The organism is Pseudomonas sp. M5 (genome assembly GCF_016907075.1).
Taxonomy (GTDB): Bacteria; Pseudomonadota; Gammaproteobacteria; order Pseudomonadales; family Pseudomonadaceae; genus Aquipseudomonas; species Aquipseudomonas putida_E.
Window position 1 is genome coordinate 1,694,257 of the sequence record NZ_JAFBBH010000001.1, and the last position, 230,686, is coordinate 1,924,942.

General features: G+C 62.2%; 167 protein-coding genes and 1 other RNA gene (2 of these 168 running past the window's edge). 74 read left to right on the forward strand and 94 right to left on the reverse strand.

The window, feature by feature from the left end; all coding sequences use genetic code 11:
* The 3 genes from JOE27_RS07800 to JOE27_RS07810 form a co-directional block, all read left to right on the forward strand.
* Positions 1 to 382 carry the 3' portion of an MFS transporter gene (locus JOE27_RS07800; protein ID WP_135198395.1) on the forward strand. The gene continues 860 nt to the left of window position 1, outside the view, so only the last 382 of its 1,242 coding nucleotides appear in the window; the start codon falls outside the window, past its left edge; it ends in the stop codon at positions 380 to 382.
* Positions 383 to 755: 373 nt separating this feature from the next.
* Complete coding sequence (locus JOE27_RS07805) at positions 756 to 2,504, forward strand: FAD-dependent monooxygenase (RefSeq protein ID WP_173880911.1); 1,749 nt, start codon at positions 756 to 758, stop codon at positions 2,502 to 2,504.
* 194 nt (positions 2,505 to 2,698) lie between these two features.
* Entirely contained in the window at positions 2,699 to 4,342 is a 1,644-nt protein-coding gene (locus JOE27_RS07810; protein ID WP_204918468.1) for an acetolactate synthase large subunit, read from the forward strand.
* Positions 4,343 to 4,360: 18 nt separating this feature from the next.
* Here JOE27_RS07810 and JOE27_RS07815 read toward each other — a convergent pair whose 3' ends face one another.
* Both JOE27_RS07815 and srpS read right to left on the reverse strand, forming a co-directional pair.
* Positions 4,361 to 5,011 carry a TetR family transcriptional regulator gene (locus tag JOE27_RS07815; protein ID WP_135198392.1) on the reverse strand — a complete coding sequence of 217 codons (651 nt, stop codon included), beginning with the start codon at positions 5,009 to 5,011 and terminating at the stop codon, positions 4,361 to 4,363.
* A 5-nt stretch (positions 5,012 to 5,016) separates the two neighbouring features.
* The gene (gene srpS / locus JOE27_RS07820) at positions 5,017 to 5,796 is read right to left on the reverse strand and encodes a solvent efflux transporter transcriptional repressor SrpS (protein ID WP_135198391.1); all 780 of its coding nucleotides are present in this window, start codon (positions 5,794 to 5,796) and stop codon (positions 5,017 to 5,019) included.
* Positions 5,797 to 6,022: 226 nt separating this feature from the next.
* Here srpS and srpA point away from each other — a divergent pair, with 226 nt between their 5' ends.
* The 5 genes from srpA to JOE27_RS07845 are packed head-to-tail and all read left to right on the forward strand — an operon-like array spanning position 6,023 to position 12,452.
* Positions 6,023 to 7,171 carry a solvent efflux RND transporter periplasmic adaptor subunit SrpA gene (srpA, locus tag JOE27_RS07825; RefSeq protein WP_156352722.1) on the forward strand — a complete coding sequence of 383 codons (1,149 nt, stop codon included), beginning with the start codon at positions 6,023 to 6,025 and terminating at the stop codon, positions 7,169 to 7,171.
* Between the two features lie 13 nt (positions 7,172 to 7,184).
* Positions 7,185 to 10,334: a solvent efflux RND transporter permease subunit SrpB gene (srpB, locus tag JOE27_RS07830; RefSeq protein ID WP_135198389.1), complete on the forward strand. Its 3,150-nt coding sequence runs from the start codon at positions 7,185 to 7,187 to the stop codon at positions 10,332 to 10,334.
* Positions 10,324 to 11,736, forward strand: a complete 1,413-nt coding sequence (srpC, locus tag JOE27_RS07835; RefSeq protein ID WP_135198388.1) for a solvent efflux RND transporter outer membrane subunit SrpC — start codon at positions 10,324 to 10,326, stop codon at positions 11,734 to 11,736. The genes srpB and srpC overlap by 11 nt, the downstream gene beginning before the upstream one ends.
* A 52-nt stretch (positions 11,737 to 11,788) precedes the next feature.
* Positions 11,789 to 12,172, forward strand: coding sequence for an antibiotic biosynthesis monooxygenase (locus JOE27_RS07840; RefSeq protein WP_173880923.1), 384 nt, complete (start codon positions 11,789 to 11,791; stop codon positions 12,170 to 12,172).
* Positions 12,159 to 12,452: a LysR family transcriptional regulator gene (locus JOE27_RS07845; protein WP_135198386.1), complete on the forward strand. Its 294-nt coding sequence runs from the start codon at positions 12,159 to 12,161 to the stop codon at positions 12,450 to 12,452. Before JOE27_RS07840 ends, JOE27_RS07845 begins: the two co-directional genes overlap by 14 nt.
* A gap of 419 nt (positions 12,453 to 12,871) precedes the next feature.
* Here JOE27_RS07845 and JOE27_RS07850 read toward each other — a convergent pair whose 3' ends face one another.
* From JOE27_RS07850 to JOE27_RS07860, 3 genes are all read right to left on the reverse strand, one after another.
* Positions 12,872 to 13,876, reverse strand: a complete 1,005-nt coding sequence (locus JOE27_RS07850; protein WP_135198385.1) for an AraC family transcriptional regulator — start codon at positions 13,874 to 13,876, stop codon at positions 12,872 to 12,874.
* A 104-nt stretch (positions 13,877 to 13,980) separates the two neighbouring features.
* Complete coding sequence (locus JOE27_RS07855) at positions 13,981 to 15,090, reverse strand: alcohol dehydrogenase catalytic domain-containing protein (protein WP_135198384.1); 1,110 nt, start codon at positions 15,088 to 15,090, stop codon at positions 13,981 to 13,983.
* Between the two features lie 151 nt (positions 15,091 to 15,241).
* Positions 15,242 to 16,177 (reverse strand): LysR family transcriptional regulator, encoded by a 936-nt coding sequence (locus JOE27_RS07860; RefSeq protein ID WP_204918470.1) that lies wholly within the window; start codon positions 16,175 to 16,177, stop codon positions 15,242 to 15,244.
* A gap of 101 nt (positions 16,178 to 16,278) precedes the next feature.
* On the opposite strand from JOE27_RS07860, the gene JOE27_RS07865 reads away from it, so the two are divergent.
* Entirely contained in the window at positions 16,279 to 17,043 is a 765-nt protein-coding gene (locus JOE27_RS07865; RefSeq protein ID WP_135198382.1) for an SDR family oxidoreductase, read from the forward strand.
* Positions 17,044 to 17,052: 9 nt separating this feature from the next.
* Positions 17,053 to 17,517, forward strand: a complete 465-nt coding sequence (locus JOE27_RS07870; RefSeq protein WP_135198381.1) for a lipocalin-like domain-containing protein — start codon at positions 17,053 to 17,055, stop codon at positions 17,515 to 17,517.
* Positions 17,518 to 17,647: 130 nt separating this feature from the next.
* Here the strand turns inward: JOE27_RS07870 and JOE27_RS07875 are convergent, their stop codons facing one another.
* The 6 genes from JOE27_RS07875 to JOE27_RS07900 form a co-directional block, all read right to left on the reverse strand.
* On the reverse strand, positions 17,648 to 18,439 hold the full coding sequence (locus JOE27_RS07875) for a TIM barrel protein (protein ID WP_135198380.1): 792 nt from the start codon (positions 18,437 to 18,439) through the stop codon (positions 17,648 to 17,650).
* Positions 18,440 to 18,446: 7 nt separating this feature from the next.
* The gene (locus JOE27_RS07880) at positions 18,447 to 20,867 is read right to left on the reverse strand and encodes an MMPL family transporter (RefSeq protein ID WP_204918472.1); all 2,421 of its coding nucleotides are present in this window, start codon (positions 20,865 to 20,867) and stop codon (positions 18,447 to 18,449) included.
* Entirely contained in the window at positions 20,864 to 21,976 is a 1,113-nt protein-coding gene (locus JOE27_RS07885; RefSeq protein ID WP_204918474.1) for a YCF48-related protein, read from the reverse strand. Before JOE27_RS07885 ends, JOE27_RS07880 begins: the two co-directional genes overlap by 4 nt.
* An 81-nt stretch (positions 21,977 to 22,057) precedes the next feature.
* The gene (locus tag JOE27_RS07890; protein ID WP_204918476.1) at positions 22,058 to 23,407 is read right to left on the reverse strand and encodes a DUF1329 domain-containing protein; all 1,350 of its coding nucleotides are present in this window, start codon (positions 23,405 to 23,407) and stop codon (positions 22,058 to 22,060) included.
* A gap of 23 nt (positions 23,408 to 23,430) precedes the next feature.
* Complete coding sequence (locus JOE27_RS07895) at positions 23,431 to 25,083, reverse strand: DUF1302 domain-containing protein (RefSeq protein WP_204918478.1); 1,653 nt, start codon at positions 25,081 to 25,083, stop codon at positions 23,431 to 23,433.
* Positions 25,084 to 25,181: 98 nt separating this feature from the next.
* Positions 25,182 to 25,604: a heme-binding protein gene (locus JOE27_RS07900; RefSeq protein ID WP_135198376.1), complete on the reverse strand. Its 423-nt coding sequence runs from the start codon at positions 25,602 to 25,604 to the stop codon at positions 25,182 to 25,184.
* A gap of 389 nt (positions 25,605 to 25,993) precedes the next feature.
* On the opposite strand from JOE27_RS07900, the gene JOE27_RS07905 reads away from it, so the two are divergent.
* Positions 25,994 to 26,677, forward strand: coding sequence for an FCD domain-containing protein (locus JOE27_RS07905; RefSeq protein WP_135198375.1), 684 nt, complete (start codon positions 25,994 to 25,996; stop codon positions 26,675 to 26,677).
* Positions 26,678 to 26,808: 131 nt separating this feature from the next.
* Here JOE27_RS07905 and JOE27_RS07910 read toward each other — a convergent pair whose 3' ends face one another.
* The 3 genes from JOE27_RS07910 to JOE27_RS07920 form a co-directional block, all read right to left on the reverse strand.
* A complete protein-coding gene (locus JOE27_RS07910) occupies positions 26,809 to 28,392 on the reverse strand; it encodes a bifunctional 3-(3-hydroxy-phenyl)propionate/3-hydroxycinnamic acid hydroxylase (RefSeq protein ID WP_135198374.1) in 1,584 nt (527 codons plus the stop codon).
* Between the two features lie 110 nt (positions 28,393 to 28,502).
* Positions 28,503 to 29,063: a VOC family protein gene (locus tag JOE27_RS07915; RefSeq protein ID WP_135198373.1), complete on the reverse strand. Its 561-nt coding sequence runs from the start codon at positions 29,061 to 29,063 to the stop codon at positions 28,503 to 28,505.
* A gap of 37 nt (positions 29,064 to 29,100) precedes the next feature.
* On the reverse strand, positions 29,101 to 29,952 hold the full coding sequence (locus tag JOE27_RS07920; RefSeq protein ID WP_135198372.1) for a fumarylacetoacetate hydrolase family protein: 852 nt from the start codon (positions 29,950 to 29,952) through the stop codon (positions 29,101 to 29,103).
* A gap of 125 nt (positions 29,953 to 30,077) precedes the next feature.
* Here JOE27_RS07920 and JOE27_RS07925 point away from each other — a divergent pair, with 125 nt between their 5' ends.
* The 5 genes from JOE27_RS07925 (at position 30,078) to JOE27_RS07945 (ending at position 34,958) form a co-directional block, all read left to right on the forward strand.
* Entirely contained in the window at positions 30,078 to 30,659 is a 582-nt protein-coding gene (locus tag JOE27_RS07925) for an amino acid synthesis family protein (protein ID WP_135198371.1), read from the forward strand.
* Positions 30,660 to 30,739: 80 nt separating this feature from the next.
* A complete protein-coding gene (locus tag JOE27_RS07930) occupies positions 30,740 to 31,855 on the forward strand; it encodes an alcohol dehydrogenase catalytic domain-containing protein (RefSeq protein WP_135198370.1) in 1,116 nt (371 codons plus the stop codon).
* Positions 31,856 to 32,026: 171 nt separating this feature from the next.
* Positions 32,027 to 32,458 carry a cupin domain-containing protein gene (locus JOE27_RS07935; protein ID WP_223279052.1) on the forward strand — a complete coding sequence of 144 codons (432 nt, stop codon included), beginning with the start codon at positions 32,027 to 32,029 and terminating at the stop codon, positions 32,456 to 32,458.
* A 32-nt stretch (positions 32,459 to 32,490) separates the two neighbouring features.
* Positions 32,491 to 33,144 (forward strand): TetR/AcrR family transcriptional regulator, encoded by a 654-nt coding sequence (locus JOE27_RS07940; RefSeq protein ID WP_135198368.1) that lies wholly within the window; start codon positions 32,491 to 32,493, stop codon positions 33,142 to 33,144.
* 1,385 nt (positions 33,145 to 34,529) lie between these two features.
* Positions 34,530 to 34,958, forward strand: coding sequence for a hypothetical protein (locus JOE27_RS07945; protein WP_135198367.1), 429 nt, complete (start codon positions 34,530 to 34,532; stop codon positions 34,956 to 34,958).
* 141 nt (positions 34,959 to 35,099) lie between these two features.
* Here the strand turns inward: JOE27_RS07945 and JOE27_RS07950 are convergent, their stop codons facing one another.
* The 4 genes from JOE27_RS07950 to JOE27_RS07965 form a co-directional block, all read right to left on the reverse strand.
* Positions 35,100 to 35,258, reverse strand: a complete 159-nt coding sequence (locus JOE27_RS07950) for a hypothetical protein (RefSeq protein WP_189637556.1) — start codon at positions 35,256 to 35,258, stop codon at positions 35,100 to 35,102.
* 135 nt (positions 35,259 to 35,393) lie between these two features.
* Positions 35,394 to 35,582 carry an antitoxin Xre/MbcA/ParS toxin-binding domain-containing protein gene (locus tag JOE27_RS07955; RefSeq protein WP_135198366.1) on the reverse strand — a complete coding sequence of 63 codons (189 nt, stop codon included), beginning with the start codon at positions 35,580 to 35,582 and terminating at the stop codon, positions 35,394 to 35,396.
* Positions 35,583 to 36,310: 728 nt separating this feature from the next.
* Complete coding sequence (locus JOE27_RS07960; RefSeq protein ID WP_204918480.1) at positions 36,311 to 37,696, reverse strand: DEAD/DEAH box helicase family protein; 1,386 nt, start codon at positions 37,694 to 37,696, stop codon at positions 36,311 to 36,313.
* A complete protein-coding gene (locus JOE27_RS07965; protein ID WP_135198364.1) occupies positions 37,693 to 38,265 on the reverse strand; it encodes a hypothetical protein in 573 nt (190 codons plus the stop codon). Before JOE27_RS07965 ends, JOE27_RS07960 begins: the two co-directional genes overlap by 4 nt.
* Before the next feature lie 102 nt (positions 38,266 to 38,367).
* On the opposite strand from JOE27_RS07965, the gene JOE27_RS07970 reads away from it, so the two are divergent.
* Complete coding sequence (locus tag JOE27_RS07970; RefSeq protein ID WP_135198363.1) at positions 38,368 to 38,601, forward strand: helix-turn-helix transcriptional regulator; 234 nt, start codon at positions 38,368 to 38,370, stop codon at positions 38,599 to 38,601.
* A 105-nt stretch (positions 38,602 to 38,706) separates the two neighbouring features.
* Here the strand turns inward: JOE27_RS07970 and JOE27_RS07975 are convergent, their stop codons facing one another.
* The 3 genes from JOE27_RS07975 to JOE27_RS07985 form a co-directional block, all read right to left on the reverse strand.
* Entirely contained in the window at positions 38,707 to 41,136 is a 2,430-nt protein-coding gene (locus JOE27_RS07975; protein ID WP_204918482.1) for an AAA family ATPase, read from the reverse strand.
* A 490-nt stretch (positions 41,137 to 41,626) separates the two neighbouring features.
* Positions 41,627 to 42,073 (reverse strand): ribonuclease HI, encoded by a 447-nt coding sequence (rnhA, locus tag JOE27_RS07980; protein ID WP_012315304.1) that lies wholly within the window; start codon positions 42,071 to 42,073, stop codon positions 41,627 to 41,629.
* A gap of 13 nt (positions 42,074 to 42,086) precedes the next feature.
* Positions 42,087 to 42,860, reverse strand: a complete 774-nt coding sequence (locus tag JOE27_RS07985) for a methyltransferase domain-containing protein (RefSeq protein WP_046785214.1) — start codon at positions 42,858 to 42,860, stop codon at positions 42,087 to 42,089.
* A gap of 86 nt (positions 42,861 to 42,946) precedes the next feature.
* On the opposite strand from JOE27_RS07985, the gene gloB reads away from it, so the two are divergent.
* From gloB to JOE27_RS08035, 10 genes are all read left to right on the forward strand, one after another.
* On the forward strand, positions 42,947 to 43,726 hold the full coding sequence (gloB, locus tag JOE27_RS07990) for a hydroxyacylglutathione hydrolase (RefSeq protein WP_196996764.1): 780 nt from the start codon (positions 42,947 to 42,949) through the stop codon (positions 43,724 to 43,726).
* A 100-nt stretch (positions 43,727 to 43,826) separates the two neighbouring features.
* Positions 43,827 to 45,248, forward strand: coding sequence for a lytic transglycosylase domain-containing protein (locus JOE27_RS07995; protein WP_115274305.1), 1,422 nt, complete (start codon positions 43,827 to 43,829; stop codon positions 45,246 to 45,248).
* A 120-nt stretch (positions 45,249 to 45,368) separates the two neighbouring features.
* On the forward strand, positions 45,369 to 47,198 hold the full coding sequence (locus JOE27_RS08000; RefSeq protein WP_204918484.1) for an extracellular solute-binding protein: 1,830 nt from the start codon (positions 45,369 to 45,371) through the stop codon (positions 47,196 to 47,198).
* Complete coding sequence (locus JOE27_RS08005) at positions 47,195 to 49,030, forward strand: extracellular solute-binding protein (protein WP_174142522.1); 1,836 nt, start codon at positions 47,195 to 47,197, stop codon at positions 49,028 to 49,030. Before JOE27_RS08000 ends, JOE27_RS08005 begins: the two co-directional genes overlap by 4 nt.
* 1 nt (position 49,031) lies before the next feature.
* The gene (locus JOE27_RS08010) at positions 49,032 to 50,105 is read left to right on the forward strand and encodes a microcin C ABC transporter permease YejB (RefSeq protein ID WP_039603181.1); all 1,074 of its coding nucleotides are present in this window, start codon (positions 49,032 to 49,034) and stop codon (positions 50,103 to 50,105) included.
* A gap of 1 nt (position 50,106) precedes the next feature.
* Entirely contained in the window at positions 50,107 to 51,126 is a 1,020-nt protein-coding gene (locus tag JOE27_RS08015) for an ABC transporter permease (protein WP_046785219.1), read from the forward strand.
* A gap of 1 nt (position 51,127) precedes the next feature.
* The gene (locus tag JOE27_RS08020; protein ID WP_046785220.1) at positions 51,128 to 52,738 is read left to right on the forward strand and encodes an ABC transporter ATP-binding protein; all 1,611 of its coding nucleotides are present in this window, start codon (positions 51,128 to 51,130) and stop codon (positions 52,736 to 52,738) included.
* A gap of 340 nt (positions 52,739 to 53,078) precedes the next feature.
* Entirely contained in the window at positions 53,079 to 53,594 is a 516-nt protein-coding gene (locus JOE27_RS08025; RefSeq protein ID WP_115274300.1) for a sigma-70 family RNA polymerase sigma factor, read from the forward strand.
* Entirely contained in the window at positions 53,591 to 54,553 is a 963-nt protein-coding gene (locus tag JOE27_RS08030; protein ID WP_115274299.1) for a FecR domain-containing protein, read from the forward strand. Before JOE27_RS08025 ends, JOE27_RS08030 begins: the two co-directional genes overlap by 4 nt.
* Positions 54,554 to 54,641: 88 nt before the next feature.
* Positions 54,642 to 57,119 carry a TonB-dependent siderophore receptor gene (locus JOE27_RS08035; RefSeq protein WP_204918486.1) on the forward strand — a complete coding sequence of 826 codons (2,478 nt, stop codon included), beginning with the start codon at positions 54,642 to 54,644 and terminating at the stop codon, positions 57,117 to 57,119.
* Between the two features lie 104 nt (positions 57,120 to 57,223).
* Here the strand turns inward: JOE27_RS08035 and JOE27_RS08040 are convergent, their stop codons facing one another.
* From JOE27_RS08040 to JOE27_RS08115, 16 genes are all read right to left on the reverse strand, one after another.
* Positions 57,224 to 58,576: an MFS transporter gene (locus JOE27_RS08040; RefSeq protein ID WP_204918488.1), complete on the reverse strand. Its 1,353-nt coding sequence runs from the start codon at positions 58,574 to 58,576 to the stop codon at positions 57,224 to 57,226.
* Between the two features lie 134 nt (positions 58,577 to 58,710).
* Entirely contained in the window at positions 58,711 to 60,009 is a 1,299-nt protein-coding gene (locus tag JOE27_RS08045; RefSeq protein WP_204918490.1) for a PAS domain-containing methyl-accepting chemotaxis protein, read from the reverse strand.
* Between the two features lie 32 nt (positions 60,010 to 60,041).
* Positions 60,042 to 61,814: a GGDEF and EAL domain-containing protein gene (locus JOE27_RS08050; protein ID WP_239539316.1), complete on the reverse strand. Its 1,773-nt coding sequence runs from the start codon at positions 61,812 to 61,814 to the stop codon at positions 60,042 to 60,044.
* A gap of 408 nt (positions 61,815 to 62,222) precedes the next feature.
* Entirely contained in the window at positions 62,223 to 62,918 is a 696-nt protein-coding gene (locus tag JOE27_RS08055) for a response regulator (RefSeq protein ID WP_119687475.1), read from the reverse strand.
* Positions 62,915 to 65,569 carry a sensor histidine kinase KdpD gene (locus JOE27_RS08060; RefSeq protein WP_046785229.1) on the reverse strand — a complete coding sequence of 885 codons (2,655 nt, stop codon included), beginning with the start codon at positions 65,567 to 65,569 and terminating at the stop codon, positions 62,915 to 62,917. Before JOE27_RS08060 ends, JOE27_RS08055 begins: the two co-directional genes overlap by 4 nt.
* A 46-nt stretch (positions 65,570 to 65,615) precedes the next feature.
* Complete coding sequence (gene kdpC, locus JOE27_RS08065) at positions 65,616 to 66,167, reverse strand: potassium-transporting ATPase subunit KdpC (RefSeq protein ID WP_125924917.1); 552 nt, start codon at positions 66,165 to 66,167, stop codon at positions 65,616 to 65,618.
* Positions 66,168 to 66,177: 10 nt separating this feature from the next.
* Positions 66,178 to 68,232, reverse strand: coding sequence for a potassium-transporting ATPase subunit KdpB (kdpB, locus tag JOE27_RS08070; protein WP_046785231.1), 2,055 nt, complete (start codon positions 68,230 to 68,232; stop codon positions 66,178 to 66,180).
* 10 nt (positions 68,233 to 68,242) lie between these two features.
* A complete protein-coding gene (kdpA, locus tag JOE27_RS08075; RefSeq protein ID WP_125924919.1) occupies positions 68,243 to 69,937 on the reverse strand; it encodes a potassium-transporting ATPase subunit KdpA in 1,695 nt (564 codons plus the stop codon).
* Positions 69,938 to 69,946: 9 nt separating this feature from the next.
* A complete protein-coding gene (gene kdpF, locus JOE27_RS08080) occupies positions 69,947 to 70,036 on the reverse strand; it encodes a K(+)-transporting ATPase subunit F (protein WP_039602773.1) in 90 nt (29 codons plus the stop codon).
* A 176-nt stretch (positions 70,037 to 70,212) separates the two neighbouring features.
* Positions 70,213 to 71,265 (reverse strand): AI-2E family transporter, encoded by a 1,053-nt coding sequence (locus tag JOE27_RS08085; RefSeq protein WP_042112064.1) that lies wholly within the window; start codon positions 71,263 to 71,265, stop codon positions 70,213 to 70,215.
* Positions 71,266 to 71,277: 12 nt separating this feature from the next.
* Positions 71,278 to 72,069 carry a DUF4892 domain-containing protein gene (locus JOE27_RS08090; RefSeq protein ID WP_119687479.1) on the reverse strand — a complete coding sequence of 264 codons (792 nt, stop codon included), beginning with the start codon at positions 72,067 to 72,069 and terminating at the stop codon, positions 71,278 to 71,280.
* A 109-nt stretch (positions 72,070 to 72,178) separates the two neighbouring features.
* Positions 72,179 to 73,033, reverse strand: a complete 855-nt coding sequence (locus tag JOE27_RS08095; RefSeq protein ID WP_115274290.1) for an alpha/beta hydrolase — start codon at positions 73,031 to 73,033, stop codon at positions 72,179 to 72,181.
* Positions 73,030 to 73,818 (reverse strand): alpha/beta hydrolase, encoded by a 789-nt coding sequence (locus JOE27_RS08100; RefSeq protein WP_115274289.1) that lies wholly within the window; start codon positions 73,816 to 73,818, stop codon positions 73,030 to 73,032. Before JOE27_RS08100 ends, JOE27_RS08095 begins: the two co-directional genes overlap by 4 nt.
* Positions 73,819 to 73,990: 172 nt before the next feature.
* Entirely contained in the window at positions 73,991 to 74,449 is a 459-nt protein-coding gene (gene sixA / locus JOE27_RS08105) for a phosphohistidine phosphatase SixA (protein WP_046785236.1), read from the reverse strand.
* The gene (locus tag JOE27_RS08110; RefSeq protein ID WP_046785237.1) at positions 74,446 to 74,793 is read right to left on the reverse strand and encodes a DUF4389 domain-containing protein; all 348 of its coding nucleotides are present in this window, start codon (positions 74,791 to 74,793) and stop codon (positions 74,446 to 74,448) included. The genes sixA and JOE27_RS08110 overlap by 4 nt, the downstream gene beginning before the upstream one ends.
* Before the next feature lie 36 nt (positions 74,794 to 74,829).
* The gene (locus tag JOE27_RS08115; protein ID WP_115274288.1) at positions 74,830 to 75,855 is read right to left on the reverse strand and encodes an NAD(P)H-dependent glycerol-3-phosphate dehydrogenase; all 1,026 of its coding nucleotides are present in this window, start codon (positions 75,853 to 75,855) and stop codon (positions 74,830 to 74,832) included.
* 160 nt (positions 75,856 to 76,015) lie between these two features.
* Between JOE27_RS08115 and JOE27_RS08120 the strand changes: the two genes are divergently transcribed.
* The 5 genes from JOE27_RS08120 to fabB all read left to right on the forward strand — a co-directional run bounded on the left by JOE27_RS08120 (position 76,016) and on the right by fabB (position 82,930).
* Positions 76,016 to 78,163: a TonB-dependent receptor gene (locus tag JOE27_RS08120; RefSeq protein ID WP_174142478.1), complete on the forward strand. Its 2,148-nt coding sequence runs from the start codon at positions 76,016 to 76,018 to the stop codon at positions 78,161 to 78,163.
* Positions 78,163 to 79,053, forward strand: a complete 891-nt coding sequence (locus JOE27_RS08125) for an ABC transporter substrate-binding protein (protein WP_115274287.1) — start codon at positions 78,163 to 78,165, stop codon at positions 79,051 to 79,053. The genes JOE27_RS08120 and JOE27_RS08125 overlap by 1 nt, the downstream gene beginning before the upstream one ends.
* On the forward strand, positions 79,050 to 80,981 hold the full coding sequence (locus JOE27_RS08130) for an ATP-binding protein (protein WP_046785241.1): 1,932 nt from the start codon (positions 79,050 to 79,052) through the stop codon (positions 80,979 to 80,981). Before JOE27_RS08125 ends, JOE27_RS08130 begins: the two co-directional genes overlap by 4 nt.
* A 201-nt stretch (positions 80,982 to 81,182) precedes the next feature.
* A complete protein-coding gene (gene fabA / locus JOE27_RS08135) occupies positions 81,183 to 81,698 on the forward strand; it encodes a 3-hydroxyacyl-[acyl-carrier-protein] dehydratase FabA (RefSeq protein WP_012315334.1) in 516 nt (171 codons plus the stop codon).
* 11 nt (positions 81,699 to 81,709) lie between these two features.
* Positions 81,710 to 82,930 (forward strand): beta-ketoacyl-ACP synthase I, encoded by a 1,221-nt coding sequence (fabB, locus tag JOE27_RS08140; protein WP_012315335.1) that lies wholly within the window; start codon positions 81,710 to 81,712, stop codon positions 82,928 to 82,930.
* An 89-nt stretch (positions 82,931 to 83,019) separates the two neighbouring features.
* Here the strand turns inward: fabB and JOE27_RS08145 are convergent, their stop codons facing one another.
* On the reverse strand, positions 83,020 to 84,024 hold the full coding sequence (locus tag JOE27_RS08145; protein WP_174142477.1) for an amidohydrolase family protein: 1,005 nt from the start codon (positions 84,022 to 84,024) through the stop codon (positions 83,020 to 83,022).
* A gap of 114 nt (positions 84,025 to 84,138) precedes the next feature.
* Here JOE27_RS08145 and JOE27_RS08150 point away from each other — a divergent pair, with 114 nt between their 5' ends.
* The gene (locus tag JOE27_RS08150) at positions 84,139 to 85,002 is read left to right on the forward strand and encodes a pirin family protein (protein WP_046785243.1); all 864 of its coding nucleotides are present in this window, start codon (positions 84,139 to 84,141) and stop codon (positions 85,000 to 85,002) included.
* A 128-nt stretch (positions 85,003 to 85,130) separates the two neighbouring features.
* On the opposite strand, the gene JOE27_RS08155 is transcribed toward JOE27_RS08150, so the two are convergent.
* The 4 genes from JOE27_RS08155 to JOE27_RS08170 all read right to left on the reverse strand — a co-directional run bounded on the left by JOE27_RS08155 (position 85,131) and on the right by JOE27_RS08170 (position 88,850).
* Complete coding sequence (locus JOE27_RS08155; protein ID WP_046785244.1) at positions 85,131 to 85,856, reverse strand: dienelactone hydrolase family protein; 726 nt, start codon at positions 85,854 to 85,856, stop codon at positions 85,131 to 85,133.
* Positions 85,857 to 85,920: 64 nt separating this feature from the next.
* Positions 85,921 to 87,825 carry a molecular chaperone HtpG gene (htpG, locus tag JOE27_RS08160; RefSeq protein WP_046785421.1) on the reverse strand — a complete coding sequence of 635 codons (1,905 nt, stop codon included), beginning with the start codon at positions 87,823 to 87,825 and terminating at the stop codon, positions 85,921 to 85,923.
* Between the two features lie 69 nt (positions 87,826 to 87,894).
* The gene (locus JOE27_RS08165) at positions 87,895 to 88,377 is read right to left on the reverse strand and encodes a PaaI family thioesterase (RefSeq protein WP_115274283.1); all 483 of its coding nucleotides are present in this window, start codon (positions 88,375 to 88,377) and stop codon (positions 87,895 to 87,897) included.
* Positions 88,374 to 88,850, reverse strand: coding sequence for a PaaI family thioesterase (locus tag JOE27_RS08170; RefSeq protein WP_174142476.1), 477 nt, complete (start codon positions 88,848 to 88,850; stop codon positions 88,374 to 88,376). The genes JOE27_RS08165 and JOE27_RS08170 overlap by 4 nt, the downstream gene beginning before the upstream one ends.
* Before the next feature lie 165 nt (positions 88,851 to 89,015).
* On the opposite strand from JOE27_RS08170, the gene JOE27_RS08175 reads away from it, so the two are divergent.
* Positions 89,016 to 89,285: a hypothetical protein gene (locus JOE27_RS08175; RefSeq protein WP_012315342.1), complete on the forward strand. Its 270-nt coding sequence runs from the start codon at positions 89,016 to 89,018 to the stop codon at positions 89,283 to 89,285.
* Between the two features lie 67 nt (positions 89,286 to 89,352).
* On the opposite strand, the gene JOE27_RS08180 is transcribed toward JOE27_RS08175, so the two are convergent.
* The 11 genes from JOE27_RS08180 to sdhC all read right to left on the reverse strand — a co-directional run bounded on the left by JOE27_RS08180 (position 89,353) and on the right by sdhC (position 103,323).
* Positions 89,353 to 90,102: a DUF599 family protein gene (locus tag JOE27_RS08180; RefSeq protein WP_115274281.1), complete on the reverse strand. Its 750-nt coding sequence runs from the start codon at positions 90,100 to 90,102 to the stop codon at positions 89,353 to 89,355.
* Positions 90,103 to 90,282: 180 nt separating this feature from the next.
* Positions 90,283 to 91,596, reverse strand: a complete 1,314-nt coding sequence (brnQ, locus tag JOE27_RS08185; RefSeq protein ID WP_046785248.1) for a branched-chain amino acid transport system II carrier protein — start codon at positions 91,594 to 91,596, stop codon at positions 90,283 to 90,285.
* A gap of 392 nt (positions 91,597 to 91,988) precedes the next feature.
* A complete protein-coding gene (gene sucD / locus JOE27_RS08190) occupies positions 91,989 to 92,873 on the reverse strand; it encodes a succinate--CoA ligase subunit alpha (RefSeq protein ID WP_003254203.1) in 885 nt (294 codons plus the stop codon).
* A complete protein-coding gene (sucC, locus tag JOE27_RS08195; RefSeq protein ID WP_011534748.1) occupies positions 92,873 to 94,039 on the reverse strand; it encodes an ADP-forming succinate--CoA ligase subunit beta in 1,167 nt (388 codons plus the stop codon). Before sucC ends, sucD begins: the two co-directional genes overlap by 1 nt.
* 172 nt (positions 94,040 to 94,211) lie before the next feature.
* Complete coding sequence (gene lpdA / locus JOE27_RS08200; protein ID WP_039602469.1) at positions 94,212 to 95,648, reverse strand: dihydrolipoyl dehydrogenase; 1,437 nt, start codon at positions 95,646 to 95,648, stop codon at positions 94,212 to 94,214.
* A gap of 96 nt (positions 95,649 to 95,744) precedes the next feature.
* Complete coding sequence (gene odhB / locus JOE27_RS08205; RefSeq protein ID WP_039602468.1) at positions 95,745 to 96,962, reverse strand: 2-oxoglutarate dehydrogenase complex dihydrolipoyllysine-residue succinyltransferase; 1,218 nt, start codon at positions 96,960 to 96,962, stop codon at positions 95,745 to 95,747.
* Positions 96,963 to 97,004: 42 nt separating this feature from the next.
* The gene (locus JOE27_RS08210) at positions 97,005 to 99,836 is read right to left on the reverse strand and encodes a 2-oxoglutarate dehydrogenase E1 component (protein WP_012315347.1); all 2,832 of its coding nucleotides are present in this window, start codon (positions 99,834 to 99,836) and stop codon (positions 97,005 to 97,007) included.
* A gap of 246 nt (positions 99,837 to 100,082) precedes the next feature.
* Positions 100,083 to 100,787: a succinate dehydrogenase iron-sulfur subunit gene (locus JOE27_RS08215; RefSeq protein WP_012315348.1), complete on the reverse strand. Its 705-nt coding sequence runs from the start codon at positions 100,785 to 100,787 to the stop codon at positions 100,083 to 100,085.
* An 11-nt stretch (positions 100,788 to 100,798) separates the two neighbouring features.
* A complete protein-coding gene (gene sdhA / locus JOE27_RS08220; protein ID WP_012315349.1) occupies positions 100,799 to 102,571 on the reverse strand; it encodes a succinate dehydrogenase flavoprotein subunit in 1,773 nt (590 codons plus the stop codon).
* A gap of 3 nt (positions 102,572 to 102,574) precedes the next feature.
* Positions 102,575 to 102,943 (reverse strand): succinate dehydrogenase, hydrophobic membrane anchor protein, encoded by a 369-nt coding sequence (gene sdhD / locus JOE27_RS08225; RefSeq protein ID WP_003254214.1) that lies wholly within the window; start codon positions 102,941 to 102,943, stop codon positions 102,575 to 102,577.
* Complete coding sequence (gene sdhC, locus JOE27_RS08230; protein ID WP_012315350.1) at positions 102,937 to 103,323, reverse strand: succinate dehydrogenase, cytochrome b556 subunit; 387 nt, start codon at positions 103,321 to 103,323, stop codon at positions 102,937 to 102,939. The genes sdhD and sdhC overlap by 7 nt, the downstream gene beginning before the upstream one ends.
* A gap of 352 nt (positions 103,324 to 103,675) precedes the next feature.
* Between sdhC and gltA the strand changes: the two genes are divergently transcribed.
* On the forward strand, positions 103,676 to 104,965 hold the full coding sequence (gene gltA, locus JOE27_RS08235; protein WP_115274279.1) for a citrate synthase: 1,290 nt from the start codon (positions 103,676 to 103,678) through the stop codon (positions 104,963 to 104,965).
* 69 nt (positions 104,966 to 105,034) lie between these two features.
* Here the strand turns inward: gltA and JOE27_RS08240 are convergent, their stop codons facing one another.
* The 9 genes from JOE27_RS08240 to JOE27_RS08280 form a co-directional block, all read right to left on the reverse strand.
* Positions 105,035 to 105,640 carry an START domain-containing protein gene (locus JOE27_RS08240; RefSeq protein ID WP_115274278.1) on the reverse strand — a complete coding sequence of 202 codons (606 nt, stop codon included), beginning with the start codon at positions 105,638 to 105,640 and terminating at the stop codon, positions 105,035 to 105,037.
* Between the two features lie 34 nt (positions 105,641 to 105,674).
* The gene (locus JOE27_RS08245) at positions 105,675 to 105,929 is read right to left on the reverse strand and encodes a YkgJ family cysteine cluster protein (RefSeq protein ID WP_012315353.1); all 255 of its coding nucleotides are present in this window, start codon (positions 105,927 to 105,929) and stop codon (positions 105,675 to 105,677) included.
* A 121-nt stretch (positions 105,930 to 106,050) separates the two neighbouring features.
* The gene (locus JOE27_RS08250) at positions 106,051 to 106,449 is read right to left on the reverse strand and encodes a hypothetical protein (protein WP_187306323.1); all 399 of its coding nucleotides are present in this window, start codon (positions 106,447 to 106,449) and stop codon (positions 106,051 to 106,053) included.
* A 63-nt stretch (positions 106,450 to 106,512) separates the two neighbouring features.
* Positions 106,513 to 107,955 carry a PLP-dependent aminotransferase family protein gene (locus JOE27_RS08255; protein ID WP_046785252.1) on the reverse strand — a complete coding sequence of 481 codons (1,443 nt, stop codon included), beginning with the start codon at positions 107,953 to 107,955 and terminating at the stop codon, positions 106,513 to 106,515.
* Positions 107,956 to 108,138: 183 nt separating this feature from the next.
* Positions 108,139 to 108,951 carry an OmpA family protein gene (locus JOE27_RS08260; protein ID WP_115274275.1) on the reverse strand — a complete coding sequence of 271 codons (813 nt, stop codon included), beginning with the start codon at positions 108,949 to 108,951 and terminating at the stop codon, positions 108,139 to 108,141.
* Complete coding sequence (locus tag JOE27_RS08265) at positions 108,948 to 109,301, reverse strand: DUF4398 domain-containing protein (protein WP_119687486.1); 354 nt, start codon at positions 109,299 to 109,301, stop codon at positions 108,948 to 108,950. The genes JOE27_RS08260 and JOE27_RS08265 overlap by 4 nt, the downstream gene beginning before the upstream one ends.
* Positions 109,302 to 109,310: 9 nt before the next feature.
* The gene (locus tag JOE27_RS08270; RefSeq protein ID WP_204918492.1) at positions 109,311 to 110,132 is read right to left on the reverse strand and encodes a transporter substrate-binding domain-containing protein; all 822 of its coding nucleotides are present in this window, start codon (positions 110,130 to 110,132) and stop codon (positions 109,311 to 109,313) included.
* A 77-nt stretch (positions 110,133 to 110,209) separates the two neighbouring features.
* The gene (locus tag JOE27_RS08275; RefSeq protein ID WP_012315359.1) at positions 110,210 to 111,139 is read right to left on the reverse strand and encodes an FAD-binding protein; all 930 of its coding nucleotides are present in this window, start codon (positions 111,137 to 111,139) and stop codon (positions 110,210 to 110,212) included.
* Entirely contained in the window at positions 111,140 to 111,889 is a 750-nt protein-coding gene (locus JOE27_RS08280; RefSeq protein WP_119687488.1) for an electron transfer flavoprotein subunit beta/FixA family protein, read from the reverse strand.
* A gap of 538 nt (positions 111,890 to 112,427) precedes the next feature.
* Here JOE27_RS08280 and JOE27_RS08285 point away from each other — a divergent pair.
* On the forward strand, positions 112,428 to 114,110 hold the full coding sequence (locus JOE27_RS08285; protein WP_119687489.1) for an electron transfer flavoprotein-ubiquinone oxidoreductase: 1,683 nt from the start codon (positions 112,428 to 112,430) through the stop codon (positions 114,108 to 114,110).
* Positions 114,111 to 114,179: 69 nt separating this feature from the next.
* On the opposite strand, the gene JOE27_RS08290 is transcribed toward JOE27_RS08285, so the two are convergent.
* The 5 genes from JOE27_RS08290 to JOE27_RS08310 form a co-directional block, all read right to left on the reverse strand.
* Complete coding sequence (locus tag JOE27_RS08290) at positions 114,180 to 114,581, reverse strand: type II toxin-antitoxin system MqsA family antitoxin (protein WP_012315362.1); 402 nt, start codon at positions 114,579 to 114,581, stop codon at positions 114,180 to 114,182.
* Positions 114,582 to 114,583: 2 nt separating this feature from the next.
* Positions 114,584 to 114,880, reverse strand: a complete 297-nt coding sequence (locus JOE27_RS08295) for a type II toxin-antitoxin system MqsR family toxin (RefSeq protein ID WP_161872932.1) — start codon at positions 114,878 to 114,880, stop codon at positions 114,584 to 114,586.
* A gap of 94 nt (positions 114,881 to 114,974) precedes the next feature.
* Positions 114,975 to 116,300 carry an MFS transporter gene (locus JOE27_RS08300; protein WP_115274271.1) on the reverse strand — a complete coding sequence of 442 codons (1,326 nt, stop codon included), beginning with the start codon at positions 116,298 to 116,300 and terminating at the stop codon, positions 114,975 to 114,977.
* A 71-nt stretch (positions 116,301 to 116,371) separates the two neighbouring features.
* The gene (locus tag JOE27_RS08305; RefSeq protein ID WP_046785259.1) at positions 116,372 to 116,851 is read right to left on the reverse strand and encodes a response regulator; all 480 of its coding nucleotides are present in this window, start codon (positions 116,849 to 116,851) and stop codon (positions 116,372 to 116,374) included.
* A 170-nt stretch (positions 116,852 to 117,021) separates the two neighbouring features.
* On the reverse strand, positions 117,022 to 117,498 hold the full coding sequence (locus JOE27_RS08310; protein WP_204918495.1) for a sigma-70 family RNA polymerase sigma factor: 477 nt from the start codon (positions 117,496 to 117,498) through the stop codon (positions 117,022 to 117,024).
* A gap of 204 nt (positions 117,499 to 117,702) precedes the next feature.
* Here JOE27_RS08310 and JOE27_RS08315 point away from each other — a divergent pair, with 204 nt between their 5' ends.
* Genes JOE27_RS08315 through JOE27_RS08325 form a run of 3 tightly spaced genes read left to right on the forward strand, consistent with a single transcriptional unit; the run spans position 117,703 to position 122,253 of the window.
* Positions 117,703 to 118,881 carry an efflux RND transporter periplasmic adaptor subunit gene (locus JOE27_RS08315; RefSeq protein WP_204918497.1) on the forward strand — a complete coding sequence of 393 codons (1,179 nt, stop codon included), beginning with the start codon at positions 117,703 to 117,705 and terminating at the stop codon, positions 118,879 to 118,881.
* Positions 118,882 to 120,846 carry a MacB family efflux pump subunit gene (locus JOE27_RS08320; protein WP_204918499.1) on the forward strand — a complete coding sequence of 655 codons (1,965 nt, stop codon included), beginning with the start codon at positions 118,882 to 118,884 and terminating at the stop codon, positions 120,844 to 120,846.
* A gap of 3 nt (positions 120,847 to 120,849) precedes the next feature.
* Positions 120,850 to 122,253 carry an efflux transporter outer membrane subunit gene (locus JOE27_RS08325; RefSeq protein ID WP_204918501.1) on the forward strand — a complete coding sequence of 468 codons (1,404 nt, stop codon included), beginning with the start codon at positions 120,850 to 120,852 and terminating at the stop codon, positions 122,251 to 122,253.
* A gap of 31 nt (positions 122,254 to 122,284) precedes the next feature.
* Here JOE27_RS08325 and JOE27_RS08330 read toward each other — a convergent pair whose 3' ends face one another.
* Positions 122,285 to 123,913: a PvdJ/PvdD/PvdP-like protein gene (locus tag JOE27_RS08330; RefSeq protein WP_204918503.1), complete on the reverse strand. Its 1,629-nt coding sequence runs from the start codon at positions 123,911 to 123,913 to the stop codon at positions 122,285 to 122,287.
* Between the two features lie 216 nt (positions 123,914 to 124,129).
* Here JOE27_RS08330 and pvdM point away from each other — a divergent pair, with 216 nt between their 5' ends.
* The 7 genes from pvdM to JOE27_RS08365 all read left to right on the forward strand — a co-directional run bounded on the left by pvdM (position 124,130) and on the right by JOE27_RS08365 (position 145,467).
* Positions 124,130 to 125,476 (forward strand): pyoverdine-tailoring dipeptidase-like protein PvdM, encoded by a 1,347-nt coding sequence (gene pvdM, locus JOE27_RS08335; RefSeq protein ID WP_046785264.1) that lies wholly within the window; start codon positions 124,130 to 124,132, stop codon positions 125,474 to 125,476.
* A 17-nt stretch (positions 125,477 to 125,493) separates the two neighbouring features.
* Positions 125,494 to 126,765, forward strand: coding sequence for an aminotransferase class V-fold PLP-dependent enzyme (locus tag JOE27_RS08340; protein WP_115274267.1), 1,272 nt, complete (start codon positions 125,494 to 125,496; stop codon positions 126,763 to 126,765).
* Positions 126,766 to 126,777: 12 nt separating this feature from the next.
* Entirely contained in the window at positions 126,778 to 127,659 is an 882-nt protein-coding gene (locus JOE27_RS08345) for a formylglycine-generating enzyme family protein (protein WP_046785266.1), read from the forward strand.
* Between the two features lie 74 nt (positions 127,660 to 127,733).
* Positions 127,734 to 129,389 carry a cyclic peptide export ABC transporter gene (locus JOE27_RS08350; RefSeq protein WP_046785267.1) on the forward strand — a complete coding sequence of 552 codons (1,656 nt, stop codon included), beginning with the start codon at positions 127,734 to 127,736 and terminating at the stop codon, positions 129,387 to 129,389.
* Positions 129,390 to 129,508: 119 nt separating this feature from the next.
* A complete protein-coding gene (locus JOE27_RS08355; RefSeq protein WP_204918505.1) occupies positions 129,509 to 135,922 on the forward strand; it encodes a non-ribosomal peptide synthetase in 6,414 nt (2,137 codons plus the stop codon).
* Positions 135,922 to 144,459: a non-ribosomal peptide synthetase gene (locus JOE27_RS08360; RefSeq protein WP_204918508.1), complete on the forward strand. Its 8,538-nt coding sequence runs from the start codon at positions 135,922 to 135,924 to the stop codon at positions 144,457 to 144,459. The genes JOE27_RS08355 and JOE27_RS08360 overlap by 1 nt, the downstream gene beginning before the upstream one ends.
* Positions 144,460 to 144,519: 60 nt before the next feature.
* Positions 144,520 to 145,467 carry an alpha/beta hydrolase gene (locus tag JOE27_RS08365; RefSeq protein WP_125924667.1) on the forward strand — a complete coding sequence of 316 codons (948 nt, stop codon included), beginning with the start codon at positions 144,520 to 144,522 and terminating at the stop codon, positions 145,465 to 145,467.
* Positions 145,468 to 145,611: 144 nt separating this feature from the next.
* Here JOE27_RS08365 and JOE27_RS08370 read toward each other — a convergent pair whose 3' ends face one another.
* The 3 genes from JOE27_RS08370 to JOE27_RS08380 form a co-directional block, all read right to left on the reverse strand.
* A complete protein-coding gene (locus JOE27_RS08370) occupies positions 145,612 to 148,125 on the reverse strand; it encodes a TonB-dependent receptor (protein WP_204918510.1) in 2,514 nt (837 codons plus the stop codon).
* A gap of 372 nt (positions 148,126 to 148,497) precedes the next feature.
* Positions 148,498 to 151,584 (reverse strand): amino acid adenylation domain-containing protein, encoded by a 3,087-nt coding sequence (locus JOE27_RS08375; protein WP_204918512.1) that lies wholly within the window; start codon positions 151,582 to 151,584, stop codon positions 148,498 to 148,500.
* Positions 151,581 to 161,795 carry a non-ribosomal peptide synthetase gene (locus tag JOE27_RS08380; RefSeq protein WP_204918514.1) on the reverse strand — a complete coding sequence of 3,405 codons (10,215 nt, stop codon included), beginning with the start codon at positions 161,793 to 161,795 and terminating at the stop codon, positions 151,581 to 151,583. Before JOE27_RS08380 ends, JOE27_RS08375 begins: the two co-directional genes overlap by 4 nt.
* Before the next feature lie 179 nt (positions 161,796 to 161,974).
* Between JOE27_RS08380 and JOE27_RS08385 the strand changes: the two genes are divergently transcribed.
* On the forward strand, positions 161,975 to 163,105 hold the full coding sequence (locus JOE27_RS08385; protein ID WP_204918516.1) for a cupin-like domain-containing protein: 1,131 nt from the start codon (positions 161,975 to 161,977) through the stop codon (positions 163,103 to 163,105).
* An 88-nt stretch (positions 163,106 to 163,193) separates the two neighbouring features.
* Here JOE27_RS08385 and JOE27_RS08390 read toward each other — a convergent pair whose 3' ends face one another.
* The 8 genes from JOE27_RS08390 to JOE27_RS08425 all read right to left on the reverse strand — a co-directional run bounded on the left by JOE27_RS08390 (position 163,194) and on the right by JOE27_RS08425 (position 172,985).
* Positions 163,194 to 164,585 carry an aspartate aminotransferase family protein gene (locus JOE27_RS08390; RefSeq protein ID WP_204918517.1) on the reverse strand — a complete coding sequence of 464 codons (1,392 nt, stop codon included), beginning with the start codon at positions 164,583 to 164,585 and terminating at the stop codon, positions 163,194 to 163,196.
* A 136-nt stretch (positions 164,586 to 164,721) separates the two neighbouring features.
* Positions 164,722 to 166,044, reverse strand: a complete 1,323-nt coding sequence (locus JOE27_RS08395) for an ATP-binding protein (protein WP_012315383.1) — start codon at positions 166,042 to 166,044, stop codon at positions 164,722 to 164,724.
* On the reverse strand, positions 166,041 to 166,724 hold the full coding sequence (locus tag JOE27_RS08400) for a response regulator transcription factor (protein WP_119687503.1): 684 nt from the start codon (positions 166,722 to 166,724) through the stop codon (positions 166,041 to 166,043). The genes JOE27_RS08395 and JOE27_RS08400 overlap by 4 nt, the downstream gene beginning before the upstream one ends.
* 148 nt (positions 166,725 to 166,872) lie before the next feature.
* Positions 166,873 to 167,439: a nucleotidyltransferase family protein gene (locus tag JOE27_RS08405; protein ID WP_204918519.1), complete on the reverse strand. Its 567-nt coding sequence runs from the start codon at positions 167,437 to 167,439 to the stop codon at positions 166,873 to 166,875.
* On the reverse strand, positions 167,436 to 168,407 hold the full coding sequence (locus tag JOE27_RS08410; RefSeq protein ID WP_115274257.1) for an XdhC family protein: 972 nt from the start codon (positions 168,405 to 168,407) through the stop codon (positions 167,436 to 167,438). Before JOE27_RS08410 ends, JOE27_RS08405 begins: the two co-directional genes overlap by 4 nt.
* A gap of 3 nt (positions 168,408 to 168,410) precedes the next feature.
* Positions 168,411 to 169,571, reverse strand: a complete 1,161-nt coding sequence (locus tag JOE27_RS08415; protein WP_223255091.1) for a cytochrome c — start codon at positions 169,569 to 169,571, stop codon at positions 168,411 to 168,413.
* A 53-nt stretch (positions 169,572 to 169,624) separates the two neighbouring features.
* Positions 169,625 to 170,161, reverse strand: coding sequence for a (2Fe-2S)-binding protein (locus JOE27_RS08420; protein ID WP_012315391.1), 537 nt, complete (start codon positions 170,159 to 170,161; stop codon positions 169,625 to 169,627).
* Positions 170,154 to 172,985: a xanthine dehydrogenase family protein molybdopterin-binding subunit gene (locus JOE27_RS08425; protein WP_204918521.1), complete on the reverse strand. Its 2,832-nt coding sequence runs from the start codon at positions 172,983 to 172,985 to the stop codon at positions 170,154 to 170,156. The genes JOE27_RS08420 and JOE27_RS08425 overlap by 8 nt, the downstream gene beginning before the upstream one ends.
* A gap of 266 nt (positions 172,986 to 173,251) precedes the next feature.
* Between JOE27_RS08425 and dsbD the strand changes: the two genes are divergently transcribed.
* From dsbD to dsbG, 3 genes are read left to right on the forward strand one after another with little or no spacing between them, the layout of a single operon-like run.
* Positions 173,252 to 174,964: a protein-disulfide reductase DsbD gene (gene dsbD / locus JOE27_RS08430; protein WP_204918523.1), complete on the forward strand. Its 1,713-nt coding sequence runs from the start codon at positions 173,252 to 173,254 to the stop codon at positions 174,962 to 174,964.
* Complete coding sequence (locus tag JOE27_RS08435; protein WP_046785283.1) at positions 174,964 to 175,800, forward strand: TlpA family protein disulfide reductase; 837 nt, start codon at positions 174,964 to 174,966, stop codon at positions 175,798 to 175,800. The genes dsbD and JOE27_RS08435 overlap by 1 nt, the downstream gene beginning before the upstream one ends.
* A 1-nt stretch (position 175,801) precedes the next feature.
* The gene (gene dsbG, locus JOE27_RS08440; protein WP_046785284.1) at positions 175,802 to 176,560 is read left to right on the forward strand and encodes a thiol:disulfide interchange protein DsbG; all 759 of its coding nucleotides are present in this window, start codon (positions 175,802 to 175,804) and stop codon (positions 176,558 to 176,560) included.
* Between the two features lie 816 nt (positions 176,561 to 177,376).
* Here the strand turns inward: dsbG and JOE27_RS08445 are convergent.
* The gene (locus JOE27_RS08445) at positions 177,377 to 190,330 is read right to left on the reverse strand and encodes a non-ribosomal peptide synthetase (RefSeq protein ID WP_204918525.1); all 12,954 of its coding nucleotides are present in this window, start codon (positions 190,328 to 190,330) and stop codon (positions 177,377 to 177,379) included.
* Positions 190,331 to 190,635: 305 nt separating this feature from the next.
* On the opposite strand from JOE27_RS08445, the gene JOE27_RS08450 reads away from it, so the two are divergent.
* Positions 190,636 to 191,166: an RNA polymerase factor sigma-70 gene (locus JOE27_RS08450; RefSeq protein ID WP_119687510.1), complete on the forward strand. Its 531-nt coding sequence runs from the start codon at positions 190,636 to 190,638 to the stop codon at positions 191,164 to 191,166.
* Positions 191,167 to 191,237: 71 nt separating this feature from the next.
* Here JOE27_RS08450 and JOE27_RS08455 read toward each other — a convergent pair whose 3' ends face one another.
* The gene (locus tag JOE27_RS08455; protein WP_204918527.1) at positions 191,238 to 192,251 is read right to left on the reverse strand and encodes a GNAT family N-acetyltransferase; all 1,014 of its coding nucleotides are present in this window, start codon (positions 192,249 to 192,251) and stop codon (positions 191,238 to 191,240) included.
* A gap of 64 nt (positions 192,252 to 192,315) precedes the next feature.
* Positions 192,316 to 193,116 (reverse strand): transporter substrate-binding domain-containing protein, encoded by an 801-nt coding sequence (locus JOE27_RS08460; RefSeq protein ID WP_204918529.1) that lies wholly within the window; start codon positions 193,114 to 193,116, stop codon positions 192,316 to 192,318.
* 163 nt (positions 193,117 to 193,279) lie between these two features.
* On the opposite strand from JOE27_RS08460, the gene JOE27_RS08465 reads away from it, so the two are divergent.
* Positions 193,280 to 193,825 (forward strand): exonuclease domain-containing protein, encoded by a 546-nt coding sequence (locus tag JOE27_RS08465; protein ID WP_119687513.1) that lies wholly within the window; start codon positions 193,280 to 193,282, stop codon positions 193,823 to 193,825.
* A gap of 92 nt (positions 193,826 to 193,917) precedes the next feature.
* Positions 193,918 to 194,202, forward strand: coding sequence for a pyrimidine/purine nucleoside phosphorylase (locus tag JOE27_RS08470; protein ID WP_012315400.1), 285 nt, complete (start codon positions 193,918 to 193,920; stop codon positions 194,200 to 194,202).
* Positions 194,203 to 194,361: 159 nt separating this feature from the next.
* Here JOE27_RS08470 and JOE27_RS08475 read toward each other — a convergent pair whose 3' ends face one another.
* The gene (locus tag JOE27_RS08475) at positions 194,362 to 195,054 is read right to left on the reverse strand and encodes an alpha/beta family hydrolase (RefSeq protein WP_239539318.1); all 693 of its coding nucleotides are present in this window, start codon (positions 195,052 to 195,054) and stop codon (positions 194,362 to 194,364) included.
* A 49-nt stretch (positions 195,055 to 195,103) separates the two neighbouring features.
* On the opposite strand from JOE27_RS08475, the gene ccoN (JOE27_RS08480) reads away from it, so the two are divergent.
* The 16 genes from ccoN (JOE27_RS08480) to JOE27_RS08555 all read left to right on the forward strand — a co-directional run bounded on the left by ccoN (JOE27_RS08480) (position 195,104) and on the right by JOE27_RS08555 (position 210,672).
* On the forward strand, positions 195,104 to 196,528 hold the full coding sequence (gene ccoN, locus JOE27_RS08480) for a cytochrome-c oxidase, cbb3-type subunit I (protein WP_012315402.1): 1,425 nt from the start codon (positions 195,104 to 195,106) through the stop codon (positions 196,526 to 196,528).
* A 13-nt stretch (positions 196,529 to 196,541) separates the two neighbouring features.
* On the forward strand, positions 196,542 to 197,150 hold the full coding sequence (gene ccoO, locus JOE27_RS08485; protein ID WP_023381403.1) for a cytochrome-c oxidase, cbb3-type subunit II: 609 nt from the start codon (positions 196,542 to 196,544) through the stop codon (positions 197,148 to 197,150).
* A 5-nt stretch (positions 197,151 to 197,155) separates the two neighbouring features.
* Positions 197,156 to 197,347, forward strand: coding sequence for a CcoQ/FixQ family Cbb3-type cytochrome c oxidase assembly chaperone (locus tag JOE27_RS08490; RefSeq protein ID WP_012315404.1), 192 nt, complete (start codon positions 197,156 to 197,158; stop codon positions 197,345 to 197,347).
* Positions 197,344 to 198,285 (forward strand): cytochrome-c oxidase, cbb3-type subunit III, encoded by a 942-nt coding sequence (gene ccoP, locus JOE27_RS08495; protein ID WP_046785291.1) that lies wholly within the window; start codon positions 197,344 to 197,346, stop codon positions 198,283 to 198,285. The genes JOE27_RS08490 and ccoP (JOE27_RS08495) overlap by 4 nt, the downstream gene beginning before the upstream one ends.
* Before the next feature lie 368 nt (positions 198,286 to 198,653).
* Positions 198,654 to 200,096 (forward strand): cytochrome-c oxidase, cbb3-type subunit I, encoded by a 1,443-nt coding sequence (ccoN, locus tag JOE27_RS08500; RefSeq protein ID WP_012315406.1) that lies wholly within the window; start codon positions 198,654 to 198,656, stop codon positions 200,094 to 200,096.
* On the forward strand, positions 200,096 to 200,704 hold the full coding sequence (gene ccoO, locus JOE27_RS08505) for a cytochrome-c oxidase, cbb3-type subunit II (protein WP_046785292.1): 609 nt from the start codon (positions 200,096 to 200,098) through the stop codon (positions 200,702 to 200,704). Before ccoN (JOE27_RS08500) ends, ccoO (JOE27_RS08505) begins: the two co-directional genes overlap by 1 nt.
* Positions 200,705 to 200,709: 5 nt before the next feature.
* Entirely contained in the window at positions 200,710 to 200,907 is a 198-nt protein-coding gene (locus JOE27_RS08510) for a CcoQ/FixQ family Cbb3-type cytochrome c oxidase assembly chaperone (protein WP_012315408.1), read from the forward strand.
* Positions 200,904 to 201,884, forward strand: coding sequence for a cytochrome-c oxidase, cbb3-type subunit III (gene ccoP / locus JOE27_RS08515; RefSeq protein ID WP_204918531.1), 981 nt, complete (start codon positions 200,904 to 200,906; stop codon positions 201,882 to 201,884). The genes JOE27_RS08510 and ccoP (JOE27_RS08515) overlap by 4 nt, the downstream gene beginning before the upstream one ends.
* Positions 201,885 to 202,160: 276 nt before the next feature.
* Positions 202,161 to 203,576 carry a cytochrome c oxidase accessory protein CcoG gene (ccoG, locus tag JOE27_RS08520; protein WP_046785294.1) on the forward strand — a complete coding sequence of 472 codons (1,416 nt, stop codon included), beginning with the start codon at positions 202,161 to 202,163 and terminating at the stop codon, positions 203,574 to 203,576.
* 15 nt (positions 203,577 to 203,591) lie between these two features.
* Entirely contained in the window at positions 203,592 to 204,119 is a 528-nt protein-coding gene (locus JOE27_RS08525; protein ID WP_046785426.1) for a FixH family protein, read from the forward strand.
* 191 nt (positions 204,120 to 204,310) lie between these two features.
* A complete protein-coding gene (locus tag JOE27_RS08530) occupies positions 204,311 to 206,755 on the forward strand; it encodes a heavy metal translocating P-type ATPase (RefSeq protein WP_204918533.1) in 2,445 nt (814 codons plus the stop codon).
* Positions 206,756 to 206,768: 13 nt separating this feature from the next.
* Positions 206,769 to 206,981, forward strand: coding sequence for a cbb3-type cytochrome oxidase assembly protein CcoS (gene ccoS, locus JOE27_RS08535; RefSeq protein WP_046785296.1), 213 nt, complete (start codon positions 206,769 to 206,771; stop codon positions 206,979 to 206,981).
* Positions 206,974 to 207,657: a sulfite exporter TauE/SafE family protein gene (locus tag JOE27_RS08540; RefSeq protein ID WP_046785297.1), complete on the forward strand. Its 684-nt coding sequence runs from the start codon at positions 206,974 to 206,976 to the stop codon at positions 207,655 to 207,657. The genes ccoS and JOE27_RS08540 overlap by 8 nt, the downstream gene beginning before the upstream one ends.
* Positions 207,658 to 207,765: 108 nt before the next feature.
* Positions 207,766 to 209,148, forward strand: coding sequence for an oxygen-independent coproporphyrinogen III oxidase (gene hemN / locus JOE27_RS08545; protein WP_174142616.1), 1,383 nt, complete (start codon positions 207,766 to 207,768; stop codon positions 209,146 to 209,148).
* A gap of 185 nt (positions 209,149 to 209,333) precedes the next feature.
* A complete protein-coding gene (gene fnrA / locus JOE27_RS08550; RefSeq protein ID WP_012315416.1) occupies positions 209,334 to 210,068 on the forward strand; it encodes a Crp/Fnr family transcriptional regulator FnrA in 735 nt (244 codons plus the stop codon).
* Positions 210,069 to 210,123: 55 nt separating this feature from the next.
* Positions 210,124 to 210,672, forward strand: a complete 549-nt coding sequence (locus JOE27_RS08555) for an adenine phosphoribosyltransferase (protein WP_003254303.1) — start codon at positions 210,124 to 210,126, stop codon at positions 210,670 to 210,672.
* A 111-nt stretch (positions 210,673 to 210,783) separates the two neighbouring features.
* Here the strand turns inward: JOE27_RS08555 and recR are convergent, their stop codons facing one another.
* From recR to JOE27_RS08575, 4 genes are all read right to left on the reverse strand, one after another.
* Positions 210,784 to 211,386, reverse strand: coding sequence for a recombination mediator RecR (gene recR, locus JOE27_RS08560; protein WP_012315417.1), 603 nt, complete (start codon positions 211,384 to 211,386; stop codon positions 210,784 to 210,786).
* A 204-nt stretch (positions 211,387 to 211,590) separates the two neighbouring features.
* On the reverse strand, positions 211,591 to 211,926 hold the full coding sequence (locus tag JOE27_RS08565; protein ID WP_012315418.1) for a YbaB/EbfC family nucleoid-associated protein: 336 nt from the start codon (positions 211,924 to 211,926) through the stop codon (positions 211,591 to 211,593).
* Positions 211,927 to 211,989: 63 nt separating this feature from the next.
* Positions 211,990 to 214,053: a DNA polymerase III subunit gamma/tau gene (dnaX, locus tag JOE27_RS08570; protein ID WP_204918535.1), complete on the reverse strand. Its 2,064-nt coding sequence runs from the start codon at positions 214,051 to 214,053 to the stop codon at positions 211,990 to 211,992.
* A gap of 138 nt (positions 214,054 to 214,191) precedes the next feature.
* Positions 214,192 to 214,677 carry a DUF2938 domain-containing protein gene (locus JOE27_RS08575; RefSeq protein ID WP_046785300.1) on the reverse strand — a complete coding sequence of 162 codons (486 nt, stop codon included), beginning with the start codon at positions 214,675 to 214,677 and terminating at the stop codon, positions 214,192 to 214,194.
* Between the two features lie 82 nt (positions 214,678 to 214,759).
* On the opposite strand from JOE27_RS08575, the gene JOE27_RS08580 reads away from it, so the two are divergent.
* The gene (locus tag JOE27_RS08580; RefSeq protein ID WP_119687518.1) at positions 214,760 to 215,173 is read left to right on the forward strand and encodes a helix-turn-helix domain-containing protein; all 414 of its coding nucleotides are present in this window, start codon (positions 214,760 to 214,762) and stop codon (positions 215,171 to 215,173) included.
* 36 nt (positions 215,174 to 215,209) lie between these two features.
* Here the strand turns inward: JOE27_RS08580 and ffs are convergent.
* From ffs to JOE27_RS08605, 5 genes are all read right to left on the reverse strand, one after another.
* An RNA gene (ffs, locus tag JOE27_RS08585) (signal recognition particle sRNA small type) lies at positions 215,210 to 215,306 on the reverse strand.
* Between the two features lie 132 nt (positions 215,307 to 215,438).
* Positions 215,439 to 217,769 (reverse strand): NAD-dependent DNA ligase LigA, encoded by a 2,331-nt coding sequence (ligA, locus tag JOE27_RS08590; protein ID WP_204918538.1) that lies wholly within the window; start codon positions 217,767 to 217,769, stop codon positions 215,439 to 215,441.
* 276 nt (positions 217,770 to 218,045) lie between these two features.
* Positions 218,046 to 218,930 (reverse strand): cell division protein ZipA, encoded by an 885-nt coding sequence (zipA, locus tag JOE27_RS08595; protein WP_115274215.1) that lies wholly within the window; start codon positions 218,928 to 218,930, stop codon positions 218,046 to 218,048.
* A gap of 204 nt (positions 218,931 to 219,134) precedes the next feature.
* Positions 219,135 to 222,623: a chromosome segregation protein SMC gene (gene smc, locus JOE27_RS08600; protein ID WP_119687519.1), complete on the reverse strand. Its 3,489-nt coding sequence runs from the start codon at positions 222,621 to 222,623 to the stop codon at positions 219,135 to 219,137.
* A gap of 3 nt (positions 222,624 to 222,626) precedes the next feature.
* Entirely contained in the window at positions 222,627 to 223,286 is a 660-nt protein-coding gene (locus JOE27_RS08605; RefSeq protein WP_012315435.1) for a GntR family transcriptional regulator, read from the reverse strand.
* A gap of 267 nt (positions 223,287 to 223,553) precedes the next feature.
* On the opposite strand from JOE27_RS08605, the gene xdhA reads away from it, so the two are divergent.
* The 4 genes from xdhA to guaD all read left to right on the forward strand — a co-directional run bounded on the left by xdhA (position 223,554) and on the right by guaD (position 229,724).
* On the forward strand, positions 223,554 to 225,008 hold the full coding sequence (gene xdhA, locus JOE27_RS08610) for a xanthine dehydrogenase small subunit (protein WP_046785304.1): 1,455 nt from the start codon (positions 223,554 to 223,556) through the stop codon (positions 225,006 to 225,008).
* Positions 225,001 to 227,400 (forward strand): xanthine dehydrogenase molybdopterin binding subunit, encoded by a 2,400-nt coding sequence (gene xdhB, locus JOE27_RS08615; protein ID WP_115274212.1) that lies wholly within the window; start codon positions 225,001 to 225,003, stop codon positions 227,398 to 227,400. Before xdhA ends, xdhB begins: the two co-directional genes overlap by 8 nt.
* Positions 227,401 to 227,563: 163 nt before the next feature.
* Entirely contained in the window at positions 227,564 to 228,409 is an 846-nt protein-coding gene (gene xdhC / locus JOE27_RS08620) for a xanthine dehydrogenase accessory protein XdhC (RefSeq protein WP_046785306.1), read from the forward strand.
* A gap of 10 nt (positions 228,410 to 228,419) precedes the next feature.
* On the forward strand, positions 228,420 to 229,724 hold the full coding sequence (guaD, locus tag JOE27_RS08625) for a guanine deaminase (protein ID WP_115274211.1): 1,305 nt from the start codon (positions 228,420 to 228,422) through the stop codon (positions 229,722 to 229,724).
* Here guaD and aqpZ read toward each other — a convergent pair.
* Positions 229,721 to 230,419, reverse strand: a complete 699-nt coding sequence (aqpZ, locus tag JOE27_RS08630) for an aquaporin Z (protein WP_119687520.1) — start codon at positions 230,417 to 230,419, stop codon at positions 229,721 to 229,723. The two genes, guaD and aqpZ, sit on opposite strands and share 4 nt — an antisense overlap.
* Before the next feature lie 121 nt (positions 230,420 to 230,540).
* Positions 230,541 to 230,686: the 3' end of a GntR family transcriptional regulator gene (locus JOE27_RS08635; protein WP_046785309.1), read on the reverse strand. The gene runs 610 nt beyond the window's last position; only the last 146 of its 756 coding nucleotides appear in the window; its start codon lies beyond the right edge, outside the window; its stop codon occupies positions 230,541 to 230,543.

Genomic DNA, 230,686 nt, shown 5'->3' on the forward strand with positions numbered 1-230,686 from the left:
TTCAGGCTTACTGATTAGCATCGCAGCACTCGTACTGCAGAGAACGCTCGGCGAAATTTCGTTAACCATGCTTGTCGTATTTACCAGCCTAACGATCTATTTTTTTGGATTGGTATCCCCAGCAGCAACCCACAGTGCACTTTCAACGGCAACGGAGGATAGAGGCACCGCCTCAGGACTCCTCCGGACTGTTCAAATGCTTTTCTCCGCAGGGATTAGTGTGACTCTTCCTTGGTTCTACGAGCTGATGCCGGCCTTGAGTGCAGCGTTGCTGTTGATGAGTTTCTGCCTAGCTGCGGCCCTCATTGCTCTGGTAGGTATGATAGCTACTTGTCGCCCCATATCAGAAAGAGAAGAAATTGAAGCGGTTGAAAAAACTTAACTGCTTGCGCGCTGAGTGCCCCCAGGGGATGGGCAAAAGCAGGCACTAGAGAGGCTGACGAAATGCAGCTTCGGCCTCGTTGTCTACGCCATGCTTGCATGCTAGCATGCAAGCATGGGTTGGCGGCAGGCTACTCCTCGCACTTTGCGTTGACCTGATTGCCCTGAACCTAAAGAACAATAAATATCCGGAGGTCCCATGCAGCAGCCCCTCATCACATACGCGCACTCTAAGTCGCAGCGTTCTGACGTTCGTCCTTAAAAGCTGGCACTACCTGACGCCTAGTTCGTCGGCGTTCCGGTTTCCAGCACCAAAACTGATCCGAGCCTTTGCGAGCTCGAAACGACCTTTGTAACGCCTGGAGAATAAGAAAATGACTACCTCCAATAGCTTTGACACCGATGTTTTGGTGATCGGCACTGGCCCTGCTGGTGCGACCACTGCCCTAGCACTCGCCACCTACGGTGTGCGGGTAAAAATGGTCACCATGTTCAACTGGCTGGCAAACTCGCCGCGCGCTCACATCACGAACCAGCGTGCCATGGAGGTCGTGCGTGACCTTGGGTTGGAAGAGGAGGTGGTGAGAGCGGCCACGCCCTGGGATCAGATGGGCGATACGCTGTTCACCACCAGTTTGGCAGGTGAAGAAATCGCACGTATGCGCACCTGGGGCACTGGCGACAAACGCAAGGGCGACTACGTCCAGGGCAGTCCATGCACCATGCTGGATCTCATCCAGCCTGAAATGGAGTCTATCCTGCTCAAGCATGCTGCAGCACGCGGTGCTCAAGTGAGCTTCAACACCGAATACTTGAGCCATAAGCAGGATGCCGAAGGTGTAACTGCTCGCATGAAGGACGTTCTGACCGGTATCGAATACGAGGTCCGAGCGAAGTATCTGGTGGGCGCCGATGGAGCCAACTCCAAAGTAGCCAAAGAAATCGACCTACCGATCGTAGGCGAGATGGCAAGGGCTGGAACCGCTTACGTCATTTTCAACGCAGACCTGAGCAAGTACGTAGAACACCGTCCAAGTATCCTGCAGTGGATCGCTACTCCAGAAGCTGGTTTCGGTGAGATCGGCATGGGTTTGTTGCGCGCCATCCGTCCGTGGGATCAGTGGATTGCGGGTTGGGGCTTCGACATAACCAAAGGCGCTCCGGATCTATCCCCAGAAGTGGTACTAGACAAGATTCGTCTTTTGGTCGGTGATCCCAAGCTGGAAGTTCAGATCGAACGCATGTCGACCTGGTATGTAAACCAAGCACATGCCACCGAGTACTCCCGTGGCCGAGTGTTCTGTGCTGGCGACGCTGTTCACCGTCACCCACCATCAAGCGGCCTGGGCTCCAACACCTGTATGCAGGATGGCTTCAACCTTGCCTGGAAGCTGGCTTACGTTCTTAAAGGCTTTGCCGATCCGAATCTGCTGGAAAGCTACACCGCAGAGCGTGCGCCCGTGGGCAAGCAGATCGTGGCACGTGCCAACCAGTCGCGTAAGGACTATGCCCTGCTGAAAGAGTGCTTCAACTTTGGCAATGGCGTGGACACCATCGCCAAGCTGCTTGATCGCATGCGTGACCCCAGCCCGGCTGGTGTGGAAGTTCGCATGAACCTGCAGAAGGCGCTGGAAATCAAGAGTCGCGAATTCAACGCTCAAGGTGTCGAGCTGAACCAGCGCTACGTGTCCTCTGCCGTTAAAGCTGATCCTAGGGATGGTGTTGAGCTCTGGGCTCGTGACAAAGAACTGTACCTGCAGGCTACCACTCGCCCTGGTGCCAAGCTTCCTCACGCTTGGCTAGTTAACGAAAGCGGCCACCGGATTTCTACACTCGATGTCGTGGGTAAAGGGCAAATGACGCTTATCACGGGCCTTGCCGGCCAGGCATGGGTGGCTGCTGCAGAAAGCTTAAACCAGCCATTCCTGAAAACCGTTGTAACAGGCGCAAAAGGGACCGCGGACCTCTACTGCGATTGGCAATCGGTTCGTGAGATTCACGAGGCAGGCGCGCTTCTGGTTCGACCTGATGGCTATGTCGCTTGGCGGCACAGCAACGCTGTTTGGTCGGCCGACGAAGCAGTTTCAGAACTGCAGCAGGCTCTCCAAAGCGTCCTCGGTTAAGCATTACCTCGGAGGCCCGGCTCGATGCCGGGCCTTCTTTTTATTTGCTCCAACTGCGCTGGAGGCCACTCGGCCGCTGCGCTGCAAACACTAGATGTAAAAACCAACCGATAAGAGCCCGTGGGAGAGTGGCGCACCTGCTGCTGCGCCTCCCTCTCAGGTCCAAACTGCCTCGAGTGCGATGAGGGTGAACTATGGCTAAGGCCGCTGATGTCGTTGTGCAATGCCTGGAAAACGAAGGTGTCGAGTATGTATTCGGCATTCCCGGTGAGGAGAACCTCGACCTACTGGAATCCCTGCGCAAGTCGAAGATTAAGCTGGTATTGACCCGTCACGAGCAGTCCGCGGGCTTCATGGCCGCCACCTATGGTCGCCTGACCGGCAAGACCGGCGTCAGCCTGTCGACCCTCGGCCCTGGCGCGACCAACTTGGTGACCGCCAGCGCCTACGCCTATCTCGGCGGCATGCCGATGATGATGATTACCGGCCAGAAGCCGATCAAGAAGTCCAAGCAGGGCCGCTTCCAGATCATCGATGTGTGCGGCATGATGGACCCCATCACCAAGTACACCCACCAGTTCGCCTCGGCCGACAACATCCCGGCACGCATGCGCGAAGCCTTCCGTCTGGCTGAAGAAGAGAAACCGGGCGCCGTGCACCTGGAACTGCCGGAAGACATCGCCGCCGAGCAGACCGACAGCTTGCCAATTCCACCGAGCCTGCACCGCCGTCCGCTGGCCGAGCACGTGGCCATCGAAGCTGCCATCGAGAAACTGCGCACCGCACGCAGCCCTATCCTGGTAATCGGTGCCGGCGCCAACCGCAAGATGACCGCCAAGGTCCTCAAGCAACTGGTCGATAAGACCGGTATCCCGTTCGTCACCACCCAGCTGGGCAAGGGTGTAGTTGACGAGCGCAGCCCGCGCTTCCTGGGTAATGCTGCGCTGTCGTCCGGTGATTTCGTGCACCGTGCAATCGAAGCGGCCGACCTGATCGTCAACATCGGCCACGATGTGATCGAGAAGCCGCCGTTCTTCATGCTCCGTGGCGGCACTGAAGTCATCCATATCAACTTCCGTTCTGCCGAAGTCGACGCCGTGTACTTCCCGCAGATCGAAGTGATCGGTGACATCGCCAACGCCGTCTGGCAGATCGCTGAAGGTCTGGGCGACACCTCGCACTGGGACTTCACCCGTCTCATGGCGATTCGTGAAGCCAACGAAGCCCAGATCGCCGAAGGCGCCGACGATGACCGCTTCCCGGTCTATCCTCAGCGCCTGGTGGCCGACATCCGTCGCGTGCTGCCGTCCGAAGGCATCGTCGCTCTAGACAACGGCATCTACAAGATCTGGTTCGCCCGTAACTACAAGGCGCACAAGCCCAACACCGTGCTGCTCGACAACGCCCTGGCGACCATGGGCGCCGGCCTGCCGTCGGCCATGGCAGCGCACCTGGTGTACCCGGACCGCCCGGTGATCTCGGTGTGTGGCGACGGTGGCTTCATGATGAACAGCCAGGAATTGGAAACCGCGGTTCGCCTGAACATGCACATTACCGTGGTAATCCTGCGTGACGACGGCTACGGCATGATCCGCTGGAAGCAGGCGAACATGGGCTTCACCGATTTCGGTCTGGACTACGGCAATCCGGACTTCGTCAAATATGCCGAAGCCTATGGTGCCAATGGACACAGGGTGGAAAGCGCGGATGCTTTGCTGCCACTGTTGGATCATTGTATTGCCAACCCCGGCGTTCACGTCATTGACTGCCCAGTCGACTACAGCGAGAACGACCGCATCCTGAACAGTGAACTGCGCAAGCGAGCGCTGGCGGTCTAATCAGTGGCAGAAACGGCGCTACGGTTGACAGTACTCTGTTGAGGCTTGCGGAACTTGAACCTCCTCGCACAGTAAGTGGCGAGGAGGCTCCTTGAGCACCGCCAAGAATGATCTCAACGCGGCTTTGATGACTTGAGGCGGTTGATGCTGGCTGCGTAGGCCCTCATAAAGCAACCCGGTGACCAACCCTTTGAAGACGGCTATCGAAGTGAGAAGGTCCAGAGTCTTCGGCAATTCACCTTGAATAATCGCATGCCTAAGCACCTGATGAATGTACTGCAGGAAGCGATTACTCGCTTGCTCCATGCGGCTATGGATCAGACCCGATTCGTCCCCCCCCTGATAAATCAAGATTTCCGAGAACTGCTTTGACTGGGGGCTATTAACAGCATCAAGCATGGCGGTCACCACTGCTTCCCAGGAGAGTTCGATCCCGTCGTCGGCGGAGAACTCCAATTCAAGTGGATGCTGCCGCGATGTCAGCACCGCCTGAAGTACTTCTTGCTTCCCATTGAAATGCCAATAAACGGCGCCACGAGTGACGCCCGCCTTTCGGGCTATTTGGTCCAGCGTAGCGTCTGGAAATCCTTGGGCAGCGAACACCTCGACAGCCGCGTCGATAATGCGCTGTCGTGTCTCTTCCGCCTCGGCTACCGTCTTCCTGGCCATTTTAACTAGGGCGCTTTCTTCGACGCGCGACCGATGGCGCGCTCTATATTCTGCTTGCTCAATAGCAGAGCTTTTTTGATCGTGTCCGACTGCTTACTCGCTCTGGAACTCGGCATTACGACTGCGAGGGAGTAATAGCCAAGGTAGGTATCCAAAAGCGTTGCGAATGAGCAAACGCCATCGATATGTTCATCCAGATCGCTTGCTATGCCGCTCGCCCTGACTTCACTCAGTTGCTTGATCAGCGCCTGTCGTCCGAGCGTGTTTGGGGTGAACACTGGAAGTTGATCACTGAGTGCTGCTGGGAGTGACTCCTCAGGCAGCGCTGCCAAAAGGACCTTACCTGCGGCGGTCGCAGCGGCGGGCACATTGATGCCAATCGGAAACACCACACGCAGCTCTCGTTCTGACACGATGCGATCCAGCACGTAGATTTTATCGCCGGCTAGAGAAGCCAGGCAGACCGACTCTTCAAGCTCCTCCGCCAATGAGCGTAAGTACGGCTTTACCAACGAAAGAATGTCTGATTGTGCCTGGTTGATGAGCTGGCCAAGCGCCGGCCCAAGGCGGAAGCCTCCACTAGGGCCCAATGCCTCAACCAAAAACTCTTCTTCCAGGGCGTTGATGATTCTCTGGACGGTCGAGCGCGGCAGCCCGACCAACTGCGCGATAGCCGCCAAACTCAAGCCATTCGGATGACTGCCAAGGGCTCGCATGATCGAGGCAGCTCTGGCGATGACTTGAATACCCCCCGCCTTGCCACCGACTTCGTCTGATTGGTTCATATCTCTCCTCAGCGTGCACCGCTGCAGCATCTGTTATGGCCGCCACTTTAGAGCTCCGTGCCTCGCCTAGCCAGTCACACGTTCCGAACATCTATCTCACCAACGTTCGACCGATGGTTATTACTGCTTGCTTGCGCTCATAGTATCGCATAGTGGTACACTTGACCACATGGTGATTCAGCAATTACAAGTCCCCGGCCTAGGGGCGCAGAGATGGAGCAAATCGGTGAGACAGATACGATCCTCGCGTGCATTACATGCAATTCCCCTAACGGCGCTGATGCTGGTGACCGGCTGTGGTGAAAAAGACCACATCGCCTCAGCTCCGCCTCCCCCTGACGTGGGCGTATACACCGTCCGCTCACAGTCTCTGACCCTGACAACCGACCTGCCCGGCCGGACCTCGGCCTACCGGGTAGCGGAAGTGCGCCCACAAGTATCGGGGATCCTTCAAAAGCGGTTCTTTGTTGAGGGGACTGAGGTCAAGCTGGGTCAGCAGCTCTATCAAATTGACCCGCGTACCTATGAGGCGCAATTGCGTCGGGCCGAAGCTAATCGAACTACTGCGCAGAACCTGGCTCGACGATATGAAACGTTGTTGAAAACCAAGGCTGTGAGCAAGCAGCAGTACGACGATGCCCTTGCCGCATGGAAACAGGCGGAGGCTGACTATCAGGTCGCTCGTATCGACGTTCAGTACACCCGTGTGCTTTCGCCGATCTCAGGCCGCATCGGACGGTCGACAGTTACCGAGGGTGCACTCGTTACTAACGGTCAAGCACAGTCGCTCGCCACTGTTACTCAGCTAGACCCGATCTATGTTGACGTCACTCAGCCGATCACGAAGCTACTGGGCCTACAACAGGCATTGGAGTCAGGGCGACTTCAGAAGACAGGTGAGAACCAGGCCGAAGTCAGCCTGACCCTGGATGACGGTAGTGCTTACCCAATCCCGGGCACCCTTAAGTTTTCTGAGGTCAGCGTTGATCCGACCACAGGTTCAGTAACCCTTCGCGCCGAATTCCCGAATCCTAATCGCAAGTTGCTTCCAGGCATGTTTGTTCACGCCCTCCTGAAGGAAGGTGTGCAGCAGGCGGCGATCCTGGTTCCACAACAAGCCATCAGCCGCGATACGCGTGGCGTGCCAAGTGTCTGGGTGGTGAAGGCCGACAACACTGTTGAGGCCCGCGAGGTCCAGACCCTACGAACTGTGGGCAACGCCTGGCTGATCAGCAAAGGCGTATCCGAGGGAGAGCGAATCGTGACCGAAGGTATTCAACGTGTTCGCAGCGGCATCGCCGTCAATGCGGTAGAAGCCAAGAATGTGGATTTGGTAGCTGACTTCGCCGCTACCACTGAAGCCTCGGCTAACTGAGAGGGCGCAGTAAATGTCTCGCTTCTTTATCGACCGGCCGATCTTCGCTTGGGTTCTCGCTATCGTAGCCATGCTCGCCGGCGCACTCTCGCTGGCCAAGATGCCGATTAGCCAATATCCAAACATCGCGGCCCCTGCCGTTTCGATCCAGGTCAGCTACCCAGGTGCTTCTGCACAAACCGTCCAGGACACGGTGGTCCAGGTCATTGAGCAACAGCTCAGTGGTCTTGATGGGTTCCGATATATGTCGGCTGAAAGCGCCTCTGACGGCAGCATGACCATCATCGTGACCTTTGAACAGGGGACCGATCCGGATATCGCTCAAGTTCAGGTGCAGAACAAGCTGCAACTGGCGACACCTCGTTTGCCGGAGGAAGTTCAGCGTCAGGGTCTTCGCGTAGTGAAGTACCAGATGAATTTCTTCTTGGTCATGAGCTTGGTGGATCGCTCGGGGAAGCTCGATAACTTCGACCTGGGTAACCTGATCGCTTCACAGCTTCAGGATCCCATTTCGCGCATTCCAGGCGTCGGTGATTTCCAGCTGTTTGGCTCGCCTTACGCAATGCGTATCTGGCTAGATCCAGGCAAGCTCAACAGCTATCAGCTGACACCTACTGATGTCGCCAATGCTATCCGGGAACAGAACGTCCAAGTGTCCTCTGGCCAGTTGGGTGGATTACCAACTCGCTCAGGCGTCCAGCTGAATGCCACCGTTCTCGGCAAGACGCGCATGACAACGCCTAGCCAGTTCGATGAGATCTTGATCAAGGTGAACGCGGACGGCTCACAGGTACGAGTGAAAGATGTCGGACGTGCCGAACTGGGGGCTGACAGCTTCGCCATTTCCGCGAAATACAAGGACTCCCCAACCGCGAGTCTGGCGCTGCGTTTGTCCACCGGTGGCAACCTGCTGGAGACCGTAGAAGCTGTCAAGAAGCTGATGGAGGAGCAGAAGGCCTATCTGCCAGATGGCGTGGAGGTCGTTTATCCCTACGATACAACACCTGTCGTTGATGCCTCGATTGAGTCGGTAGTACACACTATTTTTGAGGCGGTGGTACTGGTCTTCCTGGTTATGTATCTGTTCCTACAGAGCTTCAGGGCCACACTGATCCCCACCCTGGCAGTTCCCGTGGTGCTGCTCGCCACATTCGCACTTCTGCCCTATTTCGGCCTCAGTATCAACGTACTCACCATGTACGCCATGGTGCTCGCCATCGGCTTGCTGGTCGATGATGCGATCGTCGTGGTCGAGAACGTTGAGCGGCTCATGCACGACGAAGGGTTGACGCCACTTGAGGCTACCCGTAAGTCAATGGACCAGATTTCCGGGGCCTTGGTGGGTATCGGCATGGTGCTGTCGGCTGTGTTCGTACCGATGGCTTTCTTTGGTGGATCCGCTGGCATCATCTATCAACAGTTCGCGATCACCATCGTGGTCTGCATGGGACTGTCGATCTTTGTCGCGCTTGTGTTCACTCCAGCACTTTGCGTGACCATCCTCAAAGCTCCGGAAGGCGTTTCCCACCACGAGAAAAAGGGCTTCTTCGGCTGGTTCAACCGCATCTTCGACCGCGGCACTCTGCGATTCGAGCGAGGCGTCGGTGCAATGCTGAAGGGGCGCGGTAGATACCTGCTTGCGTTCTTGCTGATCACTGGAGGAACCGGCTATCTGTTCACCCAGATCCCGAAGGCATTCCTGCCCAACGAAGATCAGGGCTTGATGATGATCGAAGTGCGTACGCCGGCAAATGCTTCAGCGGAGCGCACCGAGGGTGTGCTTCAAGAGGTGCGAGACTACTTGAGCAATGATGAAGGTGCGTTGGTTGAGCACTTCCTGACGGTGAATGGTTTCAACTTTGCTGGTCGTGGTCAGAACTCGGGGCTGGTACTGATTACCCTTAAGGATTGGAAGGAGCGTCACGGCGCTGGGCAAGACGTATTCAGCATCGCGCAACGGGCTAATCAGAATTTTGCCAAGATCAAAGATGCCAGCGTCATGGCGTTCGTGCCCCCTGCCATTCTGGAAATGGGGAACGCGATGGGCTTCAACTTGTACCTACAGGACAACCTAGGTCTTGGTCATGAAGCATTGATGGCAGCTCGAAACCAGTTCCTGCAATTGGCAAGCGAAAACCCCAAACTCCAAGCAGTGCGTCCAAACGGTAAGGACGACGAGCCGCAATTCCAGGTGAACATTGATGACGAAAAGGCCCGTGCGCTGCAGGTAAGCATCGCGTCTATCAACGAAACGATGTCGGCAGCCTGGGGCTCGATGTATGTCAACGACTTCATCGACCGCGGTCGGGTCAAACGGGTGTACGTACAGGGCGAAGACATCTCACGAATCTCTCCAGAAGACTTCGATAAATGGTACGTGCGCAATAGCCTTGGCCAGATGGTTCCGTTCTCGGCGTTTGCAACCGGTGAGTGGGTGAACGGCTCACCGAAGCTGGAGCGCTACGGTGGCATTTCTTCCCTGAACATCCTCGGCGAGCCAGCCCCTGGATACAGCACTGGTGACGCGATGATTGCCATCGCTCAAATCATGCAAAAGCTGCCTGCTGGCATCGGCCTGAGCTACACCGGTCTCTCTTATGAAGAAATACAGACTGGCGACCAGGCACCGTTGCTCTACGCATTGACTGTGCTGATCGTATTCCTGTGCCTGGCCGCACTGTATGAAAGCTGGTCGGTACCGGTCTCGGTGATCATGGTTGTTCCTCTGGGTATTTTGGGCGCCGTGCTGGCAACGCTTTGGCGCGACCTGACGGCGGATGTGTACTTCCAGGTGGGCTTGATGACGACAGTTGGCCTGTCCGCCAAGAACGCCATCCTAATCGTGGAGTTCGCAAAAGAGCTGTATGAAAAGGAAGGTTATCCGATCGTCAAAGCTGCGATAGAGGCCGCCAAGCTGCGTTTGCGTCCGATTTTGATGACCTCGCTGGCATTCACATTCGGTGTGCTGCCGATGGCCATTGCATCGGGCGCAGGCGCTGGGAGCCAGCACTCCATTGCTACGGGCGTCGTCGGAGGCATGATCACAGCAACCGTGCTGGCCGTCTTCTTTGTTCCGCTGTTCTACGTGGTAGTTGTCAAGCTTTTCGAGGGGCTCATGAAACGAAAGCCAAAAGCGGTCAAGGAGGTGACTCATGAAGTTTAAGTCGCTCCCCGTCTTTGCATTGCTGATGCTCAGCGGATGCAGCTTGATGCCCGACTACCAGCAGCCAGCCGCCCCCGTGCAGGCGCAATGGCCAACGGGCGAGGCCTACGGCGGGCAGGGAGACCAGCGTAGTATCGCGGCGGCTCTCCCCGAGGCAAAAAATTTCTTCAAAGACCCAGCGCTGGTCCGCCTCCTCAATGCGGCGTTGGAGAACAACAGAGATCTTCGAATCGCTGCCAAAAATGTTGAATCCTACAGAGCGCTTTACCGCATCCAACGAGCGGAGCGGTTTCCCACACTTGATGGCGAAGCATCTGGAAATCGAACCCGCTTGCCTGATGATTTGTCCCCCACCGGCGATTCTCGGATCGATAGCCAGTACCAAGTCGGCCTGGTGACTGCCTACGAGTTGGACTTATTTGGCCGAATCCGAAGCTTGTCCAGCCAAGCGCTTGAAAAGTATCTGGCTACTGAGGAGGCGCAACGCAGCGTTCAGATCGCACTGATAGGCGATGTGGCAACCACTTATTTTCTGTGGCGAACCGACCAAGCACTTTTGGAGCTGACCGAAGCGACGCTGACCAGCTATGTCGAAAGCCTGGCAATGATCGAGTCCAGTGCAGCGGCGGGTACTTCGTCGGAGCTGGATGTTCGACAGGCGAGGACGCTGGTTAACCAAGCCCAAGCACAGCAGGCTTTGTACACCCGGCGTATCGCGCAGGATGTAAACGCACTGCAATTGTTGCTGGGCTGCAAGATTCCAACTGATTTGCCACAAAACTTGCCACTGGCCATGAGTGCCATAGGGAAGGTTCCAGCAGGGCTACCAGCAGATCTGCTACTAAACAGACCGGACATCCGTTCTGCCGAGCATCAGCTTATGGCCGCTAATGCAAACATCGGGGCGGCTCGTGCGGCATTTTTTCCACGCATAAGCCTGACAGCGTCAGCGGGCTCAGCCAGCAGCGATCTGGACGGACTGTTCAACGGCGGATCTGAAAGCTGGAGCTTCGCTCCACAAATCAGTGTGCCGATCTTCAATGCAGGAAAGCTGCGAGCCAATCTCGATTACGCTGAAATTCAGAAGGATGTGAGCGTTGCGACTTATGAAAAGAGTATCCAAACGGCTTTCCGGGAGGTAGCCGACGGCCTCGCTGCGAGGGGAACTTATGGTAAGCAGCTTCGTGCTCAGAACGAATTGGTTGATAACTACAAATCGTATTTTGGCTTAGCGCAGCAGCGATACGACCAGGGCATTGATAGCTACTTGACAGTACTGGATGCCCAACGCGAACTGTTCGCCTCACAACAGAAGCTATTGAATGATCAGCTCGATCAAATCAACAGTGAAGTCCAGCTTTACAAAGCCCTTGGGGGCGGCTGGAGCGTAAGCCAGAACTGAGAATCTGGGGCAGCGCCTTACAGAAGTGCTGCCCTACTTTTCAAGAGAATGCTTGAATAAATTCTTCGACCTAAAGTGGCGAGCCAACGCCAATTTTAAATCGGGAGCAATAGCAATGTCGTTGACATCAGCAAGCGCGATAGAGGTTCGCTTTGATAAGCGTCCTGACGATGATGTTCTTTTAGCCATAGACGAGCTGGTCAACGTGCTCCGCACCGAGCCGGGGTGCATGAGCTACTCGATAATCGCGCTAAACAAATACTTCAGCTCGATGATTATTAGCGGCTTCTGGACCAACGAAAAGGATATGATTGATCATTTTTCAAATTCGAGTTTCGCAGCGTTGATAGCGTGCTTGACATCCAGCTGCCGAAGCATCTGCTTCAGATCATTATTTATGGATAGTGAAATACGGAGCCAACATGCAGAGCCCTGAAAAAATCTTGCTGAATGCAGACTTACATAGTTTAATCACTTTCTTGGTGGTGTACCAAGAGAAAGGAGTGACACGAGCATCCCAACGCTTGGGGGTAAAACAGCCAGCCATCAGCAATACCATAGCCAAGCTTCGCAAACGATTTGGCGATGAGCTCTTTTTGGGTAAGCGGCCTTGGATACCAACAGAGCGCGCTGACCAGCTCGCTACTGCTCTAGGACCTGCATTCCACACTTTGCAGGAGGCACTCGCCAGCGTGGATAAAGAGAGCGCTCAGTAAGTTAAGTGCAATATTTAAACCGCCTTCCCCCAGGCGGCTTCACCCTATTCCAAATCGAAGACGTAAAAAAACTATGGCCTAACGGCCATAGTAAAGGGAGGTTATTTATACCATCCAAGGAGCCAAAATGAAGGCCACTACGCGCTCATCTGAGAAGCAACGACTTAAAGAATTTTGGTAAAAAAGCCGCTTGCGGGCAAGCGGCAACACCAAAGGGCAATGAAGGACACTCGCTTGGTACAAGGAAGGGTACCGCGCCTCACTTCATCGAGAGGTACAGTAATGGAAAACCTCCAACCAGTGAAATCAAACATAATAATAGTCACTATCGATAGACTTCTTCGCTCAACACCACCCTGCTTGTTCAACTACAATTTATCATAGGACTACACGATCAGCAGACGCTGAACAAAGCTCATTTATCCCCCTCTCCGCTTGATCGTCATGGAAGGTGATTCTCCGAATCGCTGCTTGTAATCAGAGGAAAATCGACCGAGATGGGTAAAGCCCCATTTCAATGCGGTGGACGAAACTTGAACGTGAGCATGCTGCGGGGTCTCGAGCTCTACACGAACGCGCCGCAGGCGAATCTCCTTCAAGAATTGCATCGGTGACAGTCCGCGGAAGCGTTGAAAACTCAGCTGAACTGTTCGAGCAGTCACGCCAGCGTGCCTTGCAATCTGCGAGATCGTAAGGGGCTCTTGAGCATGCTCTTCCATGAACTCCTCAATCATCCGTACAACCGCGGGGACTACTTTCTTTTCGGCCGAATCCCGCAGCGCCTGGCTGTGATTACTTTCATGGAACTCGAGCAAAGAAGAGGCCAGCACCTCACCAATTAGGCTTTGTAGATGCGATGAATGTAATGACTTGGACGACAGCTGGCTGTAAGCCCACCCCAGTGTCTGCAGCCAATTCTGGCCAGCGAAGGTATCCATTGGCAACTGAGGCTGAAAGGAAATGTCCTGCTTGATACTCCTCCCCAGCTGACGTTGAAGCATGGTTTCCAGCAGCGTTCGATCAATACGGACGAGCAGCTTGTCAGTGCCAGGGAAATGATTGAAGAAGGAGTGCCGGTGGTAGTTGAAAACGGTGGCATGCCCCGGGTTGCAGTTGAGGCGTAACTGATCACTGATCACGTGTTCATGGCCAGTGAGGACCGACTGGACCAGCACGATATTATCCAGCTTCCCTGGATGGATAGCGACCTCTCCCCCAAAGGACATTCTGGCAACCCCAGCCTCGCCAGCCGACCGATGAAAAAATTGAGCCTTGAACTCGGTTCCCTTTTTTTCAAGCCGGTTCTTGCAAAACATCCGCTCACCGCACAGCACTGCCTCCTCAAGATTCGACGACTCGCAGACGCTGAAATCCGCGAGAACCTGATCAGATGGTACGAATGGGGCGACGTTGGGCCAGGCCATAGAGAGCCCTCAAAAAGGCAATGAGTTATACGAGCAACCTAGCAACAAAAGGGAACTGAGAACAACGTCATGGCGACGATCTGTATCGTCGCCCTGCTCCGCCATTAGCTGTGCACGATGTAGTAGTTCAGGAAGCCGCTGGCATCGGTTTTGATGTCTTCAAGGGCTTCGTTGAGCTGGTCCAGTGTGTAGGGTCGAGGTGCCCACTGATTGGTGTCGAGCAATCCCGTTCTGATCAACGCCATCAGCTCCTGGGCTTCTGCGGTGGTGAACCACAGGGAGCCGATGTACTGAAGCTGTGTACACATGAACGGGTGAGGATCGATAGGAATAGGTCCGCTGACACCGCCGATCTGTACGATCTTTCCTCCCGACGTAACGGCGTTCATGGCCGAAACAGAAAGCTCCGCCGGAGCCTTCGCGCCAAGCGTATCAACGACTGCATCAACTCCGCACGTAGCCATTTCACGAATGCTTGAATGCAAGTCGGTACTCGTGATTTGCAGCGTGCGAATGCGCTTTGGGGCCAGTTGGCGGAGCCGTTCGAGTGCAGTCCCATCTCGTGCTGCCACGATGATATCCGTCACGCCCATCGCTACTGCGGCCAGTGTTGCACCGATACCCAAGGTTCCAGAAGCCCCCAGTACCAGTAAGCTCTGACCTGGCGTGAGTTCGAGCTTTTTCAACGCAGAGTAAGCAGTGCCTAGGTATCCAAGGCGTGTGGCTAGCTCGAATGACAAGTCGTCAGGCAAAGTGATCAGGTTACGCGCAGGTGCTCGGAGAAATTGGGCGTACCCGGCATGGCGATACTCGCGGAATACCTCTTTCGAAGACGGGCTGAATCCGAAATAGCCCATGAAGGTATAGCTAGCGCACCGCGTCGGAAGTCCGGCCAGGCACTGTTTGCATGTACCGCAACTCAGTCCAGGATTGACGTAGACCCGGTCGCCTTCCTTGAAATCTTTCACAGAGCGACCAACCGATACCACGGTGCCAGCGGCGTCCAAACCGAACACAGCAGGCAGCTCAGGCAGCGGTAGAAACGGGTACCACTCCGGGAAATTTGTGACGACGTTGCGCAGATTGGGGATAACAGCGCAGGCGGCAGTTTTGATCAGGACGTCATGCTCTCCAACATCAGGAAGAGGAATTTCGTCCACGGTAAATTTGCCACCAACTTCGTGGAGGCGAGCGGCCAACATCGTACCTGGCATGAAGCAAACCCTCTTTTTTTCGTTGTCAGGGCTGTGGGGCTCTTGGGAGCCGTTAAGGTGTGACCGGCGCATCGGCGGCCACAGCTCTAATTATCCGCTCGACTTCAAACGTGGCTATCCAGGCCCAGTAGCCGCTATACAGATAACGAAATTAATTGGCATCACTCGGTGCGGGTTGAGGTGATGCAGCCAGATTTTGGGCCAACTGACGCAGCCAGCGATTAGCCGGGTCAGCATCATCCCTCGGATGCCAAGCCATCACGAGTTGGAAAGGCTCGCTTTTAAACGGCAACTCAAACGTCTCGATGGCTTCGTGCTGGGACTGAATAAGCATGCGAGGCATCGTACAGACCAAGTCCGTCGACATCAGGACCCCTGGGACCATCCCAGCGGTCGGCACGGTAAGGTTGATCCTTCGGCTCATGCCGGCGGAGCGCAAATACTCATCCATGTAACCCCTGAAGCTCTCCCGTTCTGGCGATACGACAAGATGATTGAGTTCACAGTACCCATCCAGGGTAAGAGGCTCGCGTCCACGAGGGTGATCTTTGCGCTGCGCCATGACGAACTCATCGTTCCCCAGTGCTGTGAGTTTTACCCCCTGCGGAACGCCGCGGCTTGAGTCGATCAGCAGATCGAAAAAACCCTCCTCCATTTGCCGTCCTATGAGTCCAGGATCAACGGCATTGAGAGACACCTGAATCTGCGTGCCTGCGTGCTTGGTGATTGAGGCGATCAACGGCTCGCAGATGGTGCTCAAGGCTGTATCACAGGCGGCTATCCGGAAGACCCTCTTGTCGTTCAAAGGATCGAATCCCAACTCACATTGAATGACTGAACCGAGAGTCTTCAATGCCGAGCGAAGAGGTCCCCGCAACGCCAAGGCCCGGGCAGTAGGGGCCATGCTCCGGCCTTTTTGTATAGGGACCAACAGCGGATCGCCCATGAGCTCGCGCAAGCGTGACAGCTGTGCAGACATTGCTGGCTGGCTGATATGAAGCCGTGTAGCTGCCCTGGTCACGTTCAGCTCAGCCAGTAACGTGTCCAGCGAAACCAAGAGATTGAGGTCGATACGCGATAGGTCCATGACCAATCCATCCTGATGATAGGTCGCATAACGATAAACAATTTCATGGATAGCTTCACGGGAATCTATTGTTCTCCCAGAGCATTTATTGGGAATCAATCATGACCAAGCAGAAAGTACTGATAACAGCGGGAGCATCTGGTATCGGGCATGCGATCGCGCTGGCATTCAACAGCCGCGGCGCCGACGTCACGGTAGTCGACATCGACACTGAGGGCTTAAGCCGCCTCAAATTAGAGCATCCTTCTATCCGCATCGCAGTGTGCGATATAGCTGATCGCAGCAGCCTTGAACTCAGCATTCCAGGCATCATCGATGCCATGGGTGGTTTAGATGTTCTCGTCAACAACGCTGGGGTATCCGGCCCCACCGCTCCGGTTGAGCAGCTTGACCCTGATGTGTGGGACAAGGTCATGCAGATAAACCTGAATGGTACCTTCAACGTTACGCGCCTGGCCGTTCCTGCGCTCAAGCGTTCATCCCGCCCCTCAATCATCAACATGTCTTCTGTTGCGGGACGACTGGGCTACCCCGATCGTTCCCCCTACTCGACCAGTAAATGGGGACTGATTGGTTTCACTAAGAGCCTTTCACGCGAGCTCGGCGCGTATGGGATCCGTGTAAACGCCATTCTGCCCGGAGCTGTCGAAGGGGAACGCTTTGAGAACGTGCTCAAAGGTAGAGCCAGTCTCAGCGGCAACTCCGTGGAGGAAGAACGTAGGAAGGCGCTTTCGGTTCAATCCCTCCAACGCCTCGTGGACCCGAAAGACATTGCAGAACTAGCAGTCTTCCTGGCATCGGACGCAGGCAAGTCAATCTCTGGGCAGCTTTTGCCAATCGATAATGACATGCAGCAGACGATGTGAGGTACGACTATGAGCATGCGAGAAAAACTGATTGGAACCTGGGTGCTCGAAACCTACACAGAATACCCAGTGGACGGATCCGAGCCCATACATCCCTTCGGCGAACATCCTGAAGGCTTCATAATTTACACAGCAGATGGTTATATGTCGGCTCAGCTGAGCATGCCAAATCGGGCATCTTTTTTCTCGGGTGACTGGTTTGAAGGTACCGATGCGGAATACCGCGCCCAAGGGCTGTCGTACATCTCCTACTGCGGCCACTTCAATGTGGACGAGCAATCGGGTCAGCTCACCCACACCATCGCAGTTTCGATGTTCCCGAATTGGATAGGCCAGGTGCAGCCGCGAACGGTAAATCTTGCGGGAGATGTCTTGGAGCTTGGCAATAACAGTCAATATCGCTCTAGCGGACGTACAGTAAACGCACGGATTTGTTGGCGTAGGGCGAAGTCGCCATTCCCCATCGACCGCTAGTGCCGCAGCTCAGCAACCGTTTTGCGTCGAACCCCAACGCAAGCACCAACGCTTGATCGGGAAATCGAGCACCGACACCAACGAAGGGTCCCACCAGCCCCGATTGGACAGTCTGAGTTTTTTATCTGGCTCAGGAGCTGATTGAACTCAGCCAGCGCAAGCCGTCGACTGTTGGGCCCGCCGGTTGGTACTCACAGCCTACCCATCCTCGATAATGACTGTTTTCGATCGTAGCTAGGATTTCGCCGAGATCCAGAGTCCCGCGATCGGGCTCATGCCGCCCCGGATACCCTGCGATTTGGATATGGTCGCATTGCTCAGCGTACCGACCAATACAATCAACCGGCTCCAGCCCTTCCATCGCAGCGTGATAGAGGTCGAGAATCACCCCAAGCCCCGGCAGTCGTGCAGACCAATCAAATGCGGCGGAAAGGGAGGTGATGAAGTAGTTAGGTACCGAGTTCTGGTTAATCGCCTCAATCACTACCCGAACATTCTCCGTGGCAGCATGCTGAATTGCCCACTCCATGTTGGATATAAACTGGCCGCAGGACGCCGCGAGGTCCGACCGTACAACAGTGCCAGCTAAAACATGGAGCAGAGGGCTTTTCGCTTCAACCGCGTATTCCAGGCCAATCCGGAAATCCTCCCGGAAACGGCTCTGCTGCCCGTGAACGGCTGCTGTGCCTTTACTACCGGGCTGCAATTGGGCCGTCGCCAGAACCTGACACAAGCCAGTACGTTCAAGCTGGGCGCGAACTTGGTTCGCCGGAATATCGGCAGGAAAGCTGAATTCAACCGCCTCAAACCCAGCCTCGCGTGCTGCCTCGAATCGATCCAGGAAGCACCACTCTTGAAACATGAGGGTTAGGTTAGCAGCGTAATTGATCATTCGTTTTCCATAGATGTTCGAACCACTCATGAGTACGTCAGCTCATCACCAGTTTGGGGGTCGCTTTTGATACGGTCTGAGGCTTGAGCAGGAAGTGCGCGAGGGCGGGTACCAGGATCAGTGCTCCTACCATGTTCCAGATGAACATGAAGCCGAGCAAGATGCCCATGTCAGCTTGAAACTTGATCGGTGAAAGTACCCAGGTCAGGACAGCGATGCCCAAGGTGATACCGGTCATGACCACAACCTTGCCGGTCGACAGTAGCGCCAGATAATAGGCGTCCGAAAGGGACAGACCGCGCCTGATGTTAGCGAGAGTCACGCTTAAGATGTAAAGCGCGTAATCGACCCCAATACCGACGCCGAGCGCGATGACTGGAAGTGTCGCTACCTTCACACCGATGTTCAGTCCGACCATCAATGCTTCACACAGGATCGATGTCAACATCAATGGCAGAACCGTGCAGACCACTGCACGCCAAGAGCGGAAGGTGATGAAGCACAGCGCGATGACTGCGGCATAAACCATAAACAGCATCTGCACGTTGGATCGTTTGACAACGATGTTGGTAGCTGCCTCAATGCCCGCGTTACCCGCGGCGTTCAGATACTGCAAATCCGTCGTGTTGTGAGCGGCAGCGAAGCGCTCGACCGCCTGGACGACATTGGTCAACGTATCCGCCTTGTGGTCAGACAGGTAGACATAAATTGTCAGCAGGTCACAGTTCTGATTGAACAGCTCCCTAGGGGCTCGCGTGATGATCGCATTCAGCAGTCCCTGATTTCGGGGAATCTCGTACCAGGTCATGCTGCCTTCGTTCATCCCAGCAGAAGCTTGTTTACTCAACGCTGCCAATGATGATGTAGAGACGACGCCAGGCAATTGCTGTAACTGCGCCTCCAATGCGTCGACGCCAACCAGCGTGTCGTAATTGGCGCAGTAGTACTGGGGTGTCTTCACCATCACCACATACTTATCGCTGCTCGCCGAAAAATTGCTGACCATGAAGCGATTGTCGGTGTTGTAACGGGAGTCCGGTCTCAATTCCGGTGCGCCAGGGTTCAGATCACCAATCTTCACGTTCAGGCTGATCACAAAACCGACAACTCCCAGGGCGAGTGAGGCGATGACTGCCAGTGATGCCCACTTACGCTCCGTGAAATGGTCCAAGAATGCCCAGAACGGGTGTCTGATATGCGCGTTGTCCAATCGGGAATATTGATCTGCAGCGGCCTCCCGTGCAGCGGCAGTCTTACTGACCCCGGTGTAGGAGAGCAGGATTGGGAGGAGGATCAGATTGGTGAATATGAGCGCAAGCACACCCATCGTCGCAGTGACTGCTAAGTCTTGAATTACCGGAATCTTGATGATCATCAAGACTGCAAAACCGACAGCATCTGCAACCAAGGCCATCAGGCCGGTGAGGAATAGCCTGCGAAAGGTAAACCGTGCAGCGACCAGCTTGTTCGCACCCCGGCCGATGTCCTGCATGATGCCATTCATTTTTTGTGCACCATGACTCAGGCCAATGGCAAAGACCAGAAACGGCACCAGAATCGAATAGGGGTCCAAGTCGAACCCAAGCGTTGGTAGCAGACCCAACAGCCACACCACAGCAATACTCGAACAGAGCAGCACAAGTAACGTACTTCGGACGCACCGTGTGTACCAGAACAGCACCAAGGCGCAAATCACGAGAGTCGCAGCGAAAAACAACCCCATCTGCAGCATGCCGTCGATGAGGTCGCCCACCACTTTGGCAAAGCCGGTGATGTGAATCTTGAATCTGTCGGATTCATAAGTGCTGCGAATCTGCTCCAGCCGCTCGGAAAGGGCATGGTAGTCGAGAGGCTTCCCTGACTCTGTAGCCGATTCTTGAAGGGGCAGCAGTACGATACTGGATTTGAGGTTGGCCGCTACCAGCCTTCCAATTTCTCCGGACCGTTCAACGTTCTGGCGAACCTGTTCCAGGCTTTTAGCTGACCCGTCGTATTCATCAGGAATGACAGGTCCGCCGTCGAAACCTTGCTCCGTCACACCAATCCAGCGGGTGGCCGGTGTCCAGAGTGATTTCATGTAGGAACGGTCGACGCCTGGAAGCAGAAAAACCTCATCTGTGATCTTTTTGACAACCTCCAGATAGTCCTTGTCGAAGATCGTGCCATCTTTGGCTTCAATGGCGATGCGTAGCGTGTTGCCGCCCTCTCCCAGTTGCCCTTTGTTCCGAAGGTAGTTCTGGACGTATGGGTGATCGGTAGGAATCATTTTTTCAAATGCGGCATTGAGTTTGAGGTTCATCGCTTGATGACCAAAGAACAAACTCAGTAGCACACAGGCAGCTAGTACCCAGATTCGATGGTTGAACAGCAAGCGCTCAACCACGGTACCTGACTTGGGATCGAATGCTTCTAATTCGTTGGTCATCGAATCATTCTTGGTGCGTGCATAGCTATTCATTTCGAACTCTCCGAGCCGACGGCCGGCCAGGTTGAGGACAGCATTCCTCGTGTGGTACTGAGCACCAGATTTCCATTCGCAGCCTCGACCATTCCGCTCACATAACTGGGTTGGCCGACGGACTCATTGGCCAACTTCGTCGACCCCTCTTCGTAGCGAAGGACCCTGCCAGACTCATCGGCCAGAAGCAGAGCTCCGTCTGAGCGGCGAACGCTGGCTGTGAGGCTAATGGGCTGCAGGCTATCCAGCTTCCGCCAGGACTCACCTCTATCTGGCGAGATAAACGCATTACCTCGCAGGCCAAAGAGAATCAATGAACCGTCAGCGGTTGCTTGCAGCCCAAATGCTGTCCCTTCATAGGGAGACGTCAGAGCTTCGAAGCGGCCATTTCCATTTCTGGAGCGCAGCAGCAGTCCTTGTTCACCCGCGATGAAGATGTCATTACCTACCTGCTGCAGGCTGTAGAGATGCAAACCGGACGGGTTGTCTATCTGGCCGCGAATTGATTGCCAACTCGCTCCGCCATCCCGAGTCATAAACGCAAGGCCATACGCACCCACCACGATGCCTTCTTGGGCGTTGAAGAAAAGAACGTCGAGCAAAGGCTTGTCCGGGCCGTCATCTACAAGCTGCTGGGCCTGATTCAAACGTTCCTGGGTTTGCTCAGTTGGTTCTCCAACAGACGCCTGTTGCTGAGCGGCATCAAGCTCCAGTTGAGCTTCTTTCACACCATCGAGTTGGCGAGTCCAACTCAACCCTCCATCTTGGCTGTGCAGCACAACCCCGGCGTGGCCGACGACCCAGCCCTTCTTGGCGTCAACGAAATAGACCTTCACGAGCGTGACGCTGACAGGTGAGCTCACTTGAGTCCAGGTCGCCCCGTTGTCGTCCGAGATGATGATGAAGCCTCGCTCGCCGACTGCAATCAGATGCTTCCCTGCTTTCGCAACGCTGAGCATCACGGATCGCGTCGCGATGACGCTCGAAATCGCGGGCTGCTCGAACAAGGTTGCACTCTGTGCTGCAGCCATTCCGCTACCTAGCCCGATGAAGACCAATAATGCAGCTATCGCTTGCTTACCGAAATGCTCGATATTTCGACTGACCATAGTTGTTGCCTCAAATTCAGGTCGGGGGCGCAGCCACAAGGGCTGCGCACTGGGCTCGCTTCTTGGTGATGGAGTGGCCGCTCAGCGAACTGATCCAGATGCAACGGCAGTGCCCGTGAAGAAGTTCTCAGGCTTACGCGGGACAACGCTGTAGGTTTCCCCGTTGAGGCTCTGTACAACGCTGTAGGTCTTGGCCTGAAGGTTGTAAATGACCACGGGCTTTACCACGACAGCCGGAATTGATGGGACAACGTAAGGAAGGACTTGGGATACTCGCCACAGCTTGCCCTCCGCGTCATACCCATCGACCAAAGCCACGGTCCAGCTATCCTCATCGATATAGAACTTACGCTTTGGTACGGCGTGGCGTTTGCCCTGGGCAACAGTGGCCTCAACTTCCCAGACTCGATGCAGCTCCCAGCGGACTTTATCCGGGTTCAAGTGATTGGGCGCGAAGGCGTCGTCACGTTTCTCTGCATGAAACTTGTTGTCGTTGTAAGGGATGTACATCTCTTTCTTCCCTACTAGTTTCCAGTCGTAGCGATCTGGATGCCCGATGAAGCCATGAACCTCATCGAAGTAATTGGCACCTGATGCCACGAAGTCAGGAGTGTCGTATCCCACAGTGGGAGCGCGACGCACACGACGCTGTCCCACCAGGTACTGCCATGCCTCTCTTGGCTCTTCGACATTGATGCTGTCGTGAGTCACCAGTGATTCGCCCGCCTTGAATGGCGGCTCATTAGTGATGAAGCGCAGCAGCGCGTATTGACCGGACCATTTATCTGCCGATCCATCTTTGTAATAGTACGGATACTGCCAGTTCTCGACACCGCGGCTGGCTAGCGTCCGGGTCCCGTCCGCGTTTCCGATCACGTTGGCGTATCCCATCTGAATGGACTCGGCCTCGACCCGCAGCAGGTGATTCCAGATCACCTCGCTACCTGATTTAGGGATAGGAAACGGGATACCCCCGAAGCAGCCTTGTACCGACAATCCATTACTGATGAGTTTGCAGTTGGTCGCGTTGGCGAACGTGTTCTTATAAACCTCCTCAGGCGCCGCCGCTGTGCGGTGAGTAGGGTAAACATCCAGGCGAAATGTCTCAGGGTACTTTGCCAGAAGCGCCTTCGTACCCTCGGATAGCTTGTCGCCGTACTGGCCGGCGTTCTTCGATGTGATCTGAAGGGTTGGCTTCTCTCCCGGGAATGGATCAGCAGGTACGTCGCCAAATTTTGGTCCGGAGACGTCCTTGGTCAGGCCGCCCGTCCACGCCGGAATTGATCCATCAGCGTTGCCCGCTTTCTCGGCCCCCATAGGAGTCAGAGTGGTTTTGAGTTTTGCGGCTTCATCTGGGCCGACAGCGAATGCTGTGCTGACCAGTACCGAAAGCGACAGTGTAGAAACCAGTAGCATTGTATTTTTTGTCATTGTTCAAGCCCGCCTGTTTCTGCTCAGAAGGTTCGCTGAATCGAGAAGGCAATGAAGTCCCGATCCTTCATGTTTTGCTGGTAGGTATACGAGTTGGCGCTGTTGATGACAGGGCCAGCCTCGCCGAAGAAATTCGTGTAGGTGAGAGAGGCGTACCACTGCTTCTTGTAATCTGCCTTCAGCCCCAGCGTCAGGTCCCCGCCGTGTTCAGGGCCGAATGCCTGCGGTGTGACCGAAGACCGTCCTGAAGGGTTGTATCCGATGGTGACAGGCGTCTGAACATCGATACCCGGGAAGACCTGGAAGTACTGAGGTTCAAATGTGAAGCGCAGCGCGAAGGCATCACGCGTGGTATTGGGGTCGAGCTGATCTGCGTTTTTTGTGACGCTGAGACGGCGATTGAAAGCAAGCTCGCCGACAAAGGAGGCCCCGTCCCAAAGCGCAGAGCCGCCATAGACGTTCACCATCGATACTTGCGCGTGCCAGGATCGGCCTACCGGATAAGCAGGGTTGGAGTCGTTGTCAGAGTCCATTCCGGTGATGATCGTGCCACCTACACCAGCAAGAGGCGTATCGAATCGGATAGACGTCTCACCCGCTATGTTCGCCTCACCAACCAGCGTGCTGAAGCTGGCACCAAAAACTTTCACATCCTCGGGGTAGACATTGATAAAGGTATCATTGGCCCCTGGCACCAAGGCCACCGGCCGGAAGTAAAAGACCGGAGTCTTCTCATGATATTTCGCTGCGTAGAGGCCGAGCTCCCAATCGTCCAAAGTGAACTTGATCTGGCCACCGAACTGGCCTGAATCACGTGCATTTTCATCCTTGCCATGCCGCAGCACGCCAGTGGGGAAAAATACGCGCTCACCACCTTCACCGACAAAGTCCGCTCCACTGAAATAGCTCCCTGCGGCAGGCAGGCGGGTCTTGTTCCACTCGAACTGATAATAAGCACCAATGCTCAGCTTTTCGTTCAGTTGCCAGTTCCCGGACACCTGTTTGGTCGGCATCAAGATCTCTTTGAACTGTGAACTGGGCACCGACTGCAGCTTTACTAGATCGACTGTCGATTGAGCGTTGGCTATACCGTTCGCGCCGAAAAACAGACTCTCACCGTAGATCTGTGTGAACTGCCCCAGACGACCTGACAGCGAGGTGTTGCCGATATCCTTGGAGCCATATAAGAAGGCATCCATGATCTCGGTCTTTTGTTCGTGAATTCGCCGAGTGTCACTGGTGAACTCGTCATGATCGACACTCACCGAGTTGGCGGTACCCGGTGAGTCGTTGTCATTGTGTTTGCTGTAGACATTGTCGTACCAGGATGCAGCGCTCAGTCGTGCTCCTACATCTTTGTATTTGATGTCCAGCTCAGAAAGGATGTCCAAGCGATTGGAGATCAGCCCGCGATCAAAATTACGATCGCCATCGTCCAAGTTTGGATTGCTATTAGACGTGCCGGGACCTGCTGCAACTTTGTGATCGAGCTTGTTAACCCGCCACGCGTTGCTGTATTTCAGCGTGTTGTCCCAGGTCGCTGTCAAATCCGGATTACCGGTGTCGATTGGGAATGCACAGGATTGGGATGAGAAGCCCAGAACCATCGCCGCGCCGACGGCGCATGATGTGCACGAGGTTTGCAACGGACGAAGCCGAACCTTTGGTAATTTCATGAAGATGTTCCTGTATTTTTGTTTTTGTAAAGGCCATCTGCCCGCATTCAGATGCGGTTCTTAAATGAACAACTGTGTTAAGTTGGAAAATACCTGCGTTAAGCCAACGTTGAACAATGACGAGCGAATGCAGAAAGCCCCGCTTCTACCAAAACCAGATCCAGCTCTGACTTCAGGCCGCTTACCGCCAAGCCGCCCACGGTTTCGTCACCCATCTGAACTGGAAGCCCACCTTCGATGGGAAATACTCCATCGATCATCGCGGCTCCTGGCCGACCGGCATTGACCATGTCCTCGAAAAACTTCGTAGGTCGTTTGGTCAATGCTGCGCTTCGTGCCTTTTTGATCGCGGTCTGCGCAGAGGAAACCGTTGCCCGATCCATTTTTTTGAAAGCCATCAGGCAACCGCATTGATCGACCACGGCCATCGAGACATTCCACCCGCGCCGGGACGCTTCTTCCGCTGCCGCCTCAAGCATCAGTTCGGCATCCCGCAGCTCCAATATCCGCACATGTCGCATAGCACCCCCGTGACAATGGATAATGCACAAATTCTATTTATTGCATCTATACGATCTTTGTGCACAAAACCTATCCTTGCGCAAATCCCTTGTCAAGTTTGTTTTGGATCGCGAAGGGAGCTGGCGGAGAAGACCGCCTCAGGGTTCAGTCGGAAGGGAGAGCAGAGCGCGAACCGTTGAGGACCATTGGAGGTGGGCAGCGCAATCGCGGTAAACCGAGGTGCTGCAGATGAGGAGTTGGTATGCCGCAGGCTAGAGCGCTCCCGATAAAATGCATTGGTCGGAGGTTGCGCCGTGATAAAAAATGTGCGCAATTACGCGTTATTTCTTTGCATCAAACTATTTTTTGCGCATAAAATTGATTTAATGCAGATTTAGGACGACCCCCTATGACCCCCCTCAACAGTCCACTCATCGACGTGGCTTTGGCCAAGATGAAAAAGGCGATTGTTTGCTGTGAGCTGCGCCCAGGAGAGAAGCTCAAGGTCGCTGAGCTATCGAAGGTCTATGGGCTTAGCAGCTCCCCTATTCGCGAAGCGCTCAATCGGCTAACGCAAGACGGCGTGGTTGAGGCCAGCGATAACAAAGGCTTTCGTGTGGCTGCGATTTCGGAGGCTGACTTCCGTGAGATCACCCGCTTGCGCTGCCTCCTTGAAGGCGAAGCGTTGAGTGATGCGATCCGTTTCGGTGATGACGAGTGGGAAGCAAACGTTCTGGGCGCGTTTCACCGGCTTAATTTGACAGAACGAAAGCTCGACTCAGGACCGCTGACGCTCGACGAAGAATGGTCTGCGCGGCATAAAGCATTCCATTTCGCACTTTTCTCGGCTTGTCCTTCCCCCCTTATGCTGCGGATGATCGACTCGCTTTTTGATCGTGCCGAGCGATACAGACGCTTTTCTGCCAAGCAACGAATTGTCGAACGGCACAAAGGGAATGAGCATCAGGAGCTCATGGAGGCATCGTTGGCCAGGGACTCCGAGAAGGCCGTTACGCTTTTGCGCAACCATATCCAGAACACACTGGGGCGGGTCATCGAAGCATTGGAAAAGCAGCGAGCCACCCTTCAATAAGCTCTCACTGTTCCTGGTTGACTCTGGCTTCATTCAGATAGGGGGCTGAATAAATACCCTGCCCCCCGAAGCTATCGTGGACTTCGGCAGGCAGGGGTGGTGCCTGGTTAACCGTTCTGTCGGTTTATGCTTTATTCCACGCTCGCTTCAGGCTTTTGGGACATCAGCGCGAGCTCCATACCTTCCAGCAACTCCATGGCCCATGCAACAGTCATCGCGCCGCCGTAGACGTAGTGGTCAGGTCGCACAATTACAACATGGCAGCCCCGGCTATCGAGCCAGCGCCCCAGCACACCGTCAGCTTCCTGATACTCGTCACGTTGAGTCGGCTTATCGTTAACCAATCGCACAACGCTCATGGGCAACCCTTCGAGTGCCTGGCTACTGCGCAAGCATTGCAGAAGCGCACTTGCATCGAAGCCAGCAGCGATCACGACCCTGAATGATTGGCCCGTGAATTCATCCAACAGGCCTACCGCGCCTTGGTTGTTCACCACTTTGGGTTGAGGAAACAGCTCTCCTGCCGGCGCTGCGTTTGCTATGAACCCTTGAGAAAGGCCTGGGATTAGCGACTGTCGAATAGTCCCGCCTGGGTTTTCGCTCATCTGCTGGATGAGATGAGCATCTCGACGAGCCGCCCGATCCTTGTCGCGCTCGCAGATCAACTCGCCAAACTCTTTTGCGGCGAGCGTTGTCTGTCGAACGTGCGGAATGCGTTCTGCCTGATAGGTCCTCAGGAGGTCCGGTGAGGCCAATCCGCGTTTCACCAGCGCGATCTTCCATACCAGGTTCATTGTGTCGCGAATGCCTTGGCACATCCCTTGAGCGAGAAAGGGCGGGGTCATGTGAGCAGCGTCGCCCAGGAAGAAAATCTGATCAGATTGCCACTGCTCAAGGATCAGGGCATGAAACCGGTAGGCTGACGCGCGCCATAACTGGTACTCGCCTTCAGGCAACCACCTGGAGATCAGTTTTTTGATATTTTCGGGCTGGGAAACTTCCGTCGGCTGTTCTTCCGGATTGATCATGAACTCCCATCGACGATGCCTGCCTGGGCCCACAACGAACGTACAGGGCCTGGCGAGCTCGCAGAACTGAACATTTGTCTTAGGCAGCGTCTCTCCTGCTCCTTCATTCAAGATCACATCCACTACGAGCCATGGCTCATCGAAGGCGAGGTCTTCCATCTTGAGGCCAAGGCGGGTCCGGATGGGACTCGTGCCACCGTCGCAAGCGAGGACGTAACTGGCGTTGACGGTACGCTCTTCGCCATTCTTCGAAAGAATCCGAATAGCCGCCTCTGCATTCGCAGTATCAACACCTAAAACTTCAGCACCGAGTTCAACGGCAACGTTCTGCAAGCTCGAAAGCTTTTCCCGTAGGGCTCTCTCCACGGGAGGCTGGGAGAAAACATAGTTAGGTGCCCAGCCCAAAGGAAATGGGGGTTTCGCGGCATCGATGCGCTTGATCAGATGAGAGCCTGTGGTGTGATACTCAGACGGCCGATAGGGCATGACGTAATCAGCAATATCTTTTGCCAAACCGATGTTCCCAAATGCACGCATGACCTCATGATCGAAGCCCATCGCGCGAGGGTTGGCGTACACTTCTTCGGACTTGTCCACGACCAGCGTCTTTAGGCCCCATAGGCCGGCAAGGTTCGCGCACATGGCACCCACGGGGCCCATTCCAACAATGATCACATCGTAGTCCATCGTCTACTCCGGCTTTTATTGTTATCACGCGGCTGCTCCGTCGAGCTCTTTGGAAGCTCAACGGAGCTAGATGCGTTCAGCGGATTGATTCCGCCAAAGGCTATCGTCGATCAGCCAATGCGAACGCGTTGTTCTTCGATCCGGGCACGGGTGGATTCCATCCACTCTTCACGAGTCTGGAAGCCCGGGCGACGACGGCACATCGCCTCGGTTTGGGCCAAGATAGCTTCAGTCGGGAGTTCCAGATCCAGCGGTTCCTTGCAAGGCTGGTTGGTGTAGAACGGCGCGTCGACGTACATCTCTACGGGGTTGCCTTCAGGATCAGTGAAATAAATCGACCAAGCATTCCCATGGTCAACTTGAGCAATGTTCTCGATCCCGCTTTTTTTGGCGAACTGATAGTAGGTTTTCAGATCATCGAGGGAGTCCAGCAAAAATGACAGCTGGTTGATCGGGTTGAACGGAAGGTTGGCAGGCTTACCATCAAACAGAACGACCTGGTGATGCAATTCGGGGTTCTGCGTCATGAAAAACAGGCGATTACCTGTAGAGGCAACACCCTTGTCACTGACAACGAAGCCCAGAATACGGCAGTAGAAATCGACCATGGCATCCAGGTCGGTGCAAAACACGCCCGAATGTGTGAAGTTGATTCGAGGAAGAGCCGACATGTGAAACCTCCGATTTTTATGCTTGTGTGGAGTGGGTTTAAGCTTCGTCAACGACGGTGTTCGAGAGCGTGCCGATCTGGGAGATGACTACCTCAAACACATCGCCTGGCTTCAGGAAAATCGGTGGCGTGCGCTTGAAGCCGATCCCGCTGGGCGTGCCGGTAGCCAGAATGTCACCCGGGTTCCATGGCAAGGCTTTGGATACATAGGAAATCAGAGCTGGGATGTCGAAAGCCAGCTCCGAGAGCTGTCCTTCTTGCAGCTGCTCGCCGTTAAGGACACCGCGCACGACAAGCTCACGATAATCGGAGATCTCTGAGGCGGGTACGAGCCATGGGCCGAGGGCGCCAGTTTTCCGGAAGGTTTTACCCATACCGTACTGATGGGTATGGAACTGCCAATCACGCACACTGGCATCGTTGAAGCATGTGTAGCCCGCAACGTGGTCCATAGCGTCCTCCGGGGCAATGTGAGCTCCCCCTTTGCCGATCACTACCGCAAGCTCGGCTTCGAAATCGAACTCTTGCGAAACCTTAGGACGGACGAGCGCTTCCCCGTGAGGAAGCAGCGTTTCAGCAAAGCGCTGGAAGATCACCGGGAACTGCCCGACCTTCCTGCCAGCCTCCTCAGCGTGCGCGACATAGTTAATGCCTACGCAAATGACCTTTCCAGGATTCGGTATTACTGAGTCGAGCTGGATGTCGGAGTATGCGTAGTCAGGGCCCGCTTCCTCGACCATTTTTCGGGCCTGAGCGAGCAGTGAGGTATCAGCCAGAAATGACGCCAGATCAGGGGCTTGTGGAAAACGACGGCTCAGCTCCACGACGCCATCGCCTTCGACAGCACCGTAGAGGGCTTGCCCGGCTTTGTGATACGAAATCAGCTTCATGATGTCTCCTTGTTTTTTGTGCATAAAAACTAAGTTCTTGCACCATACATCATTAAGTGCATAATCCGAAAGACCGCTTCAAAAAAAATAACAAGCCCTTGAGGCTTCGGTATCGGAGGTTTCGCATGTCGCTCGTGAGTATTCGTAAGGTCAAGCTGGACGTTGAGGAGGTGTTTCATGAAGGGGGGCCTCGTCGGTCATCGCCTTTGCGCATCGCCGTCGCCACTGCCGTCATCACCAATCCCTACGCAGGTAAATATGTAGAAGATCTTCTGCCTTTCATGCAGGAGCTCAGAGCGCTAGGCAGCGAGCTTTCCGAACGCTTGATCCACACACTGGGGGGCGCCCAGGTTGTTCAGGCCTACGGAAAAGGAGCCATCGTCGGTGAAGACGGTGAACTCGAACACGGTGCGGTTTGGCACGAGGCAGGCGGCTGGGCCATGCGCGAGGCACTCGGCAATCCCAAAGCAATCGTCCCGGCGGGCAAAACGATCGCGTCCCCCGGTACCCGAATCATGATTCCGCTTGGTCACGTCCACGCTGCCTACGTGCGCAGCCATTTCGGGGTGGCGGAGATGACTGTCTGGGACGGCCCGCGTCGCGGCGAAATTGCGTTTGGCCTGGCAATGTCGACCGGCGGCCGTATTCACTCCCGCCTGGGCGGTCTCGACGCTAAAGACGTGAAAGGAGAAGACGGCTTGCGCTGATTGAGGCTGCCGCCCTAGCGCGGTACCTGCTCCACAGATTCATACCAATACAAAAACAATATGTGAGTTGGAGAAACAAAATGACTGCAAAAATGATGCGTGCCGCCCGGCTGTATGAAGGTGGAAAGCCCATGGTAATGGAACAGGTCACCGTTCCATCGATTCGCCCGACAGAGGTGCTTGTCAGGGTCAAGGCATGTGGCATTGTTCCAAACCTTCATAACATTCTGACCAACTGGGTGAAGTGGTTTCCCCAGAACCCGCTGCCACCCTTCCCTGCGATTTTCGGTCTCGACCCATCCGGTGTCATTGAGGCTGTCGGCTCCCAAGTTTACGACTTCAACGTAGGCGATCGGGTGTACGTCAACCCCGGCCGTTACTGTGGATCTTGCCGTGCCTGTCGCGCCGGCAACTCCATCTCCTGCACTGCCTACACGTTTAATGGCTACTTCGGCTTCACACCGAAAAGCCCTCGGATGTACGGCGACTACCCCTATGGTGGCCTCTGCGAGTTCATCCCGGCGCCGCAATACAGTCTCGTGAAGCTCCCAGACAACATCAGCTATGAAACTGCTGCTCGACTGGGATACCTCGGCACCGCCTACAAAGCACTGCGCAAGGCGAACGCGGGGCCAAGCAGCACCGTGTTGATAAACGGAATCAGTGGAACGCTGGGCCTGGGAGCCGTTGCATTGGCCCTCGCCATGGGCGTGAAAAAGATTCTGGGTACGGCTAGAAATGAAGAACTGTTCCAGCGCGTAAAAAACCTCGCGGCGCCCGGCCGTATCGAAATCCACACGCTGGGAAGTCTCCCGACCGACCAATGGGCGAAGGAAGTCACGCACGGTGAAGGCGTCGATATCGTCATCGACGCGTTGGGTCCGGGTGCGCCACATGAAAGCCTGACCCAAGCGCTGAAATCACTTCATCGGGGCGGCCATCTGGTCAACATCGGTGCCGTCGCGGGTGAGGTTCCGATCGATCTCCACTGGATCATGGACAACGATATTCAGATCAGCGGGTCCGCCTGGTTCACGGCAGGCCAAGGTCAGGAAATGGCCGACATGGTTGAGTCCGGCGTTCTGGACCTGTCGTTCTTCGAAAATACCGCGTTCAAGTTGGAAGACGTCAATAGCGCGATCACGGGTATTGAGAACCGCCATGGAGGCTTCAGCAATTACGTCATCTGTCCTTGATTGCACTGCAGGTGGAGCGGTTCCGCTCCACCTACCATTTGCACGCCACGAGACAACAATATGAAAATAAGAAGACTCGTAACCGGCCACGACGCGTCGGGCAATTCCGTTTTTGTATCGGACGACCTAACCCCACGAGCTTGCTCCTTTCCCTCCATCCCAGGACACGGAATGGCGCAGGTATGGGCGACCGATAGCCTGCCCCATATCTCCGCGAAAACTGATGACCCAACAGCAGCAAATCCCTCACTGATTCCTCCAGTCGGAGGGACAAGCATCGCTTTGTTCGATTTCCCCCCGGATGAGGTCATGCAAGACCCCACAGCCCCTGAGAAAGCATTCGGCGAATTGGCAGCGGCCCTCCCGGGGCTGTTCGAGTGCTTTGAAGCCGATGCGCCAGGTATGCACGCAACCCCAACCGTGGATTACGGAATCATCCTGGAGGGCGAACTATGGCTGGAATTGGACAATGGCGAGGAGCGTCTGGTGAAGGCTGGTGACGTAGTCGTTCAAAACGGCACTCGGCATGCTTGGCGGAACAAAAGCAAGCGAATTGCCAGAGCTCTGTTCGTGATGATCGGAGCAGAAGTCTCCGGCCGGTGATTGTGTTCTGTCGTGTATCGAGGACAGGTTGAATGAGTGAGAAATCCACCCACGTCGCTCAGGGTTCGACTGAGGTAGGGCCGTTGCTGGGCCTTGAGTCTCAGTCAGCGCCTTTATCGCGATACGAAGAAAGCCGCACAAAAGCACTCCAGCTGTTTGCTTGCAAAGGCTTCGGGCAAGTCAGTATGAGGGATCTGGCGCGTCATCTAGGGCTGACAGCAGGCTCGCTGTACCACCATTTCCCCAGTAAGCAGCACCTGTTATTTGAGCTGCTGGAAGAATTTTACGAGGACATGGGGGCGATCCTGCATGACTGCCTACAGCCACGTAGGGACAAGGCTAAAGCGCTCCAACGTTTCATCAAGGCGCGGTTGGCACTGCACCGAGAGTTTCCATTCCACAGCCGAGTCGTACAACGAGACACCGCAAGTCTTGAGGACGAATACCGTCATCGCATTGAAAAAATGAAAAGGCAATTCGAAGAAGGCCTGATGCGGTTGATGGGGGGCACGGGCACAAGAGTCGATCCCAAGAGAGATGCATCGAGTCACGTCATCGCGGAGTTGATCACCAATCTGCCTGATTGGCTGGAGAGTCACCCGATTTCGGAAGTCGAGCGAGAGCGAGTAGCAGAGCTCCTGATAATAGGCGCTGTCCAGGGCATTCGTCTTCAGCAGGCAAGTTGATCGGATTGCCACCTCACCTTGAATCTCGAAGACGCTTCGGACAGGAGCCGTTATGTTTGCAGAACAGGACTGGCGACAAGCATTACCTACATAGGAATATTGGTAGCGTTGCTTGGATTAAGGATCGCCAACCTATTTCCCATCAACGTCGCGGCGGGCTTCCTCGCAGGCTACCGCTCGATAGGGGGCCAATCATTGCTCCACGCGTTGTCCCTTGGGATATTCCCCCAGGCAATTCGGGCGACAAGTGTCGGGGCTTCAGTAGCAGTAGGACGCCTCGGGTCGGTAGCGGGCCCCTTGGTCGCCGGTTGGGTGCTCTCGGCAGGAATGGGCCCAACAGACTTACTACTCGTCGCCGCACCACAGCTCATGCTTGCCGCATATGCAGCAAACCTTCTCATCAGGCCAAGCCGGTGGAAAACGCTCAATAAGCGAGACTCTTCAAACCTCGCAGCTCTCGACTGACGTCAACACCCGGGAAGCAGCCGATAACCGGCTGCTTTCGCGTGTTCAGTCGATATTGCGTATCACGTTGGCCAAGTCCGCCTGGCACTTGAGAAGTGATGTTTTGATCTGCGCCTCTTACTTGGAGAAGCGGGTGGGTGTCTAGCCATCTTTCAGACTGCGGCATTGTCCAGCGCGAACAACCAAAGCCTTATACGAAAAAGCCACCTTGGCCCTTGCGTTTCGAAGTGCGCGATGGCTTGGGCGCAGCGCCGCTCGATACTGGCTCGACGCGCGGCCTGTAGATAACGATCGGGCGAAGCGTCCACCGCCTCCGTCTGTACCCCTGCATGCGGCAAAACACCGCTAAAAGCGCCATCACGTTCGAGAAATCTGTATTCTCGAACGTCAGTTTGTCCGATTGTTTGTATCGGATCAGGCGCTTGTGCACGGGTACTTCCATACTGATTTAACAGTACAAAAAAGGGGCAGCAGATTCATGGCCCGCGCCGGCATCAACAAAGCCCTCGTGCAGCGAGCACGTGATGCCCTGGCACGCCTGCAAGGCTTGGTCGAGTTGGAGTCATCCGACAGTCCAATTCCTCAATGACAAATTGAGCCTGGCGCGTAGTCCTCCCACCTCACGCGAGCGTCGCTGTGTGCCTCAGCACATGCGGGGCAGGAAAATTAAGAAAAAATGCAGAGAAACTCAAAAAATGAAGATTTTCATGGGCCGCTTAAGAAAAAGCTGACGTTCCAGTCTTTCTGAATAGAAAATTCCCGAATAGCCTTATACCACTCCAGAACTAGGCTAGCCTGCCACAGCGACCTGGCGGTCCCTACTCACGACCCTGGGCCGCCCACACAGGCCGGATTGTGAGCTTACTGCCCACATCATTAAATTGGGTGGTAGGCGGCCACTGATCACCGGACGGATATCCATGTCTATGCGCCCTACCCTTTCCCGTGAAACGACCATGCTGGAGAAGGCCAAAGCACGCCTCCTGAGAAGCGGTGATTTCTTGACTGCCGGTGCGTTTGCAGTGCTGGCTCAGCTGAGCACGGAGCAATCCAGAGCTGAACTCAAGGAGTGGAAAAGCGCGGGCAACATCTTCTCGCTGGCTCATGAGGACAAGGAATACTTTCCGCTCTATGCCTTTGACCCCGCTTCCAACTTCCGCCCATTTTCGTCATTGGCGGCCATCATCACGGCGCTCGGTTCCAGCAAGCCAGACTGGGCTATGGCGCTCTGGTTCGGCTCATCCAATAGCTACCTGGGGGGACAGATGCCGAAGGATGTGATGGTGGACGACCCGGCGCGGGTACTAGATGCCGCCCGAGGTGAGACGTACGGGGCGCTTCAGGGTTGATGGGTTGCCTCACTATTTGCCTTGGCTCGGCCAAAGTCGTAGACATACCAAATCACGATACGTTACCACCGTAAGCGAGGTAAAAACCTGACACAACAGGCTCAGCATTGGACCCGGGAAAGCGCTTTTTCGAAGGTAAACTTAACCTGCCAGACGGCCTACAGGCTCCCAACTACGGTCTTTGGAGGCAGCAATGTCGAGAAAGCGACTTTGGTTGCTGCGCTTGGCCAGTGCTTGGCGTGCTTCCGCTTGAAAACGGGCGCTCATCAGAGGCTTGGGTTCGTGTTTGATCTGCTTCATGGGCACCCCGCGTGTCAGGACATTTAGATGGATAGTATTAGGCTCAGCGACCCTGCCCAAGCGCTTCGTCGTCTCGTACTCGAATGGGGCAGCATCGGGGCAGGCAGCAACTGCTACCTAGAGTATACGTGGCGATCAATAGACACCGTAATCGACCCGTACCAGGAAATCCGCAACCTCCATGTACCCCTGATCAGTTTCCAAGAGCATGCACGGCAGACGCCGGCTAAGTCCAATCGCCTGCTTGGTGAGCCATGCTTCAGCCAGCTCGGAGTTGCCCAACACTTGCTCAGCTGTCATCAAAATTTGTTCGCGGCGTCTCATGAAGCAGCGGTGCTTTAGGCTTCAACACCTGTCAGGAAATGGCGAGCTGAGTACGAGGATTCTAAATACAGTCATGCTGCATAACGCCCGAGTGGTAAACCTGCATCGGGGAGGCCTGATTTGCGATGGTGATTTCTCATAGGGGCTGCCGGTCCTTTTACCCTGTAACGGTATTCATGAGGAGAGAATTGTCCCGAGCTAAATAGCAACTGAGCGGTGAACGACTCCAAGAACTCAATAGCCTCCCTTTGCACGTAGCGTTCGTAACGGGCGCGATAGGTCAGAAGTACGGTAGCGCGGTTGCCTAGGCAAAGGCTGACCAGCTCAGATAACAAATAGCCACGGACGTCGTATCGCACATCCGCCGCTTTGAGTACTGTTGCATAACAAAAGTGGTAAACAAGCGTTGCATCATGGGAGCTCTGGGGTAAATTTTGATCGCTAATCTCTGAATTCCTATAGTGCTATTGAACAGCCAACCATACGCGCATTGAGAATATATCTCGCATTGGAGGGGTACCAGACACCCGAAATAGAGCTGTTCGGCTTAATCGCCCTTATGAGAACGATATAATTATCTGAACATTAATTGAAGCGTAGACTTAAACGCACTGAAGAGCATGCCGCAGATATGGGTGATCTATTTCAAAGGATGGGTGATAAACCAGCTGAAAAAGGCTGCCCCCTCGAGCGGCCCCTCTCGCGCCCGGAAAATGTCCATCTAGTGGCTAGAAGACAGAAAGTATTTCCGTCCTAAACCTTGAAGAGACGTCTAATCGAAATACCACCCCTTCCTCCAGTTCACCCTCGAATATGTCATCTAATAGAGCTGAGGCGCGGCCGACCTGGAAATCTAGTGAACCGATTGACGCCTGAATTTCCTCCTGCTCTTGCGGTAGAGAAGACCCATCCGCCGCCCTTAGAAGCTGGACATAGTCCAAAACTGCTAAATCATCAGGCAGGTCTTCCGCAACGCGTTGTGAGAATTGCAGTAATGAGGGCTCCGCCAGTACATAAAGCCATGCTTGATGATCGTTCTCTCCAGTTCGTCTCAAAATGCGCCCCAGCACCTGACGATAATGAAGCTCAGTACGAATTCGGCTGAGATAGCAACAGACCTGTAGACGAGGAATATCTGTACCCTCGCTGATCATGCCGACGGCGACAATCCACTTACCCATTCCATTTCGAAAGTCATTGATGATTTGTTGCGCCCCTGGAGTGCGCGTAGTAACTACTAAGCAATCTTCACCCCTCGATCTTAGTACCGCGGCGATCTGATTTGCATGTCGGATGTTGGTGGCAACTGCTAAGCCACCAGCGTCAGGGATCGTTTGGCGAACTTCGTCTAATCTTCCACGGCCAAGATCGACAATTTTCTCGATTATGTCATGGTGTGTGAGTAGGTCCTCAAACGCCACAGGCGATTCATTTAACAGTTGCGCAATGCTCGGGTAGACGCTAACGATCGGCGCGTCGTCGACCAGCTCAGTAAGCTTTACCGCACTGTTATCGATGACCACGATACGGGGAGCACGGCATACCTCATCGGCCACAGCCTCTTTCAGACCATACCGAAAGTCGCACACCAGTCGACCCCCTTGATCTGAGTATCGAGCTAAGGCTATTGCTCGCTCATCGGAGCGCCACGGAGTACCTGAGAGGGCTAGAGTGAATGTGGCCTGGTCTTGCAAACGCTGCAAGATTACCTGCCCCCACGCGTTACTAAGAAGCGGGTCGTGACCGGCACAATGATGGATCTCATCGAAGACTGCCAAAACGCGATAGTCTTCGACCAGTTGCCAGAACGAAGGTGAACGATGATCCATCGCCTGATAGGTGGAAGCGACACCTACTGAGCCAAGACGACCATCGAATGGCCGACCCAGGACCTTTGCAAACGTTTCCTCAAGGCCATCAACAACTTGGCAGGACGGTGCAAAACAAATAATCAAATCAATGAGATCTGCTTGCAGAAGCCGTTTCGCAACCTCAGCAGCCATCCGGCTTTTACCGGCGCCGGGGGTTGCCTGGCAGAAGAAATGAGGTGAAAAACGATAGCGTTCCAAAGCAGCAGCGACTGAGGCTTGCTGCCAAATCCGCAAATCAGTCATGCGGCTACCAACGTCTTTAAAGTGTTTTCGATCGCGCGAAGATGGCCCAGCAGACGCGAGCTGCGATCCCGGGCCTGCAGGTATTCCTCTTCGACTCGGGCCTTAAGAACGGGCATTTCGGTAAACAGCTGCTTGTAGCGCTCAGCCTCACCGAGCGCTGTGAGCATGTCCAAGCGGATCTCCTTCGCAAGCGACTCCAGCCGCCGAGTAGGACAAAGCTGCGATTGCTTAAGCATCTGTTCCCCTACCGTCTCGCCATCAATCTGTGGCTCCATGCTAGCGGTCTCAAAGCGGTGTGGGATTAGGGAAACATTTAGGTCAGTAGGCCTTTTAAGAACATGAAAGACCTGATCACGCCTCCGGCGTATGGGGTCCTGCTGGATCCATCCGACCCGCTTCAAACGCCTGACTTGATCGTAGATATAGCGCCACAGCTCGACTTCGTTCACCGGAGAACTCAGAAGCCGGCTATAGGCAGCCCTCAGCGAACGGATGGTGAATTGCTGGTAACCCCCATCCTGGAGCAGCTCTAAGACATGCCTGTCTAGCTTGAACGTTACGGATTTCATACAGGCACTCAATGCAGCCAAACGGGCAAAATGCGGATTATAATCCGTCGCCTGCCGTCCCGTAAACGATGGATAGTGCCGCCTTGGTCGATCGAGGCGGTTATGCAGGCGTTGGCGAAGGATCTCGGACAGAAAATCCGTGAAAGGAGGATCTTGATTGGGTTGTCCCAAGACGCTCTAGCACATGCGTGCGAGATGGATCGCAGCTATATGGGAAGGGTGGAGAGAGGTGAGGTAAATATCACCATCGAAAAGCTCTATAGAATCGCAGGTCAGCTCAGATGCCAGCCACATATACTTTTGCCTCGACTACAGCGAGATCAAAAGAATCGTTGATATCACCTGGCACCCGCTTTTAATAGATAACCACGCTCGCGCCCATCAAAGTAGTCGGTAGACTGGAAGCCTCAGAGCAAACAACGCGCCGAGGCTATTCAGGCGTTAGAACGGTATGTCCTGATCAAACCCAAGCTGGTCGCTCTCAGCTTTGGGAGCAATCGGCACGGGAGGTTGCGTCAGCACGGCCCTGCTGGCTGGTAGTCGAGTGGACCCAGGAGCGACTAGGGGCAGATCAGCAGTTCGTGCATCACCAGCGACAACGACATCGTTTCCTCCAGCTTCAGTCTCCGCCTGCTCCTCTGCAGGTTCATCTGGATCCAGATCGATATAAGCATCGCCCATCATCATCTTGTAGTGCGCATCATGCTTAGCAGCCTTGAATATTTTGAAGAAAATTCTCAGGTAGCTTTCTGCCATAGCATCGCTGATGGCCACATACAATTCATCAGGAGCGTAGTGCGAGCCATCATTCACCCAGCTCATTAAAGACTGGCACTGCGTCTTTTCGATACCCTCAAACTCGTCAATCAAATGGTATGTATCGACACCACCCAAGATTTTGAAATAATTCTCCAAAATCCGGCGCATGGTGTTCTGCAGCGTAAGCACTGGTAGCGGAGTTCTCTTTAGCTCCGCCCAGAGGAGCTGATAAGAGGTTCTGATGGGATTACTCGAGTGAAATTCAATCACTGAGTATTCGTTGGGCTTGCGCACGATCCAGAACGTCTCGTCACCGAGGGATTTATCGACCTTACGACGCTGGTCGTAAGTAACCTCTTTATGGAAATGTATATTATGGGTAAGCACCAAAACCTGCTTAATATGACTACCAGGCTTTCTAACTTCAACAAATAGCTCTTTTATCAAACTACTCACAATAAACAGCACATCACTATCAAGGCTCGAAACAGGGTCATCAATGACCACGATCCGATCACTGGTGATACCCGAGCTCGTAATGCTCCCTCTCAGCAGATGGTAGAAGTAGAGGAATGTGACGAAGGTCTTCTCACCCTCGCTCAGGGTTTGCTTTGCATCTTTCCCGTCTGCTCGAATCAACCTATACGAATTACCTACACAAGCAGGATCAAGTGAAAATCCTCGGAAGCCGAAATTCCTAAGAATCTTGTTGATGGCAGTCACTGTCGGCTTCACGCTTGTGAGATCGGTCTCAATTTTATCGATTTCGACATCTACAGCATCAATGCTAGCCGAAGCCCTATCCCGACTCGATGAAATCCCAGCGATAGCCTTCTGCAATGTGGCTTTCGCAGAAGCATAATCAGACAAAGAGCTCTTGAGTTCAACGCCTAGAATATACTTCCATACTTCGCCAGTGAGTTTGCTCTGCTCAGCAGTGAAGCTAGCAACGAGACGATTGTGCTCAGTGATCTTGGCGTTCGCAGCGCTAATAACCCCCGATATGCCAGCTTGAATATCCACTAGCCCCTCAAGAACAACCTCAGCGCTTGGACTGGCCAGCTTACTATCCATTCGTCCCATATTAACAAGAACGACAGCCTCCAACGCTTGAATCTCAGGACCAAGCTTATCCTTATCCAAATCAGCACAATCTAAAGTCAGCAGTGCACGCGCTTGGATCAATAGGTCCTCTGCAGCCTGATAATAATTGTTGCGCAGAACGGATACTGCCCTTGAATCGGCTTCAAAGGTTTCATCAAAGTATTCCGCGAGTTCCTTTTCGAAGTCATGTGGTAGATTCTGCTGACAGAACGGACACTGTTCGTCCATATGCTCCAGAAATTTTACACCCTGCCTGACCCAGTCGCTATTACCCAACCGCTGAATGATGGCTGATATATTTACGTCATCTTTACCTATCACCCTCTTAGAGAGAACTGGGCTTGTCTCGAATGCGGTCAGTCTCGATAAGTCCAAAATGGGAACAGGCGCTATTCTCGAAGGCTCATCACCGTATAGGACTGCCGCTCTAGCTTGGAGATCCGCCAATTCCACCAGGGCAGATTTGTTACTCGCATACTCCTGCAGAACCCTTGCCTTGAACGCTTCCTTGTTGTTTCTAAGACCAGTGAATGCCCCTTTGAAATGATCATCATGCTTTACTTTCTGCTCCCAGCATCGGCCTACCAGCTTTATTTCCAAAGAGGCTAGTTCAGCATTCTTTCCGGGCTTTCCATTTTCACCATCAAGAGAAATGATTGACTTAGCCTTCAACTGCTCGTGACGCTTTCTTTCATCCTTGAGGTCTTTGAGTCGATCAAGCTGATCCTTCTCGGCCTTGCCTAATGTAAATACTCCCTGAAATTCTTTGGAATCTGTGAAGTTGGCGGTAATGAAGTCATTGTTGTAGATCATCGCTGGCACTGGCGTATTTCGGAGCCAAGTGATGCTGGAGTCTCCTGAGATGCCTGGCTTATCAATGAGCCGGCTGATTGTGGTCTTGCCAGCTCCATTCGCCCCATAAATGAAGTTGACCGGCTTGAGGTTGATCACTTCAGGTTTGACGGCGCTATAGGTGGCGATGTTGGACAGACTAATCGACTCGATCATGGCGGGGCATCCCAGCATGCCGGGGCACTTAGGTGGCCCCTGCTTAGTGAAAATCTATAAGGTTTAGGCGATGGAATAACTGCCTAACCGTTGTCCGACCGCATGATGGCGATTGGCCGCATAAGCGTAGACGGCGTGGCAATTTATGCAAAAGCAGGCATCGCAGGATATCGCGTGGGGGATGGAGGGGCGTTGACGGTTTGGGAATGGATGGCTTTCGAGGGTTTTTGGGGCGGGGACGGAGGAGTACGGAGAATGTAAACCATGAACTCTGAATTCGGGCCACGGTTTACAAAATATCTGTGCGCGGGGTATCTGGGTGAATGACGCGGATCTATGGCCAGTGTCACCGGGCCTGGACGGCGTGGAGGGTTACGTTTACACACCTCCCCTAAATACAGAAAGGTCAGACCAGGCGTTTATCTTGCTGCTGCTCCACGCGGGGCGCTCCAACTTGCATCAGTTACAAAGCCGAGGATTGTACCGCAGCTCAACGTTTGGCGCGTACCTCGTCGACGCCACGGTTGGCCAATTGGTCAGCGCGCTCGTTACCGGGGTGGCCGATGTGCCCGCGCACCCACTTCCAGGTGACCTTGTGGCGGTTGACCTGCTCGTCGAGCTGCTGCCACAGGTCGGCGTTCTTCACTGGCTCCTTCGCGGCGGTCTTCCAGCCGCGCTTCTTCCAGTTGACCATCCACTCGTTGATGCCCTTCATCACGTACTGCGAGTCGGTGGTCAACACCACCTCGCATTCGCGCTTGAGCGCCATCAAGCCCTGAATCGCGGCCATCAGTTCCATGCGGTTGTTGGTGGTTTCGCGTTCGCCGCCCCACAGTTCCTTTTCGACGCCCTTGTAGATCAACAGGACACCCCAGCCACCAGGGCCTGGATTGCCCTTGCAGGCACCATCGGTATACAACTCGACGCTATCGCTCATGTACCACTCATGTTCAGTGCTTTTCGGTATCCGGGCTGACCACGGTGCGGTTGACCTTGGCCAATGGCAAAGGCAGCAACTTGCCCATCGGTTCGCGGCGTTCCTGGCGCAGCGGCCTCAGGCCAACCACCATCTTGCGCGCCACCAGCAGGTAAACCCCGCCACCAGAGCTCTGCCAACCGCCTGCCACCCGTTCCCAGCCCGCCAGGCGTTGTTGCCAGGCCGGTGAGGCAAGCGGCGGACGATAGCACCCGAAGCGGCGTTTCTCCAGCGCGAAGCCCAGCAGGTTGAGCCAGTCACCGACCCGTGACGGCGAGATGCAGCGGGCCTTGCGCAGCGCGCCGTGGCTGAAGAAGTGGCGTATGCCCCAACTGCTCCAGGGGTTGATGCCGACGATCAGCAGATGCCCGCCGGGGCGTACCGCACTGGCGGCCTCGCGCAGCAAGCCATGGGGCGACAGGCAGAAGTCCAGGCCGTGCTGCAGCACCACCACGTCGGCAGCGTGCTCGCTCAAGGGCCAGGCCTGTTCCTCACAGACGATCTCCACCCCCGGCAGCGGCGCGCCCAAACGCACGTTGCGCTGTACCTGGGGGGCGCTGGGCGGAGCCTCGGCGCAGGGGCCGTAATGCACCAGGTAACCCCCGAAGAAGCGCCCGAGCTCCTCCTCCAACAATTTTTCCTCTTCTTTGAGCATCAGCTGGCCGAGCGGGCCGTGGAACCAGTCACGGGCCAGGCTGATCAGCTCGATCCAGGCCGGGTCGGCCTGGGCAAAGGGTTGGTCGGTCATTTGCGCTCTCCCTCGAAGGTTCTCGCACCGCGCCATCGCGGCTAAGATGGCCTCATGTGCCACGCTAGGCGATACGGATCCGCACCATGATACAGATCGATGCTCTCCCCGCTTTCTCCGACAACTACATCTGGTTGTTACAGGATACTGCCAAACGCCGCTGCGCGGTGGTCGATCCTGGTGATGCCGCCCCCGTGGAGGCATGGCTGGCCGCCAATCCCGACTGGGTGCTGGAGGATATTCTGGTCACCCACCACCACAATGACCACGTGGGCGGTGTCGAGCGGCTGAAAAAACTGACCGGTGCGCGGGTCAGCGGCCCGGCCAACGAGCGTATTCCGTGCCGCGACCTTGCCTTGGACGAAGGTGACGAAGTGACCGCGGTGGGCGTGACCTTCCAGGTTCTGGCAGTACCGGGGCACACGCTGGGTCATATCGCCTTCTTCAGCGACCAACCTGCGACACCGGTGCTATTCAGTGGCGACACGTTGTTCGCCGCCGGCTGCGGGCGGATGTTCGAAGGCACGCCAGAGCAGATGCAGCCTGCCCTCGCCAGGTTGGCCGCGCTGCCGGAGCGTACCGAGGTGTACTGCGCCCACGAGTACACCCTTAGCAACTTGCGCTTCGCCAAGGCCGTGGAGCCACAAAACCCGCACGTTCTGCAACGTTTCGATGATGTTACCCGGCTGCGCGCCGAAAATCACATCACATTGCCATCAACCATCGGCCTGGAACGGCTGACCAACCCCTTTCTGCGTACCTCTGAAACATTAGTTAAACAAAAAGCTGACGAATGGAAGGGACATTCAAACACCACGCATGTCGCTGTTTTTGCTGCCTTGAGGTCTTGGAAGGACACCTTCTGATAACCTGAAGATATATCGCAACATGTGCTCGAAGGTTGACCCGGCGGGATGCGGTTTCTAGAATCGCCGAAATTTTTTGCCCGGATACCCGTCCCCGCCGATGTCTTCCCGTAGCCGCAGAACCGCTCATTCAGTCGCCCTGACGCGCCTGGCCCAAATCAGTGCGCTGGCGCTGGCCGCCACCCTGGTGGGCTGCCAGAGCACCCGTCAGCTCGACGAATCCGACAGCGTTCGCGCGCACAGCTACCAGGCGCGGATCAAACACAAACCCGTTCCGCTCGCGGTCAAACCCGCCGAGCAGGCGCCGCAGGATGTGTGGGAGCGCATGCGCCAGGGCTTCGCCCTGCAAGACACCATCGACGTCAACCCGCGCATCGAGCAGCAGCGGCTGTGGTTCGCCAGCAACCCCTCGTTCCTCGAAAACGCCGGTGAGCGCGGCAGCCTGTACCTGCACTACATCGTCGAGCGCCTGGAAGAACGCGACATGCCGCTGGAACTGGCCCTGTTGCCGGCGATCGAAAGCGCCTACAACCCCATGGCCTACTCGCGCGCCCATGCTGCAGGCATGTGGCAGTTCATCCCCTCTACCGGGCGCCACTTCAACCTGCGCCAGACCAATTTCTACGATGGTCGCCGCGACATCACCGCGTCGACCAACGCCGCGCTGGATTACCTGAGCCGCCTGCACGACATGTTCAACGGCGACTGGCTGCTGGCACTGGCTGCCTACAACGCCGGTGAAGGCACCGTCAGCCGGGCGATCGAGCGCAACGAGAAACTCGGCCTGCCCACCGATTACTGGAACCTGCCACTGCCACAGGAGACGCGCGACTACGTGCCCAAGCTGCTGGCCCTGTCGCAGGTGGTCCTGACCCCCGAAGCCTACGGCGTGAACCTCAACCCGATCGCCAACGAGCCCTACTTCGAAGCTGTCGCCATCAAGGACCGCCTGGACCTGTCGCGGGTAGCCGCCTTCGCCAACATCGACGAAGACGAACTGATCCAGCTCAACCCGGCATTCAAGAAGCGCATGACCGTGGATGGGCCCAAACAATTGCTGGTACCGACGGCCAAGGCGCAACTGCTGTCCGACAGCCTGTCCAACCTCAAGCCTGAACAACTGGTCAGCCTGCAGCCGAACAAAGCCGTGTTCGCACGCGCCGTGGCCGAAGCCAAGGCACCTGCCAGCGCGCGCAGTTACCGCGTAAAGCGCGGCGACAGCCTGAGCACCATTGCCAGGGCCAACCGGGTTTCGGTCAAGGATATCCAGCGCTGGAACAAACTATCGGGTAGCCGTGTAAAGGCCGGCCAGGTGTTGGCACTGCGTGGTGGTAGTGCGGCAGGCAACCGGGTGGCGGCATCCTCCAAGCGCTCTACCCAGTACAAGGTCCGCAAGGGTGACTCGCTGTATCTGGTGGCAAAACGTTTCAATGTTGAGATGAAGCACCTCAAGCGCTGGAATCCGCGCAGCGGGCACGCCCTCAAGCCAGGCCAGACCTTGACCGTCTACCTGGGGCACTGATGGCAACCCGGGGCTGCTCCGCAGCCCCTTGATCTCCTTCCAGACACACCCTTTTTCCAACCCCGCCAAGCTGTTACTGTAGCCCGACCAAAGCCCAACGCCTCTGGATCGGATGCCGACTTGATACGTCCCCTCCTGCTGTCACTCAGCCTGGCCTTGAGCTTTCCCGCAGCCGCGATGGTGAGCGAAAGCCACGGATACGCGCAGTTCGGCACGCTCAAGTACCCAGCCACATTCACCCACTTCGACTGGGTCAACCCGCAAGCGCCCAAGGGCGGCACCTTGCGCGCCATGGCATTGGGCACCTTCGACACGCTCAACGCCTATACCTTCAAGGGTTCTAGCCCGGTCACAACGCCGAACTTCCTGCAGTACGGTGTCAACGAGCTCAACGAAACACTGATGGTCGGCACCGGCATGTATGACCCTTCCGGGGACGAGCCCACCTCCAGTTACGGCCTCATCGCCCGCTCGGTGGAGTACAGCGAGGACCGCAGTTGGGTGGTGTTCAACCTGCGCCCGCAAGCGCGCTGGCATGACGGCAAACCGATCACTTCTGCAGACGTCGCCTTCTCTTACCGCACGCTGCTCAAGGACGGCCACCCGATCTACCGCACCAACCTGCAGGAAGTGCAGCGCGTGGATATCCTTGGCCCGCTGCGCATCCGCTTCGTGTTCAAGCGCGCTGGCAACCCGCTGCTGATCCTGCGCCTGGGCGAGATGCCGGTGCTGCCCAAACACTACTGGCAAAACCGCGATTTCAAGGCCACCACCTTCGAGCCGCCGCTTGGCAGCGGCCCCTACCGCATCACTCAGGTGCAGCCCGGCAGGCGCCTGGTGTTCGAGCGGGTAAAGAACTACTGGGGCAAGGACCTGGCGGTAAACCGCGGCAAGTACAACTTCAACCGCATCGAATACGAGTTCTATCGGGACGCCACAGTCGCGTTCGAAGCCTTCAAGGCAGGCGAGTTCGACATCTATATCGAGCATCAGGCAAAGAACTGGGCCAACGGCTACAACTTCCCGGCACTGCGCCGTGGCGAGGTGATAAAGGCCCAGATCCCCCATCGCATCCCGACCCAGACCCAGGGGCTGTTCATGAACAGCCGCCGGGCCACCTTCAGCGACGCCAGGGTACGCCAGGCGCTGGGCCTGATGCTCGACTTCCAGTGGACCAACCGCGCCCTGTTCAGCAGCGCCTACCGGCGCTCGACCAGCTACTACCCCAACAGCGAGTTTGCCGCCAGCGGCCTGCCCACGGGCAAGGAGTGGCTGCTGCTGGCGCCGTTCCGTGACCAATTGCCGGAAAAGCTGTTCACCCAGCCCTATCAGGTCAGCCACACCGATGGCCGCGGCATCGACCGCCAGAGCCTGCGCCAGGCGCTGAGCCTGCTCGGTCGCGCCGGCTGGAAGCTCGACGGCCAGCGCCTGGTGAACGCACAAGGCCAGCAATTGCGCATGGAGCTGCTGCTGGTGAATCCCAACCTCGAACGCATCCTGCAACCTTATGTCGAAAACCTGGCGAGCATCGGCATCGATGCGCGCTTGCGCACCGTGGACCGTGCCCAGTACAAACAACGCCTGGACCAGTTCGACTTCGACATGATTCTGATGACCTTGAGCCAGACCTTGAGCCCCGGCCTTGAGCAGTGGCTGTACTTCCATTCCAGCCAGGCTGCGACCAAGGGCAGCAAAAATTATGCTGGGGTCAAGGATCCGGTGGTCGACCACCTGCTCGACACCTTGCTCGCCGCACGCACCCGCGATGACCAGGTCGCCGCCGCCCGCGCCCTGGACCGCGTGCTGTCCTGGCAGTACTACATGATCCCCAACTGGTATCTCGACAATCACCGCCTGGCCTACCGCAACCGGTTCGGTTTCGTCACCACACCGCCCTATACCCTGGGGCTGAATACCTGGTGGCTAAAGACTTCGGAGAAAGCCCAATGATGCCAACATACCGCCTGCGCCAGCTGGCAGGCAGCCTGCTGCTTGCCTGCCTGAGCCTACCGGCAATGGCCGCGCCACAACACGCACTGACCCTTTATGATGAAGCGCCGAAGTACCCGGCCGACTTCAAGCACTTCGACTACGTCAACCCCGACGCGCCCAAGGGCGGCACCTTCCGCCAGTCAAGTTTCGGCGGCTTCGACAGCCTCAACCCGTTCATCAACAAAGGGGTGGCCGCCGAAAACCTCAGCGCCATCTACGACACCTTGATGCGCCAGAGCCTGGACGAGCCGTTCACCGAGTACGGCCTGGTTGCCGGCAAGATCGAAAAGGCCCCGGACAACAGCTGGGTGCGCTTCTACCTGCGCCCCGAGGCGCGCTTCCACGACGGCCACCCGATGCGGGCCGAAGACGTGGTGTTCACCTTCAACGCCCTGATCAAGGACGGCGCACCGCTGTACCGCCAGTACTATGGCGATGTCGCCCAAGTCGTCGCCGAAGACCCGCTGCGCGTGCTGTTCACCTTCAAGCACAAGAACAACCGCGAGTTGCCGCTGATCCTCGGCCAGTTGCCCGTGCTGCCCAAGCACTGGTACGAAGGCCGCGAATTCAACCGCGGCAACCTGGAAATCCCGCTCGGCAGCGGCCCGTACAAGATCACCGAGGTCAAGCCCGGCCGCTCGATCCGCTACGAGCGGGTCAAGGACTACTGGGCCAAGGACCTGCCGCTCAACCGCGGCCAGTTCAACTTTGACGCCATGACCTTCGACTCCTACCGCGACAACACCGTCGCGCTGGAAGCACTCAAGGCCGGCCAGTTCGACTATGGCCTTGAGACCAGCGCGAAAAACTGGGCCACCGCCTACAACGTTCCCGCCGTACGCGATGGCCGCCTGATCAAGGAAGAGCTGCCCAACGGCAACCCCACAGGCATGCAGGGTTTCATTTTCAACCTGCGTAAACCGGTGTTTCAGGACATCCGCGTGCGCCAGGCGCTGAGCCTGCTGCTGGACTTCGAGTGGACCAACAAGCAGTTGTTCAACGGCGCCTACACCCGCACCGGCAGCTACTTCGAAAACTCCGAAATGGCCGCCCAGGGCCTGCCCTCGCCTGACGAGCTGAAAATCCTCGAGCCTATGCGCGGCAAGGTCCCCGAACAGGTGTTCAGCGAGGCTTTCCACAACCCGGTCACCGACGGCAGCGGCATGATCCGCGAACAGCAGCGCCAGGCCTACAAGCTGCTGATGGACGCTGGCTGGAAGATCGTCGACGACAAGATGGTCGACAAGAACGGCAAACCGGTGTCCATCGAGTTTCTGCTGGCCCAGACCGAATTCGAGCGCATCCTGCTGCCGTTCAAACGCAACCTGGCCGACCTTGGCATCGACCTGAACATCCGCCGCGTCGACGTTTCCCAGTACATCACCCGCCTGCGCTCGCGTGACTTCGACATGATCGTCAGTGGCTATCCGCAGTCCAGCTCCCCAGGCAACGAGCAGCGCGAGTTCTGGTCCAGTGCCGCTGCCGACAACCCCGGCAGCCGCAACTTCATGGGCCTGCGGGACCCGGCCATCGACCAACTGGTCGAAGCGCTGATCAACGCCGATTCCCGACAGAGCCTGATCAACCACGCCCGCGCCCTGGACCGCGTGCTGCTGTGGGGTTACTACGTGATCCCCAACTGGCACATTAAGACCTGGCGCGTGGCCTACTGGAACCACATCGGCCACCCCAAGGTTTCGCCCAAGTACGACATCGGCATCGACACCTGGTGGATCAAGCCCGAGGTGACGCCAGCCGTGTCCGAAGCGCCTGCGCAAGAGGCCAACTGACATGCTGGCCTACATCCTGCGTCGCCTGCTGCTGATCATCCCGACCCTGTTCGGCATCCTGGTGATCAACTTCATCATCGTCCAGGCCGCCCCCGGCGGCCCGGTGGAACAGATGATCGCCAAGCTGGAAGGTTTCGAGGGCGCAACCAGCCGGATTGCCGGCGGCGGCGCCGAAGTCTCCGTGGCCGGCTCCAACTACCGCGGTGCCCAGGGCCTCGACCCTGCCCTGATCGCCGAAATCGAGCGCATGTACGGCTTCGACAAGTCGCCCCCCGAGCGTTTATGGATCATGGTCAAGAACTATGCCCAGCTGGACTTCGGCGAGAGCTTCTTTCGCGATGCCAAGGTCATCGACCTGATCGCCGAGAAGATGCCGGTGTCGATTTCGCTCGGGCTGTGGAGCACGCTGATCATGTACCTGGTGTCGATCCCCCTGGGTATCGCCAAGGCGGTGCGCCACGGCAGCCACTTCGACGTCTGGACCAGCTCGGCGATCATCGTCGGCTATGCCATCCCGGCGTTCCTGTTCGCCATCCTGCTGATCGTGCTGTTCGCCGGCGGCAGCTACTTCGACTGGTTCCCGCTGCGCGGCCTGACCTCGAACAACTTCGACGAGCTGTCCACCACCGGCAAAGTGCTCGACTACTTCTGGCACCTGGTGCTGCCGATCACCGCCCTGGTGATCGGCAACTTCGCCACCATGACCCTGCTGACCAAGAACAGCTTCCTCGACGAGATCAACAAGCAATACGTGGTCACCGCCAAAGCCAAAGGCCTGAGCCGCTCGCGGGTGCTGTACGGCCACGTGTTCCGCAACGCCATGTTGCTGGTGATCGCGGGCTTCCCTTCGGCGTTCATCGGCATCTTCTTCACCGGCTCCCTGCTGATCGAGGTGATTTTCTCCCTCGACGGCCTGGGCCTTATGAGTTTCGAGGCGGCCATCAACCGCGACTACCCGGTGGTGTTCGGCACCTTGTTCATCTTCACCCTGCTAGGGCTGGTGGTGAAACTGATCGGCGACCTCACCTACACCTTGGTCGATCCGCGCATCGACTTCGCCAGCCGGGAGCACTGACATGGCCTTGTCCCCTCTCAACCGTCGGCGCTTCGAGCGCTTCAAGGCCAACCGACGCGGCTGGTGGTCGCTGTGGCTGTTCCTCATCCTGTTCGGCCTGAGCCTGGGCGCCGAGCTGATCGCCAACGACAAACCGATTGCCGTGCGCTACGACGGCGAGTGGTTTTTCCCGGCCTTCAAGCGCTACCCGGAAACCACCTTCGGCGGCGAGTTCCCACTGGAGGCCAACTACAAGAGCCCGTATATCCGGGAGCTACTGGCCAAAAAAGACAGCTTCGTGCTGTGGGCCCCGATCCCGTACAGCTACCAGAGCATCAATTACGACCTGCGCGTACCCGCCCCTGCGCCACCCTCGGCGGACAACCTGCTGGGCACCGACGATCAGGGCCGCGATGTACTGGCGCGGGTGATCTACGGCTTCCGCATTTCGGTGCTGTTCGCCCTCACCCTGACCATCCTCAGTTCCATCATCGGCGTCATCGCCGGTGCCCTGCAGGGCTTTTACGGTGGCTGGGTGGACCTTGCCGGCCAGCGCTTTCTGGAGATCTGGTCCGGCTTGCCGGTGCTGTACCTGCTGATCATCCTTGCCAGCTTCGTGCAGCCCAACTTCTGGTGGTTGCTGGGCATCATGCTGCTGTTTTCGTGGATGAGCCTGGTCGACGTGGTGCGTGCCGAGTTCCTGCGCGGGCGCAACCTCGAGTACGTGCGCGCCGCCCGTGCCCTAGGGATGCGCAATGGCGCGATCATGTACCGGCACATCCTGCCCAACGCCATGATTTCAACCATGACCTTCATGCCCTTCATCCTCACCGGTGCCATCGGCACCCTGACCGCCCTGGACTTCCTCGGTTTCGGCCTGCCACCGGGCGCGCCGTCGCTGGGCGAACTGGTGGCCCAAGGCAAGTCCAACCTGCAGGCGCCATGGCTGGGCATCAGCGCCTTTGCCGTATTGGCGATCATGCTGAGCCTGCTGGTATTCATCGGCGAATCCGCCCGCGATGCCTTCGACCCGAGGAAGTGAGATGAGTGAACAGAACCTGATCGAAGTGCGCGACCTGGCGGTGGAGTTCGTTACCGGCGAACAGGTCAACCGTGTGGTCGATGGCATCAGCTTCGACATCCGCAAGGGTGAGACCCTGGCGCTGGTCGGCGAGAGCGGTTCGGGCAAGTCCGTTACCGCCCACTCGATTCTGCGCCTGCTGCCCTACCCGCTGGCACGCCACCCTAGCGGCAGCATCGGCTATGAAGGCAACGACCTGCTGCAGCAAGGTGAGAAGGCCATGCAGAAGATTCGCGGCAACCGCATCGCGATGATCTTCCAGGAGCCGATGACCTCGCTGAACCCGCTGCACTGCATCGAAAAGCAGATCAACGAAATCCTGCTGCTGCACAAGGGCCTCACCGGCAAGCAAGCCACTGCGCGCACGCTGGAGTTGCTGGAGCTGGTGGGCATTCCCGAGCCGCGCAAGCGGCTGAAGGCCCTGCCCCACGAGCTGTCCGGTGGCCAGCGGCAGCGGGTGATGATCGCCATGGCGCTGGCCAATGAGCCGGAGTTGCTGATTGCCGATGAACCCACCACTGCGCTCGACGTGACCGTGCAGTTGAAGATTCTAGAGCTGCTCAAGGAACTGCAGGCGCGGTTGGGCATGGCATTGCTGCTGATCAGCCATGACCTGAACCTGGTAAGGCGCATTGCCCACCGTGTTTGCGTGATGCAGCGTGGGCAGATTGTCGAGCAGGCCGATTGCGCGACGCTGTTCAGTGCGCCGCAGCACCATTACACACAGATGCTGATCAATGCAGAGCCCAGCGGTTTGCCGGCACATAATCCGGTTGGCGCACCGCTGCTGGAAGTGAACGACCTGAAGGTATGGTTCCCGATCAAGAAAGGCTTGCTGCGCAAGACGGTCGACCATGTGAAGGCGGTGGACGGGATCAACTTCAGCTTGCCCCAGGGGCAGACCCTGGGGATCGTGGGCGAGTCCGGATCGGGCAAATCGACGCTTGGGCTGGCGATCTTGCGCTTGATTTCGAGCCAGGGGGGCATCCGCTTCCATGGCCAGGCGCTGGAAGGCTTGAACCAGAAGCAGGTGCGGCCACTGCGACGTGAGATGCAAGTGGTGTTTCAGGACCCCTTTGGTAGCCTCAGCCCACGTATGTGTGTGGCGGATATCGTTGGTGAGGGGCTGCGGATTCACAAGATTGGTACAGCCGCAGAACAGGAAGCGGCAATTATCGCGGCGCTGGAAGAGGTAGGCCTGGACCCACGCACGCGCCACCGCTACCCGCATGAGTTTTCGGGTGGGCAACGTCAACGTATCGCCATCGCCCGGGCGCTGGTGCTCAAGCCGGCGTTGATTCTGCTGGATGAGCCGACGTCTGCGCTGGATCGTACGGTGCAGCGGCAGGTGGTGGAATTGCTGCGCAACTTGCAGCACAAGTACAACCTCACCTACCTGTTCATCAGCCATGACCTTGCCGTGGTCAAAGCGTTGAGTCACCAACTGATGGTGATCAAGCAGGGGCATGTTGTGGAGCAAGGCGAGGCTCAGCAGATCTTCCATTCACCCCAGCATGCTTATACGCAGCAACTGCTGGAGGCGGCGTTTTTGCGTCATGACACTGAACGGTGACTGCCTTCCAGGGCCTGATGGTTTTACCCGTATCAAGGCAGAGGTTGTGCGCCCAGAGCACGGAGCAGCAGGCTGTTTCGCTGCCGCCTAGATCGCCCGTCTCGGCTCTGATAATAGCCTTGATGCATGAGTTCGAATCCCTGGAGGAGCTGTTTTACCAGCTAAAAGCCTCTGGCAAAGCAATCAGGAAGGTGGCCTACGTGCTTGTCACGGTGTACGACAACGCCCGTGGGCCTAAGGCGCGAAAGGCGTAGCCTTCGGGCAAACCTTTGCTATTGCAAACACCTCCACCACGCACGACAATAAGATTCATTACCAATCGCGAACCATTCCATCCAAAATGCCCGCCAACGACCTCTCTCTGCGTAGCGCCGTCAATCACCTGTATTGCGAGCATCACAGCTGGCTCAATGGCTGGCTACGCAAGAGGCTTGGCAACGCATTCGATGCCGCGGACCTGACGCAGGATACGTTCGTGCGGGTGATCAAGGCACGCAGCGCACTGGACATTCGCGAGCCGCGCCCGTACTTGTCGAGGATCGCCAAGGGCTTGCTGATCGACCTGTTTCGTCGGCGCTCACTGGAACAGGCATACCTGGAAACCTTGGCAGCCTTGCCGCAAGCACAGCACCCGTCGCTGGAAGAGCAGGCGATCATGTTGCAGGCACTGGTAGAAATCGATCGCCTGTTGCAAGGGCTGGGGCCGAAGGTCAGGCAGGTGTTCATGCTGTCGCAATTCGACGGGCTGACCTACCCGCAGATTGCCGAGCAGCTGAACATCAGCGTGCGCAGCGTCAACAACTACATGGCAAAGGCAATGGAGCATTGCTGTTTGATGCAGATGCAATTGGCATGAGCCTTTCGCCCGCCGAGTTGCAGGCCATCAGTGCAGCAGCCCGCTGGTACGCGCGGCTGCAGTCTGGCATCGCCACCGACGCCGATCGCAGCGCCTGGAACGACTGGCTGGCTGCCGATCCGGTCAATCGCCAAGCCTGGCAGCGGATGACCGCTGTGGGGGAGCAGATGGCAAGCGTGCCGGGTGCGCTGGCCGCACCCGCCCTGCGCGGTGCCGCACGTTCCCGCCGGCAGCTGTTACGCAGCGTACTGGTATTGGTGCCAGCCACCTCGCTGGGCTGGCTGGGGTGGCGTAGCAACAGCTCGCAACAGCTGTTTGCCGATTACCGCACCGCTGTGGGTGAGCGCCGTACCTTTCGTTTGGCCGATGGCAGTTCACTGCTGCTGAACACCGACACCTCTGTAAACCTCAAGTACGACGGCCAGCAACGGGTGCTGGAACTGCTTCGCGGTGAAATTCTGGTATCGACCGCTAACGACCCAGCACAGCGGCCATTCAAGGTAAGCACCACACATGGCGAGGTCCGGGCGCTGGGCACGCGCTTCATCGTTCGCACACAAGCGCTGGGCGGTGAGGTGGCAGTCCTGGAGAAAGCGGTAGAAGTCAGAGCGTCCAGCAGCGCATTGACAGTGCGTGTTGAGGCCGGGCAATCCATCGCCTTCACCGACCTCACGGTGGGGCAGCTACGGCGTAATGACGCTACGGTGGGAGCCTGGCAACACGGCAGCATCATTGCCATTGATCGCCCCCTGGTCGAACTTCTTTCCGACCTGTCGCGCTACCGCACCGGCGTGCTGCGCTGTGATCCGCGTATTGCGCAACTGAGGGTCTCTGGCGCGTTCCCAATCGATGACACCGACCTGGCGTTGGCTGCGCTGGAAAGCGGGCTTTCATTACGCGTCACGCGTTACAGCCGTTTCTGGGTCAATGTGTCGCCTCCTGTCGTCCCGCCTCAGTAATTAAAAAATTCTTTTTTGCACTTTTCTTACGCATCGTTCGGCTCATCCCCCATTGGGTGTCATCGATCATTTTCAGGGGGGGATTAGGATGTCTGAGGTATTCAAGCGTGGTCGTCTGGCGACCGCGGTAAAAGTCGCGCTGCTGGCAGTAACCACTGTCGGAGCCTGGTCCACAGCAACGGTCGAGGCAGCCGTGGCGGCCCAGCACAGCGCAGTGCGGTCGTTCGACATCCCTGGTGGCAGCCTGACCGAAGTCCTTGGCCACTTCGCCAGCGCGGCGGGGGCGGCGATTTCGTTTGATGCCAGGCAAACAGACGGCTTTAGCTCCTCGGGGCTCAAAGGTACCTTCGGTGTCATTGAAGGCTTTAGCCGGATTCTGGCCGGCAGCGGCCTGCAAGCCCAGGCGCAGTCCAACGGCACCTATGTACTGCGGGAAGTGCCTTCCGCTGGTTCGGCAATGGAACTTGGTGCAACCAACATCACCGGCCAGGTGCTGGGCGCCACGACAGAGAACAGCGGCTCGTACACCACGGGCGCGGTCACCATAGGCAAAGGTGAGCACTCGCTCAAAGAGACGCCACAGTCGGTGACGGTAATGACCCGCAAGATGATGGACGACCAGAACCTGTACACCATCGACCAGGTCATGGAGAAGACGCCCGGCATTACCGTGTACGACTCGACCATGGGTGGCAAATACTTCTATTCACGCGGGTTCCGCATGTCGGGCCAGTATCAGTACGACGGTGTGCCGCTGGACATGGGCAACCTCTATGTCCAGGCCGACAGTTTCAGCAGCGACATGGCGTACTACGACCGGGTCGAAGTGCTGCGCGGCGCAGCGGGCATGATGAAAGGCTCCGGCGGCACTGCCGGCGGGGTGAATTTCGTGCGCAAGCGCGGCCTGGCAGCTGCGCATACCGACATCACCCTGTCCGGCGGCAGTTGGGACAACTACCGCGGGCAACTGGACACCGGCGGCCCGCTGAACGCATCCGGCACTCTGCGCGGCCGGGCAGTGATCGCCGAACAAAGCCGCCACTATTTCGTGGACGACGCCAACCGCAAAGATCAGGTGTATTACGGTGCGCTCGACTTCGATCTGAATGCCGACACCACCCTGGGGCTGGGCGTTGCCTATGAAGACGTGGATGCCAACCCATGCTGGGGTGGCCTGCCGCGCTACCGCGATCGCAGCGACTTGAAGCTGAGCCGCTCAACCTGCCTGGACCCCTCATGGAACACCTGGCGCAGCCAGCGCACCACCGTGTTCAGTGATGTGTCCCATCAGCTTAACGAAGACTGGAAACTCAAGGTTGCCAGCGTCTATACGAAGAACACCCAGGACATCAAGTACGCGTTTGCCTCAGGTGCAGTGACGCCCGGTACCAATACCACTGGCATGCTGGGCAGCATGTATGACTACGACCAGGTCGATTACGGCCTGGACGCCTACGTCGATGGCACCTTCGATGCGTTTGGCCAACAACATGAACTGGTGCTAGGCATGAATGCGAGCCGTTCGAACAAGGACGACTTCTACTCAGTGGCCTTTCTGCCGCAGCGCCAGAATGTATTCAACCCCGACAAGTTCATCCCTGAGCCCGACGACAGCTACTTCATCGACAACTCATCTCGCGGCGGGCCGGTGAAGTCCAAGACTACACAAAAAGGCCTCTACTCGACCCTGCGTTTGAAACTGGCCGACCCACTGACCCTGGTGGTTGGCGGCCGGGTGAGCTGGTACACCTCCACGACCGACTCCGACTTTATCAACACCGGTACGTCGGAGCATTCCAGCACCCGCGAAACCGGGCAGGTCACGCCCTTCGCCGGCGTACTGCTGGACTTGAATGAAAACCTCACCGCTTACGCCAGTTACTCGGATATCTTCACTCCGCAAGGCAACTACCGGTCTGAAGACGGTTCCGCGCTCAAGCCGCTTGTGGGCCAGAGCTATGAATTGGGGATCAAGGGGGCCTGGCTGGAGGGGCGACTGAACGGCGCCTTCAACCTGTTCCGTACTATTCAGAAAGACCAGGCGCAGACCGATTACAACTCGTCATGCCCGTCATCCGATGGTTACTGCTACGTCAACGCCGGCAGGGTACGTGCGCAAGGTTTCGAGGCGGAGCTCAGTGGGGAAATCATCGAGCGCCTGCAACTGCTTGCGGGATACACCTACACCCAGACCAAGACCCTGGACGACATCGACAGCAGCCTGAACGGAGCGGCGTTCAACAGCTACGTGCCTCGGCATGTGTTGCGCCTGTGGGGCGAGTACACCCTGAGCGGCGCGTTAGAGCGGTTGTCTATCGGTGCCGGGGTCAACGCGCAAAGCGACAACTTCCGCGTCTCGCCCGCCAGTGGCGAAAAAATCGACCAGGCGGGCTATGCGATCTGGAATGGGCGTATCGGTTATCGCATCGATGACACCTGGTCGGTAGCGCTCAACGGTAACAACCTGTTCGACAAGCGCTACTACGCCAGCATCGGCACCGAAACCTTCGGCAACTATTACGGTGAGCCACGCAACTTCATGGTATCGGTCAAAGCCAGTTTCTGATGCTGACGCTGTCATGACAGCCTTTCGGAACGGCCTTGCCGCTCAGACGTGGCGCCACGTCTGAGCGTTGGCCACCCTCAGAAACCAATCGCGGCCAATGTTACTCAGGCTTGGACAGCGCGGCCCTCCAGTGCTTCGCTGTCAGCCACCATCCCCTCCCGCATGCGCTGCGCATCGCGGCTGAAACACCGCGACGCGGCCAGCAGAAACACCATGGTCAACATCAGTGCCACCGGTATCAGGTACATCGCGTCGTGCAACCCCTGGGCCTTGAACGCCTCGCTCATCATCACTTCCCCCGCTGCGTCCATGGCTGCGACAGCGAAATGGTCCGACAGCCCGCCAACCACCACCGGCCCCAATCCACCACCCAGCAAATACAGCCCGGCAAAATACAGCGCCATGGCCGTGGCACGCAGGCGGGGCTGCACCACGTCCTGGATGGCGGTGTACACGCAGGTGTAGAAGTTGTACGAGAACAGCCAGCCCGCGCCGAACAGCGCCACGAACAGGCCCAGCTCAATCCGCCCAGCGTGCAGCGCCCAGGCAGTGGCCAGCGTGGCGACCAGCATGCTAAGCACGGCGAACATCAGCCGGCCATTGGCAAAGCGCTGATGCACCTTGTCGGCCACCCAGCCACCAAGGGTAAGGCCTACTAGACCGGTCACACCGACAATGACCCCGGTGGCCACTGCGGCTTGTTGCAGTTGCAGCTCGAAGTACCGCTGCAGCATGGGCACCATGAACGAGTTGCAGGCGTACGAAGCAAAATTGAACGTAAGGCCTGCGAGCACCAGCCAGGCGAAGGTGGGCACGCTAAGTACGCGGGGCAGGGGCCGGTCCAGTGGAGCCTGGGAGACGGCTACGGTTTCTGCCGCACCGCGTGCCGGTTCGCGAATCAGGAACAGGAACAGCGCCAGCACCACACCCGGTACTGCGGCAATGAAGAACGGTGCGCGCCAGCTGCCGAAGGCCTGCACCATGGCGCCGATGGTGAAGAAGGCCAGCAACAGGCCCAGCGGCAGGCCGAGCATGAAGATACCCATCGCCCTTGCCCGCCGCTCGGCAGGGAACAGGTCTCCGATAAGCGAATTGGCGGCGGGCGCATAGCTGGCTTCACCGATGCCCACCCCCATGCGCACCAGCAGAAAGCTCCAGAAGCTCCCAACCATGCCGTTGACTGCCGTCAGCCCGCTCCATGCCATCAGGCCCCAGCCCATAAGCCGGCTGCGCGAGCCGGTGTCGGCCAGCCGTGCCAACGGCAGGCCAGCGATGGCATAGACCAGGGTGAAGGCAGTGCCGATCAGGCCGATCTGGAAGTCGCTCAGGTGCCACTCCAGGCGAATCGGTTCGATGATGATGGCGGGTATGGTGCGGTCGAAGAAATTGAACAGGTTGGCAAGGAACAGCAAGAACAGGATGCGCCAGGCGTTATTCGCTTGGATGGCGGTCGGCATAGTCAGGTCCCTCGTTATTGTTGTTCGGGGCTTCCAGCACGCCACACGAATCTAGAGGGGGAACTGCGCATCGTCTGCCACCATTTACCGCGCTGATATCGAGCGATGCCCGGTAAGCAGTACGCTGGCCCGGTTCAACGCAAATCCTGACTCACTCGCTCTACAGCGTTCACCACACCCGTCGCGCCCTGCAAGATCACGCCAATCGCCTCACCTGCCTGCGAAGCAAGCTGCAGGCTCTGCGTGGCGTGATCCCGGCTGGTTTCTATCTCGCCAACGGCCTGGCTGGCGAGCGTCTGGTTATGCGCCACCACCGAGACGATCTCATCGGTAGCCGTGCTGGTGCGCGCCGCCAGCTTTCGCACTTCGTCGGCAACCACGGCAAACCCCCTGCCCTGCTCGCCGGCGCGGGCCGCTTCGATGGCTGCATTGAGCGCGAGCAGGTTGGTCTGCGCAGCGATGCCGCCGATGGTCTGGACGATCGAACTGATCAACACCGATTGCTCGCCCAGTGCAGTGATCGTCGTGCCGGCCGATTGCAGTTGCCGGGTCATACCCTGCATGGTCTGCTCCACCTGCTGCACCACCGCCGCGCCCTGCGACGCTCCGCCAACGGTATTGCGGGACACCTCAAGCGCCATCTGCGCGGCCTGTTTGATGGCCTCTTCACGCTGGACCTGTGCGGTAACCACAGAGGCGAACTTGACCACCCGCACCAGTTTCCCCTGGGCATCGTTCACCGGGTTGTAACTCGCTTCCAGCCACACTTCGTGCCCGTGCCGGTCCAGGCGGCGGAAGCGGCCGGTGACGTAGCGGCCGGTATTGAGCGTTCGCCAGAATTCGGCGTATGCCGGGCTGGCGGTATCTTCTGTACAGCAAAACATCCGGTGATGCTTACCCATCACTTCATCGAGCCGGTATCCCATGCCCGCCAGGAAGGTGTCATTGGCGGCCAGCACATGGCCTGCCAGATCGAACTGGATGACCGCGCTGGAGCGCAACAACGCGTCGAGCAGCGCCTGGTTCTCCCGAGCCAGCCCGACCTCTTTGGACACGTCGCGCCCGTATGCGCGCACCTCGCATACCCGCCCTTGTGCATCCAACCGCGGATACCAGCCCAGGCGCCACCACGCCGACTTGCCATTGGCCGCATTCAGGCTCATGTCATCGTGCAGCGGCACACCATTGGCAAGCGCGCTGGCCAACCCGCGCAAGGCCTCAGCGGGAAGCCACTGCCTCAGGTAAGTGCCGGTCAAGGCATCCACAGTGACGCCGAACGCAGCAGCACTGGAAATGTTGCAGTCGACGATCCGCCAATCGGCGTCGAGCCGCAGAAAAAAACCCGCCTGCTCTATCTGCTCCAGGCATTGCCGAAGGCTTTCCAGTTCGCGTTCACGCTCGGCGAGCGTGGTTTTCAATTGCCGGTTGAACATGCTGGCACCTGCTGAGAATAGCGACGAATAAGTCAAATCTGCGACCAGCGGAGCCGGTTGTTGCAGTACCACGTCTGGAAGGCGGCCAGCGGCATGGGCCTTGCCAGGTAATAGCCCTGCGCCTGGGTACAACCCCAGGCCTTGGCACAGGTGAGCTGTTCAGCGGTTTCGATGCCTTCGGCCACAACCTGGTAACCGAGCTGGTTAGCCAACCCCACCAGCGACTGCACCAATAGGAGGTCCTTGGCACTGTGCGTGGCTTTCTGGATCAACGAGCGGTCCAGTTTCACTAGGGTGGCAGGAATGCGGCTGAGGTAGGCCCAGTTGCTATAGCCGGTACCAAAGTCATCGATGGCGATGTCGATCCCGGCCTGACGTGCACGCAGCAACTGCCGGCGCACTTCTTCGGGTTGCTCGATCAGCACGCTTTCAGTGAACTCCAGTTGCAGGCGCCATGGCGCGATGGCCCTGTGCTGGAGCTCGGCAAGCAAGGTGTCCATGAATGCTGCGTTCTCCAGGTCGCGCGCGGTGACATTCATGCTGATGCGCAAGTCCGGCGCCTGAGCGTGTTGCAGGATGTTCAACACCGCGCGCATCACCCACAGGCTGATCGACGCTATCAGCGCGGTTTTCTCGGCCAGGGCGATGAACTCGGCAGGGGAAATATCCCCCAAGTGCGGATGACGCCAGCGCAACAGTGCTTCAGCGCTGTTGCAGGTATGGCCTTGCAGTTCAACTCGCGGCTGCAGGTGCAGGCTGAGCTCGTCATCGCTCTGCAGCGCTGCCCCCAGTGAGGTCAGCAAGGAGAAGGCCCTGCGCTGCGCGGCGTCCACCTCCGGCTGATAGTGCGCGCAGCGGCTAGGGTTGCCACGGGCTGCGTCAGCGGCGCCCACCGCACGGCGCAACCAGTCAAGGCTGCCATCGTCGTCGCAGCGGGTGACCGGCGAAATACCGACCGCAGCATCCAGGAGCACGGGAATCTGATGACACTGCACAGGGTCGCTCAGCGCACCGATTACCCGCGCGCACATTGCCAAAGGGTGCTGATGCACGATGACGGCAAACCGGGTGGGGCTGATCTTGTACAACGCAAGGTCCGGGTCAAGCTGGCTGACGATCAGGTCTTTCACCTGAAGGGTCAGGTCGTGGGCGAAGTTGTAGCCCAACACCTTGATCATGTGCGTAAGCACCTGCGCCGGCATGATGTCGAACACCACCACGGTCAGGGCATCATGGCGTTCAAGGCGCGTCTGCACGTCGCATTCAAGTTTTACCCGATTGAACAGCCCTGTCGGCTGGTCGTAGAAATTTCGATGGCGTATACCGGCAATGATCTGCACTGCCATGTCTGCGAACGCCTGCAACATCCCGCGCTGAGCATCATCCATGGCCTCACGCGGGACCGTATCGATGATGCAGAAACTGCCAATCGCGACCTGCTTGTCCACCAACAGCGGAGCGCCGCAATAGTAGCGAATGCCGGGTGCACCGGTGACCAGCGGGTTTTCGGCAAAGCGCGGGTCCTGCGTCGCATCCAGTACTTCCAGCGGCTGCGCCTGAAGAATGGTATGGGCACAGAACGCCACATCCCGCGGCGTGCTGTCGGCCTCCAATGCGGTCTTGGCCATGAACCACTGCTGGCACTCGCTGACGATCGAGATCAGGCACATCGGCGCATTGAAGTAACGGCCGGCCCATTCGACCAGTGTGCGCAGTTCGGTGCTGCAGTCCTGGTGCGCAACACACCATTCGGCGACCGCAGCCAAGCGCTGCTCTTCATTGGACGGCATAGGGGCGACATTCATGTTCATTTCACCTGCCCCTATCGGAATGGCAACAAGGTTATGGCTATGGGCCATTACTGAGACTTCATCACTCCTTTGAACGTTCCGCGCTCCTGCGAGGAAATCAACAGTACCGACAAAACCTGTACAAATCCAGAGCGTTGTACAATTTTTTATTCTTAGCAAAGACTTATTCGCCGTGAATACGGCAAATTCCCGGCTGCACACCTGTACAAAATAAAATTGGCGTACAAAGAAAAGAACGGCGTTGCCCTAAGGCAACGCCTGACACGGAAGCGTAAATGGGGGCGATGTTGCTGAGCTAAAACGCTCAGTTGGCTGATGGCTGCGACCATTCAGAGGAGAGGGCGCAAGGGAGGGCGTCTCATGGTGCGCAACAACGAAGGTGCAGCTTGACCGGCAATTGCCCTAGCAGGAAGGCGCAACCAGCCTGTACCCCACCCCGGCCTCGGTAATGATGAACCGCGGTGCGGTTGGATCATCCCCCAGCTTCTGCCGCAAATGCCCCACTACAATCCGCAGATAATGGGTGTTCTCCACGTGCGTCGGGCCCCAGATATCCTTGAGCAACTGCTGCTGGGTAATCACCCGCCCCGGGTGCCCGGCAAGTTGCGCCAGCAACGCATACTCCTTGCGGGTCAGCGCCACCTCAGCGCCCTCAAGCGTCACCTTGCGAAACGCGAAGTCCACGGTCAAAGGCCCGAAACTCGCCGTCACCTCGCTCCCACCCGCTTGGGGCACCTGGCGCAACAGCGCGCGCACCCTGGCCAGAAACTCCTGGATGCCGAACGGCTTGGTCACATAGTCATTGGCCCCGCTATCCAGCGCATCGACCTTCTGCACTTCACTGGCGCGCACCGACAACACCATTACCGGCACTGCACTCCACTCGCGCAACTCGCGCAGCACTTGCTGCCCGTCCATGTCAGGCAAACCGAGGTCAAGCACCACCAGGTCAGGCTTGGCCAAGGCAGCCAGAGCCAGCCCTTCGCTACCGGTGGCCGCCTCGATCACCTTGTAGCCCTGAGAGGCCAAGCTGATGCGCAGGAACTTGCGGATCTGCGGTTCATCGTCGATGACCAGGAGGGTGGCGGACTGGCTCATGGGGTTTCGCTTTCGGCTTCGGGTTGTGGGGGCAGCGGCAAGCATAAAGTGATGCAGGTGCCATGGCCATCGATGCCTTCGCTGACCAGGATCTGCCCACCATGGGCGCCGATCATGCCCTGGCAGATCGCCAGGCCCAGGCCGGTGCCCTGCCCGCCTCGGTCGCCGCGGGCCGCGGTGTAGAACATGTCGAAGATTTTCTCGCGTTCAGGCACGGGGATGCCAGGCCCTTGGTCGCTGACCGCGAACCGCAATTGCTCGTCGTGCACCGACACCTGCAGTTCGAGGCGGCCCTGGGCGGGCGAAAAGCGTGCTGCGTTTTCCAGCACGTTGATCAGCGCCTGCTCGATCAGCGCGGCGTGCACGAACAGCAACGGCAACTCGGCGGGCACCTCGGTGTGCACCCGCAGGGGCGCGAGCACCACGCGTAGGCGGTTCAGGGCACTGCCGACGATATCGGCCGGAGCGACCCAGTCGCGGGCCAGCTTGAGGCCGCCGTGGCCCAGACGGGTCATGTCGAGCAGGTTCTGGATATAGCGGTCAAGGCGTTCGGCTTCGTTGCGGGTACCCTCCAACAGTTCGCGGCGGTCTTCGGTGGGGATGGCTTCGCCCAGCGCCAGCAGGCTGTCGATACTGCCACGCATGGCGGTCAGCGGAGTACGCAAGTCGTGGGAGACAGAGGCCAGCAACGCGCTGCGCAACTGCTCGGTCTCGCCGTGCAGACGGGCGGCTTCCAGTTGTTCGGCCAGGCGAGCCCGGGCGAGGGCCTGGGCCAGCGGTTGACCAAGCGCCATGAGCAGCCGGCGCCGCTGGGCACTGAGAGGTTCGCCGGACTGGGGGCGGACACCGAGCATGGCCAAGGGATGATCGTCGACGGTCAACGGCCACCACCACCATCGGCCATCAGGCAGGGTGTCGCTGCCATGGCCGGCGGCCTGCCCATGTTGCCAGGCCCATTCGGCGGCGGCGCGTTCGTTGTCGCTCAGGACCTGGGCCTGGCCGCTGGCCACTTGCAACTGCCCTTCGGGATTGCGTTCGAGCAGGCACACGTGCACGTCCTGCCAGCCATTGAGGTGCTGGCCGGCGGCGTTGAATACGGCTTGCCGGTCGGTGGCGACCGTAAGCCGTCGCGACAGGTCAAGCAGCTGGTTGGTTTGCGCCTGGGTTTCGCGAAGGGCCTGCAACTGCCGGCGCTGACGCGCAGCGAGGTTGCCGGTAAGCGCAGCCATGAACAGGAAGAACACCAGCGTCAGCACGTCTTCTTCGCGCTGGATGCTGAAGGAAAAATTCGGCGGGATGAACAGGAAGTCGTAGGTCAGGAATGACAAGGCAGCACAGGCCAAGGCCGGGCCCAGGCTGCTGCGCACCGCAACCAGAAGTACGGCGGCAAGGAACACCAGCGAAATATTGGGCAGCGCCAACACGCTCGACACCACCCAGGACAACCCCGTCGCCAGCACGGTCGCGGCCAGTGCCAACAGATAGTGGCGCCATACCCACACCCGCCGCGCGGCCGAACTTGTCGGTGCCGGCTGGGCATCGCGGTCAAGCACGTTGATCTCAAGCCCGTGGCTTTCGCGCAGCAACCGCGCAGCCACGCCTGCGCCGAACAGTCGACGACGCAGGCGGTCCCGCGACTGACCTACCAGCACCAGGCTGGCTCGGCGCTCGCCGGCATGCTGGATCAGCGTGCGTGCCACCTCGCCTGCGCGCAGCAGCACCACTTCCCCGCCCAGGCGCTCAGCCAGTTGTTGAGCCGCCTGCAAACGCTGCCGTGCGGTTTCGTCGCGCAGCCGCCCGTTGTCCACATGCACCAGGCTCCAGGGCAAATGCCGACGCTGCGCAACCCGGCTGGCATGGCGCACCAGGCGTTCGGCCTGATCGTCACCATCGACACCCACCAGCAGACGCCCGCGCAGGGCCGGCGCCTCTTGCCCACGCTGACGGTAGCCGTGGGCCAGGTCGGCATCGACCTGCGCGGCGGCGGCCTGCATGGCCAGCTCACGCAACGCGGTGAGGTTGGTCTGGGAAAAATAGGCATCGATCGCAGCCCGAGCCTGCTCGGGCACATAGACTTTGCCCTCACGCAGACGTTCGAGCAGCTCGCGTGGCGGCAGGTCGATCAGCACCAGCTCGAAAGACTCCTGCAGCACCCAGTCCGGCAGCGTTTCACGCACGTGCACGCCAGTGATGTCGCGCACCTTGTCGTTGAGGCTTTCCAGGTGCTGGACGTTGACCGTGGTGTACACGTCGATTCCGGCGGCCAACAGTTCCTGAACGTCTTGCCAGCGTTTGGCGTGGCGGCTGCCCGGGGCGTTGCTGTGGGCCAGTTCATCGACCAGGGCCAGGCCGGGGGCGGCCTTCAGCAGGCCGTCAAGGTCCATTTCCTCAAGGGTGACACCCCGGTATTCGCTGCGTAGCAGAGGATGCTGGGCGAGGCCTGAGAGGAGTGATTCGGTTTCGGCACGACCGTGGGTTTCGACTACGCCTGCCAGTACCTGCACGCCCTGGCGCTGTTGGGCGTGGGCGGCCTGGAGCATGGCGTAGGTCTTGCCTACGCCAGGGGCTGCACCGAGAAATACCTTGAGCCTGCCACGGCCTTCGCGCGGCAGGTTGGCCAACAGCGCGTCTGCGCGGGCTGCGTCACTCATGCTTCATCCTTCAGTGGTGCCACGATCGGCATTGTCCGGGCCTGCTTCATCGCGCCAATTTGCTCAAGGCCTGGTTAAGAGCCAGAACGTTGACCACAGGCGGCCCGATCAATGGGTGGAGGGTGGCCCCTTCCAGCAGGGCTTGCAAGCGCTCTACCGGTATCTGGCGCGCCGCCGCCACCCGCGGAATCTGGTAGGCCACGGCCTGCGGTGGCAAATGCGGGTCCAGGCCACTGCCCGAGGTGGTCAGCAAGGCTTGGGGCACCGGCCCCTGCCCTGCCTGATACAGCTTCGCGGCATCGCCCGCTACCCGTTCAGCCAGCGCCGGGTTGCTTGGCGACAGGTTGCTGGCACTGCTGGCCACGGTGGCATAAGCCCCCGCCGAAGGCCGCGAATGAAACCAACCATCCCCCTGAAAATCCTGGGCGATCAGTGCCGAGCCGCGCACCTGGCCCTGCTCATCGCGGACCAGGCTGCCATTGGCCTGTTCCGGAAAAACCACTTGGGCAACACCGGTCACCGCCAGCGGATACAGCGCGCCGGTGACCACCGCCAACAACAGGATCAGGCTCAACGCCGGGCGTACATATGTGTTCATGGTGGCCTCCTCAGACCAGGTGCAAAGCGTTGAGCAACAGGTCGATCAGCTTGATCCCGGCAAATGGCACGATGATGCCGCCCAGGCCGTAGATCAGCAGGTTGCGCCGCAGCAGATGGGCAGCACTGGCCGCCTGCACGCGCACGCCACGCAGCGCCAGGGGGATCAGTACGATGATGATCAGCGCGTTGAACACGATGGCCGAGAGGATCGCACTCTGCGGGCTGGCCAGCTGCATCAGGTTGAGCACGCCCAGTTGCGGATAAATGGCGGCGAACAACGCCGGCAGGATGGCAAAGTACTTGGCCACGTCATTGGCGATGGAAAACGTGGTCAGCGCGCCACGGGTCACCAGCAGCTCTTTACCGACCTGGACCACGTCCAGCAGCTTGGTCGGGTCGCTGTCCAGATCGACCATGTTGGCGGCTTCGCGCGCGGCCTGGGTGCCGTCGTTCATGGCCATGCCCACGTCAGCCTGGGCCAGGGCCGGGGCATCGTTGGCACCGTCGCCGCACATGGCCACCAGGCGGCCGTCGTTCTGCTCCTGACGGATGCGCGCCAGCTTCTTCTCCGGTGTGGCTTCGGCCAGCACGTCATCAACACCGGCCTCGGCGGCGATGGCCGCGGCCGTCAGCGGGTTGTCGCCGGTCACCATCACCGTGCGGATACCCAGCTTGCGCAGCTCGGCGAAGCGTTCGCGGATGCCAGGCTTGACGACATCCTTGAGGTGGATCACACCGAGCAGGCGCTTGTCCACGCACACCAGCAGCGGCGTACCACCACTCTGGGCGATGCGTTCAACTTCGCGGGCCAGCGCCAGGGGCATTTCCAGGCGCTGCATGCCGACGAAGGCGAGGACTGCATCAACGGCGCCCTTGCGGTAGCGATGCTGCTGGAAATCGATGCCCGACAGGCGTGTCTCGGCACTGAAGGCAATGGCGTCGAACTGCCCCACGCCCGGTTCGACGAAGTCATGCAGCTGGCGCAGGTACTCGACAATCGACTTGCCTTCGGCCGTGTCATCGGCCAGCGACGCGAGCAAGGCGCCCTCGCCCAGCTCCTTGGCGGTCACCCCGGTGGCTGCATGCAGGGCGCTGCAACGGCGGTTGCCAAAGGTGATGGTGCCGGTCTTGTCGAGCATCAGCGTGTGCACGTCACCGGCCGCCTCCACGGCACGGCCCGAGCGGGCGATCACGTTAAGGCGCACCAGGCGATCCATGCCAGCGATGCCGATGGCCGAGAGCAGGCCACCAATGGTGGTCGGGATCAGCGTCACCAGCAGTGCAGCCAGGAAAATCAGTGGCAGACTGCCGCCGGCGAAGTGGGCGAATGGCTGCAGCGTGACCACTACGATCAGGAAGATCAACGTCAGGCCGATCAGCAGAATGTCCAGCGCGATTTCGTTGGGTGTCTTCTGTCGCTTGGCGCCTTCGACCAGGGCGATCATGCGGTCCAGGGTCGACTCGCCAGGGTTGCTGGTGATGCGAATGAGCAGCCAGTCGGAAACCAACCGGGTATTGCCAGTGACGGCCGAGCGGTCACCGCCGGATTCGCGAATCACCGGCGCAGACTCACCGGTGATGGCCGCTTCGTTGACCGCAGCGATGCCCTCGAGCACCTCGCCGTCACCCGGGATCATCTCACCGGCCACGACACGGACTACGTCGTCCTTGCGCAACTGCGCAGCGGCAACGGTCTCGAATGTGCCGTCGCGCATGCGTCGCTCTGCGGTCAGCCCTTGGCTGCCGGCCTTGAGGCTGTCGGCGCGGGCCTTGCCGCGGCCTTCTGCCAGGGCTTCGGCAAAGTTGGCGAACAGCACGGTGAACCACAGCCACACCGCGATCTGCACGGCAACGCCGGTGCTCACGTTAGTGCCGGGGGCAAAGCACAGCACGGTGGTCAGGACGGCAGTCAGCGCGACCACCAGCATGACCGGCGAGCGCTTGAGCTGACGCGGGTCAAGCTTGACGAATGCTTGCACCAGCGCCGGGCGCCACAGCGCGGCGAAGCGGGTCTGGTCCTTGGCGCTGTGCCGGGCGTTCACTTCAGGAATGGGCATGTTCATGGTCGGTTCCTCAGAAACCCAGGCTCAGGTGTTCAGCGATTGGCCCAAGGGCCAGGGCCGGCAGGAAGGTCAGGCCGCCCACCAGCAGGATGGTCACCAGCAGCAGGCCGGTGAACAGCGGGCCGTGGGTAGGGAAGCTGTTCAGCCCTTGCGGCGCGCTTTTTTTCGCTGCCAGGCTTCCGGCCAAGGCCAGGATCGGCAGGATGTAGCCAAAGCGGCCGATGAGCATGGCCAGGCCGATCATCACGTTGTGGAACACGGTGTTGGCACCGAACCCGGCGAACGCCGAGCCGTTGTTCGCGGCGCCCGAGGTGTAGGCGTACAGCAACTGGCTGAAACCATGTGCACCTGGGTTGCTGACCGCGCCGGCAGGGCCCGGCAGGCTGGCGGCGATGGCACCAAGCACCAGCACGCCGACCGGCATCACCAGCAAGGTTGCCACCAACAGTTGCACTTCCCGGGCCTGCAGTTTCTTGCCAAGGTATTCCGGGGTGCGGCCGATCATCAAGCCTGCCAGGAACACCGCGATCAGCACGAACAGCAACATGCCGTAGAGCCCCGCGCCAACGCCGCCGAAGATCACCTCGCCGACCATCATGTTGACCATGGCGACCATGCCGGTAAGCGGGTTGAGGCTGTCGTGCATGGCGTTGACCGACCCGTTGGACGCTGCGGTGGTGGTCACCGTCCACAACACCGAGCCGGTCGTGCCGAAGCGGCTTTCCTTGCCCTCCAGGGGTGCGCTCTGCTGAACCTGCGCGCTGTCCAGCGCCGGGTTGGGCTGGTGCTCCGACCACAGCGCGGTCGCGCCGCCAATCAGGAACAGGCCCAGCATGCAGGCCAGAATCGCGCGGCTTTGGCGCAGGTCCTTGACGTAATGCCCGAAGGTGAAGACCAGGGCGGCCGGGATCAGGATGATCGAAGCCACCTCGAACAGGTTGCTCCAGGCCGTTGGGTTCTCGAACGGGTGTGACGAGTTGACGCCGAAGAAGCCGCCGCCGTTGGTCCCCAATTGCTTGATGGCGATCTGGCTGGCGGCAGGGCCGAGCGGTATCGTCTGGTCAGCACCTTGCAGGGTCACCGCGTGGGCGTAGTCGGCGAAGGTCTGCGGCACACCCTGCCAGACCAGCAGCAGCGCGAGCACCAGGCACAACGGCAACAGGCCGTAAAGGGTGGCACGGGTCATGTCGACCCAGAAGTTGCCAATACTGCTGGTCGAGCGCCGGGAGATGCCGCGGCACAAGGCGACCAGCACGGCCAGCCCGGTAGCGGCGCTTACGAAGTTCTGCACGGTCAGGCCGAGCATCTGGCTCAGGTAACTGACCGAGGCTTCACCGCTGTAAGCCTGCCAGTTGGTGTTGGTGACAAAGCTCACCGCAGTGTTGAAAGCCAGCGACCATTCCTGGCCGGGCAGGTGTTGCGGGTTGAGCGGCAGGTAACCTTGCAGTAAAAGTACGCTGAAGAGCAGCACGAAACCGGCCAGGTTGAACGCCAGCAGCGCCAGGGCGTACTGCTTCCAGTTCTGTTCCTGATCGGCGCGCACGCCGGCCAGCCGATAGCAGCCCCGCTCCACCGGCCCAAGTAGCGGCGTCAGCCAAGTCCGCTGGCCCTCCATGACGTTGAAGTAGAAGCGCCCGAGCCAGGGTGCCGGCAGCAGCACGATGGCGAAAAACGCCAGCAGCAACGCGAAGTCATAACTGTGCATGGCCGCTCCCTAGCTGCGATCGGCGCGCAGCAGCGCCATCAGCAGGTAAACCGCCAACGCCACTGCCAGTAGCAGTGACAGCCCGTCGAGCATGTTCATGTGTGGATCTCCCCTGGTTACGGCTTGGGCCGCTTTGGGGGAATTGTCCAAGGGAGGGGCGTAAAGGGGCGAGATCGAGGGGTGGGGCTGGAAATAAAGAATGCGTAAAGATCAGATTTGTCGTGTTACCTGCACCGGCCCATGCGCAGGGCAAGCCCGCCCGGGCCGACGCAAGGTTAACGTTGTGGCGTTGGCTGCCCGGCGTTGCGGCTCCAGTCCAGCAGCAGGCTATACCCTACCGCCAGCAGGGTTGGCCCGATGAACAGGCCAATGAAGCCAAAGGCAATCAAACCGCCAAACACCCCGAGCAGCACGATCACCAGCGGCAGGTTGCCGCCCCTGCTGATCAGGTAAGGCTTGAGCACGTTGTCCACGCCACTGATGACGAAGGTGCCCCAGATACCCAGGAACACCGCCATGCCGTACTCACCCTGCCATACCAGCCAGGCAGTTGCGGGTATCCACGCCAGTGGCGGCCCCATGGGGATCAGGCTGAGCATGAAGGTGACCAGGCCCAGCACGATGGCCCCCGGCACACCGGCGATCAGGAAGCCGATCAAGGCCAGCAGTGCCTGTGCCGCCGCAGTACCGATCACCCCGTTGACCACCCGTTGCACGGTGCCCGCCACCAGCTCCAGGTAATACTCGGCGCGCTCACCTACAAGGCGGTTCAGCAAACGCAGGACGAACGCCGCCAGGCGCGGGCCGTCACGATAGAAGAAGAACACGAAGACCAGGCTCAGCGTCAGCTCCAGCACACCACTGCCGATCTGCGCACTGCGTGCCAGCAACCAGTTGCCGACCTGGCCCAGGTGAGGCTTGACCGACGCGATCAGCGCGGCGCCCTGCTGGTCGAGAGACTGCCAGCCGCTGACCAGGCGTTCACCGACCAGGGGAATGCCGCCCAGCCACGCGGGGGCATCAGGCAAGCCATCGACCTGCACGTCGCGCACGAAGGCGGTGGCGTCCCGAACATGGTCGGCGAGGTTGAAGCCCAACCACACCAACGGCAAGGCCACGATGAGTATCCAGGCCGAGGTCAGCAGGCCTGCCGCCAGTGTTTCACGCCCACCCAGTGCGCGTGTCAGCAGGCGCATCAGCGGCCAGCTGGCAAACGCCAGGATAGCCCCCCACAACAACGCGGAAATGAAAGGTGCCATCACCCACAACGCAGCGCCGAGCAAGGTCAGCAGGATAATCTGGATCAGCAGGCGATCATTGTTGGCCATGGTGGCGCTCATTCAACGGATCAGTTCCAGGTGCAGGCCATCGGTGGGGGCATTGCCGACTTCGAGCCGGTTGCTGCGTACACCGGCCCTGACCAGCTGCTCGCGCCAGACCTCAGCCTGGGGACCGCTGAGGCTTGCACGCAACGTGCTGTCCAGGTTCAGGCTGCGACCCAACAAGGTCACCCAGGAAGGTTGCGGCACAGCCAGGTCGGGGTAGTCGAGCTTGCCCGTGTCGCGCATTTCGCGCAGCACCGTAGCCGGCGTAGGCATCAGTTCACCCAGCGGGCTGCTGGCGACGAACTCTTCCACGTGCAGGTAGGCGCGGCGGTTGCCGCGGGTAACGCTGTAAAGCGCTACCAGGGTGTCTGCCTCTTTGGCGGAGCGGCGCAGGAGGATGAACGCCTGCTGCTCGTCACCGCCATTGAGCCGCGCGCTGCCGAATACCTCATTGCCCCACAGGCTGGCTTCGCCACAATCGCGGCCCTGACACCAGAACAATGGGTAACCGCCATCGCGCTGCAACGCTTCGCGGGCACTGGTGAAGGCTTCACGAGCCGTACGCTCGGCCGGCAGTTCGTAAGTGATGGAACTTACCTGCCCTCGGCTCTCGACCTTGTCATCCACGCGCAGACGGCCGCTGATCTTGCGTAGCGGGCCCATTGGGTAGACCCGCTCCTGCTCGACTGCCGGGCGTTGTTCGACCACTTTGGCATCCACGGGCACGGGCAGGGCGCCGGCCCACAGCAGCGGGCTTACGAGCGCCAGGCAGGCGCCGGCAGTACGAATCATGACGGGCACGCTCATCGGCGACCCGCGCGGCGGCGAGCGCCGTAATGAAGCTCCAGGATGTCTGGCAGTTGCATGGTTGTCTCCCTGTTCAACCCGCCAAGCCTCGACACTTGTCCGGCTCAAGTCAAGCAAAGCCAAAGAAGCGATTGATACAGTCTGCGACAAGGGCCGCGCCGTGTTCATCGTTCAGGTGCAGATGATGGCCACCGGGCAGCACCTTCTGTTCAAAGGGTAGCTGTTGCAGCAGCTCAGCGTGGCGCGCCAGCATGCCGTCGGCCGCCACCACCAGGCACGCCGGGCAGTTCACCCGGCGCACGTAGGCCATGGCCTGGGCATGGCTCAAGCGCACCGGCGATGGCAACGTCAGGCGGCTGTCACTGCGCCAACTGTAACCGCCAGGCACCGGCATCAGGCCGCGCTGGGCGAGCAACTCGGCAGCGTCCCGGCTGACCGCGACCATGCCCTTCATGCGCGCCTGCACGCCCTCCTCCAGGGTCTTGTAGACCGACTTGCGTTTGCCATCCAGGCGCAACTGGGCTTGCAGCGCCAACCCCAGGCGCTCGCCGGCATCCGCTTCGGCGCCGGTCGGCGGGATGACGCCGTCGATCAGCGCCAGATGGCTGACCCGCTCTGGCAGGGCGGCGGCCAGCTGCACAGAAATGATCGCCCCCAGCGAATGCCCCAACAGGGCAAACCGTTGCCAGCCCAGTTGTTCGGCAACCCGCAGTACATCATGGGCGTAGTCGGCCAGCGCATAGCCGGCGCCTGGCGGGCGGTGCTGCGAGTAGCCATGCCCGGCAAGGTCCAGGGCGAGGATGCGCAGGCCTTTCAATTGCGGTGCGAGGCGGGCAAAACTGTTGGCATTGTCCAGCCAGCCATGCAGGGCGATCACCGGCAGGCCGTCTTCGGGGCCGAACAGGTGAGCAGCCAGCTCGATATGACCCAGGCTGAGGCGGACTTCCTCCACGTGGGCACTCATGCCTGGCCCCAGCGGTCGAACAGGCCTTTGATCAGGCTGGCAGTGTCCGTCGGCCGCTCCAGGGGGAACATGTGCCCACCGGGTACGCTGTGGTACTCGCCCTTGGGCATGCCGCGCACAGCCAGCGTGTGGTGGCGACGAATCACGTTGCTGCGCTCACCCCGCACCATCGCCAGTGGCACCTGAAGCTGCCGCGCAGGGGCCGGGCTTGCGTGAGGGATGCTGCGGTAGATGCTGATTTCGGTAGCCGGATCGAAGCGCAGGCGTACCCCCTGCTCCATGTCTTGCAGGCCATGCTCGAGGTAGGCTTCCAGGCAGTCGGGGTCGAAATGCCGGAACAGCTTTTTGCTGGCGAAATAGTCCCGTGCGCTGGCGCGGTCGCTGAACGCCTCGCGCCGGCCCAGCGTGCGGCCTGCAGGGGTGATGCGGTCAATGAAGCCAAAGCGCTTGGCGGTGCGCAGCAACCACTGATCGGCGCGGGTCAGCACCGGTGAGTCAAGCATGACCACACCGCGGTAGTAAGCAGGACACCGCAGGGCTGCATGCAGGTGCAGCACACCACCCAGCGAGTGGCCGACACCCCACACCGGCTGATCCTGCCTGGCCAGGTGGTGTAAAAGCTCATCCACCAGGCTCTGCCAGTTCTCATTCACCGGAAAACGGGGGTCATGGGCATGCTGGGGCAGATGCTGCACCTGGTAATCCGGCGCCAGGGCCGCGAACAGCTTGCCGTAGGTGGCCGACGGAAAGCCGTTGGCATGGGCGAAGAAGATCTGCTGCGACATGGCACCTGGTCCGGTACGAGGATGATGGCCCATTGTCGGCATCCCGCGGGCGCTCGACAACGTCCGTAAAGGTCATCGGCGAGGGCGATCAGGTCACCAGGCGCTGACGAAGCCGGGCTGCGAGTAATCGGCTGGGGCACGGCAACAGGCGCAAACGCCCGTTGCCGATCAATCAAGGGGCGTGCTGCAGGGCCTGCAGGGTCATCAGCCCCGCCAGCGGCCAGTCGCCTTCAAGCTGCGCCAGGCTGGCGGTGCTCAAAGGCGCAGGCTGTTGCGCGTGGCCATGCTCCAGCATGCCGACCAGCGCACCCACCAACGGCTGGTGGCTGACCAGCAATACGTGCTCAAGCCCCAGGCGTTCGAGTTCAGCGATCACCTCCTGCACATTGCTGTCGGGCGTCAGCCAGGGCACGGTGCGCACCGGCTCGGCGAAACCGAGGGTGTCATGCACCAGGGCGGCCGTTTGTTGAGCACGCACGTAGGGGCTGGCAATGATGGCCTGCAGCGGCTGGCCGAGCAGATGCGCAGCACTGTGCAGCACCTGCTCGCGGCCGTGGGCAGTCAGGCGCCGCTCGGCGTCGGTGTTGGCCCTGGGCTCTGCCTCACCGTGGCGCAATACCCACAGCTTCACAGTTTGGGCTCCTCGTCGCGCACCGGGTGGGGTGCAGGGGCAACGGCATGCGGCGCTTCGCCTTCCGGCGCACGCGGCGTGGGCCAGTCTGCGAAAGGCCACGGCTTGCTGTCGGTATGGAAGGTGCCAAAGCGACCGATCTGCGCCAGGTACTGGCTCAAGCTGTCGCCGAAGTTCATCAGGCTGGCGCTCGGCGCGCCGTAGATCAGACGGTAGATGAGCTGCACCAGCACCAGGCCGCCGAGCAGCAGCTCGGCCAGTTGCCACACCACCAGAAACACCAGCATCCACAGCACGCGCAGGATGATCGACTCGCGCTGGGCGCGCTCAGGGGTATCGTTCATGTGTCGCTCCTTGTTCTGTTCAAAGCCGCTAAAGGCTCAGTTGAAACCGCTGATGGAAATGAAGTCGACGTCGGTCTTGGGCTCGGCGCGCATCAGGCGCTCGATCACCTGGTTCAGCGTGCGGCCTTCGAAGAGGATGGCATGCAGCCCTGCTACCAGCGGCATGTAGACCTGGACCTCTTCAGCCTTGGCCTTGAGCACCTTGAGGGTATTGACCCCTTCGGCCACCTCGCCCAGGCGACTGACCGCCTGCTCCAGCGTCAGGCCCTGGCCCAGGGCGTGACCGACCTGGTAGTTGCGGCTCTTGGGCGAAGAACAGGTGACGATCAGGTCGCCGACCCCGGCAAGGCCGAGGAAGGTCATGGGGTTGGCGCCCTGGCTCACGGCGAAACGGGTCATTTCGGCCAGCGCACGGGTAATCAGCATGCTCTTGGTGTTTTCGCCCATGCCCAGCGCCACGGCCATGCCAGCAATGATCGCATAGACGTTCTTCAGAGCCCCACCCAGCTCGACACCGAAGCGGTCGCTGCTGGCGTAGACCCGGAAGGTACTCCCGTGCAATACCGCCTGCACGCGCTGGCAGAGGTCTTCATCTTCACTGGCGACCACGGTAGCGGTGAGCGCATGCTCAGCGATCTCGCGGGCCAGGTTTGGCCCGGACAACACACCGATTCGCGCATCGGGCGCGATCTCTTCGAGGATCTGGCTCATCAGCTTGAAGCTCTGCGCTTCGATGCCTTTGGTCAGGCTGACCAGGCATTTGCCGCGCAGCAACCCGGCATGCGGGGCCAAAACGCTGCGCAAGGCGCTGGAGGGCAGCGCGACGAAGATCAGGTCGCTGTAGTGCAACGTGGCCAGCAGGTCGTTGACCGGCTCGACGCCGTCATGCAGACGGATGCCTTTGAGGTAGCGCGGGTTTTCGCGATTGACGCGCATGGCCTCGGCCTGCTCAGGGTCACGCATCCATTGGCGTACCGGCACGCCGTTCTGCGCCAGCAGGTTCGCCACGGCGGTGCCGAAGCTGCCGCCTCCCAGAACTGCAACAGGTTGCTGTTCAGTCATATTCAATCCGTTAAAGCCATAAGTTAAGTGGCGACCGGGCCATTATACGGCAAGCTGCAAGCTGCAAGCTGCAAGACACAGCGCCCTCATTGGCCACAAGGTTTTCTTGTAGCTTGCAGCTTGCTGCCTGTGGCTGGCAAAACCCCCATGGTCAGTTAACATGCCTGTTTCAACTCTGATACAAGGCCGTATCGTGTTCCATGGCACGCCTCCCTACCCTCGCCTGTTGCTGCTGACTGCCTTGCTCGGCAGCCCGGCCGTGGCCGACGACCTGTTCATCGACAACGCCGACCTGCCACAGGTTCTGACCGCCACGCGGCTGAAACAATCCCCGGCCGCCGTGCCGGGCAGCATGACCGTGCTCGACAGCGAACTGATCCGTGCCAGCGGCGCCCGCGACATCCCCGAACTGCTGCGCCTGGTGCCGGGGATGATGATCGGCTACGGCGCCGGCAACCAGCCAACCGTCAATTACCACGGCACCAACGTCAACGAAGCCCGGCGCATGCAGGTGCTGATCGACGGCCGCTCGGTGTACCGTGCGGGCCTGGCCACGGTGGACTGGAGCGACATCCCGGTGGCGCTGGAGGACATCGAACGCATCGAGGTATTCCGCGGCCCCAACACCGTCAGCTACGGCGCCAATGCACTGATGGCGGTGGTCAACATTCTCACCCGCAATCCGGCGGACAGCCATGGCACGCGCATGAAGCTGACCCGCGGCCAGGATGGCATCGATGACTACTACCTCAGCCACGGCTTCGGCTGGGACGGCGGTGATCTGCGCCTGTCGGTGTCGGGCCAGAAAGATGACGGCTTCGATGAAAACCAGTTTGGCCAGGATTACCGCGACAGCCGCCGCCTGAACCGCTTCAACCTCAGCGTCAGCCATAGCCTCGCGACAAATCAGACCCTGGAATGGCAACTGGCAGCCAAAGAGGGCAGCAACCAGCGGCCCTATACCTACCAGCCCGTATTCCCCTTCGTCACCGAAAGCGGCAACAACGCCGACGTCAACGCCAAGGACTACGCAGGCTCCGTGCGCTGGAACATCGACTTCAACCCTGACCACAGCCTGTACGTGCAGGGCTCGGCCCAGCACTTCGACCGCCAGCAGGTCTGGCGCGCCTGCGACGCAGCGCTGTCGTTCAGCCCGGAACTGACCCGGCTGTGGCAGCTCAACCCGAATTTTGCCGAGCAGGTCGCCCGCGGCGCCAACAACCCGCCCAACAGCAGCAACCCCGAAGAGCAGGCGCTGGTCGATGCCATCAAGGACCAGTGGAACAACCAGGGCGGCAGCAACGTGGTGTGCGGCGATGTCGACCAGAGCACCCGTGAAACCCGCTACGACCTGGAAATCCAGGATACCCTGAGCCTGACCGACAACCTGCGCCTGCTCAGCGGCATGAACTACCGTTATGACCGCGCCGACTCACAGACGTATTTCGACGGCGGCCTGGACGATCAGACCTGGCGCCTCTTCGGCCAGTTGGAGTGGCGCGCGGACGATCATTGGATCCTGCAGGGCGGCGCGATGTTCGAAGACTCGCAACTGTCCGGCAGCTCGCTTTCCCCGCGCATGGCAGTCAACTACCTGATCACCCCGCGCCACGGCTTGCGTGCGGTGTACTCCGAGGCAGTGCGCTCGCCGGACATGTTCGAAAACAACGTCAACTGGAGCTACACGGTCAAGAACCTGACCCCTACTGCGTTCGGCCAGCAGAACGGCGAGTATTTCGTCAAGACCCGCGGCCCGGGCGACCTCGACCAGGAACGCATGCGTTCACGCGAGCTGGGCTACAACGGCCAGTTCACTGCTATCGACCTGAACATGGATGTGAAACTGTTCTACGACGAGATCACCGGAATGATCAGCGAGCCCCTGAGGAACAACCAGTACATCGCCAGTAACGCCAACAAGGCCCGATTCAGCGGCAGCGAGGCACAGCTGGACTGGCGCCCTACCCGGCGCGACCGCCTGCGTTTCACATATGCCTATGTCGATGCCTGGGCCAGCAACCCCGCCGACAGCGCCAACACCGCCCGCAACAGCGGCTCGGCGGGCTGGATGCGCGAATGGGGTGATGGCTGGTCCAGTGCGCTGTTCTACTACGGCGACGATGCCCTTAACCAGTATCGCTACGAGCGCCTCGACCTGCGTCTGGCCAAACGCTTTCGGATCGAGGGCAGCACCCTTGAGCTGGCTGCGTTGTGGCAGCAGCGCCTGGACGACGAGCCGACCACCACCCTCCAGAACCGCTATGACAGCCGTCACCGCCTGAGCGTCAGCGCGGAGCTGGAGTTCTGATGGCCCGCCTGCTGCGCCTGCTGGTGTTCTGCCTTTGGCCATTAGGCTCGCTGTCCGCCAGCGAAATCCTGTTGGTCGGTGGCGAGGAACAGCCCGGCATCCGTAGCTTTGTCGCGGCCCTCGAAAGCCGCCGCAACCAAGATCAGGTACGGTTTCAGACCGTCGCCGAACTGCCGCGCCCAGGCAAGCTCAAGGCCGACCTGCGCCTGGTGCTGCTTGACAGCGCCGCACTGGAGTGGCGCCTGGCCGAAAGCAAAGGGCCGGCGGCCCTGGCCATGCGCATCAGCCGCGTGCAGGCCGAGCAGCGCCTGGGAAAGTCGCGACCGGCGTACCTGACGCTGCTGTGGAGTGACCCGCCCCTGGCCCGCCAGTTGCGCCTGGCCCGCTACCTGTTGCCGCAGGCCCAACGCATCGGCGTGCTGTACGCAGAACACAGCCATTTTCTGCTTGATGAACTACGCCAGGCAGCCCGGCCACTGGGGCTGGAAATCGTCGCCCAGCAATGGCCGGACCCGCGCGACAGCCGGCCGCTGCTGGATCTGTTGGGCAATAGCGACGTGCTACTGGGCCTGGAAGACCCCGACCTTTACAACTCCAAGACCGCCAAGAACCTGCTGCTCAGCACCTACGGCCGGCAGATGGCGCTGATCGGCCCGAACGCCGGCTTTGTCCGCGCCGGTGCCCTGGCCAGTACCTACAGCGACCAGGAGGACTGGCTGGCGGTGCTCGACCAACTGCTCGACCGCCCGCCAGCGCAATGGCCGCGCAGCCTCTACCCCGCACGTTTCGGGGTCAGCGGCAACCAGCAGGTGGCTCGCGCCCTGGGCCTTGAACCGATCGATCCGAACGCCACTGCCAAGGTTTTGGCTGAAGGAGAACCCACCCCATGACTAGACGCCTGAGCTGGGATATCCACACCCGTACGCAGATCATAAGCCTGGGCCCTGCGCTGCTGCTGACATTGCTGCTGATCAGCTTCTTCACCTTCGTGCGCATCCAGGACTTGCGCCAGGAGCTCAACCATACCGGTCAGCTGATCGCCAATCAGTTGGCTCCAGCGTCCGAGTACGGTGTGATCTCGGGTAACAACGAAGTGCTCGAAGGCCTGATGCGCGCCACCCTGAGCATCCCCCACGTGCGCTTTCTGGAAGTGCAGGACAGCCGCAACCACATCCTGGTGTACGTCGAGCAGTCAGACGAGAGCGCTAACCGGGCACAACGCGTGGAGGTGTTCCAGGCGCCGATCCGGCTTCAGCAAATACGCCTGGACAACGACTTCCTGCAGCAGGGCAAAGCGCCGTCGCCGGCGATCGGGGACGATTATCTGGGGCGGGTGATCGTCGGCATGTCGGACGACGCCTTCAGCCAGCGCCAACAGGAGATCGTTATCAAGGCTGGCATCCTGGCGCTGTTCGCGCTGTTGTTCACCTTCCTGCTCGCACGGCGCCTGGCCATGAGCCTCGCAAAGCCGATCAGCGACATGGGCCATGCGGTCAAGGCCATCCAGCAAGGTGACTACAACACCCCGCTGCCGGTGGTCGACGACAGCGAGCTGGGCCACCTGGCACGCCACATCAACAACCTGGCCAGCGCACTGGAACAGGCCAGCGCCGAACAGAAACAGGCCATTGCCCAGTTGATCCAGGCCCGCGAGGAGGCCGAGCAGGCCAACGGCGCCAAGTCGGAATTCCTCGCGATGATGAGCCACGAGCTGCGCACCCCCATGAATGGCGTGCTGGGCATGCTGCAGCTGCTCGAAACCACCCAGTTGACCAGCGAGCAGGCCGAGTACACGGCTGTGGCCAGCGAATCCACCGGGCACTTGCTCAAGGTGATCAACGACATTCTCGATTTCTCACGGATCGAACGCACCACGCTGCAACTGGAGCATATCGACTTCAATCTCGGCGAGCTGATCGCCAGCAGCGTGCAGTCCTTCCAGCACAGCGCACAGCAACGGGGCCTGGATCTGCAACTGCAATTACCGGCCCAGAGCGAGCGGCTGCAGGTGGTGGGCGACCCGACGCGCATCCGCCAGATCCTCCTCAACCTGGTCGGCAATGCCCTGAAGTTCACTGAACGCGGCCAGGTGCAGGTCGAAGCGCGTTGGCAGGCGCTCGATCGTCAGACGCTGTGGTTCACGTGCAGCGTGCGCGACACAGGCATCGGCATCGACAGCGAACGCCTGGAAATGATGTTCGTCGCCTTCCAGCAGGCCGACAGCTCGATTTCCCGGCGCTATGGCGGTACTGGCCTGGGGCTGTCCATCGCTCGCACCCTTGCTGAACGCATGGGCGGCAAGCTGCGTGGCGAAAGCCACGAAGGGCTGGGTTCGACCTTCACCCTGGAAATGCCGCTAGCCCTGGCGAGCCCTGCGCCTGCGACATTGCCCGGCGCGCTGGCGGCTCACACACCGCTCGCCAAAGGCGAACGGATCCTGCTGGTGGAGGACAACCCGGTCAATCAGAGCGTCATCGAAGCCATGTTGCGCAGCTTGGGGCTGGAAGTCAGCGTGGCCCATGACGGCATCCAGGCCGTGGAAAAGGTCAGCCAGCAGCACTTTGCTGCGATCCTGATGGACTGCCGCCTGCCGCAGGTCGATGGTTATGAAGCCACCCGACGCATACGCCTGCTGCCCAACGGCGGCCAGTTGCCGATCATCGCCTTGACCGCCAACGCCCTGCAGGGTGACCGGGAACGTTGCATGGCCGCCGGCATGGACGATTACCTGAGCAAACCGTTGCGCCGCACTGACCTGCAGCAGGTGTTGCAACGCTGGTTACCCGGCCGGACAGCCGCGACTGGCGATAAATGCTAAAGTGCGGCAGTCTTAAGGACTGGACAGGACCTTCATCGGCCCTGAAAATAGACGTTTCAGTGCACACCTGTACTTCTTTCGCCAGGTGCGCTGTGACTTTCACCACAACGCAATAGTCTACCTGTAGGCTGCCGCCCGGACTGATGCCGGGTTGGCCGGGAAGATTCATCCCCTGCCACAGGGGGTTATTGAGGAGCTCGCATGACCAAACAACACGCCTTTACTCGGGAAGACCTGCTGCGCTGCAGTCGCGGTGAGCTGTTCGGCCCAGGTAATGCGCAACTGCCCGCGCCGAACATGCTGATGGTCGATCGCATCACCCATATCAGCGAAGAAGGCGGCAAGTACGGCAAAGGTGAATTGGTCGCCGAGCTGGATATCACCCCGGACCTGTGGTTCTTCGCCTGCCACTTCGAAGGCGACCCGGTAATGCCGGGCTGCCTGGGCCTTGACGCCATGTGGCAGCTGGTTGGCTTCTTCCTGGGCTGGCAGGGCCTGCCTGGCCGTGGCCGCGCCCTGGGCTCGGGTGAAGTGAAATTCTTTGGCCAGGTATTGCCTACCGCCAAGAAAGTCACCTACAACATTCACATCAAGCGCGTCCTGAAGGGCAAGCTGAACATGGCCATCGCCGATGGCTCGGTCAGCGTTGACGGCCGCGAGATCTACACTGCCGAAGCCCTGCGGGTCGGCGTGTTCACCTCCACTGACAATTTCTAAGGGTTATTCGCATGCGCCGCGTCGTTATCACTGGTCTGGGCATCGTATCGTGCCTGGGCAATGACAAAGCTACCGTCACCGAAAACCTGCGCAACAGCCGTCCGGGTATCCGTTATAACCCGGAATACAAGGAACAGGGGCTGCGTAGCCAGGTTTCCGGCTCCATCGACCTCAACCTCGAAGAACTGATCGACCGCAAGGTCTACCGCTTCGTCGGCCACGCTGCGGCGTATGCCTACCTGGCGATGCAGGACGCGATCAAGGACGCCGGCCTGACCGAAGAGCAGGTTTCCAACCCGCGTACCGGCCTGGTGGCTGGCTCCGGCGGCGCCTCGACCCTGAACCAGATGGAAGCGCTGGACACCCTGCGCGAGAAAGGCGTCAAGCGTGTCGGCCCCTACCGCGTCACCCGCACCATGGGCAGCACCGTTTCGGCGTGCCTGGCCACCCCGTTCAAGATCAAGGGCCTGAACTACTCGATCTCGTCGGCCTGTGCCACCTCGGCACACTGCATCGGCACCGCCCTGGAGCAGATCCAGTGGGGCAAGCAGGACATCGTCTTCGCCGGTGGCGGTGAAGAAGAGCACTGGAGCCAGTCGTTCCTGTTCGATGCCATGGGCGCCTTGTCGACCAAGCGCAACGATACTCCGGAACTGGCTTCGCGCGCTTACGACGCCGACCGTGATGGCTTCGTCATCGCTGGCGGTGGCGGCATGGTCGTGGTCGAGGAACTGGAACACGCCCTCGCCCGTGGCGCCAAGATCTACGCCGAAATCGTCGGCTACGGCGCGACGTCCGACGGCTACGACATGGTTGCCCCAAGCGGCGAAGGTGCCATTCGCTGCATGCAGCAGGCACTGGCCACTGTCGACACCCCGATCGACTACCTGAACACCCACGGCACCTCGACTCCGGTCGGCGACGTTGCCGAAATCAAAGGTGTTCGCGCCGTGTTCGGCGACAAGGCACCGAAGATCAGCTCGACCAAGAGCCTGTCGGGCCACTCGCTGGGTGCTGCCGGCGTCCACGAGGCGATCTACTGCCTGCTGATGATGGAGAACAACTTCATCGCCGGCTCCGCCAACATCGACGAGCTGGACCCGGAAGTCGCTGACCTGCCGATCCTGCGCAAAACCGAAGAAAACGCCAAGATCGATACGGTCATGAGCAACAGCTTCGGCTTTGGCGGCACCAACGCCACCCTGGTGCTCAAGCGCTGGACTGGCAAGTAATGCCTTGATGCGGTAAATGAAAACGCCCCGACTGGTTCGGGGCGTTTTCTTTTGTGTTTGCCTGTGCCGCGTAGCGTTCGGGCAGACCGTCAGCGAGCCTTGGGCAAGACCGCCAGGAAGTTGTCCCGCGCCACCTGCTTCGCCACCCCTTCCGGCAAGGCATCCAGAAACGGCTTGAAGCTGTGCATCTGCTCCCCCACGCTGCCAAACTTGCCCACCACGTCAGACCCAAGCATGAACCGCTGCGCGAAGCGCTCGACCAGCGCCAGCCACTCCTTGCGCGGCACACCCTTGTCATCCAGCAGGTAGGGCTCGAGCACAGTCCACGACAAGTCGATGTAAAGGTTCGGGTAGTCGTTGAGCAGGCGCGTCAGCACCGGCAATAGAAAGTCCATCTGCGTCTGATGCCGATGAATCTCCATGCTCGTGCCCGCGTGCGCCCAGATGAACCGGGTATGCGGATGATTGCGCAGCGGTTCCTCGATCTCGGCCAGGTAAAGCGGGTTGCGCTCACGCTTGGAGGTGATGTTCGAATGCAGCAGTACCGGCATGTCGCGTTCGGCTGCCAGGTGATAGATACGGGTCATGGCCTCGTTGTTGGCGCGCGGCGTATCACCGCTGGTCAGCGCAGTAAGGTCGTCGTGCCGGGTAAATACTTCACCTATGCCCTGCCAGAGGCCAGGGTAGAGATCGAGCATGCGCTCGATATGGCTGACCGCATTCTTGTCTACCGGATTGAAACCGGTCAGGAAAGGATGAAAGCGCTTGCGCTGCTCGGCCGGCAGCTTCTGCAGCGCCGCCGCCACGTAGGTATCGGTGGCGCTGTACCAGTAGGCGTCGGCATCGTCACCGGCGTAATAGCGCGGCCGCTTGGGCTCATCCTCGTGCCATTTCTTGGCCACCGGAATGCCAGAAATCATCGAGTGCTCGACACCCGCTTGATCCATGGCCTTGATCAGGGCAGCCATACCCTCGGTCTCTTGAAAGAAGTCCACATAGTGCAGGTGGGCGTCACTGTAGCGGTAATCACGCGCCTGTGCCGCCTGGCACAACGTTGCGCTCAACAGCAGGCAGGCCAGCGCTCTGGCGATCATGGGCAGCATCCTTCTCTGTGTATGAACAGAGTAGACCTGGCGGCCAAGCCAGCGGTTCAGCCATGCACGGCAAACCGCTATGCTGGTGCTATTTCCCGCCGCCTGGAGCACAGCATGAGCAGCCCATTGGTGATCCGCCCGCGCGCCGAGTCGGTCGAGGGCCAACCGATCCTGCGCCCACTACCGTCGGCGCAGTGCCGCAGCGTCGGCCCGTTCGTGTTCTTCGACCACATGCTCGAGACCGACTATGCGCCGGGCCACGGCATGGATATTCGCCAGCACCCGCATATCGGCCTGTCGACGCTGACCTACCTGTTCGAAGGGGCGATCCTGCACAAGGACAGCCTGGGCTCGAATCAGCGCGTGTTGCCTGGCGATGTGAGCTGGATGACGGCCGGCAGCGGCGTGGCGCATGTCGAACGCACCCCGGTCGATGCGTTGGCACACGGTTCGCGCCTGCATGGGCTGCAGGTGTGGCTGGCGTCGCCCCGCGCGCTCGAGCAAGGCGCACCGAGCTATAGCCATCACGCCGCGGCCAGCCTGCCAGTGAGCGATAACCTGGGGGTACGCATCTGCATGATTGCAGGTAGCGGTTTCTGCCTGGAATCGCCGGTGCCAGTCCTCTCCCCTACCCTTTACGCGCATGTGCAGATGCAATCGGCGACCACGCTGGTGGTACCTGATGAGCATGCGCAACGGGCGCTGTATCTGCTCGACGGCGAGCTGATGATGAATGATGAGGAAGTCGAGGCGTGCAGCTTGGTGGTGCTGCCTGAGGGCGAAGAGATTGCCTTGTATGCCGAGGGTGAATGCCAGCTGGTATTGATCGGCGGCGAGCCACTGGATGGGCCACGGCGGATGAACTGGAATTTCGTGGCCAGTGATCCGCAACTGATCGAACACGCCCGGGCGAAATGGGCTGCCGGCGATTGGCCGGTGGTGCCGGGGGAGACTTCGCGGATCGAGCTACCGCGTTAAAGTGGGGCCGCTTTGCGGCCCATCGCCGGCAAGCCGGCTCCCACCGGGACCGCGCCGCTCTCGGGGGCAACACCTCAAGTGGGAGCTGGCTTGCCAGCGATGGGCTGCGTAGCAGCCCCACTGCACCGTCAGCGCTGGAATACTTCAGTGAGCAAATTGTGCATTGAGCGGAACGCCCGCTCCGAGGTCCTGCGGTCATACTGCATCTTGCCCGGCACATTGGCATTCGGGTCGGTGAACGAGTGCACCGCGCCGCCATAGCTCAGCAGCTGCCAATCCACCTTGGCCGCATTCATCTCTTCCTCGAAGGCCGGCAGCTGCTCCCTCGGCACCAGCGGGTCGGATGCGCCGTGCAGCACCAACACCGAGCCCTTGATGTGCTTGGCATCTTCAGGGGTCGGGGTATCCAGCGTGCCATGGAACGACACCGCAGCCTTCAGGTCTGCACCGGTACGGGCCAGCTCCAGGGCGCAGCAGCCGCCAAAGCAGAAGCCGAAGGTTGCTACCTTGCCAGGCTCCAGTAACGCCTTCGACTGTGCCAGCAGCTGCGCCAACGCCTCCTTCATGCGCTTGCGCAATTCGCCACGGTCATTCTTCAACGGCATCATCGCCGCCCCGGCTTCGTCAGCATTGGACGGACGCACCGATTGCCCGTACAGGTCGGCAATCAGCACCACATAGCCTTTTTCGGCCACTTCCTTGGCGATGCGCTCGGCACCTTCGCCAATGCCCATCCAGTTCGGCGCCATCACCAGGCCCGGTCGCCCCAGCGCACCTGGCTCATACACCAGACGGCTTTCATAGGCCTTGCCGGACAGGTGATAAACCAGCGATTCGACGATTACCTTGCTCATCAAGCACTCCTTGGGCATTCACCATTAAAAAAGCCCGCCGAAGCGGGCTTATCGATGCATCAACTCAAGCAGACAGCTCGACCAACAGCTTGTTCAGACGACGAACGTACGCCGCCGGATCCTTCAAGCTGTCACCAGCCGCCAGGGCCGCCTGATCGAAGAGGATGTGCGACAGTTCGGCAAAGCGGTCTTCACTCTGCTCGTTGTCCAGCTTTTCAATCAGCGGATGAGTCGGGTTGAATTCGAAGATCGGCTTGGAGTCCGGCACCTTCTGCCCGCTGGCTTCGAGGATCTGGCGCATCTGCAGGCCCAGGTCCTGCTCACCGATGGCCAGGATTGCCGGCGAATCGGTCAGGCGGTGCGACACACGCACTTCGGCGACGCTCTCACCCAGCGCAGATTTCAAGCGCTCGACCAGGCCTTCTTTTTCCTTGGCGACTTCTTCCTGGGCCTTCTTGTCCTCTTCGGAGTCCAGCTTGCCCAGGTCCAGGTCGCCACGCGCGACATCGACGAAGGCCTTGCCGTCGAACTCGTTGAGGTAGCTCATCAGCCACTCGTCGATGCGATCGGTCAGCAGCAGCACTTCGATGCCCTTCTTGCGGAAGACTTCCAGGTGCGGGCTGTTCTTGACCTGCGCGTACGACTCGCCGGTGAGGTAGTAGACCTTGTCCTGGCCTTCCTTGGCGCGCGCCAGGTAATCGGCCAGGGAGACGCTCTGCTCGCCGCTCTCGTCATGGGTGGAGGCAAAGCGCAGCAAGCCGGCGATCTTCTCCTTGTTGGCGAAGTCTTCGGCCGGGCCTTCCTTCAGCACCTGACCAAAGTTCTTCCAGAAGCCCTTGTACTGCTCAGGCTCGTTCTTCGCCAGCTTCTCCAGCATGTCCAGCACACGCTTGGTCAGCGCAGTTTTCATCGAATCGATGATCGGATCCTTTTGCAGGATCTCGCGGGAGACGTTCAGGGACAGGTCATTGGAGTCGACCACACCCTTGATGAAGCGCAGGTACAGCGGCAGGAACGACTCGGCCTGGTCCATGATGAACACGCGCTGCACATACAGCTTCAAGCCGCGCGGCGCTTCACGCTGGTACAGATCGAACGGCGCGCGGGCCGGCACGTACAGCAGCGAGTTGTATTCGAGCTTGCCTTCGACCTTGTTGTGGCTCCAGGCCAGCGGGTTTTCGAAATCATGGCCGATGTGCTTGTAGAACTCCTGGTATTCCTCGTCCTTGATTTCGGTACGCGGGCGGGTCCACAGGGCACTGGCGCGGTTGACGGTTTCCCATTCTTCGGCCGGCTGCTCTTCACCTTCGGCCGCCGCCTGCTCTTTGGGCAGCTGGATCGGCAGGGCAATATGATCGGAGTACTTCTTGACCACGTTACGCAGGCGCCAGCCATCGGCGAATTCCTGCTCGTCCTTCTTCAGGTGCAGGACGATACGGGTACCGCGCTGTGGTTTTTCGACGGTGGAAACTTCGAAGTCGCCCTCGCCCTTGGACGACCAGTGCACGCCCTCGGCAGCCGGCTGGCCGGCGCGACGGCTGAACACGTCGACCTTGTCGGCCACGATGAAGGCAGAGTAGAAGCCCACACCGAACTGGCCGATCAGGTGCGAATCCTTCTTCTGGTCACCGGTGAGGTTCTTCATGAAGTCGGCCGTGCCGGACTTGGCGATGGTACCCAGGTGAGTGATCACATCTTCGCGGCTCATGCCGATGCCGTTGTCCTCGAGGGTCACGGTACCGGCGTCCTTGTCGAAACTCAGGCGGATTTTCAGGTCGGCGTCGTTTTCGAACAGCTCTGGCTTGGCCAGGGCTTCGAAACGCAGCTTGTCGGCGGCGTCGGAAGCGTTGGAAATCAGCTCACGCAGGAAGATTTCCTTGTTCGAGTACAGCGAGTGAATCATGAGGTGCAGCAGCTGCTTTACCTCGGTCTGGAAGCCCAGGGTTTCCTTTTGTGTTTCCACACTCATGGTCTTCAAAACTCCGATCTGATGGCAGTGGGCGCCGGCAGCCGAATCGGCATGCATTAATGGCGGATGTCATGCAGATGGGGGCAGCCCCGACGATTTCAAGGGCTTTTGGGGCTCAATCTTGAAATGCGCACGGGCAGTGGCGATCGGCGATTGTCGATCGCCCTGCCAGGCGGTGATCGCCACATTGGTCACCCGCCGGCCTTGGCGCCAGAGCTGGCACTGCGCGTAAGTGTCGCGAAAGAGCCCGGCGCGCAGGTAGTCGATGGAAAAATCGATGATCTTGGGGATGCTGGCGCTCTCGCTGTAGATCAGCAGATACAAGGCGGCAGAAAGCTCCATGAACCCAGCAATCACACCGCCATGAATGGCCGGCAGCAACGGGTTGCCGATGTTGTCCGGGCTGGCCGGCAAGCGGAACAGCAGGTCATCGCCCTGGCGCTCACAGGTGATGCCGATCAGGCTGGCGTAGGGTATCAACGCCAGCAATGGCTGGTAATCGCCCACGGCATGCGCCGCGTTGAGCTGTCGACGTACGTCTTGTGGAATCATGCCCCGCCCTCCTTCAGCCCCTTGCCGAACCGGATGCCGCCCTTGACCTCCTGCCCCAGGCGCATGAAGGTACCGACAACCTGGCAGATCGGCTGGGCGGGGTCGTCCTGATAGGCCATGCCACGGGTGAAAATCACGTCTCGGGTGACCCGATAGCACTGGGCATGACCATAGATGGGCTTTCCCGCCTCTGCCGGATGCATGTAGTCGATACGAAGGTCCAGCGTTGGACATACTTCAAAGCTCGGCAGCACGCAAAGGGTGGCCATCCCGCAGGTGGTGTCCATCAGCGTGGTCAGGGCACCACCATGCACTGCGCCGGTCTGCGGGTTGCCAACGATGGCTGGCGACCAGGGCAAGAGCAGCGTCATGCCATCGGCGTCCGCATGCTCCACGCGCATTTGCAACACTTGACAATGTTTCAGTGCCGACAAGAAACGCTCGGCCATGGCCATCAAGCTTGAATCGGTCATCGGTACACTCCTCTTCACAGCCACTGGCGCCTGCGACATCTGCATAAGTGTGATAAAAAGTCTATCCGCGATGCGGTGTTATATATCTGTAACTGATACGGAACTATTGCCGCATGGCTGAACTCGAAGGAACAAGTCACTTATTCCACCAAGGAGAAACACCCAATGCGTAAACCATTTGCTTTTGCTCTGATGCTGGCTGCTGCCATGGGCCTGGCTGCTTGCGATAAAGCGAGCGAAGACAAAGCCCAAGACGCACAGGAACATGCCGAGCAAGCCCAGGAAAAAATGGGCGAAGCTCAGGATAAAATGAACGACGCCGCCGAGGAAAACGCCGAAGCTGCCAAAGATCAGGCTGAAGCCGAGCAGAAGGCTGCTGAAGAAGCCGCTCCGGCAACTCCGGCTACTGCACCGGCTGAGCCTGCCAAGCAGTAATCGCGACGCACAAAAAAACCCGACATTGTCGGGTTTTTTTGTGCCTGCCAGTTATAGGTTAAACGTTTCATGTGTTTGTACCGAGGCCTTCCTTGCTGGTCTCGGTAGGCGCACTTTCCGTTGGCGTGAACACCATCACTTCCAGCACATCGGAGTGGAACTCCCGGCGATACAGGATCAATACCACTCCTACACTCACGACCATGAACAACCACGGGCTGATGAACCAGGTGAGCATGGCCATGCCGAAGTAATAAGACCGCAAGCCAAAGTTGAACTGATTGGCCGCCAGCGACAACACCCTCGCCGCCCGTGAAGCGAAAGCCTTGCGCTCAAGCTCACTGACCAGCCGCTCGCCTATCATGGGCGCAGACCCCACCAGCACTGCTGCGAAGTTGTACTGGCGCATGCACCAGCTGAACGTAAAGAACGCATAGACGAAAACCATCGCCAGGCAAAGCAGCTTGATTTCCGACATGCCTTGCGAGGCCTGCTGCACCAGAGGCAGGTCGGCCAGCAGCGACAGGGCGCGGTCAGAGGCCCCCAGAACAGTCAGGATGCCGGCCAGAATGATCAGGGTACTGGAGGCAAAGAACGACGCGTTGCGCTCCAGATTGCCAATTACACTGGCATCGGCGATGCGGTTGTCGCGCAGCAGCATGCGGCGCATCCAGTCTTCCCGGTACAGATGCAGCACACTAGCCAGGCAGGCAGTGTCGCGGCCCTTCCAGATGGCATAGCGGGTATAGCCGCCCCAGCATAGGGCGAACCAGCAGAGGGCCAACACGTTGTGAAGGTTGCTTTGGATGAAATTCATGCAGTTTTCCCGAAGGCCAGGGCAGACAAGGATAGGGACCGCATTTCGACGCTTGCAAGCACGCAAAGGCACATCGGCGCAATAAAAAACCCCGCACCCTTGAGGATGCGGGGTTTGGTGTATCGGCCTTCGCGGGCACCCTACGGCTTGTGGCCGGTGCCAACGGCAGGCGTCAACCTATCAGGCCAGCGCTTCGCGCGGCTTGCCAAGCATGCGGTCGCACGCCACAGCCGCCATCAGTGTCACCACCGACGGCACCAGCCAGGCCAGGCCCTGATCGCTCAGCGGCAGGTGGGCCATGAAGTCCGGCAGCACGTGGGCAATGCTGCTGCCCTTGATCGCGTCAACCATGCCGAACAACAGCGACACCAGCATGACCGGCGCCAGGATACGTGTTGGCGAATTCCACAGGTCTTTGACGAAGCTCAGCCCTACCACCACGATGCACGGTGGGTAGATGGCGGTCAGCACCGGGATCGAGAACATGATCAGCTTGGTCAGGCCCAGGTTGGAAATCAGCAGCGAGAAGCCCGCCAGGATCACCACCAGCGCACGGTACGACAGCGGCAGGATCTGGCTGAAGTACTCGGCGCATGCGCAAGTCAGGCCTACGGCAGTCACCAGGCAGGCCAGCGCGATCAGTACCGCCAGGAAACCGCTGCCAAGCGAACCGAAGGTGTGCTGTACGTAGGCGTGCAATACCGCTGCACCGTTGGTGGCTCCAGCCGCGATATCATGGCTGCTGGCTCCCAGGCGGAACAGGCTGATGTAGACCAGCGCCAGGCCTACACCGGCAATCAGGCCGGCAATGATGGCATAGCGGGTGATCAGCTTCGGCGACTCGACACCCCGCGAACGGATGGCATTGACGATCACGATACCGAAGACCAGCGCACCCAGGGTGTCCATGGTCAGGTAGCCATCGGAAAAGCCTTTGGAGAAGGCCGCAGCTGCATAGGCAGGCTGTGCTTCACCAATGGTGCCGGCCGGCAGCGCGAACGCCGCGATGCCAAGTACCGCCAGGGCGATAATCTTCAGCGGCGCGAGGAAACGGCCCACGGTATCGAGCAACTTGCCCGGGTACATGGACACCGCCAGTACCACGATGAAGTACACCAGGCTGTAGAGGAACAACGCCAACGGGCTTTCACCGGTGAGCGGTGCCACACCCACTTCGAACGACACGGTCGCGGTGCGCGGGGTTGCGAACAGCGGGCCGACCGACAGGTAGCATACCGCCGCCAACAGGCCGCCGAAGAACTTGCCGATCGGGCTGCTGAGCGCATCCATGCCACCACCGACCTTGGCCAGTGCGACCACGGTGATGACCGGCAGGCCCACAGCCGTTACCAGGAAGCCCAGAGCGGCCATCCACACATGCGGCCCGGACTGCAGACCGACGATGGGCGGGAAGATGATATTGCCAGCGCCCACAAAAAGCGCAAACGTCATAAAGCCAAGCGCCAGGATATCCTGGCCTTTTAAAACTTTCATTTAGGGTAGTACCACACTGCTGAAATCGGGATTCGAGAAGGGATTTCCCCTTGAGTGAGGGAAATGCTGCCCGGCTTGATAGGCCAGACCCGTTTAGCGTGTCGTTCCCTTTTGGGGTACGGGCACAAAGTGAACGCGTAGATTAACCGTTTTACCCGCCAAACGCACTGGCACAGTGCTGCTTGTCCGATGTGCGTACATGTTTGTCGTCTGGTTGACCGTGTTCGACGACAATTTATTGCTGATTCGAGCGGATGTCTGGTTGAAAATCCTGATCAGGGTGATCGAACTTTCCGAAGGTGGGGGCGCAGCCTTCACAGCCGCACAACGACAAAGGCCACCCGAAGGTGGCCTTTGTGCGCGTGGGGGTACTACATATTACTTTGTGTTACTTACTTCTTGGCTTCCCAGCCAGTCAGCTCGGCCAGGGCCTTGCCGATGTCAGCCAGGGAACGCACGGTCTTCACACCAGCGTCCTGCAGGGCCGCGAACTTCTCGTCCGCAGTGCCCTTGCCGCCGGAAATGATGGCGCCAGCGTGGCCCATGCGCTTGCCCGCAGGTGCAGTAACACCAGCGATGTAGGAAACGACAGGCTTGGTCACGTGGGCCTTGATGTAGGCCGCGGCTTCTTCTTCAGCCGAACCGCCGATCTCACCGATCATGACGATCGCTTCGGTCTTCGGGTCTTCCTGGAACAGCTTCAGGATGTCGATGAAGTTCGAGCCTGGGATCGGGTCGCCGCCGATGCCCACGCAGGTCGACTGGCCAAAGCCGGCGTCGGTGGTCTGCTTGACCGCTTCGTAGGTCAGGGTGCCGGAACGCGAAACGATACCGACCTTGCCTGGCAGGTGGATGTGGCCTGGCATGATGCCGATCTTGCACTCGCCCGGAGTGATGACACCTGGGCAGTTAGGGCCAATCAGGGTAACGCCCAGCTCGTCGCACTTGACCTTGGCATCCAGCATGTCCAGGGTAGGAATGCCTTCGGTGATGCAGACGATCAGCTTGATGCCGCCGAAGGCTGCTTCCAGGATCGAGTCTTTGCAGAACGGAGCCGGAACGTAGATCACCGAAGCGTCAGCGCCGGTAGCTTCCACGGCTTCCTTGACGGTGTTGAACACCGGCAGGCCCAGGTGGGTGGTGCCACCCTTGCCCGGGGTAACGCCGCCGACCATCTTGGTGCCGTAGGCAATGGCCTGTTCGGAGTGGAAAGTACCCTGCGAGCCGGTGAAGCCCTGGCAGATGACTTTGGTGTCTTTATTGATCAGGACGCTCATTACTTGCCCTCCGCAGCTTTGACAACTTGTTGAGCAGCGTCGGTCAGGCTGGTTGCCGCAATGATGTTCAAACCGCTTTCTGCCAGTACTTTTGCGCCCAGTTCGGCGTTGTTGCCTTCAAGGCGAACGACGACCGGAACCTTGACGCCGACTTCTTTCACTGCACCGATGATGCCTTCGGCAATCATGTCGCAGCGAACGATGCCGCCGAAGATGTTGACCAGTACGGCCGCGACATTGCTGTCGGACAGAATGATCTTGAACGCTTCGGTAACGCGCTCTTTGGTAGCACCGCCGCCTACGTCGAGGAAGTTGGCTGGCTTGCCGCCGTGCAGGTTGACGATGTCCATGGTACCCATGGCCAGGCCGGCACCGTTGACCATGCAGCCGATGTTGCCTTCCAGGGCAACGTAGTTCAGTTCGAACTTGGCAGCGTGGGCTTCACGAGCGTCGTCCTGCGACGGGTCGTGGAAGGTCTTCAGCTTGGGCTGACGGTACATGGCGTTGGCGTCGATGTTGATCTTGGCATCGAGGCAGTGCAGGTCGCCGTCGGCCTTGATCACCAGCGGGTTCACTTCCAGCAGGGCCAGATCGTGATCCTTGAACAGCTTGGCCAGGCCAACGAAGATCTTGGCGAACTGTTGAACCTGCTTGCCTTCCAGGCCCAGCTGGAATGCCAGTTCACGACCCTGGAACGGCTGAGCGCCGACCAGCGGGTCGATGGTAGCCTTGAGGATCTTCTCAGGCGTTTCGTGAGCGACTTTCTCGATGTCCACGCCACCTTCGGTGGACGCCATGAACACGATACGGCGGCTCGAACGATCCACTACAGCGCCCAGGTACAGCTCTTTGGCGATGTCAGTGCAGGATTCGACCAGAATCTTGGAGACGGGTTGACCGTTGGCATCAGTCTGGTAGGTAACCAGATTCTTGCCCAACCACTGTGCAGCGAACGCCTTGGCGTCTTCCTTGCTGCGAACCAGCTTGACGCCGCCCGCTTTACCGCGACCACCAGCGTGGACCTGGGCTTTGACAACCCACTCGGAACCGCCGATCTTGTCGCAGGCTTCTGCAGCTTGCTCAGGGGTATCGACAGCGAAACCCTTGGAAACTGGCAGGCCGTACTCAGCGAACAGCTGCTTACCCTGATACTCGTGAAGATTCATGCTTTTTACCGTCTTCGTTAGGTACTGCGCTTCGGCGCTGCGCCATTACTGGCGCCGCACCACCTGTGACCGTTGACCCCGGGTTTTCCCGTGTGATCCGGTCCGGCGGACGTTCCGCGGTGAGTCATGCACGCAAGACTCACGACGGGCAGCCCGCCGTGGTTTCTTATAATTAACGCTTCTTACGGTTGGCCACGTGAATGGCGCCGCCATTCACTGCCAGCGCTGCTTCATGCAACGCTTCGGACAGGGTTGGATGGCTGAAGACCATCATGCCCAGATCCTCGGCACTGGTGCCGAATTCCATTGCGATTGCGCCCTGCTGAACCAGCTCGGCAGCCGACGGGCCAATCACGTGTACACCCAGTACGCGGTCGGTCTTGGCATCAGCGATGACCTTGACGAAACCACCGGTGTCGTTGGCCGCCATCGCACGGCCGCTGGCCGCGAACGGGAAGGTGCCTACGTTAACCTCAACACCCTCGGCCTTCAAGGCTTGTTCGGTCTTGCCGACCCACGCGATTTCCGGGTGGGTGTAGATAACCGAAGGGATCAGGTCGTAGTTCATCTGGGCCTTGTGGCCCTTGATGCGCTCGACGACCATGATGCCCTCTTCCGAGGCCTTGTGCGCCAGCATCATGCCGCGGACAACGTCGCCGATGGCATAGACGCCCGGTACGCTGGTAGCGCAGTGGTCGTCAACGAAGATGTAGCCACGCTCGTCGATGTTCACGCCGCTGTCGGAGGCCAACAGGTCGGTGGTCACCGGGCGACGGCCGACCGCGACGATCAGCTTGTCGAAGGTGATCTTCTGCTCGCCTTCGGCGTTGGTGTAGGTCACTTCGACTTCGTTGCCGTTGACTTTCGAGCCGGTGACGCGAGCGCCCAGCTTGATGTCCAGGCCTTGCTTGGTCAGGGTCTTCTGGGCTTCTTTCGACACTGCGGTGTCAGCAGCCATCAGGAAGGTGTCCAGGGCTTCCAGGACGGTGACTTCAGCACCCAGGCGAGCCCACACCGAGCCCAGCTCCAGGCCGATCACGCCAGCACCGATCACGCCCAGACGCTTGGGAACCGATTGGAATTCCAGGGCGCCGGTGGAGTCGACGATGACGTTCTGGTCGACCGGAGCCGGCGGAATGTCGATCGGACGCGAGCCGGAGGCCAGGATCACGTTCTCGGCTTCGATGATTTCGGTGGTGCCATCAGCCTTGGTGACTTCGACTTTCTTGCCAGCCAGCAGTTTGCCGTGGCCCTGGATCGAAGTGACGCCATTGGCCTTGAACAGGGTGGCAACGCCACCGGTCAGGTTCTTGACGATGCCAGCCTTGCGACCAACCATCGCGGCCACGTCCATCTTCACTTCGCCAGTGGAGATGCCGTGGACGTTGAAGCTCTCTTTGGCTTCCTTGTACTTCCAGGAGCTGTCCAGCAGCGCCTTGGACGGAATGCAACCTACGTTCAGGCAGGTGCCACCCAGGGCCAGCTTGCCCTCGGCGTCGGTGTACTTCTCGATACAGGCAGTCTTCAGACCAAGTTGGGCAGCCTTGATGGCAGCCACATAACCGCCAGGACCTGCACCAATCACCACTACGTCGAATTTCTGGGTCATAAAAGATTCCTTTTTAGCTTCAAGCGGCAAGCTGCAAGCCGCAAGTCCAGCAGGCTTCGGCTTGAAGCTTGCGGCTTGCAGCTTACAGCTGCGCGATTAGATGTCCAGCAGCAGGCGGGACGGATCTTCCAGCAGGTTCTTGATGGTGACCAGGAAGGTTACCGCTTCCTTGCCGTCGATCAGGCGGTGATCGTACGACAGCGCCAGGTACATCATCGGGCGGATTACCACTTGGCCATTGATGGCCATCGGACGCTGGATGATGTTGTGCATGCCGAGGATGGCGGCCTGCGGCGGGTTGACGATCGGGGTCGACATCATCGAGCCGAAGGTACCACCGTTGGTGATGGTGAAAGTGCCGCCGGTCATTTCTTCGATCGACAGCTTGCCGTCACGGGCCTTCTTGCCGAAGGTGGCGATGCCGTTCTCGATTTCAGCCAGGCTCATCGATTCGGCGTTGCGCAGTACTGGCACCACCAGGCCACGGTCGCTGGAGACGGCAACGCCGACGTCGGCAAAACCGTGGTAGACGATGTCGTTGCCGTCGATCGAGGCGTTGACAGCAGGGAAACGCTTCAGCGCTTCGGTAGCGGCCTTGACGAAGAACGACATGAAGCCCAGGCGCACGCCGTTATGGGTCTTCTCGAACAGGTCCTTGTACTTCGAACGCAGGGCCATGACTTCGGTCATGTCGACTTCGTTGAAGGTGGTCAGCATCGCCATGTTGGACTGGGCTTCAACCAGACGCTCGGCGATCTTGGCACGCAGGCGGGTCATCGGCACACGCTTCTCGGTGCGATCGCCAGCAGCGGCCACAACCGGGGCGGCAGCGGCAGGCTTGGCAGCCGGAGCAGCGGCAGGCGCGGACTTCTTGTTGGCAACTGCAGCAACCACGTCTTCCTTGGTGACGCGGCCACCTTTGCCGGTACCGGCAACGGTAGCCAGGTCGATGCCGTTCTCTTCAGCCAGCTTGCGCGCGGCCGGAGCGGCAACCGGGTCGTCTTCGCCGGCATCGGCGGCAACGGCTGCCGGAGCAGCGGCGGCCGGAGCGGCAGCAGGCGCGGCGGCAGCAGCACCACCTTCCACGATCGAACCCAGCACTTCGTCGGACAGGACGGTATCGCCCTCGCCCTTGACGATGTCGCCCATCACGCCATCGGCGGTAGCCAGTACTTCCAGGACGACCTTGTCGGTCTCGATGTCGACGATCAGCTCGTCACGCTTGACGGCTTCGCCCGGCTTCTTGTGCCAGGTGGCAACGGTGCCATCGGCAACCGATTCCGGGAAGGTTGGGGCTTTGATCTCGATAGCCATTATCAGTGTTTCCTTAAATTCGGTTTCAGGTGCGCGAAGGCGTTAGACAGTGAAGGCGTCTTGCAGCAGTTTTTCCTGCTGTTCGGCGTGCTTCGAAGCGTAACCACAGGCTGGCGCGGCGGAAGCGTCGCGGCCGGCGTATTCCAGGACCAGCGCCTTGTTGTGGCGGCCCAGGATACGGCGCATGTGGTGCTGGCTGCTGTACCAGGCGCCCTGGTTCATCGGCTCTTCCTGACACCAGACGGCATGCTTGAGGTTGGTGTACGGCGCCAGGATGTCGACCAGGTCGTCTTCCGGGAACGGGTACAGTTGCTCGATACGCACGATTGCGATGTCTTCGCGGCCTTCGGCACGGCGTTTTTCCAGCAGGTCGTAATAGACCTTGCCACCACACAGCACCAGGCGTTCGACCTTGGCAGGATCCAGGGTGTCGATTTCCGGGATCACGGTCTGGAACGAACCTTCTGCAAGGTCCTCCAGGGTCGAGACGGCCAGCTTGTGGCGCAGCAGCGACTTGGGCGTCAGCACGATCAGCGGCTTGCGCAGCGGACGGATGACCTGACGACGCAGCAGGTGGTAGATCTGTGCCGGGGTGGTCGGTACGCAAACCTGGATGTTGTGCTCGGCGCACAGCTGCAGGTAACGCTCCAGACGCGCGGAGGAGTGCTCCGGGCCCTGCCCTTCGTAACCGTGAGGCAGCAGCATGGTCAGACCGCACAGGCGGCCCCACTTGTGCTCACCGCTGGTGATGAACTGGTCGATCACCACCTGCGCACCGTTGGCGAAGTCGCCGAACTGAGCTTCCCAGATCACCAGCGCATTCGGCGTGGTGGTCGAGTAACCGTATTCGAAGGCCAGTACCGCTTCTTCCGACAGGAAGGAGTCGTAAAGGTCGAAGCGCGGCTGGCCCGGGAACAGGTTCTGCAGCGGCACGTAGGTGCTGGCGTCCTTCTGGTTGTGCAGCACCGCGTGGCGGTGCGAGAAGGTGCCACGGCCGATGTCCTGGCCGGTCATGCGGATCGGGTGACCTTCGAACTGCAGGGTGGCGTAGGCCATGGTCTCTGCGTAACCCCAGTTGATCGGCAAGCCACCGGCCTGCATCTTCTGACGGTCTTCGTAGATCTTCGACACCTGACGCTGGACGACGAAGCCTTCTGGCAGCTCGAGCAGCTTGGCCGACAGGTCCTGCAGGGTCTTGAGGTCGAAACGGGTGTCGTGACGCGCAGTCCAGGCGTGGCCCAGGTACGGACGCCAGTCGACGAACAGCTCGCGGTTCGGCTCCTTGACCAGGCTCTTGACCACGTGCAGACCGTTGTCCAGGGCATTGCGGTACTCGTCGATCTTGGCCTGGGCGCGCTCGGCATCGATGCGACCGGCCTGGATCAGCGCCTCGGCGTACAGCTCACGGGTGGTGCGCTGCTTGCTGATCTGCTGATACATCAGCGGCTGGGTACCGTTGGGCTCGTCGGCCTCGTTGTGGCCGCGACGACGGTAGCAGACCAGGTCGATGACCACGTCACGCTTGAACTGCATGCGGTAATCGATGGCCAGCTGGGTCACGAACAGCACAGCTTCCGGGTCATCGCCGTTCACGTGCAGGATCGGCGCCTGGATCATCTTGGCAACGTCGGTGGCGTACTCGGTGGAACGCGAGTCCAGCGGGTTGCTGATGGTGAAACCGACCTGGTTGTTGATCACGATGTGCACGGTGCCGCCGGTCTTGAAACCGCGGGTCTGCGACATCTGGAAGGTTTCCATGACCACGCCCTGGCCTGCGAAGGCAGCGTCACCGTGGATCGAGATCGGCAGCACCTTGTCACCGGCGGTATCGTTGCGGCGGTCCTGACGGGCGCGCACCGAACCTTCGACCACGGGGGAGACGATTTCCAGGTGGGACGGGTTGAACGCCATGGCCAGGTGAACTTCACCACCGGTGGTCATCACGTTCGAGGAGAAGCCCTGGTGATACTTCACGTCACCGGAGCCCAGCTCGTTCATCTTCTTGCCTTCGAACTCGTCGAACAGCTCGCGCGGGTTCTTGCCGAAGGTGTTGACCAGCACGTTCAGACGGCCGCGGTGGGCCATGCCAATCACGACTTCCTTGGTACCGTAGGAGCCGGAACGCTGGATCATTTCGTCCAGCATCGGGATCAGGCTTTCGCCACCCTCAAGGCCGAAACGCTTGGTGCCCGGGTACTTGGTGCCCAGGTACTTCTCGAGACCTTCACCGGCCGTCACGCGCTCGAGCAGGTGGGCCTGCACGTCGGCGGAGAAGTCCGGGCGGCCGCGCACGCTTTCCAGGCGCTGCTGGAACCAGCTGCGCTGCTCGGAATCGACGATATGGGTGAACTCGGCGCCAATGGTGCGACAATATGTCTTCTGGAGCGCCTCGACGATCTCGCGTAGGCTCGCTTCCTCTTTGCCGATGTACAGGTCGCCGGCACGGAAGGTCGTATCAAGATCGGCATTGGTCAAGCCGTAGTGATTGATCGACAGGTCTACGGGCGCAGGGCGCTGCCACAACCCCAAGGGGTCGAGCTTGGCAGCCTGATGGCCGCGCATACGATAGGCCTGGATCAGTCGCAGAACTTCAACCTGCTTCTTCTCGTGTTCACTGCTCACGCTCCCGGCAGATACCGGTTGGGCGCGGCGCTGGTTCTTTGCCAGCAGTACGAAATGGTCGCGGATTGTCGAGTGCGATACATCGGTAGCGGTGCTGCCGTCGGCGGGCAACTTCTGGAAGTAAGTGCGCCACTCTTCTGGCACAGCGTTAGGGTCGTGCAGGTAGAGTTCGTAGAGCTCTTCCACATATGCAGCGTTACCACCTGAAAGGTGGGCGCTTTCCCACATGCGCTGCATCACGCTTTCTTGCATGCTTGGTCACCCTCGGTTAGGGGACTGATCGGCGAGAGCCACAGCAAACCTGGAAAAGTCCGAACACAGCGACTGAACCACGCCACTTGGATCCTGCTGATTTTCCGGGTACCAGCCCGGAAAGCCCCTGCTGGTCTCATATCTTCATAGGTATCGAGCGCGGGCTTTTTGGGCCCTTGCTCAGGTTTTACCTCAGTGCGGGTTCACCACCCGCACCTCGGCTTACTGCAGTTACAACGCTTTGAATCAGGTGCCGCTTTGCAGCAGCATGTTACGTACGTGGCCGATTGCCTTGGTCGGGTTCAGACCCTTCGGGCAAACGTTGACGCAGTTCATGATCCCGCGGCAGCGGAAGACGCTGAACGGGTCATCCAGGGACGCCAGGCGCTCCTGGGTCTTGGTGTCACGGCTGTCGGCCAGGAAGCGATAGGCCTGCAGCAAGGCGGCGGGGCCCAGGAACTTGTCCGGGTTCCACCAGAACGATGGGCAGGAAGTCGAGCAGCAAGCGCACAGGATGCACTCGTACAGACCGTCCAGCTTGTCGCGATCTTCCGGCGACTGCAGACGCTCGATGGCCGGGGCCGGCGTGTCGTTCTGCAGGAATGGCTTCACCTTCTCGTACTGCTTGTAGAAGATGCTCATATCGACGACCAGGTCACGAATGACCGGCAGGCCAGGCAGCGGGCGCAGAACCAGCTTGTTGCCCTTGACCACGCCGGACAGCGGCGTGATGCAGGCCAGGCCGTTCTTGCCGTTCATGTTCATGCCATCGGAACCGCAAACGCCTTCACGGCAGGAGCGACGGTACGAGAAGCCCTCGTCCTTCTCCTTGATCAGCGCCAGCACGTCCAGCACCATCAGGTCCTTGCCGCCGGTATCGACGTCGAACGACTCCATCTTGGGCGCCGAGTCGGTATCCGGGTTGTAGCGATAAACTTCGACTTTCAACATAGCAGTCACCCTCAATAAGTCCGGACTTTTGGTTCGAAGGCTGGAACAGTCTTCGGCGCAAAGTTGACGCCACGCTTGGCCACGCGCTTCTCACCCGGGTAGTACAGGGTGTGGCACAGCCAGTTTTCGTCGTCACGGTCTTCGAAGTCTTCACGGGCGTGAGCGCCGCGGGACTCTTTACGGGCTTCGGCCGCGATGGCGGTAGCTTCGGCGACTTCCAACAGGTTCTGCAGCTCCAGCGCTTCGATACGCGCGGTGTTGAAGGCCTGGGACTTGTCGTTGATCTTCACGTTGGCGATGCGGTCACGCAGACCAGCCAGCTGCTCGATACCCTTCTGCATGTATTCGCCAGTACGGAATACACCGAAGTAGTTCTGCATGCAGCTTTGCAGCTCACGCTTGAGGCTTGCGACGTCTTCGCCAGTGGTACGCTCGTTGAGCTTGTTCAGGCGGTTCAGGGCGACGTCGACATCGGTATCGCTGGCATCGCGGTACTCGACGCCTTCGCTCAGCGCCTTCTCCAGGTGCAGGCCGGCGGCGCGGCCGAATACGACCAGGTCGAGCAGCGAGTTACCGCCCAGGCGGTTGGCACCGTGAACCGATACGCACGCCACTTCACCCACGGCGAACAAGCCCGGAATGATGTGATCCTTGCCTTCGGCGTCCATGGTGATGGCCTGGCCATGGATGTTGGTGGCAACACCACCCATCATGTAGTGGCAGGTCGGCACGACCGGCACCGGCGCTACAACCGGGTCGACGTGAGCGAAGGTCTTGGACAGTTCGCAGATGCCTGGCAGGCGGCTGTGCAGCACTTCCTCGCCCAGGTGGTCCAGCTTCAGCAGTACGTGGTCCTTGTTCGGGCCCACGCCGTTGCCAGCGATGATCTCTTTGACCATGGAACGGGCGACCACGTCGCGGCCGGCCAGGTCTTTGGCGTTCGGAGCATAACGCTCCATGAAACGCTCGCCGTGGGCGTTGATCAGGTAGCCACCCTCACCGCGGCAACCCTCGGTGACCAGTACACCAGCGCCGGCGATGCCAGTCGGGTGGAACTGCCACATTTCGATGTCCTGCACCGGCACGCCGGCACGCAGGGCCATGCCGACACCGTCACCAGTGTTGATCAGGGCATTGGTGGTCGAGGCGTAGATACGGCCCGCACCGCCAGTGGCCAATACGGTGGCCTTGGACTTGATGTACAGGGTTTCGCCGGTTTCGATGCAGATCGCGATCACACCCACGAACGCGCCGTCCTGGTTTTTCACCAGATCGACAGCGTAGTACTCGTTCAGGAAGGTGGTGCCCGCTTTCAGGTTGCCCTGATAGAGGGTGTGCAGCAAGGCGTGGCCGGTACGGTCGGAAGCAGCACAGGTACGTGCAGCCTGGCCACCCTTGCCGAAGTCCTTGGACTGGCCGCCGAACGGACGCTGATAGATGCGGCCGGTTTCGGTACGCGAGAACGGCAGGCCCATGTGGTCCAGTTCGAAGACCGCAGCAGGGCCTTCCTGACACATGTATTCGATAGCGTCCTGGTCACCGATGTAGTCGGAACCTTTGACGGTATCGTACATGTGCCAGCGCCAGTCGTCGTTCGGGTCGGCCGAAGCGATGGCGCAGGTGATGCCGCCCTGGGCGGAAACAGTGTGCGAACGGGTCGGGAAGACCTTGGTGACCACGGCAGTCTTGTGACCGCCCTGGGCCAGCTGCAGCGCTGCGCGCATGCCGGCGCCGCCGCCACCGATGATGATGGCGTCGAAGGAAATGGTTGGAATGCTAGCCATGGATCAGATACCCCAGAGAATCTGCACACCCCAGACGAAGTAAGCGAACATCGCAACGCCGCATACCGCCTGGAACAGGAAACGAATCGCAGTTGCCGACTTGCCGAACGACATTGGCGTCAGGTAGTCGGTTGCAATGGTCCACATGCCGACCCAGGCGTGAGCGCCCAGGGCAACGAGGGCCAGCAGACTGAAGATCCGCATCGCGTTATTGGAGAACAGACCATGCCACTGGGTGTAGTCGATGCCTGGGTGGGCGACCACGTAGCCGATCAGGAAGAGAAAGTAAGCCGCGAGAACGACCGCCGAGACGCGCTGCGCCATCCAGTCATAGAGGCCCGAACGCGACAGGTTCGTGACATTGGTTACCATACCCAAACTCCCACCAGAACGATCAGCACCACGGAGATGACGATCACGATTTTCGAGCCCAGCTTGCCGCCTTCCAGCGTCTCACCGATACCCATGTCCATGATCAGGTGACGCACACCTGCCACGAGGTGATAAAGCAGGGCGGATAGCAGGCCCCAGGTCACGAACTTGGCCAGCGGGCTGGTCAGACACGCCTTCACCTCACCGAAGCCTTCCTCGGAACCCAGCGACTTGCCCAGTGCATAAAGCATGATGGCAAGGCCAAGGAACAGGATGACGCCGGAGATACGGTGCAGGATGGACGTGTACGCTGTGACAGGGAGCTTGATGGTCCTTAGGTCTAGGTTTACAGGTCGTTGGCTTTTCACGGCTTTTTTCACACTGAAGAGCCCCTAGCGAATCAGGGCAAAGTTGTTGGTAAGTGTACTGGTCAGGTACCCACCACCCAGGGAACGGCGACCCCCAGCAGTTCGGGCTTGCAAGCCCCTGGCGGTCGGGTGCCGAGTATAGACAGTTAGGCTGCTTATGACAACGTGACGGGGTAGCCCAAATAGCGCATTGCCTTTAGCGAGCAAAAGGCGTAAATGGGCGAGAATTTCGTGAAAAATCAGGCCTCAGAGCGGGTTTCAACCAGCCTTTAGGCAAATTGACATTCGAATTTACTTCTCTATAGTGGTGCGGGCCCTGCGTGGGGGGTCTGTCTGATGATTTCAAGCATTAATAGGAGGCCACATGGCTGACAAAAAAGCGCAGTTGGTCATCGAGGGCGCTGCCCCCGTCGAGCTGCCCATTTTAACCGGCACCGTTGGTCCTGATGTAATCGACGTCCGCGGGTTGGGGGCCACTGGTCACTTCACCTTCGACCCTGGTTTCATGGCGACCGCTTCGTGCGAGTCGAAGATCACCTACATCGACGGCGACAAGGGCGTACTGCTGCACCGCGGCTACCCCATCGAGCAGCTCGCCGAGCAATCGGACTACCTGGAAACCTGCTACCTGCTGCTCAATGGCGAACTGCCCAACGCCGAGCAGAAGGCCCAGTTTGTCAGCACCGTCAAGAACCACACCATGGTTCACGAGCAGCTGAAGTCCTTCTTCAACGGTTTCCGCCGCGACGCCCACCCGATGGCCGTAATGTGCGGCGTAGTCGGCGCCCTGTCGGCGTTCTACCACGACTCGCTGGATATCAATAACCCGCAACACCGCGAAATTTCCGCGGTGCGCCTGGTCGCCAAGATGCCGACCCTCGCCGCGATGGTTTACAAGTACTCCATGGGCCAGCCGATGATGTACCCGCGCAACGACCTGTCGTACGCGGAAAACTTCCTGCACATGATGTTCAACACCCCGTGCGAGATCAAACCGATCAGCCCGGTACTGGCCAAGGCAATGGACAAGATCTTCATCCTCCATGCCGATCACGAGCAGAACGCCTCCACCTCCACCGTCCGCCTGGCCGGCTCTTCGGGTGCCAACCCGTTCGCCTGTATCGCCGCCGGTATCGCCGCACTGTGGGGCCCTGCCCACGGCGGTGCGAACGAAGCCGTGCTGACCATGCTCGATGAAATTGGCGATGTCTCGAACATCGACAAGTACATTGCCAAGGCCAAGGACAAGAACGACCCGTTCAAGCTGATGGGCTTCGGTCACCGCGTGTACAAGAACCGCGACCCGCGCGCCACCGTGATGAAGAAAACCTGCGACGAAGTCCTGGGCGAACTCGGCATCAAGAACGACCCGCAGCTGGAACTGGCGATGCGCCTGGAAGAGATCGCACTCACCGATCCGTACTTCATCGAGCGCTCGCTGTACCCGAACGTCGACTTCTACTCGGGCATCATCCTCAAGGCGATCGGCATCCCAACCAGCATGTTCACCGTGATCTTCGCCCTGGCACGTACCGTGGGCTGGATCTCGCACTGGAAAGAAATGCTTTCCAGCCCGTACAAGATTGGCCGCCCGCGCCAGCTGTACACCGGCGAACTGCCGCGTGACATCGTTGAGCTGAAGGACCGCAAGTAAGCTTTTGAAGCCGAACGCAAAAGGCTGCCCTCGGGCAGCCTTTTTCATTGCTTTGCCCCTGCCCTGACTTCAGTTCTTCTCTGCCCGCTCACGCAAGCTTTTCAGGGTATTGAACGGCGCATCCACTACAAACTTGTTGGCTACCATCGCGGGCACACTGCCACCCGGCTCGGTATGTACCTGATAGGTCACTTCTGTACTCTCCCCTTTGGGCACCAACTTCCAGAAGCCTTCGACTTTCGCCACCCGTACATACCCCTTCTCTTCGGGCAAATAGGTCGGCTCTTCCTTGAGGTTACGCGTCAGGCTGCCATCAGCGCTTTTGACGGTAGTGACATGCAACACCGAATCGCGCGGCGTTACCGGCCACGGCGTATTGAACTGGGTGTAGGTCCAGCTCTGGTCACCTTCGTGCTTGAGCAACTTCTGCGACTTGCACTCATGTATCCAGGTGCACGCCCCTGCCACGTCTTCCTGCAGAGCCTGCACCCTGGCCAACGGCGCCTTGATCAGGGTCACACCACGGTAGGCCTTGTACTTGGACCCCGGCACTTCACTGAGAGAGACCTTGATCCCCTCCTCGTCCTTGGCCACTTGCCAGCTCTCGGCCCAGGCGGCCGGCGCCATCAGCAAGCCCACGCCACATAGCAGTGCAATACGCTTGAACGATCTCATCATCTTTATCCTTGTTGTCGAAGATCCAGCCTTGTCACGCCGCCGTCATCTGCTCCCACCAACCGAGAATCCTGATTGCCTCGTCGCGATCATTGCCGCACACCTCGATATCCGCCTTGAACCCACCACAGACCGCCGGCCGCTCGGGCTTGCCGAACAGGTCGCAGAGGTTGTCGGCGGTCAGGTGCAGGCAGCGCATGCCAGCCGGCTTGCCGTCTGGCATGCGCGGCATTGCGGAAGTGATGGACGGGGCGATGCAGCAGGCACCGCAACCCTCACGGCATTTCATAAAATCAGGACTCCCTGAAACAAAACGGGACGAACGTCCCTGGATACTAACCGCTCAAACATACGTTTGAAATTGCTGGCCCGATGAAATCTGCAGTGACCCGGCAGTCAGTTCGCCCAGGCTATTGGCGGAACTCAAACTCGATCGCCGCCCCTTCCACATCACGCCGGCTGTCATTGCGCAACTGCAGCTGCATCTCGTTGCTGATCAAGCGACCATTGAGCTGGAACGGGCTGTCACCGCTCTGCGGTTTGTCGGTAAACATGGCCGGCAGCAAGGGCTTGCGGCGCGTGACTGAACTGCCGACGCTGGGCTCAAGTTGGTTGACCATCTCGGCAGGCAGGCTCAGATCCAGGTGCGCCGCGGGCAATTGCTGGGTTGCCGCCTTGCTGGCGGGCTTGCGCGCAGGCGACACCTTGGCGTTGTCCGCTTTGGCAGGCTGCGCAGCGTGGGCCACACCAGAGGTCAAACACACTGGCGCGAGGCAAAAAACCAGGGCAATACGACGCAACAGTTTCATGGACATCGATAGGCAGGCTTCAAGAGTGCGTATGCTCTCTGTTCCGCCTGCGCCTGGCAAGCCTTACAAAAGCGCAGTTACAGACTCCCTGCACAATTGCTGGGCCAGCATTCCCAGCGTCATCACCGCCCGTTCGGCTTCCTTGTTCCATGGAATACCGCAGTTGAGACGGATGCAGTGGTTGAACTGCTCGGTATTACTGAAGATAAGCCCCGGGGCGATACTGATCCCCTGCTCCAGCGCACGCACATGCAGCTCTTGAGTGTTGACCCGCCCCGGCAGGCTGACCCACAGAATGAAGCCCCCCGTGGGCCGGGTCATCTGCGTACCCTCAGGGAAGTGCTGCTGCACCGCCAACTGGTAGGCACTGAGGTTCTTGCGGTACTCCTGGCGGATATACCGCAGGTGGCGATCATAGCCACCGTTCTCCAGGTAAGCCGCCACCCCCATCTGCGTGACACTGCAGGCCGAGTGGGTGGTGAAGGTCTGCAGCCGCTGGATTTCGTCCTGGTATCGCCCCGCTACCATCCAGCCAACGCGCACGCCAGGTGACAATGTCTTGGAAAAGCTCGAGCAGTAGATCACACGGTCCAGCCGGTCGAATGCCTTGAGCGCTTTGGTCTTGCCCTGCTCGAACATCAACTCGCCATAGATGTCGTCCTCGACGATCTGGATGTCGAAGTCCGAAGCCAGGCGCAACAACTGCTTCTGCCGCTCTTCGGGGATAGTGCCGCCCAGCGGGTTGCTAAGGCGTGTGGTCAGTACCAGCGCCTTGATCGACCATTGATTGGCCGCCAGTTGCAGCGCTTCCAGACTGATGCCGGTGGACGGGTCGCTGGGGATCTCGATCACCTTCAGCCCGAGCAAATCAGCCAGCTGCAGCAGGCCGTAATAGGTGGGCGACTCCGCAGCAATCAGATCCCCCGGGCGGGTCAGTACGCGCAGTGACATTTGCAGGGCATCGACACAGCCATGGGTAACGATCACTTCACTGGGATCGACCAGCACGCCCGCATCACGCATGCGGATAGCGATCTGCCGGCGCAACGGCTCGAAGCCCGGGCTGAACATGTAGCTGAAAGCACGCGGGCTGTGAAAACGGGTGACCTTGGCAATCTGCTGATGCAAGGCCCGCACCGGCAAGTAGTCGACATGAGGAACGGCGGCACCGAACGCAAACACGCCATCACGACGGGCCTCGGTCAGCACCTGCTGGATGATGCTCGCGCGGGTGACCAGGCCAGGGCGCTCGACTCTGGCAATATCCGGCGTCTGCGCAGTCAACGCCGGGGTCTGGTGCACGTAGTAGCCAGACTGCGGCCGGGCGCGGATCAGCCCCTGGTCTTCGAGATTGGCATAGGCCTGCAGTACCGTGGCATGGCTGACGTTGAGCTGGGCGCTCATCTTGCGCACGGACGGCACGCGCTCGCCTGGCTGATAGACACCACGGCGGATGTCATCGGCCAGTTGCTGGGCGATACGCTGATACAGCAGCAGGTTGGTCATGGCGATATCTCGACGCGCGGACGGCTCATTGTTCTTGTACGACTCACTTACGGTAGAGGATACCGTAACAGTTGCAAAGTGTACTGGGACAGATTGCACAATAGTCGACATTACAGTGGCGTGGCCGCTATCGAAAGGGTTAACCAGCGCGCCTCTTCTCAAGCCGCGAAGAGGCGCCAGCGGTCAGCGTGCCGGAGCAAGCCTGCCCTTGTCATCGGAGAAGACGATCTCCACCCGGCGGTTCTGCGCCCTGCCCCGCTCCGAAGCATTGGCCTCGATCGGGTACTGATCGCCATACCCTTCAACCTGCAGACGCTTTTCGTCGACACCCAGGTCGACCAGCATGTCGGCCACTGCCTGCGCCCGGTCGCGCGACAGCTTGAGGTTATCTTCCGGCGCGCCGGTGTTGTCGGCATAGCCCTCGATCCGCACCACCCTGCGCGGGTTGAGCTGAAGGAACTGGACCAGCTTGAGCACCGTGCGACTGGCCGAATTCTTGAGGTCCGCACGACCAGTGTCGAACAGCACATCACCCAAGGTCATCACCAGCCCGCGATCAGCCTGCTGCGAGGCCAGCGCCGCAATCTGCGCTTCCACCCATTCACCCTGCTGCTGCACGCTGGCCAGCTTGGCCTCGCGCAGGGCCAGCTGCAGGCGCTGACGCTCAAGGTCGAGCTTGGCCAGACGCTCCTGACTCAGCGCCAACTTCGCGTGCTCACCGGCAATTTCGCTGTAACGCTGGCTCAGATACGCATAGTGGCGCACGTCACTGCCGGTGCCGATGTAACTGGACAAGCGCTCGGCGCGGGCCAGCGACTCACCGGCGCGGATCACATCACGCGGTGCGCTGCGCAGCACAGCGGAATCATCCTTGACCTTCTGGAAGGCCGCCGAGGCATCGTCCAGCGCCGCTGCACTGCGCTGACTGGCGCACCCCTGCAGCCCGCCAGCCAGCGCCAGCAATGCCAGCGCCGCCATGGGTTTGAAGCCCTTCATGGCTGCACCTCCAGCTGCTTGCGCAAGCGCTTGACCCGCGACTGCAATACGCCGAGCTGCTCCTCACTCTTCTGGTTCAGTACGCGCGCCTCGGCCAGGCGGGCGTCGAGTTCGGCCTGCTCGGCACGCATGCGGGCGTTGCGGTAGTCCTCGGTCAGCATGTCGCTCTTGGCGCGGGCGAGCTTGTCTTCGGCAAGCTTGAGCGCCTCGACCTGGTCGGTGGCACCGACCGCCTTGGCCTGTTCCAGCGCCTGCTCGGAAATACGCATCTGTTCATTGGGCGCCGGGTCGTTGGCGCAGCCGGCCAGGCCGAGCATGGCCACGGCAAGGATCAGTGATTGGGTTCTCACGCACTCTTCCTACTGTTTGGGGGCGTCCGCCTGCACATCCATCTGCGCTTTCCAGCGCTCGACATTACGTTGCAGCACGGCTTCAGACGCACCGGAGATCGGCAATTCTGTCAGCTTTTTTGCCAGTTGCCCACGCAACCAGGTGTCATTGCATGCCGAGTTGTGCGAGACAGCCAGGTACAGCCCTGGCCGGTCGACCGGCAGGCCGCGGGCGATCAGGTCATTGCTCATACCCAGGCTTTGGGTCATGGCCATGCCCGAGTAACGCCCAGCCAGCACGTAGTCGACCTGGCCCAGCACCAGCTTCTGGAATGCCTGGGTCAGGTTCTGCGCCGGTACCAGCTTTAACTGCGCCTTGGCGAATGCACTGAAAGCCGGGGTCAGGCGGGCGCGCTCCGACAGGCTACCCTGGTATCTGGCCAGATCCGCGGGGCCGTTGAATTCCACGTCAGCATCATGCCGCGTCCAGACCAGGTATTCATTGAGCTGCAAGGGCGGGTGGATGTAATCCAGTGCGGTCAACTGCTCCACCTGCAGGGGGGTGTCGAGCAACAGATCCATGCGCCCACTGCGCACCTCCTCCAGCGCCTGATCGCGCCTGCCGGCATTGAGGACTTCCACTTTCAGCCCCAGCTCCCCGGCCACCTTGCGCAACAGATCGACGTTGGCGCCAATCAGGTGTTTCGGGTCTTTCGGGTCTTGCCAGGAGTAAGGTGGAGCATCCGGGCTGCCAGTCGCCACCAGACGCCCACACTTGCCAGCCGCCATCGCCAGCGGTGAAAGCATCGCCATCGTGCACACCAGCACCTTGCCTGCTTCACGAAACGCCATCCTTCACTCCTTGCCCGCATAAAAAAACCCGGCCCTCGTTACAAGGGCCGGGCTTCTTTATAAGTGAAGCAGGCGGATCAGACCAGCTTTTCCAGCTCCGGAACCGCTTCGAACAGGTCAGCGACCAGGCCGTAGTCGGCCACCTGGAAGATCGGCGCTTCTTCGTCCTTGTTGATCGCAACGATCACTTTGGAGTCCTTCATGCCGGCCAGGTGCTGAATCGCGCCAGAGATACCGACGGCGATGTACAGCTGCGGGGCAACGATCTTGCCGGTCTGGCCGACCTGCATGTCGTTGGGTACGAAGCCTGCGTCGACCGCAGCGCGCGAGGCACCCACGGCAGCGCCGAGCTTGTCGGCCAGGCTGTACAGGTGCTTGAAGTTGTCACCATTGCCCATGCCGCGGCCACCGGAAACGACGATCTTGGCAGCGGTCAGCTCTGGACGGTCGGACTTGGCCAGTTCTTCGCCAACAAAGGCGGAGATACCGGCATCGTGCGCGGCGCCTACCGCTTCAACGGCAGCGGAGCCACCTTCGGCGGCCACAGCATCGAAGCCGGTGGTACGCACGGTGATCACCTTCACAGCAGCGCTCGATTGCACGGTGGCAATGGCGTTACCGGCATAGATCGGGCGCTTGAAGGTGTCGGCGGATTCAACCGAAATGATCTCGGAGATCTGGTCGACGTCCAGCAGCGCGGCAACGCGCGGCAGGATGTTCTTGCCGTTGGTGGTGGCCGGGGCCAGTACGTGGCTGTAACCCTTGGCCAGCTCGACGATCAACGGCGCGACGTTTTCGGGCAAGACGTGGGCGTAGGCTGCGTTGTCGGCAACCAGTACCTTGCCAACGCCAGCGATCTTGGCAGCGGATTCGGCAACGCCACCGACGTTCTGGCCAGCGACCAGCACGTGCACATCACCACCGATCTTGGCGGCTGCGGCGACAGTGTTCAGGGTGGACGGGGCTACGGCACCGTTCTCGTATTCAGCGACAACCAGGATAGTCATTTAGATTACCTTCGCTTCGTTCTTCAGCTTCTCGACCAGTTCGGCCACCGACTTGACCTTGATACCCGCGCTGCGAGCAGCTGGCGCTTCGACTTTCAAGGTCTTGTTGGTGGAGGCGAGCGATACGCCCAGCGCGTCTGGAGTCAGGGTCTCCAGCGGCTTCTTCTTGGCCTTCATGATGTTCGGCAGCGACGCATAGCGCGGCTCGTTCAGGCGCAGGTCGGTGGTGACGATCGCTGGCAGGTTCAGCGATACGGTCTGCAGGCCGCCATCGATTTCACGGGTGACGTTCAGCTTGTCGCCAGCCAGTTCAACCTTGGAGGCGAAGGTGCCCTGGGCGTAGCCAGTCAGCGCCGCCAGCATCTGGCCGGTCTGGTTGTTGTCGCTGTCGATGGCCTGCTTGCCGAGGATCACCAGCTGCGGCTGTTCTTTGTCGACAACGGCTTTGAGCGCCTTGGCCACGGCCAGGGAATTCAGTTCGTCAGCAGCTTCGACCAGGATGGCACGATCGGCGCCCAGGGCCAGGGCAGTACGCAACTGCTCCTGAGCAGTGGCCGGGCCGACGGAGACGACGACGATCTCGCTTGCCACGCCCTTCTCTTTCAGGCGCACGGCTTCTTCCACGGCGATTTCGCAGAAGGGGTTCATGGACATCTTGACGTTTGCAAGGTCGACGCCGGAGTTGTCCGCTTTGACGCGAACCTTGACGTTGTAGTCGACCACTCGTTTGACAGCTACAAGAACCTTCATGGATTCCTCGTTACTCTCCGGTGAATAGATAGTCGCCTGGGGCTAAGCCCTGCGATGCGCGTGGGTACAAGGGCACCTCTGAAAACGATGCGCGAGGTGCAATCTTCACGGTGACCGATCAGTCCTGTTGAGACTCTTGCGGCAAATACCCGCGGGTCATTTCCTGTGGTGGCGTGTAAACTCCACTACAAACCGTGTTTTGGCCCGAAAGCCTTACCCCACACCTGGTCTTTAGAGGTGTACCTGCGCCCGGCGATGAGCCTACGGCGAACGTAAAACCGCTCGTATCTTGACCGCAACACCCAATCCGGTCAATACGGCAAATCGGTCACCCTCCAGCCGCGTTCCTTTGATTTTACTGGCCTGCGGCAAATTCAAACAAACGTTTGTATTGGACCCGCCAAGTGGTGTAGATATAATGCGCGGCCAAGACAAAACGGTGTAGTCCATCCTCTGTGCCGCTACAGCTCCGCTCCCGTGAAGCGCGGCGCGCATGATCACGCCACACCCATAAGACAAAGCAACAGCACGAGCCTTGATGAGTAGGAGAGAACCAGTGGAACGCGAATACATGGAATTCGACGTGGTCATCGTCGGCGCTGGCCCGGCAGGCCTGTCAGCCGCCTGCCGCCTGAAGCAGAAGGCCGCCGAAGCCGGTAGCGAGATCAGCGTCTGCGTGGTCGAGAAAGGCTCCGAAGTCGGCGCCCACATCCTCTCCGGTGCAGTGTTCGAGCCCCGCGCCCTGAACGAGCTGTTCCCCGACTGGAAAGCACTCGGCGCACCGCTCAACACCGAGGTCAAGCGCGACGACATCTACGTGCTCAAGGACGCCGGCAACTCGACCAAGGTCCCTGACCTGTTCGTGCCCAAGACCATGCACAACCAGGGCAACTACATCATCTCGCTGGGCAACCTGTGCCGCTGGCTGGCCCAGCAGGCCGAGAACCTGGGCGTGGAAATCTACCCGGGCTTCGCCGCCCAGGAAGCGCTGTTCGATGAAAACGGCGTGGTCCGCGGCATCGTCACCGGTGACCTCGGTGTCGACCGCGAGGGTAACCCGAAGGACGGCCTGTACACCCCGGGCATGGAACTGCGCGCCAAGTACACCCTGTTCGCCGAAGGTTGCCGCGGCCATATCGGCAAGCAACTGATCAAGCGCTTCAACCTCGACAGCGAGTCCGACGTCCAGCACTACGGCATCGGCCTGAAAGAAATCTGGGAAATCGACCCGGCCAAGCACGAACAAGGCCTGGTGGTACACACCGCCGGCTGGCCGCTGGACGTGATGAGCGCTGAAAACACCGGCGGCTCGTTCCTTTATCACCTGGAAAACAACCAGGTGGTGGTCGGCCTGATCGTCGACCTGTCCTACAGCAATGCTTACCTGTCGCCTTTCGACGAATTCCAGCGCCTCAAGCATCACCCCGTGATGAAGCAGTACCTCGAAGGCGGCAAACGCATCAGCTACGGCGCCCGCGCCATCTGCAAGGGCGGCCTGAACTCGCTGCCCAAGATGGTGTTCAACGGTGGCGCCCTGATCGGTTGCGACCTGGGCACCCTGAACTTCGCCAAGATCAAAGGCAGCCACACCGCCATGAAGTCCGGCATGCTCGCGGCCGAAGCCGTGGCCGATGCGCTGATCGCTGGCAGCGAAGGCGGCGATGCGCTTACTACCTATGTCGACGCCTTCAAAGCCAGCTGGCTGCATGAAGAACTGTTCGCCAGCCGCAACTTCGGCCCGGCGCTGCACAAGTTCGGCCCGATCCTCGGTGGTGCGTTCAACTACATCGACCAGAACTGGTTCGCTGGCAAGCTGCCTTTCACACTGCACGACACCAAGCCGGACTACGCCTGCCTCAAGCTTGCGGCCGACTCGAAAAAGATCGACTACCCCAAACCAGACGGCAAGCTCAGCTTCGACAAGCTCAGCTCGGTGTTCCTCTCCAGCACCAACCACGAAGAGGAACAACCCTGCCACCTGAAGCTGACCGACCCGAGCATCCCGATCGCCAGCAACCTGCCGCTGTACGACGAGCCAGCCCAGCGTTACTGCCCGGCGGGCGTGTACGAAGTGGTCAGCCAGGAAGACGGCAGCAAGCGCTTCCAGATCAACGCGCAGAACTGCGTGCACTGCAAGACCTGCGACATCAAGGACCCGGCCCAGAACATCACCTGGGTTACCCCTGAAGGCGCTGGCGGGCCGAACTACCCGAACATGTAAGCCCGGCCCTTGCAGCAAGAAAAAGCCCCCTGGCCTCACGGCCCGGGGGCTTTCTCGTTCAGGGCTGCCTCAGGCCGTACGGACTTCCTCGAACAACTCCGGATGACGGTCGAGCAGCTTGAACAGTTTGACCAGAGCAACCGGCGGCCTGGTTTTCCCATTTTCGTAGCGAGAGAACGCATTGACCCCACCGCCAAAGATTTCGCCGGCTTCACGCTGGTCGAGGTCGAATTTCTTGCGCACAGCGACAATGAAGTCGGGGTCCACTGCCGCGGCATTGACTTGGCGATTGAATGCGGACATCAAAGTACTGATGCGCATCGCTTCATCATGGCTGAGAACCGCCTCCCCACAGGCTGTACAGTATCCGCCACTGACATTTGGGATAACGGTCGCTTCACCTTTGTATCGATAGGGCATGTCCCGGGTATCAGGTGCAAGCTCCGCCCCCCCACAAACTGGACACTTCATGATTACAACTCCTTGAAAGACACGATGAGCACGTCATCCACCACAGACAGTTTCAGGTACACGTATCCCTTGCCCGTAAGGGGGCGATAAACGTCCTGCCATACGCGGTAATCACCGTGACATGTCATGCTTTTGTGAAAGTCTCTGCGCTCCAGACCGTTGATTATCTCGAGCATGTCCGGGTAATCCATCCCGAGTGCCTGGGCGCCCCGCAAAGAGGCGGTTGTCGGGCTGATGCGCCCAGCGCTGACCAAGGCCCTGATCCGCTCCAGCGAACAATGAGGCGTTCTCTTTTCCATGAGAAATTAACCTTCCAGGTTAAATTTGGCTAATAGGTTATTCCAATAGCCCCCACCCGGAAGTCTGCCTCACTGCCCGCCAGGCGTTACCCGTTCATTTGTCACCGCACATGAGCGGCATGGGCTCGGCCGCGAATGCCAAAGGTTCCCGGCGGCCAAAGTAGAGGGCCGTGAGCAGCCCCACCGCGCCCATGAGCAGACAAAAGCCAACGCACACCCACGGGCTCCACGGCATCAACGCTATCAACGCCAACGGCGTGGTACTGGCCCACAAGGCGTAGGCCACGTTGTAGGTAAAGGAAATGCCCGACACCCGGATCTGGGCCGGGAACAGCCCGACCATTACCGACGGCACCACACCCACCACACCACAGCAGAGTCCAGCCAACGCGTAAGCCAGCCACGTCATGCCCCACTGGCCCACCAGGCTCGCATACAAGGCACCGATACCCAGCGGCAGCAGCACGCTGTAGATCATCAGCGCCCGCCAGGCGCCCAGGCGATCGACCAGCAGCCCGGCGAGCACACAACCGATATTGAGAAAAACGATACCTACGCTGCTCAGGGCGAACGTGTGCGCGGCGGTCATGCCGAAGCGCTGCTGCATTACCGTCGGCGTGATCACCACCAGCACCACCACCGCCGACGTCAACACGCAGGTCAGCAGCGCAGCCGGGATCAACGCCCCACGATGTTCGCCCAGCACCCGTCGCAGCGGGAACTTCACCGGCTGCTCCTTGCGCTCGCGCAAGGCCAGAAACACCGGTGTTTCACTCAGCCAACGGCGCAACCACACGCCGATCACACCAAATACCCCGCCAAGCAGGAACGGGTAACGCCAGGCGTAATCGAGGATTTCCTGGGCGGTAAACACCTGGGCCAACAGTGTCGCGGTCAGTGCCCCCAGCAAATATCCAAAGGTCAACCCGGCCTGCAGGAAGCCCAGGGCGTAACCCCGCCGCCCTTGCGGTGCGTGTTCGGCAACGAATGTCCAGGCACTGGGCACCTCACCACCGACCGCAGCGCCCTGCAGAATGCGCAACGCCAGCAAGATCAGCGGCGCCGCGTAACCAATCTCGGCATAAGTCGGCATCACCCCGATCAGCAGGCACGGCAGCGCCATCATCAGGATGCTCAGGCTGAATACCCGCTTGCGGCCCAGGTGATCGGCGAAGTGCGCCATGACGATGCCACCCAGCGGCCGCGCCAGGTAGCCGGTGACGAAAATCCCGAAGCTTTGCAGCAGGCGCAGCCACTCAGGCATTTCGGGCGGGAAGAACAGCTGGCTGAGGGTCAGGGCGAAGAACACGAAGATGATGAAATCATAGATTTCCAGCGCGCCGCCCAGCGCCGCCAGGCCCAGGGTCCGGTGGTCGCCACGGCTGAACCGGGGCGGGCGAGCGGTATCGATGGCAGTCATGGCACAGGTCCGCAAATCGGCAAAGGGCAAGAGGATAGCAAATAGCTGCCCCCTTGCCCCGTCCGCTGCGGCTATCGGCTGAAGACCGTGTGGGCGAAGTTCCTGCGCGGGTAGGCCGGCGGGCCACTGCTGGAAAGGCCGGACGGCAAGGCCAGCTTGCCGACCACCACTGGCCCATCGATGAGCGCCATGAAGGACTCAAGGGCCTCGTTGTCCGGCACCTGCGGCAGGCTCACATTCACCGCCTGGCGCTCGGTCTGCGGCACGCTCGGGACCTTCAGATGCCGCGAGTGATACAGCAAGGCATGCTGAATCTGCGTGCTCACCCGGCAAAAGCGCGCCAGGTCGACACCCGCATGGCTGGCCAGTTCGATATTGCCCACCAGCAGGTTGAACGGCTGCAGCGCGCAATGCACCAGGCGCTGCAGCTCGTCGAAGGAGTCCACCGGGGCAATCCGGTAATAGCCCAGGCCATTGAGCAGCCTCTCCAGCTGCAAGCGCTGGGACGGATGCTCGTCGGCGATCAGGATGCGCAGGGTCTTGTTGGTCATTGTCGGACCTGGGCAGTCAGGTGAATAGGGACACACTCCCTGACCAAACTGCGCCAGTAACAGGCAACCACCAGGGCGGGGCCTGGCGGGGTCAATCTAGATAGTTGTCTTGAAACAGTTAGAAATCAAGTTGCCAGCACACAGAATTTTCACCGGCACACCACCGGTTTTCAGGATTCCCACTGGCGCATGCGCACGCGGCAGTGCTTCATGGCGTTGACGATGTGCTTTTCCACCAGGCTGCGCGAGATGCCCAGGTGCTCGGCGATCTGCTGATGCGACAGGCCTTCGAGCTTGCGCAACAGGAAGCTGTCACGACAGGGCTGGCTCAATTCATCGAGTGCTTTTTGTATCAGCGCCAGGCGCTGGTCCAACTGCATGTTCTGGGTGGGGGCCGGGGTGTGCCAGCGCTCGTCCAGGTCCAGCACCTCCAGCGGTTCGGACTGGCGCAGCAGGTGGCGGCGATGACGGTCGATCACAAGGTTCAGGGCCGTGCGGTAAAGGAACGCGCGCGGGTGCTCGATCTGCTGCGTACCGGTGCGTTCGAGCACCCGCAGATAGGCATCGTGAGCCACATCCTCAGCCGCCTGGCGGCTGCCCAGGCGCGCGGAGAGGAAGCTCACCAATTCGCGATAGTAATGTTCCACGACGGCACCTGGGGTACGTCCTGACAGGCTCGGACAGGGTCATGTGATATCAGCGTGGGATCTTACAAATTATAATGATTCTCAGCAACTCTCCTCCCCCAGCGCCAGCCCATCTAAATCCGCCCCGCGCGCCTTCGTTTAACTGGCACCTCCGTGCGCACCTTGACCTGGCTGCGTGTGGCCACCCTTTGGCTGGAAGTACGCATGAGACGCATACCCAACATTCGCCGCCACCTGCTGGCTGGCAGCTTCGGCCTGCTGGCCCTTGGCAGCCTGCTGGCCTGGAAGGCGCTCCCTCTGGGTGCCGTGCCCGTGAGTACCGTCGCAGTCGTCCGCGCGGACATCGAAAGCAGCGTCACCGCCCTGGGTACCCTGCAGCCACGACGGTATGTGGATGTAGGCGCCCAAGCCTCCGGGCAGATCCGCAAGCTGCACGTGGAGGCTGGCGATCAGGTGCACACGGGGCAGTTGCTGGTGGAGATCGACCCTTCTACCCAGCAGGCCAGGCTGGACGCCGGGCGGTTCTCGATCGACAACCTCAAGGCGCAACTGGCCGAGCAGCGCGCCCAGTACCTGCTGGCCACGCAGCAGTACCGGCGCCAGCGCGAACTGGCTGGCGCGGGCGCCACACGCGAGGAAGACCTGCAGGCGGCCGACGCCCAGCTCAAGGTCACCCAGGCCCGTATCGACATGATCCAGGCGCAGATCCGTCAGGCCCAGGCCAACCTGCGCAGCGACGAGGCGGAGCTTGGCTATACACGCATCTACGCGCCGATGGACGGTACCGTGGTAGCGGTGGATGCCCGTGAAGGCCAGACCCTCAACGCCCAGCAGCAGACGCCTCTGATTCTGCGAATCGCCAAGCTCTCGCCGATGACCGTATGGGCCCAGGTGTCCGAAGCCGATATCGGCAAAGTCAAACCTGGAATGACCGCCTATTTCACCACCCTGGCCGGCGGCAAACGCCGCTGGAACAGCACCGTGCGGCAGATCCTGCCAATCCCGCCCAAGCCGCTGGCGCACACCAGCCAGGGCGGCGGCGGCCCTGCCAGCGCGATCGCCGGTACGACAGGCAACCAGGTGGTGCAGTACACCGTGCTGCTCGACGTCGACAACCCCGATGGAGCGCTGATGGCCGACATGACCACCCAGGTGTTCTTCGTCGCCGGCCAGGCCAGCCAGGTACTCACAGCGCCGCTGGCAGCACTGGACGACACCGAGGCCGATGACCTGCGCCTGGCCCAGGTACTGGGCCAGGATGGCAAGCTCGAACAACGCACAGTGCGCATCGGCCTCAGCGACCGGCTGCGGGCGCAAGTGCTCGATGGCCTCAGCGAAGGCGAGCGCCTGGTCATCGGTGCGCCCCTGGCCAGCGGAGGTTGAATGGCCGTTCCCCTGATCGAGCTGCGCGACATCCGCAAGTCATACGGTGGTATCGACACCCCCAAGGTCGACGTACTGCGCGGCATCAGCCTGAACATCCACCCCGGCGAGTTCATCGCCATCGTCGGTGCGTCGGGTTCGGGCAAGTCGACGCTGATGAACATCCTCGGCTGCCTCGACCGCCCCACCTCGGGCCACTACCTGTTCGCCGGCAAGGACGTTGCCCACCTGGGCAGTGACGAACTGGCCTGGCTGCGCCGCGAAGCCTTTGGTTTCGTGTTTCAGGGCTACCACCTGATCCCTTCAGGCTCAGCCCAGGAAAACGTCGAGATGCCGGCCATCTACGCCGGCACCCCGCCCGCCGAGCGCCACGCCCGCGCAGCCGCCCTGCTTGAGCGCCTTGGCCTGGCCAGCCGCACCGGCAACCGCCCGCATCAATTGTCCGGCGGCCAGCAGCAACGCGTGTCGATTGCCCGCGCGCTGATGAATGGCGGCCATATCATCCTTGCCGACGAGCCGACCGGCGCCCTGGACAGCCACAGCGGTACCGAGGTCATGGCCCTGCTGGACGAGCTGGCCAGCCAGGGCCATGTGATCATCCTGATCACCCACGACCGCGAGGTGGCGGCGCGGGCACGCCGGGTGGTGGAAATCCGCGACGGCCTGATGATCAGCGACTCGGCCTGCGACCAGCCTCCCGCTGCTGCGCAACAAGGCCTGCAGGCCGATGACCTGCGCAAGCGCCTGGACCGCGGCGCGACCGTGCGTGGCGCATGGAAAGGCGAGCTGCTCGAGGCCTTGCAGGCAGCGTGGCGGGTCATGTGGATCAACCGGTTCCGCACCGCCCTGACGTTGCTTGGCATCGTCATTGGCGTGGCTTCGGTCGTGGTCATGCTGGCCGTGGGCGAAGGCAGCAAACGCCAGGTCATGGCTCAGATGGCCGCGTTCGGTTCCAACATCCTCTACCTCAACGGCCGCCCGCCGACGCTGCGCGAGCCAGGCGGCATCGTCACCCTCGATGACGTCGCCGCCATCGCCGAACTGCCCCAGGTTCGGCGCGTCATGCCGGTCATCGGCGGCGACCTGATGGTGCGCCACGGCAACAACAACCAGAGGTTCTACGTTGGCGGCAACAACGTCGAATTCCCCGCCATCCTCAACTGGCCGGTCGTGCAGGGCAGCTTTTTCAGCGAAGCCGACGAACGAAGTGGCGCTGCCGTGGCGGTCATCGGCCAGAAAGTCCGCGACAAACTGCTGGCACCCGGCACCGACGCGCTGGGCCAGTACCTGCTGATCGGCAACGTGCCGTTCCAGGTCGTCGGCCTGCTCGCCGGCAAGGGCGCAAGTTCGGGTGACCAGAAGAGCGATGAGCGCATCGTGGTGCCCTATTCCGCCGCCTCCATGCGCCTGTTCGGCAGCCACGACCCGGAATACGTGATCATCGCCGCAGCCGACTCGGCCCGGGTCGCCGAGACCGAAACAGCGATCCACCGCCTGATGCGCAAGCGCCATCAAGGCAAGGACGATTTCGAGCTGACCAACGATGCGGCACTGATCCAGGCCGAGGCACGCACACAAAACAGCCTGTCGCTGATGCTCGGGGCGATCGCTGCGATCTCGTTGCTGGTCGGCGGTATCGGCGTGATGAACATCATGCTCATGACCGTGCGCGAGCGCACCCGTGAAGTCGGTATCCGCATGGCCACCGGCGCACGCCAGCGCGACATCCTGCGCCAGTTCCTCAGCGAGGCGGTCATGCTGTCGATGGTCGGCGGGTTGACCGGCATCGTGCTGGCGCTGCTGATCGGCGGCGCGCTGATACTCGCCGAAGTCGCCGTCGCCTTCGCCCTGCCCGCCATCCTTGGCGCCTTCGGTTGCGCCGCCATCACCGGCGTGGTGTTCGGTTTCATGCCAGCACGCAAGGCCGCCCGACTCGACCCGGTCAAAGCCCTTACCAGCGAATAATCCATGACATTGCCAAGCCGCATCAGCCTCTTGACCCTGTGCCTGGGCCTCACCGCCTGCAATACACCCCCTGCGCCCTCAAGCGGCATCAGCGCACCGCAACACTGGCAAGGCGAGGCAGCTGCGCCCGCCATCGCACTGCCATCGGGGCACTGGTGGCAGGCGTTCGCCAGCAGCGAGCTGGACCAACTGATCAAGCGCGCGCAGCACAACGCCCATGACCTCGCCGCTGCCGCGGCCCGCGTACGCCAGGCCCAGGCCCGCGCCGTGATCGCTGGCGCGCCGTTGCTGCCAGAGGTGCAAGGGGGCCTCGATGGCAGCCGCCAACGCCTGCTGCACGGCGAAGGGTCTGACCAGCTGGACGTCAGTAGCAGCGAGCCCACCTACACAGCCTTCGGCCTGCAACTTACCGCCCGCTACGAACTCGACTTCTGGGGCGGCCTGCGCGCGGCTCGGGCGAGCGCGCTGCACGGCCTCGACGCCAGCCGCTTCGACCGCCAGACAGTGGAGCTGACCCTGGTCAGTGCGGTTGCCGACAGCTACCTGCAAGGCATCGCCCTGGAAGAACAGCTGCGCATCGCACGCCTTAACCTGCGCAATGCACGTGAGGTGCTCAACCTGGTCGAAACCCGCCAGCGTGCAGGGTCCGCCACCCGCCTTGAACTGGCCCAGCAGCGCAGCCTGGTGGCGGCTCAGGAGCGCCAGGTGCCGCTGCTCGAGCAAAAGCGGCAAGACAGCCGCATCACCCTCGCCACCTTGCTTGGTGACCCGGTGCAGGCCTTGCCGGTCAGCCACCAACCGATCACCACTGTGCAGTGGCCGGCAATCGGCAGCGGCGTTCCCAGCGAGCTGCTGACTCGCCGCCCCGACATCGCCGCTGCCGAAGCGCGCCTGGCCGCCGCCAACGCCAATGTGCAGGTGGCCAGGGCGGCCATGCTGCCGAAGCTGACGCTTGGCGCCAACCTTGGCACGGGCGCGAACACCTTTGCCCAGGTGCTCGACAGTTCCTACTACACACTCACCGCCGGCCTGGTCGCGCCCATCTTCAACAACGGCCGGCTGCGCGCCTCACGCGCGCTGGCCGAAGCCGAGCAGGATGAACTGCTGGAAAACTATCGCAGCAGCATCCTCGCCGGCTTTGCCGATGTTGAAAAAGCCCTTAACGCCATTGAGGGTGTGGAGCGTCAACGGCTGTGGCAGGACGAGGAAGTAGTGCAGGCACGCCTGGCTTTCGACCTGGCACAACGGCGCTATGGGGCTGGCGCCGAGACCCTGCTGACCGTGCTGGAGACCCAGCGCACGCTCTACCTGGCCCAGGACCAGCAAGCGCAGTTGCGCCTGGCCCGCCTGCAGGGCAGCGTGGCGCTGTACAAGGCGCTTGGGGGTGGCTGGCAGGTACCGCACTGAAAAGGCCGCGCACGGCTTGCGGCCGGTTTTTTCAGCGCTGAGCCAGTTTCAGATTGCGCGCGTACCAGGGGCGTTGCGGGACTTTCGGCCGCAGCTTGGCGAACAGGTCATCGTCGCCAAAGATGATGCGCAACGCCAGCTTCATGGTCTCAGGGTCCATCTCCACGCTGCGCCCAGGCCGCAGCCCCGGTACCGTCGAGCAACCGTGGGTGTCTGGCCCCAGCCACGGGTCGGCCACTTCGACCCAGCGCCCAGGCGCGAACCACGGCACACCATTGACTTCCAGGCGCCTGACCTGGCCCGGGTGGACCCGCTCATGGGCACGGAACCAATCCTCGATACGGTCGTCGATCCAGCCGTGGAAGTGCCAGAACACCGGGTTCACATGGGATGAAAACGGGTCGCCGAGGAAGTCGTTCTCGGCCTGGAACCAACGCGCGGCAAAATCCTCCGGTTTGCGAGCGAAGGGCACTGGCAGGCCACTGGAAGGGTCGCGCGGCACCGAAGCCCAGCGCATGTGCAGCCAGTCGTGCAAACCCAGCTCCATTTCCGACCCGAACTGCCCCAGCGTAAGCGTGCTCAGGTAGTGCGGATCAGTGTACTTCGACTCCCAGACCTGGAAGTTGGCATGGAACGTTTCGGGCGTCTTTATATCGCGCACCCATTGGGTGTACGCGGCATCGTCCGAAGCCAGCCAGGTAGGCGGTAGGGCATTGCCATCATGGTTGTCGAAATAGCGGGCGAAGCCGATACGGTCGCGCTCAAGCTCCGGCTGCGGCAGCGGAAAACGCGGCCAGGAGGGTAGGTCCTGGAGGGCCCGGGCAGCACCCAGCATGTGCCGGTGCATGAAGAAAAAATCCACGCCCGAACCGTTGCGGTCCTTGTGCCGGCCCCGCGCATCGCGTTCATGGCCCCGCGGCCCTGGCTGCCAGCCCAGGCCGCGCAGCGCTGCCTGTTTGTCCTCGTCCAGCTTGTGCCACTTGTCGCGCGCGGCATGCCAGAGCTGGTGGAACAATCGATGCTCCGGCGCGATCAGCCTCGCCAGCAAGGCCGGTGCCAGGGGCGCCCGTTCGCGGGCCTCGGGGAAAGGCCGCTTGAGCGCTAGAAACCGGTTGTCCTGCTCGGGCAGCGTCAATGCGCGGTTCAGCGGCAGGATGCGGCCATTGAGTGTCGCCTGACCGGCGTTGCCGAACCCGCCCCAGGCTTCGTCGAGGACCACCTGGCACTCATAGTTCGCCTGCTCCTGGCCCGGCTGCGTCGAAAACAGCCGCCAGCGCAGTGTCCCTGGCTTGTCCCCCAGCAGGTCGCCCATCACGCGATAGCGCGGCTCTTGCGGACCACGCAGGCGCTCGGGCGTGTCCAAGTAACCACGCAGGCCACGCCCACTGTGGGCAACGTCCAGCAACAGCTCCAGCTCCCCATCAGGCAAACCGTGCAGCCCTGCGTCCCTGCCCTGCGCTGTCCAGCGCCAGCACCCGCGCAAGGTGTCGCCCAACTGCTGCAGGGGCGCATCGGCAAGTTCGACAACGGCTTCGCCCGGGGTTTCAGGATACTGCTCGTCGAACTGCTGGCGCTGCACGTGCCGCACATACAGCGCACCGGGCACCGCCATGCCTGTCAATGCCACACCGGCGATGAACCCGCGTCGAGAAATCGTCATTGCACTACCTGAGCATTCATTGCGGCCATGGAGCACGGCCCGTCCAAGGCTAGAACGTTGTGCAGTACGCAAAATTTACCGCCGCAGGCAGACGGCCTGTGACGCAGCCAACGATAAATTTGCCCCGCCGTTGTTCGTCCACCTGATACCCAAGCCCTGCCCGCGCAGCAAACCCTGAGCCGGCAGCCGCCCCGATCACCGCGCAACGAGATGGCAATGACCAAGACCCGTTCCCGCAAAGCCCTGTACATCGGCCTGCCCCTGGCCCTGACCGTTGCCCTGGCAAGTGCCGCTGGCTACTTCTACTGGCGGCACCTGCACGCAGGCTACCCGCTGAAGATCGTGCAGCAGGCTGAGGAGCTGCACGAGCACATGCTCTCGTTCGACAGCCATATCACCGTGCCATTGAGCATGGGCAGCGAGGGGCACGAAGTAGACAAGGATGGCCCGGGCCAGTTCGACCTGGTCAAGGCCAACCGCGGCCGCCTCTCTGGTGCCGCCCTGACCGTGTTCGGCTGGCCGGAAATCTGGAACGGCCCGAACGCCCCGCACCGCCCCACCCCCGGCTTCGTCGATGCCGCCCGGCAAGAACAGGAAGGGCGCTACAAGATCATCACCGGCATGGTCCGCGACTTCCCCAACCAGGTCGGTATCGCTTACACCCCTGACGACTTCCGGCGCCTCAACGGCGAAGGCAAGTTCGCCATCTTCATCAGCATGCTCAATGCCTACCCGCTGGGCCACGACCTGTCGCAGCTTGACCTGTGGGCAGCACGTGGCATGCGCATGTTCGGCTTCAGCTACGTCGGCAACAACGACTGGGCCGATTCTTCGCGGCCGCTGCCGTTCTTCAACGACACCGCCGACGCCCTCGGCGGCCTGTCACCGCTGGGCGAGCAGGCAGTGAAACGCCTGAACGACCTGGGGGTGATCATCGATGTGTCACAGATGTCCACCTTGGCACTCGAAGATGTCGCTCGCCTGTCGCGCGCGCCAATCATCGCTTCGCACTCGGCACCGCGGGCGATGGTGGATATCCCGCGCAACCTCTCCGACAAGGAGATGCAACTGATCAAGCAGAGCGGCGGCGTGATCCAGGTGGTCGGCTTCGGTCAGTACCTAAAGCCGTTGACCCAGCCGGTGGTGGATAAGCTCGATGCCCTGCGTGCGCGCTTCGACTTGCAACCATTGCAAGGCCTGACCAATGCCCTGATGCCGGGCGACGCGGTGATCGCCATCTGGCCCGAGGCACGCTTCGGCGAGTATGCAAGCTCGCTGTACGCCATCCTCGAAGACGAACCCAAAGCAACCTTGAAACAGTATGTCGACGCCATCGACTACACCGTGAAAAAGGTGGGTATCGACCACGTCGGCATCGCCTCGGACTTCAACGATGGTGGCGGCCTGGAGGGCTGGAAGGACGTCAGCGAAATTAGCAACGTCACCGCCGAACTGCTGACCCGCGGCTACAGCGAAACGGACATTGCAAAGCTCTGGGCGGGCAATTTCCTGCGCGCCTGGGAGCAAGTCCAGAGCGCTGCCCAGCCTGTCGCCAACCGTTGAGCCGAGCCCTGCCTACCATGAGCAACCGCCGTAGTTTCCTGAAACAGGCCGGCCTGCTGGCCGCGAGCCTGCCACTGCTGCCCCAGGCCCTGGCTGGCGCCAGCACACCACTGAGCGGCCCCGACAAATGGCGCAACCTGCGCACGCTGTTCCCGCTCGACCCACAGGTCGCGCACTTCGCCAACTTCCTGGTGACCGCCCACCCGCGCCCGGTACAGGCAGCGATCGACCGCCACCGTGCCGCGCTGGACCGCAACCCCGCCGCCCTGATGGACTGGGAAAGCCAGTACGAATGGCAGCGCGAGGACGAGGTGCGCGAGTGGGCCGGGCGCTACCTTGAGGTCAAGCCGCGCCAGGTGGCCCTGACCGGCAGCACCACCGAAGGCCTGGCGATGATCTATGGCGGCCTGAAGGTCGGCGCCCACCAGGAAATCCTGGTCACCGAGCACGAGCATTACTCCACCCACAAGGCGCTGGCCTTCCGCGCCCAGCGCCAGGGCACCCTGACCCGCAAGATCCGCCTGTTCGACGACCCATGGACAGTCTCCACCGACCAGGTGCTGAGCACCCTGGACAAAGCCATCCAGCCGCACACCCGCGTGCTCGGCATGACCTGGGTGCACTCCGGCAGTGGCGTCAAGCTGCCGGTGGGTGAGATCGGCGCGCTGGTGCGCCAGCACAACCGCAACCGCAGCGAAGCCGAGCGCATTCTCTATGTGGTCGACGGCGTGCACGGCTTCGGTGTGGAGAACGTGCGTTTTGCCGACTTCAACTGCGACTACTTCATCGCCGGCACCCACAAGTGGATGTTCGGCCCGCGCGGTACGGGCATCATCTGCGCAGCCTCCACCGGCATGGAGCACCTCACCCCGACCATCGCCACGTTCTCCCGCGATGAAGACTTCGCCACCATCATGACCCCTGGCGGCTACCACGCCTTCGAACACCGCTGGGCCACCAACGAGGCCTTCAAACTGCACCTGGCGCTGGGCAAGGCCGACGTGCAACAGCGCATCCACCAGCTCAACAGCCTGCTCAAGGCGCGCCTCGCCGAGCACCGTCAGGTCCAGCTGGTGACACCGCGCAGCGAGCGCTATTCGGCCGGTTTCACGTTTTTCCGCATCAAGGACCGCGACGCCGACGCCGTCGCCGCCCACCTCACTGCCAACAAGGTGATGTGCGATGCGGTGTATCGCGATGTCGGCCCGGTGATCCGCCTGGCCCCCAGCCTGCTCAATGACGAGCAGCAGATCGACCGGGCCATGGCCCTGATTACCCAACAACTCTGACAAGGCATCACCATGACCGCTTCCCTGCATCGCCTGACCCTGGCCGGCCTGCTGGCCGCCTGCAGCCTGCCGGCCCTGGCAGCACAAACCGCCGATACCCCTGGCACGGTGTTCCGTGACTGCGACAAGCTCTGCCCGGAGATGGTGGTACTGCCCGCCGGCACCTTCAACATGGGCACCCCGGCCGACGAAATGGGGCGCCAGGATGACGAAGGTCCGCAGCATGCGGTGACCTTCGCCAAGCCCTTCGCCATCAGCCGCTTCCAGGTGACCGCCGAGCAATGGGACGGCTACCTCGAGGCTACGGGCACACGCATCGCCGACGGCGACGATCGCCCTGGCCGCCGCTGCACCGCCAGCAAGCCCAGTTACAAACAGGGCCCGCAGCAACCGGCAGTGTGCATGAGCTACCACGATGTGCAGGACTACGTGGCCTGGCTGTCGAAAAAGACCGGCAAGCATTACCGCATGGTCAGCGAGGCCCAACGCGAATATGCCGCACGCGGCGCCAGCACCGGTATGTTCCCCTTCCCGATCGACCCGGACAGCACCCTGGAAATCAGCCAGCACGCCAACGTCTATGGCCCCAAGGATGGCTACAGCTATAGCTCGCCCGTGGGCAGTTACCCGGCCAACGCCTTTGGCGTGTACGACATGCACGGCAATGTCTACGAATGGGTCGCCGACTGCTACCACAACAGCTATGAAGGCGCCCCGGCCGACGGCAGTGCCTGGGGCCAGGCCAGCCGGGCCAAGGACAGCTGCAAGGTGGTAAGTATCCGCGGCAACGACTGGGGCGAGGCGCCGATCTTCTCCCGCTCCGGCAACCGCAACACCAATTTCCCGGGCCGCCTGGGTGACTGGCTGGGTGTGCGGGTGGTCCGCGACCTGTGACGGTACGCGGTTAAATTGCCCCGCGGGCCACTCGTCATAACGATGTACTTTTGCCTCTGATCCAGGAATTCAACATGACCTCCAAAACCCGCGGGGCGCTGAGCGAGCTATTCACCCTGCTCAAACCGTTCTGGCCGATCGTCACCCTGTCGGTCGTCATGGGCATGGTCGGCGGCCTGAGCGTTACCGCACTGCTGGCCACCATCAACAGTGGCCTGCACGCCGACGGCGGCCTGAGCAACAGCGTGATCCTCGGCTTCGCCGGGCTGTGTGCGCTGGCTCTGGCCAGCTCGATCTGCTCCGACATCGGCACCAACTACGTCGGCCAGCACATCATCGCCAAACTGCGCAAAGCCCTGGGCGAGAAGGTGCTGTCGGCCCCGATCGAGCAGATCGAACGTTTCCGCAGCCACCGCCTGATCCCGGTACTGACCCATGACGTCGATACCATCAGCGACTTCGCCTTCGCCTTTGCGCCCCTGGCAATCTCGCTGACCGTAACCCTTGGCTGCCTCGGCTACCTGGCCACCCTGTCACTGCCGATGTTCCTGATGATGCTGCTGGCAATCGGTATCGGCAGTGTCGTCCAGTACATCGCTCGAGGCCGTGGCATCAAAGGCTTCATGGCGGCGCGCGACGCGGAAGACCGGCTGCAGAAGCACTACCACGCCATCGCCGAGGGGGCCAAGGAGCTGCGCATCCACCGCCCGCGGCGCCAGCGCATGTTCCGCCAAGGCATCCAGGACACCGCCGACGCGATCTGCGCCACTCAGGTCCGCTCGATCAACACGTTCGTCATTGCCAAGAGCTTCGGCTCCATGCTGTTCTTCGTGGTCATCGGCCTGGGCCTGACCCTGCAGTTCCTCTGGCCAAGCGCCGACCCCAAGGCCATCAGCGGCTTCGTGCTGGTGCTGCTGTACATGAAAGGCCCGCTGGAACACCTGATCGGTACCTTGCCGGTGGTCAGCCGCGCGCAAATCGCCTTTCGCCGTATCGCCGAGCTTTCCGAGCAGTTTTCTTCGCCTGAAGCGCACCTGCTGCTGGAGGACCACGGCAACAAGCCTGTCGTGGTCGACAGCCTGGAATTGCGCGAGGTGAGCTATGCCTATCAAGCCAGCCCCGGTGCCCAACCGTTCCAGGTAGGGCCGGTGAACCTGCGCATCGCCCAGGGCGACATCGTCTTCGTGGTCGGTGAAAACGGCTGTGGCAAGACCACCCTGATCAAGTTGCTGCTGGGCCTGTACACGCCGCAACAGGGGCAGATCCTGCTCAACGGCCAGGCCGTCGACGCACAGGTTCGCGACGACTACCGGCAATTGTTCACCACGGTGTTTGCCGACTACTACCTGTTCGATGATGTGGTGCAGGGGGACACGCACATCCCCGAAGACGCCAACCGCTACCTGGAGCGCCTGGAAATCGCCCACAAGGTCAGCGTCAAGGACGGTGCGTTCAGCACCACCGACCTGTCCACCGGCCAGCGCAAGCGCCTGGCGCTGATCAACGCTTGGCTGGAAGAGCGCCCGGTGCTGGTGTTCGACGAATGGGCCGCCGACCAGGACCCGACCTTCCGGCGGATTTTCTACACCGAGCTGCTGCCGGACCTCAAGCGCCTGGGCAAGACCATCATTGTCATTTCCCACGATGACCGCTACTTCGACATCGCCGACCAGCTGGTGCGGCTGCAGGCCGGCAAAGTCGTCGTCGAACACGCACCCGCCCTCGCCTGAGCCCCACCCGGCGCGCCCCACGCGCGCCGGGTGCAGCTGTTTCGTCACCTGCCTAAATCACCCCCCTGCCCCTTCGTCTCTCTCAGTACGCTTAATTCTCCAGTGATGGCGAGACCGAGATGACACCCCAGAACCAATCCACCGATGACGCGCTGCTGGCCCTGCTCTGCGAGCTCGACGAAACCGTCGCTGCCCCTGCCGGCATCATTGCCCACGGCGCCGACCACGCGCCGCTGTCGTTCGCCCAGGAGCAGTTGTGGCTGCTCGATCAGCTCGACCCCGATGCCGCCACCTACAACCAGCCGCGCGCCTTTTTGCTCCAGGGCCCGCTGCAGGCGCAAGACCTGCAACAGGCACTGGACCGGGTCATCGACCGTCACGACATCCTGCGTACCCGCATCAACGAGGTGCAGGGCCAGCCACGCCAGCAGGTCGACCGCGCAGCGCGGCTGAACCTGCGCTGCGTCGACCTGCGCAGCCAACCACAGCACGTGCTGCGCGAGGCGCTGCACACCGAAGCCGCCACCCCGTTCGACCTCACCCAGGCCCCACTGCTGCGCGCCTGCCTGTACCAGCTGGGCGCGCAACGCCATGTGCTGGCCCTGACCAGCCACCACATCGTCAGTGATGCCTGGTCCAATCCGGTGCTGCTGCGCGACCTCTCGCAGGCCTACGCCAACGCCTGCGCCGGCAGTGACTGTCAGCTGCCTCGCCCAGCGGTGCAGTACCTGGACTTCGCCCACTGGCAGCGCGGCGTCTACCAGGCCAGCCCGGCCCACGAACGCGCCGCCAGCTACTGGCGCCAGTACCTGCAAGGTGGCCTGCAACGGCTGGAACTGCCCACCGATCACCCGCGCGACAGCCGCCCCGCCACCGCCGCCGGGACCTGCACCCTGGCGTTGCCCGCCGCGCTGTTCAGCCAGCTGCAGGCAGCCTGCCGGGCCAATGGCCTGACGCCGTTCATGGTGCTGCTGGCCGCTTGGCAACTGGTACTTGGCCGCCATGCCCGGCAGGAGGATTTCATCGTTGGTGTGCCCAATGCCGGGCGCACCCAGGAACAGGTACAGGACCTGATCGGCTTTTTCGTCAACAGCCAGATCCACCGGGCACGCCTGGACCCACGCCAGTCCGTGGCCGGCCTGCTCGAGCAGGTGCGCAAGCACGCCCTGGCGTGCCTGGAACATGCCGACTACCCGCTTGAGCAAGCGCTTGCCGAACAACGCCAAGGCACCAACGGCGTACTGTTCCACTGCCTGTTCAACTGGACCAGCGACAATGCCGAGCAGCCCCCGGCCGGTTTCGCAGGTTTGCACATCGAGCCCTTGCCCAGTGCGCCGACTGCCGCCAAGTTCGACCTCAGCCTCAACGTTCAGGCGGGTCGCGAGCGGCTCGGCATCAGCCTCGACTACGATGCCGCGCTGTTCGAGGCAGCCACCGCTTTGCGGCTGGGCGAGGACTGGCTGGCCATCCTCCAGGCCATGCTCGACCACCCCGAGTGCGCAATCGGTGAGCTTCATGCGCAACCTGCCTTGCAGCGTGAACAGTGGCTGGCGGCCGCACAGGGCCCCGCTGGCGATGCCCTCGACGGCCTGGCCGTGCACCAGCAGTTCGCACGCCTGGCGCGCAGCCACGGCGAGGCCGTTGCGCTGGTCGCCGGCGACACGCGCCTGAGCTACCGCGCCCTCGACAACGCCGCCGAGCACCTCGCCCGCCGGCTGCAAGCCGCCGGCATCCGCCCGGGCGAGCGAGTGGCGGTGGCCCTGGAGCGCGGCGCGCCGCTGGTCGTCGCCTTGCTGGCCACCCTCAAGGCCGGCGCGGCGTATGTGCCGCTGGACCCCCAGTTCCCCGCCGAACGCCTGGCCTACATGCTTGAAGATTGCGGCGCCCCCCTGCTGCTGAGCCAGGCCTCGGTGCTGGCTGCCCTGCCAACGCCAGGCCAGCAGGTACTGCTGCTCGATGACTTCGACCTGCAGGCCACGCACCAGCCCGAACCGGCCCTGGCCCTGGACTGCCCACCGCAGCAACTGGCCTACGTGCTCTATACCTCCGGTTCGACTGGCAACCCCAAGGGCGTGATGGTGCCCCATGGCGCACTGTCCAATTTCGTCGCGGCCATGGCCAAAGCCCCCGGCCTGCACCCGGGCCAGCGCCTGCTGAGCATCACCACCTGCTCCTTCGACATCTTCGGCCTGGAGCTGTACCTGCCACTGTGCACCGGGGCGTGCATGGTGCTGGCCGACAAGCACACCGTGCAGGACCCGGCGGCAATCCTCGACCTGCTGATCAGCGAGCACGTCGACGTGCTGCAGGCCACCCCGTCGACATGGCGCATGCTGCTCGACAATGACCCCGACCAACGCCTGCCTGCACTGACCGCGCTATGCGGCGGGGAAGCGCTCGGCGATGACCTGGCGGTAAGGCTGCTGGCCCGTTGCGCCGCGCTGTGGAACCTGTACGGCCCGACCGAAACCACCATCTGGTCGGCGCGCCACGCACTGGCCCGCGCCAGCGCCCGCCCCGAACTGGGCCAACCGATCGAACGCACCGGCCTGTTGCTGCTCGACGGCAACCTGCTGCCCAGCCCGCCGGGTGTACCGGCCGACCTGTACATCGGCGGCGACGGCCTGGCCCAGGGTTACCACCAGCGCCCCGGCCTGACCGCCGAACGCTTCGTGCCGCACCCCTATGGCAAGCCCGGCGAGCGCCTGTACCGCACCGGCGACCTGGCGCGCCGCCACGCCAGCGGTAGCCTGGACTTCCTTGGCCGGGTCGATCATCAGGTGAAGATCCGTGGTTTTCGCATCGAGCTGGGCGAGATCGAAGCGGCCCTGCTCACCCTGGACGCGGTGCGCGAAGCCGCAGTGGTCGCCCGCGACGGCGTCGATGGGGCTCAACTGGTCGCCTATGTGGTGCCTGCCAGCAGGCCCGCCGACAGCCAGGCCTTCATCGAACACTGCCTGGCGCCGCTGCGTGAGCAACTGCCAGGCTATATGTTGCCAGCACGCCTGCACCTGTTGCAGGCCATGCCGCTGACACCCAACGGCAAGCTCGACCGCAAGGCCCTGCCGGTGGTCGATGAAAGCCCGGCGCAGGCTCGCTACCTGGCGCCGACCACTGACCTGCAACGCCAGGTTGCGGCCACCTGGGCCGAGCTGCTAAAGGCCGAACGCGTCGGGCTGGGTGATGATTTCTTCGCCCTGGGCGGCCATTCGCTGCTGGTGGCGCGGGCAGTCTCGCGCCTGCGCCATGAGCTGGCGCTGAACTTCCCCCTGCGCCTGCTGTTCGACCAGCCGCGCCTGGGCGACTTCTGCCAGGCCCTGGCGCATTTGCAAAAGGCTACGCCGCTGGCCCTGCCGGTGCAGACCGCGCGCGACCAACTGCCGCTGTCTTACGCCCAGGAGCGCCAGTGGCTGCTGTGGAAGCTGGCCCCAGAAAGCAGCGCCTACCACATTCCCAGCGTGTTGCGCCTGCGCGGCCCGCTGGATGTCACCGCCCTGAGCCGAGCATTCGACCAGCTGATTGCCCGCCATGAAGCGCTGCGCACCTGCTTCACCCTCGAAGGTGAACGGCCGCGCCAGCACATCCTCGCCCCCTGGTCGCTGAACCTGCAGTGCCAGCCCCTTGAAGAGAGCCAGTGCCAAGCCTTTATCGCAGGCCTGCTCGGCCAGCCCTTCGACCTGGCCAACGGCCCGCTGCTGCGTGTAGGGCTGGCGCGCCTGGCGGCCGACCACCACGTGCTGGTGCTGGTGCAGCACCACATCGTCTCCGACGCCTGGTCGATGCAGGTGATGGTCCGCGAGCTGTGCGCGCTCTATCAAGGCCAAGCCTTGCCCGCACTGGCACTGCAATACGCCGACTTCGCTGCCTGGCAGCGTCGCTGGCTGGATGACGGCGAGCGCGAGCGCCAGCTGGCCTACTGGCGCACACGCCTGGCCGGCGAGCAACCGGTGCTCGAACTGCCCTGCGATCACCCCCGTCGCGACAACGCCAAGCGCCCGGCAGCACGCTTGCATCTGGTATTGCCCACGGCACTGGGCGAAACCGTGCAACGCTTCGCCAGCGCGCACCAGGCGACAGTTCCGATGGTGCTGCTGGCTGCCTGGCAGGCCCTGCTGCACCGCTACACCGGCCAGCCGGACATCCGCATCGGCGTACCGGTGGCCAACCGCAACCGCCTGGAAACCGAGCAATTGATCGGCTTCTTCGTCAACACGCTGGTGCTGCGCGCCGACTGCACGGCCGACCTGTCGTTTGCCGGGCTGCTGGCGCAGACCCGCCAGGCCATGGTCGAAGCCCAAGACCACCAGGACCTGCCCTACGAGCAACTGCTCGAAGCCCTGCTGCCCCAGCGCGGCCCGCAACAGGGCTTGTTCCAGGTGCTGTACAACCACCACCAGGCGGCCGATGCCGCGCCACTGGGTGCGCTGCACCTGGAGGCACTGGACAGCCAGCCGCAGGAGGCCCAGTTCGACCTGGCGCTAAGCACGGCCCAGGGTGAACACGGCCTCAGCGCCAGCTTTACCTACGACCGCACGCTGTTCGACGCCACCACCCTGCAACGCCTGGCCAGGCACTGGCTGAACCTGCTCGAACAGGCCCTGGCCCAGCCAGGGCTGCCGCTCGCACGACTGGCCCTGATGGACCCGGCCGAACGCTTGCAGGTCCAGGACGCCTGGAACGGCGCGCCGGTCGCCCACCCACAAACGCAAGCGCTGGCGGCACGCATCGAAGCCCAGGTACAACGGCAGCCGCAGGCTGTTGCCCTGCGCTATCAGGGCCAGGCCTTGAGCTACGCCGAGCTCAACCAGCGCGCCAACCGCCTGGCACACCGCCTGATCGCGGCGGGCGTGGGCGCCGAGGTGCCGGTGGGCCTGGTGGCAGAGCGCGGCTTCGCGATGATCGTCGGCTTGCTGGCCATCCTCAAGGCCGGCGGCGCCTACGTGCCGCTCGACCCCGCGCACCCGGCAGAGCGCCTGGCTTTCGTGGTCCGCGACAGCGGCATCAAGGTGCTGCTCGACCAGCCAGGCCTGCTCGCCGAACTGCCAGAGTACGACGGGCTGCTGCGCCTGAACCTGGAGGCCGGCTACGACGACCAGCCGGTGGACAATCCCGCGCCGCGCAGCAGCGTCGACAACCTCGCCTACATCATCTACACCTCCGGCTCCACCGGCCTGCCCAAAGGTACGCTGCTCAGCCAGCGCAATGTCCTGAGGCTGTTCAGTGCCTGCGATCGCTGGTTCCGCTTCGACCACAATGACGTCTGGACCCTTTTCCACTCCTTTGCCTTCGATTTTTCGGTGTGGGAGATCTTCGGTGCGCTCCTGCATGGAGGCCGCCTGGTGATCGTGCCGCAGGCCTTGAGCCGCGACCCGCAGGGCTTCCTGCAGCTGCTGGTGGACGAGCGTGTGAGCGTACTCAACCAGACACCTTCGGCATTCAAACCACTGACCCAGGCCGCGTGCAGCGCCACCTCGGCAGACCTTGCCCTGCGCCTTGTGATCTTCGGCGGCGAAGCGCTCGACGTGGCTGCACTGCGCCCCTGGTTCGAGCGCTTCGGCGCACAGCGGCCACAATTGGTGAACATGTACGGCATCACCGAAACCACTGTGCACGTCACCTATCGACCGATTGGCCTGGATGACCTGAACCGCACGGTGAGCCCGATCGGCGAACTGATCGACGACCTCAGCGGCTACCTGCTCGACGGCGAACTCGAGCCGGTTCCGGCGGGCTGCGTCGGCGAGCTGTACATCGGCCAGGCGGGCCTCGCCCGAGGCTACCTCAACCGCGCCGGGCTGAGCGCCACGCGCTTCATCGCCAACCCGTTCTCCACCCAGCCCGGCAGCCGCCTTTACCGCACCGGCGACCTGGCGCGCCGCCGTAGCGACGGCACCCTCGAATACATCGGGCGCATCGACCAACAGGTGAAGGTCCGCGGCTTCCGTATTGAACTGGGCGAAGTCGAGGCCAGCCTGCTAGCGCAGCCGACGGTGGCGCAGGCAGTGGTGATCGCCGACCAGGGGCCCGCCGGCACCCGCCTGCTCGCCTACCTGGTGGCGCATGCAGGCCAGGGCGGCGACACCGGCGCCCTGCGCGCCGCGCTCAAGGCGCAGCTCCCCGACTACATGGTGCCGGCCCATTGCATGTGGCTCGAACAGCTGCCCCTGACCGTCAACGGCAAACTCGACCGCAGTGCCCTGCCGGCACCAGCCGACAGCAACGCCCAACGCACCTTCCGCGCCCCCCACACACCGTTGCAGGAGCAACTGGCCGGCATCTGGCAACAGGTGCTCGGCGTGCAGGCCGTGGGCCTGGACGACGACTTCTTCGAGCTGGGGGGGCATTCGCTGCTGGTGATCAACGTCGTTTCGCGCATCCAGCTGGAGCTGGGCCGCGAGCTGACCCCTCAGGCCCTGTTCCAGCATCCGACCCTTCAAGCCCTGGCGCTTCACCTGGACACCACTACAACTGCGGTCGATGAAAACAAGCTCGACACCCTCGAAGCCTGGCTCGACGAAATGGAGGAACACTGATGGACAGCACTGCCGCTTCGAGAATTGCCAAGCGCTTTGTCCTGCTGCCGCTGGAAAAGCGCCGGCAGTACCTGTTGAAGATGCGCGAGGAAGGCCTGTCGGTGGCCAGCCTGCCGATCCCTCAGGTACGTGAAGCGTTCGACCGCCTGCCGTTGTCGTTCGCCCAGCAACGTCAATGGTTCCTCTGGCAGTTCGACCGCCAGGCCAGCGCCTATCACATCCCCTGCGCCCTGCGCCTGCGCGGCGCCCTGAACGTCGCTGCGCTGCAGGCCAGCCTTGAGGCGCTGGTGCGCCGCCATGACAGCCTGCGCACGCGTTTCGTCGAAGACGAGCAAGGCGTCGCGCAGCAGGTCGACAGCACCGTCGCGCTGGCACTGACGCTCACCACGCTCGATGAGCAGGCCGTACAGGCCCATATCCAGGCGCGGGTACGTGAACCTTTCGACCTGGCCTGCGGCCCATTACTGCGTGCCGAGTTGCTGCAAGTGGGCAGCGATGACCATGTGCTGCTGCTGGTGCAGCACCACATCATCAGCGACGGCCGCTCGATGCAGGTGATGGTCAAGGAGCTGACCCACTGCTACGCCCGCTTCAGCCAGGGCCTGACCAGCCAGTTGCCAGAACCACAGCTGCAGTACGCCGACTACGCCATCTGGCAACGCCACTGGATGGAAGCCGGCGAGCAGGAACGCCAGCTCGACTACTGGCGCCAGCGCCTGGGCAGCGCAGTGCCAGTGCTGGAACTGCCATTGGACCGGCCACGCCCGAGCGTGCAGCGATTCGACGGTGCGCGCCTGCCGCTGGCCATCCCGCCGGCCCTGGCCCTGGCCGTGCGCCAGCTGGCCCAGGCACGCCAGGCCACACCGTTCATGGTGCTGCTGGCCTCGTTCATGGCCCTGCTGCACCGTTACACCCGCCAGCAGGACATCCGCGTCGGCGTGCCCAGCGCCAACCGTAACCGGGTCGAGGCCGAAGACCTGATCGGCTTCTTCGTCAACACCCTGGTCATCGATGGCCAGTGCCAGCCGACCCTGTCTTTCGAGCAACTGCTCGACCAGGTCAAAACCACCACCTTGCAGGCCCAGGCCCACCAGGACCTGCCCTTCGAGCAACTGGTCGAGGCCTTGCAGCCCGAGCGCAACCTCAGCCACAACCCGTTGTTCCAGGTCATGTTCAACCATCAGGTCGGCGCGCCCCAGCCGAACGAAACGGCCCTCGGCCACGGCCTGGCCATCGAGCCGCTGCCACTGGCAGGCGAGACCGCGCAGCTGGACCTGACCCTCAACACCTTTGAGGACGCCCTGGGCCTGAGTGCGAGCCTGACCTACGCCACAGCCCTGTTCGACCACACGTCCATCCAACGCCTGGGTGACCACTGGCTGCGCCTGCTGGCGCAAGTGGTGCATGCCCCGCAGCAGGCGCTTGGCGAGGTGACACTGCTGGCCGATGAAGAACGCCAGCGCTTGCTCACCCAGTGGAACGCCACCACCCACACCTACCCTGCCACGCCGTCGGTCCATGCCTTGGTCGAAGCCCAGGCACGCCGCACACCCGATGCCACCGCACTGCTGTTCGGCGACAGCGCGCTGAGCTACGCCCAGCTCAACCGTCAGGCCAACCGGCTGGCCCACGCCCTGATCGCCCAAGGCGTGCGCCAGGACACGCCGGTCGGCATCGCCGCCGAGCGCAGCCTGGAACTGGTGGTTGGCCTGTTGGCCATCCTCAAGGCCGGCGGCGCCTACGTGCCGCTGGACCCTGAATACCCCGCCGAGCGCCTGAGCTACATGGTCGAAGACAGTGGCATCAGCCTGCTGCTGACCCAGTCGCACCTGCGCGATCGCCTACCGCTGCCGCCCCGGCTGCCCGTGCTCCTGCTCGACCAGGCGTTGGCTGCGCAGCCCGAGCACGATCCGCAGCTGCCGTGCGCGCCCGAGCAACTGGCCTACGTCATCTACACCTCCGGCTCCACCGGCCGCCCGAAAGGCGCGGGTAACAGCCACCAGGCCCTGGCCAACCGACTGCAGTGGATGCAGGCGGCCTACGGCCTGGATGCCAGCGACACAGTGCTGCAGAAGACCCCCTTCAGCTTCGACGTGTCGGTGTGGGAGTTCTTCTGGCCGTTGATCACCGGCGCCCGCCTGGCCATCGCCGCACCGGGTGACCACCGCGACCCGGCGCGCCTGGTACAACTGATCGTCCAGCATCAGGTCACCACCCTGCACTTTGTGCCCTCGATGCTGCAGGCCTTCCTGCTCGACGACCAGGTTGCCCGCTGCAGCAGCCTGCAGCGCATCGTCTGCAGTGGCGAAGCACTGCCGGTGGAGGCGCAGCAGCAAGTATTCGCGCAACTGCCGCAGGCCCGCTTGTACAACCTGTACGGGCCCACCGAAGCGGCCATCGACGTCACCCACTGGACCTGCCGTGACGAGGGTAAGACCGGCGTACCGATTGGTAATCCGATCGCCAACCTGGCCTGCTGGATCCTTGATGCCGGCCTGCAGCCGCAACCCGCGGGCGTCATCGGCGAGCTGTACCTGGGCGGCGTGGGCCTTGCCCGCGGTTATCACCAACGCCCGGCACTGACCGCCGAGCGTTTCATTGCCTGCCCGTTCCAGCCTGGCGCACGCATGTACCGCACGGGCGACCTGGCGCGCTACCGCGCCGACGGCGTGATCGAGTACTGCGGGCGCATCGACCACCAGGTAAAAATCCGCGGCCTGCGCATCGAACTCGGCGAGATCGAAGCGCGCCTGATGGAGCAACCCGCCATCCACGAGGCCGCCGTGCTGGCCGTGGACAACCAGCTGGTCGCCTACCTGGTGGCCAAGGCCGGCACACCGCTGCCGGAGCGCGAGCAGCTGAGCCAGGCACTGCTGGCCCACCTGCCCGACTACATGGTGCCCAACCAGTGGTTGTTCCTGCAGCGCATGCCGCTGAGCCCCAATGGCAAACTCGACCGCAAGGCCCTGCCCGCCCCGGGGCTGGCTCAGGCCCAGGCCAGCTACAGCGCCGCCGAAGATGAACTGCAGGCACGCCTGGTGCAGGTCTGGCAGCGGGTGCTCAAGCGTGAGCACGTGGGCATTGATGACAACTTCTTCGAGCTGGGCGGCGACTCGATCGTGTCCATCCAACTGGTGAGCCAGGCTCGACGCGACGGCCTGCACTTCACCCCCAAAGACCTGTTCAGCCACCAGACCGTGCGCACGCTGGCCCACGTCACCCTGACCCAGGCCGAACCGGCCGAGGCCGCATACCTGCCCGCCAGCGGTCGCAGCCTGCTACTGCCGATGCAACAGCAGTTCTTCGCCCAGGCCGTACCACAGGCGCAGCGCTGGAACCAGTCGGTGATGCTCAAGGCCAACCAGGCGCTGGCCCCGGCCCATGTGCGCCAGGCACTCGCTGCACTGCTGGCCACCCACGATGCCTTGCGCCTGCGCTTCAGCCAGGTGCAAGGCGAGTGGCAGGCACACTTTGCCCCGCACGTGCCCGACGACGACGTGCTCTGGCTGTTCGAGCCAAGCCAGGGCGACAGCTGGCAGGGCCTGTGCGACCGTGCTCAGGGCAGCCTCGACCTGGCCCAAGGCCCGTTGCTGCGCGCAGTGCAGGGGGTGGTCGACGGTGAGCTGCGCCTGCTGCTGGTGATCCACCACCTGGCCGTTGACGGTGTGTCCTGGCGCATCCTGCTTGAAGACCTCCAAAGTGCCTATTCCCAGGCGGCTGCCGGCCAGGCCTGCGCGCTGCCACCGCGTACCCTGTCGGTGCAGGACTGGGCCCTGCGCCTGCAAGCGCACGCACAGAGCCCGGCCGGGGAGCAGGAAGCCGCCTTCTGGCAACGCCAGTGCGCCGATATCGACAGCACGCTGCCGGTGATCGATGCCGACGCTGCGCTGCGCCTGCGCGACAGCCGCAGCGTCACCACCCATCTGGATGCCGCGACCACCACGCGCCTGCTCAAGGATTGCCCGGCCGCCTACCGCACGCAGATCAACGACCTGCTGCTGGCCGCCCTCGCCCGCGTGCTGCAACGCTGGACCGGCGCCGATGACCATCTGGTGGAACTCGAAGGCCATGGCCGCGAAGCCTTCGCCGACGTCGAGGCCGACCTGACCCGCAGCGTCGGCTGGCTGACCAGCCTCTACCCGGCCCGCATCAGCGCCGGCAGCTCGCTGGCCGAAGCGATCATGCTGACCAAGGAACACTTGCGCGCCCTGCCGGGCAAAGGTGCGTTCTTCGGTGCCCTGCGCAGCTTCGCCAGCCCGGCAATACGTGAGGCCCTGGCCGCGCTGCCCGCTGCGCGTATCACCTTCAACTACCTGGGCCAGTTCGACAGTGGCAACGACGATGCCGCCACGCTGATGCGGCCGATCCCGGCAGACAAAGGCCGCGAACACAGCGCCGATGCACCGCTGCAGAACTGGCTGGCACTCAATGGCCAGGTGTTCGACGGCGAGCTGCGCTTGAACTGGAGCTTCAGCCAGCGCATGTTCGAGCCGGCTCAACTGCAGCGCCTGGCCGATGACTACGCCGCCGAGTTGCGCGAGGTCGTGGCCCTGTGCGGCCAGGGCGTGCGCCGGGGCCTGACCCCTTCGGACGTGCCGCTGGCCCGCCTGAGCCAGGCCCAGCTGGCCCTGTTGCCCTTCGCCTGCGACCAGGTCGAGGACATCTACCCGCTGTCCACCGTGCAGCAGGGCATGCTGTTCCACACCCAGGATGCCGGTGCCGGGGACTTCTACATCAACCAGACCAGCGTCGAGGTCCAAGGCCTGGAGGCGCCGCGTTTCATCGCCGCCTGGGGCCGGTTGGTGGAGCGCCACGAGATGCTGCGCAGTGCCTTCTGGCAGGCGCCGCAGCTGAGCGAGCCACTGCAGGTGGTGCTGCGCCAGGGCCAGCTCGACGCCCGGGAGCTGGACTGGCGTGGCCAGGCCGTCGAGCCGGCGCGCCTGGCCGCCGCCGCCGAAGCCGAGCGCCGCCGCCCGTTCGACCTGCTCGCCCCGCCCCTGCTGCGCCTGTTGCTGGTGCGCCTGGATGACGAGCGCCACCAACTGATCCTGACCAGCCACCACATGCTCATGGATGGCTGGAGCCAGTCACGCCTGCTCGGTGAACTGTTCCAGTGCTACGCCGGCCAGCCGTTGCCGGCTCAGCAAGGCCGCTACAGCGACTACATCCGCTGGCTGCAGGCGCCGGCGCAACAGGCCAGCGAAGCCTTCTGGCGGCCACGCCTGGCCGAGCTGCAGGCCCCCACCCAGCTGGCCGGTGCGGCCGGCAGCCGCAGCGCCCAGGAAGGCCACGGCGCGCTCTACCTGCACTGGGACGAGCAGCGCACCACCTGGCTGCGCGAGCAGGCCCAGCGCCTGCGCGTAACCCCCAACACCCTGGTGCAGGCTGCCTGGGTGCTGCTGTTGCAACGTTACACCGGCCAACAGACCGTGTGCTTCGGCGCCACCGTGTCCGGTCGCCCGGCCAGCCTCCCGGGTGCCGACAGCCTGCTGGGGCTGTTCATCAACACCTTGCCGATCATCCAGGCACCGCACCCGGCACAAGCGGTGCAGGACTGGCTGCAACAGTTGCAGACCTGCAACCTGGAAGTGCGCGACCACGAGCACACGCCGCTGGTGGACATCCAGCGCTGGGCCCAGAGCAACGGCCAGGCGCTGTTCGACAGCATCATCGTGTTCGAGAACTACCCCATCGATGAACGCCTGCAATCGGCCGGTGCCGCCGGCCTGCGTTTCGGCGAAGCGCAACTGCGCGACGTCACCAACTACCCGATGGACTTGGCGGTGCACCTCAATACCCGCCTGCGTATCGAGTTCCTCTACCGCCTGGACCATTTCCAGGCGCAGCAGGTGCAGGCCATCCGCCGCCACTTCGAAGCCTTGCTCGAACGCCTGCTGAGCCACCCCGAGGCGGCAGTCGGCACGCTCGGCCTGCTCGACACCGTCGTGCAGCCACACGCACAGCCCTGCGATACAGCACAGCATGACCTGGCCAGCCTGATCGACCGTCATGCAAAGGAGCGTGCAGACCAGGTGGCAGTGCGCTGCGACGGGGTGCAACTGACCTACGGGCAATTGGAAGAGCAGGCCAACCGCCTGGCCTGGACCCTGCTCGAACGCGGTATCGGGCGCGAGGACCGGGTGGGCATCGCCCTGGACCGCTCGGTGCGCACCATCGTTGCTTTCTACGCGGTGATGAAGGCTGGCGCGGCCTATGTGCCGCTGGACATCGATTACCCCGCCGAACGCCTGCAGTGGATCATCGGCGACGCCGACGTGGCCCTGTTGCTGACCGACAGCGTTATCGGCGAGCGCCTGGGCATCGCCCCCGAGCGCCGCCTGGACCTGGACCGGTGCGAGCTGTCCGCGCAGCGTCACGCGCCGCAACAGCAGGCGCTGGACGATCAGCTCAGTTACATGATCTACACCTCCGGCTCCACCGGTAACCCCAAGGGCGTGGCCGTGGCCCGAGGCCCGCTGCGCATGCACTGCCAGGCGATCATCGAACGCTATGAAATGGGCCCGTCGACCCGCGAACTGCTGTTCATGTCGTTCGCCTTCGACGGTGCCCAGGAGCGCTGGCTGTCGACCCTGATCAGCGGGGGCTTGCTGGTGGTGCGTGGCAACACCCTGTGGACCCCGCAGCAGACCTGGGACGTGCTGCATGCCGAGGCCATCAGCATCGCCTGCTTCCCGCCGGCCTATCTTCAGCAACTGGCCGAATATGGCCAGGCACAACCGGCCCCGCCCCCTGTGCGCATCTACTGCTTCGGCGGCGATGCAGTGGCCGATGCCAACTTCGAGCAGGTCAAGCAGGTGCTCAAACCGCAGTACCTCACCAACGGCTACGGCCCTACCGAAACCGTGGTCACCCCACTGCTGTGGAAGGTGCCGGTGACGGCGCGCTGCGAAGCGGTGTATGCACCCATTGGCGTGGCCGTGGGCAACCGCACGCTGCATGTACTGGATGATTGCCTCAACCCGCTGCCGGCAGGCCTGGCCGGCGAGCTGTACATCGGTGGCGAGGGCCTTGCCCGTGGCTATCACCGCCGCCCGGGGCTGAGTGCCGAGCGCTTCGTCGCCGACCCGTTCAGCGCCACTGGCGGGCGCCTGTACCGCACCGGTGACCTGGTACGCCAGCGCCCGGACGGGGTGTTCGACTACCTCGGGCGTTTGGACAATCAGGTGAAGGTCCGCGGTTTTCGCATCGAACTGGGTGAGATCGAGGCGCGCCTGCGCGATATCGCCAACGTGCTCGATGCCGTGGTGGTGGCGCGCGAGGGTGCCAACGGTAAGCAGCTGGTCGGTTACGTGGTACGTGGCGACGGCGAGCGGGCTGTCATCCCGATGCTCGAGTACCTGCGCCAGGTACTGCCGGACTACATGGTACCGGCGCAACTGATGGTGCTCGATGCCTTGCCGCTAACCCCCAATGGCAAGGTCGATCGCCGCGCACTGCCCGAGCCTCTCATGTGCGAACGCCAGTACCAGGCACCGGCGGATGACCGCCAGCGTGCGCTGGCGGCGATATGGGCCGATGTGTTGGGCCTGGAGCAGGTTGGGGTGAGTGATCATTTCTTCGAACTGGGGGGCGATTCACTGGGTGTGCTCAAGGTGCTCTCGCGCTTGCGCAACCAACCGCAACTGGGCCTGAACCTGAAGCTGCGCGACCTGATCGCCCGCCCGACCATCGCCGAACTGTGCCCGGCCGAGGCGCGCGAGCAGGCGGCGCTCGACCCACTGCTGCTGCTCAACCGCAAGGTCGAACGCCAGGCACCGCTGTTCTGCCTGCATGCAGGCTTCGGCACGGTGTTCGACTACCGCGCACTGGCTCAGCGGCTGGACGGCGTTTGCAGTGTCTATGGCCTGCAGAACCGCATGCTGCTCGACCGCCAGTGGCAGGACGAGTCGCTCGAAGCCATGGCCATCGACTACGCCCAGTACATCCGCCAGAAGCAGCCCCAAGGCCCCTACCGCCTGCTGGGCTGGTCGCTGGGTGGCACCCTGGCGCTGCTGGTGGCCCGCGAGCTGGAGAGCCAGGGCCAGCAGATCGACCTGCTTGGTCTGGTTGACCCGTATGTACCGGGTGAGCCAGGTGCGGCCCTGGACGAAGACTGCGGCGGCGACCTGCGCGCTTTCCTCGCCGTGGTCAGTGGCCGCCCGGCCGACAGCCTGCCGCTGTTCCCGGTAGCGGCCAATGCCGATGCCACGCAGCTGCAGGCACTGATCGAGCGGAGCCTGGGCGCAGAGGCCATGGACGGCCTGCAAAGCAGCGAGGATCTGGCGCGCACGTTTACCGTGGCCATGACCCTCAAGGCCCTGTCGCTGCAAGTGCACGCCCTGCCTGCGGTACGCGCCAGCCTGGACTGCTGGTGGGCACAGAGCAGCGAAGCGGGCGTCTGCCAGGCCTTCGAAGCGCGCCACGCGATCCACTCCAGCCAGTGCCTGGCCGCAGATCACTACGCCATCGTCAGCCATGGTGCACTGCTCGAAACCGTGCTTCACCGCCTGCAGCCGGTGGCCGCACCAACCCTGTGAGCCTGCGCCCGGCCGCCCTGCGCGGCCGGGCCCTTATCCAACAATGTGAAGGAAACCCGAATGTCCCTGGATGGCGATCTGGAAGCGTTCCTGGAACTGGCCGAACTCGGCCGCCTGACGGGCAAGAGCCAGCCCATGCATCAGTTGGGCATCGCCCAGGCGCGGGCGGAATTTGAAAACGCCTCGCGCCTGCTCGACCCCGACCCTCCCGCCCACGTCGAGGTGCGCGCCCTGCAGTTCAGTTGCCGCGATGGTGCGCAGTTGCCCGCCCGCCTCTACGTGCGCCCGGGCGTCACGCCCAAGGCCACCCTGCTCTACCTGCATGGCGGTGGCTATGTGGTCGGCAGCCTGGACTCGCATGACTGCGTGTGCCGGCGCCTGGCCTGCCTGGGTGACTATGCGGTGTTCGCTGCGCACTACCGGCTGGCGCCGGAGCAACCGTTCCCGACGGCCCTGCACGATTGCCAGGACGCCGCCAGCTGGCTGCAGCACAGCGCCACCGAACTGGGCCTGCCGAGCGCGCTGGTGCTGGCCGGCGACAGCGCGGGGGCAACCCTGGCCACGGTGCTGGCGATCGAAGCCGCGCAACACCCGCAGGCCATGGCAGTGAAAGCGCAGCTGCTGTTTTACCCTGTGGCCGAAAGTAATACCCGGCGCGCCTCGCACCAGCGGTATGCCGAGGGTTATCTGCTGGAGAGCGGCACACTGGACTGGTTCTATGACCATTACCTGGGCGCCGCCCAGGCGCACAATGACTGGCGCGCCTCGCCTCTGCTGCACCCGGCGCTGCCGGCCATGGCGCCGGCGTATGTGAACCTGGCCCAGTACGACCCGTTGTTCGATGAAGGCCTGGACTATGCGCGCAAGCTTGAGGCGAGCGGCACACCGACCACCCTGCGCATAGAGGCGGGGCTGACCCACGACTTTCTGCGCATGTCGGGGATCACCGGAGCGACTGGCGAGGTGTATGCCGCGGCAGGATGCTGGTTGGAGCAGGTGCTGGCCTGATGCGAATCTGGGGCCGCTTTGCGGCCCATCGCCGGCAAGCCAGCTCCCACAGGTACAGCGCAGACCTGAAAAACTGCGAGTTCCCTGTGAGAGCCGGCTTGCCGGCGATGGGCTGCGCAGCAGCCCTGGTTAGGCTAACTGAAATCAGTACGTCGCCCGTACCGTCAGCATAAAGTTGCGTGGATCGCCATAGTAGTTGCCATAGGTCGAGGTACCGACGGTCTGGTAGTACTTCTTGTCAAACAGGTTGTTGCCGTTGAGGGTCACGTTCCAGTGCTCGTCGATACGGTAGTCGACCATCGCGTTCCAGATCGCATAACCGCTCTGCTGGTATTCGTAAGGGGTACTGACACTATTGATGACCGCCGTACCACTTACGTGGGTAGCGCTTTGGATGTCTACCCCGCCCCCTACGCGGAAATCATGAAACGCACCAGGGAGACGATAAGTGGTGAACAGCTTAGCCAAATGTTTAGGTGTGATAGTACTCAGCCCGCCACCCGTCTCGCGGTTTTTGTTGATGTTCAATGTATAGCTGGCCATCATCATCCAGTCCGGCAGAATTTCGCCGGAAATTTCCATGTCGACGCCCTTACTGATCGTTTCGCCACTGCTGAGATAGCAGCAGTTACCCCCGAACTCTACCTGGGTCTCTTCATAGTTAGGGTCGACTACGGCCTCACCACTTCGTTTGGTGTAGTAGAGCGCTACGCTCGTATTGACTGTGCCACCAAACAATTCACCCTTGACCCCTGTTTCATATGTCTTTCCGGTCATTGGATCAAGAGCTGTACCTGAATTAACTGGCGCAACTTGCCGGTTCTGTTGGGGCTTGAAGATTTCCGCGTAACTGGCGTAAGCGGCCCACTCATCTGTGATGTCATAGACGATACCGCCGAACGGGGTAACTTTAGTCGGCTCTCGCATATCCACGCGAGACTGCTGGGTCCAAGTTGTCCCTGTAGCGTCAGCAGTGCGATATGTCTGATCAAATTTATACCGCTGCGCACGGGCCCCCACAATAACGTGAAGAGGATCAGCTAACTGCAAACGAAGACTCGAATACAAACCATACTGAGTTTGGCTGTTGGGTTTGTAATCTCGGATGAACGGTGTCCGCGCACCTGCGCTGTCCCACGGGGTGGAGTCTGGGTCGAAAACATCTACCGCCCCCCCGCCAGCAGCGAATGCCCCGGTACCGCGCCAGCGACTGTCGATGTCTTGGTAGTCACCGCCCACAACCAGACGATGATTCAGACCGAAAAGGCTAAAGTCGCCGGACAGGTTGACGTCCCAAAGATTTTGCTGACTCCACTGCGTGTTATAAGTGCCGAAGCGGACAACACCCGAACCAGTGACGGGGTCAACGGCACGTTGCGTGGTGGCGTTGTTGGTATCGACTGTGTCGTAGATATTGGTATAGCTGAAATTAAGCTTCCAATCATCATTGAGCCGATGGTCGATCTTGGCGAAATACTCGCGGGAAAAGCCGTCCGCGTACGCCCAGGTGGTAGACAGGCCGGTATGGCGCGGCAGGCCAAGGTCTGCACCGTTGCTGTAGCGTGGTACGGCCGAGGCGGTGCCGGTCTCGTGGACCTTGTTGAAACGCAAGCCTGCGGTGAGCATGGTGTCGTCGGTGACATCGGCTTCAAGCACGCCATAGAAGAACGGCTTGTCGGTGGCCCGGTTGTCGACGAAGTACTGGCGATCCTGGTAGGCCACCACCATACGGCCACGCAGCTTGCCATCGAAGCCCAGCGGGCCGGTCACGTCCAGCTCGCTGCGGTAGTTGTCCCAGCTGCCCGCCGAGGCGGTGAACTTGAGCTGGTAGAAGTCCAGCGGGCGCTTGCGCACCAGGTTGATGATACCGCCCGGGTCACCGGTGCCGCCAAACAGTGCGCTGGCACCACGCAGCACTTCGACATGGTCGAACTCGGCGATGTCGTAGATGTTCGACGCGTAAAAGCTGCCGGCGGTGGTGCCCAACGCCATGGGGGCGGCGCCGTCGAGCTGGATGTTCTGGATCGGGAAGCCGCGTGAATAGAAGTCCTGGATACGGAAGGTGTTGCTCTGCACGGTCACACCCGGCACGGCCTTCATCGCATCGTTGATGTCGGTGAACTGGCGGTCTTCGATGACCTGGCGGGTGATCACCGACACCGATTGCGGGGTTTCCTTCAACGAGGTCGGGCTCTTCGAGCCGACGCTGGTCAGGCCCGGTGTGTAGGAGCCGGTGTTCTCGGTAGCCTGGCCCATCCCCTGGCCCATGATGGTGGTTTCGCCGATAACCAGAGCACCGGCGCCGACATCACTGGTGTCGGTGCTGATCAACAGGACCGAATTGTTCTCGATGCGGTAGGTAAGGCCTGCGCCTTCCAGCAGTTGCGCCAGGGCCTGGTCCGGCTCCATGGTGCCGCTGACCTTGGGTGCACGCTTGCCGCTGACCAGGTCGGGCGAGTAGACCATCTGTAGGCCGGTCTGCTGGCCAAGGGCGATCAGTGCCTGGTCCAGTGGCTGGGCTGCGATGTCCACCGCAACCGGCTGGGCTTGGGCATGGGCCATGGCCAGGCTCAGCACCAGTGCCGAAGCCCGCAGGCTCCACTTCGATGGCCCGGCGGCCAAGGCTGCCCCCTTGTTTCGCATACGTTTGGACTTCATGTGCGCAACTGACTCCGACTGTTCTATGAGTGTGTAGGTGACGGTCTCGACGTACCGTTTCTATAAGGCCCTTACGCGTTCGAGCGACGCGTTTTCAGCGGCTTACAGGTAAGACGCACGAACGTGAAAAAAACTGATAACTTTTTTCATTTGCGTTCAATTTGTCGATGGCTCGGGGCTGCCTAACCTCGCACTCATGAAAAACCCGAAGGCTAATGCCAGTCGGTCAATAGATTTGGGGCCGCTTTGCGGCCCATCGCCCGCAAGCCGGCTCCTACAGGTTCAGCGCGGTTTTTGAGGCCTGCGCTGTACCTGTAGGAGCCGGCTTGCCGGCGATGGGCTGCGTAGCAGCCCTATCAAACGCTGTCTGAGCTATGCCGTAACGTTCTTCGCCTTGGCCAGCATCTGCTCCTTTTCCTCAGGGCTCATGCGCTCCAGTTGCAGGCGCGCCTGGGCAATCTTGAGCAACTGCCCGCGGTTTGCCTCGCTGGCCTGCAATGCCTCGGCCAGCCCCGCCACTGTGGGGTGCTCGAAGACCAGCGCCGGCGCCACTTCACAGTTCAACAACTTACGGATCCCAGCCACCAGCTTGATGATCAGCAGCGAATGGCCGCCGGCAGCGAAGAAGTCGGTGTGGATACCGATGCTGTCGCGCCCGAGCAACTGCGCCATGCGCTGGGCCAGCAACGCCTGCAATGCGTCCTGTGGGGCATCCTGCTGGCCGCCCTGCTGCGGCAGCTGCAGCAGCGCGCGACGGTCGAGCTTGCCGTTGGCCAGGCGCGGCAGGCTCGGCAGGCAACGCAGCTGCGTCGGTACCATGGCCGCTGGCAGGCACTCGGCAAGCCGCGCACGCAGCGAGGCTTCATCGAGCCCTTCGGCTTCGCCGTGCACGGCGTAGCAAGCCAGCAGTTCCAGTTGCCCGGGCTGGGTTTCGATCGCCAGCACCGCCCCTTGGGCGACCCCGTCGATCTCCAGCAGGCGCGCTTCCACTTCGGCCAACTCGACACGGAACCCGCGAATCTTCACCTGGTGATCCTGCCGCCCCTGCAGCAGGATGCTGCCATCGGCCTGGTAACGGGCCAGGTCACCGCTGCGGTACAGGCGCTCGCCGGCTTGCAATGGGTTGTCGATAAAGCGCGACGCCCCCTGCTCGTCCCCCAGATAGCCCCGGCACAGCTGGCGCCCGGCCACATGCAGTTCACCCAGCTCACCCACGCCCGCCAGTTGCCCTGCAGGCGTCAGCAAGTAAACGCGGTTGCCGGCCAGCACCTGGCCCAGGCTCGCCATCGGCGCCTCGGCCCGCAGTGGCTGGACCAGCACGCCGACGGTGGCCTCGGTCGGGCCATAGTGGTTGAACACCCGAGCCTGAGGCGCCAGCCGTGCGATGCGCGCCAGCAACTGCGCACTCGGCGCTTCGCCGCCCAGTACCAGGGTCGCTGGCAGGCTGGGCTGCGCGCTGTCGAGCAGCGCCGCCAGGTGCGACGGCACGATCTTCAGGCAATCGATACCTTCGTTGCGCACGAACGCGGCAAAGGCCGCCGGGTCCTGCATCACTGCGTCGCTGGCAACGTGCAAGGTGGCGCCAACCTGCAAGGCGCCGAACAGGCTGGTATGACCGAGGTCAGCCGCCACCGTGGCGCTGAACGCAAAGTGCCTGCAGGCCGAAAGGTCCAAGGCCTGCTCAGCGGCCTGCAGGTACCCGGCCAGTTGCCCGTGTTCGATGACCACCCCCTTGGGCTCACCGGTCGAACCCGAGGTAAACAGCACATAGGCCGCCGTATTGGCCGTGAGCGCTTGCGCCTCGAACGGCGCAGAAGTGTCCGCCAACTGCTCGAACAGCGTGGCATCGATCTGCAACTGCGCGCCGGCCAGGCGGCTGACCTGCTCGCGTCGCGCTGCGGGCCAGAGCGGGTCCAGCGGCAGGTACGCAGCGCCGCACTTCCAGCAGGCCAGCACCGCCGCCAGCCAGTGCGCCGAGCGCGGCAGGGCCAGGCCGACAACGCTGGCGCTGCCAACGCCCTGGGCCTGCAGGTGCGCGGCCAGCGCAGTGGCCAGCTGGTCGAGCTGCTGCCAGCTCCACCCCTGCCCTTGCTCGATGATCGCCAGCGCCTGGGGCTGTTCGCGCAGCCAGCGGGCGACCCGTTCGGGCAGCAGTTCGGTGACCGCTGGCAGTGCAGCCTGGGCGTTACGCTCAAGCACCAGGCGACGCTGTTGCTCACCGACAAGGCCCAGGCTGGCCAAGGCCGCGTCTGGTGTCTGAGCGATGCTTGCCAGCAGCGTTACGTACTGCTCGAGCAGTAGCTGCGCCAGTGCCGGGCTATGCCACGAGGCCCAGTACTGCAACAGCGCCTGTGGCGCTGCGCGGTCGCTGTCGACTTGCAGCAGCAGGTCGGGGCCGACCATCGGCGCGTCCATGCCCACTACCTGCCAACCACCGGCCAGCGGCGGGCAGGCGGGGATCAGGCGAAAACCGATGGCGGCAGGCTCCAGCGCGGGCGTGTGCTCGGGGGTGAAGTATTCCTGCCAAACGGCATGCTGCTCCAACTGCGCGGCCAGGCCGTGCAGCCAGGTACGCAGTGGCTGCTCGGCCTGGTAGTCGACAAGCACCGGCAGCTGCTTGTGATACACCCCTGCGCTGTCGGCGAAATAGGCGTAGTCGCCGCGGCTGTCGTGGCACCAGTTCACCACCTGCGCAGGCTGACCATCGAGCCGCGCCAGCAGCAGCCACCAGGCTGCCTGCAACACCATGTCCAAGGGCAGGCCAAGGCCGGCCAAGTGCTGCACAACGGCCGGGTCAAGCGCGGCGCGGGCCTGCGCGCGCTCACCGCGCGGGCTGCCTTGCGGGGGGCGCCAGGGCAGTTGCTGGGCGCTTGCGGGCTTGCCGTTCAGCGCGTTCCAGTAGCTGCGCGCAGTGCTGGCGTCTTCATCCACCACCACCTCGCTGCGCCACTGCAGGTACTGTTCGAAATCGCCGTCTTCGGCTGTTCCCAGTGTGCCCTGGCAGATCGCCGCAAGGCTTGCAGCCAGGGCCGGCAGGCTGGCAGCGTCAACCAGCGCAGCGAGCACACCAAGCACCAACTGGCAGCGCCCCTCGGCCTGCTCGCACACCAGCACGGCGACGCCCGCCCCGGCCTGCACATCCACCTCACGCTCGAACCAGGCCTGGCGGCCGGCGGTATCGCCCGCCGCCAGCCACGTCAGGTCCACCGCTGCCGCCTCGCGCTGAAAAAACTGACGCAGGCCGCGATAACCGGCGGCTTGGCCGATGCGCAGGCGCAGCGCGTCGTGCTGGCCCTGCCACAGCTGCAGGGCAGCCCGCAGCGCGGCGGGCGCCGGCACGCTGTCGAGCTGCAAGGTGATGCAGCGCGCCGCGTCCTGCCAGCGGGCAGGCAGTGCAGTCAGCTCGAGCACCTGCATGGGCAACAACGGCAGGCCGCTCGTTTCGACAGTGATGTTCATGCTTGCACTCCTGTGCGGTTCAAGGTGAGGGTTTCAAGGTCGGCACGTTGCATCATGTCGCCCATGGCGACGACGATCTTGCGTGGCCCCTGGAACGGGTCGCGGGCGTGTGCGGCCAGCATGTTGTCGAGCAGGATCACGTCACCGGCCTGCCAGTCGAAACGCACCGCGCACGCCTCGTACAGCTCACCGATCAACGCCATGTCGGCGTCTTCTATCGGGCTGCCATCGCCGTAGTAAACCTGACGCGGCATGCGCTCCAGGCCATACAGCGCCAACAGGTCCTCGCGCACGTCGGCATCCAGGCAGAACACGTGGTGCAGCTGCACCTGGTTGAAGAAACTCTTCTCACCGCTGACAGGGTGCTCGATCACCGCCGGGCAAGGCGTGCGGATCTGCAGTTCGTCGTTGTCCAGCCAGCGCCACTGGATACCCGACGCCTGGCAACGGCGCTCGACATCCGCACGCGAGTCGGTCTTGAAAAAATGCTGCCAGGACACGTCCAGCTTGTCGGTGAAAGTACGTACGTAGAGCAGGCCCTTGTCCTCGAAACGCTGGCGCAGGGGTGCGGGCAGGCGCTGATACATCTGCCGGCAATCGACCACCGGGGTGGCACCGCCAACCGGCGAAGGCAGTTCACAGAAGAACAGCTGTTTGCGCGGCCAGCGGTCCTGGTGGGCACTTTCGTTGTGGAAGAGGATCATCTTCTGCTCCGGATACGGCGTGGAGCGGTAGGTGTTCTTGCCGCCTTCCTTCTTAGGCAGGTCACCGTACTGGCCGTACAGCCCAGGCTGCACAGCCTCGGCGAAGGCCTCGAAGTCCTGCGGGGTCTGCAAGCCGAAACCGCGGAACAGAATGCCGCCATGAGCCACCAGTTTGCGTTCGATCTCGGCACGGTGCTTCACCACCCAGTCGGTCAGGCTCACGCCGGGATCGACCGGTTCGATCAGCAACGGAAAGGCCTGCCCCGGCACCATCGCAGCCTCGCGCACTGCGCTGGCCGGCCGGCTTGGCGTGCCGGCGCCGCGCTTGAGGAAACTGCCCAGCTTGTCTTTTTTGGGTTGCCCGCCGGCGGCGGCAGGCGCCGCCACGATTTCACTGTGAACCGCCATAGTGATCTCTCTCAGTTGGATGTGTGGGTTGCCCAGCACCTGGCCCAGGATGTCCAGCCAGCCACGCAGCAGTGCCTGGACCCGTTCTGCCTTGAACAGCTGTGTGGCGTACTGCCAGGTGACGCGCCAGCCGTCCGCGACCGGGTCGATGAACAGCGCCATGTCGAATTTCGAATAGCCGCCCGCCTGCGGCAGCACCTGCACACTCAGGTCGGCCAGGCCGCCATGCGCCAGCGGCATGTCGTTCATCACGAACAGCACCTGCACCAGCGGGTTCATGCCTGGGTGGCGCGGCGCGCCAGCAGCCTCGACGATCAGGTCGAACGGCAGCGCCTGCTGCTCGCTGGCATCGAGCAAGGTGGTGCGGGTGCGCGCCAGCCACGCGGCGAAGTCCAGTTGTTCGTCCAGTTGCGAGCGCAGTGGCAGAACATTGACGAAGAAGCCGATCAGCGCCTCAAGGTCGGGGTGTTCGCGGCCGGCGACATCCGCCCCGAGCAGCAGGTCGTGCTGGCCGCTGGCGCGGTGCATCAGCAGCTGGAACGCCGCCAGCAGCAGCATGTAGGGGGTCACGCCCAATTGCGCGGCCCGTTCGCGTACCGCCACGACCGTAGTCGGCGGCAGCTCGTGATAGAGGTTCTCCCCCGCCTGGGACGCCTTGGCCGGGCGCGGCAAGTCAGTGGGTAACTGCAAGCGCCCGCTGCTACCGTGCAAGGCCGTGCGCCACCACTGCGCCGGGGCCTGCAGCAGCCCGGCACGCTCGCGCTCGGCCTGCCATAGCGCATAGTCGGAGTACTGCAGCACCAGCGGCGCGAGCACGGGCGCCTGGCCACGGGCAAGGGCGCTGTAGCTGGCGATCAGTTCGTTGACCATCAGCGCCATCGACCAACCATCGGAAATGATGTGATGCATGTTGAGCAGCAGCACATGGGCGTCGCCGGACAGGCGCAGCAGGCGTGCACGCAGCATCGGCGCCTGGTCCAGGGGCACCGGCTGACGCACGTTGGCCAGTTGCGCTTCAAGCACGCGCAGCTGTTGCTCGGCGGCAGCCAAAAGGCTCAGGTCGTCCACTGGCAGGTCCAGGTCGACCGCCGCCTGGATCACCAGCAGCGGTTCACCTTCGTCGTCACAGGCTACCGCGCTGCGCAGCACTTCGTGGCGCTGCACCAGCACCTGCAAGGCCTGCTTCAGGCATGCGGGCTGCAACGGCCCGTCCAGGCGCAGGCCCAGCGGCATGCCGTACGCCCCGCTACCCAGGGCAAACTGTTCGGCAATCCACAACCGGCGCTGGGCCAGCGACAGCGGTGCGCTGGCCTTGACGCCCAGTGCGCGCAGTTGCGGGCCGGCATCGCTTACCGGCTGCGCCTGGCGCAGGCGCTGAGCGAAATCACACAAGCGCGGGGCGCTGAACAGGTCGCGTACACCGACCCCGGTGTGGCCGTCGCGGTGCAGCCGCGCCACCACCTGCGTGGCCAGCAGTGAGTGGCCACCGGCCTCGAAGAAGTGCTCGAAACGGCCCACTTCGTGCCTGCCCAGCACACTGGCCCAGGCCTGGGCGACCTCGCGTTCGAGCGCATCCAGGGGCGCACTGAACGCTGCTTCAGAGGTGTCGACCTCGATCGACGGCAATGCCTTGCGGTCGACCTTGCCGTTGGGGTTCAGCGGCAAACTGTCGAGCAGTTGCAGGCGTGACGGCACCATGTAGGGCGGCAGCACGGCGCGCAGCGCGTCGAGAATGCGCTGACGCAGCCCGGCATCGGCCTGCGAACCGCTGACCGGTACCAACCAGGCGGCCAGGTACAGGTCGGCACCTTGACCGCCCGGCATCACCACGGCCTCGCGCACCTCAGGCAGGGCCAGCAGGCAGGCTTCGACTTCACCGGGCTCGACGCGGAAACCGCGGATTTTCACCTGGTGGTCCAGGCGGCCGATGAACACCAGCTCGCCATTGGCCTGCTGCCGCACCAGGTCACCACTGCGGTACAGGCGGCCCCCGCCGACCGCGTCGTAGGGGTCGGGCACGAAACGTTCAGCGGTCAGCGCCGCCTGGCCAAAGTAACCACGCGCCAGGCAGGGGCCACCGATATACAGCTCGCCGTCAGTGCCGGTATCGAGCAGTTGCAAGGCTGCATCGAGCAGGTAAGCGGTACGCCCCGGCACCGGCGTTCCGATCGGCGCATAGCCGGTGTCGATGCGGGTAGACCCGTCGGCCTGCCACAGCAGCGGGGTGATCACTGTTTCGGTAGGGCCGTAGCCGTTGACGATACGCTGCGGCTGCAAGTGGGCCTGGATTCGCTCGAAGCCTTCACGCGCCAGCGCCTCCCCGGCCACGTTCATGCAGCGCACCGGCAGTGCCCGGCCCTGCTGATGCGCCCACTCGGCCAACTGACAGGCGTACTGGGTGGGGAAGTAGACCACGCTGGCGCGCTCGCGCTCGATCACCTCGAATGCCTGGGCCGCGGTCCAGATCTCATCGCCACGCACGATGCAGCAGGCGCCCTGGCTCAACGGCAACAACCATTGCTCAGTGCCCCAGTCGAAGTTGATCGAAGCGAAGTGCACGAAGCGGTCCTGCGCCGTCACCTGATACTGGCCGACCATGGTCGCGATGTGCGCGGCGATGGCGCCATGGGTCAGGGCCACACCCTTGGGGCGACCGGTGGAGCCGGAGGTGTAGATCAACCCCAACAGGTTGTCGGCGGTGGCTCGCGGCGCAGGGTTATCGTCCTGCGGCGCCAGGGGCTGGTCCAGCCACAACCACTGGGCCGTGCCTGCCAGCGCCAGTGGCTGCGCGGCGCTACGGGTGCCCAGCACCAGCCTGACGGCGCTGTCGTCGAGCATGTCCTGCAGACGCTGACGCGGGTATTGCGGGTCCAGCGGCACGTAGCCGGCACCGGCCTTGAGGATCGCCAGCAGGCCGACAACCATCGTCAGGCCTCGCTCACTGCACAGCCCTACCAGGTCCTCGGGGCCGACACCCCGCGCGATCAACTGTTGCGCCCAGGCGTTGGCCAAGCCGTTGAGCTGGCCGTAATCCAACGTGCCGTCCTCGGCAACCACCGCCACGGCCCGCGGGTTGCGCGCCGCCTGGGCCTCGATCAGCTGGTGTACGCCCAGTGCCGGAACAGTACCTTCAGCGGCCTGCCATTGACCCTGGCAACGCTGATGGCTGGCGGCATCCAGCAGGCTCAGCTCAGCCAGGCATGGGTTGCCAGCGCCAGCGATCGCCTGCAACAGGTGGCCAAACTGGTCGGCCAGGCGCTGCACGTCGGCCAGGCTGAAAGCGTCGTGGCGCAAGCGATAGTCGACCTGCAACTGCTCACCCATGCCCACCGACAGGGTCAAGGCGTAGTGGGGTTGCTCGTGGCTGTCCGGCACACCGAAGCGCGGCCCGTCACCGCCACCTTGCAGCACCTCGGCCACGGGGTAGTTCTCGAACGCCAGCAAGGTGTCGAACAGTGCCTCGCCAGCCCTGCCCGCCCAGCGCTGGATGTCGGCCAGTGGTGTGTATTCGTGCTCGCGTAGTGCCAGGTTGCTGGCCTGCAGCTGTTGCAGCCAGTCGTCCAGGCGCTGCTCAAGGCGCGGGGCGGCCACCAACGGCACGGTGTTGATGAACAGCCCCAGTTGCGCCTCGATGCCCGGCAACTGAGAAGGCCGCCCCGATACCGAAACACCGACGCAGACGGTGTCCTGACGGCAGTGCCGTTGCAGCAGCAAGAGCCAGGCCGCCTGCACCAATGTATTGACGGTAACCTTGCGCGCCCGCGCCGCCGCCTTGATCTGCGCCGATGCAGCGCTGCCAAGGCGTTGCTGCCACAGGCCGTAGCCAGCCGCTTCAACGCTGCGGCGCTGGCTGGCGAGCAGTGTTGGCGCCTGCATGCCCTGCAGCTGCGCCTGCCAGAACGACTGGTCCTGCTGGCGGTCACGCGTGGCCAGCCAGGCCAGGTAGGTACGTGGATGCGCAGGTGCCTGGCGGGGTGCCTGGCCACGGTAGCGTTGCATCACTTCAGCCAGCAACCGGGCATGGCTCCAGCCATCGAGCAGCAGGTGGTGATGGGTGTAGATCATGTGCCAGCGCTGTTCGCCCAGGCGCACCAGGGTGATGCCCAGCAAGGGCGCCTGATCAGTCGCGGCCATGGCCAGGCGCTGCTGCTCGGCCAGGATTTGCAGGTGGTCGGCCGACGCGGCCTGGTCGCGCCAGTCGAGCTGGCTGAACGGCAGTTGCAACTGGCGGCGGATCACCTGCACGGGTTGCTGCACGTCGACCGGCCAGTGAAAGCTGGCACGCAGCCCCGCGTGGGTGTCCAGCGCCGCCTGCCAGGCGGCCTGGAAGCGTTGCGGGTCGAGCTGGTCGATATCCAGGCGCAACTGGTTGATGTAGTCGCCGGCTGCGGCCGCATGCAGGCAATGGAACAGCAGGCCCTGTTGCAAGGGAGACAGCGGCAGGATGTCCTCGATCTGGGCCAGGTCCACTGCCAGGGCGGCGAGCCCGGTGCTGTCCAGATTGCTCAGCGGGAAGTCCGACGGCGTGGCACTGGCAACCCCCGGTTGCAGGCAGTGATCGACCAACGCGCGCAGCTGGCTGGCGAAATCGCTGGCCAGGGCATCGATGGTGGCCTCGTCGTACATCGCCTGGCTGTAGCCGAAACTGATACCCAGCTCGCCCTGGTAGACCTGCCCCTCCACGCTCAGCCAGTTGGCCAGCGGCGCGTCGCCATCCTGCCCCTGCCCGGCCCCTTGAGGGTCGGGCTGCCACAGCGCACCCTTCTCGAACTGGCTGTCGAACTGGCCCAGGTAGTTGAACGTCACCCGCGGTTGCGCCTGGCGCGCCAGTTGCTCGCGTTGCGCCGGTGTGCCCAGGTAACGCAGCACCCCATAGCCCAGGCCACGCTGGGGTACGGCGCGCAGTTGTTCCTTGATGGCCGCGATGCAGGCACCGGGCTGTGCTTGCGGACGCAAGGCGACCGGATACAGGCTGGTGAACCAGCCCACGGTACGCGTCAGGTCGATATCCTCGAACAGCTCCTCACGGCCATGCCCTTCGAGCTGCACCAGCACCTGCTGATTGCCGCTCCAGTTACACAGGGCACGGGCAAGGGCCGCCAGCAGCAGGTCGTTGACCTGCGTACGGTAGGCACTCGGCGCCTGTTGCAGCAGGGCCTGGGTAAAGGCCGGCGGGAAACTGACCCGTACCTTGCGCTCATCCGCCACGCGCGTCTGCGTTACCGCACGGTCACGTGGCAGCGCCTGCGCCCCGGCCTCGCCAAGTGCCAGCCAGTAATCGAGTTGCCCCGCACAGGCGTCGGCATGCCCGGCCAGGCGCTCGGCCCAGGCCTGGTAGCTGCTGGTCCGGGCAGGCAACGGCTGGCCCAGGCAGGCACGTTGCAGGTCTTCGAGCAGGATGCGCCAGGAAACGCCGTCGACCACCAGATGGTGGATCACCAGCAGCAGGCGCTGACTGCCGTCGGCCATGGCCACCAGCATCGCCGCCAGCAATGGCCCCTGATCGAGCCGCAGGCTGCGCTGGGCCTCATCGCACAATGCAGCCAGCGCTTGCTCGCTGCCTGCCTGGCGATGCCAGAGCTGCGGCACGCCAGCAGAGGCCGGCGCGTGGTGCTGCTGCCATTGGCCATCAGCCTGGGTGAAGCGCAGGCGCAAGGCGTCGTGCTGCGCCACCACCTGAGCCAGGGCCTGCTGCAGCTGCGCCGCTTGCAGCGGTTCGCGGGGCACCAGCAGCACGGCCTGGTTCCAGTGCTGGCGCACCGGCATGGGCGTGTCGAAAAACTGCAGCTGCACCGGGGTCAGGCGTGCCTCGCCCTCAGCCGGGCGCTGGTCGGCCTGGCGGCTGTCCACGCAGCCCGCAGCCTGGGCCAGGGTGCGCAGCGTCTGGTGCTGGAACAGGTCACGCGGGCTGAGCGCCAGCCCGGCCTGACGGGCGCGGCTGACGACCTGGATGGCAATGATCGAGTCGCCACCAAGCTCGAAGAAGTTGTCGTCCAGGCCCACCTGGGCGATGCCCAGCACTTCGCACCAGACCTTTGCCAGCTGGCGTTCGGCCGCGCTCTGAGGCGCAACATGGGTACCCTGTGCCCCGGCCTCGGGCTGTGGCAGGGCCTTGCGATCGAGCTTGCCGTTGGGTGTCAGCGGCAGGCCGTCCAGTGGCATCAGCTGGCTGGGCACCATGAATTCGGGCAGGCTTTGCAGCAGCCAGTCCTTGAGCTGCCCTTGCCAGCCCTCAGGCGTTGCATTGAGCACCAGGTAAGCCACCAACCGGCGACCATCGAGGGCCAGCACCACGCACTCGCGTACCAGCGCATGCTCGGCCAGACGCGCCTCGATCTCACCCAACTCGATGCGCAAACCACGGATTTTCACCTGGTGATCGAAGCGTCCCAGGTACTCGATCACACCGTCGGCACGCTGGCGCACACGGTCACCGGTACGGTACAGGCGCTCGCCGGTGCCGAACGGGTCGGCGACGAAGCGCTCGGCCGTCAGCCCTGGGCGGCGGTGGTAGCCGCGCGCCAGGCCCACCCCGCCCAGGTACAACTCACCGGCCACACCGACAGCGACGAGCTCAAGGCCGGCGTCGAGCACATAGGTGCGGATATTGGCGATCGGCTGGCCGATAGGCACGCTGTCCTTGCCCTCTTCGACGCAGGTCCAGTGGGTGACATCGATGGCAGCCTCGGTGGGGCCATAAAGGTTGTAAAGCCCCGCTGCAGGCAAACGCGCGAACACCTGGCGCTGGGCGTCCACAGGCAGCGCTTCGCCACTGCAGACGATGCGCGACAGGGTGCTGCAGGCGTGCACACCGGGCTCATGGATGAAGGCCTGCAGCATCGAAGGCACGAAGTGCAGCGTGGTCACCCGGTAGTGCTCGATGGCGCGGATCAGGCGTTGCGGATCGCGGTGCTCGCCCGGCGCCGCGATGGCCAGGCGGGCGCCGGTCATCAACGGCCAGAAGAACTCCCACACCGACACGTCGAAGCTGAACGGGGTTTTCTGCAGCACCGTATCGCTGGCGTCCAGGCCATAGGCTTGCTGCATCCAGCACAGGCGGTTGGTCAGCGCCTGGTGGCTGTTACCCGCGCCCTTCGGGCGCCCCGTAGAGCCGGAGGTATAAATGACATAGGCCAGCTGCGTCGGCTCGACCTTGAGACCCGGGGTGCTGTCCGGCATCGTGTCCAGCACCAGGGTGTCGAGCGCCACGCACTGCACACCGTGCGGCAGCGGCAGGCTGTCGAGCAGCGCCTGCTGGGTCAGCAGCAGGCCAATGCCGCTGTCCTCGATCATGTAGGCCAGTCGCTCCTCAGGGTACTCCGGGTCCAGGGGCACATAGGCCGCACCGGCCTTGAGGATCGCCAGCAAGGCAACGACCATCTCGATGCTGCGCTGAGCCGCGACCCCGACCAGGCTGTCACTGCCCACACCTTGATCACGCAGGTAATGGGCCAGGCGATTGGCCTGGGCATCGAGCTCGGCGTAGCTGAGCAGGCTGTCGGCGAACAGCAGTGCCGGCGCGTGCGGGGTGCGCTGCGCCTGAGCCTCGATCAGCTCATGCACGCCATAGTGCAGCGGGTAGCTGGCAGCCGTGGCGTTCCAGTCCTGCAGCACCCGTTGGCGGGTGGCCGGGTCGAGCATGGGCAGTTGCCACAGCGGGCGTGCAGGGTCAGCCACCAATTCACGCAGCACGGTGAGCCAGTGCCCCGCCATGCGCTCGATGGTCGCCGCATCGAACAGGTCGGTCGCGTAAGTGAACGCAGCGCGCAGCACGCCACCCTGCTCGTACGTGTCCAGGCTCAGATCGAACTGGGTGGTGCGGCTGCGCCACTCCAGTGCGGACAGCTCCAGGCCAGAGCCCAGCGTGACCGCAGCCAGGTCGGCCACCTGCGGCTGGTGGTTGTACATCACCTGGAACAACGGTGCGTGGCTCAGGTTGCGCTCCACCTTCAACGCATCGACCAGGCGCTCGAAGGGAAGGTCCTGATGGGCCTGGGCGCCCAGCACGGTTTGCCGCACTGCCTGCAAATAGGCCAGTGCGTCAGCTTGGGCATCCGGCTGCAGGCGCAATACCTGGGTGTTGACGAACAGGCCGATCAGCCCCTCGACTTCTGCGCGGTTGCGGTTGGCCACCGGGCTGCCGATGCGCAGGTCGCACTGGCCGGTGTAACGCTGCAGCAGCACGCCGAAAGCACCGAGCAGAACCATGAACAGCGTCAGGTTGTGCTGCGCCGCAAAACTGCGCAATTGCTGAGCAAGCGCCGTGTCCACCACCAGCTCCTGGCGGCTGCCTTTGAAACTTGGCGCGGCCGGGCGTGGGCGGTCGAGCGGCAACTCCAGCACCGGCTGCTCTTCACCCAACGTGGCTTGCCAGTAGGCCAGCTGGCGTTCGAGTTCGCCGGCTTCAAGCCAGCGCCGCTGCCACAGGGCGTAATCGACATACTGGATCGGCAGCGCCGGCAGTTGCGGCTGTGTGCCAGCGGCGCAGGCGTCATAACAGCGGCTGAATTCGTCGATCAGCACATTCATCGACCAACCGTCAGCGACGATGTGGTGCAAGGTGAGCAGCAACACGTGGTCCTGCTCAGCCAGTTGCAGCAGGCGGATGCGCAGCAACGGGCCATGCTCCAGGTCGAAGGGGCACAGCGACTCGGCCTCGACCTCGGTTTGCACCCGTGCCTGGCGGGCGTCTTCGGCCAGCTCGCGCAGGTCCAGGCGCTGGATCTGCGGCGCGCCCGGGCGGTGCACCTGGCACAGGCGCTCATCGGCCTGCTGCTGGAACACACAGCTCAGGCTCTGGTGGCGTTCGAGCAGGTGGCTGAACGCCTGCTGCAAGGCGGCCTCGTCAAGTGCCCCCTTGAGGCGGACCGCACCTGGCAGGTTATAGGCACCGCCGTGCGGATCCAGCTGCCAGAGCACCCACATGCGTTGCTGGGCGAACGAGGGTGCAAGACGGTCGTCAGCCGCCACCCCGGCCGGAATAGGGAACTGGGAAAAGTCGATGCCCTCTCTGGCCAGGGTTTCAAGGAACAGGCGGCGCTTTTCCAGCGGCAATTCAATGAAACGGCGGGCCAGTTGCAGGGACTTTTCGGGATTCATCAGCTTGCTTTCCGTACGAGTGGGGTACCACGGGCAGTGCCCGGCTATCCCTACGAAACGGATACAACCTGCAAAAAATTAACACCTCCACCCCCCGCCAGCGCCGGGCGGCGCGCTAAATTTCGCAGCCCGCCCTTCGTTCCGTTCTCACACCCCACCCCCCACGAAGAGGCTGCGCCGTGGAACTGCAACCTTTGCTGAGCAAGCTGTTCGCCAATGCCGGTGCCGTCGGCGTCGAAGGCACCTTCCAATTCATCTTCGGCCCGCAGCAGGCCTACTGGTGCGAAGCTGGTACCCAGCCGCGCACCGAGGCCGGTCGGCATGCCACGCCGGATGTCACCATCGAAGTCACCCAGCAAGACCTGCTGGGCATCATGGCCGGCAGCGCCAACGTCGAAGAGCTGTTTGCTGGCGGCCGGCTGAAAATCGGCGGCAACCTGGGCCTGGCCACTTTGCTTCCGCAAATCATCGACCTGGCGCGCAAGGGGGTGACGGCGCAGAAGACCGACATGAACCAGCGCCATGTCACGCCACCGCGCTACAGCGAACGTGTGTCGGCCAGCCTGCCACAGCTGACCGAGGTAGAAAGAATCCCCGCCGCGCAGCTGGATGCCGAGCGCTTCCAGCGCAACTTCCTGCCGTACGGCACACCGGTGGTGATCAGTGACGCCCTGCGTGAGTGGAAGCTGTTCAACCTCGAGCGCCAGGCTTCGCTGGAGCACTTCGCCGAACTGCAGGGCATCACCCGCCATGGCGACTATGTGAAGAAGACCTTCTCCACCGAGCGCGACTTTCGCTCCACTTCCATGGCAGATTTCATCAACTCGCTGGACAACCCGCAGCCACGCACCGGCAACGGCGAGCCACCGGCTTACATGGGCAACAACATCGTGCCTGCGCAGTTGCTTGAGCTGATCCAGTACCCGCCCTACTTCGAGCGCTCGCTGTACATCGCACCGCGCATCTGGATCGGCCCCAAAGGCACCCTCACCCCTTTGCACCGCGACGATGCCGACAACCTGTTCGCCCAGGTGTGGGGGGACAAGTCGTTCATCCTGGCAGCGCCGCACCATCGCCCGGCACTCGGCACCTGGTCGACCTCACCCAAGGGCGGCCTGGACGGGTGCGACTTCAACCCCGATGCACCGGTTTACCAGCGCTTCCCTGACGCGCGCGGGGTTACCTTCCTGCGCGTGCTGCTGCAAGCCGGCGACCTGTTGTTCCTGCCCGAAGGCTGGTTCCACCAAGTGGAGTCGGTGTCGACATCGCTGTCGGTGAATTTCTGGGTCAACTCCGGGCGCGGCTGGTAAGCGGCACAGGGCGCGACAGGCATGCCGCGCCAACTCCCGTGGCAGCGGGCTTGCCGAGAAATGGGGCGCAACGCGCCCCCTCGTGAGCTCAGACCGCCGCAGCCAGTGCCTCGGCAAAGCGCTGCGCCACGTCATCGATCTGCTGCGCGCTGATGATCAGCGGCGGCAGGAAGCGCACCACCGCACCGTGGCGCCCACCCAACTCCAGAATGAGCCCGCGTTTGAGGCATTCGCGCTGTACCTTGGGTGCCAGTTCGCGATTGGCCGGTGGGTGGCCCAGCACATCGCGCGGGCCTTGCACATCGACCAGTTCGACCCCGAGCATCAGGCCACGCCCACGGATATCGCCCAACTGCGGATAGTCGCGTTGCAGCCGCTGCAGGTGATCACGCAGGCGCTGGCCCATGGCCTCGGCATGCTCGGCCAGCCGATGCTCGACCAGGTAGTTGATCACCGCCGAACCCGCCGCCATGGCCATCTGGTTGCCACGGAAGGTGCCGGCATGGGCGCCCGGCTTCCAGGTGTCGAGCCAGTCGCGGTACACCACCACCGCCAGCGGCAGGCTGCCACCAATGGCTTTGGACAGGGTGACCACATCCGGCACGATGCCAGCGTGCTCGAAGGCGAACATCCGCCCGGTACGGGCAAAACCGCTCTGAATCTCATCGACGATCAGTGCAACACCGGCTTGCTCGGTGATGCGGCGCACCCCCTTGAGCCATTCGACATCGGCAGGAATCACCCCGCCTTCGCCCTGCACCACCTCCAGGATCACGGCAGCGGGCAGCGGCACGCCGCTTTCAGGGTCGAGCAGCAGGTTTTCCAGGTAATGCAGGTTGGCCTTGACCCCGGCTTCGCCACCCAGGCCGAACGGGCATCGGTAATCGTAGGGGTACGGCATGAACTGCACCCCGTTGCCCAGCAAGGCACCCAGCGGCTGCTTGGGGCCATGGCTGCCCATCAGGCTCAGCGCGCCCTGACTCATGCCATGGTAGGCGCCCTGGAAGGCCAGCACGGTGCTGCGCCCGGTGGCGCTGCGCACCAGCTTGAGCGCTGCCTCCACGGCGTCGGTCCCGGTCGGGCCGCAGAACTGCACCTTGGCTTCACGGCGCAATGCTTCGGGCAGGATGCCGAACAGGTCCTGAACGAAGCGGTCCTTGACCGGCGTGGTCAGGTCGAGTGTGTGCAAGGGTATTTCATCGGCCAGTACACGCTGGATGGCCTCGATCACCACCGGGTGATTGTGGCCCAAGGCCAAGGTGCCGGCGCCCGCCAGGCAGTCGATGAACTGCCTGCCCTCGACATCTTCGACATGGATGCCACGGGCGCGCTTGAGCGCCAGCGGGATGCGCCGCGGATAACTGCGGGCGTTGGATTCCTGTTGCTGCTGGCGTTGCAGCAGGGGCGACTCGGTGAACTCGTACAGCGGTTGCGGCGCACTGGCCGGCGGGACCTGGGCAAGGCTGGAAGCAGTCGACATGGGTAAATCCTCGCAAGCAAGCGAATGTGCGGGTAGTTGTCGCTTGGAAAACGCTTGGCTGGGGGGAGGATTTAGCGCTTGTTATGGGATTTTTTGGGGTCTGTACCGGCGATGGGGCCGGTACAGGCGGCGAAGATCAAGCCCCCGAGCGCGCCGGCACTTGCAGCACCACCCGCAAGCCATCGCTCTGGCTGTCGAAGCGCAAGCTGCCGGCACAGCGCTGCACGATCGCCTGAACAATCGCCAACCCCAGCCCGCAGCCACCGCTCTGGCCGTTGCGCCAAAAGCGCTCGGTCAAGTGCTGCAGGTCATCAGCGGCAATACCAGGCCCATGGTCGCGCACCATGAAACCAATCTGCCCGTCGGCCATCTGCACCTCCAGTTCCACTTCAGTATCACCGCCATGGCGCAGAGCGTTGTCCAGCAGATTGCGCAGCGCCGCCACCGCCAGCGGGGCCGGCATGCCGAGGTAGATCTGCGTGGCCTGCTCGGGCAGGCGCAGAACGATGCGCCGGTTGTCACCCCCACCGGCATCCTGCACGGCCTGCCGGGCGACCTGTTCGGCGCTGCACTGCACGCCATCTTCGAACGACAGGCTGCCTTCGACCCGCGCCAGCAGCAGCAGCTGTTCCAGGGTCCGGTGCATGCGGTCGGTGCCCTGTTCTGCATGTTCCAGCGCCTGTTCGCGCACTGCGCCATCGGTCATGCGGGCCACCTGCAGGTGGGTCTTGATCGCCGTCAGCGGGCTGCGCAGTTCATGCGCGGCGTCGTCGGTCAGCCGCCGTTCGCGCTCAAGGGTCTGGGCGATGCGCAGAAACAGCTGGTTCTGGGTGTCGAGCAAAGGTTGCAACTCACTGGGCAAGCCCGCCACCTGCAACGGCTCAACGCTGTCGGCACGCCGCCTGCGCAAGGCGTCACGCATGCGATTGAGCGGCTCCAGGCCTTTGCCCAGGCCGATCCACACCAGCCCCAGGCTGCCGAGCAAGGCCATCAGCACCGGCGCCGAAGCTGCCAGCAGGATCGACTGGTTAAGTGCCTCGCGCTCCATGTGACGGTCGGCAGTGGTGATGCGCACATCGCCATGGTTGTAGGTGAAGGTACGCCACAGTGCACCGTCGATGGTCTGGTCGCGGAAGCCGCTTTGTTCATCGTCCATGCCCCCATCATGCTTGTGGTTGCTGGCAAGAATCTCGCCGCGCAGCGAACTTACCTGGCAGGCCATGCCGTCGGGCACGGTGAACTGGTCGGCGGAAAAGTGCGCCTCTTCGCCCTTGGCGGTCAGCGGCTTGGGCAACTGGTCGATCAGCCCGGCAACCATGCGCGCCGAAGCCACCAGGCGCTGGTCGAGGGAGAACATCATCTGCTGGCGCAGGTCGCGCAGCATCCAGGCAGCAGCGAGCACCCAAATGATGATGAACGCGCTGCCCAGAATCAGGCTCAGGCGTACCCGCAGGCTCATGATACGGCTTCCTCTGGCGCCTGCGCCGGGCCAAGGCGGTAGCCCAGGCCGCGCACGGTCTCGACGATGCTGTTGCCAAGCTTGCGGCGCAAGTGATGGATATGCACGTTGAGGGCGTTGCTTTCGACTTCGTCGCTGAAGCCGTACACGCAGTCCTTGAGCTGTTCACTGGACAGCACCCGGCCCGGGTTCTGCAGCAGCGCCTGGAGCAAGGCCTGCTCACGCCGCGACAGGTCGACCGGCTGGCCGGCCAGGGTCGCTTCGCAGCTACTGGGGTCGTAGCGCAGCGGGCCATGCTCGATCACGTTCACCGCCCGCCCGGCAACCCGGCGTAGCAAGGTGTGCAGGCGCGCGGCCAGCTCGCGCAGGTCGAAGGGCTTGAGCAGGTAGTCGTCGGCACCGGCCTGCAGGCCGTCGACCCGGTCGGTGACCGCATCGCGCGCGGTGAGCACCAGCACCGGCAGATCGATACCCTGCTGACGCAAGCGGCGCAACAGCTTGAGGCCGTCTTCATCGGGCAGGCCAAGGTCGAGGATCATCACGTCGAACTGCGCCGCCTGGAGCATGGCACGGGCGGCACCGGCGTTGGCCACGCGGTCGACGGTCAGGCCTTGGGCGGTGAGGCCGGCGCAGATGCCGCTGGCGATCAGGTCGTCGTCCTCGCAGAGCAGAACGTGCATGGTGGGGGCTCCCGGAGTGGTGTGGCTGGCATTGCACTATTGGGGGATTAAGGGGGGATTATGGGCTTTTTTCCGGTAGCGGGTGTGTCGGTTGTTTGAGGCCCGACGCATGAATTCTAGCGCCGGTGAGATCGAGTGCCGCCCGCGCTCAGCGGTTTACCGCCTCTGGCCGGTCCACATCCTGCAACACCCCGGCGTCCTGCACTTCAAACCTGATGCAACTCGCCGGGTGTGCCTTCACCACAGAACGCGCCCCTTCATCACCCGTCAGGCGTGAAAGCGCCGGCCAGAAATCGCGCCCGAACAACACGGGGTGCCCCTGTTGGCCGTCATGTTCTGGCAAGACGATCCTGGACAAATCGGCAACCGCGGCAAGCTGGCCCAACGTTGCCTGAGCGATCCAGGGCATATCGCCCAACAGCACCGCCACTGCCTGTGCCTCACTATCGATCAACGACGCAGCCCCAGCCGCCAGGCTATGCCCCATCCCCAATCCGGCATCCGGGCTGGAAATGATCCGGCATGCGCCCGGCAAGCCCAGGTCCTCGCCCCGCTCGCCATCGCGCAGTACCACGCGAACATCGCTGAACACCGAGCAAGCCCGCTCGACGCTATGCACCAGCAAGCTACGCCCGTCGCCCAACGTGGCCCGGCGCTTGTCGCCACCGAAACGCACGCTGCTGCCCGCCGCCAGCACCAGCGCGACGATGCTCACAGCGCCGCCCGCTGGATGCCGTTACGCATGCGCAGGATATCGGCCAGCACTGCCAGGGCGATCTCTGCGGGGGTCTTGCTGCCCAGGTTGAGGCCGATCGGTGCGTGGATGCGCGCCAGCTCGCCGCTGGCCAGGCCACCGATGCGCTGCAGGCGTTCGCGACGCTTGTCGGAGGTGGCCTTCGAGCCCATCACGCCAATGTAAAACGCCTCGGTACGCACTGCTTCAAGCATGGCCAAGTCATCGATTTTGGGGTCATGGGTCAATGCAACCACTGCCGTGTCGGCATGGCAACCACCGTTGGCGATGAATTCCGACGGCAGCTCGCGGCGCACTTCGATGCCGTCCAGCACCACGCCTTCGAGCACCTCGTCACGCGGGTCGCAGAGGATGACTTCAAAACCCAGCCCTTTGCCGAACTCGGCGCAATAATGCGCAACGCTGGAATACCCCGCCAACAGCAGCCGCTGGGCAGCGCCCACACGCAGACGCACACGGGTGCTATCACGTTCGACCCTTGGGCCCTGGCACGAGTCGTCGCTGAGCCGGCGCGTGCCGTCAGGCAGGCTCACCTCGCGCAAGAGCCGCCGCTGGCCCTGCAACGCACCAGCCAAGGCGCGCAGATGCGCCTGCACTTCGCAATCGGCCGGCAGGTTTTCCACCAGCACCTCCAGCACCCCGCCACAGGGCAGGCGAATGCTCGAACGCCGGTCGCTGCCATCGCCATAACGCACGATCGCGACCGGCTCGGGAAACTCGCCAAGGGCCACGCGCTCAAGGAAGTCTTCCTCGACGCAGCCGCCCGACAGCGAGCCCACCCACTGCCCTGCCTCGTTCACCGCCAGCAGCGAGCCCGGTGCGCGAGGCGCCGACCCGTAAGTGGCAAGCACCGTGCACAACCAGACCCGCTGGCCGTTGCCCGACCACTGCATCGCCTGGTGTACGACCTGCAGATCTAGATGTTGCACGTATTACTCCGCCTTCAGCTCAGCTAGCTGCTGTACGCTCAAATCACCCGGCAATCCGCCCCAGGCCTGACGCAGGTAGTTGACCATATCCGTGACCTGCTCATCACTGAGTTTGTCGGCAAAGCCTGGCATTGGCTGCATGCGTTCGAAGCCTGTGAATTGCTGCTCACGGATACCGTCGAGGATGGCCTTGACCAGGTTGCGCGAGTCCCCCTGACGCAGCACCGTGTTGCCCTGCATGGCCACCGCGATATGCGGCTTGCCTTCGCCGTCGACACCGTGGCAGCCGGCGCAGACGTTGAGGTACTGCTGACGGCCGCGCTTGGCGCTGTCGCTGAGCTGGTCCAGGGGGACTTCCTGTATGACCTTGGCAGGCGGTGGCTGTTCACCCAACAGATAAGTGGCCATGGCAGCCAGGTCGGCGTCCTTGAGATGCTGGGTGCTGTGGTGCACCACCGGGTACATCTCGTTGAACATGCTGCCCTGGGCGCTGATGCCGTGCTTGAGGAAGGTGGTGAGGTCGGGGTGGGTCCAGCCACGCTCGGCGAGGTCCTTGGCCAGCAGGCTCGGTGCCAGGTAGCCATTGAGCAGCCCGCCGGTCAGGCGCTGATCCTGCTGCAGCGCACCAATCGGGTTACGCGGGGTATGGCACTCGCCGCAGTGGCCCATGACTTCGACCATGTACTGCCCGCGCTGCCATGCCGGGCTCTTGCCGTCGGTGGGCTGCAACTGCACGCTCTTGCCGTACAGCATGTTCCAGCCCGACAGGCCCATGCGCACGTTGAACGGGAAGCTGAGCTTGGTCTGCGGTGCCGGGCGGTTGATCGGCGGCACGGTCATCAGGTATGCAAGGATCGCGTCCGAGTCTTCCCGCAAGATCAGGTGGTACGAGGTGTAGGGCATGGCCGGGTACAGGTTGGCGCCGTCCTTGCGTTTGCCCTCGGTGACGGCCGCAAAGAATTCGTCGGCCGTGTAGTTGCCGATGCCGTACTGTTTGTCCGGGGTGATGTTGGTGCCATAGATGGTCCCGAACGGCGAGTGGATCGGCAGGCCGCCGGCATACGGCGCGCCGCCTTCGGCGGTGTGGCAGGCCATGCAGTCGGCAGCACGGGCCAGGTATTCCCCACGTTTGACCAGCGCCTGGTCATCTGCCTGGGCAACCATGGCGACGGCAAGGCCCAGCGCCAGCGTGAGACCGGAACGAACGAACGCCATGCTCAACCCTCCTTGACCAGGCCGAGGTCGTTGAGGACCGTGCGGGTAGCATCGTAATAGCGTACGTAGCCGGTGCAGCGGCAAATGTGATGCCCCAGACTCTCTTCGATGCGGTCTTCAAGTTCGCTCTTCTTCACCGGCTGGCGCTGGGCATTTTCCACCAGCACGGTCGCCGCGTTGACGAAGCCGGGTGCACAGTAGCTGCACTGGAAGGCGAACAGGTCGACGAACTTCTGCTGGATCGGGTTCAGCGTGAAGTTGCCGGCCTCGTCCTGCTTGGCATGGCTCTCGATGGTACGGACCTTCTTGCCGGCGAAGTAGTGGGCACCGGTGATGCAGGTGCGCACTTCTTCACTGGTGCCATCGGGGTTGTCGACGATCACCACGCAGGCATGGCAGATACCCTGGCCGCAGCCCAGGCGCGAGCCGGTGAGGTTCTGGTGTTCGTGCAGGTAATCGATCATCGCCAGGTCGTCGGGGACCTCGACCGGACCGACAGGTTGACCATTGAGGGTCAGTTGAAGCGGACGGTTAGCCATTGAGGGCCTCCTTGATGCGGGCTGGAGTAATCGGAAGATCGCGAACACGCTTGCCAATGGCATGGGCCACGGCGTTGCCGATGGCACCGACCACCGGGATCATCACCACCTCGGCAATGCCCTTGGACGGGTCGGTGGGCGACAACGGTGGGAGGATCTCGGACGTCTGCTTCCAGACGGCCACGTCCTTGGCATGCGGCAGGCGATAGCGGTTGAAGTTCCAGTCGCCCTCCCCCGGGCCACCCTCATGCAGTGGCATCTCTTCGGTCAGCGCATGGCCAATGCCCATGGCGATGCCGCCTTCGAGCTGGCCCTTGACCAGCTCCGGTACCAACACCCGGCCGCACTCGACCCAGCTGTGATGGTTGAGCACCTGGACTTCATGGGTGCCCTTGTTCACTTTCACTTCGACGATAGTGGCCACTGGGCTGTAGTAAGTGACCATGGCGTTGTTCAACTGGGTGGCCGGGTAGGCGGCGTTCTGCCGGTCGAGCAAGTGGTAGCCGTTGCTGCTCATCTGCGCTTTCTTGGCGTTCGGTGCACCGTCGCCGTACTTAACGGCCACGGCATCGAGCGGGAAGCGCTCGCGCACGCCGTCGATGACGAAGTCGGCTTCCGCCCAGCTCCAACGGTTGAAACCGTGAACGCTGACGCCGGTGACCAGGCCCATTTCGTGGGCTTTCTTCGCAAGCTCGGCGAAGGGAATGGGCGCCAGCCCGTTGCCGGTCAGCTCACCATTGACCCACACCGCGTTCTCGCGGCGCACCACCAAGGGGTTGGCCTGCCCGCCGAACGGGCCTTGGCGCCACAGGGCCATGGCCGCCGGCCAGAGGCCATGATTGAACAGCACGCGCGCCGCTTCCCGGGTGGCGTGGCTGAAATAGAACGCCGAGTTGGTCGCCGACGATGGCGATGCCAGTTTGCCGACCCAGCGCGGGTTGCGCAGCGCCGCATCCTGCTCGGCCTGGCTGATCAGGTAAGGGTTGCCGCTGGTGGCCAGTTGCAGTTCAGGCCACTCGGTCACTGCGGTCTTCACCTCGTCGGCCGAGCGGCCGAGGAAGTCGCTGACCACCAGGGCCTGGGAAGTGGACATGCCGGTGCCCAGTTCGGTGCCGATGTGGCGCAGGCTGATGCGGCCATCGGCAGTGAACTCGACGCTGGCCATCGGCGCTTCGGAACCGGTGCCGAAATCCTTCTGGCAAATGGCAAAGCCCACGCCGTACCAGTGGTCCGGGTCCTTGGCGTCCATCTGTCGCTTGCGCGCGTCACGGTTGCGCCACCAGTCGTGGGCAGCAGCCTTGTCGAGGATCTCGTGCAGGCGCAGAGCGCCGGCGGGCACTGCGCCTTGGGTGTTCTTCATGCCTGACTTCAGCGCATTGGCCCGACGCAGGTCGATGGCATCGACACCCAGGCGTTGGGCGACCTCGTCGACCATCATTTCGGTGGCCGCCATGGTCTGCAGGGTACCGTAGCCACGCATGGACCCTGCCTCGACGCCCCGCGAGTGGTAGGCGGTGACGGACAGGTCGTTCTGCGGCATGTAGTAGATAGACTGCGCCGCCGTGGCCCCGACTGCGGCCACCGACGGGCTGTAGTTGATGCGGCCACCGCCGTCACAGCTCATGTCGGCGCGGAAGATCCTGAAGCTGTTGTCCTTCTTGTCCACGGCCAGTTGATAGCGGATGTCGAAGGCATGACGCTTGATGCCGCTCTGGAACTGCTCATAGCGGTCGTTGGCCAGGCGGACCGGCACGCCGGCGCCATACAGCGCGGCAACCGCAGCGTAAAACACGAAGATGTTGTTGTCTTTGGAGCCATAACCCACGGTGTAACCCGGGTGTATGTTGAGGTGTTTGAGGGCGAAGCGCGACGGCTTGATCATGTGCACGCAGTCCTGCGCCACTTCGAACGGGCACTGGGTGGCGACCACGAAGTGCAGCGTGCCGGTGCCGGCGTCGTACCAGCCATTGCCGTTGTCGGGCTCAAGCGCCGCCGGTTCGATGGAAGGCGTCTTGTAGCGCTCATCGAACACCAGCCAGTCTTCGGGCGGGTTGTCCAGTTGCTCGCCGATGCGTTTGGCGTAGAACAGGCCCTGCTCGGTGAGGTCGCCGTGCTGGTTGGGCTGCTTGGACCACACCGGCTTACGGTTGAGAATGGTGGGGAACAGCATGGCGTTCTTCAGGCTGGAGAACTCATCGTCGTCGAACGGCGTGGCCCCACCAACGCGGACGAAGCGGAAGCTGCCATAGGGGTCGCGCTGATACAGCGGGGCCTGGGCCCCGTAGCGGATCGCCTTGTCATTGAACTGCAGCTTGCGCTTGGCCTGGCGGAAGCGCTCGAAGTCGTTCCAGATCAGGATCGCCACCGGGTGGCCTATGAACATCGGCACCTTGCCAGGTGGCAGCAGCGGGTCGGGCGAATGGGCTTCGGGCCAGGCAATGCCGTCCTTTTCCAGGTCAGCGGAGGTGACGATGCGGTCTGGCTGCAACCCGGCGCCGAGCCACTCAAGGTCGTAACCGGCGTAGATACGGTCGGCCTTGGTGGTCTTGAGCAACATGGCGTGCCCTTGCTGCTCGGGCCAGCCGGGCATGTCCTTGGCGCGGATGTCGCGGGCAAAGACTTTGTTGCCGCACACCTTGGACAACGCGTCGTTACGGAAACGCGCCTTGCCGTCGTGGTTCATCCACTTCTGCGGCGAGGTGGTGACACGATCTTCCATCAGTGCGGCGAAGGCCTGGCTGCCGAGCGGCGCCATGCTCACGCCGACACCGGCGATCAGGCCACCTTGCAGGAAGGAGCGCCGGGAAATATCACGGTTGGACATGCTTGATCCTCTGGGCAGGCCGCTGCCTGCCCATCTTTTGATTCTTGTGCTGGAAACGCGGAAGGAGGTGACCGCCGACACAGGGCGCCCACAGAAAACTGACTTTCACGTCAACTTTACAGCACTCAAGTAGGTTTTGGCAAAGTCAAGCAGACAGTATGTCGCGGTATGTCCATGCTCAGCTCGCACGAACGTGGCCACAGGTTAACCTTGGGTTAATCGGCTCAGGCCAGCATGGCCCCGTTCAAATCTGCCAAGGCGAAGACATGCGCGTCCTCCTGCTCTTCCTAACATTCCTTATGGCCGGCCCGCTGCAGGCCAACCCGTTCGACGTAAAGCCCGACTTCCTGCCGGTGAACCAGGCGTTCGTCCTGACCCACGACCGCCAGGCCGACGGCCAGATGCGCCTTTATTTCCAGATCAAACAAGGTTACTACCTCTACCAGAAGCGCCTGAAATTCGACGGCCTGCCCGTCGAGCAGCACCCGCAACTGCCGCCGGCCCTCAACCATCACGATGAATTCTTCGGCGACAGCGCGGTGTACCGCGACCAACTCGAACTGCTGCTGCCCGCCAACGCCCAAGGCCAGTTGCGCCTGGGCTGGCAGGGCTGCGCCGACGCCGGCCTGTGCTACCCGCCGCAAACCACTGTCATCGACCTGGGCGGCAGCGCCGCGCCTGCCACTGACCAGGCCAGCGACCAAGCCCTGGCCAGCGGCCTGCAAAGCGCCAGCCTTGGCTGGAGCCTGCTGGCGTTCTTCGGCCTCGGCCTGCTGCTGGCGTTCACCCCTTGCTCGCTGCCCATGCTGCCGATCCTCGCCGGCCTGGTCATGGGCAACGGCGCCAGCGCACGACGTGGCTGGGTGCTGGCCGGGGTCTACGTGCTGAGCATGGCGCTGGTGTATGCAGGGCTCGGCGTGGTCGCCGCGCTGCTTGGCGCCAGCCTGCAAGCCTGGCTGCAGCAGCCTTGGCTGTTGGGCAGCCTGGCGGCGCTGTTCGTGTTACTTGCCCTGCCGATGTTTGGCGCTTTCGAATTGCAATTGCCAGCCGCCCTGCGTGATCGCCTGGACCGTGCCGGGCAGAGCACCCGGGGCGGCAACCTCTACGGTGCGGCGCTATTGGGAGCACTGTCCGGCCTGCTGCTCGGGCCGTGCATGACCGCCCCGCTGGCCGGCGCCCTGCTTTACATCGCGCAGAGTGGCGATGTGCTGCAAGGCGCGCTGGTGCTGTTCAGCCTTGGCCTGGGCATGGGTGTGCCACTGCTGTTGCTGGTGACCTTGGGCAACCGCTACCTGCCGCGCCCGGGCGCCTGGATGGAGCGGGTCAAGGGGGTGTTCGGCTTCGTGTTCCTGGCCATGGCCCTGTACACCGTACGCAGCCTGCTCGCCGCACCGCTGCTGCTGGCCTTGAGCGGCGCGTGGCTGATTGCACTGGGCTGGGCCGCGTGGCCGGCCCTGCAGCGCTTGCCTGCCTTGCGCGCCGTACCGCTGCTGGGCGCATTGTGGGGGGGGCTGCTGCTGATAGGCGCTGCCGCCGGTGGCGATGACCTCTGGCAGCCGTTGCGCCCGTTTGCCGGTGGCCCCGCACCTTCGGCCACTCAGCACGCCGAAGATGCGTTTGTCACCGTCAGCCGCCCGGAGGACCTGCAACGTGAGCTCAATGCGGCCAAAGCCCGTGGCCAATGGGTGATGGTCGATTACTACGCCGACTGGTGCGTATCGTGCAAAGTCATGGAAAAGCAGGTGTTTGCCCGTGACGAGGTGCAAGCCAGCCTGGCCGGCGTGCACCTGCTGCGCCTGGACGTGACCGCCGATGCCCCCGCCAGCCGCGCGCTGCTGCAACGCTACCAGGTACCCGGCCCACCCAGCATCATCTGGCTCGGCCCGGAAGGCGAGGAACGCCGCGCACGGCGCATCACCGGCGAGGTGGATGCGGCCGCATTCCTGCAACATTGGGCCCAGACCAGGAGCCAAGGTTGATGCTGACTGTAACCTTGGGGCCCCTGACCATGGCCCTCAATCATCTGTTGATGCTCGCCGCCCTGGGCATCGCCAGCGTGGTCGGCTGGTGGGTCGCCCGGCGTGGCGGCGAAAGCCCGGAGTCGGCGCTATTCAACCTGTTCCTGATCGGCCTGCTGTGCGCTCGGCTGGGTTTCGTGCTGGTTTACTGGCCGATGTACCGCGATGACCTGGTGCAGGTGATCGACATCCGCGACGGTGGCTTCCTGCTCTGGTCGGGGCTGATCGGCGTCGTACTCGCCAGCCTCTGGCAAGGCTGGCGCCACCCCGGGCTGCGCCGCCCGCTGGGCTGGGCACTGTTCAGTGGCGCGCTGTTCTGGGGGCTGGCCAGCCTTGGCAGCCATCTGTACAGCAAGGGCACCGAGCTGCCAGAGCTGAGCCTGCGCAATGCCAGCGGGCAATCGGTTGCGCTGCACAGCTACCGCGGCAAGCCGCTGGTGATCAACATCTGGGCGACCTGGTGCCCGCCGTGCCGACGGGAAATGCCGGTGCTGCAACACGCCCAGGGTGAGTACCCTCACGTGACTTTCCTGTTCGTCAACCAGGGCGAGACGCCTGAAAACGTCAGCACCTTCCTCGCCACCACCGGCCTGAGCCTGACCCATGTGCTGTTCGACGGCACCGGCATCCTGGCCCAGCGGGTAGGTTCGATGGCCCTGCCCACCACCCTGTTCTACGACGCCAACGGGCGGCTGATCGGCAGCCACCTGGGCGAGCTGTCCCGGGCCAGCCTGCGCCATGCCCTGGAACCTTTCGAACGGGCCGCTGCGCCCGCCCCTGCCGCACAAGGAAAATGACATGCGACTGACTGCACTGCTGCCCCTGTCCCTGGCCCTGCTGGCCACCCCGCTGGCGCATGCCGAAACCCTGCCCAAGGCAATCGAGCAACTGCAAGCCAAGGGCGCCGTGATCAAAGGCCGCTTCGATGCACCCGATGGCCTGCGCGGTTACGCCGCCGAGTACCAGAACAACGGCATCGCCCTGTACCTCACACCCGATGGCAAGCATGTACTGGTCGGCAGCCTGTTTGACGAACAGGGCCAGGACCTCAGTGCCGCCCCCCTGGAAAAGCTGGTGTACGGGCCCATGTCCAAGGCCATCTGGGCGAAGCTGGAAGAAACCAGCTGGATCGCTGACGGCAAAGCCGATGCACCGCGCAAGGTATACCTGTTCAGTGACCCGAACTGCCCATACTGCAACATGTTCTGGCAGCAGGCACGGCCATGGGTAGAGTCGGGCAAGGTGCAGCTGCGCCATATCATGGTCGGCATCATCCGCGAGGACAGCCCAGGCAAGTCGGCGGCACTACTGGCCGCCAAGGACCCGGCCAAAGCGCTGGAACAGCATGAAAAAGCAGGCAAGGCCAGCACGCTGAAAGCGCTGGACAAGGTGCCAGAGGCGGTGCAGCAGAAACTGGCGGCGAACCTGGCCTTGATGGAAGAAATGGGCCTGCAGGCCACCCCGGCAATCTTCTATCAGGATGAGCAGGGCAACCTGCAGAGCCAGCAAGGGGCACCGCGGCCGGAGTTGTTGGGGAAAATTCTCGGCAAGCGTTAAATGTTGCAGATTTTGGGTTCTCGGTGCTCCTGAGATCGAGCGCCGCGCGGGCGGCGCTCGATCTCGCAAGCGCAACAATACCCCTCCCTGAAAGAAGGGGGACAAAGCAGGTCCCCTTCCACCCGGCTATTGAGTTGCCCGCCGAAAACATCACGAAACACTAATCACAAAAAAAACGCTATAAACGCATCGCAATCAATTCAAAGAATAAAAGCGAAAAGGACTACACCACCTCAAGAAAACCTGCCAGAACATCTCAATAAACGACAAGATCCACCCATCCTACTTAGTCTCTGTAGGAAAACACCTAAGCATTATTCTTACATTTAAAAACCCCAATAAACCGCCGCATCAGTTTCGCTCGCTCAGGGCCGGATTAACACAGGTTGACATTTGCCAACCCTACAGCAACTCTTGACGCAGGCTTACTCTGCAGCCTGGCTGGCTTCAGTCACAGCACTTGAATTGCATCCCAGAGACGAAATGAAAACAATAAGAATCTACAACTATGAAATACTTAACTTTGAACCACCCCCAAACAACAACCTAAAGCACCGGACCTCCCCGCCTCGGCCATGCCAGAGGACAAACATCACTCTATTATTGTGCACTCAACTCATTGGCTACACGATCATCAACGCCACCATTCAAAACAATGAAGAAAACCTCCCGAAACGTATCGAATACTGGGTGACCGCAGCCACCTCTTTGCGGGTAAATCGACTCCCACAGGCTCGCCGCTGTATGTGATACAACGCAAAACCTGTGGGAGCGGGGTAGCCCGCGAAGAGGCCGTTACAGACTAAGCTGTGGCTGTCACAACCCCTCCAGCTCCGCCATCAGATCACTCAACCGATCCACCTTGCCCTCATCCAGCGCGCTGCCCTGCAGCCCACGCACATACTCCGCCAACTCCTCAACCGTACTGCACTCGAACATCGCCCGCAGCGGCACGTTCAACTGCAACTGTTTCTGCACCCGCGAGGCAATCTGCGTTGCCAGAAGCGAATGCCCGCCCAGCTCGAAGAAGTTGTCGTGCACCCCTACCCGCTCGGCCTTCAGCACGTCGGCCCAGATAGCGGCGAGCACCTCTTCCAGCTCGTCGCGTGGCGCCAGGTAGGCCTGGCCATGCTGGCCGCCGATGTCGATAGCCGGCAAAGCCTTGCGGTCAAGCTTGCCGTTGGCGTTGTGCGGCAGGCTGTCGAACCAGCCCCAGTGCAGCGGCACCATGTATTCCGGCAAATCAGCACGCAGGCGTTGCTTGACCTGCTCCAGCAGCGCGGCATCGGCGGTAACGCCCTGATGAGCCACCAGGTATCCGACCAGGTGCTTGCCGTTGACACCGTCCTGTACACCCACGGCGGCGTCGCGGATTTCGACCTGCTCGTGCAGGCGGGCTTCGATTTCACCCAGTTCGATCCGGTAACCGCGGATCTTCACCTGGTGGTCGATGCGACCGACATATTCGAACACGCCATCCGGGCGCTGCCGTGCCAGGTCACCAGTGCGGTACAGGCGCTCGCCCGGCGCACCATGCGGGTGGGGGATGAAGGCCAGAGCGGTACGCACCGGGTCGCCGACATAGCCCCGGCCCACGCCGGTACCGGCTACGCACAGCTCGCCCACCGCGCCCAGCGGTACCAAGGCCTGGTCCTCGCCGTACAGATACAGGCGGTTGTTGTCGGTTGGCGTGCCGATCGGCAGGTAGCTGCCACGGGTCGAGGCCAGGTCGACGCGGAAGAACGCCACGTCATCGGAGCACTCCGCCGGGCCGTAGGCGTTGACCAGGCCGATGCCCGGGTAGCGCTGCAGCCATTGCGCGGCCAGCTCCGGCGGCATGGCTTCGCCGGTCGGCAGCATCCAGCGCAAGCCGCCCAGCGCCTGATGATCGTTGGCCAGCATGCCCTGGATCAGCGAGGGCACGCTCTCCAGCACCGTGATGCCGGTGGCCTGAACATGCGTCAGCAGGCCCTGCGGATCGTGGGCGATGGCGTTTGGCACGATCTCGACCCTGGCGCCGAACAATGGCGCGGCAAGGAACTGCCAGACCGAGATATCGAAGCTCTGCGAGGCGGTCTGGGCAATCACATCCTGCTCGCTCAGCGCCAGGTACGGCACCTTGCTCAGCTGGTTGTTGAGCATGCCGCGCTGCTCGACCATCACGCCTTTGGGCAGGCCAGTGGAGCCTGAGGTGTAGATCACGTAGGCAAGATTGTCCGGCCCACTGTGGATACCCGGGTTGTGGCTGGCGATGTTGCTCGATTGCACCTCCTCCCATATCAACAGCCGCGGCCGCGCCACGCCGGCCAGTTCGTCCAGCAACAGGCGCGCCTGCTCGGCACAGGCTGCGCTGCACACCAGCACCGGCGTGCGGCTGAGCTCGACGATACGCTGCAGGCGCGCCGACGGCAGACCAGGGTCCAAGGGCAGGTAACCGGCACCTGCCTTGAAGCTGCCGACGATCATGCCCAGCAGTGGCAGGCCCCGCTCGGCCAGCAGCGCGACCGGCTGATCGATGCCAGCACCCGCAGCGACCAGCGCATGGCCCAGGCGGTTGGCTGCCAGGTTCAACCCGGCATAGTCATAGCTCGCCTCCATGCAACGGGCCACCGTGCGCTCTGGGTGCGCGGCGACCTGTGCCTCGAACTGCGCGACGTAGCTCTGCTCCAGGGCATAGGCCCGTTCGGTGCGGTTGCACGCCTGAAGCAGGAAGCGTTCCTCTGCCTCACCCAGCAACGGCAGCTCGCTGACCTGCCCGTCGAAACCTTGCACCAACGCCAGCAACAGGCGCTTGAACTCGGCCAGCAGGCGCTCGACGGTTGAATGGTCGAAGTAGCGCTGGTCGAACGACAGGTGCAGGCCAAGGTCGTCGCCCGGGTAGCACACCGCCGTCAACGGGAAGTTGGTGTGAGTACGGCCTGAGTCGGAGCTGGCGTTGAGGTGCTGGGCATGGTCGAGCACCGCGGTTTCCACCGGGGCGTTCTCGAACACGAACAAGCTGTTGAACAGCGGCTGGCCTTTAGGCAGTTCGCTGCACTCCTGGATCGTCACCAACGGCAGGTATTCGTACTCGCGCAGCTCCATGTTGCGCTCCAGCAGGCCTTGCAGCCACTGGCGCACGCTGCAGCGCTGGCCCGGTTCGGGCAATTGCACACGCAGGGCGATGCTGTTGATGAACAGGCCGACGGTGCGCTGCATCTGCGGCATGCTCACCGGCCGCCCGGCCACGGTCACGCCAAAGGCCACGTCGCGCTCACCGCTGTAGCGGGCAAGCACCAGGGCCCAGGCCGCCTGGGCGAAGGTGTTGATGGTCAGTTGGTGAGCCTGGGCCAGTTCGCGCAGGCGCACGCCATCACTCACCTCCAGGCGGGTGTAGCAGTCACCGACCAGCATGCCGTCACCGGCATGGTCATGACGCAGCGGGCGGTCGCTTGGGATCGCCGTGGCGCGCTCGAAGCCGGCCAGGTTGGCCTGCCACCAGCGTCGTGCTTCGCCCAGGTCCTGGCGTTGCAGCCAGCCGATGTAGTCGCGGTAGCGTGGCGGCACCGGCAGCTGGGCCTGGCGGCCTTCGCCGAGGGCCTGGTAGAGCTCGAAGAAGTCGTTCATCAACAACGAGCGGCACCAGGCATCGATGAGGATGTGGTGGTTGCTCATCATGAACCAGTAACGTTCATCGTCCACCCGCACCAGCCGCAGGTGGAACGGCGCCTGGCGCAGCAGCTCGAAGCCGGCCTCGCGCTCTTGCTTGTGCAGTGCTTGCAGGCGTTGTTCCTGGGCCGTGTCGTCGAGGCCGCGCCAGTCCTGGTAGTCGACAGGAGTGTTCCCCGGTTTGTGGATGATCTGCAGCATCGCTTCGCCGGCATTCCAGCTGAACGATGCCCGCAGTGCCTCGTGGCGGGCCACCACCGCCTGCCAGGCCTGGGCGAAGCGCTGCGGGTCGAGGGCGCTGTTGATGCGGTAACGGTCCTGCATGTAGTAGATGCCGGTACCCGGCTCCAGCAGGGTATGCAGCAGCAGGCCCTCCTGCATTGGGGTCAGCGGGTAGACGTCTTCGATTTCGGCAGCCGGAACCGGTAGCGCGTCGATCTGTTCCTGGGTCAGGTGCGCCAGTGGGAAGTCCGAGGGCGTGAAGCTGCCCGTACCCTGGGCCAGGCAGTGGCCGACCAGGGCAAGCAGTTCGTGGCGATAAGCCTCGGCCAGGCGCGCAATGGTCTGCTCGTCGAAACGCTCGCGGCTATAGGTCCAGCGCAACTGCAAGGCACCGCCATAGACCTGGCCGTCGACGCTCAGCCAGTTCGGCAGTGGCGCGTCGAGGTCGTGGGCCAGGCCCGCAGGGGCATCCAGCGGCTGGAACAGCGCCGCACTGTCGAACTGCTGGTCGAACTGGCCGAGGTAGTTGAAGGTGATGCGTGCTTGCGGCAGCGCGGCCATGCTCTCGCGCCCGGCGTCATCAGCCAGGTAACGCAGCACGCCGTAGCCCTGGCCTTTGTGCGGCACCTGGCGCAGCTGTTCCTTGATGCGTTTGATCGAGGTGGCGCGGGCGCTGTCGTCCTCACCCGCCTGAGGGTTCAGGCGCAGCGGGTAGGCACTGGTGAACCAGCCCACGCTGCGGGTCAGGTCCATGTCTTCGAACAGCCCGTCACGGCCATGGCCTTCTAGCTGCACCAGCACCTCGTCGTCACCGGTCCAGCGGCACAGCGTGCGCGCCAGGGCAGTCAGCAGCAGGTCGTTGACCTGGGTGTGGTACGCCGCGGGGGCCTGCTGCAACAACTGACGGGTCTGCTCCACATCCAGAGCGATGGCCAGGGTATCGGCATGCCGCTGCAGGTTGCCGCCCTGCGGGTGATCGCATGGCAGCTCATGGCGCACATCCCCCAGCTGGTCTTGCCACCAGCCGAGCTCATCGCGCAGCGAATCGCTGCCGGCGTAGCTTGCCAGGCGCGCAGCCCAGTCAGCCATGGCGTGGGTCTTGGCCACCAGCGGCTGACCACGGTACAGCGCCTGCAGGTCTTCGAGCAGCACGCGCCAGGACACTCCATCGACCACCAGGTGATGGATCGCCAGCAACAGCCGCTGGGCGCCCTGCCCGTCGCTGACCAGCAAGGCCCGCAGCAATGGCCCCTGTTCCAGATCCAGGCTGCGTTGTACGTCGGTGTACAGCGCCTGACAGGCATTGAAATCGGCCACCGTGGCAGTCCATAGCAGTTGCTCGCCAGGCGATGCGGCGTATTCGCCCTGCCAGCGGCCATCTGCCTGGGTAAACCGCAGGCGCAGGCTGTCGTGGTGTGCCACCAGGGTGGCCAGGGCCCGCTCCAGCAGGGCGCTGTCCAGCGGCACGCGCGCCTGAAGCAAGACGGCCTGGTTCCAGTGTTGCGGTTGGGCCACCTCACTGTCGAAGAACCAGTGCTGAATCGGCGTCAGGCCGCTGCGGCCCTGGCGCTGGCCCTGCTCGATGCTGTTCGCCACCTCGCTGCGGCTGGCCACGGCGGCCAGTGTCTGGATGGTCTGGTGCTGGAACAGGTCGCGCGGGGTGAACTGCAGGCCAAGCTGACGGGCCCGGCTGACCACCTGGATGGACAGGATCGAATCACCGCCCAGTTCAAAGAAGTTGTCCTGCACGCCCACGCGGGAGATGTTGAGCACCTCGCGCCAGATCTGCGCCAGTTGCTCCTCAAGCGCGTTCGCAGGTGCCTGGTACTGTTCGCGGGCCTGTTCCAGGTCTGGCAGCGGCAAGGCACGGCGGTCCAGCTTGCCGTTGCCCATCAGCGGCAGGCTGCCCAGCAGCACCAGGTGCGTTGGCACCATGTAATCGGGCAGGTGCTGGCGGGTGTGCGCCTTGACCGCTTCGCGCAACCGGGCTTGGACCTCACTGTCAGCGCTGGCCTGCTTGCACACCAGGTAACCGACCAGCTGTTTGCCGCCGGGCAAGTCGTGAGCCAGCACCACAGCCTCTTCGATATCGGCATGCGCCTGCAGACAGCTCTCGATTTCGCCAAGCTCGATACGGAAGCCGCGGATCTTCACCTGCTGGTCGGCACGCCCGACATACTCCACCAGGCCGTCGGCGCGCAGGCGCACCAGGTCACCGGTGCGGTACAGGCGCCCACCGTCATGGCTGAACGGGTCGGCGACAAAACGCTCGGCGCTCAAGCCAGGGCGGTCGTGATAGCCCTGGGCAAGCCCTACCCCGCCGATGTACAACTCGCCGATGCCACCTTGTGGCAGCAACGCCAGGTCGTCATCGAGGATATAGGCACTGCGGGCACCGATCACCCGGCCGATCGGCACGCTGCCGGCATCGGTGGGCAAGGTGTCAGGGGCAAGACAAGCCAGGGGCATGACCACCGTCTCGGTCGGGCCGTAGGCGTTGAAGAACTGCTGGGGGGCGAAGGCCTGACGGATACGCGTCAGGTGCTCGCCGGTCAGCGCCTCACCGCCGGTGATCACCAGGCGTACCGGCAGTTGCTCGCCCTGCCCGGCCAGGTACTGGGCCAGCTGGCTGCCGTAGCTTGGGGTGAAACCGAGGATACTGACCTGCTGCTCGCGTACCAGTTGGCAGATGTCTTCGGCGCCCCATTGCCCCTGGGCACGCAGCACCACGCGGGCGCCGCACAGCAGCGGCACCAGCAGGCGCTCGCTGGCCGCGTCGAAGTTGATCGAATAGAAGTGCAGTTCGCAGTCGTCGCTGCGCATGCCGAAGGCCTTGATCACCGCCTGGCAATGCATGGCGATTTCACCGTGGCTGACCACCACACCCTTGGGTTTGCCGGTGGAGCCCGAGGTGTAGATCAGGTAGGCCTGGTGCTGCGGCAGGTTGAGGTTGGCCAAGGGTGCATCGCTGTAGGCGGACAAACCTGCGGCGTCGTCCTCCAGGCTCCAGCGCGCTACGCCGTCGGGCAGTTCGCCAAGGGTTTCGAGCAGCGCGCGCTGGCTCAGCAGCAGGCCGATGCGGCTGTCCTCGATCATGTAACGCAAGCGGTCGAGCGGGTATTCCGGGTCGAGCGGCACATAAGCGCCGCCGGCCTTGAGGATGGCCAGCAAGCCGACGACCATCTCCAGCGAACGCTCCAGCGCCAGGCCCACGCGCACCTGCGGGCCGACACCCCGCTCGCGCAGGGCACGGGCCAGGCGGTTGGCCTGCTGGTCGAGCTCGGCATAGCTCAGGTGCCGGCCGGCGAAGGTCAGCGCGCCGGCTTGTGGCGTGCGCGCAGCCTGGGCGGCGAACAGGCCGTGAAGGGTCTGCTCAGGGGCGCGACCATGCTCACCCTGCAACTGGTCGAGCAATACCTGCTGTTCGGCCCCGGCCAGCATCGGCAGCTCGCACAGGCGCTGTTGCGGGTTGTCCAGCAGGCCGAGCAGCAACTGTTGCCAATGCTCGGCCATGCGCGCGATCCGCGGTTCATCGAACAGGTCGCGGCTATAGGTCAGGCAGCAGCCAAGACGGCCATCGAGGTCGGTCACTTCCAGGTACAGGTCGAACTTGGTGGCGCTGGCATCGTTGACCAGGTAATCCACCTGCATGCCTGCCAGCTCACGGCTTTGCTGGAAGGCCCAGCGCTGCACGTTGCACATCACTTGGAACAGCGGGTTGTAGGCGCTGCTGCGCGGGGGCTGCAGGGCTTCTACCAGTTGCTCGAATGGCAGGTCCTGGTGCGACTGGCCTTCGATGGCGGCCCGGCGCACCTGGTCGAGCAAGGCGGCTGCGGTCATCTGCCCGTCCACCTCGCAGCGCAGCACCTGGGTGTTGAGGAAGGCGCCGATCAGCCCTTCGCTTTCGGGGCGGATACGGTTGGCCACCGGCGCACCGATGCGCAGGTCGCGCTGGCCGCTGTAGCGGTGCAGCAAGGCGGCCAGGGTGGCGGTCATGGTCATGAACAAGGTCAGCCCGCGCTGGCTGTTGAAGGCATGCACGCGGGCAACCAGCGCCGGGTCCAGCTCGAAGCGGTACAGCTCGCCACGGTGGCTCTGCACGGCCGGGCGTGGCCGGTCAGCCGGCAGGGCCAGGACCGGGTGTTCGTCGCCCAGGCGGGCTTTCCAGTAGGCCAGTTGGCGCGCCCCTTCGCCGCTTTCCAGCCACTGCCGCTGCCAGACGCTGTAGTCCAGGTACTGCACCGGCAACGGCGTCAGTGGCGACTCGCGCTCATCGACGAACGCTTCGTACAGCTCGCCCAGTTCGCGGGCGAAGATGTCCATGGCCCAGCCTTCGGTGACGATATGGTGCAGCGTGAGCACGAAATAGTGCTCGCGCTCCGCGGCCTTGACCAGGCAGGCACGCAGCAGCGGGCCACGCTCCAGGTCGAACGGCTGGTGCGCCTGGGCGTCGGCCAGTTGCTGCAGGCGCTGCTCGCGCAGGGCTGCTGGCAAGGTGCTGAAATCCTGCCAGTCCAGGTGTACGGCGCCTTCGCCGGCCACGCACTGGTAGGGCACACCGTCAATGCTAGGGAACGTGGTGCGCAAGGTTTCATGGCGCACGATCAACCCCTGCAGTGCGCGCTCGAACGCATCCACATGCAGCGTGCCGCGCAGGCGCGCCATGCCGCCGACGTTGTAGGCCGGGCTGTCCGGCTCCATCTGCCAGAGGAACCACATGCGTTGTTGCGAATACGACAGCGGCACAGCCTGGCGGCGGTCGACGCGGGTGATCTCGCCCTGCAGGTTGCGTTCGCCGGCTTCGCGGATGCGGGCGATCTCGGCGCAGAAGGCGCCCAGCTCGCTGGCTTCGAACAGCACCTTCAAGGGCAGCTCGACATCGCAGGCCTGGCGGGTGCGCGAGACGATCTGGGTGGCCAGCAGCGAGTGCCCGCCAAGGGCGAAGAAATCGTCGTGCAAGCCGATGCGCGGCAGGTTCAGCACCTCGCACCAAATGGCCGCAACCTGCTGCTGCAACGCTGTCTGCGGCGCGACATGTTCGCGCTGCTGCCAGACCGGTGCCGGCAGCGCCTTGCGATCGACCTTGCCACTGGGCCCCAGCGGCATGTGTTCAAGCGCGATCAGTTGCGCTGGCACCATGTAGGCAGGCAAGCGTTCGGCCAGGCTGGCGAGCAATGCCTCGGCTTGCCCCGGGCCGCTGTAGTAGCCGACCAGCTGCGCGCCCACGGCGTCCTGATGGATCAGCACCAGCGCTTGCTCGACACCCGGCTGAGCAAGCAGGCAGGCTTGGACTTCTTCGGGCTCGACGCGAAAACCTCGCACTTTCACCTGTTGGTCCAGGCGGCCGAGGTATTCCAGAGCCTGGGCCTGTACCTGCCAGCGGGCACGGTCGCCACTGCGGTACAGGCGCTCGCCATTGCCATCGGCCTGCGGCACGAAGCGTTCGGCGGTCAGGCCAGGGCGGCCGAGGTAGCCGCGGGCAAGCCCCGCGCCTCCCAGGTACAGCTCGCCTGGCACGCCCGGTGCGGCCAGTTGCAGTTCGCCATCGAGCACACGGCAGATCACGTTGCCCAACGGCCGGCCAATGGGCGAGCGTTCGCCGTCTTCAGCCCGGCAGTGCCAATGGGTGACGTTGATGGCGGTTTCGGTCGGGCCATAGCGGTTGTGCAGTTGGACCTGCGGCAGCCGTTGCAGCACGCGGTCGCGCAGGCTCGCCGACAACGCCTCGCCACCGCAGAACAGCCGGCGCAAGCTGCTGCAGCCAGCGGCCAGCGGCTCTTGCACGAACACCTGCAGCAAAGGCGGCACGAAGTGCAGCGTGGTGACCCCGTGCTGCTGCACCAGCGCGGCGATGCGCTGCGGGTCACGGTGCTCGCCGGGGCCGGCCAGCACCAGCTTGCAACCGGTGATCAGCGGCCAGAAGCACTCCCAGACCGACACGTCGAAGCTGATCGGCGCCTTCTGCATCAGCACATCGCCAGCATCCAGCGCATAAGTGGCCTGCATCCACTGCAGGCGTTCGGCCAAAGCTGCATGGGTGTTGCCCACGCCTTTGGGCTGGCCGGTGGAGCCGGAGGTGTAGATCACATAGGCCAGGTTGTCGCCGTGCAGGTGCAGGCCAGGCGCGTGGCTTGGCCAACTGTCCAGGTGCAGCTGATCGAGGGCAATGGCACTGACGCCATCGACTTGCGGCAGGTTGGCCAGCATGCCGCTGTTGCTCAGTAGCAGGCTGGCCTGGCAATCGCGCAGCATGTAGGCCAGGCGTTCGGCCGGGTAGTCGACATCAAGCGGCACATAGGCACCGCCCGCCTTGAGGATCGCCAGCAGACCGACCAGCAGTTGCGGCGAGCGCTCCACGGCGATGGCCACGCAGCAGTCGGGGCCGACGCCTTTGTCGCGCAGGTAATGGGCCAGGCGGTTGGCTTGTTGGTGCAGTTCGGCGTAATCCAGGCTGCCGCCTTCCCAAACCAGCGCCCTGCGCTCAGGGGTCTGGCGCGCCTGTTCATTGAGTTGCTCGACCACCAGGCGCTGCAGTGCCGGCGCCGGCGCCTGGCCCCAGGCCAGCAATTGTTGGCGGCCTTGCTCGTCCAGCAAAGCGACGTCGCCCAGGGCCAGTTGCGGGTCCGCGCACACTTGCTCGAGCAGCGCCAGCAGGTGCTGTGCCAGGCGGGTGACGGTATCTTCGGCAAACAGCTCGGCGGCGTAGTCGAAGGCCAGGCTCAGGCGGCCCAAGTGGTCTTCCTCGCTGTGCAGCTGCAGGTCGAACTTGGCTTCGCGGCTGTGCCACGGCAACTCTTCTGCCAGCAAGCCCGGCAGGCGGCGCAGGGCCGAGAGGTCGCGCTGCTGGTGGTTGAACATGACCTGAAACAGGCCCTGCTCACGGGCGTCGGGCAACGCTTCGAGCAGTTGCTCGAACGGCAGGTCCTGGTGGGCCTGGGCATCGAGTGTCGCCTGCCTTACCTGAGCCAGCAGCTGCGTGAACGACAGGCGGCCATCGAGCTGCGCTCGCAGCACCTGGGTGTTGATGAAGAAACCGACCATGCTCTGGGTTTCCTGGCGCGGGCGGTTGGCATTGGGTACACCGACACGGATGTCGTGCTGGCCGGTGTAGCGGTGCAGCAGGCCCTGCCAGGCTGCCAGCAGCACCATGAACAAGCTGGCCTGATGTTCGCGGGCCAGGCCCTTGAGGGCTTCGCTCAGCTTGGCCGGTACTTTGACGTTCAAGCGTGCCGCACGGTTTGCCTGCTGGCTGGAACGCGGCCGGTCCGGGTGCAGGTCGAGCACCGGTGGCGCATCGCCCAGCCGGGCTTTCCAGTATTCAAGCTGGCGCGTGCTTTCGCCTTCAGCCAGCCATTGGCGCTGCCAGTTGCCATAGTCGGCGTAACCCAATGGTAAAGGCGCCAGCGAAGCCTCAAGGCCCTGGCAACGGGCGGCATACAGTTTGGCGAATTCGTCGAGCAGGATGTTCAGCGACCAGCCATCGGCGACGATGTGGTGCAAGGTAACCCACAGCTGATGGTCTTCGTCACCCAGCCGCACCAGGGTCACGCGCAGCAACGGGCCCTGGCCCAGGTCGAACGGTCGCTGTGCTTCGGCTTCGCGGCGCTCGGCCACGTCGGTGGCTGGCAGCCCTTGCAGGTCCAGGTGCAGCAGGGTGAACGCCTGCCGGGGCAGGATGCGCTGCAGCGCCTGGCCGTGTTCTTCGCTGAACACGGTGCGCAACGATTCGTGGCGCGCCACCAGCGACTGGAATGCGGCATCCAGCGCAGCTTCGTCCAGCTCGCCGCGCAGGTGCAGGCCGGCAGGTATGTTGTAGGCCGCCGACTGCGGCGCCAGCTGCCACAGCAGCCAAAGGCGGTTTTGCGCCAACGACTGCGGCAGGGCCTGCCCACGGTCAAGGCGGGCAATGGTCGCCGTTTCGCCACCCCCCTGGGCGAGGATTGCCGCCACGGCAGCGCTGTACTGCGCCAGGGTCGGTGCTTCGAACAGGGTGCGCAGGCCCAGCGCGATACCCAGTTCATCGGCCAGACGCGCAGTCACCTGGGTGGCAGCGATGGAGTTGCCGCCCAGCAGCAGGAAGTGATCATCGGCGGCGACTGATTCGGCCTTGAGCACCTCGCACCAGAGGGCCGCGATACGTGCCTGCAGGCCGTCGCCGGCAGCGGCAGTTTCACCGGTTTCGACGGGCGTCGGGAAGCGTGCGTAGCAGTCCAGGCTGCCATCGTCCATGCGCAGGCGGCAGGCCGATCGCTGCAGCTTGCCGCTGGAGGTCTTGGGCAAGGCCCCCGGGTTGAGCAACAGGACCACGGCAGGCGCCTGCCGGCAGGCGTCGGCGACGACCTGGCGCAGCGTCTTGATCAGCGCCTCGGGGGTGGACGCCTTCTGCACGTTACGGCTGATTTCCACCGCAACACCGATCCCCTCTTCACCCTGGTCGTCCACGGCAAATACCGCTACACGGCCCTTGCGCAGCACATCGACTTCACGTTCCAGGGTTTTTTCCAGGTCCTGCGGGTAGAGGTTCTGGCCACGGACGATCAGCATGTCCTTCAGGCGCCCGGTGACGAACACTTCACCTTCACGCATGAAGCCCAGGTCACCGGTGCGCAGCCACGTCTGGCCGTCCATTTCGACAAAGGTCCGCGCGCTGGCCTCAGGGTTGCGCCAGTAGCCCGAAGCGATGCTGGGGCCAGCGGCCCAGATTTCGCCAACCCGATTGTCACTCAGCACGTCCAGGCACTGTGGCTCGACGATACGGACCGCATGCCCTGGCTGCGGGTAGCCGCAGCTCATCAGCACGCTGCCCTTGCCGGCTTCTGCGCGGTTGGCGGCGAAGGCGTCGCCGTCGAGTTCCAGCGCGCCGATGCCTTGGCCACGGCGGCTGCCGCTGACGAACAAGGTGGCCTCGGCCAGGCCATAACTGGCAAAGAAGCTGCTGGGCGTGAAACCGCAGGCGGCGAACTTCTCGGCGAAGGTGTCCAGGCTGTCCTGGCGAATCGGCTCGGAGCCGGAATAGGCCACACGCCAGCGGCTCAGGTCGAGGCTGGCCAGGGCCGCCTCACTGACCCGTTCGCTGCACAGGCGGTAGGCAAAGTCCGGCCCGCCGCTGATGGTGCCGCCGTATTCGCTGATCGCCTGCAGCCAGCGCTGCGGCCGCGCGAGAAAGTAACCTGGCGACATCAGCACACACGGTACGCCACTGAAGATGGGCTGCAGCAGCCCGCCGATCAGGCCCATGTCGTGGTACAGCGGCAACCAGCTGACGATCACATCGTCGGGGTTGAGGTCGATGCCAAACCCATGGCGAATCAACTGCTCGTTGGCCACCAGGTTGCCGTGGCTGACCTGCACGCCCTTGGGCAGGGCGGTGGAGCCGGAGGTGTACTGGAGGAAGGCGATGTCGTCGCCGGCCAGCGCCGGTTCGCGCCAGTCACTGGCCAGGGCCGGGTCCAGGCCATCCACTGTCAGCAGCTCAGGGGCGCTGTCTGCGCCGAGTGCTTGCAGGCCCTGCAGGCTGTCGTGCAGCGCTGCCACGGTCAGCAGCAGGCGGGGCTCGGCGTCGTCGATGATCGACAGCAGGCGCTCCTGGTGATGCTGGCGCGAAGACTCCGGCGGGTAGGCCGGTACGGCGATGACACCGGCATACAGGCAACCGAAGAACGCCGCCACATAGTCCGGCCCGCTGGGGAACAGCAGCACGGCGCGGTCACCGAACGCGGCGCGGGCCTGCAAGGCTGCGGCGATGGTGCGTGCACGCATGTCCAGTTCCCGATAGCTGAGCACCGCCTGCTCGCCGGGCGCATCGGCCAAAAAGCGCAAGGCGATGCGCTCAGGGGTGTGCGCAGCACGTTGCGCCAGGGCCTGGACCAGCGAGAGCGGGAGTTCGAAGGCGTCCATCATGGGGTGTTCCTGCCAGTGTCTGGGTAAGTCGGGCCGGCTGCCGCGCGTGGTTCGGCGGGCAGCGTCCGGCGGCCGGATGTACACAGGGGAACGGATGGGCAACGCAAGAAATTACCGGGAAGTCGCAGCGACCAGGCGCACGGAAAGTGACGCGCATCACGATCGCCTGCTTAGAACTGAAACTAATAGATACTCATTAACTTTCGTATTTGACAATCATTATCATTCTGAATAGTTTGTCGCACGTCGTAGGAAGCTTCCCCAAGTGGGGTGCTCCTATTCCCCTCTGTGACAAGGTGATTTCCATGGCGGAACAACTATCCACAAGTAAGTGCGATTCACCATTACTCCAGGCATTCGTCGACAACCGCAGCATCCTGGTCAAGATCGCAGCCCGCATCACCGGCTGCCGCTCACGGGCCGAAGACGTGGTGCAGGACGCTTTCTTCCGGCTCGGCGCCGCCCCCCAGATCACCTCGTCGTTCAAGGCCCAGCTCAGCTACCTGTTCCAGATCGTGCGCAACCTGGCCATCGACCATTACCGCAAGCAGGCGATGGAGCTGAGGTACTCAGGCAGCGAAGAGGAAGGCTTGAACGTGGTCATCCAGAACGCCTCGCCCGAGGCCACGCACATCAACCTGGCGGCCCTCGAGCACATTGCCGAGGCGCTCAACGAGCTGCCCCAGCGCACCCGTTACGCTTTCGAGATGTACCGCCTGCACGGCGTGCCGCAGAAAGACATCGCCAAGGAGCTGGGCGTGTCGCCCACGCTGGTCAACTTCATGATCCGTGATGCGCTGGTTCATTGCCGCAAGACCGCCAGCCGCCAGGCCTGAAGCAGCTGCAAACTGCAAGATGAATCAGCGGCGACGCGCCCTTCTCTTGCAGCTTGCAGCTCGAAGCCCCCCTAAGCCAGCCTGCAACGATCGAAAAACCGCTCCCGCCCCAGAATCATCAACGCTGCGCGCTTGTGCGGAAAATCGAACTCCTTGTCGCAATGGAAGCACTGGTCGTGCATGTAGCCGATCATCTTGCCATTGTCGGCACGGGGCTCGGCCACCACCCGCTGGGTGCGTGGGTCATCCAGAAACAGGTAATGCACCAGCGCCGACAACCAACTGGCGACCTTGTGCGGACCGCGATGCGCCTGCTCACCCACCAGCATGTGGATGCCGCGGTCGTAGTCGTCGGCTTGATAGAACGGCGCGATGCGGTCCTCCTTGGCCCAATAAGCCTCGAAGTAGGCAAATGGCTGATCGTCGAAGCAGCCGATCAAGGTCACGGTGTGCGGGTCGGCTTCCAGCTTGGCCAGGTATTCCCTGTGCTGCTCCAACGACCCGCCCTCCTGCCAGAATTGCTCCACACGCGGATCGTTCTGCCAGCGATTGAAGCGCTCCAGGTCCTGTTCGAGCTCCAGGGTGCGCAGCGACACCCAACTCCCCAGGCGCGTATCGAAGCGTCGATAGACCTCGCCACGGGGCTTGGGTGCGCGGCGCGGGTGGCGTTTGCCATTGTTGATCTGCATCTGTTGCGGGTACGCGCCGCTGTCCGGCTGGCCGAGCCAGGGCTGTGGCAATTGCCAGAACATGGAGCGCTCGCACAGGTATACGCCTGGCTGTTGCGTGGTGAGCAGCAGGCCGCTGGCGAGGGCCTCAGGTACAGACTGCGGCAGGTGCCAGGCAAGGCGCTGGCAGGCTGGGTCACGCGACAACAACCAATAACAGGCGGCCCACAGGGCCTGCTGTGGGCGTTCGGGGCACAGGCGTTCAACATGCACCGCCAGGGTAGCGGCTGGCGCCAGGCGCACCTGGATCAGCGGGCGGCCCTCCAGGGTCAGGCTCAACCAGCAATCGCCCTCTTCAGCGCTCAGGCTGCGCCAGCGAGGCTGTGACAAGGGTTGCGAAGCGGCATCGAACGGCATGGTCAGGGCTCACAGAAAATGAAAGAAAGGCTCACTTCTGAAAACGTCACTGCAATCGGGGAATTTAGTCATGGGGGGCTTGGACGGTGATCCGGTAAGGCTGGAAGATGCGGGCAAGCTCCCCGGTATCACGCAGGTGGCGCAGCAGCGCGGCCAATTGCGCGTCGCTGATAGGCGCGCCGGGGCGCAGCAAAGCATAGTGATGGTAGACCTGGTCGATGCGCGTGGAGGCCATCAACTGGTCGTGACTGGCCGGGTTGCGCGCCAGGAAATCACTGAGGTACGAGCGCGTCACCAGGGCGATGTCGGCTCTGCCGGCCTGCACCATCAGCAGGTTGCTGTCGTGCGAATAGGTCAGCGTGGCGTTGTAGGCCTTGCGCAGGTAGTTGGGGTCCGGGTTGAAACGGGCGAATGCATAGTGGTAGCCGTTGAACAGCGCCAGCCGTTTGCCGGCGAGGTCATCGAAATAGTGCTGGTCCCGGCCATCGGCCTGTTTGGCGACGAACACCTCGGCATCTTCCAGGCCCATGTCCACCGCCTGATGCGGTATCCGTTGCCAGCCCCACTGCGGGTTTTCGAAGATGGCCATGTCGGTGCGGCCTTGCTGGAAATCGCCAAAGCGCCGCTGAATCGATGTGGGCACCAGCACGAAGCGATAATCTTGCTGCAGGCGGTTCAACGCTTCGACCAGTTGCGGCAGCAGCCCGGTGTCGGCACCCTGCTCGGGGCGAACCGTATAAGGCGGAAAATGCGCAGCGCCGACCTTTACCTCGATGGCGTCGGCAGCCCAGACCGGTGCCGCCAGCCATACCGCGGCCAGCATCAACAGGGTGGTCAAAGCCTTCAGGCCGGGCGCTGGAGTCAAGACGGACACTCATCACGGTTCATACCTGGATGCGCCTAAGCTAGGCGTTTTCCTGGCAAGGCACAACTGCTGGTTATGCCAAAGTGAGGGCATTTTGCCAGGGGATGCCGTGACGCCCGACATTGGCTACGCTGCTTTGGCATGTATGGCGAGGGAGCCTGGTATGGGCCACTGGTTGGTGATCGACCTGGAAGCTACCACCGATGACGGTGGCTGGCCGGTGACAGAGATGGAAATCATTGAAATCGGCGCCAGCCTGGTGACCCGTGAAGGCCGCGAAGTAGACCACTTCCAGCGCTTTGTGCGGCCCAGGCGGCGGCCGCAACTGACGCCGTTCTGCCGCGAACTGACACACATCAGCCAGGCTAATGTGGATAGCGCAGCGCCATTTCCCGAGGTATGGGCGCGTTTCGAACGCTGGTTGGGGCACCATCGCGGGCAATTGCAGGCCTGGGTCAGCTGGGGTGATTACGACCGCCAGCAGTTACTGCAGGAATGGCAGCAACATGAGCTCGACAGCCTGTTGCGCGACCTGCCACATATCAACCTCAAGCAGCGCTTCGCCAAGGCTCGTCACCTGCAGCGCCCGACGGGCCTCAACGGTGCCCTGCAACTGGCCGGCATGCATTTTTGCGGGCAACAGCACCGGGCGCTGGAGGATGCCCGCAATACCGCGCGGCTATTGCCCTTGAGCCTGCCGGGCATTTGAGCTCAGAGGCGCCTGAAAGCAGATGACGGGGGGGATGGGCTTGGGCATACTGGCCAGCCCTTTTTCATCCCCTCTTTTTCAGGAGTCGCCCCATGTTCAAGGTCAACGAGTACTTCGATGGTACCGTCAAGTCGATCGCCTTCGAAGGCACTGAAGGCCCGGCCACCGTCGGCGTCATGGCACCGGGCGAATACGAGTTCGGCACCGCCAAGCGCGAAATCATGCACGTGGTTTCCGGTGCACTGACCGTCAAGCTGCCGGGCAGCGACAACTGGGAAACCTTCAACGCCGGCGACAAGTTCAATGTGGCCGCCGACAGCAAGTTCCAGCTGAAAGTGGCGGTGGACACTGCCTACCTGTGCGAGTACCGCGACTGATCTGTTGCTGCACACACGGTCGCTTGTAGGAGCGGCCTTGTGTCGCGAAAGGGCTGCGAAGCAGACCCAGCAATTGTTGTTGCGCTGCTGAATCCTGGGTCTGCTTCGCAGCCCTTTCCGACCGGTCCGGCGCCCCGGCAAGGCCGCTCCTACAGGTAGTCAGCCTCTGAGGAACCCCGCAACCTTCTCAGCCGCCGCCTGCAAATGCTGCTCATGGCTGAACCCCGAAGCCTTCAGCGGTTTCAGATCATGATCGCCTGTCACCAGCCAGCTCACCTCGATCGACGGTGACAGCGCATACCCCTGCACGGCTTCACGATTACCCAGCGCATCCCGCTCGCCCTGCACGATCAACGTCGGTGTCTGCAAGCCCGCCAAATGCTCGACCCGTGGTTTTTCCGGTTTGCCCACGGCATAGAACGGATAGCCCAGGCACACCAGCGCGTCAGCACCCAACTCGTCGGCCAGCAGGCTGGCCATGCGCCCGCCCATTGACTTGCCGCCAATCGCCAGCTTGCCCGTGACCAAAGGTCGCACCTGCCGGTACACCTCGCGCCAGCATTCGAGCAGCACCTTCTGTGGGTTGGGTGGCCGCTTGCCACCCCCTGCCCTGCGCTCGGCCATGTAAGGGAACTCGAAGCGAACCACCCCTACGCCAAGCGCCGCCAGCCTTTGCGCCATTTCATCCATGAACCCGCTGTCCATCGGCGCGCCAGCGCCATGGGCCAGGATCAGGCACGCCGCAGCACTGCCATCTTGCTGATTCTGCGCCGGATTGCAGTGCAAGCCTGGGACATTTCCGATCTTCGCCCATTGATCCCCGTCAATACCGGCACGTTGCCCATTAATCATGCTTGCCTCGCTGTAAAGCCTGCCAATAACCGTGGATGGGAACCCATACATGAACACAACCAGCAGTACCGCCTATAACTACAAGGTGGTCCGCCAATTCGCCATCATGACGGTGGTGTGGGGAATCGTCGGGATGGGGCTCGGCGTCTTCATCGCCGCCCAGCTCGCCTGGCCTTCCCTGAACTTCGACCTCCCCTGGACCAGCTTCGGCCGCCTGCGCCCACTGCATACCAATGCGGTGATCTTCGCGTTCGGCGGCTGTGCACTGTTCGCCACCTCCTATTATTCGGTGCAACGCACCTGCCAGACCACCCTCTTCGCACCAGGGCTGGCCGCGTTCACTTTCTGGGGCTGGCAACTGGTCATCCTGCTGGCGGCCATTACCTTGCCGCTGGGTTACACCAGCTCCAAGGAATACGCCGAGCTGGAATGGCCGATCGACATCCTGATCACCATCGTCTGGGTCTGCTACGCCATCGTGTTCTTCGGCACTTTGATCAAGCGCACCACCAAGCATATCTATGTCGGCAACTGGTTCTTCGGTGCCTTCATCCTGACCGTGGCCATGCTGCACATCATCAACAACCTCGAACTGCCGGTCAGCCTGACCAAGTCGTACTCGGTCTACGCCGGGGCCACCGACGCCATGGTGCAGTGGTGGTACGGCCACAACGCCGTGGGCTTCTTCCTCACTGCAGGCTTCCTGGGGATGATGTACTACTACGTGCCCAAGCAGGCCGAACGCCCGGTGTATTCCTATCGCCTGTCGATCGTCCACTTCTGGGCGCTGATCACCCTGTACATCTGGGCCGGCCCCCACCACCTGCACTACACCGCGCTGCCCGACTGGGCGCAGTCGCTGGGCATGGTGATGTCGCTGATCCTGCTGGCCCCCAGCTGGGGCGGCATGATCAACGGCATGATGACCCTGTCCGGTGCCTGGCACAAACTGCGCAGCGACCCGATCCTGCGCTTTCTCGTGGTATCGCTGGCGTTCTACGGCATGTCCACCTTCGAAGGCCCGATGATGGCCATCAAGACGGTCAACGCCCTGTCCCACTACACCGACTGGACCATCGGCCACGTGCATGCCGGCGCCCTCGGCTGGGTGGCGATGATCTCCATCGGCGCGCTGTACCACACCATTCCGCAAGTATTCGGCAAGGCACGCATGTACAGCATCGGCCTGATCAACGCGCACTTCTGGCTGGCGACCATCGGCACCGTGCTGTACATCGCCTCGATGTGGGTCAACGGCATCGCCCAGGGCCTGATGTGGCGCGCGGTGAACAGCGACGGCACGCTCACCTACTCGTTCGTGGAAACCCTGGTGGCCAGCCATCCGGGCTTCATCGTGCGTTTCGTCGGTGGCGCGATCTTCCTCAGTGGCATGTTCCTGATGGCCTGGAACACTTGGCGCACCGTACGTGCACCGGCCACCGAGGCCGCCCCTGCCAACGCCCAGCTGGCCTGAGGAGACCTGCCTGATGAAACATGAAGTCATCGAAAAAAACGTCGGCCTGCTGGCCCTGTTGATGGTGTTCGCCGTCAGCATCGGCGGCCTGACCCAGATCGTCCCGCTGTTTTTCCAGGACGTCACCAACAAGCCGGTCGAAGGCATGAAGCCTTACACCGCGCTGCAGCTTGAAGGCCGCGATATCTATATCCGCGAAGGTTGCGTGGGCTGCCACTCGCAGATGATCCGCCCGTTCCGCGCCGAGACCGAACGCTACGGCCACTACTCGGTGGCCGGTGAAAGTGTGTGGGACCACCCGTTCCTGTGGGGCTCCAAGCGTACCGGCCCGGACCTGGCCCGGGTCGGCGGGCGCTACTCCGACGACTGGCACCGCGCGCACCTGTACAACCCGCGCAACGTGGTACCGGAGTCGAAGATGCCGTCCTACCCATGGCTCGTCGCCCAGCAGGTCGACAACAGCCACACCGACACCAAGATGCGCACCCTGCGCACCCTGGGGGTGCCGTACACCGACGAGGACATTGCCGGTGCGCGTGATGCGGTCAAGGGCAAGACCGAGATGGACGCCCTGGTCGCCTACCTGCAGGTGCTCGGCACCGCGATCAAGAACAAGAGGTGAGTGCGATGGAAATGGATATCGGCATGATCCGCGGCGTGGGCACCCTGGTGGTGATGATTGCCTTCATCGGCCTTTCGCTGTGGGTGTTCAACCGCCGCCGCGACCATGATTTCGCCGAAGCGCGCCTGCTGCCCTTCGTCGACGACCGCCTGCCCCCTGCCGGGCAGGACACTGGCATGAGGAGTAATCCCCAATGACTACCTTCTGGAGTACGTACATCTGCGTACTGACCATCGGCAGCCTGATCGGCCTGACCTGGCTGCTGCTGTCGACCCGCAAGGGCCAGAGCAGCAACACCACCGACCAGACCATGGGGCACAGCTTCGACGGCATCGAGGAGTATGACAATCCGCTGCCCAAGTGGTGGTTCTGGCTGTTCGTCGGCACACTGGTGTTCGCGGTGGGCTACCTGATCCTCTACCCGGGCCTGGGCAACTGGAAGGGCGTCCTGCCCGGCTACGAGAATGGTTGGACCGGCGCGAACGAGTGGCAGAAGGAAATGGACAAGGCCGACGCCAGGTTCGGCCCGATCTTCGCCAAATACGCGGCCATGCCGGTCGAGGAAGTGGCCAAGGACCCGCAGGCATTGAAGATGGGCGGCCGCCTGTTCGCCTCCAACTGCTCGGTGTGCCACGGTTCGGACGCCAAAGGCGCCTATGGTTTCCCCAACCTGACCGACAACGACTGGCGCTGGGGCGGCGAGCCCGAAACCATCAAGGCGTCGATCATGAATGGCCGCCACGGCGTGATGCCCGCCTGGGCTGAGGTGATCGGCGAACAGGGCGTGGCGGATGTAGCCGCCTACGTGCTGAGCAACCTCGATGGCCGCAGCCTGCCGGAAGGCGCCAAGGCTGATGTGGCCAAGGGCAAGGAGATCTTCGCCGGCAACTGCGTGGCCTGCCACGGGCCCGAGGGCAATGGCACCCCAGCCATGGGCGCGCCTAACCTGAACCATCCGCAGGCGTTCATTTACGGTTCGAGCTTTGCCCAGCTGCAGCAGACCATTCGCTATGGCCGCCAGGGGCAAATGCCGGCCCAGGTGGATATCCAGGGCAACGACAAGGTGCATTTGCTGGCGGCTTATGTGTACAGCCTTTCGCAGGGTGATATGCCTGCAACCGTGACTGCCAAGTAACACCCCGGGGCCGCAAAGCGGCCCCAGCACCTCCCCGCCCCTAGCCCCGCCTTGCACCCCCTCCGAACAGAACTAAGCTTGTTGCCACAGTGGCCTTCGCTGTCAATCCAGCGAAGCAGACGCGGTGCATCGCCTGACGCCGCCTGGAAAAAAAGCTTGACCGATCGATCAGAAAAAGATGAAAAACGGTACACATTACAAATATTTATTTGTGTACAATCGCCCGAACCCTATTGCCGCGGGACACCGGCATAAGGGCCCGGACACGGGTCGGCGCAGGGCTCCTTGCGTTGCCATAACCCTGGCGGTTATCGATACTGGCGCCGATTTTTCAACCAACAAGAACACCAAAACCGTGGAACCTTAGAATGAGCACAGCAATCAGTCCGACTGCTTATAACTATAAGGTCGTCCGCCAGTTCGCCATCATGACGGTGGTCTGGGGGATCCTTGGCATGGGCCTGGGCGTTTTCATCGCCTCGCAGCTGGTGTGGCCGCAACTGAACCTGGACCTGCCCTGGACCAGCTTCGGCCGCCTGCGCCCCTTGCACACCAACCTGGTCATCTTCGCCTTCGGCGGCTGTGCGTTGTTCGGCACCAGCTACTACGTGGTGCAGCGAACCTGCCAGACCCGGCTGATTTCCGACAGCATGGCCGCCTTTACCTTCTGGGGTTGGCAGGCCGTGATCGTCGGTGCGCTGATCACCTTGCCGATGGGCTACACCACCACCAAGGAATACGCCGAGCTCGAGTGGCCACTGGCGATCCTGCTGGCCATCGTCTGGGTGACTTACGGGCTGGTGTTCTTCGGCACCATCGTCAAGCGCAAGACCAAGCACATCTACGTCGGCAACTGGTTCTACGGCGCCTTCATCGTGGTTACCGCGATGCTGCACATCGTCAACCACATCTCGCTGCCGGTGAGCCTGTTCAAGTCCTACTCGGCCTACTCCGGCGCCACCGACGCGATGATCCAGTGGTGGTACGGCCACAACGCCGTGGGCTTCTTCCTCACCACCGGCTTTCTGGGGATGATGTACTACTTCGTGCCCAAGCAGGCCGAGCGGCCGATCTACTCGTATCGCCTGTCGATCGTCCACTTCTGGGCACTGATCACCCTGTACATCTGGGCAGGCCCGCACCACCTGCACTACACCGCACTGCCCGACTGGGCGCAGTCGCTGGGCATGGTGATGTCGATCATCCTCCTGGCGCCGAGCTGGGGCGGCATGATCAACGGCATGATGACCCTGTCCGGTGCCTGGCACAAACTGCGCACCGACCCGATCCTGCGCTTCCTCGTGGTATCGCTGGCGTTCTACGGCATGTCCACCTTCGAAGGCCCGATGATGGCCATCAAGACCGTGAACTCGCTGTCGCACTACACCGACTGGACCATCGGCCACGTACACGCCGGCGCGCTCGGCTGGGTGGCGATGATCTCGATCGGCGCCGTGTACCACATGATCCCGCGCCTGTATGGCCGCGATCAGATGCACAGCGTGGGCCTGATCAACGCGCACTTCTGGCTGGCGACCATCGGCACCGTGCTGTACATCGCCTCGATGTGGGTCAACGGCATCACCCAAGGCCTGATGTGGCGCGCCATCAACGATGACGGCACGCTGACCTACTCCTTCGTCGAAGCCCTGCAGGCTAGCCACCCGGGCTACATCGTCCGCGCACTGGGCGGTGCGTTCTTCGCCTCCGGCATGCTGCTGATGGCTTACAACGTGTTGCGCACCGTACGCGCCGCCAACCCGGCAGAAGCGGATGAAGCCGCCAAGATCGTCGTTGTGGGAGCCCACTGATGAAGCATGAAGCTGTCGAGAAGAACATCGGCCTGCTGGCCTTCTTCATGGTCATCGCCGTGAGCGTCGGTGGCCTCACCCAGATCGTCCCGCTGTTCTTCCAGGACGTCACCAACAAACCCGTCGAAGGCATGAAGCCGCGCACCGCGCTGGAAGTCGAAGGCCGTGACATCTACATCCGCGAAGGTTGCGTGGGCTGCCACTCGCAGATGATCCGGCCGTTCCGCGCCGAAACCGAGCGCTACGGCCACTACTCGGTGGCCGGTGAAAGCGTGTGGGACCACCCGTTCCTGTGGGGCTCCAAACGTACCGGCCCGGACCTGGCCCGCGTCGGTGGCCGCTACTCCGATGACTGGCACCGCGCACACCTGTACAACCCGCGCAACGTAGTGCCGGAGTCGAAGATGCCATCCTACCCGTGGCTGGTGGAGAACACGCTCGACGGCAAAGACACCGCGAAGAAGCTGGAAGTGCTGCGTACCCTGGGCACGCCGTACACCGATGCCGACATCGCCGGTGCCCGCGACGCGGTCAAGGGCAAGACCGAAATGGACGCACTGGTCGCGTACCTGCAAGGTCTTGGCACCATCATCAAAAGCAAACGGTGACGCTGATGGATATCGGGATGATTCGCGGCCTGGGCACCGTCGTGGTGATGGTGGCCTTCGTGGGCCTGGCGCTGTGGGTGTTCAACCCACGGCGCAAACAGGAGTTCGACGAGGCAACCCAACTGCCGTTCGCCGATGACCCCGAGGCCAAAACGCACGTCGAGCAAGCGCAAGCAAAAGCTTCTGGGAGCAAACAACAATGACAACCTTCTGGAGTCTGTACGTCACCGTCCTGACCCTGGGCACCATCTTCGCGTTGACCTGGCTACTGCTGTCGACCCGCAAGGGCCAGCGCGAAGAGGTCACCGACGAAACCGTCGGGCATGCCTTCGATGGCATCGAGGAATACGACAACCCCCTGCCCAAATGGTGGTTCTGGCTGTTCGTCGGCACCATCATTTTCGCCCTCGGCTACCTGGTGCTGTACCCGGGCCTGGGCAACTGGAAAGGCGTGCTGCCAGGGTATTCGTACCTGGATAACGACAAGCAGACCGAGTTCACCAACGGTCAGCCCGGCTGGACCGGCGTGCACGAGTGGGAAAAGGAAATGGCCAAGGCCGATGCCCGCTTCGGGCCGATCTTTGCCAAGTATGCGGCCATGCCTATCGAAGAAGTGGCCAGGCAGCCGCAAGCGCTGAAGATGGGCGCGCGGCTGTTTGCGTCCAACTGCTCGGTGTGCCACGGCTCCGACGCCAAGGGCGCCTACGGCTTCCCCAACCTCACCGACAACGACTGGCGCTGGGGCGGCGAGCCGGAAACCATCAAGGCCAGCATCATGGGCGGCCGCCATGGCGTGATGCCGGCGTGGTCGGAAGTGATTGGTGAACAAGGTGTGGCCGACGTTTCGGCCTTCGTGATCAGCAAGCTCGATGGCCGTAGCCTGCCCGAAGGCGCCAAGGCCGATGTCGAGAACGGGCAGAAGATCTTCGCCGCCAACTGCGTGGCGTGCCATGGCCCTGAAGGCAAGGGCACACCCGCCATGGGCGCACCGAACCTGACTCACCCGCAGGCGTTCATCTACGGTTCGAGCTTCGCCCAGTTGCAACAGACCATCCGTTATGGTCGCCAGGGGCAGATGCCGGCGCAGGAGCAGCTGCAGGGCAATGACAAAGTGCACCTGCTGGCGGCTTATGTGTACAGCCTGTCGCATCAGGAGCAGGAGCCTGAAAAGGCCGAGTGATGCCTGCACTGGCCTATCGCCGGCAAGCCGGCCCCCGCACGGCGTGGGAGCCGGCTTGCCGGCGATAGGGCCGGTAGATTCAGCGCTAGATGACCTGGATCAATTGACACCCGCCTTAACACGATCAACACCCCGAACCCAACGCGACTAAAGGTCGCAGAGCGACCCCGGCGTGCCATCAGCGGCGTATCATGGGTCGCAGCGTTAGCAGAACGCGCGAGACTGCGGCCGGCACGCACTGGCTGCGGCATTTCTCCACTGCCGTGGGACTTGATGATGAGCAAGCAAATTCCGGTACATGACGTTACCCCGCCTGCCAGCAAAGGGAAGGATTCCGTCGACCTCTACGCCTCTCGCGAGAAAATCTACACCCGCGCCTTCACCGGCCTGTTCCGCAGGTTGCGGATGGTCGGCGGGGCAGCGCTGTTCCTTTTGTACTTTGGCACTGTCTGGCTGAACTGGGGCGGCCATCAGGCCGTCTGGTGGAACCTGCCCGAGCGCAAGTTCTACATCTTCGGCACCACCATCTGGCCGCAAGACTTCATCCTGCTCTCGGGCATCCTCATCGTCGCCGCCTTTGGCCTGTTCTTCGTTACCGTGTATGCCGGCCGCGTATGGTGCGGCTACACCTGCCCGCAAAGCGTGTGGACGTGGATCTTCATGTGGTGCGAAAAGGTCACCGAAGGCGACCGCAATCAGCGCATGAAGCTTGACCGGGCCCCGATGAGCGCCAACAAGTTCCTGCGCAAGTTCACCAAGCACAGCCTGTGGCTGCTGATCGGCTTCGTCACCGGTATGACCTTCGTCGGCTACTTCTCGCCGATTCGCGAACTGGCCATCGAATTCTTCACCGGCCAGGCCGATGGCTGGGCCTACTTCTGGGTCGGCTTCTTCACCCTGGCCACCTACGGCAACGCCGGCTGGCTGCGCGAGCAGGTGTGCGTGTACATGTGCCCCTACGCACGCTTCCAGAGCGTGATGTTCGACAAGGACACCCTGATCGTCTCCTACGACCCGCGCCGCGGTGAAACCCGCGGCCCGCGCAAGAAGGACACGGACTACAAGGCCCAGGGCCTGGGCGACTGCATCGACTGCACCATGTGCGTACAGGTCTGCCCCACCGGCATCGACATACGCGACGGGCTGCAGATCGAGTGCATCGGCTGCGCCGCCTGCATCGACGCGTGCGACAGCATCATGGACAAGATGAACTACCCCAAAGGCCTGATCAGCTACACCACCGAACACAACCTGTCGGGGCAGAAGACCCACATGCTGCGCCCAAGGCTGATCGGCTACGCACTGGTGCTGCTGGTGATGATCGGCGCCCTGGCCACCGCCTTCGCCACCCGCTCGCTGGTGGGCTTCGACGTCAGCAAGGACCGCGTGCTGTACCGCGAGAACGCCCAGGGGCGTATCGAGAACGTGTACAGCCTCAAGGTCATGAACAAGGACCAGCGTGATCACGTGTACGTGCTGGACGCCGCTGGCCTGCCTGACCTGCGGCTCGAAGGCCAGCGGGAAATCCGCGTGGCCGCCGGCGATATCGTCAGCCTGCCGGTGCAGTTGTCGGTCGCCCCCGAGAAGCTGCCCTCGACCACCAACGAAATCACCTTCACCCTCAAAAGCGCCGATGACAGCGCTGCCGAGGTCGAAGCCAAGAGCCGCTTCATCGGCCCACAGATCCGCTGAGAGAGAACGCGAACCATGCCTGCCGCCACCGCCACCAGCCCTTGGTACAAGCACCTCTGGCCCTGGATCATCATCGGCATCCTCACCACCTCGGTATGCCTGAGCCTGACCATGGTCAGCATCGCCGTGAACAACCCCGACAACCTGGTCAACGACAATTACTACGAGGCTGGCAAAGGCATCAACCGCTCGCTGGACCGTGAATTGCTGGCGCAGAACCTGGGCTTGAAGGCCAGCGTGCACCTGGACGAGCTGACGGGCGAAGTGGACCTGCGCCTGGCCGGCAGCAGCGACCCGCAGAGCCTGGAGCTGAACCTGATTTCACCTACCCAGCCAGAGAAGGACCGTAAGGTGCTGCTGAGCCGGGTCGAGGCAGGGCGCTATGTGGGGCAACTGGAAGACAAGGTGGACGGGCGCCGCTTTGTCGAGCTGCTGGGTAGCGAAAGCGGCCAGGTGTGGCGCTTGTTCGAGGAGGAAAAAGTGGCGCATGGTGTGACCTTGCAGTTGGGCGATGAAGCCATCCAGGGCGCTGAACACTTGTAGGAGCGGCCTTGCCGGGGCGCCGGACCGGTCGGAAAGGGGCGCGAAGCGGCCCCTGCAACCTATGCTGCCAAGCTGAGCAATCTATGCTGCGAAGCTCAAAATTTGGGGCCGCTTCGCGCCCCTTTCGCGACACAAGGCCGCTCCTACAGGGGAACGCGCCGGCCAGCCGATATATGTAAGGCAATGATGTGATGACCCAGCCCACCCCCTGCTACCACTGCGCCCTGCCCGTCCCCCCGGGCAGCCGCTTCACCGCCGTGGTCCTCGGCCAGCCCCGGCAGTTCTGCTGTCCCGGCTGCCAGGCAGTGGCCGAGTCGATCGTCGCCGGCGGGCTGGAACACTACTACCAGCACCGCAGCGACAATAGCGCCAACCCCGAGGCCCTGCCCAAGCAGTTGCAGGACGAACTGGCCCTGTACGACCGCAGCGACGTGCAACAGACCTTCGTCCGCCATCAGGGCGAGCTGGCCGAAACCACCCTGCTGGTCGAAGGCATCAGCTGCGCCGCCTGCGGCTGGTTGATCGAAAAGCACTTGCGCAACCTGCCCGGCGTGGCCGACGCACGTCTTAACCTGTCCAACCATCGCCTGCTGCTCAGTTGGGAAGACCAACGGCTGCCGCTCTCGCGATTGTTGGCCGAGCTGCGCCAGATCGGCTACGCCGCCCACCCCTACCAGCCCGACCAGGCCGCCGAGCAACTGGCCCGCGAAAACCGCAGCGCCCTGCGCCGGCTGGGCGTGGCCGGGCTGCTGTGGTTCCAGGCGATGATGGCGACCATGGCCACCTGGCCGGAATTCAACATCGACCTGTCGCCCGAGCTGCACACCATCCTGCGCTGGGTGGCGCTGTTTCTCACCATCCCGATCGTGTTCTACAGCTGCGCGCCCTTCTTCAAAGGGGCCGCACGCGACCTGCGCACCCGCCACCTGACCATGGACGTGTCGGTATCGCTGGCCATCGCCCTGGCCTTTGGTGCCGGGATCTGGACGGCCATCACCGGCAGTGGCGAACTGTATTTCGACACCGTGGGCATGTTCGCACTGTTTCTGCTCACCGGCCGCTACCTTGAACGCCGCGCCCGCGAGCGTACGGCAGCGGCCACCGCGCAACTGGTCAACCTGCTACCGGCCTCTTGCCTGCGCCTGGACAGCCTTGGCCGCAGCGAGCGCATCCTGCTCAGCGAACTGCAACGCGGCGACACCGTGCAGGTGCTGCCCGGCGCAGTGATCCCGGCTGACGGGCGCATTGTCGAAGGCCGCTCCAGCGTCGACGAGTCGCTGCTGACCGGTGAATACCTGCCGCAACCGCGGCGGGTCGGCGACCGGGTCACCGGCGGCACCCTGAATGTCGAAAGCTCGCTGAACGTAGAAATCGAAGCCCTTGGCCAGGAGTCGCGACTGTCGGCCATCGTCCGCCTGCTGGAACGCGCGCAGACGGAAAAGCCACGCCTGGCGCAAATAGCCGACCGAGCATCGCAGTGGTTCCTGCTGTTCACGCTGGTGGCCTCGATCGTCATAGGCCTGTGGTGGTGGCACCTGGACCCCACACGGGCGTTCTGGATTGTCCTGGCCATGCTGGTAGCCACCTGCCCATGCGCGCTCTCGCTCGCCACCCCTACTGCACTGACCGCCGCCACCGGTACGCTGCACAAGCTCGGCCTGCTGGTCACCCGCGGCCATGTACTGGAAGGCCTCAACCAGATCGACACGGTCATTTTCGACAAAACCGGCACGCTCACCGAGGGCCGCCTGACGCTGCGCAGCATTCGCCCGCTGGGCGCGGTGGCCGCCGACCGCTGCCTGGCCCTTGCCGCCGCCCTGGAAAACCGCTCCGAGCACCCCATCGCCCGCGCCTTCGGTCGCAATGCCGAGCCTGCGGAGGATGTGCAAACGGTACCTGGGCTGGGCCTGGAAGGGCTGGTCGGCGGGCAACGCCTGCGCATCGGCCAGCCCACGTTCGTTTGCGCCCTCAGCGGCGCCGAAATCCCGACTGTCCCGGAGCCTCGTGGTCAATGGCTGCTGCTGGGGGATCGCCAAGGCCCGCTGGCCTGGTTCGGCCTGGACGATCGCCTGCGCGAGGACGCCCCTGCCCTGCTGGCGGCCTGCAAGGCGCGCGGCTGGCGCACCCTGCTGCTGTCGGGCGACAGCTCGCCCATGGTCGCTGAAGTGGCCGCTCAGCTGGGTATCGACCAGGCCATTGGCGGCCTGCGCCCGGACGACAAGCTGGACCGGCTCAAGGCTCTGCAGACCTCCGGGCGCAAGGTTCTGATGCTGGGTGACGGGGTGAACGACGTGCCGGTGCTGGCCGCCGCCGATATCAGCATTGCCATGGGCAGTGCCACCGACCTTGCCAAGACCAGTGCCGATGCAGTGCTGTTGAGCAACCGCCTGCAAGCGCTGGTACATGCCTTCGACCTGGCCCGCCGCACCCGCCGCAACATCCTCGAGAACCTGCTTTGGGCGACCCTGTATAATGGCCTCATGCTGCCGTTTGCCGCGCTCGGCTGGATCACCCCGGTATGGGCCGCCGTCGGCATGTCGGTCAGCTCGCTGATCGTGGTCCTCAATGCCCTGCGCCTGACCCGGCTGCCGGGCGTGGCGGCCACCGCCAGCGCCCCACAACCTGCCATTGCCTGATCAGGAGCCGCCCATGCCAGCCCTCTATGTCATGATCCCGGCCGCCCTGCTGCTCGTCGGCGTCGCCGTGTACATCTTTTTCTGGGCGGTGGACAGCGGCCAGTACGACGACCTTGAAAGCCCTGCCCACAGCATCCTGTTCGACGACCAGGACCCACGCCACCAGGCTGCTGTCAAACAAGAGCCCGACGAGCCGCAAGACAAGGACCAACCACCCCGTGCCTGACCTGCTTCCCCTGCTCGGCTCCGCGCTGGTCCTCGGCCTGCTCGGCGGCGGCCACTGCCTGGGCATGTGCGGCGGCCTGATGGGCGCATTGACCCTGGCGATCCCGCCGGAGCAACGCGGCCGGCGCCTGCGCCTGCTGCTGGCGTACAACCTTGGGCGGGTCCTCAGTTATGCCTGCGCCGGCCTGCTGCTGGGCCTGGCCGGCTGGGCGGTAGCCAGCAGCCCTGCCGCCCTGGCACTGCGGGTGGTGGCCGCGTTGCTGCTGATCGCCATGGGCTTGTACCTGGCGGGCTGGTGGAGCGGGCTGACACGCATCGAAGCACTGGGCAGAGGGCTTTGGCGGCATATCCAGCCAGTGGCCTCGCGCCTGTTGCCGGTCTCCAGCCTGCCCCGGGCCCTGCTGCTTGGCGCGCTGTGGGGCTGGTTGCCGTGCGGGCTGGTTTACAGCACCTTGCTGTGGGCAGCCAGCCAGGGCAATGCGGGGTATAGCGCGGCGCTGATGCTGGCGTTCGGGCTGGGTACCTGGCCGGTGCTGCTGGCCACGGGGCTGGCGGCGGAGCGGGTCAACAGCCTGTTGCGGCGGCGTAGCGTGCGCATGGCAGGAGGACTGCTGGTCATCCTGTTCGGCCTGTGGACACTGCCGGGGCCGCACCAGCATTGGCTGATGGGGCACTGACAGGCGCTGCTGCGCAGCGGCCCCCTAGCTCTTGATACAAATCAACACAGATTCCTACAGACGACCATAGACTCCGGGGCACTGCTGCTCATTCCGGGGACCGCCCACATGCTCGAAGATCTACGCTGGGATGCCGACCTGATCCGCCGCTACGATCTGGCCGGCCCGCGCTACACCTCCTACCCGACCGCGGTGCAACTGCACAGCGAAGTCGGCTCGTTCGACCTGCTCCACGCCCTGCGCGAAAGCCGCCGGGCCGTGCGCCCGCTGTCTGTGTACGTACACGTGCCGTTCTGCGCCAACATCTGCTACTACTGCGCCTGCAACAAGGTGATCACCAAGGACCGTGGCCGAGCCGCACCCTACCTGCAGCGCCTGGAGCAGGAAATCCAGCTGATCGCCTGCCACCTGGACCCTAAACAGCGTGTTGAACAGTTGCATCTGGGCGGCGGCACGCCGACCTTCCTCAGCCATGTGGAACTGCGCCAGCTGATGGCCACCCTGCGCCAGCACTTCAACCTGCTGGACGATGATTCCGGCGACTACGGCATCGAACTGGACCCGCGCGAGGCCGACTGGTCGACCATGGGCCTATTGCGCGAACTGGGCTTCAACCGCGTGAGCCTCGGTGTGCAGGACCTGGACCCTGCGGTGCAGCGCGCGATCAACCGCCTGCAGAGCCTGGAACAGACCCGCACCCTGATCGAGGCGGCGCGCACCTTGCAGTTCCGCTCGGTCAACCTGGACCTGATCTACGGCCTGCCCAAGCAGACCCCGGAAGGCTTCGCCCGCACCGTCGAGGAAGTGATCCGCCTGCAGCCCGACCGCCTCTCGGTCTTCAACTATGCTCACCTGCCTGAGCGCTTCATGCCGCAACGGCGTATCGACAGCAACGACCTGCCGGCCCCGGCAGCCAAGCTGGAGATGCTCCGGGCCACCATCGAGCAGCTCACCGCCGCCGGCTATCGCTACATCGGCATGGACCACTTCGCCCTGCCCGACGACGAGCTGGCCGTCGCCCAGGAAGAAGGTACCCTGCAGCGCAACTTCCAGGGCTACACCACCCACGGCCACTGCGACCTGATCGGCCTGGGGGTTTCGGCAATCAGCCAGATCGGCGACCTGTACTGCCAGAACAGCAGCGACCTCAATACTTATCAGGACGCGCTGTCCGGCTCCCAGCTGGCAACCCAGCGCGGCCTGCTGTGCAATCACGATGACCGCCTGCGACGGGCAGTGATCCAGCAACTGATCTGCCACTTCGAGCTCGACTTCGAGCCGATCGAAAGCGCCTTCACCATCGATTTTCGGGGCTATTTCAACGATCTTTGGCCAGCGCTGCTGAACATGCAAAGGGACGGCCTGATCCGCCTCGACGAAAAGGGCATCCGCATCCTGCCGGCCGGGCGCCTGCTGGCCCGCTCGGTATGCATGGTGTTCGACGCGTATCTGGCGATGCACGACCGTCAGCGATTCTCGCGGGTGATCTAGCCAAGCGAATCGTTGACCGTGTGGACAAGCCCGCTTGCCAGGCACACTATGGGCAAGAACGGACCCCCGGCATGATGCAGCTGGGGTTCGGCCAAGGCGCATCATCCTCGCGCACACTGGCCTACACCCTATGCCGTAGGTTACCCTTACGACTTATGTGTGCTTTCCCACAAGGATCGATTCAAATGTCCGAGCCAGTCAAACTGCGCGCCCACGGCCAGGCCCATTGCAAGGATTGCAGCCTGGCCCCCCTGTGCCTGCCTCTTTCGCTCAACCTGGAAGACATGGATGCACTGGATGAAATCGTCAAACGCGGACGCCCGCTGAAAAAGGGCGAGTTCCTATTCCGCCAGGGTGACAATTTCGGCTCGGTTTACGCCGTACGTTCCGGCGCCCTCAAGACGTTCAGCCTGAGCGACAGCGGCGAGGAGCAGATCACCGGCTTCCACCTGCCCAGCGAACTGGTCGGCCTGTCCGGCATGGACACTGAAGCCTACCCGGTCTCGGCCCAGGCGCAGGAAACCACCTCGGTGTGCGAAATCCCGTTCGAGCGCCTCGATGAGCTGTCGGTGCAACTACCCCAGCTGCGCCGCCAGCTGATGCGGGTGATGAGCCGTGAAATCCGTGACGATCAGCAAATGATGCTGCTGCTGTCGAAAAAGACCGCCGATGAGCGCATTGCCACCTTCCTGGTCAACCTGTCGGCACGCTTCCGCGCCCGCGGCTATTCGGCCAACCAGTTCCGCCTGAGCATGTCGCGCAACGAAATCGGCAATTACCTGGGCCTGGCCGTTGAAACCGTGTCGCGGGTGTTCACCCGCTTCCAGCAGAACGGCCTGCTGCGTGCCGAGGGCAAGGAAGTGCACATCCTCGACCCGATCCAGCTGTGTGCGCTGGCCGGTGGTGCGATGGAGGCCTGAAAGCCTGCTTGAAAAAGGTATACTGGCGCATTCGTTTTTCAGGATACCTGCAACAATGCACAGCGAAGCCTTCGACCTCAAAGCCCTGATCCGCCCGGTAGTGGACTTCCCCAAGCCGGGTGTGATCTTCCGCGACATCACCCCGCTGTTCCAGTCGCCACGCGGGCTGCGTTATGTCGCCGACCAGTTCATCGAACGCTATGTCGAGGCGGAGTTCAGCCACATCGGCGCCATGGATGCCCGGGGCTTTCTGATCGGCTCGATCATCGCCCACCAGTTGAACAAGCCGCTGATCCTGTTCCGCAAGCAAGGCAAACTGCCGGCTGACGTACTATCTGAGGGGTATCAGACCGAGTATGGTGAAGCCTTCCTGGAAGTGCATGCCGACAGCCTGTGCGAAGGCGATTCGGTGCTGATCTTCGATGACCTGATCGCCACCGGCGGCACACTGCTGGCCGCAGCCAACCTGGTGCGCCGCACCGGTGCACAGGTGTTCGAGGCGGCGGCGATCATCGACCTGCCTGAGCTGGACGGTTCGCGCCGGCTGCAGGCGGCGGGTGTGCCGACCTTCTGCCTGACCGAGTTTTCGCTGAGCGAGTACTGAGTGATTCTTGGGGTGCTTTGCACCCCTTTCGCGACACAAGGCCGCCCCTACAGGGGACCGCGTACGGCCTTATGTCGCGAAAGGGCCGCACAGCGGCCCCAGCAATTCAAATCAAAGGGAAATCGGCTTACGCCCCGCAAAGGCATGTGCCAGGGTGCCGCCGTCGACCAGCTCCAGCTCGCCGCCCAGCGGCACGCCATGGGCAATCCGCGAGGCTACCAGCCCCTTCTCGGCCAGCAACTGCGCGATGTAATGTGCTGTCGCCTCCCCTTCCACAGTCGGGTTGGTGGCCAGGATCACCTCGGTAAAGCTGCCCTGCTCCTCGATCCGCGCCATCAGCTGCGGCACGCCAATAGCATCAGGCCCCAGGCCATCAAGCGGCGACAAGTGCCCCTTGAGCACGAAGTAGCGACCGCGATAGCCGGTCTGCTCCACCGCATACACATCCATCGGCCCCTCCACCACGCACAGCTGGGTATCGTCGCGGCGCGTATCAGCGCATTGCGGGCACAACTCCTGTTCGGTCAAGGTGCGGCACTGGCGGCAATGGCCAACCCCTTCCATGGCCAGGCTAAGCGCCTGGGCCAGGCGCACCCCACCACTGCGGTCGCGTTCCAGCAACTGCAGGGCCATGCGCTGGGCGGTTTTCTGGCCGACGCCCGGCAGCGTGCGCAGGGCGTCGATCAGTTGGCGGATAAGGGGGCTGAAGCTCATGGGAAAGGCCTGATAATTCTATGAGAGGCGGTTTATACCGGCGCAGCCTGACAGCGTCAAATCTCACCTATCACAAGCGGCGCTCGTTCCATAGGCCGCCAGAACATCCAGGCATACACCAGGCAGCATCAGCAACGACCTGTAAACAACACCACAAAAAAAGCCGCCCTGGAACCCAGTGGCGGCTTTTCAACTGCAAATGCCTTAGAACGGCATCTTGAAGCCCGGCGGCAGCTGCATGCCTGCAGTCATGCCACCCATTTTTTCCTGGCTGCTCTGCTCGACCTTGCGTACGGCATCGTTCAGTGCAGCAGCAATCAGGTCTTCGAGCACTTCCTTGTCGTCTTCTTCAGTCGACATCAGGCTTTGATCGATGCTGACGCGCTTGACGTCATGACGACCGGTCATCACCACGCTGACCAGGCCACCGCCGGATTGGCCGGTCACTTCGGCGTTGGCCAGCTCTTCCTGCATCTTGGCCATTTTTTCCTGCATCTGCTGGGCCTGCTTCATCAGGCCGGCCATGCCACCTTTCATCATGGGGGTATACCTCGATTGGGTCGTGTGATGCAGCCCGCCACAGGCCGGCCGCATGGTTATCCGTTACTGACCCTGACTGACCAGGGCTTCTACAGGTTCAATAGTATCCTGTCGCACGGTGGCACCGAACTGCTTGATCATCTGCTGGATCAACGGATCCTGCTCGATCGACGCCACGGCGTCCTGCTGGCGCTCGGCACGCTTGCGCGAGGCTGCCTGGGCCGGGGTTTCCTGCTCAGGCAGGATAAGCTCGATGCGCAGGTTCAGCGTGCGCCCCAGGTGCTGGTTGAGCGCTTCATTCAGCCGGCGTTGCTGGGTGGCGTTGAACAAGGCGCCCTGACCGGGGTCAAGGTGCAGCAGCCAGTCGTCACCGTCTGCAGCCATCAGCGTACAGTTTGCGGCGATGTTGCCTGTCATCCCGGACACAGGCAACTGTGGGAATAATTCCAGCCATTGCAGGGCCAGGCCGGTGGCGGGCTTGGCGGCCGGCAGCGGCTCGGGCGCAGCGATGGGGGCCTCTTCCTGAACGTGCTCGACCAGCTCGTCCAGATAGCTGAAGCCCACCGGGTCGCTTTCGCCGCCATAGTAGTCCTCATCCATCGGTGGCTCGTCATCACGCTCCATGCCCGCCGAGGCGTAGGCAGACGGATCGAATGGCGGCTCGTCATAGGCCGGCTGGGCATCTTGCGGCTCAGCGACTGGGGGCTGGGGCGCGGCATCCGGCGTAGGCTCCGGCTCAACGGCAACGGGAGCAGGCTTGGCAGCAGGCTCCTCCCAGGGCAGGTCGATGACTTCCTCTTGCGGTGCCGGCTCGGGCTCGGCCAGCTCGGCCTTGGGCTCAGGCTGTGGTGGCGCAGCTGACATTGCCTCGACGACAGCCGCAGGCTCGGCTTGCGGGGCCGCAACCACTGCAGCGGGTGCTGCGGCAGCAACGACAGGCGCGTCGGGGACCACCGTGGGCGCTGCCACCGGGGTTGCAGGATCAGCTGTGGCCTGGCTGATCCCCACCGGCTTTAGTACCGGTTTCGGCGCATCGTCGCTATCGGCCGGTCGGAACGCCAGCATCCGCAGCAGGACCATTTCGAAACCGCCCCGCGGGTCGGGTGCCAAGGGCAGGTCGCGTCGGCCAATCAGGCCCATCTGGTAATAGAACTGCACATCTTCGGCAGGCAAGGCCGACGCCAGCGCCAGCACTCGGTCGCGATCACCCTGACCATTGTCCACCGCCTCGGGCAGCGCCTGGGCAATGGCGACCCGGTGCAACACATTGAGCATTTCGGCCAGCACGCCACTCCAGTCCGGCCCCTGCTCGGCGAGGTTGCGCACCGCCTCCAGCAGCGCCCGCGCATCCCCTTCCAGCAGCGCCTGCAGCACACCATAGACCTGGCCGTGATCGAGGCTGCCGAGCATGGCCCGCACATCGGCGGCCAACACCCTGCCCTCACCGAACGCGATCGCCTGATCGGTGAGGCTCATGGCGTCACGCATCGAACCATCGGCAGCGCGGCCCAGCAGCCACAGGGCATCAGGCTCGAACGGAACGTTCTCGGCCTCCAGGACATGACTCAGGTGTTCGACCACCCGCTCCGGGCTCATGTTCTTCAGCGAGAACTGCAAGCAGCGCGACAGGATGGTGGCCGGCAGCTTTTGCGGGTCGGTGGTGGCGAGGATGAACTTGACGTAGGGCGGCGGCTCTTCCAGCGTCTTGAGCAAGGCGTTGAACGAGTGCGTGGACAGCATGTGCACTTCGTCGATCAGGTAGACCTTGAAGCGCCCGCGGCTGGGGGCGTACTGCACGTTGTCGAGCAGTTCGCGGGTGTCCTCGACCTTGGTGCGGCTGGCGGCGTCGATCTCGATCAGGTCGACGAAACGGCCTTCATCGATCTCCCGGCACACCGAACAGGTGCCACATGGCGTGGAGGTGATGCCGGTTTCGCAGTTCAGGCACTTGGCGATAATACGGGCGATGGTCGTCTTGCCCACGCCCCGGGTACCGGTGAACAGGTAGGCGTGGTGCAGGCGCTGATTGTCCAAGGCATTGATCAAGGCCTTCAGCACATGGGCCTGGCCGACCATTTCGCGGAACGAGCGCGGACGCCATTTACGTGCAAGAACCTGATAACTCATCGAAAAACCATCGTAGCCTGATCGAGCGGAAGATCGCTAATGCTAGCGGAGCGGGGCCGAAATTGCACCCTGCATGGCTCGCCTAAGCTGAGTAACTGGCGCACGATCCTGGGACACCTGTAATCCCGAGCACTTTCTTCAAAGAGCCGAAATAAAACCGGCACTCAAGTACAACCCAATCCCAAATACCAAGTGCGTAACCAAACTCTTCAGACAATTACGCCAAGGCGTCGGCGTCCTGGCGGCAAAGAACCCTGCCCCCATCAATGGCTGCATGAAGCACAGCGGCGCCGCCACCGTCACCACACCCCACGCCAATGCAGGCCACACCGTCGGCGCGCGTAACCAGCCCTCGCCGGCCACCCCTACCAGCACCACCGCAAACAACACACCAATCCCATAATGGATCAACCACCCCCAGATCAGCTCGTTCGCCACCGGTTCGGCCCTGGCAATTGCCTGATGCCGTACTCGCCCCCGCAGCAGATGCCCTACCCAACGCCCCACCATGGCGAAGTTCAGCGTGGCGATACCCAAGCGCCGCAGCAACATCCCCCACAGGTCCATGATCACGGTAGCACCGACCCCGATCAGCAAAGCAGCTTGTAGCATGGCAAGCGTCATTGATTCAGCCCTCTGAAATTGACATTAAGCAACCTGCCACGCAGCATAGAAGTTGAAGTCAACTTCAAGTCAAGGCCCCTCAATGGATATTGCCGATGTCGCCAAACGCACAGGCGTCCCTGCGTCGACACTGCGTTACTACGAAAAGAAAGGCCTGCTCGAGTCACTTGCCGGGCGTGGCCAGCGGCGCCAGTTCGCCGCCGATGTTACGGACAGGCTGGCACTGATCGCCTTGGGACAGGCCGCAGGTTTTTCCCTCGATGAAGTCGGGGCGATGCTGGTGGACCAGCAGGTCGATCGGCAGAGGCTGATGGCCAAGGCGGACGAAATCGATGCACAGGTCAAACGCTTGCAGGCACTTGGCAAGGGGCTGCGGCATGCAGCGCAGTGCTCAGAGGAAAACCACCTGGCCTGTCCGAAATTTCAGCGCTTGATGAAGCTGTCAGCAGCAGGGGCGCTGCGAGGTAAACGGGCCAGAGGAAAGGCCGTATCGTGACAGGCTGAGGTTTTTGAACCCCAGAAATGGAGGCGGCCCCACCAGCCACACCCCGGCACTCGATGTTCCCGCTATGGCTGCTCCCTTCCGGGCCTGACCAGGTTAACGGGTAATCAATGCGGGGGGACCGATGGGGCCACCACTACGCGGCTCGCCAAGCAGCGAGCCGCGCCATTGTACCGGTCTGGGGCGAAGTTACAACCTTTAACCGGAGAAAAAGTCATCATTTCTCAATGACTTGTCCAGACCGATGGGGCCAGGCCAATCAGATGGCAATACCCTGCTCGCCCAGGAACACGACGAACGCATCCTCATCCAGCACCTTGACCCCCAGCTCACTGGCCTTGGCCAACTTGGAACCGGCGCCAGGGCCAGCGACCACGCAGTGTGTCTTGCCCGACACCGAACCGGCCACCTTGGCCCCCAGGCTTTCCAGCTTCTCTTTGGCGATGTCGCGGCTCATGCGCTCCAACGTGCCGGTCAGCACCCAGGTCTGGCCAGCCAGGGGCAAGCCCTCGGCGACCTTCTTTTCGCTGTTCCAGTGCATGCCGAACGCCAGCAACTGGGCTTCGATGTCTCTGGCCAGCTTCTGGTTGGCCTCGTCCTTGAAAAATTCGCGCACGGCTTCGGCCTGTTTCGCTGCCAGCGCCTGACGCAGGTCGATGCCGTCGGCCGCGATGATCTTGTCCAGGCTGTCCAGCTTGGCGACCAGCTTTTCCGCGCCCGTGGGCCCGACCGAAGCGATGTCGAGCTTGGCGATCATCCCGGCCAGGGTAGTGCTGGCAGCGAATTCGGCAGCCAGCTCACCTTCGTCCTGCAATTGCATGCCGCAACCGAGCAACTGTTCGATGACCTTGCAGTTGTGTTCGTCTTCAAAGAAGTTGTGGATCTCGTAGGCCACTTCCAGACCAATGTCCGGCAGGTACGTCAGCACCTGCGGCAACGCCTGCTGCACCCGGGCCAGGCTGCCCAGCGAGCGGGCCAGTACCTTGGCGGTCTCCTCCCCCACATCCGGGATGCCCAGGGCATAGATGAAGCGCGCCAGGCTCGGGCGCTTGCTGGCCTCGATGGCATCCAGCAGTTTCTTGCTGGAGACTTCGGCAAATCCCTCCAGCCCGACGATCTGGTCGAATTGCAGCTTGTAGAGGTCCGCCGGCGAACCGATCAGGCCTTCGTCCACCAACTGCTCGACGCTCTTCTCGCCCAGGCCGTCGATATCCATGGCTCGCCGCGAAACATAGTGAATGATCGCCTGTTTGAGCTGGGCACCACAGGCCAGGCGGCCGACACAACGGTACACCGCGCCTTCGCTGGTGGTTTCCTTGCCCTTGCTACGCTTGACCAGCTGAGTACGCTCAACCTGGGAACCACACACCGGGCACGCGCTTGGCACCTGCACCGGTCGGGCGTCTTCGGGACGGCGTTCAAGCACCACCTGCATGACTTGCGGGATCACGTCACCGGCACGGCGGATAATTACCGTATCGCCGATGCGCAGGCCCAGCCGGGCAATCTCGTCCATGTTGTGCAGGGTGGCGTTGGACACGGTCACGCCAGCCACCTTGACCGGCTTGAGGCGTGCAACCGGCGTGACCGCACCGGTACGCCCGACCTGGAATTCCACATCCAGCACCTCGGTGAGCTCTTCCATGGCCGGGAACTTATGGGCGATGGCCCAACGCGGCTCGCGGGCGCGAAAGCCCAGCTCGCGCTGGGAGGCCAGGCTGTTGACCTTGAACACCACCCCATCGATTTCGTACGGCAGGCTGTTGCGCCGCTCGCCGATATCGCGGTAGTAAGCCAGACACTCCTCGATACCAGCCGCATGCCTGAGCTCGCGACTGATCGGCAAGCCCCATGCCTTGAGCTGCTCGAGGATACCGATGTGGCTCTCGCCAATGCTTGCCGAGACCTGGCCAACGCCATAGCAGCAGAATTCCAGCGGGCGGCTGGCGGTGATCTTCGAGTCCAACTGGCGCAGGCTGCCGGCAGCTGCGTTGCGCGGGTTGGCGAAGGTCTTGCCCCCGGCTTCGGCCTGTGCGGCATTGAGGCGATCGAACCCCGCCTTGCTCATGAACACTTCACCACGCACTTCGAGCACAGCCGGCCAACCTTTGCCCTGCAGCTTGAGCGGGATGTTGCGCACGGTACGCACGTTCGCGCTGATGTCTTCGCCGGTGGTGCCGTCACCCCGGGTCGCGCCCTGGACCAGTTGGCCATCGCGATAGAGCAGGCTCACCGCCAGGCCATCGAGCTTGGGCTCGCAGCTGTAGTCGACCGCGCCCGGCTGGTCGAGGCCTTCCACCACACGGCGGCCGAACTCACGCAGGTCGGCTTCCTCGAAGGCGTTGCCCAGGCTGAGCATGGGCACTTCGTGGCGCACCTGGCTGAACGCGGCCAGGGCAGCGCCGCCGACGCGTTGAGTGGGCGAGTCGAGAGTGATCAGGTGAGGATGTTCGGCTTCGAGGGCCTTGAGCTCGTTGAACAGGCGGTCGTACTCGGCGTCCGGCACGCTGGGCTCGTCGAGTACGTAGTAGCGGTAGTTGTGCTGGTCGAGTTCGGCGCGCAGTGCGTGGATTCGGGATTCGGCGTTCATTCTTCAGGTTCTCTTGCAAAGCAAAAGAGCAGCCCTAGGCTCAATGCCAGTCAGTTAAACGATTTGGGGCCGCTTTGCGGCCCATCGCCGGCAAGCCAGCTCCCACAGGCACAGCGCAGACCTCAAGAACTGCATGGTATCTGTGGGAGCCGGCTTGCCGGCGATGGGCTGCGAAGCAGCCCTGGTAACGCTAACTGACTGGCATTAGCCCCAGGCTGCTCTTGCGCTTGAAACGAAGCGAGCAAGACCAGGGCATGGTCCGCTCGCTCAATGACATCAGCGTTTCTGGGTCAGCGCGCGGCGCTCGAACTCGACGATGCGCTGGCGGTAATGCTCGATGGTCTGGGCGGTGAGCACGCTGCGCTGGTCATCCTTGAGCTCGCCATTGAGCTCGTGGGCCAGCTTGCGCGCCGCAGCGACCATCACATCGAAGGCCTGTTTCGGATGACGCGGCCCTGGCAACCCGAGGAAGAAACTCACCGCACGGGTGCTGAAGTGGTCGATGTCGTCCAGGTCGAAAATGCCGGGTTTGACCGCGTTGGCCATGGAGAACAGGACTTCGCCGTGACCGGCCATGCTTTCGTGACGGTGGAAAATGTCCATTTCACCGAAGCGCAAACCGCTTTCAAGAATATTCTGCAGCAGCGCCGGGCCCTTGAAGCCACCTTCGTCGCGGGAGATCACGCTGATCACCAGCACCTCTTCGACCGGCGGCAGCTCCTTGGCAGCACCGCCCGCATCAGCAAAACCACTGTTGCGGTTGTTGTCGCCAGCAAAATCGTCATCGGCATCGGCGAACAGGTCGGGCTCGCGCTGCTCGGCCACCAGGTCCAGGTCGCCCTGCGGCTGCAGTTCAGCGGCACGTTTACCACGCTTGCTGGCCTTGGCCGGTTTCTGCTCGCGCTCGCGTTCACGCGCCGGCGCACTGAGCGACGGCAGGTCGCTTTCGTCCAGCTCCGGTTCCTTCTGGGTATCGAGCACCCGCGACGGGCCGAGCACCTCAGCGCTGCCTTCCTCGTCCGGGAGGTTGGAATAACTGCGATCCAGACGGAATTTCAACTTGCCTTTTCCGCCGCGCATACGGCGCCAGCCGTCGAAAAGAATACCGGCGATGACAATGATGCCGATGAGGATCAGCCACTCGCGCAGACCGATTTCCATGTAATCCCGTGCCTCTATAAAAATATGCTTGAAAACAAAGGCTTCAAAGCCCTTTAACACGTGGCGCCAACTCTATGTTCTGACAGGCGTTTTACCCACGCAAAAAACGAGTGACATTAAGCTAGCACGACCAAAGACAACTTTACACCGTCTGTCGCACATGGCGGGGGCATTTACCTGCACAATCCGCCTTCTCTTCGCTCATCAGGCGTCGACCATGGCCAATGCCTCCTCCACATCCACTGCAACAAGACGTGAACACCCAGGCTCATGCATGGTTACCCCCATCAATTGATCCGCCATCTCCATGGCAATCTTGTTATGGGTGATGTAGATGAACTGCACGCTTTCACTCATTTCCTTGACCAACCGGGCATACCGGCCGACGTTGGCATCGTCCAGCGGCGCATCGACCTCGTCGAGCATGCAGAACGGTGCGGGGTTCAACTTGAAGATGGCAAACACCAGCGCCAATGCGGTCAGTGCCTTCTCGCCGCCGGACAGCAAATGGATGGTGCTGTTCTTCTTGCCCGGTGGGCGCGCCATGATCGTCACCCCTGTATCGAGTAGATCTTCGCCCGTCAGTTCCAGATAAGCGCTGCCACCACCGAAAACTTTTGGGAAAAGTGCCTGTAATCCGGCATTTATCTGATCAAAGGTATCCTTGAAGCGGTTGCGGGTTTCCTTGTCGATCTTGCGGATGACGTTTTCCAGCGTGTCCAGCGCCTCGACCAGATCGGCGTCCTGGGCATCAAGGTAGCGCTTGCGCTCGGACTGCTGTTCGTACTCCTCGATCGCGGCCAGGTTGATCGCGCCCAAACGCTGAATACGGGCGTCGATCTGTTCCAGCTCCTGCTCGGTACCCTGTTCGCTGGCCTCGGCCTCGACGGTGGCAAGCACACCCTGCAAATCGTAGCCGTCAGCCAGCAATTGCTCCTGCAAGGTCTTGCGCCGCACATCCAGCCCCTGGCACTCCAGGCGCATCTGCTCGAGCTGGCCACGCAGCAACTGCGCCTGCTGCTCGGCCTGGGTGCGGCGCTTTTCGGCGTCGCGCAGGGCGCGATCGGCTTCGTCCATGTGCAAGCGCGCCTGGCGCATTTCTTCGTCGACGCTCATGCGCCGCTCAAGCAGCTCTTCCAGCTTCAGGCGCAGCTCTTCCAGCGGTGCCTCGCCCTCCTCCAGGTTCAGGCTCAGCTGCTCCTGCCGCTCGCTCAGGCGTGCCGCCTGCAGCTCCAGACGTTCCAGTGCCTGGCGGGTCGAGTCGTGCTGGGCACGCAGTGATCCCAGGCGCACAGCCAACTGGTGAGCGTGATCCTTGTGCTGGCGAGCTTCCTGGCGGATCCGGTCAAGGCCTTCGCGCAGGGTATCGCGGCGGGCCATCAACTGTTCGCGTTGCTCGGTGTCCTGGGCCATCAGGTCCAGGGCCTCTTGCAGCACCAGGCGGGCTTCGCCCAGTTGCTCATGCTCCAGAGCGCGCTGCTCCTGAAGTTCGCTCAATTCTTCCTGCAGCCGGCGCCGACGCAGCTCCACCTGTTCGGCACGGGCCCGGCCTGCCGAAAGGCTGGCCTTGAGCTCGCCATGCTGGCGGCTCTCTTCCTGGGTGCTACGGCGTAGCTGCTCGCGCTGCTCTTCCAGGCCCAGTTGCTGCTCACGCAAGGCTTGCAGCTGTTGCTCCATCTGCTCCAGCGTAGCTTCCAGCTCCAGCTGCTCCTGGCCGAGGCGCTCGATTTCCTGGCCCCGCGCCAGCACCCCACCCTGGGATTCGCCCCCCCGGCTGACGCGTAAAAAATGCCGACCAACCCAGTAACCATCGCGGCTGACCAGGCTCTGGCCTTCGCCAAGCCCGGCGCGTTCAGCGAGGGCTTGAGCCAGGTCTTCAACTGGCCGGACCTGGGCCAGCCAAGGGGCCAGGTCGGTGTGCCCCTCGACTTTGTCGAGCAAGCTGCCGGGCCGGCGTGCACCTTCCTGCCCCGCCACCAACAGACGCAGCTCGCCTTGCTCCAGCTCGGCAAAATCCAGGCCGGTGAAGTCCTCCACCAGCACGGCCTGCAGGTCAGCGCCCAACACGGTTTCCACCGCCAGCTCCCAACCCGGTTCCACACGCAGCCCTTGCGCCAGGCGCGGCCGCTGCTCCAGACCTTGCCCGCGCAGCCACTCGGCAGCACCGGCCCCGGGCTCGAGCGCGGCCTGTTGCAGTGCCTCCAGGGATGCCAGACGGCCCCCCAGGCGCTGCAAGTCGCCTTGCTGTTGCTGCTGAGCCTGGGCCGCCTGCTGCAATTGCGCGCGTACGCCCTCCAGGCGCTCGACCACCTGCTCTTCGGACAGCTGCAGCTCTTCAAGCAGCATCTCGCTGGCAGCCAACTGCTCGGCCAGCTCAAGCATGGCGCCGTCCTGCGGGTCAGCGCCCAACTGGTCGCGCTCCTCGCTCAACTTGCGCTGGCGCTCGGCCATGCGCTCCAGGCTGGCTTCAAGTTGCTGCAGGCGCGACTGCTGCACCTCGGCCTGGCGCCGCGGCTCGGCGGAGCGGGTGTTGAAGCTGTCCCACTGCTCCTGCCAGCCATGCATGCCCAACTCGGCCTCTTCGAGGACAGCGGCAGCCTCTTCGGCTGCGGCCAAGGTCATTTCCTGCTCCGGTTCGAGCATCGCCAGCTCTTCACCGAGAGTCGCCAGCAGGGTGCGGTCATGCCCAAGGTGTGACTCGGTTTCCTGGCGCGTGCGCTCGGCTTCCTTCAGGTCATCCTGCAATTGGCGCAGGCGCTGCTGACCGTGCTGAATGCTCTGCTCGACCCGGGCAATGTCACCGGCCACCGAATAGAAGCGCCCCTGCACCTGGTTGAAGCGCTCGGACAGTTCGTGATGGCCGTCACGCAGGCGCTCGATACTCGCATCGGCATTGCGCTGTTCGGCAACCAGCGCCTCATGGGCCACGTCCTGATCGCCAATCACCGACGCGCGCTGGCGTACGCGTTCATCCAGGTCACGCCAGCGCAGCGCCGCCAAACGTGCTTTGAGCTGCCGTTCCTGGGCCTTGTACTCACGGTATTTCTCAGCGGCCTGCGCCTGGCGGTGCAGGCGTTCGAGCTGGCGCTCGAGCTCATCGCGCAGGTCGGTCAGGCGCGCCAGGTTCTCCTGGGTGCGGCGGATGCGGCTTTCGGTCTCGCGGCGGCGCTCCTTGTACTTGGAGATGCCCGCCGCCTCTTCGATGAAGTTGCGCAGCTCCTCGGGCTTGGCCTCGATCAGCTTGGAGATCATGCCCTGTTCGATGATCGAGTAGCTGCGCGGGCCCAGGCCGGTGCCGAGGAAGATGTCGGTGATGTCGCGGCGGCGGCATTTGGTGCCGTTCAGGTAATAGGTGTTCTGCCCGTCACGGGTGACCTTGCGGCGGATGGAGATTTCCGCATAGGCGGCATATTCGCCCAGCAGCGTGGTCTCGCTGTTGTCGAAGATCAGCTCGATGCTGGCCTGGCTGACCGGTTTGCGGCTGGTGGAGCCGTTGAAGATGACATCGGTCATCGACTCGCCACGCAGGTTCTTCGCCGAGCTTTCGCCCATCACCCAGCGCACCGCATCGATGATGTTGGACTTGCCGCAGCCATTGGGCCCGACCACGGCCGCCATGTTGCTGGGGAAGTTGACGGTGGTCGGGTCGACGAACGACTTGAACCCGGCCAGGCGAATGCACTTCAGGCGCATCGGTCAGCCTCGGGCCAGCGCCGCCAGCACCAGCTCGCAACTGCGCTGGCAATAGGCGGTGAGTACCTCGCGGATGCGCGGCAGATCACGGGCGACCACGGCGTCGAGCAGGTGGGCGAACAGGTCAAGGTAATCGAGCATGTTGGCCTGGCGCTGGTCGAGGGCCAGATAATAGGCCCGGCTCATGGCCGGCTGCAGGTTTTCGACGGTTTCCTGCAGGTAAGGATTGTCGGCAAACGGATAGGCGGCGCGCATCACGGCAAAACTGTCGGCGACGAAGGCCTTGATGTCACCTTGTTCACGGGCCTGCTGCAGGCGTTGCTGGATGTCCAGGAACGGGCGCAGGTCTGCGTCGGTGCGCCATTTCTGCGCAACGGCGTTACCCAGCAGAATGTAGAACTCGCCCATGAGGGCGCACAGGCTGCGCACGCTGCGTTCGTCGAGCCTGGTCACATGGGCGCCGCGGCGCGGCAGGATCGCAACCAGATGACGACGTTCGAGGATCAACAACGCTTCACGCACCGAGCCGCGGCTGACATTCAACGCCTGGGTGACCTTCTGCTCCTGGATGCGCTCACCCGGCTCGAGCTCGCCGCGGATGATGCGTTCGGCCAGGTAGTCGGCAATCTGCTCGGAGAGGCTGTCCGGCGCCTTGAACGTCATGGTTTTCCTTCAAAATCATTGAACTGGGCACAAGTGGACGATTGTAGCGCACTTGGCCAGCAGTCGCGCAGAGGGGCGACAGCCTTTATTTGAGCCGCCAGACAACGGTCAAGGCGGCCCGATCTATGCTTTGTATATGGGCAGGCTGGGCGGCCAGACTACCGTGCGGAGAATTTCTTGACCCTCAAGTCAGAAAATTATTGACCATCGTGTCAGCTCTGCTTATTGTCCGCTCAACAACAATAAAACCATTGCGAGGCCATCCCCGTGATCCAGTTTCTCGTCAACCAGGAGCTGCGCAGCGAGCACGCCCTGGACCCGAACATGACGGTGCTGCAGTACCTGCGTGAGCACCTGGGCAAACCCGGCACCAAAGAAGGCTGCGCCAGCGGCGACTGCGGCGCCTGCACCGTGGTGGTCGGCGAGCTGACCCAGGATGATCAAGGCCAGGACAGCCTGCGCTACCGCAGCCTCAACTCCTGCCTGACCTTCGTTTCGTCGCTGCACGGCAAGCAACTGATCAGCGTCGAGGGCCTCAAGCACCAGGGCGAACTGCACAGCGTGCAACAAGCCATGGCCGACTGCCACGGCTCGCAATGCGGCTTCTGTACCCCAGGCTTCGTCATGTCGCTGTTCGCCCTGCAGAAAAACAGCCAGGGCCACGACCTGCATCAGGCCCAGGAGGCGCTGGCGGGCAACCTGTGCCGCTGCACCGGCTACCGCCCGATTCTCGATGCTGCCGAACAGAGCTGCCGCCAACCCTGCCGCGATCAGTTCGACGCGCAACAAGCGCTGACCATCAGCCGCCTGAAAGCCATCACACCAACCCAGACCGGCGAGCTCAACAGCGGCGACAAGCGCTGCCTGGTGCCGCTGACCGTGGCCGACCTCGCCGACCTGTACAGCTCGCACCCCGAAGCGCGCTTGCTGGCAGGCGGCACCGACCTGGCGCTGGAAGTCACCCAATTCCACAAGACCTTGCCGGTCATGATCTATGTCGGCCACGTGGCCGAACTCAAACGCATCGACAAGACCGCCAGCCACCTGGAAATCGGCGCCGCCACGCCGCTCACCGATTGCTACGGCGCGCTCAATGAGGAATACCCCGATTTCGGCGACCTGCTGCACCGCTTCGCTTCGCTGCAGATCCGCAACCAGGGCACCCTGGGCGGCAACATCGGCAACGCCTCGCCGATCGGCGACTCACCGCCCTTGCTGATCGCCCTCGATGCACAGATCGTGCTGCGCCAGGGCGACCGCCAGCGCACGATGCCGCTGGAGGACTACTTCATCGACTACCGCATCACTGCCCGCCAGGACAGCGAATTCATCGAGAAGATCATCGTACCGCGAGCCAGCAATGACTGGGCCTTCCGCGCCTATAAAGTCTCCAAGCGTCTGGATGACGATATCTCGGCCGTGTGCGGCGCCTTCAACCTGAGCATCGAAGACGGCGTGGTCAGCGGGGTGCGCATTGCCTTCGGTGGCATGGCCGCTATCCCCAAACGTGCCCGCGCCTGTGAAGCAGCCCTGCGCGGCAAGCCCTGGAACCAGGCGAGCCTGGAGCGCGCCTGCCAGGCCCTGGCCGAGGACTTCACCCCGCTCAGCGACTTCCGCGCCAGCAAGGAATACCGCCTGCTGGCCGCGCAGAACCTGCTGCGCAAGTACTTCATCGAACAGCAAACGCCGCACATCGAAACCCGGGTGACCGACTATGTCTAACCATCACGCCGTCAAGAGCCAGGCCGAGATGGCCGAACTGTTCAGCCAGGACCTGACCAACGGGGTTGGCCGCAGCGTCAAGCACGACAGCGCCGACAAGCACGTGGCAGGTGAAGCGGTGTACATCGACGACCGCCTGGAATTCCCCAACCAGTTGCACGTCTATGCGCGCACCGCCGACCGTGCCCACGCACGCATCCTGCGCATCGATACCACACCTTGCTATGCCTTCGAAGGGGTGCGCATCGCCATCACCCACGAGGACATTCCTGGCCTGAAGGACATCGGCCCGGTGGTGGCCGGTGACCCGTTGCTGGCCATCGACAAGGTCGAGTTCTTCGGCCAGCCGGTGCTCGCCGTGGCCGCGCGCGACCTGGACACCGCGCGCCGTGCAGCAATGGCGGCGATCATCGAATACGAAGACCTGGAGCCGGTACTGGACGTGGTCGAGGCATTGCGCAAGAAGCACTTCGTACTCGACAGCCACACCCACCAGCGCGGTGATTCGGCCACCGCCCTGGCCAGCGCCCCGCACCGCCTGCAGGGCACCCTGCATATCGGCGGCCAGGAGCATTTCTACCTGGAGACGCAGATTTCCTCGGTAATGCCCACCGAAGACGGCGGCATGATCGTCTTCTGCTCCACGCAAAACCCTACCGAAGTGCAGAAGCTGGTCGCTGAAGTGCTCGACGTGCCGATGAACAAGGTGGTGCTCGACATGCGCCGCATGGGCGGCGGCTTCGGCGGCAAGGAAACCCAGGCCGCCAGCCCGGCCTGCCTGTGCGCGGTGATCGCACGCCTGACCGGCCAACCGACCAAGATGCGCCTGCCGCGCGTCGAAGACATGATGATGACCGGCAAGCGCCACCCCTTCTATGTCGAGTACGACGTCGGCTTCGATGACGACGGGCGCCTGCGAGGCATCAACATGGACCTGGCCGGCAACTGCGGCTACTCGCCCGACCTTTCCGGCTCGATCGTCGACCGTGCCATGTTCCACTCCGACAACGCCTACTACCTGGGCGATGCCACCGTGCACGGCCACCGCTGCAAGACCAACACCGCCTCCAACACCGCCTACCGCGGCTTCGGCGGCCCACAAGGCATGGTTGCCATCGAGCAGGTGATGGACCACATTGCGCGTCACCTGGGCCGTGACCCGCTGGCAGTGCGCAAGGCCAACTACTACGGCAAGACCGAGCGCAATGTCACCCACTATTACCAGACCGTCGAGCACAACATGCTCGAGGAGATGACGGCCGAGCTGGAAGCCAGCAGCGACTACGCAGAACGCCGCGAATCGATCCGCCGCTTCAACGCCAACAGCCCGGTCCTCAAGAAAGGCCTGGCGCTGACCCCGGTCAAGTTCGGCATCTCGTTCACCGCCACCTTCCTCAACCAGGCCGGCGCGCTGATCCATATCTACACCGATGGCAGCATCCACCTGAACCACGGCGGCACCGAGATGGGCCAGGGCCTGAACACCAAGGTGGCCCAGGTCGTTGCACAGATTTTCCAGGTTGATTTCAGCCGCATCCAGATCACCGCCACCAATACCGACAAGGTGCCCAACACCTCGCCAACGGCGGCATCCAGCGGCGCCGACCTGAACGGCAAAGCGGCGCAGAATGCCGCCGAGATTCTCAAAAAGCGCCTGACCGAGTTCGCCGCGCGGCATTATCAGGTTACCGAGGAGGACGTCGAGTTCCGCAACGGCCATGTGCGCGTGCGCGACCAGATCGTCAGCTTCGAACAACTGGTGCAGCAGGCATACTTCGCCCAGGTGTCGCTGTCGAGTACCGGCTTCTACCGCACGCCGAAGATCTTCTACGACCGCAGCCAGGCACGCGGCCGGCCGTTCTACTACTTCGCCTTCGGCGCCGCCTGCGTCGAAGTGGTCGTCGATACCCTGACCGGCGAGTACAAGATGTTGCGCGCCGACATCCTGCACGACGTCGGCGATTCGCTGAACCCGGCCATCGACATTGGCCAGGTGGAAGGCGGTTTCATCCAGGGCATGGGTTGGCTGACCACCGAAGAGCTGGTGTGGAATGCCAAGGGCAAGCTGATGACCAATGGCCCGGCCAGCTACAAGATCCCGGCCGTGGCCGACATGCCGCTGGATCTGCGGGTGAAACTGGTGGAAAACCGCAAGAACCCGGAAGACACCGTGTTCCACTCCAAGGCGGTTGGCGAGCCACCGTTCATGCTCGGCATCGCCGCCTGGTGCGCGATCAAGGATGCCGTGGCCAGCATTGCCGATTACCGGCTGCAACCGAACATCGACGCACCGGCGACACCGGAGCGGGTGCTGTGGGGGTGCGAGCAGATGCGCAAGCAAGTAACTGCCGCGCAGCCTGCCTTGCAGGAACTGGAAACCTCCACTCACTGACGCCGCAGACCTGTGGTAGGAGCGGCCTTGTGTCGCGAAAGGGCTGCGCAGCGGCCCCAAGATCTGTGCAGCAATGGAGATTCTTGGGGCCGCTACGCGACCCTTTCGCGACACAAGGCCGCTCCTACCACAGGACCGAGTCGCCCATAGAGGATTTTGAATCATGCACCAATGGATCAACGCCCTCGCCGACCACCAGGCCCGCGGCGAACCCTGCGTACTGGTGACCATCATCGAGGAGCGCGGCTCGACCCCGCGCAATGCCGGCTCGAAAATGGTCGTCAGTGCCACAGCCCTGTATGACACCATCGGCGGCGGCCACCTGGAATTCAAGGCGCTGCACATTGCCCGGGCAATGCTCGAAGAACACCGCACCACGCCGCACCTGGAGCGCTTCAGCCTCGGCGCCAGCCTCGGACAGTGCTGTGGCGGCGTCACCGTGCTGCTGTTCGAGCCCATGACCGCTGTGCAGGCGCAAATCGCCGTGTTCGGCGCGGGCCATGTCGGCCGGGCTCTGGTACCCTTGCTCGCCGCCCTGCCCTGCCGGGTGCGCTGGATCGATTCGCGTGAACAGGAATTTCCCGAGCTCATCCCCAACGGGGTGACCAAGGTGGTCAGCGAAGAGCCGGTCGACGAAGTGGCCGAGCTGCCAGCCGGTTGCTACTGCATCGTCATGACCCACAACCACCAGCTCGACCTGGAGCTGACCGCCGCCATTCTCAAGCGCAACGATTTCACCTGGTTCGGCCTGATCGGCTCGAAGACCAAACGGGTCAAGTTCGAACACCGCCTGCGCGAGCGCGGCTTTGACGAGGCAGTGATGGCGCGCATGCGTTGCCCGATGGGTATCGCCGAGGTCAAGGGCAAGCTGCCGATCGAGATCGCCGTGTCCATCGCCGGCGAAATCATTGCCACCTACAACGCCTGCTTTGGCCAGCATGACGCTGGCGTCAATGCGGGCCCCATCGCCCAGTTGCTGCCGCCCTCCCGGCGCAGCCAAGCCAATTGACGAGTGAGTTATGACCGTTACCCGCAAAGCCTACCGTGCCGCCATCCTGCACAGCATCGCCGACCCGGCCGAGGTGGGCCTGGACGCCTCTCATGAGTACTACGAGGACGGCCTGCTGGTGATCGACGAGGGTCGCATCAGTGCATTGGGTCATGCCAGCGAACTGCTGCCGACGCTGGATGCCGACATCGAAGTGGTGCATTACCAGGACGCCCTGATCACCCCGGGCTTCATCGACACCCACATTCACTTCCCGCAGACCGGCATGATCGGTTCCTACGGCGAGCAACTGCTGGACTGGCTCAACACCTATACCTTCCCCTGTGAAAAGCAGTTCGCCGACAAGGATCACGCCGACAAAGTGGCGAAGATCTTCCTCAAGGAACTGCTGCGCAACGGCACCACCACTGCGCTGGTGTTCGGCAGTGTGCACCCGCAGTCGGTCAATGCACTGTTCGAGGAGGCCGAGCGCCTGGACCTGCGCATGATCGCCGGCAAGGTGATGATGGACCGCAACGCCCCCGACTACCTGACCGATACCGCCGAAACCAGCTACACCGACAGCAAGGCGCTGATCGAGCGCTGGCACGGCAAGGGCCGCCTGCACTACGCGGTAACCCCGCGCTTCGCGCCCACCAGCACCGCGCAGCAATTGAAGCTTGCCGGGCAGTTGCTCAAGGAGCACCCGGGCGTCTACATGCACACCCACCTGTCCGAGAACCTCAAGGAAATCGACTGGGTCAAGGAACTGTTCCCTGAGCAGAAAGGTTACCTGGACGTCTACGACCACTTCGAACTGCTCGGCGAGCGCTCCGTTTTCGCCCACGGCGTGCACCTGTGCGACGACGAATGCCAGCGCTTGTCCGAGACGGGCTCGGCGATCGCCTTCTGCCCGACCTCGAACCTGTTCCTGGGCAGCGGCCTGTTCAACCTGCCCCAGGCCGAACGCTTCAAGGTAAACGTAGGCTTGGGTACCGACGTCGGCGCCGGCACCAGCTTCTCGCTGCTCAATACCCTGAACGAGGCGTACAAGGTCATGCAGCTGCAAGGCGCGCGCCTGCACCCCTACAAGTCGCTGTACCTGGCCACCCTGGGCGGTGCCCGTGCGCTGCGCCTGGATGACCGGATCGGCAGCCTGCGCCCCGGCAACGATGCCGACTTCGTGGTGCTCGACTACAAGGCCACGCCGCTGCTTGACTACCGTATCCAGCAATCAGGCAGCATCGAAGAGACCCTGTTCGTGCTCACCACCTTGGGCGATGATCGCACCGTGCGCGAAACCTACGCCGCCGGGCGCTGCGTGCACCAGCGCTAAGGCACTTTCGCCAGGCCCCGGTAAAGTGCGCCGCCGATCGCTGCCCCGATCAGCGGCGCCAACCAGAACAGCCACAGCTGCTGCAAGGCCCAGCCACCGACGAACAGCGCCGGCCCCGTGCTGCGCGCGGGGTTGACCGAGGTATTGGTCACAGGGATCGAGATCAGGTGGATCAGGGTCAGGGCCAGGCCGATGGCGATGGGTGCAAAACCCGCCGGGGCCCGAGCGTCGGTTGCGCCCATGATCACCACCAGGAACATCGCCGTCATCACCACTTCACTGACAAAACCTGCGCCCAGCGAGTAACCGCCTGGCGAGTGGTCGGCATAGCCGTTGGACGCCAGGCCCGCCGACAGCTCGAAGCCGGCCTTGCCACTGGCGATGAAGTAGATCACCGCTGCCGCGCAGATCGCACCGATCACCTGAGCGATGACGTAAGGCAGCAACTCTTTGGCCGGAAAACGCCCGCCCACTACCAACCCGAAGGAAACGGCAGGGTTCAGATGACAACCGGAGATGTGGCCGATGGCGAATGCCATCGTCAGCACGGTAAGACCGAAAGCGAAGGCGACACCGAGAACGCCGATGCCGAGGGGAGAGCTGGCTGCGATTACCGCACTGCCGCAGCCGCCGAGTACCAACCAGAAGGTGCCGATCAGCTCGGCTCCCATGCGCACACCCAAAGACGTCGACATGAACCTTTCCTCATGTAGTTGAACGCAGGAGACTGCGCAAGCCCAACTACTTGATGAAGGTTTGCTCACAAGAATCTAGCAGACGTTTGGTTTATGGCCACTCATTCAGCCAGGCAAACGATCAACCCTTGAGCGAAACCTTGGGTTTTTTCAGCAGATGCGAAAACACCGCATGCAGATCGTCCGAGGCACTCTCCTCGTCCAGGTTGAGCTTGCTGTCGATATGGTCCATGTGATGCATCATCAGGCTGACCGCCTGCTCGGCAT

Excerpts from the sequence above, each read along its gene's own strand:
- JOE27_RS07805 (WP_173880911.1), top strand. The coding sequence starts at position 756 with ATGACTACCTCCAATAGCTTTGACACCGATGTTTTGGTGATCGGCACT.
- JOE27_RS07810 (WP_204918468.1), top strand. The coding sequence starts at position 2,699 with ATGGCTAAGGCCGCTGATGTCGTTGTGCAATGCCTGGAAAACGAAGGT.
- JOE27_RS07815 (WP_135198392.1), bottom strand. The coding sequence starts at position 5,011 with ATGGCCAGGAAGACGGTAGCCGAGGCGGAAGAGACACGACAGCGCATT.
- srpS (WP_135198391.1), bottom strand. The coding sequence starts at position 5,796 with ATGAACCAATCAGACGAAGTCGGTGGCAAGGCGGGGGGTATTCAAGTC.
- srpB (WP_135198389.1), top strand. The coding sequence starts at position 7,185 with ATGTCTCGCTTCTTTATCGACCGGCCGATCTTCGCTTGGGTTCTCGCT.
- srpC (WP_135198388.1), top strand. The coding sequence starts at position 10,324 with ATGAAGTTTAAGTCGCTCCCCGTCTTTGCATTGCTGATGCTCAGCGGA.
- JOE27_RS07845 (WP_135198386.1), top strand. The coding sequence starts at position 12,159 with ATGCAGAGCCCTGAAAAAATCTTGCTGAATGCAGACTTACATAGTTTA.
- JOE27_RS07850 (WP_135198385.1), bottom strand. The coding sequence starts at position 13,876 with ATGGCCTGGCCCAACGTCGCCCCATTCGTACCATCTGATCAGGTTCTC.
- JOE27_RS07855 (WP_135198384.1), bottom strand. The coding sequence starts at position 15,090 with ATGCCAGGTACGATGTTGGCCGCTCGCCTCCACGAAGTTGGTGGCAAA.
- JOE27_RS07860 (WP_204918470.1), bottom strand. The coding sequence starts at position 16,177 with ATGGACCTATCGCGTATCGACCTCAATCTCTTGGTTTCGCTGGACACG.
- JOE27_RS07865 (WP_135198382.1), top strand. The coding sequence starts at position 16,279 with ATGACCAAGCAGAAAGTACTGATAACAGCGGGAGCATCTGGTATCGGG.
- JOE27_RS07870 (WP_135198381.1), top strand. The coding sequence starts at position 17,053 with ATGAGCATGCGAGAAAAACTGATTGGAACCTGGGTGCTCGAAACCTAC.
- JOE27_RS07875 (WP_135198380.1), bottom strand. The coding sequence starts at position 18,439 with ATGAGTGGTTCGAACATCTATGGAAAACGAATGATCAATTACGCTGCT.
- JOE27_RS07880 (WP_204918472.1), bottom strand. The coding sequence starts at position 20,867 with ATGAATAGCTATGCACGCACCAAGAATGATTCGATGACCAACGAATTA.
- JOE27_RS07885 (WP_204918474.1), bottom strand. The coding sequence starts at position 21,976 with ATGGTCAGTCGAAATATCGAGCATTTCGGTAAGCAAGCGATAGCTGCA.
- JOE27_RS07890 (WP_204918476.1), bottom strand. The coding sequence starts at position 23,407 with ATGACAAAAAATACAATGCTACTGGTTTCTACACTGTCGCTTTCGGTA.
- JOE27_RS07895 (WP_204918478.1), bottom strand. The coding sequence starts at position 25,083 with ATGAAATTACCAAAGGTTCGGCTTCGTCCGTTGCAAACCTCGTGCACA.
- JOE27_RS07900 (WP_135198376.1), bottom strand. The coding sequence starts at position 25,604 with ATGCGACATGTGCGGATATTGGAGCTGCGGGATGCCGAACTGATGCTT.
- JOE27_RS07905 (WP_135198375.1), top strand. The coding sequence starts at position 25,994 with ATGACCCCCCTCAACAGTCCACTCATCGACGTGGCTTTGGCCAAGATG.
- JOE27_RS07910 (WP_135198374.1), bottom strand. The coding sequence starts at position 28,392 with ATGGACTACGATGTGATCATTGTTGGAATGGGCCCCGTGGGTGCCATG.
- JOE27_RS07915 (WP_135198373.1), bottom strand. The coding sequence starts at position 29,063 with ATGTCGGCTCTTCCTCGAATCAACTTCACACATTCGGGCGTGTTTTGC.
- JOE27_RS07920 (WP_135198372.1), bottom strand. The coding sequence starts at position 29,952 with ATGAAGCTGATTTCGTATCACAAAGCCGGGCAAGCCCTCTACGGTGCT.
- JOE27_RS07925 (WP_135198371.1), top strand. The coding sequence starts at position 30,078 with ATGTCGCTCGTGAGTATTCGTAAGGTCAAGCTGGACGTTGAGGAGGTG.
- JOE27_RS07930 (WP_135198370.1), top strand. The coding sequence starts at position 30,740 with ATGACTGCAAAAATGATGCGTGCCGCCCGGCTGTATGAAGGTGGAAAG.
- JOE27_RS07935 (WP_223279052.1), top strand. The coding sequence starts at position 32,027 with ATGGCGCAGGTATGGGCGACCGATAGCCTGCCCCATATCTCCGCGAAA.
- JOE27_RS07940 (WP_135198368.1), top strand. The coding sequence starts at position 32,491 with ATGAGTGAGAAATCCACCCACGTCGCTCAGGGTTCGACTGAGGTAGGG.
- JOE27_RS07945 (WP_135198367.1), top strand. The coding sequence starts at position 34,530 with ATGTCTATGCGCCCTACCCTTTCCCGTGAAACGACCATGCTGGAGAAG.
- JOE27_RS07950 (WP_189637556.1), bottom strand. The coding sequence starts at position 35,258 with ATGAAGCAGATCAAACACGAACCCAAGCCTCTGATGAGCGCCCGTTTT.
- JOE27_RS07955 (WP_135198366.1), bottom strand. The coding sequence starts at position 35,582 with ATGAGACGCCGCGAACAAATTTTGATGACAGCTGAGCAAGTGTTGGGC.
- JOE27_RS07960 (WP_204918480.1), bottom strand. The coding sequence starts at position 37,696 with ATGACTGATTTGCGGATTTGGCAGCAAGCCTCAGTCGCTGCTGCTTTG.
- JOE27_RS07965 (WP_135198364.1), bottom strand. The coding sequence starts at position 38,265 with ATGAAATCCGTAACGTTCAAGCTAGACAGGCATGTCTTAGAGCTGCTC.
- JOE27_RS07970 (WP_135198363.1), top strand. The coding sequence starts at position 38,368 with ATGCAGGCGTTGGCGAAGGATCTCGGACAGAAAATCCGTGAAAGGAGG.
- JOE27_RS07975 (WP_204918482.1), bottom strand. The coding sequence starts at position 41,136 with ATGATCGAGTCGATTAGTCTGTCCAACATCGCCACCTATAGCGCCGTC.
- rnhA (WP_012315304.1), bottom strand. The coding sequence starts at position 42,073 with ATGAGCGATAGCGTCGAGTTGTATACCGATGGTGCCTGCAAGGGCAAT.
- JOE27_RS07985 (WP_046785214.1), bottom strand. The coding sequence starts at position 42,860 with ATGACCGACCAACCCTTTGCCCAGGCCGACCCGGCCTGGATCGAGCTG.
- gloB (WP_196996764.1), top strand. The coding sequence starts at position 42,947 with ATGATACAGATCGATGCTCTCCCCGCTTTCTCCGACAACTACATCTGG.
- JOE27_RS07995 (WP_115274305.1), top strand. The coding sequence starts at position 43,827 with ATGTCTTCCCGTAGCCGCAGAACCGCTCATTCAGTCGCCCTGACGCGC.
- JOE27_RS08005 (WP_174142522.1), top strand. The coding sequence starts at position 47,195 with ATGATGCCAACATACCGCCTGCGCCAGCTGGCAGGCAGCCTGCTGCTT.
- JOE27_RS08010 (WP_039603181.1), top strand. The coding sequence starts at position 49,032 with ATGCTGGCCTACATCCTGCGTCGCCTGCTGCTGATCATCCCGACCCTG.
- JOE27_RS08015 (WP_046785219.1), top strand. The coding sequence starts at position 50,107 with ATGGCCTTGTCCCCTCTCAACCGTCGGCGCTTCGAGCGCTTCAAGGCC.
- JOE27_RS08020 (WP_046785220.1), top strand. The coding sequence starts at position 51,128 with ATGAGTGAACAGAACCTGATCGAAGTGCGCGACCTGGCGGTGGAGTTC.
- JOE27_RS08025 (WP_115274300.1), top strand. The coding sequence starts at position 53,079 with ATGCCCGCCAACGACCTCTCTCTGCGTAGCGCCGTCAATCACCTGTAT.
- JOE27_RS08030 (WP_115274299.1), top strand. The coding sequence starts at position 53,591 with ATGAGCCTTTCGCCCGCCGAGTTGCAGGCCATCAGTGCAGCAGCCCGC.
- JOE27_RS08035 (WP_204918486.1), top strand. The coding sequence starts at position 54,642 with ATGTCTGAGGTATTCAAGCGTGGTCGTCTGGCGACCGCGGTAAAAGTC.
- JOE27_RS08040 (WP_204918488.1), bottom strand. The coding sequence starts at position 58,576 with ATGCCGACCGCCATCCAAGCGAATAACGCCTGGCGCATCCTGTTCTTG.
- JOE27_RS08045 (WP_204918490.1), bottom strand. The coding sequence starts at position 60,009 with ATGTTCAACCGGCAATTGAAAACCACGCTCGCCGAGCGTGAACGCGAA.
- JOE27_RS08050 (WP_239539316.1), bottom strand. The coding sequence starts at position 61,814 with ATGAATGTCGCCCCTATGCCGTCCAATGAAGAGCAGCGCTTGGCTGCG.
- JOE27_RS08055 (WP_119687475.1), bottom strand. The coding sequence starts at position 62,918 with ATGAGCCAGTCCGCCACCCTCCTGGTCATCGACGATGAACCGCAGATC.
- JOE27_RS08060 (WP_046785229.1), bottom strand. The coding sequence starts at position 65,569 with ATGAGTGACGCAGCCCGCGCAGACGCGCTGTTGGCCAACCTGCCGCGC.
- kdpC (WP_125924917.1), bottom strand. The coding sequence starts at position 66,167 with ATGAACACATATGTACGCCCGGCGTTGAGCCTGATCCTGTTGTTGGCG.
- kdpB (WP_046785231.1), bottom strand. The coding sequence starts at position 68,232 with ATGAACATGCCCATTCCTGAAGTGAACGCCCGGCACAGCGCCAAGGAC.
- kdpA (WP_125924919.1), bottom strand. The coding sequence starts at position 69,937 with ATGCACAGTTATGACTTCGCGTTGCTGCTGGCGTTTTTCGCCATCGTG.
- kdpF (WP_039602773.1), bottom strand. The coding sequence starts at position 70,036 with ATGAACATGCTCGACGGGCTGTCACTGCTACTGGCAGTGGCGTTGGCG.
- JOE27_RS08085 (WP_042112064.1), bottom strand. The coding sequence starts at position 71,265 with ATGGCCAACAATGATCGCCTGCTGATCCAGATTATCCTGCTGACCTTG.
- JOE27_RS08090 (WP_119687479.1), bottom strand. The coding sequence starts at position 72,069 with ATGAGCGTGCCCGTCATGATTCGTACTGCCGGCGCCTGCCTGGCGCTC.
- JOE27_RS08095 (WP_115274290.1), bottom strand. The coding sequence starts at position 73,033 with ATGAGTGCCCACGTGGAGGAAGTCCGCCTCAGCCTGGGTCATATCGAG.
- JOE27_RS08100 (WP_115274289.1), bottom strand. The coding sequence starts at position 73,818 with ATGTCGCAGCAGATCTTCTTCGCCCATGCCAACGGCTTTCCGTCGGCC.
- JOE27_RS08110 (WP_046785237.1), bottom strand. The coding sequence starts at position 74,793 with ATGAACGATACCCCTGAGCGCGCCCAGCGCGAGTCGATCATCCTGCGC.
- JOE27_RS08115 (WP_115274288.1), bottom strand. The coding sequence starts at position 75,855 with ATGACTGAACAGCAACCTGTTGCAGTTCTGGGAGGCGGCAGCTTCGGC.
- JOE27_RS08120 (WP_174142478.1), top strand. The coding sequence starts at position 76,016 with ATGCCTGTTTCAACTCTGATACAAGGCCGTATCGTGTTCCATGGCACG.
- JOE27_RS08125 (WP_115274287.1), top strand. The coding sequence starts at position 78,163 with ATGGCCCGCCTGCTGCGCCTGCTGGTGTTCTGCCTTTGGCCATTAGGC.
- JOE27_RS08130 (WP_046785241.1), top strand. The coding sequence starts at position 79,050 with ATGACTAGACGCCTGAGCTGGGATATCCACACCCGTACGCAGATCATA.
- fabA (WP_012315334.1), top strand. The coding sequence starts at position 81,183 with ATGACCAAACAACACGCCTTTACTCGGGAAGACCTGCTGCGCTGCAGT.
- fabB (WP_012315335.1), top strand. The coding sequence starts at position 81,710 with ATGCGCCGCGTCGTTATCACTGGTCTGGGCATCGTATCGTGCCTGGGC.
- JOE27_RS08145 (WP_174142477.1), bottom strand. The coding sequence starts at position 84,024 with ATGATCGCCAGAGCGCTGGCCTGCCTGCTGTTGAGCGCAACGTTGTGC.
- JOE27_RS08150 (WP_046785243.1), top strand. The coding sequence starts at position 84,139 with ATGAGCAGCCCATTGGTGATCCGCCCGCGCGCCGAGTCGGTCGAGGGC.
- JOE27_RS08155 (WP_046785244.1), bottom strand. The coding sequence starts at position 85,856 with ATGAGCAAGGTAATCGTCGAATCGCTGGTTTATCACCTGTCCGGCAAG.
- htpG (WP_046785421.1), bottom strand. The coding sequence starts at position 87,825 with ATGAGTGTGGAAACACAAAAGGAAACCCTGGGCTTCCAGACCGAGGTA.
- JOE27_RS08165 (WP_115274283.1), bottom strand. The coding sequence starts at position 88,377 with ATGATTCCACAAGACGTACGTCGACAGCTCAACGCGGCGCATGCCGTG.
- JOE27_RS08170 (WP_174142476.1), bottom strand. The coding sequence starts at position 88,850 with ATGACCGATTCAAGCTTGATGGCCATGGCCGAGCGTTTCTTGTCGGCA.
- JOE27_RS08175 (WP_012315342.1), top strand. The coding sequence starts at position 89,016 with ATGCGTAAACCATTTGCTTTTGCTCTGATGCTGGCTGCTGCCATGGGC.
- JOE27_RS08180 (WP_115274281.1), bottom strand. The coding sequence starts at position 90,102 with ATGAATTTCATCCAAAGCAACCTTCACAACGTGTTGGCCCTCTGCTGG.
- brnQ (WP_046785248.1), bottom strand. The coding sequence starts at position 91,596 with ATGAAAGTTTTAAAAGGCCAGGATATCCTGGCGCTTGGCTTTATGACG.
- sucD (WP_003254203.1), bottom strand. The coding sequence starts at position 92,873 with ATGAGCGTCCTGATCAATAAAGACACCAAAGTCATCTGCCAGGGCTTC.
- sucC (WP_011534748.1), bottom strand. The coding sequence starts at position 94,039 with ATGAATCTTCACGAGTATCAGGGTAAGCAGCTGTTCGCTGAGTACGGC.
- lpdA (WP_039602469.1), bottom strand. The coding sequence starts at position 95,648 with ATGACCCAGAAATTCGACGTAGTGGTGATTGGTGCAGGTCCTGGCGGT.
- odhB (WP_039602468.1), bottom strand. The coding sequence starts at position 96,962 with ATGGCTATCGAGATCAAAGCCCCAACCTTCCCGGAATCGGTTGCCGAT.
- JOE27_RS08210 (WP_012315347.1), bottom strand. The coding sequence starts at position 99,836 with ATGCAAGAAAGCGTGATGCAGCGCATGTGGGAAAGCGCCCACCTTTCA.
- JOE27_RS08215 (WP_012315348.1), bottom strand. The coding sequence starts at position 100,787 with ATGTTGAAAGTCGAAGTTTATCGCTACAACCCGGATACCGACTCGGCG.
- sdhA (WP_012315349.1), bottom strand. The coding sequence starts at position 102,571 with ATGGCTAGCATTCCAACCATTTCCTTCGACGCCATCATCATCGGTGGC.
- sdhD (WP_003254214.1), bottom strand. The coding sequence starts at position 102,943 with ATGGTAACCAATGTCACGAACCTGTCGCGTTCGGGCCTCTATGACTGG.
- gltA (WP_115274279.1), top strand. The coding sequence starts at position 103,676 with ATGGCTGACAAAAAAGCGCAGTTGGTCATCGAGGGCGCTGCCCCCGTC.
- JOE27_RS08240 (WP_115274278.1), bottom strand. The coding sequence starts at position 105,640 with ATGAGATCGTTCAAGCGTATTGCACTGCTATGTGGCGTGGGCTTGCTG.
- JOE27_RS08245 (WP_012315353.1), bottom strand. The coding sequence starts at position 105,929 with ATGAAATGCCGTGAGGGTTGCGGTGCCTGCTGCATCGCCCCGTCCATC.
- JOE27_RS08250 (WP_187306323.1), bottom strand. The coding sequence starts at position 106,449 with ATGAAACTGTTGCGTCGTATTGCCCTGGTTTTTTGCCTCGCGCCAGTG.
- JOE27_RS08255 (WP_046785252.1), bottom strand. The coding sequence starts at position 107,955 with ATGACCAACCTGCTGCTGTATCAGCGTATCGCCCAGCAACTGGCCGAT.
- JOE27_RS08260 (WP_115274275.1), bottom strand. The coding sequence starts at position 108,951 with ATGAAGGGCTTCAAACCCATGGCGGCGCTGGCATTGCTGGCGCTGGCT.
- JOE27_RS08270 (WP_204918492.1), bottom strand. The coding sequence starts at position 110,132 with ATGGCGTTTCGTGAAGCAGGCAAGGTGCTGGTGTGCACGATGGCGATG.
- JOE27_RS08275 (WP_012315359.1), bottom strand. The coding sequence starts at position 111,139 with ATGACTATCCTGGTTGTCGCTGAATACGAGAACGGTGCCGTAGCCCCG.
- JOE27_RS08280 (WP_119687488.1), bottom strand. The coding sequence starts at position 111,889 with ATGAAGGTTCTTGTAGCTGTCAAACGAGTGGTCGACTACAACGTCAAG.
- JOE27_RS08285 (WP_119687489.1), top strand. The coding sequence starts at position 112,428 with ATGAGTAGGAGAGAACCAGTGGAACGCGAATACATGGAATTCGACGTG.
- JOE27_RS08290 (WP_012315362.1), bottom strand. The coding sequence starts at position 114,581 with ATGAAGTGTCCAGTTTGTGGGGGGGCGGAGCTTGCACCTGATACCCGG.
- JOE27_RS08295 (WP_161872932.1), bottom strand. The coding sequence starts at position 114,880 with ATGGAAAAGAGAACGCCTCATTGTTCGCTGGAGCGGATCAGGGCCTTG.
- JOE27_RS08300 (WP_115274271.1), bottom strand. The coding sequence starts at position 116,300 with ATGACTGCCATCGATACCGCTCGCCCGCCCCGGTTCAGCCGTGGCGAC.
- JOE27_RS08305 (WP_046785259.1), bottom strand. The coding sequence starts at position 116,851 with ATGACCAACAAGACCCTGCGCATCCTGATCGCCGACGAGCATCCGTCC.
- JOE27_RS08315 (WP_204918497.1), top strand. The coding sequence starts at position 117,703 with ATGAGACGCATACCCAACATTCGCCGCCACCTGCTGGCTGGCAGCTTC.
- JOE27_RS08320 (WP_204918499.1), top strand. The coding sequence starts at position 118,882 with ATGGCCGTTCCCCTGATCGAGCTGCGCGACATCCGCAAGTCATACGGT.
- JOE27_RS08325 (WP_204918501.1), top strand. The coding sequence starts at position 120,850 with ATGACATTGCCAAGCCGCATCAGCCTCTTGACCCTGTGCCTGGGCCTC.
- JOE27_RS08330 (WP_204918503.1), bottom strand. The coding sequence starts at position 123,913 with ATGACGATTTCTCGACGCGGGTTCATCGCCGGTGTGGCATTGACAGGC.
- pvdM (WP_046785264.1), top strand. The coding sequence starts at position 124,130 with ATGACCAAGACCCGTTCCCGCAAAGCCCTGTACATCGGCCTGCCCCTG.
- JOE27_RS08340 (WP_115274267.1), top strand. The coding sequence starts at position 125,494 with ATGAGCAACCGCCGTAGTTTCCTGAAACAGGCCGGCCTGCTGGCCGCG.
- JOE27_RS08345 (WP_046785266.1), top strand. The coding sequence starts at position 126,778 with ATGACCGCTTCCCTGCATCGCCTGACCCTGGCCGGCCTGCTGGCCGCC.
- JOE27_RS08350 (WP_046785267.1), top strand. The coding sequence starts at position 127,734 with ATGACCTCCAAAACCCGCGGGGCGCTGAGCGAGCTATTCACCCTGCTC.
- JOE27_RS08355 (WP_204918505.1), top strand. The coding sequence starts at position 129,509 with ATGACACCCCAGAACCAATCCACCGATGACGCGCTGCTGGCCCTGCTC.
- JOE27_RS08360 (WP_204918508.1), top strand. The coding sequence starts at position 135,922 with ATGGACAGCACTGCCGCTTCGAGAATTGCCAAGCGCTTTGTCCTGCTG.
- JOE27_RS08365 (WP_125924667.1), top strand. The coding sequence starts at position 144,520 with ATGTCCCTGGATGGCGATCTGGAAGCGTTCCTGGAACTGGCCGAACTC.
- JOE27_RS08370 (WP_204918510.1), bottom strand. The coding sequence starts at position 148,125 with ATGAAGTCCAAACGTATGCGAAACAAGGGGGCAGCCTTGGCCGCCGGG.
- JOE27_RS08375 (WP_204918512.1), bottom strand. The coding sequence starts at position 151,584 with ATGAACATCACTGTCGAAACGAGCGGCCTGCCGTTGTTGCCCATGCAG.
- JOE27_RS08380 (WP_204918514.1), bottom strand. The coding sequence starts at position 161,795 with ATGAATCCCGAAAAGTCCCTGCAACTGGCCCGCCGTTTCATTGAATTG.
- JOE27_RS08390 (WP_204918517.1), bottom strand. The coding sequence starts at position 164,585 with ATGTCGACTGCTTCCAGCCTTGCCCAGGTCCCGCCGGCCAGTGCGCCG.
- JOE27_RS08395 (WP_012315383.1), bottom strand. The coding sequence starts at position 166,044 with ATGAGCCTGCGGGTACGCCTGAGCCTGATTCTGGGCAGCGCGTTCATC.
- JOE27_RS08400 (WP_119687503.1), bottom strand. The coding sequence starts at position 166,724 with ATGCACGTTCTGCTCTGCGAGGACGACGACCTGATCGCCAGCGGCATC.
- JOE27_RS08415 (WP_223255091.1), bottom strand. The coding sequence starts at position 169,571 with ATGGTTGCCCAGGCAGATGACCAGGCGCTGGTCAAACGTGGGGAATAC.
- JOE27_RS08420 (WP_012315391.1), bottom strand. The coding sequence starts at position 170,161 with ATGGCTAACCGTCCGCTTCAACTGACCCTCAATGGTCAACCTGTCGGT.
- JOE27_RS08425 (WP_204918521.1), bottom strand. The coding sequence starts at position 172,985 with ATGTCCAACCGTGATATTTCCCGGCGCTCCTTCCTGCAAGGTGGCCTG.
- dsbD (WP_204918523.1), top strand. The coding sequence starts at position 173,252 with ATGCGCGTCCTCCTGCTCTTCCTAACATTCCTTATGGCCGGCCCGCTG.
- JOE27_RS08435 (WP_046785283.1), top strand. The coding sequence starts at position 174,964 with ATGCTGACTGTAACCTTGGGGCCCCTGACCATGGCCCTCAATCATCTG.
- dsbG (WP_046785284.1), top strand. The coding sequence starts at position 175,802 with ATGCGACTGACTGCACTGCTGCCCCTGTCCCTGGCCCTGCTGGCCACC.
- JOE27_RS08445 (WP_204918525.1), bottom strand. The coding sequence starts at position 190,330 with ATGATGGACGCCTTCGAACTCCCGCTCTCGCTGGTCCAGGCCCTGGCG.
- JOE27_RS08450 (WP_119687510.1), top strand. The coding sequence starts at position 190,636 with ATGGCGGAACAACTATCCACAAGTAAGTGCGATTCACCATTACTCCAG.
- JOE27_RS08455 (WP_204918527.1), bottom strand. The coding sequence starts at position 192,251 with ATGCCGTTCGATGCCGCTTCGCAACCCTTGTCACAGCCTCGCTGGCGC.
- JOE27_RS08465 (WP_119687513.1), top strand. The coding sequence starts at position 193,280 with ATGGGCCACTGGTTGGTGATCGACCTGGAAGCTACCACCGATGACGGT.
- JOE27_RS08470 (WP_012315400.1), top strand. The coding sequence starts at position 193,918 with ATGTTCAAGGTCAACGAGTACTTCGATGGTACCGTCAAGTCGATCGCC.
- JOE27_RS08475 (WP_239539318.1), bottom strand. The coding sequence starts at position 195,054 with ATGATTAATGGGCAACGTGCCGGTATTGACGGGGATCAATGGGCGAAG.
- ccoN (WP_012315402.1), top strand. The coding sequence starts at position 195,104 with ATGAACACAACCAGCAGTACCGCCTATAACTACAAGGTGGTCCGCCAA.
- ccoO (WP_023381403.1), top strand. The coding sequence starts at position 196,542 with ATGAAACATGAAGTCATCGAAAAAAACGTCGGCCTGCTGGCCCTGTTG.
- JOE27_RS08490 (WP_012315404.1), top strand. The coding sequence starts at position 197,156 with ATGGAAATGGATATCGGCATGATCCGCGGCGTGGGCACCCTGGTGGTG.
- ccoP (WP_046785291.1), top strand. The coding sequence starts at position 197,344 with ATGACTACCTTCTGGAGTACGTACATCTGCGTACTGACCATCGGCAGC.
- ccoN (WP_012315406.1), top strand. The coding sequence starts at position 198,654 with ATGAGCACAGCAATCAGTCCGACTGCTTATAACTATAAGGTCGTCCGC.
- ccoO (WP_046785292.1), top strand. The coding sequence starts at position 200,096 with ATGAAGCATGAAGCTGTCGAGAAGAACATCGGCCTGCTGGCCTTCTTC.
- JOE27_RS08510 (WP_012315408.1), top strand. The coding sequence starts at position 200,710 with ATGGATATCGGGATGATTCGCGGCCTGGGCACCGTCGTGGTGATGGTG.
- ccoP (WP_204918531.1), top strand. The coding sequence starts at position 200,904 with ATGACAACCTTCTGGAGTCTGTACGTCACCGTCCTGACCCTGGGCACC.
- ccoG (WP_046785294.1), top strand. The coding sequence starts at position 202,161 with ATGAGCAAGCAAATTCCGGTACATGACGTTACCCCGCCTGCCAGCAAA.
- JOE27_RS08525 (WP_046785426.1), top strand. The coding sequence starts at position 203,592 with ATGCCTGCCGCCACCGCCACCAGCCCTTGGTACAAGCACCTCTGGCCC.
- JOE27_RS08530 (WP_204918533.1), top strand. The coding sequence starts at position 204,311 with ATGACCCAGCCCACCCCCTGCTACCACTGCGCCCTGCCCGTCCCCCCG.
- ccoS (WP_046785296.1), top strand. The coding sequence starts at position 206,769 with ATGCCAGCCCTCTATGTCATGATCCCGGCCGCCCTGCTGCTCGTCGGC.
- hemN (WP_174142616.1), top strand. The coding sequence starts at position 207,766 with ATGCTCGAAGATCTACGCTGGGATGCCGACCTGATCCGCCGCTACGAT.
- fnrA (WP_012315416.1), top strand. The coding sequence starts at position 209,334 with ATGTCCGAGCCAGTCAAACTGCGCGCCCACGGCCAGGCCCATTGCAAG.
- JOE27_RS08555 (WP_003254303.1), top strand. The coding sequence starts at position 210,124 with ATGCACAGCGAAGCCTTCGACCTCAAAGCCCTGATCCGCCCGGTAGTG.
- recR (WP_012315417.1), bottom strand. The coding sequence starts at position 211,386 with ATGAGCTTCAGCCCCCTTATCCGCCAACTGATCGACGCCCTGCGCACG.
- JOE27_RS08565 (WP_012315418.1), bottom strand. The coding sequence starts at position 211,926 with ATGATGAAAGGTGGCATGGCCGGCCTGATGAAGCAGGCCCAGCAGATG.
- dnaX (WP_204918535.1), bottom strand. The coding sequence starts at position 214,053 with ATGAGTTATCAGGTTCTTGCACGTAAATGGCGTCCGCGCTCGTTCCGC.
- JOE27_RS08575 (WP_046785300.1), bottom strand. The coding sequence starts at position 214,677 with ATGACGCTTGCCATGCTACAAGCTGCTTTGCTGATCGGGGTCGGTGCT.
- JOE27_RS08580 (WP_119687518.1), top strand. The coding sequence starts at position 214,760 with ATGGATATTGCCGATGTCGCCAAACGCACAGGCGTCCCTGCGTCGACA.
- ligA (WP_204918538.1), bottom strand. The coding sequence starts at position 217,769 with ATGAACGCCGAATCCCGAATCCACGCACTGCGCGCCGAACTCGACCAG.
- zipA (WP_115274215.1), bottom strand. The coding sequence starts at position 218,930 with ATGGAAATCGGTCTGCGCGAGTGGCTGATCCTCATCGGCATCATTGTC.
- smc (WP_119687519.1), bottom strand. The coding sequence starts at position 222,623 with ATGCGCCTGAAGTGCATTCGCCTGGCCGGGTTCAAGTCGTTCGTCGAC.
- JOE27_RS08605 (WP_012315435.1), bottom strand. The coding sequence starts at position 223,286 with ATGACGTTCAAGGCGCCGGACAGCCTCTCCGAGCAGATTGCCGACTAC.
- xdhB (WP_115274212.1), top strand. The coding sequence starts at position 225,001 with ATGTCTAACCATCACGCCGTCAAGAGCCAGGCCGAGATGGCCGAACTG.
- xdhC (WP_046785306.1), top strand. The coding sequence starts at position 227,564 with ATGCACCAATGGATCAACGCCCTCGCCGACCACCAGGCCCGCGGCGAA.
- guaD (WP_115274211.1), top strand. The coding sequence starts at position 228,420 with ATGACCGTTACCCGCAAAGCCTACCGTGCCGCCATCCTGCACAGCATC.
- aqpZ (WP_119687520.1), bottom strand. The coding sequence starts at position 230,419 with ATGTCGACGTCTTTGGGTGTGCGCATGGGAGCCGAGCTGATCGGCACC.